General features: G+C 69.9%; 208 protein-coding genes, 6 tRNA genes and 1 riboswitch (1 of these 215 only partly in view). Of the genes, 89 read left to right on the top strand and 125 right to left on the bottom strand.

The features are described from left to right. Complete coding sequence (locus V5F49_RS22320) at positions 1–447, bottom strand: PaaI family thioesterase (RefSeq protein WP_394116587.1); 447 nt, start codon at positions 445–447, stop codon at positions 1–3. A 111-nt stretch (positions 448–558) separates the two neighbouring features. Between V5F49_RS22320 and V5F49_RS22315 the strand changes: the two genes are divergently transcribed. Both V5F49_RS22315 and V5F49_RS22310 read left to right on the top strand, forming a co-directional pair. Then, positions 559–1,377: an enoyl-CoA hydratase gene (locus V5F49_RS22315; protein ID WP_394116588.1), complete on the top strand. Its 819-nt coding sequence runs from the start codon at positions 559–561 to the stop codon at positions 1,375–1,377. Between the two features lie 11 nt (positions 1,378–1,388). Further along, a complete protein-coding gene (locus V5F49_RS22310; protein ID WP_509210723.1) occupies positions 1,389–3,485 on the top strand; it encodes a hypothetical protein in 2,097 nt (698 codons plus the stop codon). Between the two features lie 254 nt (positions 3,486–3,739). Here V5F49_RS22310 and V5F49_RS22305 read toward each other — a convergent pair whose 3' ends face one another. Next, positions 3,740–3,952 (bottom strand): DUF2842 domain-containing protein, encoded by a 213-nt coding sequence (locus tag V5F49_RS22305; RefSeq protein ID WP_394116590.1) that lies wholly within the window; start codon positions 3,950–3,952, stop codon positions 3,740–3,742. Between the two features lie 120 nt (positions 3,953–4,072). On the opposite strand from V5F49_RS22305, the gene V5F49_RS22300 reads away from it, so the two are divergent. Further along, positions 4,073–5,152: a COX15/CtaA family protein gene (locus tag V5F49_RS22300; protein ID WP_394116591.1), complete on the top strand. Its 1,080-nt coding sequence runs from the start codon at positions 4,073–4,075 to the stop codon at positions 5,150–5,152. 42 nt (positions 5,153–5,194) lie between these two features. Here the strand turns inward: V5F49_RS22300 and V5F49_RS22295 are convergent, their stop codons facing one another. From V5F49_RS22295 to V5F49_RS22285, 3 genes are all read right to left on the bottom strand, one after another. Next, positions 5,195–6,496 (bottom strand): O-acetylhomoserine aminocarboxypropyltransferase, encoded by a 1,302-nt coding sequence (locus tag V5F49_RS22295; protein ID WP_394116592.1) that lies wholly within the window; start codon positions 6,494–6,496, stop codon positions 5,195–5,197. Between the two features lie 81 nt (positions 6,497–6,577). After that, positions 6,578–7,117, bottom strand: coding sequence for a CoA-binding protein (locus tag V5F49_RS22290; protein ID WP_394116593.1), 540 nt, complete (start codon positions 7,115–7,117; stop codon positions 6,578–6,580). A gap of 22 nt (positions 7,118–7,139) precedes the next feature. Next, the gene (locus tag V5F49_RS22285) at positions 7,140–7,916 is read right to left on the bottom strand and encodes a TatD family hydrolase (protein ID WP_394116673.1); all 777 of its coding nucleotides are present in this window, start codon (positions 7,914–7,916) and stop codon (positions 7,140–7,142) included. Positions 7,917–8,055: 139 nt separating this feature from the next. Between V5F49_RS22285 and V5F49_RS22280 the strand changes: the two genes are divergently transcribed. Continuing rightward, positions 8,056–8,646 (top strand): biotin transporter BioY, encoded by a 591-nt coding sequence (locus V5F49_RS22280; RefSeq protein ID WP_394116594.1) that lies wholly within the window; start codon positions 8,056–8,058, stop codon positions 8,644–8,646. Here V5F49_RS22280 and V5F49_RS22275 read toward each other — a convergent pair. The 8 genes from V5F49_RS22275 to V5F49_RS22240 all read right to left on the bottom strand — a co-directional run bounded on the left by V5F49_RS22275 (position 8,638) and on the right by V5F49_RS22240 (position 16,672). Further along, the gene (locus V5F49_RS22275) at positions 8,638–9,552 is read right to left on the bottom strand and encodes an alpha/beta fold hydrolase (RefSeq protein WP_394116595.1); all 915 of its coding nucleotides are present in this window, start codon (positions 9,550–9,552) and stop codon (positions 8,638–8,640) included. The two genes, V5F49_RS22280 and V5F49_RS22275, sit on opposite strands and share 9 nt — an antisense overlap. Positions 9,553–9,562: 10 nt before the next feature. After that, the gene (locus V5F49_RS22270) at positions 9,563–10,111 is read right to left on the bottom strand and encodes a DUF2087 domain-containing protein (protein WP_394116596.1); all 549 of its coding nucleotides are present in this window, start codon (positions 10,109–10,111) and stop codon (positions 9,563–9,565) included. 180 nt (positions 10,112–10,291) lie between these two features. Continuing rightward, a complete protein-coding gene (locus V5F49_RS22265) occupies positions 10,292–10,786 on the bottom strand; it encodes a hypothetical protein (protein WP_394116597.1) in 495 nt (164 codons plus the stop codon). Between the two features lie 124 nt (positions 10,787–10,910). Further along, a complete protein-coding gene (metG, locus tag V5F49_RS22260) occupies positions 10,911–12,467 on the bottom strand; it encodes a methionine--tRNA ligase (RefSeq protein WP_394116598.1) in 1,557 nt (518 codons plus the stop codon). Positions 12,468–12,515: 48 nt separating this feature from the next. Further along, entirely contained in the window at positions 12,516–13,547 is a 1,032-nt protein-coding gene (locus V5F49_RS22255; RefSeq protein ID WP_394116599.1) for a DNA polymerase III subunit delta', read from the bottom strand. Positions 13,548–13,803: 256 nt separating this feature from the next. Beyond that, positions 13,804–14,448: a dTMP kinase gene (gene tmk, locus V5F49_RS22250; protein ID WP_394116600.1), complete on the bottom strand. Its 645-nt coding sequence runs from the start codon at positions 14,446–14,448 to the stop codon at positions 13,804–13,806. Continuing rightward, positions 14,445–15,641 carry a D-alanyl-D-alanine carboxypeptidase family protein gene (locus V5F49_RS22245; protein ID WP_394116601.1) on the bottom strand — a complete coding sequence of 399 codons (1,197 nt, stop codon included), beginning with the start codon at positions 15,639–15,641 and terminating at the stop codon, positions 14,445–14,447. Before V5F49_RS22245 ends, tmk begins: the two co-directional genes overlap by 4 nt. Before the next feature lie 152 nt (positions 15,642–15,793). After that, positions 15,794–16,672: a septal ring lytic transglycosylase RlpA family protein gene (locus V5F49_RS22240; protein ID WP_394116602.1), complete on the bottom strand. Its 879-nt coding sequence runs from the start codon at positions 16,670–16,672 to the stop codon at positions 15,794–15,796. Positions 16,673–16,926: 254 nt separating this feature from the next. Between V5F49_RS22240 and V5F49_RS22235 the strand changes: the two genes are divergently transcribed. Next, a tRNA-Ser gene (locus V5F49_RS22235) sits at positions 16,927–17,016 on the top strand. Positions 17,017–17,054: 38 nt separating this feature from the next. Here the strand turns inward: V5F49_RS22235 and V5F49_RS22230 are convergent. Both V5F49_RS22230 and V5F49_RS22225 read right to left on the bottom strand, forming a co-directional pair. Beyond that, positions 17,055–17,636 carry a hypothetical protein gene (locus tag V5F49_RS22230; RefSeq protein WP_394116603.1) on the bottom strand — a complete coding sequence of 194 codons (582 nt, stop codon included), beginning with the start codon at positions 17,634–17,636 and terminating at the stop codon, positions 17,055–17,057. A 52-nt stretch (positions 17,637–17,688) separates the two neighbouring features. Beyond that, a complete protein-coding gene (locus tag V5F49_RS22225; protein ID WP_394116604.1) occupies positions 17,689–18,444 on the bottom strand; it encodes a TrmB family transcriptional regulator in 756 nt (251 codons plus the stop codon). Between the two features lie 209 nt (positions 18,445–18,653). Between V5F49_RS22225 and V5F49_RS22220 the strand changes: the two genes are divergently transcribed. From V5F49_RS22220 to V5F49_RS22195, 6 genes are all read left to right on the top strand, one after another. Further along, positions 18,654–19,565, top strand: coding sequence for an ABC transporter permease (locus tag V5F49_RS22220; protein WP_394116605.1), 912 nt, complete (start codon positions 18,654–18,656; stop codon positions 19,563–19,565). Between the two features lie 12 nt (positions 19,566–19,577). After that, positions 19,578–20,411 carry an ABC transporter ATP-binding protein gene (locus tag V5F49_RS22215; protein WP_394116606.1) on the top strand — a complete coding sequence of 278 codons (834 nt, stop codon included), beginning with the start codon at positions 19,578–19,580 and terminating at the stop codon, positions 20,409–20,411. 3 nt (positions 20,412–20,414) lie between these two features. After that, positions 20,415–21,470 (top strand): ABC transporter substrate-binding protein, encoded by a 1,056-nt coding sequence (locus V5F49_RS22210; RefSeq protein ID WP_394116607.1) that lies wholly within the window; start codon positions 20,415–20,417, stop codon positions 21,468–21,470. 187 nt (positions 21,471–21,657) lie between these two features. Continuing rightward, positions 21,658–22,287 carry a flavin reductase family protein gene (locus V5F49_RS22205; RefSeq protein WP_394116674.1) on the top strand — a complete coding sequence of 210 codons (630 nt, stop codon included), beginning with the start codon at positions 21,658–21,660 and terminating at the stop codon, positions 22,285–22,287. A 5-nt stretch (positions 22,288–22,292) separates the two neighbouring features. Beyond that, positions 22,293–23,225 (top strand): carbon-nitrogen hydrolase family protein, encoded by a 933-nt coding sequence (locus V5F49_RS22200; RefSeq protein ID WP_394116608.1) that lies wholly within the window; start codon positions 22,293–22,295, stop codon positions 23,223–23,225. 194 nt (positions 23,226–23,419) lie between these two features. Next, positions 23,420–23,863 carry an SRPBCC family protein gene (locus V5F49_RS22195; RefSeq protein WP_394116609.1) on the top strand — a complete coding sequence of 148 codons (444 nt, stop codon included), beginning with the start codon at positions 23,420–23,422 and terminating at the stop codon, positions 23,861–23,863. A gap of 24 nt (positions 23,864–23,887) precedes the next feature. Here the strand turns inward: V5F49_RS22195 and greA are convergent, their stop codons facing one another. From greA to V5F49_RS22180, 3 genes are all read right to left on the bottom strand, one after another. Beyond that, entirely contained in the window at positions 23,888–24,364 is a 477-nt protein-coding gene (gene greA / locus V5F49_RS22190; RefSeq protein ID WP_394116610.1) for a transcription elongation factor GreA, read from the bottom strand. 112 nt (positions 24,365–24,476) lie between these two features. Continuing rightward, positions 24,477–25,178 (bottom strand): LrgB family protein, encoded by a 702-nt coding sequence (locus tag V5F49_RS22185; RefSeq protein WP_394116611.1) that lies wholly within the window; start codon positions 25,176–25,178, stop codon positions 24,477–24,479. After that, positions 25,165–25,590: a CidA/LrgA family protein gene (locus V5F49_RS22180; protein WP_394116675.1), complete on the bottom strand. Its 426-nt coding sequence runs from the start codon at positions 25,588–25,590 to the stop codon at positions 25,165–25,167. Before V5F49_RS22180 ends, V5F49_RS22185 begins: the two co-directional genes overlap by 14 nt. Before the next feature lie 142 nt (positions 25,591–25,732). Between V5F49_RS22180 and V5F49_RS22175 the strand changes: the two genes are divergently transcribed. The 4 genes from V5F49_RS22175 (at position 25,733) to V5F49_RS22160 (ending at position 32,400) form a co-directional block, all read left to right on the top strand. Continuing rightward, positions 25,733–26,629 (top strand): LysR family transcriptional regulator, encoded by an 897-nt coding sequence (locus V5F49_RS22175; protein WP_394116612.1) that lies wholly within the window; start codon positions 25,733–25,735, stop codon positions 26,627–26,629. Positions 26,630–26,753: 124 nt separating this feature from the next. Continuing rightward, positions 26,754–29,633 (top strand): HD domain-containing phosphohydrolase, encoded by a 2,880-nt coding sequence (locus V5F49_RS22170; RefSeq protein WP_394116613.1) that lies wholly within the window; start codon positions 26,754–26,756, stop codon positions 29,631–29,633. Between the two features lie 237 nt (positions 29,634–29,870). Next, entirely contained in the window at positions 29,871–31,292 is a 1,422-nt protein-coding gene (locus V5F49_RS22165; protein WP_394116614.1) for an arylsulfatase B, read from the top strand. Positions 31,293–31,368: 76 nt separating this feature from the next. Further along, positions 31,369–32,400, top strand: coding sequence for a helix-turn-helix transcriptional regulator (locus V5F49_RS22160; protein ID WP_394116615.1), 1,032 nt, complete (start codon positions 31,369–31,371; stop codon positions 32,398–32,400). A gap of 135 nt (positions 32,401–32,535) precedes the next feature. On the opposite strand, the gene V5F49_RS22155 is transcribed toward V5F49_RS22160, so the two are convergent. After that, positions 32,536–32,763 (bottom strand): FmdB family zinc ribbon protein, encoded by a 228-nt coding sequence (locus V5F49_RS22155; RefSeq protein ID WP_394116616.1) that lies wholly within the window; start codon positions 32,761–32,763, stop codon positions 32,536–32,538. 334 nt (positions 32,764–33,097) lie between these two features. Here V5F49_RS22155 and V5F49_RS22150 point away from each other — a divergent pair, with 334 nt between their 5' ends. From V5F49_RS22150 to V5F49_RS22140, 3 genes are all read left to right on the top strand, one after another. Next, positions 33,098–33,430, top strand: a complete 333-nt coding sequence (locus V5F49_RS22150) for a monooxygenase system ferredoxin subunit (protein ID WP_394116617.1) — start codon at positions 33,098–33,100, stop codon at positions 33,428–33,430. A 78-nt stretch (positions 33,431–33,508) separates the two neighbouring features. Beyond that, the gene (locus V5F49_RS22145) at positions 33,509–34,246 is read left to right on the top strand and encodes an SDR family NAD(P)-dependent oxidoreductase (RefSeq protein WP_394116618.1); all 738 of its coding nucleotides are present in this window, start codon (positions 33,509–33,511) and stop codon (positions 34,244–34,246) included. An 82-nt stretch (positions 34,247–34,328) separates the two neighbouring features. Then, entirely contained in the window at positions 34,329–34,616 is a 288-nt protein-coding gene (locus V5F49_RS22140) for a helix-turn-helix domain-containing protein (protein ID WP_394116619.1), read from the top strand. 134 nt (positions 34,617–34,750) lie between these two features. On the opposite strand, the gene V5F49_RS22135 is transcribed toward V5F49_RS22140, so the two are convergent. Genes V5F49_RS22135 through V5F49_RS22125 form a run of 3 tightly spaced genes read right to left on the bottom strand, consistent with a single transcriptional unit; the run spans position 34,751 to position 36,929 of the window. After that, positions 34,751–35,416, bottom strand: a complete 666-nt coding sequence (locus V5F49_RS22135) for an O-methyltransferase (RefSeq protein ID WP_394116620.1) — start codon at positions 35,414–35,416, stop codon at positions 34,751–34,753. 14 nt (positions 35,417–35,430) lie between these two features. Continuing rightward, positions 35,431–35,862: a DUF6163 family protein gene (locus tag V5F49_RS22130; RefSeq protein ID WP_394116621.1), complete on the bottom strand. Its 432-nt coding sequence runs from the start codon at positions 35,860–35,862 to the stop codon at positions 35,431–35,433. Then, positions 35,859–36,929 carry an enoyl-CoA hydratase/isomerase family protein gene (locus V5F49_RS22125; protein ID WP_394116622.1) on the bottom strand — a complete coding sequence of 357 codons (1,071 nt, stop codon included), beginning with the start codon at positions 36,927–36,929 and terminating at the stop codon, positions 35,859–35,861. Before V5F49_RS22125 ends, V5F49_RS22130 begins: the two co-directional genes overlap by 4 nt. A 299-nt stretch (positions 36,930–37,228) precedes the next feature. Between V5F49_RS22125 and hemB the strand changes: the two genes are divergently transcribed. The 6 genes from hemB (at position 37,229) to V5F49_RS22095 (ending at position 42,906) form a co-directional block, all read left to right on the top strand. Continuing rightward, positions 37,229–38,275, top strand: coding sequence for a porphobilinogen synthase (gene hemB / locus V5F49_RS22120; protein WP_394116623.1), 1,047 nt, complete (start codon positions 37,229–37,231; stop codon positions 38,273–38,275). Positions 38,276–38,325: 50 nt separating this feature from the next. Beyond that, a complete protein-coding gene (locus tag V5F49_RS22115) occupies positions 38,326–39,594 on the top strand; it encodes a threonine ammonia-lyase (RefSeq protein ID WP_394116624.1) in 1,269 nt (422 codons plus the stop codon). An 89-nt stretch (positions 39,595–39,683) separates the two neighbouring features. Beyond that, entirely contained in the window at positions 39,684–40,226 is a 543-nt protein-coding gene (locus V5F49_RS22110) for an RDD family protein (protein WP_394116625.1), read from the top strand. Positions 40,227–40,306: 80 nt separating this feature from the next. Next, on the top strand, positions 40,307–41,056 hold the full coding sequence (locus V5F49_RS22105; RefSeq protein ID WP_394116626.1) for an arginyltransferase: 750 nt from the start codon (positions 40,307–40,309) through the stop codon (positions 41,054–41,056). A 32-nt stretch (positions 41,057–41,088) separates the two neighbouring features. Beyond that, a complete protein-coding gene (locus V5F49_RS22100; protein ID WP_394116627.1) occupies positions 41,089–41,766 on the top strand; it encodes a MarC family protein in 678 nt (225 codons plus the stop codon). A 102-nt stretch (positions 41,767–41,868) separates the two neighbouring features. Next, positions 41,869–42,906, top strand: a complete 1,038-nt coding sequence (locus tag V5F49_RS22095) for a 3-hydroxyacyl-CoA dehydrogenase NAD-binding domain-containing protein (protein ID WP_394116628.1) — start codon at positions 41,869–41,871, stop codon at positions 42,904–42,906. 299 nt (positions 42,907–43,205) lie between these two features. Here the strand turns inward: V5F49_RS22095 and eno are convergent, their stop codons facing one another. Further along, on the bottom strand, positions 43,206–44,489 hold the full coding sequence (eno, locus tag V5F49_RS22090; RefSeq protein ID WP_394116629.1) for a phosphopyruvate hydratase: 1,284 nt from the start codon (positions 44,487–44,489) through the stop codon (positions 43,206–43,208). Positions 44,490–44,866: 377 nt separating this feature from the next. On the opposite strand from eno, the gene queF reads away from it, so the two are divergent. Both queF and V5F49_RS22080 read left to right on the top strand, forming a co-directional pair. Beyond that, positions 44,867–45,319 (top strand): preQ(1) synthase, encoded by a 453-nt coding sequence (gene queF / locus V5F49_RS22085; protein WP_394116630.1) that lies wholly within the window; start codon positions 44,867–44,869, stop codon positions 45,317–45,319. Between the two features lie 66 nt (positions 45,320–45,385). Continuing rightward, positions 45,386–46,396, top strand: a complete 1,011-nt coding sequence (locus V5F49_RS22080; protein WP_394116631.1) for a hypothetical protein — start codon at positions 45,386–45,388, stop codon at positions 46,394–46,396. A gap of 8 nt (positions 46,397–46,404) precedes the next feature. Here V5F49_RS22080 and V5F49_RS22075 read toward each other — a convergent pair whose 3' ends face one another. The 3 genes from V5F49_RS22075 to dnaE form a co-directional block, all read right to left on the bottom strand. Next, a complete protein-coding gene (locus tag V5F49_RS22075) occupies positions 46,405–47,424 on the bottom strand; it encodes an AI-2E family transporter (protein ID WP_394116632.1) in 1,020 nt (339 codons plus the stop codon). Between the two features lie 79 nt (positions 47,425–47,503). Further along, positions 47,504–48,328: a sulfotransferase family protein gene (locus V5F49_RS22070; protein WP_394116633.1), complete on the bottom strand. Its 825-nt coding sequence runs from the start codon at positions 48,326–48,328 to the stop codon at positions 47,504–47,506. Positions 48,329–48,416: 88 nt separating this feature from the next. Beyond that, complete coding sequence (gene dnaE / locus V5F49_RS22065) at positions 48,417–51,878, bottom strand: DNA polymerase III subunit alpha (protein ID WP_394116634.1); 3,462 nt, start codon at positions 51,876–51,878, stop codon at positions 48,417–48,419. 153 nt (positions 51,879–52,031) lie between these two features. Between dnaE and V5F49_RS22060 the strand changes: the two genes are divergently transcribed. Then, a complete protein-coding gene (locus V5F49_RS22060; RefSeq protein ID WP_394116635.1) occupies positions 52,032–52,958 on the top strand; it encodes a DUF817 domain-containing protein in 927 nt (308 codons plus the stop codon). Then, on the top strand, positions 52,955–53,392 hold the full coding sequence (locus V5F49_RS22055; protein WP_394116636.1) for an EamA family transporter: 438 nt from the start codon (positions 52,955–52,957) through the stop codon (positions 53,390–53,392). The genes V5F49_RS22060 and V5F49_RS22055 overlap by 4 nt, the downstream gene beginning before the upstream one ends. 7 nt (positions 53,393–53,399) lie before the next feature. Here the strand turns inward: V5F49_RS22055 and thiL are convergent, their stop codons facing one another. The 10 genes from thiL to exbB all read right to left on the bottom strand — a co-directional run bounded on the left by thiL (position 53,400) and on the right by exbB (position 61,452). After that, positions 53,400–54,407: a thiamine-phosphate kinase gene (thiL, locus tag V5F49_RS22050; RefSeq protein ID WP_394116637.1), complete on the bottom strand. Its 1,008-nt coding sequence runs from the start codon at positions 54,405–54,407 to the stop codon at positions 53,400–53,402. A gap of 1 nt (position 54,408) precedes the next feature. Then, a complete protein-coding gene (gene nusB / locus V5F49_RS22045) occupies positions 54,409–54,888 on the bottom strand; it encodes a transcription antitermination factor NusB (protein WP_394116638.1) in 480 nt (159 codons plus the stop codon). Positions 54,889–54,898: 10 nt separating this feature from the next. Then, entirely contained in the window at positions 54,899–55,390 is a 492-nt protein-coding gene (ribH, locus tag V5F49_RS22040; RefSeq protein WP_394116639.1) for a 6,7-dimethyl-8-ribityllumazine synthase, read from the bottom strand. 93 nt (positions 55,391–55,483) lie between these two features. After that, complete coding sequence (locus tag V5F49_RS22035) at positions 55,484–56,098, bottom strand: riboflavin synthase (RefSeq protein WP_394116640.1); 615 nt, start codon at positions 56,096–56,098, stop codon at positions 55,484–55,486. Between the two features lies 1 nt (position 56,099). Next, positions 56,100–57,251 carry a bifunctional diaminohydroxyphosphoribosylaminopyrimidine deaminase/5-amino-6-(5-phosphoribosylamino)uracil reductase RibD gene (gene ribD, locus V5F49_RS22030; protein WP_394116641.1) on the bottom strand — a complete coding sequence of 384 codons (1,152 nt, stop codon included), beginning with the start codon at positions 57,249–57,251 and terminating at the stop codon, positions 56,100–56,102. Further along, positions 57,248–57,766: a transcriptional regulator NrdR gene (nrdR, locus tag V5F49_RS22025; protein WP_394116642.1), complete on the bottom strand. Its 519-nt coding sequence runs from the start codon at positions 57,764–57,766 to the stop codon at positions 57,248–57,250. Before nrdR ends, ribD begins: the two co-directional genes overlap by 4 nt. A 24-nt stretch (positions 57,767–57,790) precedes the next feature. Next, on the bottom strand, positions 57,791–59,104 hold the full coding sequence (gene glyA / locus V5F49_RS22020) for a serine hydroxymethyltransferase (RefSeq protein WP_394116643.1): 1,314 nt from the start codon (positions 59,102–59,104) through the stop codon (positions 57,791–57,793). 176 nt (positions 59,105–59,280) lie between these two features. Further along, entirely contained in the window at positions 59,281–60,123 is an 843-nt protein-coding gene (locus V5F49_RS22015; protein ID WP_394116644.1) for an energy transducer TonB family protein, read from the bottom strand. Continuing rightward, a complete protein-coding gene (gene exbD, locus V5F49_RS22010) occupies positions 60,120–60,578 on the bottom strand; it encodes a TonB system transport protein ExbD (RefSeq protein ID WP_394116645.1) in 459 nt (152 codons plus the stop codon). The genes V5F49_RS22015 and exbD overlap by 4 nt, the downstream gene beginning before the upstream one ends. 4 nt (positions 60,579–60,582) lie before the next feature. Next, entirely contained in the window at positions 60,583–61,452 is an 870-nt protein-coding gene (gene exbB, locus V5F49_RS22005; protein ID WP_445329378.1) for a tonB-system energizer ExbB, read from the bottom strand. A gap of 74 nt (positions 61,453–61,526) precedes the next feature. On the opposite strand from exbB, the gene V5F49_RS22000 reads away from it, so the two are divergent. Further along, a complete protein-coding gene (locus tag V5F49_RS22000; RefSeq protein ID WP_394116647.1) occupies positions 61,527–62,171 on the top strand; it encodes a hypothetical protein in 645 nt (214 codons plus the stop codon). 244 nt (positions 62,172–62,415) lie between these two features. Here V5F49_RS22000 and V5F49_RS21995 read toward each other — a convergent pair whose 3' ends face one another. The 5 genes from V5F49_RS21995 to V5F49_RS21975 all read right to left on the bottom strand — a co-directional run bounded on the left by V5F49_RS21995 (position 62,416) and on the right by V5F49_RS21975 (position 67,148). Then, positions 62,416–63,588 carry an isovaleryl-CoA dehydrogenase gene (locus V5F49_RS21995; RefSeq protein WP_394116648.1) on the bottom strand — a complete coding sequence of 391 codons (1,173 nt, stop codon included), beginning with the start codon at positions 63,586–63,588 and terminating at the stop codon, positions 62,416–62,418. A 140-nt stretch (positions 63,589–63,728) separates the two neighbouring features. Then, a complete protein-coding gene (gene tgt, locus V5F49_RS21990; protein ID WP_394116649.1) occupies positions 63,729–64,883 on the bottom strand; it encodes a tRNA guanosine(34) transglycosylase Tgt in 1,155 nt (384 codons plus the stop codon). Then, positions 64,880–65,965, bottom strand: a complete 1,086-nt coding sequence (gene queA / locus V5F49_RS21985; RefSeq protein WP_394116650.1) for a tRNA preQ1(34) S-adenosylmethionine ribosyltransferase-isomerase QueA — start codon at positions 65,963–65,965, stop codon at positions 64,880–64,882. Before queA ends, tgt begins: the two co-directional genes overlap by 4 nt. Before the next feature lie 18 nt (positions 65,966–65,983). Further along, positions 65,984–66,556 carry an exopolysaccharide biosynthesis protein gene (locus tag V5F49_RS21980; protein WP_394116651.1) on the bottom strand — a complete coding sequence of 191 codons (573 nt, stop codon included), beginning with the start codon at positions 66,554–66,556 and terminating at the stop codon, positions 65,984–65,986. Positions 66,557–66,860: 304 nt separating this feature from the next. Then, entirely contained in the window at positions 66,861–67,148 is a 288-nt protein-coding gene (locus V5F49_RS21975; protein WP_394116652.1) for an usg protein, read from the bottom strand. A gap of 388 nt (positions 67,149–67,536) precedes the next feature. Here V5F49_RS21975 and groES point away from each other — a divergent pair, with 388 nt between their 5' ends. The 3 genes from groES (at position 67,537) to V5F49_RS21960 (ending at position 70,318) form a co-directional block, all read left to right on the top strand. Beyond that, positions 67,537–67,851, top strand: a complete 315-nt coding sequence (groES, locus tag V5F49_RS21970) for a co-chaperone GroES (RefSeq protein ID WP_394116653.1) — start codon at positions 67,537–67,539, stop codon at positions 67,849–67,851. An 88-nt stretch (positions 67,852–67,939) separates the two neighbouring features. Beyond that, entirely contained in the window at positions 67,940–69,571 is a 1,632-nt protein-coding gene (gene groL / locus V5F49_RS21965; RefSeq protein WP_394116654.1) for a chaperonin GroEL, read from the top strand. A 408-nt stretch (positions 69,572–69,979) separates the two neighbouring features. Further along, a complete protein-coding gene (locus V5F49_RS21960; protein WP_394116655.1) occupies positions 69,980–70,318 on the top strand; it encodes a hypothetical protein in 339 nt (112 codons plus the stop codon). A 336-nt stretch (positions 70,319–70,654) separates the two neighbouring features. On the opposite strand, the gene mfd is transcribed toward V5F49_RS21960, so the two are convergent. Beyond that, positions 70,655–74,161, bottom strand: coding sequence for a transcription-repair coupling factor (gene mfd, locus V5F49_RS21955; RefSeq protein WP_394116656.1), 3,507 nt, complete (start codon positions 74,159–74,161; stop codon positions 70,655–70,657). Between the two features lie 41 nt (positions 74,162–74,202). Continuing rightward, positions 74,203–74,499, bottom strand: coding sequence for an FAD assembly factor SdhE (locus V5F49_RS21950; protein ID WP_394116657.1), 297 nt, complete (start codon positions 74,497–74,499; stop codon positions 74,203–74,205). Between the two features lie 197 nt (positions 74,500–74,696). Here V5F49_RS21950 and cobS point away from each other — a divergent pair, with 197 nt between their 5' ends. Genes cobS through V5F49_RS21935 form a run of 3 tightly spaced genes read left to right on the top strand, consistent with a single transcriptional unit; the run spans position 74,697 to position 76,504 of the window. After that, positions 74,697–75,488: an adenosylcobinamide-GDP ribazoletransferase gene (cobS, locus tag V5F49_RS21945; RefSeq protein ID WP_394116658.1), complete on the top strand. Its 792-nt coding sequence runs from the start codon at positions 74,697–74,699 to the stop codon at positions 75,486–75,488. 49 nt (positions 75,489–75,537) lie between these two features. Beyond that, positions 75,538–75,777 carry a DUF1289 domain-containing protein gene (locus V5F49_RS21940; RefSeq protein WP_394116659.1) on the top strand — a complete coding sequence of 80 codons (240 nt, stop codon included), beginning with the start codon at positions 75,538–75,540 and terminating at the stop codon, positions 75,775–75,777. A gap of 4 nt (positions 75,778–75,781) precedes the next feature. Continuing rightward, entirely contained in the window at positions 75,782–76,504 is a 723-nt protein-coding gene (locus V5F49_RS21935) for a retropepsin-like aspartic protease family protein (RefSeq protein WP_394116660.1), read from the top strand. An 18-nt stretch (positions 76,505–76,522) separates the two neighbouring features. On the opposite strand, the gene V5F49_RS21930 is transcribed toward V5F49_RS21935, so the two are convergent. Next, positions 76,523–77,359: an aldo/keto reductase gene (locus V5F49_RS21930; protein ID WP_394116661.1), complete on the bottom strand. Its 837-nt coding sequence runs from the start codon at positions 77,357–77,359 to the stop codon at positions 76,523–76,525. Between the two features lie 133 nt (positions 77,360–77,492). On the opposite strand from V5F49_RS21930, the gene V5F49_RS21925 reads away from it, so the two are divergent. After that, on the top strand, positions 77,493–78,671 hold the full coding sequence (locus tag V5F49_RS21925) for an alpha/beta hydrolase (RefSeq protein ID WP_394116662.1): 1,179 nt from the start codon (positions 77,493–77,495) through the stop codon (positions 78,669–78,671). Positions 78,672–78,862: 191 nt separating this feature from the next. Beyond that, complete coding sequence (locus V5F49_RS21920) at positions 78,863–79,816, top strand: LysR family transcriptional regulator (RefSeq protein WP_394116663.1); 954 nt, start codon at positions 78,863–78,865, stop codon at positions 79,814–79,816. Positions 79,817–79,829: 13 nt separating this feature from the next. Here the strand turns inward: V5F49_RS21920 and V5F49_RS21915 are convergent, their stop codons facing one another. The 6 genes from V5F49_RS21915 to V5F49_RS21890 all read right to left on the bottom strand — a co-directional run bounded on the left by V5F49_RS21915 (position 79,830) and on the right by V5F49_RS21890 (position 89,842). Further along, entirely contained in the window at positions 79,830–81,509 is a 1,680-nt protein-coding gene (locus V5F49_RS21915) for a 4Fe-4S dicluster domain-containing protein (protein ID WP_509210722.1), read from the bottom strand. 67 nt (positions 81,510–81,576) lie between these two features. Further along, the gene (locus tag V5F49_RS21910; RefSeq protein ID WP_394115374.1) at positions 81,577–82,797 is read right to left on the bottom strand and encodes an ABC transporter substrate-binding protein; all 1,221 of its coding nucleotides are present in this window, start codon (positions 82,795–82,797) and stop codon (positions 81,577–81,579) included. Positions 82,798–82,889: 92 nt separating this feature from the next. Further along, entirely contained in the window at positions 82,890–84,554 is a 1,665-nt protein-coding gene (locus tag V5F49_RS21905; RefSeq protein WP_394115373.1) for a long-chain-fatty-acid--CoA ligase, read from the bottom strand. A 53-nt stretch (positions 84,555–84,607) separates the two neighbouring features. Then, positions 84,608–86,365 carry an acyl-CoA dehydrogenase C-terminal domain-containing protein gene (locus tag V5F49_RS21900; protein ID WP_394115372.1) on the bottom strand — a complete coding sequence of 586 codons (1,758 nt, stop codon included), beginning with the start codon at positions 86,363–86,365 and terminating at the stop codon, positions 84,608–84,610. Between the two features lie 43 nt (positions 86,366–86,408). Next, on the bottom strand, positions 86,409–88,706 hold the full coding sequence (locus tag V5F49_RS21895; RefSeq protein ID WP_394115371.1) for a 3-hydroxyacyl-CoA dehydrogenase/enoyl-CoA hydratase family protein: 2,298 nt from the start codon (positions 88,704–88,706) through the stop codon (positions 86,409–86,411). Further along, entirely contained in the window at positions 88,706–89,842 is a 1,137-nt protein-coding gene (locus V5F49_RS21890; RefSeq protein WP_394115370.1) for a thiolase family protein, read from the bottom strand. Before V5F49_RS21890 ends, V5F49_RS21895 begins: the two co-directional genes overlap by 1 nt. A gap of 326 nt (positions 89,843–90,168) precedes the next feature. Here V5F49_RS21890 and V5F49_RS21885 point away from each other — a divergent pair, with 326 nt between their 5' ends. Beyond that, positions 90,169–90,825, top strand: coding sequence for a TetR/AcrR family transcriptional regulator (locus V5F49_RS21885; RefSeq protein WP_394115369.1), 657 nt, complete (start codon positions 90,169–90,171; stop codon positions 90,823–90,825). Between the two features lie 55 nt (positions 90,826–90,880). Here the strand turns inward: V5F49_RS21885 and V5F49_RS21880 are convergent, their stop codons facing one another. Together V5F49_RS21880 and V5F49_RS21875 are read right to left on the bottom strand one after the other, a co-directional pair. Beyond that, a complete protein-coding gene (locus tag V5F49_RS21880) occupies positions 90,881–93,058 on the bottom strand; it encodes a malate synthase G (protein WP_394115368.1) in 2,178 nt (725 codons plus the stop codon). A gap of 164 nt (positions 93,059–93,222) precedes the next feature. After that, positions 93,223–94,368: a hypothetical protein gene (locus V5F49_RS21875; RefSeq protein WP_394115367.1), complete on the bottom strand. Its 1,146-nt coding sequence runs from the start codon at positions 94,366–94,368 to the stop codon at positions 93,223–93,225. Between the two features lie 381 nt (positions 94,369–94,749). Next, a riboswitch (cobalamin riboswitch) is annotated at positions 94,750–94,949 on the top strand. Positions 94,950–95,056: 107 nt separating this feature from the next. Here V5F49_RS21875 and V5F49_RS21870 point away from each other — a divergent pair. Genes V5F49_RS21870 through V5F49_RS21855 form a run of 4 tightly spaced genes read left to right on the top strand, consistent with a single transcriptional unit; the run spans position 95,057 to position 99,831 of the window. Beyond that, the gene (locus tag V5F49_RS21870; protein WP_394115366.1) at positions 95,057–97,030 is read left to right on the top strand and encodes a TonB-dependent receptor plug domain-containing protein; all 1,974 of its coding nucleotides are present in this window, start codon (positions 95,057–95,059) and stop codon (positions 97,028–97,030) included. 4 nt (positions 97,031–97,034) lie between these two features. Further along, on the top strand, positions 97,035–98,066 hold the full coding sequence (locus V5F49_RS21865) for an ABC transporter substrate-binding protein (RefSeq protein ID WP_394115365.1): 1,032 nt from the start codon (positions 97,035–97,037) through the stop codon (positions 98,064–98,066). Then, positions 98,066–99,058 carry a FecCD family ABC transporter permease gene (locus tag V5F49_RS21860; protein WP_394115364.1) on the top strand — a complete coding sequence of 331 codons (993 nt, stop codon included), beginning with the start codon at positions 98,066–98,068 and terminating at the stop codon, positions 99,056–99,058. The genes V5F49_RS21865 and V5F49_RS21860 overlap by 1 nt, the downstream gene beginning before the upstream one ends. Next, positions 99,055–99,831 (top strand): ABC transporter ATP-binding protein, encoded by a 777-nt coding sequence (locus tag V5F49_RS21855; RefSeq protein WP_394115363.1) that lies wholly within the window; start codon positions 99,055–99,057, stop codon positions 99,829–99,831. The genes V5F49_RS21860 and V5F49_RS21855 overlap by 4 nt, the downstream gene beginning before the upstream one ends. Positions 99,832–100,267: 436 nt before the next feature. On the opposite strand, the gene V5F49_RS21850 is transcribed toward V5F49_RS21855, so the two are convergent. After that, positions 100,268–101,866 (bottom strand): copper resistance CopC/CopD family protein, encoded by a 1,599-nt coding sequence (locus V5F49_RS21850; protein ID WP_394115362.1) that lies wholly within the window; start codon positions 101,864–101,866, stop codon positions 100,268–100,270. Between the two features lie 869 nt (positions 101,867–102,735). On the opposite strand from V5F49_RS21850, the gene zigA reads away from it, so the two are divergent. The 3 genes from zigA to V5F49_RS21835 all read left to right on the top strand — a co-directional run bounded on the left by zigA (position 102,736) and on the right by V5F49_RS21835 (position 106,214). Next, positions 102,736–103,950 carry a zinc metallochaperone GTPase ZigA gene (gene zigA, locus V5F49_RS21845; protein ID WP_394115361.1) on the top strand — a complete coding sequence of 405 codons (1,215 nt, stop codon included), beginning with the start codon at positions 102,736–102,738 and terminating at the stop codon, positions 103,948–103,950. Positions 103,951–104,115: 165 nt separating this feature from the next. After that, positions 104,116–105,069 (top strand): tRNA dihydrouridine(20/20a) synthase DusA, encoded by a 954-nt coding sequence (dusA, locus tag V5F49_RS21840; protein ID WP_509210721.1) that lies wholly within the window; start codon positions 104,116–104,118, stop codon positions 105,067–105,069. A gap of 308 nt (positions 105,070–105,377) precedes the next feature. Beyond that, positions 105,378–106,214, top strand: coding sequence for a sulfite exporter TauE/SafE family protein (locus V5F49_RS21835; protein ID WP_394115359.1), 837 nt, complete (start codon positions 105,378–105,380; stop codon positions 106,212–106,214). Between the two features lie 25 nt (positions 106,215–106,239). Here the strand turns inward: V5F49_RS21835 and V5F49_RS21830 are convergent, their stop codons facing one another. Further along, complete coding sequence (locus tag V5F49_RS21830; RefSeq protein WP_394115358.1) at positions 106,240–106,890, bottom strand: hypothetical protein; 651 nt, start codon at positions 106,888–106,890, stop codon at positions 106,240–106,242. Positions 106,891–107,096: 206 nt separating this feature from the next. Between V5F49_RS21830 and V5F49_RS21825 the strand changes: the two genes are divergently transcribed. Further along, entirely contained in the window at positions 107,097–107,996 is a 900-nt protein-coding gene (locus tag V5F49_RS21825) for an ATP-binding protein (protein WP_394115357.1), read from the top strand. Positions 107,997–108,083: 87 nt separating this feature from the next. On the opposite strand, the gene V5F49_RS21820 is transcribed toward V5F49_RS21825, so the two are convergent. The 3 genes from V5F49_RS21820 to V5F49_RS21810 form a co-directional block, all read right to left on the bottom strand. Beyond that, positions 108,084–109,763, bottom strand: coding sequence for an SPOR domain-containing protein (locus V5F49_RS21820; protein ID WP_394115356.1), 1,680 nt, complete (start codon positions 109,761–109,763; stop codon positions 108,084–108,086). Between the two features lie 153 nt (positions 109,764–109,916). Beyond that, positions 109,917–111,677 carry an arginine--tRNA ligase gene (argS, locus tag V5F49_RS21815; protein ID WP_394115355.1) on the bottom strand — a complete coding sequence of 587 codons (1,761 nt, stop codon included), beginning with the start codon at positions 111,675–111,677 and terminating at the stop codon, positions 109,917–109,919. A gap of 34 nt (positions 111,678–111,711) precedes the next feature. Beyond that, positions 111,712–112,917, bottom strand: coding sequence for a deoxyguanosinetriphosphate triphosphohydrolase (locus tag V5F49_RS21810; RefSeq protein WP_394115354.1), 1,206 nt, complete (start codon positions 112,915–112,917; stop codon positions 111,712–111,714). A gap of 125 nt (positions 112,918–113,042) precedes the next feature. Between V5F49_RS21810 and V5F49_RS21805 the strand changes: the two genes are divergently transcribed. Beyond that, positions 113,043–113,393: a HesB/IscA family protein gene (locus tag V5F49_RS21805; RefSeq protein WP_394115353.1), complete on the top strand. Its 351-nt coding sequence runs from the start codon at positions 113,043–113,045 to the stop codon at positions 113,391–113,393. A gap of 149 nt (positions 113,394–113,542) precedes the next feature. On the opposite strand, the gene V5F49_RS21800 is transcribed toward V5F49_RS21805, so the two are convergent. Together V5F49_RS21800 and V5F49_RS21795 are read right to left on the bottom strand one after the other, a co-directional pair. Further along, entirely contained in the window at positions 113,543–114,709 is a 1,167-nt protein-coding gene (locus V5F49_RS21800; RefSeq protein ID WP_394115352.1) for an alginate O-acetyltransferase AlgX-related protein, read from the bottom strand. A 14-nt stretch (positions 114,710–114,723) separates the two neighbouring features. Beyond that, on the bottom strand, positions 114,724–116,130 hold the full coding sequence (locus V5F49_RS21795; protein WP_394115351.1) for an MBOAT family O-acyltransferase: 1,407 nt from the start codon (positions 116,128–116,130) through the stop codon (positions 114,724–114,726). Between the two features lie 184 nt (positions 116,131–116,314). Between V5F49_RS21795 and xth the strand changes: the two genes are divergently transcribed. Continuing rightward, complete coding sequence (xth, locus tag V5F49_RS21790) at positions 116,315–117,103, top strand: exodeoxyribonuclease III (RefSeq protein ID WP_394115350.1); 789 nt, start codon at positions 116,315–116,317, stop codon at positions 117,101–117,103. Between the two features lie 4 nt (positions 117,104–117,107). Further along, entirely contained in the window at positions 117,108–117,527 is a 420-nt protein-coding gene (locus V5F49_RS21785; RefSeq protein ID WP_394115349.1) for a GFA family protein, read from the top strand. A gap of 316 nt (positions 117,528–117,843) precedes the next feature. Here the strand turns inward: V5F49_RS21785 and V5F49_RS21780 are convergent, their stop codons facing one another. The 5 genes from V5F49_RS21780 to V5F49_RS21760 form a co-directional block, all read right to left on the bottom strand. Continuing rightward, on the bottom strand, positions 117,844–118,764 hold the full coding sequence (locus V5F49_RS21780) for a tetratricopeptide repeat protein (protein WP_394115348.1): 921 nt from the start codon (positions 118,762–118,764) through the stop codon (positions 117,844–117,846). A gap of 421 nt (positions 118,765–119,185) precedes the next feature. Next, positions 119,186–121,981, bottom strand: coding sequence for a valine--tRNA ligase (locus tag V5F49_RS21775; RefSeq protein ID WP_394115347.1), 2,796 nt, complete (start codon positions 121,979–121,981; stop codon positions 119,186–119,188). A 260-nt stretch (positions 121,982–122,241) separates the two neighbouring features. Further along, positions 122,242–122,751 carry a PopZ family protein gene (locus tag V5F49_RS21770; protein ID WP_394115346.1) on the bottom strand — a complete coding sequence of 170 codons (510 nt, stop codon included), beginning with the start codon at positions 122,749–122,751 and terminating at the stop codon, positions 122,242–122,244. A gap of 435 nt (positions 122,752–123,186) precedes the next feature. Further along, a complete protein-coding gene (locus V5F49_RS21765) occupies positions 123,187–124,575 on the bottom strand; it encodes a TolC family outer membrane protein (protein ID WP_394115345.1) in 1,389 nt (462 codons plus the stop codon). 159 nt (positions 124,576–124,734) lie between these two features. Continuing rightward, positions 124,735–125,397 carry a protein-L-isoaspartate O-methyltransferase family protein gene (locus V5F49_RS21760; protein ID WP_394115344.1) on the bottom strand — a complete coding sequence of 221 codons (663 nt, stop codon included), beginning with the start codon at positions 125,395–125,397 and terminating at the stop codon, positions 124,735–124,737. A gap of 257 nt (positions 125,398–125,654) precedes the next feature. On the opposite strand from V5F49_RS21760, the gene V5F49_RS21755 reads away from it, so the two are divergent. The 5 genes from V5F49_RS21755 to V5F49_RS21735 all read left to right on the top strand — a co-directional run bounded on the left by V5F49_RS21755 (position 125,655) and on the right by V5F49_RS21735 (position 129,936). After that, complete coding sequence (locus V5F49_RS21755; RefSeq protein ID WP_394115343.1) at positions 125,655–126,116, top strand: group III truncated hemoglobin; 462 nt, start codon at positions 125,655–125,657, stop codon at positions 126,114–126,116. 92 nt (positions 126,117–126,208) lie between these two features. Next, positions 126,209–126,282 (top strand) — tRNA-Cys (locus tag V5F49_RS21750). 170 nt (positions 126,283–126,452) lie between these two features. Continuing rightward, positions 126,453–128,348, top strand: coding sequence for an ABC transporter ATP-binding protein (locus V5F49_RS21745; RefSeq protein ID WP_394115342.1), 1,896 nt, complete (start codon positions 126,453–126,455; stop codon positions 128,346–128,348). 127 nt (positions 128,349–128,475) lie between these two features. Next, a tRNA-Asn gene (locus V5F49_RS21740) sits at positions 128,476–128,551 on the top strand. A gap of 158 nt (positions 128,552–128,709) precedes the next feature. Continuing rightward, the gene (locus V5F49_RS21735; RefSeq protein WP_394115341.1) at positions 128,710–129,936 is read left to right on the top strand and encodes a tyrosine-type recombinase/integrase; all 1,227 of its coding nucleotides are present in this window, start codon (positions 128,710–128,712) and stop codon (positions 129,934–129,936) included. 158 nt (positions 129,937–130,094) lie between these two features. On the opposite strand, the gene V5F49_RS21730 is transcribed toward V5F49_RS21735, so the two are convergent. Further along, positions 130,095–130,436 carry a hypothetical protein gene (locus V5F49_RS21730; RefSeq protein ID WP_394115340.1) on the bottom strand — a complete coding sequence of 114 codons (342 nt, stop codon included), beginning with the start codon at positions 130,434–130,436 and terminating at the stop codon, positions 130,095–130,097. A 154-nt stretch (positions 130,437–130,590) separates the two neighbouring features. Here V5F49_RS21730 and V5F49_RS21725 point away from each other — a divergent pair, with 154 nt between their 5' ends. The 3 genes from V5F49_RS21725 to V5F49_RS21715 all read left to right on the top strand — a co-directional run bounded on the left by V5F49_RS21725 (position 130,591) and on the right by V5F49_RS21715 (position 132,377). After that, positions 130,591–131,052: a hypothetical protein gene (locus V5F49_RS21725; protein ID WP_394115339.1), complete on the top strand. Its 462-nt coding sequence runs from the start codon at positions 130,591–130,593 to the stop codon at positions 131,050–131,052. Then, positions 131,045–131,458, top strand: coding sequence for a hypothetical protein (locus V5F49_RS21720; protein WP_394115338.1), 414 nt, complete (start codon positions 131,045–131,047; stop codon positions 131,456–131,458). Before V5F49_RS21725 ends, V5F49_RS21720 begins: the two co-directional genes overlap by 8 nt. A 565-nt stretch (positions 131,459–132,023) precedes the next feature. Then, a complete protein-coding gene (locus V5F49_RS21715) occupies positions 132,024–132,377 on the top strand; it encodes a hypothetical protein (RefSeq protein ID WP_394115337.1) in 354 nt (117 codons plus the stop codon). A gap of 601 nt (positions 132,378–132,978) precedes the next feature. On the opposite strand, the gene V5F49_RS21710 is transcribed toward V5F49_RS21715, so the two are convergent. The 11 genes from V5F49_RS21710 to V5F49_RS21660 all read right to left on the bottom strand — a co-directional run bounded on the left by V5F49_RS21710 (position 132,979) and on the right by V5F49_RS21660 (position 138,236). After that, positions 132,979–133,290 carry a hypothetical protein gene (locus V5F49_RS21710; protein ID WP_394115336.1) on the bottom strand — a complete coding sequence of 104 codons (312 nt, stop codon included), beginning with the start codon at positions 133,288–133,290 and terminating at the stop codon, positions 132,979–132,981. After that, positions 133,277–133,504 (bottom strand): hypothetical protein, encoded by a 228-nt coding sequence (locus V5F49_RS21705; protein ID WP_394115335.1) that lies wholly within the window; start codon positions 133,502–133,504, stop codon positions 133,277–133,279. The genes V5F49_RS21710 and V5F49_RS21705 overlap by 14 nt, the downstream gene beginning before the upstream one ends. A gap of 50 nt (positions 133,505–133,554) precedes the next feature. After that, the gene (locus V5F49_RS21700) at positions 133,555–133,887 is read right to left on the bottom strand and encodes a hypothetical protein (RefSeq protein ID WP_394115334.1); all 333 of its coding nucleotides are present in this window, start codon (positions 133,885–133,887) and stop codon (positions 133,555–133,557) included. 36 nt (positions 133,888–133,923) lie between these two features. Further along, entirely contained in the window at positions 133,924–134,733 is an 810-nt protein-coding gene (locus tag V5F49_RS21695; protein WP_394115333.1) for a hypothetical protein, read from the bottom strand. A gap of 11 nt (positions 134,734–134,744) precedes the next feature. Further along, positions 134,745–134,873 (bottom strand): hypothetical protein, encoded by a 129-nt coding sequence (locus V5F49_RS21690; protein ID WP_394115332.1) that lies wholly within the window; start codon positions 134,871–134,873, stop codon positions 134,745–134,747. Further along, the gene (locus V5F49_RS21685; RefSeq protein ID WP_394115331.1) at positions 134,866–135,363 is read right to left on the bottom strand and encodes a type IV toxin-antitoxin system AbiEi family antitoxin domain-containing protein; all 498 of its coding nucleotides are present in this window, start codon (positions 135,361–135,363) and stop codon (positions 134,866–134,868) included. Before V5F49_RS21685 ends, V5F49_RS21690 begins: the two co-directional genes overlap by 8 nt. 209 nt (positions 135,364–135,572) lie before the next feature. After that, on the bottom strand, positions 135,573–135,890 hold the full coding sequence (locus tag V5F49_RS21680) for a hypothetical protein (protein WP_394115330.1): 318 nt from the start codon (positions 135,888–135,890) through the stop codon (positions 135,573–135,575). A gap of 9 nt (positions 135,891–135,899) precedes the next feature. Continuing rightward, entirely contained in the window at positions 135,900–136,862 is a 963-nt protein-coding gene (locus V5F49_RS21675; RefSeq protein WP_394115329.1) for a hypothetical protein, read from the bottom strand. Further along, positions 136,856–137,008 carry a hypothetical protein gene (locus tag V5F49_RS21670; protein ID WP_394115328.1) on the bottom strand — a complete coding sequence of 51 codons (153 nt, stop codon included), beginning with the start codon at positions 137,006–137,008 and terminating at the stop codon, positions 136,856–136,858. Before V5F49_RS21670 ends, V5F49_RS21675 begins: the two co-directional genes overlap by 7 nt. 212 nt (positions 137,009–137,220) lie before the next feature. Further along, entirely contained in the window at positions 137,221–137,421 is a 201-nt protein-coding gene (locus tag V5F49_RS21665; RefSeq protein WP_394115327.1) for a helix-turn-helix domain-containing protein, read from the bottom strand. An 86-nt stretch (positions 137,422–137,507) separates the two neighbouring features. Continuing rightward, entirely contained in the window at positions 137,508–138,236 is a 729-nt protein-coding gene (locus V5F49_RS21660; protein WP_394115326.1) for a hypothetical protein, read from the bottom strand. A 583-nt stretch (positions 138,237–138,819) separates the two neighbouring features. On the opposite strand from V5F49_RS21660, the gene V5F49_RS21655 reads away from it, so the two are divergent. Both V5F49_RS21655 and V5F49_RS21650 read left to right on the top strand, forming a co-directional pair. Continuing rightward, positions 138,820–140,478, top strand: a complete 1,659-nt coding sequence (locus V5F49_RS21655) for a Na/Pi cotransporter family protein (RefSeq protein WP_394115325.1) — start codon at positions 138,820–138,822, stop codon at positions 140,476–140,478. A gap of 122 nt (positions 140,479–140,600) precedes the next feature. Next, positions 140,601–141,791 carry an NAD(P)/FAD-dependent oxidoreductase gene (locus tag V5F49_RS21650; RefSeq protein ID WP_394115324.1) on the top strand — a complete coding sequence of 397 codons (1,191 nt, stop codon included), beginning with the start codon at positions 140,601–140,603 and terminating at the stop codon, positions 141,789–141,791. A 17-nt stretch (positions 141,792–141,808) separates the two neighbouring features. Here V5F49_RS21650 and pbfA read toward each other — a convergent pair whose 3' ends face one another. The 9 genes from pbfA to V5F49_RS21605 form a co-directional block, all read right to left on the bottom strand. Then, the gene (gene pbfA, locus V5F49_RS21645) at positions 141,809–143,149 is read right to left on the bottom strand and encodes a (R)-1-hydroxy-2-aminoethylphosphonate ammonia-lyase (RefSeq protein WP_394115323.1); all 1,341 of its coding nucleotides are present in this window, start codon (positions 143,147–143,149) and stop codon (positions 141,809–141,811) included. After that, positions 143,146–143,964 carry a phosphonoacetaldehyde hydrolase gene (phnX, locus tag V5F49_RS21640; protein WP_394115322.1) on the bottom strand — a complete coding sequence of 273 codons (819 nt, stop codon included), beginning with the start codon at positions 143,962–143,964 and terminating at the stop codon, positions 143,146–143,148. Before phnX ends, pbfA begins: the two co-directional genes overlap by 4 nt. Beyond that, positions 143,961–145,100, bottom strand: a complete 1,140-nt coding sequence (locus tag V5F49_RS21635) for a TIGR03364 family FAD-dependent oxidoreductase (RefSeq protein WP_394115321.1) — start codon at positions 145,098–145,100, stop codon at positions 143,961–143,963. The genes phnX and V5F49_RS21635 overlap by 4 nt, the downstream gene beginning before the upstream one ends. After that, positions 145,097–147,037 (bottom strand): putative 2-aminoethylphosphonate ABC transporter permease subunit, encoded by a 1,941-nt coding sequence (locus V5F49_RS21630; RefSeq protein ID WP_394115407.1) that lies wholly within the window; start codon positions 147,035–147,037, stop codon positions 145,097–145,099. Before V5F49_RS21630 ends, V5F49_RS21635 begins: the two co-directional genes overlap by 4 nt. Positions 147,038–147,113: 76 nt before the next feature. After that, positions 147,114–148,289, bottom strand: a complete 1,176-nt coding sequence (locus V5F49_RS21625; protein ID WP_394115320.1) for a putative 2-aminoethylphosphonate ABC transporter ATP-binding protein — start codon at positions 148,287–148,289, stop codon at positions 147,114–147,116. 136 nt (positions 148,290–148,425) lie between these two features. Continuing rightward, on the bottom strand, positions 148,426–149,445 hold the full coding sequence (locus tag V5F49_RS21620; protein ID WP_394115406.1) for a putative 2-aminoethylphosphonate ABC transporter substrate-binding protein: 1,020 nt from the start codon (positions 149,443–149,445) through the stop codon (positions 148,426–148,428). Between the two features lie 290 nt (positions 149,446–149,735). Continuing rightward, a complete protein-coding gene (locus V5F49_RS21615; protein WP_394115319.1) occupies positions 149,736–150,218 on the bottom strand; it encodes a GlcG/HbpS family heme-binding protein in 483 nt (160 codons plus the stop codon). A 131-nt stretch (positions 150,219–150,349) separates the two neighbouring features. Further along, positions 150,350–150,949, bottom strand: coding sequence for a response regulator transcription factor (locus tag V5F49_RS21610; protein ID WP_394115318.1), 600 nt, complete (start codon positions 150,947–150,949; stop codon positions 150,350–150,352). Further along, a complete protein-coding gene (locus V5F49_RS21605) occupies positions 150,946–152,526 on the bottom strand; it encodes a sensor histidine kinase (RefSeq protein WP_394115317.1) in 1,581 nt (526 codons plus the stop codon). The genes V5F49_RS21610 and V5F49_RS21605 overlap by 4 nt, the downstream gene beginning before the upstream one ends. 631 nt (positions 152,527–153,157) lie before the next feature. On the opposite strand from V5F49_RS21605, the gene V5F49_RS21600 reads away from it, so the two are divergent. Continuing rightward, positions 153,158–154,285, top strand: coding sequence for a glycosyltransferase family 61 protein (locus tag V5F49_RS21600; protein ID WP_394115316.1), 1,128 nt, complete (start codon positions 153,158–153,160; stop codon positions 154,283–154,285). A gap of 57 nt (positions 154,286–154,342) precedes the next feature. Then, positions 154,343–155,293: an IS481 family transposase gene (locus tag V5F49_RS21595; RefSeq protein ID WP_394115315.1), complete on the top strand. Its 951-nt coding sequence runs from the start codon at positions 154,343–154,345 to the stop codon at positions 155,291–155,293. A 64-nt stretch (positions 155,294–155,357) separates the two neighbouring features. Here the strand turns inward: V5F49_RS21595 and V5F49_RS21590 are convergent, their stop codons facing one another. The 12 genes from V5F49_RS21590 to V5F49_RS21535 all read right to left on the bottom strand — a co-directional run bounded on the left by V5F49_RS21590 (position 155,358) and on the right by V5F49_RS21535 (position 168,040). Continuing rightward, complete coding sequence (locus V5F49_RS21590) at positions 155,358–156,266, bottom strand: LysR substrate-binding domain-containing protein (protein WP_394115314.1); 909 nt, start codon at positions 156,264–156,266, stop codon at positions 155,358–155,360. 82 nt (positions 156,267–156,348) lie between these two features. Further along, positions 156,349–157,926 carry an alkyl hydroperoxide reductase subunit F gene (gene ahpF / locus V5F49_RS21585; RefSeq protein WP_394115313.1) on the bottom strand — a complete coding sequence of 526 codons (1,578 nt, stop codon included), beginning with the start codon at positions 157,924–157,926 and terminating at the stop codon, positions 156,349–156,351. A gap of 154 nt (positions 157,927–158,080) precedes the next feature. Then, positions 158,081–158,644, bottom strand: a complete 564-nt coding sequence (gene ahpC / locus V5F49_RS21580; protein ID WP_394115312.1) for an alkyl hydroperoxide reductase subunit C — start codon at positions 158,642–158,644, stop codon at positions 158,081–158,083. Between the two features lie 349 nt (positions 158,645–158,993). Continuing rightward, a complete protein-coding gene (locus V5F49_RS21575) occupies positions 158,994–159,584 on the bottom strand; it encodes a MarR family winged helix-turn-helix transcriptional regulator (RefSeq protein WP_394115405.1) in 591 nt (196 codons plus the stop codon). 24 nt (positions 159,585–159,608) lie between these two features. Then, on the bottom strand, positions 159,609–160,316 hold the full coding sequence (locus tag V5F49_RS21570) for an ABC transporter ATP-binding protein (protein WP_394115404.1): 708 nt from the start codon (positions 160,314–160,316) through the stop codon (positions 159,609–159,611). Positions 160,317–160,363: 47 nt separating this feature from the next. After that, positions 160,364–161,146 (bottom strand): ABC transporter ATP-binding protein, encoded by a 783-nt coding sequence (locus tag V5F49_RS21565; RefSeq protein WP_394115311.1) that lies wholly within the window; start codon positions 161,144–161,146, stop codon positions 160,364–160,366. Further along, positions 161,146–163,038, bottom strand: coding sequence for an ABC transporter permease (locus tag V5F49_RS21560; RefSeq protein WP_394115310.1), 1,893 nt, complete (start codon positions 163,036–163,038; stop codon positions 161,146–161,148). The genes V5F49_RS21565 and V5F49_RS21560 overlap by 1 nt, the downstream gene beginning before the upstream one ends. A gap of 132 nt (positions 163,039–163,170) precedes the next feature. Then, the gene (locus V5F49_RS21555; protein WP_394115309.1) at positions 163,171–164,385 is read right to left on the bottom strand and encodes an ABC transporter substrate-binding protein; all 1,215 of its coding nucleotides are present in this window, start codon (positions 164,383–164,385) and stop codon (positions 163,171–163,173) included. 57 nt (positions 164,386–164,442) lie between these two features. Next, a complete protein-coding gene (locus V5F49_RS21550; protein WP_394115308.1) occupies positions 164,443–165,027 on the bottom strand; it encodes an amino acid synthesis family protein in 585 nt (194 codons plus the stop codon). Continuing rightward, positions 165,024–165,608 (bottom strand): amino acid synthesis family protein, encoded by a 585-nt coding sequence (locus V5F49_RS21545; RefSeq protein ID WP_394115307.1) that lies wholly within the window; start codon positions 165,606–165,608, stop codon positions 165,024–165,026. The genes V5F49_RS21550 and V5F49_RS21545 overlap by 4 nt, the downstream gene beginning before the upstream one ends. Beyond that, a complete protein-coding gene (locus V5F49_RS21540; RefSeq protein ID WP_394115306.1) occupies positions 165,601–166,557 on the bottom strand; it encodes a UPF0280 family protein in 957 nt (318 codons plus the stop codon). The genes V5F49_RS21545 and V5F49_RS21540 overlap by 8 nt, the downstream gene beginning before the upstream one ends. 10 nt (positions 166,558–166,567) lie before the next feature. Next, on the bottom strand, positions 166,568–168,040 hold the full coding sequence (locus V5F49_RS21535) for a 6-hydroxynicotinate reductase (protein ID WP_394115305.1): 1,473 nt from the start codon (positions 168,038–168,040) through the stop codon (positions 166,568–166,570). Between the two features lie 349 nt (positions 168,041–168,389). On the opposite strand from V5F49_RS21535, the gene V5F49_RS21530 reads away from it, so the two are divergent. From V5F49_RS21530 to V5F49_RS21510, 5 genes are all read left to right on the top strand, one after another. Continuing rightward, positions 168,390–168,869 (top strand): (2Fe-2S)-binding protein, encoded by a 480-nt coding sequence (locus V5F49_RS21530; protein WP_394115304.1) that lies wholly within the window; start codon positions 168,390–168,392, stop codon positions 168,867–168,869. A gap of 80 nt (positions 168,870–168,949) precedes the next feature. Beyond that, complete coding sequence (locus tag V5F49_RS21525; protein ID WP_394115403.1) at positions 168,950–172,456, top strand: molybdopterin cofactor-binding domain-containing protein; 3,507 nt, start codon at positions 168,950–168,952, stop codon at positions 172,454–172,456. A gap of 474 nt (positions 172,457–172,930) precedes the next feature. After that, positions 172,931–173,263, top strand: a complete 333-nt coding sequence (fdxA, locus tag V5F49_RS21520) for a ferredoxin FdxA (protein ID WP_394115402.1) — start codon at positions 172,931–172,933, stop codon at positions 173,261–173,263. Between the two features lie 27 nt (positions 173,264–173,290). After that, complete coding sequence (locus tag V5F49_RS21515; protein ID WP_394115303.1) at positions 173,291–174,064, top strand: ferredoxin--NADP reductase; 774 nt, start codon at positions 173,291–173,293, stop codon at positions 174,062–174,064. Positions 174,065–174,224: 160 nt separating this feature from the next. Continuing rightward, on the top strand, positions 174,225–175,427 hold the full coding sequence (locus V5F49_RS21510; RefSeq protein WP_394115302.1) for an amidohydrolase family protein: 1,203 nt from the start codon (positions 174,225–174,227) through the stop codon (positions 175,425–175,427). Positions 175,428–175,457: 30 nt separating this feature from the next. Here the strand turns inward: V5F49_RS21510 and V5F49_RS21505 are convergent, their stop codons facing one another. The 12 genes from V5F49_RS21505 to V5F49_RS21450 all read right to left on the bottom strand — a co-directional run bounded on the left by V5F49_RS21505 (position 175,458) and on the right by V5F49_RS21450 (position 191,369). Further along, the gene (locus V5F49_RS21505; protein WP_394115301.1) at positions 175,458–176,405 is read right to left on the bottom strand and encodes a DMT family transporter; all 948 of its coding nucleotides are present in this window, start codon (positions 176,403–176,405) and stop codon (positions 175,458–175,460) included. Between the two features lie 499 nt (positions 176,406–176,904). Then, positions 176,905–178,275, bottom strand: a complete 1,371-nt coding sequence (locus tag V5F49_RS21500; RefSeq protein WP_394115300.1) for a glutamate--cysteine ligase — start codon at positions 178,273–178,275, stop codon at positions 176,905–176,907. 114 nt (positions 178,276–178,389) lie between these two features. After that, complete coding sequence (kdsA, locus tag V5F49_RS21495) at positions 178,390–179,256, bottom strand: 3-deoxy-8-phosphooctulonate synthase (protein WP_394115299.1); 867 nt, start codon at positions 179,254–179,256, stop codon at positions 178,390–178,392. Between the two features lie 182 nt (positions 179,257–179,438). After that, positions 179,439–179,756, bottom strand: a complete 318-nt coding sequence (gene sugE, locus V5F49_RS21490) for a quaternary ammonium compound efflux SMR transporter SugE (protein ID WP_394115298.1) — start codon at positions 179,754–179,756, stop codon at positions 179,439–179,441. Between the two features lie 150 nt (positions 179,757–179,906). Beyond that, entirely contained in the window at positions 179,907–180,788 is an 882-nt protein-coding gene (locus V5F49_RS21485; RefSeq protein ID WP_394115297.1) for a VOC family protein, read from the bottom strand. Positions 180,789–180,906: 118 nt separating this feature from the next. After that, the gene (gene pyrG, locus V5F49_RS21480; protein ID WP_394115296.1) at positions 180,907–182,535 is read right to left on the bottom strand and encodes a CTP synthase; all 1,629 of its coding nucleotides are present in this window, start codon (positions 182,533–182,535) and stop codon (positions 180,907–180,909) included. 107 nt (positions 182,536–182,642) lie between these two features. After that, positions 182,643–183,041: a preprotein translocase subunit SecG gene (gene secG / locus V5F49_RS21475; protein ID WP_394115295.1), complete on the bottom strand. Its 399-nt coding sequence runs from the start codon at positions 183,039–183,041 to the stop codon at positions 182,643–182,645. 129 nt (positions 183,042–183,170) lie between these two features. Next, positions 183,171–183,476, bottom strand: coding sequence for a hypothetical protein (locus V5F49_RS21470; RefSeq protein ID WP_394115294.1), 306 nt, complete (start codon positions 183,474–183,476; stop codon positions 183,171–183,173). Next, positions 183,477–183,794, bottom strand: a complete 318-nt coding sequence (locus V5F49_RS21465) for a hypothetical protein (RefSeq protein WP_394115293.1) — start codon at positions 183,792–183,794, stop codon at positions 183,477–183,479. Between the two features lie 218 nt (positions 183,795–184,012). Continuing rightward, positions 184,013–185,302, bottom strand: a complete 1,290-nt coding sequence (locus tag V5F49_RS21460; protein WP_394115401.1) for an NCS2 family permease — start codon at positions 185,300–185,302, stop codon at positions 184,013–184,015. A 179-nt stretch (positions 185,303–185,481) separates the two neighbouring features. Then, positions 185,482–187,623: a sodium-translocating pyrophosphatase gene (locus V5F49_RS21455; RefSeq protein WP_394115292.1), complete on the bottom strand. Its 2,142-nt coding sequence runs from the start codon at positions 187,621–187,623 to the stop codon at positions 185,482–185,484. Between the two features lie 230 nt (positions 187,624–187,853). Continuing rightward, positions 187,854–191,369, bottom strand: coding sequence for a YhdP family protein (locus tag V5F49_RS21450; protein WP_394115291.1), 3,516 nt, complete (start codon positions 191,367–191,369; stop codon positions 187,854–187,856). A 255-nt stretch (positions 191,370–191,624) separates the two neighbouring features. Here V5F49_RS21450 and V5F49_RS21445 point away from each other — a divergent pair, with 255 nt between their 5' ends. Beyond that, positions 191,625–192,098: a peroxiredoxin gene (locus V5F49_RS21445; protein WP_394115290.1), complete on the top strand. Its 474-nt coding sequence runs from the start codon at positions 191,625–191,627 to the stop codon at positions 192,096–192,098. 241 nt (positions 192,099–192,339) lie between these two features. On the opposite strand, the gene V5F49_RS21440 is transcribed toward V5F49_RS21445, so the two are convergent. Genes V5F49_RS21440 through V5F49_RS21430 form a run of 3 tightly spaced genes read right to left on the bottom strand, consistent with a single transcriptional unit; the run spans position 192,340 to position 195,182 of the window. Then, complete coding sequence (locus tag V5F49_RS21440) at positions 192,340–193,116, bottom strand: heme ABC transporter ATP-binding protein (protein ID WP_394115289.1); 777 nt, start codon at positions 193,114–193,116, stop codon at positions 192,340–192,342. Positions 193,117–193,119: 3 nt separating this feature from the next. Beyond that, on the bottom strand, positions 193,120–194,184 hold the full coding sequence (locus V5F49_RS21435) for a FecCD family ABC transporter permease (protein ID WP_394115400.1): 1,065 nt from the start codon (positions 194,182–194,184) through the stop codon (positions 193,120–193,122). Positions 194,185–194,198: 14 nt separating this feature from the next. Beyond that, positions 194,199–195,182, bottom strand: a complete 984-nt coding sequence (locus V5F49_RS21430; protein WP_394115288.1) for a heme/hemin ABC transporter substrate-binding protein — start codon at positions 195,180–195,182, stop codon at positions 194,199–194,201. Positions 195,183–195,481: 299 nt separating this feature from the next. Between V5F49_RS21430 and V5F49_RS21425 the strand changes: the two genes are divergently transcribed. The 6 genes from V5F49_RS21425 (at position 195,482) to V5F49_RS21400 (ending at position 202,041) form a co-directional block, all read left to right on the top strand. After that, entirely contained in the window at positions 195,482–197,680 is a 2,199-nt protein-coding gene (locus V5F49_RS21425) for a TonB-dependent hemoglobin/transferrin/lactoferrin family receptor (RefSeq protein ID WP_394115287.1), read from the top strand. Positions 197,681–197,733: 53 nt separating this feature from the next. Continuing rightward, positions 197,734–198,069, top strand: coding sequence for a heme-degrading protein HmuQ (gene hmuQ / locus V5F49_RS21420; RefSeq protein WP_394115286.1), 336 nt, complete (start codon positions 197,734–197,736; stop codon positions 198,067–198,069). A gap of 138 nt (positions 198,070–198,207) precedes the next feature. Continuing rightward, positions 198,208–199,716: a carboxypeptidase M32 gene (locus V5F49_RS21415; RefSeq protein WP_394115285.1), complete on the top strand. Its 1,509-nt coding sequence runs from the start codon at positions 198,208–198,210 to the stop codon at positions 199,714–199,716. 99 nt (positions 199,717–199,815) lie between these two features. Then, positions 199,816–200,190, top strand: coding sequence for a YciI family protein (locus V5F49_RS21410; RefSeq protein WP_394115284.1), 375 nt, complete (start codon positions 199,816–199,818; stop codon positions 200,188–200,190). Between the two features lie 9 nt (positions 200,191–200,199). Continuing rightward, positions 200,200–201,453: an RNA polymerase sigma factor gene (locus tag V5F49_RS21405; RefSeq protein ID WP_394115283.1), complete on the top strand. Its 1,254-nt coding sequence runs from the start codon at positions 200,200–200,202 to the stop codon at positions 201,451–201,453. 150 nt (positions 201,454–201,603) lie between these two features. After that, the gene (locus V5F49_RS21400) at positions 201,604–202,041 is read left to right on the top strand and encodes a VOC family protein (protein WP_394115282.1); all 438 of its coding nucleotides are present in this window, start codon (positions 201,604–201,606) and stop codon (positions 202,039–202,041) included. A 365-nt stretch (positions 202,042–202,406) separates the two neighbouring features. Here the strand turns inward: V5F49_RS21400 and V5F49_RS21395 are convergent, their stop codons facing one another. After that, positions 202,407–204,359 carry an ABCB family ABC transporter ATP-binding protein/permease gene (locus V5F49_RS21395; protein WP_394115281.1) on the bottom strand — a complete coding sequence of 651 codons (1,953 nt, stop codon included), beginning with the start codon at positions 204,357–204,359 and terminating at the stop codon, positions 202,407–202,409. A 4-nt stretch (positions 204,360–204,363) separates the two neighbouring features. After that, entirely contained in the window at positions 204,364–204,753 is a 390-nt protein-coding gene (locus tag V5F49_RS21390; protein ID WP_394115280.1) for an ArsR/SmtB family transcription factor, read from the bottom strand. A 195-nt stretch (positions 204,754–204,948) separates the two neighbouring features. Between V5F49_RS21390 and V5F49_RS21385 the strand changes: the two genes are divergently transcribed. The 12 genes from V5F49_RS21385 to V5F49_RS21330 all read left to right on the top strand — a co-directional run bounded on the left by V5F49_RS21385 (position 204,949) and on the right by V5F49_RS21330 (position 213,005). Then, positions 204,949–205,557: an LOG family protein gene (locus tag V5F49_RS21385; RefSeq protein WP_394115279.1), complete on the top strand. Its 609-nt coding sequence runs from the start codon at positions 204,949–204,951 to the stop codon at positions 205,555–205,557. 437 nt (positions 205,558–205,994) lie between these two features. Then, positions 205,995–207,002: a GGDEF domain-containing protein gene (locus V5F49_RS21380; protein ID WP_394115278.1), complete on the top strand. Its 1,008-nt coding sequence runs from the start codon at positions 205,995–205,997 to the stop codon at positions 207,000–207,002. 142 nt (positions 207,003–207,144) lie between these two features. Further along, positions 207,145–207,777, top strand: coding sequence for a cytochrome c oxidase assembly factor Coa1 family protein (locus V5F49_RS21375; RefSeq protein ID WP_394115277.1), 633 nt, complete (start codon positions 207,145–207,147; stop codon positions 207,775–207,777). A 224-nt stretch (positions 207,778–208,001) separates the two neighbouring features. Then, positions 208,002–208,078: transfer RNA gene (locus V5F49_RS21370), tRNA-Pro, on the top strand. A 230-nt stretch (positions 208,079–208,308) separates the two neighbouring features. Beyond that, a complete protein-coding gene (locus tag V5F49_RS21365; protein ID WP_394115276.1) occupies positions 208,309–208,596 on the top strand; it encodes a hypothetical protein in 288 nt (95 codons plus the stop codon). 139 nt (positions 208,597–208,735) lie between these two features. Then, positions 208,736–209,041, top strand: a complete 306-nt coding sequence (locus V5F49_RS21360) for an ETC complex I subunit (protein ID WP_394115275.1) — start codon at positions 208,736–208,738, stop codon at positions 209,039–209,041. A 122-nt stretch (positions 209,042–209,163) separates the two neighbouring features. Next, a tRNA-Arg gene (locus V5F49_RS21355) sits at positions 209,164–209,240 on the top strand. A 390-nt stretch (positions 209,241–209,630) separates the two neighbouring features. Further along, positions 209,631–210,176 (top strand): hypothetical protein, encoded by a 546-nt coding sequence (locus V5F49_RS21350; protein WP_394115274.1) that lies wholly within the window; start codon positions 209,631–209,633, stop codon positions 210,174–210,176. Between the two features lie 322 nt (positions 210,177–210,498). Then, positions 210,499–210,783 (top strand): dimerization/docking domain-containing protein, encoded by a 285-nt coding sequence (locus V5F49_RS21345; protein ID WP_394115273.1) that lies wholly within the window; start codon positions 210,499–210,501, stop codon positions 210,781–210,783. A 175-nt stretch (positions 210,784–210,958) separates the two neighbouring features. Beyond that, complete coding sequence (locus tag V5F49_RS21340; RefSeq protein WP_394115272.1) at positions 210,959–211,795, top strand: hypothetical protein; 837 nt, start codon at positions 210,959–210,961, stop codon at positions 211,793–211,795. Between the two features lie 59 nt (positions 211,796–211,854). Then, positions 211,855–212,475 (top strand): chromate transporter, encoded by a 621-nt coding sequence (locus V5F49_RS21335; RefSeq protein WP_394115271.1) that lies wholly within the window; start codon positions 211,855–211,857, stop codon positions 212,473–212,475. Continuing rightward, on the top strand, positions 212,472–213,005 hold the full coding sequence (locus tag V5F49_RS21330; RefSeq protein ID WP_394115270.1) for a chromate transporter: 534 nt from the start codon (positions 212,472–212,474) through the stop codon (positions 213,003–213,005). Before V5F49_RS21335 ends, V5F49_RS21330 begins: the two co-directional genes overlap by 4 nt. A 22-nt stretch (positions 213,006–213,027) precedes the next feature. Here the strand turns inward: V5F49_RS21330 and V5F49_RS21325 are convergent, their stop codons facing one another. The 3 genes from V5F49_RS21325 to V5F49_RS21315 form a co-directional block, all read right to left on the bottom strand. Continuing rightward, complete coding sequence (locus V5F49_RS21325) at positions 213,028–213,519, bottom strand: DUF192 domain-containing protein (protein WP_394115269.1); 492 nt, start codon at positions 213,517–213,519, stop codon at positions 213,028–213,030. Between the two features lies 1 nt (position 213,520). Then, complete coding sequence (locus tag V5F49_RS21320) at positions 213,521–214,099, bottom strand: cold-shock protein (RefSeq protein ID WP_394115268.1); 579 nt, start codon at positions 214,097–214,099, stop codon at positions 213,521–213,523. Between the two features lie 85 nt (positions 214,100–214,184). After that, positions 214,185–214,955 (bottom strand): SIR2 family NAD-dependent protein deacylase, encoded by a 771-nt coding sequence (locus V5F49_RS21315; RefSeq protein ID WP_394115267.1) that lies wholly within the window; start codon positions 214,953–214,955, stop codon positions 214,185–214,187. Positions 214,956–215,074: 119 nt separating this feature from the next. Here V5F49_RS21315 and V5F49_RS21310 point away from each other — a divergent pair, with 119 nt between their 5' ends. After that, complete coding sequence (locus V5F49_RS21310; RefSeq protein ID WP_394115266.1) at positions 215,075–215,497, top strand: VOC family protein; 423 nt, start codon at positions 215,075–215,077, stop codon at positions 215,495–215,497. A gap of 251 nt (positions 215,498–215,748) precedes the next feature. Further along, positions 215,749–215,823, top strand: a tRNA-Glu gene (locus V5F49_RS21305). Positions 215,824–215,892: 69 nt separating this feature from the next. On the opposite strand, the gene V5F49_RS21300 is transcribed toward V5F49_RS21305, so the two are convergent. From V5F49_RS21300 to V5F49_RS21290, 3 genes are all read right to left on the bottom strand, one after another. Next, positions 215,893–216,759, bottom strand: a complete 867-nt coding sequence (locus V5F49_RS21300) for a sulfite exporter TauE/SafE family protein (protein WP_394115399.1) — start codon at positions 216,757–216,759, stop codon at positions 215,893–215,895. Positions 216,760–217,188: 429 nt separating this feature from the next. Next, a complete protein-coding gene (locus tag V5F49_RS21295) occupies positions 217,189–218,394 on the bottom strand; it encodes a class I SAM-dependent RNA methyltransferase (protein ID WP_394115398.1) in 1,206 nt (401 codons plus the stop codon). A 20-nt stretch (positions 218,395–218,414) separates the two neighbouring features. After that, the gene (locus V5F49_RS21290) at positions 218,415–219,212 is read right to left on the bottom strand and encodes a TlyA family RNA methyltransferase (protein WP_394115265.1); all 798 of its coding nucleotides are present in this window, start codon (positions 219,210–219,212) and stop codon (positions 218,415–218,417) included. Between the two features lie 173 nt (positions 219,213–219,385). Here V5F49_RS21290 and V5F49_RS21285 point away from each other — a divergent pair, with 173 nt between their 5' ends. Both V5F49_RS21285 and V5F49_RS21280 read left to right on the top strand, forming a co-directional pair. Beyond that, entirely contained in the window at positions 219,386–219,919 is a 534-nt protein-coding gene (locus V5F49_RS21285; protein WP_394115264.1) for a hypothetical protein, read from the top strand. A gap of 96 nt (positions 219,920–220,015) precedes the next feature. Further along, the gene (locus V5F49_RS21280; RefSeq protein WP_394115263.1) at positions 220,016–220,483 is read left to right on the top strand and encodes a hypothetical protein; all 468 of its coding nucleotides are present in this window, start codon (positions 220,016–220,018) and stop codon (positions 220,481–220,483) included. A gap of 139 nt (positions 220,484–220,622) precedes the next feature. Here the strand turns inward: V5F49_RS21280 and ureG are convergent, their stop codons facing one another. The 5 genes from ureG to ureC form a co-directional block, all read right to left on the bottom strand. Beyond that, a complete protein-coding gene (gene ureG / locus V5F49_RS21275) occupies positions 220,623–221,246 on the bottom strand; it encodes an urease accessory protein UreG (RefSeq protein ID WP_394115262.1) in 624 nt (207 codons plus the stop codon). Continuing rightward, the gene (locus V5F49_RS21270; RefSeq protein WP_394115261.1) at positions 221,243–221,863 is read right to left on the bottom strand and encodes an urease accessory protein UreF; all 621 of its coding nucleotides are present in this window, start codon (positions 221,861–221,863) and stop codon (positions 221,243–221,245) included. The genes ureG and V5F49_RS21270 overlap by 4 nt, the downstream gene beginning before the upstream one ends. Positions 221,864–222,245: 382 nt before the next feature. Beyond that, positions 222,246–223,124 carry an urease accessory protein UreE gene (gene ureE / locus V5F49_RS21265; RefSeq protein ID WP_394115260.1) on the bottom strand — a complete coding sequence of 293 codons (879 nt, stop codon included), beginning with the start codon at positions 223,122–223,124 and terminating at the stop codon, positions 222,246–222,248. Positions 223,125–223,180: 56 nt separating this feature from the next. After that, positions 223,181–223,729, bottom strand: a complete 549-nt coding sequence (locus V5F49_RS21260) for a Dps family protein (RefSeq protein ID WP_394115259.1) — start codon at positions 223,727–223,729, stop codon at positions 223,181–223,183. A 103-nt stretch (positions 223,730–223,832) separates the two neighbouring features. After that, positions 223,833–225,519, bottom strand: partial view of an urease subunit alpha gene (ureC, locus tag V5F49_RS21255; protein WP_394115258.1) — the 3' portion only. It continues 26 nt past the right edge of the window; only the last 1,687 of its 1,713 coding nucleotides appear in the window; the start codon falls outside the window, past its right edge; its stop codon occupies positions 223,833–223,835.

Genomic DNA, 225,519 nt, shown 5'->3' with positions numbered 1-225,519 from the left:
TCAGCCGGCAGGGCGGTCCGGGATCGAATAGGTGGCGACGCAGTGGGCGACGAGCTCATCGTCCCCCGGCCCGCGCAGGCCCACCTCCCCCACCGCCAGCCGCTTGCCCAGCTTGACCAGGCGCGCATCGGCGAACATGGGCCCGGGCGCGGGCTTGCGCAGGAAGTTGATGGAAAGGTTCGTGGTCACCGCCAGCGCGACCGGGCCGATCTGGCCCAGCAACGCCACATACATGGCCACGTCGGCGAGCGTCATCATGGCCGGGCCGGAGACGGTGCCGCCGGGCCGCAGGTGGCTTTCGTCCGTATCGAGCCGGACGGTGGCGGTCTTGCGCCCGACCCGTTCCACATGATGCGGGCGCCCCGGCCCGAACGCCTGCGGAAACTCCTGCGCCAGGAACGCCTCCAACTCCTTCACCGACATCACCGCGTCACGCGCCGCATCCATTCCGCCCGCTCCGTGCATTCCCCTGTCGGTGGGCGCGCCCGCACTCGCGCCGCTTGCCACTTGTGAATAGGATGGCACCTTAAACGTCAAATCCGGAGCGCCAGAACCCCCATGTCGGTCACGCCCGCGCCTGCCCCCTCCGCCCCCGTCCTCACCCAGAGCCGGGAGGCTGGCGTCGCCACCCTGACGCTGGCGCGGCCGGAGCAGCGCAACAGCCTGTCCGAGGCGATGATGGCGGCGCTGACCTCGGCCCTCGCGGACGTGGCGTCAGACCCCGCCGTCCGCGCGGTGGTGCTTGCGGCCGAGGGGCCGGTGTTCTCCGCCGGGCACGACCTGAAGGAGATCCAGTCCCATCGCGGCGACGCCGATCGCGGCCGCGCCTATTTCGAGGACGTGCTGAAGCGCTGCGCCACGCTGATGACCGCCATCGTGCGCCTGCCGCAGCCCGTCATCGCCGCGGTGGAAGGCATGGCCACCGCCGCCGGCTGCCAGCTGGTGGCGAGCTGCGACCTTGCGGTGGCGGGCGAGAAGGCGCGCTTCTGCACCCCGGGCGTCAACATCGGCCTGTTCTGCCACACCCCCATGGTCGCGCTTTCGCGCAACGTGGGGCGCAAGCACGCCATGGAGATGCTGCTGCTCGGTGAATGGGTGGAGGCGGAGGACGCCCTGCGCATGGGACTGGTGAATCGCGTGGTCCCGGCCGGCGCGGCGCTGGCGGGGGCGCAGGCGCTGGCGCGGCGCATCGCCGAGAAGTCGCAGGTGCCGGTGAAGCTCGGCAAGGCCGCCTTCTACGCGCAAATGGAGATGGGCCTCGACGACGCCTATGCCTACGCCTCCCGCGTGATGGCGCAGAACATGCTCGCGCGCGATGCGGACGAAGGCATCGGCGCGGTGCTCGCAAAACGCGTGCCTGTGTGGGAAGATAGGTAAGCACATGCCTCTTGGCGTCGGCCGGCGCCGGCGCGCGGGGCGTCGGCTGGGCCGACCACCTCGGCGGCTTCACGGCGGGGATTGTCACCTGCGCGCTCATCGATCTCGCGGAGCGGGGCAACCGGCGTGTGTTCGCCTGCACGTTTCCGGAAACGTTGAAGCTCAGTTTCCCGATCCTCGCCCTCCTCGCCCCGCTCGCGGCGGTGCCCGCCTTGCCGGCGGCCGTCACCCCGCAGGCGATAGCCGCGGCTGAGGTGCTGGCGCTGGGGCGGGGGCAGAAATCGTCGACCTGCTGCGAGGGCGGCAATGGCCTCGCCTTCGTTGCCGGGTTCCTCGCCCTTCGCAGTGCCCCTGCCGCCCTCGCAAACATGGAACGGCTGAAGGAAGCGTTCTGCATCTCCGCAACCGGAGCACTGCTCCTCGCTGCCGCGCGCGCTCATGCCGGGCTGGTGCCGGTCATCGCCGCGGTGGTCGCGCGCGCTTTCTCGCCCTGTCGGCCCGGAGCATCGGCAAGGGCGTGGCCGATCTCGGCTTCGTCGCCCCTGCCCTGCGTGGCGAGCGGCGGCGGCACGGCGGGCCGTGATCACCGAGGCCGTTTACCAACCATAAACCATACCTGCGGTTACCTCTCTTCAGTCTGGCGCTTCCTGCGCCGGATTCGGAAGGAGGGCGGCATGGCGCACCTCGACGTGTCTGAAGCCGGCACCGCGCGGTGGGCGAAGGCGAGCGCGCGGCGCCCGACCGTCTGGCAGATGGCCGTCGCGCTGCTGGTGGTGGCCACCCTCGCCGCCTTCCTGCCCCTGCGTTTCACTGCGAGCGCCACGCTGGCATTCGATGTGGGCACCCAGCCGCCGGCTGCCGCCGTGCGCGGGGTGGCTCAGCTGCTCGCCTCCCGCGAGCTGGCCTATGAGGCCGCCGCGCGCCTGCCCGCCGCCGATCAGGCGCGGCTGGCCGAACCCGGCCTTGCCGGCAGCCTCGGCATTCTCGGCCGTGCCCGCGCCGACGGGCGCCCCGCTTCCGTCGGGGCCGCGTGGCGGCTGATGGACGGCTTCAGCGTCAGCGCGCTGCAGGGCGGGCGCGTGCTGCATCTATCCGTCGCCGGGCCGACGCCTGCCCTCGCCCTGCGCTCCGCCGAAGCCTATGTGGCCGCCTTCCGCGCCCTCGATGCGCAGGCCCGCGCCGCGGGTGAGGAGACCGGCGCCCTGCCGGCTCTGCGCCAGGACGGCGCCGCGCAGGTCGCCTATGTGCCCGATCCGCCCCGCACGCTGACGCTGGGCCTGCTCGCGGCCGCGGCCGTGGGCCTGCTGCTGGCCCGCCGCCGGTCCGTGGCCCCGCCCGAGGTGTCCGGCCCGGTGGACGGGGCCGAGCTGCCGGTGCAGCTGGAGGGCAGCCACCGCATTCTCTGGCTCGGCGCGCCCGGCGCCGGTCTCGATCCGGCGCAGGCGGTGACCCGGCTGGCCGCCGAGGCAGGCCAGCGCTCCCTTCTGATCGTCACCTCCGATGACATGCCCGAGACCGCCGCGGGGTGCGCTGTGGCGGTCGCCCGCAGCCTCGCGCAGGAAGCGGGCGTCGTGCTGGTGGCGCTGGACGGTGCGTCCCACGTCCTTGGCGGCCTCGTCGCCGACCCGTGGGCGCCGGGCGTCGGGGAGCTTTTGTTCGGCGTCGCCGGGTTCGGCGAGACGATCCATCGCGATGCCGCGTCCCGCGCCCATGTCATCCCGCCCGGCCGGGATGGACGCAGCGGCCCCTCGGTGGTCGGCGCGGAGCGGCTGGCGCTGGTGCTGGAATCGCTCCGGCGCACCTATGACCACGTGGTTGTCGCCGCGCCCAGCCTGTGCGCCGGCCGCAACGGGCAGCGCATCGCCGCCCTCGACCCGGTGGTGGTCTGCCTGGGAGCGGACAGCGCCCCGGCGACGGTCGCGGTGGAAAGCTTCGATGCGCTCGCCGAGCAGCGCTTCGCCCATGTGGTGATGGTGAGCCTCGCCACCGGCGCCGCGCCGGACCGGGAGGAGGCGGACCCCGTGCTGCCACCGAGCCTGGAGGCTGCGTCCAGCTCGCGAATCGTCCGGCCGTCCCGGGCCGAGCTGCCGCTGGCCGGCGCCGCCTGACGGGGCCTGACGGGGCCTGCCTCTGGCCTGACCTAGGGCCAGGCTTCGCCCGGCGGGCTCCACATCGGCAGTTGGCCGCGCATGCCTCATTCCGAATCCGGACCGCAGGCGGACAACTCATGAGCCGGCACATTAATAATATTTGCCGACGAACTAATTCGAGCAAACAGGAGCTCAAGTGGCACTTGAGGATCTGGCTCGTTCTCGTTTAACGCTTTAGATGCCCGCCTCAACAATCAGATATTTCAGCATAATTAGCGCTTCGCATCCGGCCGCTCCATCCAGCGGATGAGGAAGGCGGCGGGCACCACCCACAGCGAGCCGAGCAACACGTAGCAGAGGGTCTGCAGCGCCCAGCCGAGCTCGGTCACCCGGCCCTGTGCCAGCGCCATGGCCGAGAGGGCCCAGAACACCACGAGCAGAAGCATCAGCACGGTGCCGATGAGCTTGCGGATGCGTTGGGGCATGGCGGGCGTCCTTGTCTCGCGGAAGGGGGCGCGGCGAAGCTTGCGTGGCGCGCCGGCCCTCTATAACGGATCGGTCCGGAGGGGCCAGCGCGCATGAACGCGCACGCAGCGAGGAAACGCATGTCGCACGCCGAGGCCGTCACGCTCCCGCCGCAGACCCGTCGCCCGGGGATCGCCGCCGTCCGGCTCTGGCTCTATCTGGTCGCCGCCCTCATCGTCGTCATGGTGGTGGTGGGCGGCGCCACGCGGCTCACCGAATCCGGCCTCTCCATCACCGAATGGAAGCCCGTCACCGGCGCCCTGCCCCCGCTCTCGCAGGCGGACTGGCAGGCCGAGTTCGACCGCTACAAGACCATTCCCCAATACGAGATCCTCAACAAGGGCATGGGGCTGGAGGCGTTCAAGCGCATCTACTGGTGGGAGTGGGGCCACCGCCTGATGGGCCGGCTCATCGGCTTCGCCTTCCTCGTGCCCTTCCTCTGGTTCGCCTGGCGCGGCGTGCTGCGCGGTCGGCTCGCCCTGAAATGCCTGGGCCTGTTCATGCTGGGCGGCCTGCAAGGCGCGGTGGGCTGGTGGATGGTCTATTCAGGCCTGTCGGTGCGCACCTCGGTGAGCCAGTACCGGCTCGCCGTGCACCTGACGCTCGCCTGCATCATTCTGGCGGCCATTGTGGCGGTGGCGCGCTCCTTGTCCTCCGCGCCTGCGCAGCCGGTGGACGGCCGCATTCGGGCCGCCGGCCGGGCGCTGGTGGCGCTGGTGCTGGTGCAGATCTTCGCCGGCGGGCTGGTGGCCGGGCTCGATGCCGGCATGGCCTACAACACCTGGCCCCTGATGGATGGGCGTTTCGTTCCGGAGCTGGCGCGACTGGCCGCGGCCTCGCCGCTGTGGCGCAACCTGTTCGAGAATGCGCTGACGGTGCAGTTCGACCACCGCATGATCGCCTATGCCCTGTGGACGCTGGCGCTGCTCCATGCGCTCGATGCGCGGCGCGCCGGCGGCGCCGTGGCACGGCAGGCGTGGGTGGTGTTCGCGCTGGTGAGCGCGCAGGCCGTGCTCGGCATCCTGACGCTGGTGCATCAGGTGCCCATCGATCTCGCGCTGGCGCACCAGTTCGGCGCAACGCTGGTGCTGATCGCGGCGACGCTGCACCTCGGCGGCATGGCGCGGGCACCCGCCGCTCCCGTTCCCCGCCCGGCCTGAGGCGGGGATGGCCGGCACCCTTTCGGGCGCCGGCCTTGTCCGTCAGATCTGCGCCAGCGCCTGCTCGAGGTCGGCGATGATGTCCGCCACGTCCTCGATGCCGATGGACACGCGCACCACCTCCGGCCCCGCGCCGGCCGCCGTCTTCGCCTCGTCGGCGAGCTGGCGGTGGGTGGTGGAGGCGGGATGGATGATGAGCGAGCGGGTGTCGCCGATGTTGGCGAGGTGGGAGAACAGCTCCACGCCCGAGACCAGCTTGACGCCGGCCTCATAGCCGCCCTTCAGGCCGAAGGTGAAGACCGCGCCCGCGCCCTTGGGCAGATAGCGCTGCGCCAGCGCGTGGTAACGGTCGCTCGCAAGCCCCGGATAGCTCACCCATTCCACCTTGGGGTGGGCGGCGAGGAATTGCGCCACCTTCAGGGCGTTCTCACTATGCCGCTGCATGCGCAGGGCCAGCGTCTCGATGCCGGTGAGGATCATGAAGGCGTTGAACGGCGACAGGGCCGGGCCGAGATCGCGCAGGCCCAGCACCCGGGCGGCGATGGCGAAGGCGAAGTTGCCGAAGGTCTCGTGCAGCACCATGCCGGCATATTCCGGCCGCGCCTTGGAGAGCAGCGGATAGCGATCGGTTGCCGACCAGTCGAAGGTGCCGGCGTCAACGATCACGCCGCCGATGGAATTGCCGTGGCCGCCCAGGAACTTGGTGGCGGAATGCACGACGATGTCGGCGCCGTGCTTGATGGGCTGCCACAGGTAGGGGCTCGCCAGCGTGTTGTCGACGATGAGGGGCACGCCCGCCTTCCTGGCGATGGCGGAGATGGCGGCAACGTCGGTCACCACGCCACCGGGATTGGCGATGGATTCGATGAAGATGGCCTTCGTGCGCGGCGTCAGCGCCCGCTCGAAGCTTTCAACGTCATCGGGATCCGCCCACACCACGTTCCAGCCGAAGCTCTTGAAGGCGTGGGAGAACTGGTTGATGGAGCCGCCGTAGAGCTTGCGCGAGGCGATGAACTCGTCGCCGGGGGTCAGCAGGGTGTGGAACACCAGGTGCTGCGCCGCATGGCCGGAGGCGACGGCGAGCGCGGCGGTGCCGCCCTCCAGCGCCGCGACGCGCTCCTCCAGCACCGCATTGGTGGGGTTGGTGATGCGCGAATAGATGTTGCCGAAGGTCTGCAGGCCGAACAGCGCCGCGGCATGGTCCACATCGTCGAACACGAACGAGGTGGTCTGGTAGATGGGCGTCGCCCGCGCGCCGGTGGTGGGGTCCGGCTGGGCGCCGGCGTGAATGGCGAGGGTGGCGAACCCCGGCTCGCGCTGCGCGGCGCTGGTCTCGTCGGTCATAGGCGCACATCTCCCGTGGATTTTCGCCGGATGATCCTAGCCCGGCGTGGAATTTAATTTAATACACAAAATCTACGAATTTTATGGCTTTCCCGGCCCGCGCGGGGCGATGGACAGGCGCTGCACCCCCTGCCCGAGCCGCACCGGCTTGCGGGAGGAAATGGTGCGGGAGTTGACGCCCGTCCAGCCGATCTCGCCGGAGAGCCGGCCGTACTCGATCTTCGGGCAGCGGTTCATCACCACCTGGAGGCCGGCCGCCTCGGCGCGGGCGGCGGCTTCGTCGTTGCGGACGCCGAGCTGGGTCCACAGCACCTTGGGGAGCGGATTGAGCGCCAGCACCTCGTCCAGCACCGCCGGCACATGCTCGGGGGCGCGGAACACGTCCACCATGTCGATCGGCTCCGGCACGTCCGCGAGGGTGGCGACGAAGGTGAGCCCCGCCACCGTCTTGCCCGCCTGCCCGGGATTGACCGGGAACACGCGATAGCCCCGCTCCGCCAGATACTTCATGACGAAATAGGACGGCCGCGCCGCATTGGCGCTGGCGCCGACGATGGCGATCGTGCGGACCCGCGCGAGGATGTCGCGAATATAGGCGTCGTCGTAGCGGTCGTGGTTCACCTTGACGCTCCTTCCTGCCGGATCAGCGCTGCGCCTTGGAGAAGAGGGTGAAGAAGTTGCGCGTGGTGGCGCCGGCCAGATCCTCGAACGGGATGCCCCGTGCCTGCGCCAGAACCTTCGCCGTCTCGCGCACGAACGAGGGCTCGTTGCGCTTGCCGCGGTTGGGGATGGGGGCGAGGAAGGGCGAGTCGGTCTCCACCAGGATGCGGTCCTCCGGGACCTCGGCGGCGATGGCGCGCAGCTCCTCGCTCTTCTTGAAGGTGATGACGCCGGAGAACGAGATGTAGCCGCCCAGCGCCAGCGCCCGGCGAGCGAGGTCCGGCCCGGCGGTGAAGCAGTGGAGCAGGAACGGGAAGGCGCCGCGGGCCGTCTCCTCCTCCAGGATGCGGGCGACATCCTCGTCCGCCTCGCGGGCGTGGATCACCAGCGGCAGGCCGGTCTCCCGCGCCGCCGCGATATGGGTGCGGAAGCCGTGCTCCTGCGCCGCGCGGGGGCTGGTGTCGTAATGATAGTCCAGCCCCGCCTCGCCGATGGCTACCACCTTGGGATGGGCCGAAAGCGCCACCAGCTCGGCGGTGGTGACGTCCGGCTCCTCGGCCGCCTGGTGCGGATGGGTGCCGACCGAGCAGAGCACCGGGTCGAATCGCTCGGCGATGGCGCGGATCTCGGCGAAGCGCCGCACCCGCGTGGAGATGGTGACCATATGGGAGACGCCCGCCGCCTGGGCGCGGGCCACCACATCGGGCAGCTCGGCGGCGAAGTCGGGAAAATCGAGGTGGCAATGGCTGTCGACGAGCATGGCAAACCTGAGTGAGGTGCGCCTCACATAAGCGCATCCCCCCGCCGCGTCGAGCCGCCCGGGCGCGCGCTCACGCATCCGCGTTGACGGCGGCTCCGCGAATGCGTTTCCTGCGCCGGCTTTGCCACCCGGGGGTTCCATGACGTCCGCCACACTGCCCTCAGGGCCGTTCCGCCCCGCGCTCGCGCGGCTTGCCGATCATTCCAGCCCGTGGGGCATCGCCGCGGTCGTGGTCGGGATCGCGCTTCTGGGATGGAGCGCGCAGCTGTCCATCCCCATCCAGCCGGTGCCCATCACCCTGCAGAGCTATGTGCTCATCACCCTCGCGGCGCTGATGGGCTGGCAGCTCGCCGGCCTCACCGTGGGGCTCTACCTCGTGGCCGGGCTGCTGGGCCTGCCGGTGTTCTCCGGTGGACGCAGCGGCATCGCCATGATCACCGGCACCTCCGGCGGCTTCATCGTCGGCTTTCTCGTCACCGCGCTGCTGGTCGGCTACCTGCAGGAGACCTGGGCGCGGCTGCGTCCGCTGCCCCTGTTCGGCGTGCTGGCGCTCGGCCATCTGGTGCTGATGGTGATGGGGGCCGGCTGGCTCGCCACCAAGCTGGGCCTCCCGGCGGCGGTGGAGAAGGGCTTCCTGCCGTTCGTGCCCGGCGCGGTGGTGAAGACGGTGGCGGCGCTTGCCACCATCATCCTCGTGGAGCGCCTCACCGGAACGCCGCGCTCACGCTGAGGCGGGTTCCTCAAGCGGCAGGCGGGCGAGGAAACCGGCCACCGCCGCGCGCACTGCCGCCATGTGGGTGAACAGGCACACGTGCTCCCCGCCCTCGATGCGCAGGAGCTCCGTGGCCGGCAGCGCCGCCTGGAGCCGCTCGGTATGGTCGAACGGCACCACCCGGTCGCCGGTGCCGTGGATGGCCAGCACCGGCACCGAAACCCGCCACGGCGGCGCCTCCGGCAGGCGGGTCAGCTGGTCCACGTCCACCTGCGTGCCCGGCAGGCGCCGGCCCATGTCGCGCAACACGCTCTCCTGAAGCGCGCGCATCAGCGGCCCGGCCTCTGGATCGGCGAGGGTGCGGGCGCATTCCGCGGCATCGAGGATGGAGGCGCGGGCCGCCCGCATGGGCTGGCGCCGTGTCATCCATTCCATGAAGGCCGGCAGGCCGGGGACGCGCGCGACGACACGCATCACCGGCAGCCGCGCGCGCACCCGCTCCGGCACATGGAGGCGGCGGGTGCAGGCGGAGACCAGCACCACCCCCGCGCAGCGCTCGGGATGACGTGCGGCGAAGGCGAGCGCGCCCGGTCCGCCGGCCGAGACCGCGGCCACCAGCGTCCGGGCGAGGCCGAGCTCATCCAGCAGCGCGGCGTAGAGATCCGCCTGGGCCTCCGGACTTTCCCGCCCGGCGAGGGGCGTGCCCAGATAGCCGGGCCGCGACGGGGCGATCACGTCGAATCCTTCCGGACCGGCACAGGCCGCACGGGCGAGCAGCAGGCCCTGGTCGAACCCGCCCATGCCGCCGTGCAGGGCGAGCAGCGCAGGGCCGGAGCCCGTGCGCGCCACCTCTACCGGGCCGCGGGCTGTCTCCATGAGGCGCGGCACGCCCCGGCGGGCGGCAGGTGTGTGGTGCGTCACCATTGGCGCCTCCTCAGGCCGCCGCCGCGCGGCCGAGATGGCGGATGAGCGCCAGTGCCTCGGCGGGCGGACGCTGTTCCACGCGGCCATAGGCGCGCCCATCCCGCGTGCGCCAGACGAGACCGAGATCCACCATGCCCCGCCGCAGCAGGGCTGGATCGTCGAACAGGTGCAGCGCGCGCAGGCGCTCGTTCATCTGCGCCTCGCTGAAGGTCTCGCCCGCCGGCAGGCGCGACCACAGCACCCACAAGGCAAGCAGCCGGCGGCTCTCCTTGGCCGGCCAGCGGGTGAGCGTTCCCGCGGCGTCGTAATGGCGGGCGGCGTCGGCCACCAGCCGAAGGTCCACCGGTGCGGCAGGCTCGGGCGGCGGGGCGTCGAGGCGCGCCTGCGCCGACTGCTGGGCGCGAAAATGCTGGAAGTTCCGGAAGCCGACGGCGCGCGCCAGCATGTTCAGGAGCTGGACGTGGCCGGGCTTGCCCTCGGTGGAGGACAATTCGCGGCCGAGCGCACGGGCCAGCGCGGAAACGTCCTGCGCGGCGAAAGGCATGGGGGTTCTGGACATGACTTATCCCTCATGTGCCGGAAGGATCAGTCGTGGTCGCTGGCTTACGACGCGGCACGGGACAAGTGTCTGCCGGAAGAAGATGGCAGGTTTAGCTTCCCTCTCGGGACAGCGACGCCTCGGTGAACTGCCGACCGGCGCCGCTTCTACCGCCTCCGCCGCCGGTCCGGCAAGGGGGGATCAGCCGGAAGCGGAAATCTCTTCCTTGAGCGCGTCCGCGTCGCCGGCCGGCATGGTGATGGGCTGCACCCGCTCGCCCGGCCGCCCCGGATTGGTGACGATGGAGGCTTCGAGCGACACCGTCACCCCGCCGCCGGACGAGTTGAAGATGTAGTCAAGGCGGAAGGCGGCATCCTGGCTCTGGCCATTGGTGCGCTTCATGGCCTCCTCGGGGGAGAGGCGCTTTTCGGCCACCAGCTGGGCCGGCTGATCGACCGTAATATTGTACTGGCGGGCCCGGCGCGAGGTGGCGATGCGCGCGCGCACCAGCGTCGCGTCGGCATTGGCGAGACGCACCTCGATGCGCGGCACGGCCGGGCCTTCCGGCACCACCGGCGGCTCCACCGGCATGGCCGGCGGCACCGGATCGATCGCCGCCGACTGCGGCCGGTCGTACCGTTCGGCGGAACACCCCGAAAGCACCAGCGCCACGGCCACCGCCGCGATCCGCCTCACGCCCGTCATCCCCACGGCTTTGCTTCCTCCACCAACGCGCGTGGCGCGCGCAACGCATTTCCAATGCCCGCTCAGGCTTATGGCACCATATTGCCCGCCTGCCCACCTGTCGCGGATTTTCCGCTCAGGCGGCGGGCTCCGGCTCCACGTAGCGCGGGAAAACGCCTTGCGGGGCAGGCAGGGTCCGCCCGGCGGGCAGGCGCAGCGCATCGCCCAGGCGGTCGAAGCCGCGCTCCTCAGGCGGCACCGCCACGAGGTCGAGCAGCTTCGCCGCGCTTTCCGGCATCACCGGCTGCACCAGGATCGCCACCTGCCGGATCACCTCGGCGGTGACCCACAGCACGGTCGCCATGCGGGCGGGATCGGTCTTGCGTAGCGCCCAGGGGGCCTGCGCGGCGAAATAGCGGTTGGCCTCGGCCACCACGTTCCACACCGCGGCAAGGTATTGGTGGATCGCCTGCGTCTCCATGGCCTCGCGGCTCCTGGCCAGCATCCCGTCCGCGAGCGCCAGCATGGCCGCGTCCTCGGCCGAGAGCGGGCCGGGCTCCGGCACCACGCCGTCCAGATTCTTGGAAATCATGGAGAGCGAGCGCTGGGCGAGGTTGCCGAGATCGTTGGCGAGATCCGCATTCATGCGGTTCACGATCGCCTCGTGGCTGTAGGAGCCGTCCTGCCCGAACGACACCTCGCGCAGGAAGAAATAGCGGATCGCGTCCACGCCATAGGTGGCGGCGAGATCGAACGGGTCGATCACGTTACCCACCGACTTGGACATCTTCTCCCCGCGGTTGAACAGGAAGCCGTGGCCGAACACCCGCTTGGGCGCCTCGAGCCCGGCCGACCACAGGAAGGCCGGCCAGTAGACGGCGTGGAAGCGGATGATGTCCTTGCCGATCACGTGCACGTCCGCCGGCCAGTAGCGGCGGAACAGGTCGGCGTCCGTGTCCGGATAGCCGAGCGCGGTGATGTAGTTGGTCAGAGCGTCCACCCACACATACATGATGTGCTTGTCGTCGCCGGGCACCGGGATGCCCCAGTCGAAGGTGGTGCGGGAGATGGAGAGGTCCTGCAGCCCGCCGGAGACGAAGCTGACCACCTCGTTGCGGCGCGCCTCCGGCATGATGAAGCCGGGGTTTTCCGCGTAATAGGCGAGCAGGCGATCCTGATAGGCCGAGAGGCGGAAGAAATAGCTCTCCTCCTCCACCCATTCCACCGGCGTGCCCTGGGGGCCGAGGCGGACACTGGCGTCGTTCAGGCTGGTCTCCTCCTCGGCGTAATAGGCCTCGTCGCGCACCGAATACCAGCCGGCATAGGTGGATTTGTAGATGTCGCCGTTGGCGGCCATCTTCTCCCAGATCGCCTGGCTGGAGGCGTGGTGGCGCTCCTGCGTGGTGCGGATGAAATCGTCGTTGGAGAGGTTGAACGTCTCCACCATGGCCTCGAACCGCGGCACGTTGCGCGCCAGAAGCTCGCGCGGCGTCAGGCCGGCCTTCTGGGCGGTCTGGAGCATCTTGATGCCGTGCTCGTCGGTGCCGGTGAGGAAGCGCACGTCATAACCGTCGAGCCGCTTGAACCGCGCGATGCAGTCGGTCGCGATCGCCTCGTAGGCATGGCCCATGTGGGGCACGCCGTTGGGGTAGGCGATGGCGGTGGTGATGTAGAACGACGGCTTGGCGGACATGGAGCGTCTCGGGAGATTGGCTCTCGCCGGCAGCCGGAGCGGCGCTCGTCAGCGCACGGCCTCGGCCAGGTCGGCAAAGATGCGGAACACCAGCGCCTTGCGGTCGAGATTGAAGACATCGGCCTCGACCGCGCTGCGCCGGACCTTCTCCCATACCTCGCCGAGGCGGACAAGGCGATGCGGCGCCTCCCCGCCGGAGGTGGCCCGCTCGGCCACATAGTCGCTCACGGTCTCGATGAAGAGGTCGAGGCCGTCGGCCCGGTCGCCCTGCAGGCGCGCGCCGAGGGCGTGCAGATCCTCCGGGCGCGGGCGGGGCAGCTGCTCCAGCGCGCGCAGGGTGGCGGAGCGCACCTCCATCCCCTCCCCCCGCGCCAGCACCAGCGCCCGGCGGACACTGCCGCCGCTCGCTTCCGCCGCGGCGGGCAGCGTGGCGGGAGCGAGGTCCGGCACCTCCTCCTTCAGGTGGTCGAGGGCGGCCAGCACGTCCGGCGCCGCGAGCGGGCGCAGGCGCAGCAGGCGGCTGCGGGAGCGGATGGTGGGCAGCACCCGCCCGGGCGCGTGCGTGACGAGCAGGAACAGCGCGCGCGGCGGCGGCTCCTCCAGCGTCTTCAGCAGCGCGTTGGCGCCGAACGCGTTGAGCTCGTCCACCGCATCGACGATGCACACCCGCCAGCCCCCGGCCGCCGCCGTGGCGCCGAAGAAGGCGCGCACCCGGCGCACCATCTCGGCGGGGATGACGGTGGGGATCTTGTCCTCGCCCGCCTCCGGGGCGCGGCGCAGCACCAGCAGGTCGGGATGGCTGAGGGATGCCACCTGCCGGAACACCGGATGGGTCGGCGGCAGGCTGAGATCATGGGCGCCCGGCGAGGGTCCCCCGGCCAGCACCACCCGCGCCAGCCGGTAGGCCAGCGTCGCCTTGCCGATGCCTTCCGGCCCACCCAGCAGCAGAGCATGGGGCAGCCGGCCGGCGCGCCAGTCGCCGAGCAGATCGGCCTCGGTCTCGGCGTGGCCGAACAGGCGGTCCTGATGGCGCGGGTGGGGCGAGCCCGGTAGGACATCGCCGGAAACCATCTCGCTCATGGCGTGTGGCCGGGTTTGCGGGAGACGGGCGCCGCGCCATGCCGTGTGGTGCGCGCCGGTGCGGGGCCGACCGTGGGCGCGGGAGCCGGGCGCTGCGTCAGGATGGGGAGCGACATGGCGCGCTTCGTCATGGGTGCCACGGTGCGGATCCTCACGCCGGGCGGGCGGGGATGGATGCCCGGGCGGGCGGGGCGCGGCGCGTTCCGGCGCCAGCCGCGAGGGCGCGAACGGCAGCGGGGCGCATCGTCATCGCCCCTCACGCCGCCGCCGGCAGGCCGAGGCGGTCGGCGACGATGCGCGTCACGGCGTCCGCCACCGCATCGGCATCGGCGGTGGCGTCCACCACGACGCAGCGCTCGGGCGCGGCCGCGGCACGGGCAAGGAAGGCCTCGCGCACGGCAGCATGATAATCCGCCCCCTCCTTCTCGAACCGGTCGGCGACCGCGCCCTTGCCGCGCGCGGCTGCGCGGGCGAGGCCGATGTCGGGCGGCACGTCGAGGATGAGGGTGAGGTTCGGGCGCGTGGCGCCGGCCGCCATGTGCTCCAGCGCGTCGAGCAGGTCGGGCGCCACCGCGCCGACCGCGCCTTGATAGACGCGGGTGGAATCGATGAAGCGGTCGCAGATCACATCGCTGCCAGCCTCCAGCGCGGGGCGGATCAGCCGGTCCACGTGATCCGCCCGCGCGGCCGCGAACAGCAGCGCCTCCGCGGCCGGCCCCAGCGGCTGGGCGGCGCCGGAGAGCAGCACATGGCGCACCGCCTCCGCGCCGGGGGAGCCGCCGGGCTCGCGCGTCTCCACCACCTCGCGGCCGAGCTCGCGCAGCCATTGGGCGAGCCGGCGCGCCTGGGTGGACTTGCCGGTGCCCTCCCCGCCCTCCAGCGTGATGAAAAGTCCGGTCATTTCTGCAGCTTCGCCATGGCCCGGCGGGCGAGATCGCGCACGGAATCGCCCATCAGCGTCAGCCCGCCGTCGAGCGCGCGCTCCACCAGCGAGCCGGCGGGCACGTCATCCTTGGTGTAGAGCGGCACTTCCAGCACCTTCACCTGCCCGCGCGAGACTTCCATGCGCCCCACTTCCGCGCCCTTGGCCACAGGGGCGCGCAGCGGGCCCTGATAGACCACGCGGGCGGAGATGCGGTCATTGCCCGAGCGCGGGGTGAGCACCGCCACCGGACGCCCGGCCACCAGCCCCACGGTGCCGGACGCGCCGCCGAACACCTGCGCCCGGCCCACCTCGCCGTCGGCGGCGAAGATCACGCGCTGGCGGAACGACTGGAAGCCCCATTCGAGCAGCCGCCGCGTTTCGTCCAGCCGCTCCTTCTCGCTCTTGGCGCCGAGCACCACGACAATCAGCCGCTGGCCGTTCTGCACCGCCGAGCCGAGGGCGTGATAGCCCACGTCCTTCAGCCAGCCCACCTGCAGACCGTCCGCGCCGACCCCGGCATCCAGCAGCACATTGCGGTTGCGCTGGCGGATGCGGTTCCACTCGATGTTGGGCTTGGCGAAGATGGGATAATAATCCGGATAGGTGCGGATCACGTGCGCCGCCAGCAGCGACAGGTCGCGGGCGCTGGAATACTGGCCGGCGTCGGCGAAGCCCGTGGCGTTGCGGAACTCGGAATTCGTCATGCCGATGGATTTCGCCGCCGCGTTCATCTGCTGGGCGAACTCGCTCTCGGTGCCGGCGACGCCCTCGGCCAGCGTGATGGCGGCGTCGTTGCCGGAAACCACCAGCGCGCCGGCGAGCAGCTCACCCACCGGGGCAGGCTTGTTCACCTCCGCGAACATGGCCGCGCCGCCGGAGGGGCCGCCGCCCCGCTTCCAGGCATTCACGCTGACGACGAAAGGCGTGTCGAGGGCGATCTTGCCGGCCTTCAGCTGGGAGAAGACCACGTCGGCGGTCATCACCTTGGTCAGCGTGCCGGGGGCGATGCGGCGGTCGGCGTCCTTGTCGAACAGGACGGTGCCGGTCTCGTAGTCCACCAAAGCGGCGGAGGGGACCGAGGTCTGGAAGCCATCGGCGGCGCGCGCCGGCGCCGTGGCGATCATGGCCAGAGCGCCGGTCAGGAGGGCGAGGCAGGCCTTCGGCAACATGGCGATCCACCTGAAAGCGTGAATGTCCGGACGCCGCCGGCGAGGCGTGCCCGGCACAGGACTCGGCACCGCAGGCGCGGCTCGGGCGGATCATCAACCAGGGGATGGCGGCCGGTAAAGCCCTCCGGCGGCCTGCGCGCAGATTTCGGCGATCAGCGGCTGCCGTCGCCGGGAACGCCGGCAAAGCCGAGGCCGCTGACCGGCGCGGCGCCGGTGGACCATCCGCCGCCGGCGCTGGCCACGGCCACCGGGCTGCCGTGCGAGACGCCGAGATCGAACGGACGCGACGGCGGGACGGGCGCTTCCTCGCTCGGCGGCGTGGAAGCCGCCACCGCGCGGGAGGGCGGCACGTTCGGCACGAACGGCTTAGCCGAGGCCATCATGACCGGCGAGCCTTCCTTGAGGTCGGCCGGCCTGCCGTCGGTGCGCAGGGTGGAAGCGAGCTTGATGTCGTCGTCGTCATCCAGCGGCGCGCGGCCGAGATACTCCACCCGCACCTTGGCCACGCCGAACTTGGCGAAGCCGAGAAGGTCGGCGGTCTTGTAGGAGACGTCGATCAGGCGGTCGCCCACGTAGGGGCCGCGATTGTTCACGCGGACCACGATGGAGCGGGAATTGGCGAGGTTGGTCACGCGCACATAGCTGGGCATGGGCAGCGTCTTGTGCGCGGCGGAGACCGACGCCATGTCGAAGACTTCGCCATTCGCCGTGCGGCGACCGTGGAAATCCTTGCCGTACCAGGAGGCCGTGCCCTCGGCCACGTAGTTCGGATTTTCGGCCGGCACGTAGGTGCGGCCGGCCACGGTATAGGGCTTGCCGACCTTGTAGGAGCCGCCGCCGCGCGGCACCGGCTCGCCTTCCGCAACCACGCGCGGGCTGGCGGAGACGCCGTAGACCGGATCGATCTTGCTGCCGAGGGATTCCACGGAGCTGCACCCCGCGACCGCGAGGCAGCCGACGAGCAGGAGACCCGCTCCCGCGCCGCGCCCGATTGCCGGGAGATGGAAGTGCGCCGCCGATCCCCTCATCATCCGTATCGCGTCTCCGATCGAGGCCCGCCTCCGCATGTGCGGCAGGGCGATGCGCTGAACGACTGCGCCGCGATCGGGCAGGACCCCGGCAGTCTGTGTCAACAGGGAGGGCAATGACGGCGAAAATGGGGCGGGGGTGCGGCCATGGTTAACAGGACGATGACGCGCGAGCCCCCACCCACTGCCTCTCGACGCCTTCCGGCGGCTGGGCTAGATGGATCGGGTGGTCGCGCAAAACGCGAATCCGCCGCACCGGAGAGATGGCCGAGCGGTTTAAGGCAGCGGTCTTGAAAACCGCCGTGGGTGCAAGCCCACCGTGGGTTCGAATCCCACTCTCTCCGCCATTTTGCGCCCCTCCGTGCTCCGGTGATGCCGGCCGTCCTCACGCGGGCACGGCGGAGAACTGTGGCAGTGCGCTGGCAGGCAGGCGACGGGCGAGGTGTTGGACAATCGACCGGCCCTCCGCCTCGCTCAGGCCTGCCGCGACATAGATGGTGCGGGCGCCATAATCGAACTGCACCGCGCCGCCCTGGGTGGCCTGGCTACCCGACCATCCGAAGGATCCGCGCGCGGATGCCGGCGCGGCGGACGCCATGAGGTTGCGAATATCCATCCCCCGGTACAGCTTTCGCCGCGAGAACGGGCCGATGTGAGTGCCGATCTCCAGATCCCGGCCGACGATAGCCAACGTTTGCGAGCCGAACAGCATCGCCGCCAGCGTTCTTGCGGCGAATATCCACCCGGCGGCCCAGCCGCACAGCCAGAACAGCAGGAATGGCTCGAATTTCTGCAGCAAGAGGGCCTTGATGGCGAAGCCGCCGCCCGCGGTCCACCCGGCGAGCCACAAGGCGAGAATCAGCATGGCGCCGATGGGGCGCGGTGCCCTGACGCGGATCACGTCTCCCTGGCGCGTCCTTTCGATCAGATACCGCGGCTTCCCCAGGTCCTCATACGCGCCAGCCATCTCCGCATCCCCCGGTTGCGCGAGGGGGTCATAGCATGACTTTCCGACCTGCCTATCTCCGCACCGGCGCGGGGGTGCTCAGGCTCCACATGGCGTCGAACATGGACGCCTGGAAGGCGGCGAACTCGGCGCTGTCGATGATCATGCCGTAGCTTTCGCGGGCGGATGAGATCAGCGCGACCTTGTTGCCGTAGATGAAGCAGGTCATGGCCAGCGTGTAGGACGGCGGCGCGTAGCGCAGCTCGCGCCGATGCTCCTGGCTGGAGGGCCAGATGGGGGCGATGTCGCGCTCCTCCGAGCGGATGACGTGCAGCCAGATGCCGCGACGCGCGCGCTCGGTCAGGTAGCGCTCCATCTCCTCGAGGCCGGGCTCGGCGGTCAGCTCCTTCATGGAGAGGGTGGCGCGCAGCACCGTGTCGCCGCCCGTCAGCGTGTCCCACAAGGTGGTGCGGATGCCGTCCGGCCCCGGGTGGAAGCGCACGTTCGGCTTGCCGGTCTCGTGGTGATACATGGACCGCAGGACGGGCATCACGTCCTCGATCATCTGCCGGCGCGCCTCGATGCGCTCCATGAGCACGCCCGGGTCCTGCGCCACCACGAAGCGGCGCTTGCCGTTGTCTACGAACCGGACGAGCCCCTCCTCCTCCAGCTTGGCGAGCGCGTCGTGCGCGGTGGTGCGCGCCAGCCCCGCCCGCGCGGCCACTTCCGTGATGGAAGCCCCGCCGAGGCCGACGGCCGTCAGATAGAGCTTGTAGAGCGTCCCGGTGATGCCGATCCGGGCCAGCTTCTCTTCGATGTCGTTCGTCACACGTCGTCCCCCGATACCCGAAGCATGGCCGATCCGACGCATGACGTCCAATGTCGGTTTGCACCGACACAAAATTGTGTGCGCCGCACAATATGTGAGCGCGCTGCACCCAAATGAACCAGTGATATCGGCGGATATGCCCGATTATTCCGCAGAAATGCACGCATCTGAAATTGACGGAAATCGCCGACAAATTTACGCTTTGTGACATGACGAATTGCTTCAGCGATCCACCGGCTGGCAACGTGAAGGAGACACTCGCCATGGAAGCCAAGGCCGATGCGGGCGCCCTCCTGGCCGCGCCTGCCCTGCCCAGCTCTCCCTCCCCCGCCGTCCGGCGTACCGCGCCGCTGCAGCGGCTGCTGGCCAACCGCTCGGTGCGCGCCGGGCTCGGGCTCGCCGCCTTCTTCGGCTTCTGGCAGGCGGTAAGCAGCCTCGGCATCGTCGACGACTTCCTGTTGCCCTCCCCGTTCGCCGTGGCGAAGGCGCTGTGGGAGCTGGCTGTCGACGGCTCCCTCTGGATCCATCTGGGCGCGAGCCTGCAGCGGGTGGCGGTGGGCTTCCTGCTGGCGTGCATCGCCGGCCTGGCGCTCGGCCTCGTGTGCGGCTGGTGGCGGACGGTGTCGGACTTCGTCCGGCCGGTGGTGGAGGCGCTGCGGCCGATCCCGCCGCTGGCGTGGATCCCCATCACCATCCTCTGGTTCGGGCTGGGGGATGCGGCGTCCTACTTCCTGGTGTTCCTCGGCGCGTTCTTCCCGGCCTTCGTCGCCACCTACACGGCGGTGCGCAGCCTTGACCGCAACCAGATGAATGCCGCCCTGTGCCTCGGCGCCCGGCCCTGGCAGCTGTTCTGGGACGTGCTGATCCCCGCCTCCCTGCCCATCATCCTGCCCGGCCTGCGCATCGCGCTGGGGGTCGGCTGGATGTGCGTGGTGACGGCCGAGCTGATCGCCGCCCAGACGGGGCTCGGCTACCTGATCCAGCAGTCCCGCATGCTGTTCCAGATCAACAACGTGGTGGCGGGCATGGTCACCATCGGCCTCGTGGGCTTCGGCATGTCGGCGATCCTGGAGCGGATCGAGCGGCGCGTGAATGCCTGGGCCCCCTCCGAGCGCAACTGAGGAGACGATCCCATGGCCGCATCCGCCGCACGCCTCTCCCCGGCCGCCGCGCCCGCCGCCGCCCCGGAGGACATCCAGATCGACATCCGCAACGTGGGCAAGGTCTACGGCTCCAAGGGGCTGGATACGCCGGTGGTCGCGCTCGATGGCGTGAACCTGCGCATCCGCCGCGGCGAGTTCATCTCCCTGCTCGGCCCCTCGGGCTGCGGAAAATCCACCCTGCTCAGCATCGTCGCCGGCTTCCAGGCGGCCTCGAGCGGGCAGATCCTGCAGGACGGCCGGCCCATCTCCCGGCCCGATCCCTCCCGCACGGTGGTGTTCCAGGACTACGCCCTGTTCGGCTGGATGACGGTGCAGCAGAACGTGGAATTCGGCCTCAAAGCCAAGGGCATGCCCAAGGCCCAGCGGGCCGAGGTCGCCCGTTCGCTGATTGCCACGGTCCACCTGAGCGGGTTCGAGGACAAGTTCCCCCATCAGATGTCCGGCGGCATGAAGCAGCGCGCCGCCATCGCCCGGGCGCTGGCGCCCGACCCCGACATCCTGCTGATGGACGAGCCGTTCGGCGCGCTCGACGCGCAGACCCGCGTGCTGCTGCAGGAAGAGATCGCCCGCATTTCCTCCGAGGCCGGCAAGACGGTGATCTTCGTCACCCACGGCATCGACGAGGCGGTGTTCCTGGCCGACCGCGTGGTGGTGATGAGCCCCCGCCCCGGCCGGGTGCGCGAGGAGGTCCTGGTGCCGCTTCCCCGGCCGCGCACGGCCGAGATGCGCTCCGATCCATGGTTCGTCTCCACGGTCAACGACCTGTGGGAGACGCTCAAGCCGGAATGGCAGAAAGGGGAATAACCCGTGACCTCAGGAATTTCGCGCCGCCGCTTCGGCCAGCTCGCAGCTGGCCTCGCCGCCTCCCTCCCGCTCGCCGCACCCTCCATCGTGCGGGCGCAGGAAGGCGACGTGGTCCGCATGTGCTGGTTCAACACGACCACCGTGTCGGCCCAGATCGCCCATGTCCTGATGCGCACGGACATCGCAGCCCGCAACGGCCTGAAGATGGAGATGATCCAGCTCGCCGCCTCCCCGGCCATCACCGAGGCGCTGGTCTCCGGCGCCGGCGACGTGGGCACGCTCTCGGACTTCGCCGCCGTCACCACCATGGCAATCGGCGCGCCGGTGACCACCGTTTCCTCGCAGGCCCGCTTCCGCTCGGCGGTGCTGGCGACCAAGAAGTCCGGCATCACCAAGATGGCGGATCTCAAGGGCAAGCAGGTGTACGGCACCTTCGGCATCACCGCGTTCCAGAATGCGCAGGATGCGGTGCTCAAGGCCGGTCTCGTGCCCGGCAAGGACATGACCTTCGTCAATGTCGGCCCGGCGGAGCTAGCCGACGCCGTGGGCTCCCAGCGCATCGACGCGTTCTTCACCTATGACCCGTTCGTCAGCTATTTCGAGAGCTCGGGCCATGCGGTGGTGGTGTCGGAGAACCTGAGCCCGGTCATCGTGCTGACCGCCAACAACCGCTTCCTGCAGCAGAAGCCGGACGTGCTGCGCCGCCTGCTTTTGGCCAATGCCCAGGCCCTGTTCTTCGCGGCCCAGAACAATGATCTGGCCAACAGCTGGTTCCGCTCGCTGGAGCCGGCCAAGAACATCCCGGAGCCGGTGCTGCAGAAGGCGTCCGGCTACGACCCGGCCTGGAGCGCGAAGACCTTCACCGACATCAAGGTGGCGCTCTCCCCCGCGCAGATCGCGCAGATGGAGACGCTGGCGAAATGGGGCGTGGATGCCAAGCTCCTGCCGCGCCTGCCGGACGTGCCCAAGTTCATCAACACGGCCATCGCCGGCGAGGTGGACAAGGAGATCGCCACCGGCAGCTTCGACGTGAAGAGCGTGAAGATCCTGCGCGCCTGATCCTCAGCAGACCCCGCCGATGGCGCGCCGGCGCGCCCGCCATCGGCCCTCGCCGCTCCCGCCGCTGCGGGATGCCCGTGGCAGGACCATCATGACCCATCCATCCCTGAAGGCGCGTCCCGTGCGGGAGGCGCCGCCGCCGGCGCGCGGCCCAGACACGCCCTTCCGGCACTTCGACCTCGGCGCCATGACCGGCGAGGAGCGCTACCGGCTGCTGGCCTCCACCATCCTGCCGCGGCCCATCGCCTGGGTGGTCACCTGCGATCCGGACGGGGTGGTGAACGCCGCGCCCTATTCCTTCTTCAACATGTTCGGCGCCGACCGCCCCGTGGTGGCGCTCGGCATCCTCGCCCGGCCGGGCCGGCCGAAGGACACCGCGGCCAACATCCGCGCCACCGGCGAGTTCGTGGTCAACCTCGTGCCGTTCGCCCTCGCTGACGCCATGAACGCCACCTGCGTCGAGGCCCCGCCGGAGGTGGACGAGACCGCCCTCGCGGGCCTTGAGACCGTGCCCAGCGTCGGCGTGCGGCCGCCGCGCATCGCCGCCTCCCCTGTCGGCCTCGAATGCCGCTCCATGCATCTTCTCGACACCGGCCCGGGCCAGCTCCTGGTGGTGGGCGAGGTGCTGCACGCCCATTACGCCGCCGACATCCTCACCGGCGACCCCGCCCGCCCGCGCATCGACGGCCGCGCCCTCGACCTGGTGGGCCGGATGCACGGGCCCACCGCCTACACCCGCACCCGCGATCTCTTCGACCTCGAACGCCCGCTCTGGACCGGTGGACCCGCCGGCGGCGCGGCGCCCAGCAAGGAATGACCCGAATGTCCACGATCAAGGTGGCCGCCATCCAGGCCGCGACCATTCCCTTCGACGGCCCGGCCGCGACCGCCCGCGTCGTCTCGCTCCTGGCCGAGGCGGCCGCGGCGGGGGCGAAGCTCGCCGTTTTCCCGGAGGCCTTCATCGGCGGCTATCCCAAGGGGCTGGATTTCGGCTGCGCGATCGGCCGGCGCACCGCCGAGGGCCGCGCCGATTTCGCCCGCTACGTGCGCGGCGCCATCACCGTCCCCGGTCCGGAGGTGGACGAGCTGTCCGCCGCCTGCGCGACGCACGACATGCATGCGGTGGTGGGCGTCATCGAGCGCGAGGGCGGCACGCTCTACTGCACCTCGCTGTACGTCGGCCCCTCCGGCCTCATGGGCAAGCATCGCAAGGTGATGCCCACGGGCTCGGAACGCCTTGTGTGGGGCTTCGGCGACGGCTCCACGCTCACGGTGGTGGACACCCCGTTCGGCAAGCTCGGCGGCGCCATCTGCTGGGAGCACTACATGCCGCTGATGCGCGCCGCCTATTACGCCAAGGGCGTGCAGATCTGGGCCGCGCCCACCGCCGATGACCGCGAGACGTGGATCTCCACCATGCGGCATGTGGCCATGGAGGGCCGCTGCTTCGTGGTCAGCGCCTGCCAGGTGATGCGCCGCTGCGACTTTCCCGAGGACTACGCCAGCCGCATCGACGCCGCGCCGGACGAGTGGATGATGCACGGCCGCTCGGTCATCGTCGGCCCGCTGGGCGAAATCCTCGCCGGTCCGCTGCTGGACGCGGAGGGCATCCTCACCGCCGACATCGACCTCGACGACATTCTCGGCGCACGGCTCGATTTCGATCCGGTGGGCCATTACGCCCGCCCCGACCTGTTCAGCCTGCGGGTGGATGAAACCCCGAAGCTGCCGGTGGTGGCGCTGACCGAGGGCTGAGGAACCGTGCGGGGGCCGGTGGGGCCGCCGGTGGGGCCGGCATCGCCGCCCCGCCGGCCGCCGCCGCCTGTCCCGCGCGCCCTGTCCGGCGGCACGGTCTCGCGCGCATCTTGCCGGCGTGCGCCGCCCATGTCGGAATGGGTCGGTCTCGGTCGTCCTCGGGACATGATGCCCCACGACACGAGGTGATCAACATGCCCGGCACCGTCCGCCTGCACCGCGTCCTGGCCACCAGCCCGGACAAGATCTACCGCGCCTTCATCGAAGCCGACGCGCTCACCAAGTGGTTGCCGCCGAACGGCTTCACCTGCACCGTGCATCATCTGGAGCCGGCGGTGGGCGGAACGTTCCGCATGTCGTTCCGCAACTTCACCACCGGCGGCAGCCACACGTTCGGGGGCGAGTTCCTGGAGCTCGTGCCCGGCGAGCGCGTGCGCTACACGGACCGCTTCGAGGACCCGAACCTCGTCGGCGAGATCACCGTGACGGTTGTGCTGAAAGCTGTCTCCGTCGGCACCCAGGTGGACATCGAGCAGGCCGGCATTCCCGATCTCATCCCCACCGAGGCCTGCTATCTCGGCTGGCAGGAATCCCTGCGCAACCTCGCGCGGCTGGTGGAGCCGCACATTCCGGACTGAGCGCACGGCACCGGCGTCGCCGCCTCACGCGATGGCGACGATCTCCACCGCCCGGCCCGCCACCGTCGCCTCATCGCCCACGGCCTTGCCCATGAGGGCGGCGGCCAGCGGCGAGACGTAGGAGACGGTACCCTGCGCCGGGTCCGCCTCGTCCTCGCCGACGATGCGGAAGACCTGGCGGCGGCCGTCATCCCGGTCGAGGGTCACGGTGGTGCCGAACTGCACGGTTTCGGGGTGGGGCGGGGTCTCGATCAGCTGGGCGCTGCCACGGCGGGCGCTGTAGTAGCGCAGGTCCCGCGTCGCCCGAGCCATGGCCATGCGATCCGCCTGCACGTCGCCGGTCTGCGCCAGCGCATAGGCCGCGCGTGCCTCCGCCAGCGCCGCATCCAGCGCCGCCAGCCCGCTCGCCGTCACCAGGTTGGGATGGGGCGAGATGGGCCGGTCGGGCAGGTCGGCGGCGGTGGCCTCGAGATCGTTCTCGCGCGTGAAGGCAACGGACATGCTGGACGGGTTCCGCGTGACGGGCGTGTCATCCCGGCACGGGCGTGCGCCGGGAAGCGCCTCACCTAGGCATCCCAGCGCCCGGTTTCAACAGCCCTGCGGAGGCCGCGCGTCAGCGCAGCAGGTGAACCAGCAGCGGCGCCGCCAGCACGTTGAACAGGCCGGCGAGCACCATCACCAGCCCGGCGATGGAGCCTTCCTCCCCGCCGATCTGATGCGCGCGGGCGACGCCGGCGCCATGCGCGCCCATGCCGAACAGGGCGCCCCGCGCCAGCGAGGAGCGCAGCGGCACCAGCTTCATCACCAGCTCGCCCAGCGCCGCGCCGGTGATGCCGGTGAGGATGACGAACACCGCCGTGAGGTCCGGCGCGCCTCCGATGTCGCCCGAGACCGCCATGGCGAAGGGCGTGGAGGTGGAGCGCGGCATCAGGCTGCGCTGCAGGGTCTGCGACAGGCCCATGAGGTCGGCGAGCAGGAAGGCCGTCACCATGGCGAGGGTGGAGCCGACCATCACGCCCACCAGCAGCACCGGCCAGTGCCTGCGGATCAGCGCGCGCTGCTCGTAGATGGGGATGGCGAAGGCCACCGTGGCCGGCCCCATCATCAGCGCCAGCCAGTGGGTGCCGCGGATGTATTCGCCATAGCCGGTGTGCAGGCTGAGCGCGACGGCGCCCACCGCCAGCGGCGTCAGCAGCAGCGGCGAGGTCCACCAGAAGCGCCAGCGCAGCGCGAGGAGGCGGGCGCCGGCATAGCAGCCGATGGTGACAGCCGACCAGAACAGCGCGAGCAGCAGGGGGTGATCATGCGTCAGCATGGCCGGCCCCTTCCCCCGCGAGGCGCAGGCGCCAGCGGTAGCACAGGTCCACCGCCAGCGCGGTGCCGCCCATCACCATCACGGTCCCGGCCACGATCACCGCCGCGATCTTGAGGCCCAGCAGGCCCATGAACTCGCCGTGGTCGAGGATCGCCATCACCGCCGGCACGAAGAACAGCAGCATTTCCGCCAGCAGCCAGCCGGCGCCGCGCCGCACCGCTGCAGGGCGGATGTGCCCGGAGGCGAGCAGCGCCAGAACCACGGCCATGCCCACGATGCCGCCGGGCAGCGGCAGGCCGGTCACCCGCACGGCCGCTTCCCCCAGCGCCCAGAAGGCGGCGAGAACGGCGATCTGAAGCACGCTGCTGCGGTGCACAATGGACTGCATTGTGCGCAGCATTGTGCGCAGCATGGACGGGCGGAAGCGGGCGGGGGCAGAACGGGTCGCGGACATGGTGTGGCACCTCCAGTGCCGATGTCCGGAAGATAATGCCGGCGATGCCATTACCAAAATGAATTGACTGAATTGAAACTATTCCATATCGGAATTCGATATGGAATTGCGCACGCTCCGGGCCTTCGTGGAAGTGGTGCGGCAGGGCGGTTTCTCCGCCGCCGCCAAGGTGCTGTTCGCCACTCAGCCCACCGTTTCCAAGGCGGTGAAGCAGCTGGAGGACGAGCTGGGCGTGCCCCTGCTCGACCGCATCGGCCATCGCAGCCAGCTCACGGCAGCCGGAGAGATCGTCTACCGGCGCGCCCTCACCCTGCTCGCGGAACGCGACGGGCTGGTCGCGGAACTGGACGACCTGCGGGGCCTCAGGCGCGGCAGCCTCCGGCTGGGCCTGCCGCCGCTCGGCGCGAGCACGCTGTTCGCGCCGCTGTTCGCGGTGTTCCGCGCGCGCTATCCGGGCATCGAGATCCGCCTGACGGAGCAAGGCTCCAAGCGCCTGGAAGAGATGCTGATGGAAGGCGAGCTGGAGCTCGCCGGCTCGCTGCTGCCGGTCAAGACCGGGTTCGACGGACAGCCGGTGCGGCTGGAGCCGCTGCTGGCGGTGCTGCCGCGCCTGCATCCGCTGGCGGGACGGGAGCGCATCGGCATCGGCGCGCTCCAGGGCTCGCCCTTCATCCTGTTCGAGGGCGGATTTGCGCTCAACCAGGTGCTGGAGGACGCCTGCGGGCGCAACGGCTTCGCCCCGCAGGTGGCCGCCCGCAGCGGGCAGATCGACTTCATCGTGGAGCTGGTGGGCGCGGGCATGGGCGTCGCCTTCCTGCCGGAGACCATCGCCCGCCAGCGCGCGACCCCCTCGGTGGCGCTGACGCTGCTCGACGAGCCCGGGACGCAGTGGCACATGGCCATCGTCTGGCGCCAGGGCAGCTATCTGTCCCACGCCGCCCGCGCCTGGCTCGAGCTGACGCGCGAGACCTACGGCGACGCCGGCTCGCTCGCCTGAAACGCCGCGCGCGGACCGGCCGATATGGGAATTTCCCGACTCGGCCGCCCCGACTACACATGGACGGGCGGGTGCAGCAGGGGCGCGGCGGGCGACCCTCGCCGGCACCTCGGGGGAGGAGCAAATGCCGTCTTCGACTGCCGCGGGAAGAGCGGGTCGCAGGGCTGGCGTCGCGGTTCCGCTGCAGCTGGTGCTGGCGCTGTGCGTGGTTTCGGCGATGGTGGTGCTGGGCACGGCGCTCATCTGGCAAGGCTGGCGCGCCGGCCGCGACGCCCTCCTGACCGCGACCCGCGAGCGGGCGCAGAACCTCGGCATCATCCTGGCCGAACAGGCGGAGCGCCGGGTGGCGCCGGCCTCGCTGGCGCTGAGCTACCTGGCATCCGGCCCGATGGCGGACATGTCGGGCGCGCTCGATCTTGAGGATCATCCCGCCGCGCTGCAGTCGGTGTTCGCCAGCGTTCCCTTCCTGTCGGCAGTGGCCATCGGCGACAACAACGGCAATTTCGTCATGCTCCAGCGGATCAAGCCGGAGCTGGCCGCGCAGCTGCACACGCCAGCGGAGACCGCATATGTCCTCGGCAGCACCGATGCCCGGACGCCGCCCGGCGCCTGGCGCTTCCGCTGCTACGACGCCGCCTTCAACCTGATCGAGACGCGCGACCTCATCGACAAGCTGGACTATGACCCGCGCCAGCGCGGCTGGTTCAGCACGGCGGTGCACCGGCAGGGACAGTTCCTCTCAAGCCCCTACCGGTTCGCGCTCACCGGAGAGGTGGGCGTGACCCTCAGCGAGAAGATGGCCCGCTCGGACGGCGTGATCGGCCTCGACGTGGCCCTCTCCGACCTCGACAGCGAGCTGGCCCCGCTCAAGCCGACGCCCCATGCGGAGATCGTGGTTGTCACCGCGACCGGAGCGGTGCTCGCCTATGCCGGCAGCATTCCGGCACAGGAAGCGGCGCTTCAGCCGCTCCGGGCCATCCGTTCGCCGGTGCTCGATGCCCTGGAGCAGCACAAGGACGGCGCCTTCTCCAACATCCTGGAAGTCGACGGCGAGACCTGGTTCGGCTCGCGCCGCGCCCTCGTGTCCAAGCTCGAGAAGCCCAACGAGCTCCTGATCGCGATCCCCGAGCGCGACATCCTCGGCGCGCTGCGGTCGAGCCTGATTTCCCAGCTCTGGGCCGCGGTCGGCATCACGCTTCTGCTGGTGGTGGCAGGCTGGTTCGTCGGGCGGAAGCTCGGGCGCGGCCTCGGGGTGCTGGCGCAGCGGGCCCAGAACATCACGCGGTTCGATTTCAGCCGCCATCCCCCGCTCGCCTCATCGATCCGCGAGATCGCGGCGCTCGACGACGTGCTGGACCGGGTCTGCGAGACCGTGCGGGACTTCCTGACCACCAGCGAGACCATCGCCACCGAGCCCCGGCTCGACCGGATGCTGCAGGACGTGCTCGCCCGGACGGTGCGGGGCACCTCCTGCACCCGCGGCGCGGTCTACCTGCTGGACGACCCGCGCACCGGCCTGAGCCTCGCGGCGGAAGCCCCCGAGCTGGAACGGGCAGGCGCCGCCTTCGCGCCCGCATTGCCGCTCGGGGCGCTCGAGGCCGGCCCCGCCCCGACGGAGGAGGCGGAGACGCGCTTCTCCCTCCCCCTGCGCGACCGGGAAGGACGGCCGCTGGGCCTGCTGGTCCTCGCCCACGAGAATGATGCCTCGCATCGGGGGGAGGAGTTCGAGGCCTTCGCCCGCAAGCTCTCCGGCGCGCTGGCGGTCTCCATCGAGGCACGGCAGCTGATCGAGAACCAGCGCCACCTGCTGGACGGGTTCATCCGCCTGATCGCCGACGCCATCGACGCCAAGAGCCCCTATACCGGCGCCCATTGCCGGCGCGTGCCGGAGCTTGCGGCCATGATCGTCGAGCGCATGGCCACCGAGCAGGACGGCCCCTATCGCACCTTCAGCTTCGGCGAGGAGGAGCGCCGCGCGTTCCACCTCGGTGCCTGGCTGCATGATTGCGGCAAGGTGACGAGCCCCGAGCACGTCATCGACAAGGCCACCAAACTCGAGGCGGTGCACAACCGCGTCCACGAGGTGCGCACGCGCTTCGAGGTGCTGCGGCGCGATGCCGTCATCGCCCATCTGGAGCGGCTGCGGACCGGTGCCGACCCCGAGGTATCGGCTGCGGCGCTCGCGGCCGATGTGGCGCGGCTGGAGGATGATTTCGCCTTCGTCGCGCGCTCGAACGTGGGCGGGGAGTTCATGTCCGACGAGGCGCTGGCGCGGTTGCGGGACATCGCCGGGCGCACCTTCCTGCGCCATTTCGACGATCGGCTCGGCCTGTCGCGGGAGGAGGAGGCACGGTGCGCCGGTGTTCCGTCCGCGCCCCTGCCCGCGTCCGAGCCGCTGCTGGCCGACCGGCCCGAGCATGTCACCCCGTGGGACGGCCACCGTCCGCCGGTGGAGAAGGGCGATCCCGCCAACCGCTACGGCTTCGACATGCGCCTGCCGGCGCACCGGCAGAATCTCGGCGAGCTGCACAACCTGTCCGTCCGCCGCGGCACCCTGAACGACGAGGAGCGCTTCATGGTCAACGACCATGTGGTGCAGACCTACATCATGCTGCGCAGCCTGCCGTGGCCGCCCGGGCTGGAGCGGGTGCCGGAGATCGCCGCCACCCATCACGAGCGCATGGACGGCAACGGCTATCCCCGCCGCATCGGCGCCGACCGGCTGACCGTGCCGGAGCGGGTGATGGCGGTGGCGGACGTGTTCGAGGCGCTCACCGCCGCCGACCGGCCCTACAAGCCGGCGAAGACCCTCTCGGAGGCGCTGCGTATCATGGTGTCCATGGGGCGGGAGGGACATCTGGACCCGCAGGTGCTGATGTATTTCCTGCGCTCCGGCCTGTGGCAGGAGTATGCCTGCCGCTTCCTGAAGCCGGAGCAGCGGGACGAGATGATGGCCGAGGCGGAGGCGCTGGCCGACAGCCTGGCACCGGCCGCGGCGGCATGAGGCGGCTTTCCGGGCCGGCACTGGCGTGAAATGGCAAGCGGCGCCGCGGCGGAGGCGCTAGGGTCGCGCCGCGGTTGTCTGGCCGTCGGCGCGGGTCATCCGGTCGCGCGCACGTCCCATGCGCCCGGACAGTGCGCAGCGGGGGACGGAAGGTCCGCGCCGCCTCTTCCGGCCAACGGCAGCCGGGGCCTCGGGGGCGGGCTCGTCCGATCGATCAACCTTATGGATCTCTCGATCATGCAGAAGTGTCTTCGCGCCCTGGCGCTCATCGCGGCGGCGGTGCTGCCCTCGCTGGCGGCGGCCGCGCCCGAGCCGGCACGGCCGAACATCGTCTATATCGTCGCCGACGACCTCGGATGGGCGGACGTGGGCTTCCACGGGTCCGACATCCGCACCCCCAGCATCGACGAGTTGGCCAACCAGGGCGCGCGGCTGGAGCAGTTCTACGTGCAGCCCATGTGCACGCCCACCCGCGCCGCGCTGATGACCGGGCGCTATCCCCTGCGCTACGGCCTGCAGAGCTTCGTCATCCTGCCCGACCAGACCTATGGCATCCCGCTCGACGAGAAGCTGCTGCCGCAGGTGCTGAAGGAGGCTGGCTATGACACGGCGATCATCGGCAAGTGGCACCTCGGCCATGCCGACCGCGCCCTCTGGCCGCGCCAGCGCGGGTTCGACTACCAGTACGGCCCGCTGATCGGCGAGATCGACTATTACGACCACAAGGTCCACGGCACCGTCGATTGGTACCGCAACGACAAGCCGCTGGACGAGCCCGGCTATGTCACCACCCTGCTCGGCCAGGACGCGGTGCGCTACATCGACCAGCGGGACGCCAGCCGTCCGTTCTTCCTCTATCTCGCCTTCACCGCCCCGCACACGCCGCTGCAGGCGCCGAAGGAGGATCTGGAGCGCTATTCCGGCATCAGCGATCCCAACCGGCGCGCCTATGCGGCCATGGTCACCGCCATGGACACGCAGATCGGCGACGTGCTTGCAGCACTCAAGCGCAAGGGCCTGCGCGACAACACCATTGTCGTGTTCCACAGCGACAACGGCGGCGTGCGCAACGCCACCTTCGCCGGACAGATCGAGACCAAGGGCGACCTGCCTGCCCGCAACACCCCGTTCCGCGATGGCAAGGGCTCGCTCTACGAGGGCGGCACGCGGGCGGTGGCGCTCGCCAACTGGCCGGGCCACATCAAGCCGGGCGAGGTGGATGGGCCGCTGCATGTGGTGGACATGCTGCCCACCCTCGCCGGCCGGGCCGGCGCGGCGCTGGCGGGCACCCAGCCGCTCGACGGACGTGACGCCTGGGCCACCATCGCCGCCAACGCCCCCTCCCCCCGCGACGAGGTGGTCTACAACGTGGAGATGTTCCGCGGCGGGGTGCGCAAGGGCGACTGGAAGCTGGTGTGGCGCGCGCCCCTGCCGGCGAAGGTGGAGCTGTTCAACCTCGCCAGCGATCCCTCCGAGAGCCGCGACCTTGCGGCGGACAACCCGGAAAAGGTGGCGGAGCTGCAGCGGCGCATCCAGGAGCTGGCGGGGCAGATGAAGCCGTCGCTGTTCTTCCAGTCGACGTTCCAGCAGTACATGGGCCGCGATGCGGGCGGCCCGGTGTTTCCCAACACCGAGGCGTTCTTCGAGCAGGGCGACTGAGGCGCACCAATCCCGCCTTGCCCTCTGGCGCGGTCGGGATAGGCTCTCCCCGCATTGAAAGGTCCGGGGAGAGTCCATGGCGGTTCCGGCGGCGCGCGCCTCGATCCTGCATATGCTGCCGGCGCATCTTGAGGCGGCCGGGGTCGGGGCGGACCGGGTGCTCCGGGCCGCGGCCCTGACGCGCGAGGACGTGGCCGGCTCCACCGTGGTGGCCCGGGCGCAGGTCTGCGCCGCGCTCGATGCCGCGGCGCGGGCCCTCGATGCGCCGGCGCTCGGCCTTGCCCTGGGCGCTGCCGCCGAGCCGGAACGCCTTGGCCCGTCAGGCATCGCCCTGCACTCGGGGCCGACCGTGGCCCATGCCATCGCGGCTCACGCTGCCCGCCTGCCCGCGCTCCAGACCCACGCCGGCATCACCCTCAGCGTCGAGCAGGGGCGCGCAGTGTGGCGCCATCACCTGGGAAGGGGCAGTGGCGAGGACCCGCGGGTGCTTTATGAGGGGGCCTCGGCCTTCATCTTCGCCATGCTGCGGCGGCTGATCGGGCGGTCATGGGCGCCGGACGAGATCGTCTTCCCCCACCCGTGCCGCGGCGACCGGGGCACCTATTCCAGCTATTTCGACGCGCCGGTCCGGTTCGCCGGCGGCGAGGCGGCGATGATCGTGTTCGACGCCGCCCTCCTCTCCCTGCCGGTGCCGGTGCGTCCGGTGCCGCCCGCCGGGCCGCACGGACAGGCCGTGGCAGCGCCGGACATCCCGCCGCGCGAGGGGGCAGCCCTGCGCGACGCGCTCGCGGACATGATCGAGGCCGCCCTGCCGGATGCCGTGCCGGGCGGGCGCGTCTGCCTGCCGTGGGCGGCGCGCACCCTGGGGCTCGCGCCCCGCACATTGCAACGCCGGCTCGACGCCTGCGGCGTCAGCTTCGGGGATATCCTGGCGGACGTGCGCCGGTCGGTCGCCCGCGAGCGGCTGCTGGAGGGCGGGACCGCCGTGACGGAGCTCGCCATGGCGCTCGGCTATTCGGACGCCGCCCACTTCATCCGCGCCTTCCGCCGCTGGGAAGGGCTGACACCCACCCAGTGGCGTGCGGCCGCCGGCATGGACGGCCGGTGAGCTCCGCTCTCGCGAGGGCGCGTGCCCCCGCGAAAGAGCATGCCGCCCATCCCGGCTGACGCCGATCGCTCCCGGTGTTCTCGGCGCTTTCCGCGCTTTCCGCGCGCAAGCCGGCAGCCCGCGCGCGGAAATACCCTAGCGCTTGCGTTCGGCAGCGCTGAAGTTGCTCAGGTGCCCCTCCCGCCCGGCCTGGGCGCGGGCGGCCTTGAGGAAGGATTTCATCTTCTGGTCGGGGGCGATGCGCGACATCAGCTGATCGAGCTTGTCGCTGCCGCAGGCCGGGCAGACGGGGGTTTCCGACGAACCCACCAGGATCTCGAACGCATTGTCGCAATCGGAACAATGATAGCTGTAGAGCGGCACCGCCGAGCCTCCGTCCTGCCGTGACCAAGTTCGGGTGGATGCGCGCAAATCATTGAGAACGCGCGCGTCTTCCCCGGTCGTCTGGGTTGCGCGTCCACCGTCGTCGCCCGGCGGCACGCGCTTGCACGACGGTCCAAGCAGGAACCGGGCCAAGACAGGGCATGCCGGGGCAGCCGGCAGCGAGCGCCGCGGACCTCGCGCGGTTTTTGCTTGCGGGCCGGGGAGGAGGGGCGATCATGACACCATTCGTGCGCTGCTTGCCGTGCGCCTCGGCGTTGTTCGTTCCCTGCCCCGCTTCCTTGCCCCGCTTCCTTGCCCCGAAAGATTTTTCGCCATGTTCACCCGCGTCTGCAAAACCGAGACCCTGGCCGAGGGCGGAATGCGCCTCGTCATCGCCGACAGTCATCTCATCGTGCTCGCCTGGCCCGACAATGGAGAGATCGTGGCGTTCCAGGGGGTCTGCCCCCATTCCGGCATGCCGCTGAACGAGGCCGAGTTCGACGGCACCGTGCTCACCTGCCCCAGCCATTTCTGGACCTGGGATCTCAGCTCCGGCGCGCCGCTGGAGCCGCAGGAGAGCGCCCTCGCCGCCTATCCGGTGAAGGTGGAGGACGGCGTGGTCTACATCGACACCGAGGGAGTCGCGCCGCTGTTCGCCGCGCCCTGACCGCCACTGCCGTTCCTGCTGCCGTTCCCGAACCGTGATCACGAGCGGGTCGCCTGCGCGCCCTGACGGAGCTTTGCCATGACCGAACCGACGGACACCCCCCATCCGGCCGCCCGCGCGGACGCGCCCCGCAGCGCCGTCATCATCGGTGCCGGCAACGGGCTTGGCGCAGCCCTGGCGCGGCGGCTGGCGCGCGAGGGCTTCCAGGTGGCGCTGGTGGCGCGTGATGTGGACAAGCTCGCCGGCGTGGTCGCCGAGACCGGCGCCCGCGCCATCGCCGCCGACGCGCAGGTGCCGCAATCGGTGGAGGCGGTGTTCGCCGAGGTGGACCGCACCCTCGGCACGCCGGAGCTGGTCGTGTTCAACGCCGCCATGCGCTACCGCGGACCGATCGAGGTGCTCGACCCCACCGACGTGATGGATGCGTACGCCATCGGCGCGTTCGGCGGCTTCCTCGCCGCCCAGGCCGCCGCCCGCAGGATGCTGCCGCGCGGGTCCGGCTCCATCTTCTTCACCGGCGCGACCGCCAGCGTGAAGTCCATGCCCCATTCGGTGCCGTTCGCCATGGCCAAGTTCGCCCTGCGCGCGCTGGCGCAGGGGCTGGCGCGGGAGCTGGGGCCGCGCGGCATCCATGTGGCGCACTTCATCCTCGACGGCGGCCTGTCCTCCTCGTGGGCCACGGCGGGCGAGAGCGGCCCGGCCGACAAGTGGCTCAATCCCGACGCAGTGGCCGAGAGCTACCTGTCCGTCCATCGCCAGCACCGCTCGGCCTGGACCGCCGAGCTGGAGCTGCGCCCGTGGGTGGAGAAGTTCTGATCGGCGCGCGCACCGGCTGCGGCGGCGTTGTGGTGCAGCGCCGGCCGTGCCATGTTCCGGCTCAAGATCAGGGAGGAAACCCTTGCCGCATTCGATGGTGACGGGACGTCAGATCAAGGCCGGGCGGGCGCTGCTCGGCTGGTCCCGCGCGGAACTGGCCGACCGCACGGGCGTCAGCAGCGCGACCGTGAAGGTGGTGGAGAAGGATTCGGGCGTGCTGGAAGCCCTCGCGTCCACCCGCGCCCGCCTGTGCCGCGTGCTGGAGGCGGAGGGCGTGAGCTTCCTCAACGCCGGCTCCGTCGGCGTCCAGATCGTCCCGAGGGACGAGGGCCTGCGCACCGAAGACCTCAACGCCTCCAACGACGACTGACCTGCCTCATGATCCTGCACAATCTTGCCGCGCGCCACTGGATCGTGGTCGCCCTCATCATCATCGTGGCGATCCTCGCCTATCTGGGTAGCTGGTCCTGAGCTGACCCGGCGCCGCGTCCGCCACGGGCGCGGCTAGTCGACCCGCAGCAGCGCGAAGCCGTCGTAGCCCTTGGCGCCCACCGTCTGGACGGCGGTGGCGGTGAGGCGCGGGTTCGCGCCCACGAGGTCGAAGAAGCGGCGCACGCCCAGCACCGCCAGGTCGGCGCTCGTGCCGTCCAGCACCTTGCCGTCGCGCACCACGTTGTCGCAGACGATGACGGTGCCCGGCCGCGCCAGCCGCAGCGACCAGGCGAGATAATCCGGATTGCTGGGCTTGTCGGCGTCGATGAAGATGAAGTCGAACGGCCCCGCCCCTTCCGCCTCCAGCAGCGGCAGCGTCTCCACCGCGCGCCCCACCCTCAGGTCCACGCGGTCGGAGATGCCGGCGCGGGCGAAATTGGCGCGGGCGACCGCGGCGTGGTGCGGGTCGAACTCCAGCGTCACGATACGCCCGTCGGCCGGCAGCGCGCGGGCGAGGAAGATGGTGCTGTAGCCGCCGAGGGTGCCGATCTCCAGGATGCGGCGGGCGCCAGTCATCCGCGCGAACAGGTTCAGCATCTGCCCCTGCGCGGCGGAGACGCTGATGGCCGGAAGCCCGGCCTCGGCCGACGCCTCCAGCACCTGCGCCAGCACCGGATCGTCGGGCAGCAGGCGCTCGACGATGTAGTCGTCCATGCGGGTCCAGAGGTCGGCGCTCATATGGCGAGGCTCCGTCAGTCCTGATCGCTCTCCCGCGCCGCGCGGATGGACAGCACCGCATAGGCCACGACCAGGGCGAGTTCCACGAGGGTGAACAGCAGCAGCCGCGTCATGCCCGCCGGCGCCCAGGCGCCCAGCACCACCTGCATGAGCGTGGCGATCAGCCAGAGCACCACCGCCCAGCCGGCCCGCAGCCACAGGCCGACGCCGGCGATGGGATCGACGATGGCGACCCATATGATGGCCGCCTGCGCCGCCGTCGGCAGCGCCTCGAACCGGCTGTCCGGCCCGTCGCCAATGCCCATGATGACGGCCCAGTGGATCACGCCTTCCAGCAGCAGGAAGGCGGCGACCCCGCGCAGGAACAGGAACAGCCGGCGCCGCCAGGGCGTCAGGCTTTCCCATTGCGCGCGGGCGCTGGCGTCGATCGGGTCGTAATGGCTCATGCGCCGGGGGCCAACAGTTCCAGTTCTTCGGGGATGGGGTCGAAATGCGCCGAGATCACGGCCGGGTCGATGTCCTCCAGCCGCGCGGGCTGCCACTTGGGAGCGTTGTCGCGGTCCACCAGCACCGCGCGCACGCCCTCGTAGAAATCATGGCCCGCCGCGACGCGCGTGACCACCCGCATTTCGAGCTTCAGGCATTCGCCGAGGTCGAGCGCGCCGCCGCGGCGCATCTGCTCCATGGTGATGGCAAGGCTGGTGGGAGACTTGGTGCGGATGTCGCGGGCGGTCGCGGCGGCGAACTCCGCATGGGGGCCGGTGCCGGCGCCGGCCGAATCCAGCGCGGCGAGGATGGCGGCAAGGTCGGGCCGGCCGAAGGTGTCGGCGATGAAATCGGCGCGATCGGTGAAGGCGCTCGGTGCCGGCGGCGCGCGATGGGCGGCAATGGTGGCATCCACGTCGCCGCCGGCGCACAGGGCGGCTTCCAGATCGGCGAAGGCGGCGGAGGGCACCCTGTCGGTCGCGAGCCCGCAGGCCAGCGCCTCGGGCGCGCGGATGCGGCTGCCGGTGAGCGCCAGGAACACGCCGAACGCGCCGGGCAGGCGCGGCAGCACATGGGTGCCGCCCACGTCCGGGAACAGGCCGATGTTCACCTCCGGCATGGCGAACAGGTAGCGCTCGCCCGCCACCCGGTGCGCGCCATGGGCCGAGAGGCCGAACCCGCCGCCCATGCAGATGCCGTCGATGAGCGCCACGTAGGGCTTGGGGAAGGAGCCGATATAGTCGTTGAGGACGTATTCCTCGCGCCAGAAGGCAAGCGATTCCGCCGTGCGCCCCTCGCGCCCGAGGTCGTAGAGGGTGCGCACGTCGCCGCCGGCGCAGAACGCCTTCTCGCCGGTCGCCTTGATGATGACGCGGGTGACGGCCGGGTCCTTCGCCCACTGGCGCAGGCGGGGCAGGATCTCGCGGACCATGGGCAGGTTCAGCGCGTTGAGCGCCTTCGGCCGGTTCAGGGTGATGACGCCGGCTTCGCCCTTCACGTCGAGCAGAACCTCAGGTTCCGTGGTCACTGCGCCTCTCCCTTCCTGCCTTCGCCGCTGAGCGGTCTGAGGCGGCAGGGTTAGACGCGCCCCCCGGCACCGTCAACGCGGCCATGCGCACACGCAGGGTGCGCGAACGCACAGCCGGCGGCAATGAGCGGCCATCGGAGCATCGCTCGCGGCCTGCGTGCGGGAAGGGTCGGCGCGCGCCCGGACGGGAATGAGGTGTCCCGCGCTTTTCCCGCCTCCCCTCGCGGGCCGGGCGCGGCGGGTCTATAAGGGCGGAATGGCGCCCCTGCTGGCGCAGCCAAGGACGAACGAGTCGCCACATGCCCCTCTCCAAGCCCCGCCTCCACACCGTTCCCGAAGCCGGCGCGTCCATCCCCGGCCTCGACCTCGTGCAGCGGCCCCGCCGCAACCGGAAGACGGACTGGGCGCGGCGGCTGGTGCGCGAGGCGACGCTGACGGCCGACGACCTGATCTGGCCGATCTTCGTCATGAACGGCACGGCGAACCGGCAGGCCATCCCCTCCATGCCCGGCGTGGAGCGGCTGACGGTGGACGAGGCGGTGCGCGCGGCCGAGATGGCGGCCAAGCTGAAGATCCCGGCCATCGCCATCTTCCCCTATGTGGACCCGACCCTGCGCGACCCCACCGGCAGCGAGGCGTTGAACGCGGAGAATCTGGTCTGCCGCACCCTGCGTGCCATCAAGGCCGCGGTGCCGGAGATCGGCCTCATCACCGACGTCGCCCTCGATCCCTTCACCAGCCACGGCCACGACGGCCTGCTGGAGGACGGGCGCATCCTCAACGACGAGACCGTGGACATCCTGGTGCGTCAGGCGCTGGTGCAGGCGGAGGCCGGGGCCGACGTGATCGCTCCCTCCGACATGATGGACGGCCGCGTCGGCGCCATCCGCGCCGGGCTCGACGCCGCCGGCTTCACCGACGTGCAGATCATGTCCTATGCCGCGAAGTACGCCTCGGCCTTCTATGGCCCGTTCCGCGACGCCATCGGCACCGCCAAGACCCTCTCCGGCGACAAGCGCACCTATCAGATGGACCCCGGCAACGGGCTGGAGGCCCTGCGCGAGGCCGCCCTCGACATCGAGGAAGGAGCGGACATGCTGATGGTCAAGCCCGGCCTGCCCTATCTCGACATCGTGTGGCGGCTGAAGGAGGCGTTCGGCGTGCCGACCTTCGCCTATCAGGTGTCCGGCGAGTACGCGATGATCGAGGGCGCGATCCGCAACGGCTGGGTGGACGGCGACCGCATCGTCGCCGAGAGCCTGCTCGCCTTCAAGCGCGCCGGCGCGGACGGCATCCTCACCTATTTCGCGCCGCGCATCGCCGAGCGTCTGGCCGCGCAGGCCTGAACACAGAGGCCTGAACGCTCAGGCCGCAACACGCCTCGGGGAGGACCCGCATGACCAGCCCCGCCCTCGCGGATGCCTCTCCTTCGGGGGCGCCCCTGCCGGTGACGCTCGCCGATGTGGAGGCGGCGCGCCCGCTCGTCTCCACCGCGGTGCTGCGCACGCCCACCCTGCGGGCGCCGCGCCTGTCCGCGCTCACCGGCGCGGATGTCTATGTGAAGTACGAGAACCTCCAGACCACCGCCTCCTTCAAGGAGCGCGGGGCGCTGGTGAAGCTCTCCCGCCTGACGCCGGAGGAAGCCCGGCGCGGCGTCGTCGCCATGTCCGCCGGCAACCATGCCCAGGCGGTGGCGCACCACGGCACGCGGCTCGGCATCTCCACCGTCATCGTCATGCCGGAGACCACGCCGCAGGTGAAGGTGGCCGCCACCGAGGCCTTCGGCGCCGAGGTGGTGCTGTTCGGCGACACGGTGGCCGACGCGTTCGAGGAGGCGCAGCGCATCGCCCACGATCAGGGGCGAATCTTCGTCCATCCCTATGACGACCCGGACGTGATCGCCGGGCAGGGCTCGGTGGCGCTGGAGATGATCGAGGACGGCCCGGCGTTCGACGCGGTGGTGGTGCCCGTCGGCGGCGGCGGGCTCATCGCCGGCATGGCGGTCGCCTTCGCCGGCCGCTCGCCGGCGACGCAGGTGGTGGGGGTGGAGACCCAGCTCTATCCCGCCATGTGGTCGGCCATGACCGGCACTGTTCGGCCCTGCGGCGGGCCGACGCTGGCGGAAGGCATCGCCGTGCGCGACGTGGGCGCGCTGACGGCCCGCATCGTCCGCGCGCTGGTGCCCAACATGGTGCTGGTGGACGAGACCGCGCTGGAGCGGGCGGTCAACGCCTACCTGATGCACCAGAAGACGCTGGCGGAAGGCGCCGGCGCCGCCGGCCTCGCCGCTTTGCTCGCCGAGCCGGAGCGCTTCCGCGGGCAGACGGTGGGCCTCGTGGTCTCGGGCGGCAACATCGACCCGCGCATGATCGCCGGCATCCTGCTGCGCGAGCTGGAGCGGGAGGAGCGCATCGTCTCGTTCCGCCTCACCATCCTCGACCGGCCGGGCATGCTCGGGCGCATCTCCACGCTGCTCGGCAAGCTCGGCGCCAACATCCTGGAGGTGCACCACCGCCGCACCTTCCTCGATGTGCCGGCCAAGGGCACCCGGCTCGATCTGACGGTGGAAACGCGCGACCATGCCCACGCCGAGCTGATCCAGAAGGCGCTGGAGGGCGAAGGCCTGCCGGTGCAGCGCCTTGGCGCCGGAGGCGCGGACTGGTAGCGCTCGCCGGAGGCGCGGACTGGCAGCCGAGGCGGACCTTGCGTCCGCCCATCCGCCGCACCACGTGAATGGCGAAGGAGCGATTGACCATGAGCTACACTGGCGACACGTCCCGCGACCCCCGCCTGGGTCTGGACGACGGGCCGCGCCCGCATGCCTATGATCCCGTGACGCAGCCGGAGTATTTCGAGGGCGTGCTGACACGGCGCATGCTGGCCTTCCTCGTGGACGCCATCATGATCGTCGGCGCGGTGGTCCTGTTCTATCTGTGCGTGCTGGTGATGGGGGTGGTGACGTTCGGCCTGAGCTGGATCGCCTTCTTCTTCATCTGGCCGACCTTCGTCATCGTGGCGCTGGCCTACAACGCCCTCACCCTCGGCTCCCCGGCCTCGGCGACGCTGGGCATGCGACTCATGGAGCTGGAGATGCGCACCTGGTACGGCGCGCCGGCCTATTCGCTGCTCGGCGCGGTGCATGCCGTGTGCTTCTGGGTGTCCGTCTCCGTGTTCACGCCGTTCGTGCTGCTGGTGGCCCTGTTCAACGACAGGCGCCGGCTGCTGCACGATTTTCTCGTCGGCACGGTGGTGGTGAACAACGAGGTGCGGGCCGGCGCGCTCAGGCGCCCACGCTGAATGTCGCCGTCCTGGTCCGCTTCCCCTTTGACGACGCCGGCCTCAGCGGCGATGCTGGTAGCCCCTGAGGCCAGAGCGCCGTGAGCGAGCACCCGCGCGACACACCGCAATTCTACCTGACGGCCCCCTCCCCCTGCCCCTATCTGCCGGGGCGCGAGGAGCGGAAGGTGTTCACCCACCTTGTGGGAGACCGGGCCGCCGCGCTCAACGACGTGCTGACCCAGGGCGGTTTCCGGCGCAGCCAGTCCATCGCCTACCGCCCGGCCTGCGAAGGCTGCAAGGCGTGCGTGTCGGTGCGCATCTGCGTGGACGACTTCATCGAGAGCCGCAGCTTCCGCCGGGTGCGGGCGGAGAATGCCGACCTGATCGGCCAGATCAAGGCGGCGACCCCCACCTCCGAGCAGTACGCGCTGTTCCGCAGCTATGTCACCGCCCGCCACGGCACCGGCGGCATGGCGGACATGAGCGTGCTCGACTACGCCATGATGGTCGAGGACACACATGTCCACACCCGCCTCGTTGAATACCGCAAGCAGGGGCCGGACAGCCGCATCCTCGCCCGCGGCACCGGCGACATCATGGCGGTGGCGCTCACCGACATCCTCTCGGACGGGCTGTCGATGGTCTATTCCTTCTACAATCCGCAGGTGGAGCACCGCTCGCTCGGCACCTTCCTCATCCTCGACCACGTGAGCCGGGCCAAGCAGATGGGCCTGCCCTACGTCTATCTCGGCTACTGGGTGCAGGGCTCCCGCAAGATGGACTATAAGCGCCGCTATCTGCCACAGGAGCGGCTGACGCCGCACGGGTGGGAGCGGGTGGAGCCTTAAGGTCCGCCCGCGGCGCGCACCGGGGGAGCCGCGTGGGGTACCTGAGCAATTCCATCAACACCTTCATCGCGGTGTTCGCCGCGCTGTTTCCCATCGTCAACCCGCTGGGCGGCGCGCCCATCTTCCTGAACTACGTGCGCGGCTGTTCGCCCGCCGTGCGCCGTCAACTGGCGGGAAGCGTGGCGATGTACGGCTTCCTGCTGCTGCTCGGCTCGCTCGTGGTGGGGGCGCAGGTGCTGCTGTTCTTCGGCATCAGCCTGCCGGTGCTGCGGGTGGCGGGCGGCGCGGTGGTGACCTCGGTAGGCTGGCAGCTGCTGCATCAGGGCGACGAGCCGGGCGAGCGCGCCGGCGCCAGCCCGCTGGAGGAGAGCCGCGTCCGCGACCAGGCCTTCTATCCCCTCACCCTGCCGCTGACCGTCGGCCCCGGCTCCATCGCCACGGCCATCGCGCTGGCGGCGAGCCACAAGCCCACCTGGCAGACCGACGTCGCCTTCTCCCTGTCCACCGTCGCCGGCGCCATCGCCGGGCTGGTGGCGGTAGCGCTCACCATCTATTTCGCCTTCCGCGAGGCGGCGACCATCGAGCGCGTTTTGGGCAAGAACGGCACCAACGTGCTGGTGCGCCTGTTCGCCTTCATCCTGTTCGCCATCGGCGTGCAGATCGTCTGGCTGGGGCTGCACGACCTGCTCGCCGAGCTGCCCGCGCGCTGAGGCCAACCCCCGGGGCATCCCTGACATTCCCGCGCGCCCATGCCTTCCGGGCGCGCGGCCTGCTAGAACACGGCCATCCTCACTGCCCCCCAGGAGCGCGCCATGTCCCACCTCTCTCCGCCCATCCGCCGTGTCGCCGTGATCGGCGCCGGGACCATCGGGGCCAGCTGGGCCGCCCTGTTCCTGTCCCGCGGGCTCGAGGTGGTGGTGAGCGATCCCGCCCCCGGCGCCCGCGCGGCGACGCAGGCGCTCATCTCCGCCGCCTGGCCGGTGCTGACCCAGCTCGGCGGCGAGGACTGGATCGACCCCACCTCCTGGCGCTTCGAGCCCGATCCGGTGGCGGCGGTGGCCGGCGCCGACTTCGTGCAGGAGAACGCGCCCGAGCGATACGAGGTGAAGCAGAAGCTGTTCCCCGCGCTCGATGCCGTGCTGCCGCCCGAGGTGGTGATCGCCTCTTCCTCCTCCGGCCTGCTGGCGAGCCGCATCTCGGAGGGCTGCCGCCATCGCGAGCGCTGCATCATCGGCCACCCGTTCAACCCGCCCCACCTCATCCCGCTGGTGGAGGTGGTGGGCGGCGCCCATGGCAGCCGCGCCGCCATCGAGCGGGCCATGGCCTTCTATCGCTGGCTCGGCAAGCATCCCATCGAGATCCGCAAGGAAGTGCCCGGCCATGTGGCGAACCGCCTGCAGGCGGCCCTGTGGCGGGAGGCGATCCATCTGGTGGCCGAGGGCGTCGCCTCGGTGGAGGACATCGACGCCGCGGTCTCCGAGGGGCCGGGCCTGCGCTGGGCGCTGATGGGCCAGCACATGACCTTCCACCTCGGTGGCGGCGCCGGCGGCCTGGGCCACTTCATGCACCACCTGCTGCCGGCGGTGGAGACCTGGTGGGACGACCTCGGCGCCCCCGCCATGACGCCGGAGCTTCAGGCGGCGCTGGTCGAGGGCGTCGAGGCCGAGGCGGCCGGCCGCTCCATGGCCGATCTGGCGCAGCGCCGCGATGCGCTCCTCACCCAGATCGTCGCCCTCAAGCGTGCCGCCGATGAAGAGGTGGAGAAGGCCGCGATCAGCGCGCGGCTGGACGAGGCGCTGGAGGAGACCTTCCCGGACAGCGACCCCATCGCGGTCAGCCGCGAGGACTGAGAGGGCGGCACCGCACGGGACGGCAGCGCACGGGGCATGTCACCCGGCCGCTCCACGGGACCCGTTCACGCCGAGCGGCGGATCGTGCGACCAAAGGCGGTGGCCAGGCGCGCCCGGACGACAGTGTGGGCCGCCTTGGCGGCTCTCGTCTTGGGCCGGTAGCGCCGGGGCTGTGGTGCCGGGGCTGTATCGCCCAGCCCAAACGGAAACGGCCGCCGCGAGCCTGAGCCCGCGGCGGCCGTTTCTCATTCAGCCATGGCCCGCCGCCTTGCCCGCGAGGGCGCGGCGGCGGCGCCCGATCAGGCCAGCGCCTTCAGCGCGGCCTTGCCGGCGTAACGGGCGCTGCCGCCCAGCTCCTGCTCGATGCGCAGCAGCTGGTTGTACTTGGCGGTGCGGTCCGAGCGGGCGAGCGAGCCGGTCTTGATCTGACCGCAGTTGGTGGCCACCGCGAGGTCGGCGATGGTGGCGTCCTCGGTCTCGCCGGAGCGGTGGGACATGACGGCGCGATAACCGGCCTTGTGGGCCATCTCCACGGCGTCCAGCGTCTCGGTGAGGGAGCCGATCTGGTTCACCTTCACGAGGATGGCGTTGCCGGTGGCTTCCTTGATGCCGCGCGACAGGCGCTCCACGTTGGTGACGAACAGGTCGTCGCCCACCAGCTGGCACTTGGAGCCGATGGTGTCGGTGAGCAGCTTCCAGCCGGCCCAGTCGTCCTCGGCCATGCCGTCCTCGATGGTGACAATGGGATAGCGGGCGACGAGCTCGGCGAGGTACTTCACCTGCGCCTCGATGTCGCGCACCTTGCCCTCGCCCTCATAGTGGTAGGCGCCGTCCTTGAAGAACTCGGTGGAGGCGCAGTCGAGGCCGATATAGACGTCGTCGCCCGGCTTGAAGCCGGCCTTCTCGATGGCGCCCATGACGAAGTCCAGCGCCGCCTCGGCCGAGGCGAGGTTGGGGGCGAAGCCGCCCTCGTCGCCCACGTTGGTGTTGTGGCCGGCGCTCTTCAGGCCGCTCTTCAGGGTGTGGAAGATCTCCGCGCCCCAGCGCAGGCCCTCGGCGAAGGAGGGGGCGCCGGCGGGCAGGATCATGAATTCCTGGAAGTCGATGGGGTTGTCCGCGTGGGCGCCGCCATTGACGATGTTCATCATGGGCACCGGCAGCACGCGGGCGTTGACGCCGCCCACGTAGCGGTAGAGCGGCAGCTCCTTGGAGGCGGCGGCCGCCTTGGCCACGGCGAGCGACACGCCGAGGATGGCGTTGGCGCCGATGCGGGCCTTGTTGGGGGTGCCGTCGAGGTCGAGCAGGGTGGCGTCGATGTGCGCCTGGTCCTCGGCATCATAGCCGCCGATGGCGTCGAAGATCTCGCCGTTGACCGCCTCGACCGCCTTGCTCACGCCCTTGCCGAGATAGCGGCCCTTGTCGCCGTCCCGGAGCTCCACCGCCTCGTGCGCGCCGGTGGAGGCGCCCGAGGGAACCGCCGCGCGGCCGAGCGAGCCGTCTTCCAGCACCACGTCGACCTCGACGGTGGGGTTGCCGCGGCTGTCCAGAATTTCGCGTCCGATGATGTCGACGATCGCGGTCATGAGACTCCCTTCCCTGCGTCGTCCCGTGCGGCGCAGCGAATGGGAAGGACACATCTCGCCCCTGCCCCGGCCGCCCCCGGGAAACCCGAAGGCCCCAGCCTTTCAGGCGTCGTGCTTCTAGCGCGATCCTTCGCGCCTGCGAAGGGGGCGCGCGCGGGTTCGCCGCAAATCGGCCCGAGGAACGTTGAACATTGCCTCCGACGCCGCTAGAGCCTGAGGCGACCATGGTGACACCACCGGCCGGATCCGCCCCGCTCCGGGCCTCGGGTGCCCGCGGTGCCTGCCGCAGAGCGGCGCGAGCCGTCGGGCCCATGCGCGCGGCTCCGTGCGCCCGGCCCCATGCGCCGGGGCGGCACCCGGCCCTTAGGAAGAAGATGATGACCGATCGCCCCCTCCAGCTCGGCGCACAGTCCGCCTTGCCCGCTTCTCCCGAGGAGGCGGTGCTCGACCGGGTGCCGAACCCGCACCCCGATACCGATTACGTGGCCCGCTTCACCTGCCCGGAGTTCACATCCCTGTGCCCGGTCACCGGCCAGCCGGACTTCGCCCATCTCGTGATCGACTATGTGCCGGACCAGTTCCTGGTGGAGTCGAAGTCGCTCAAGCTGTTCCTGGCGAGCTTCCGCAACCATGGCGCATTCCATGAGGACTGCACCGTGGCGGTGGGCAAGCGCCTCGTGGCGCTTCTGTCGCCACGCTTCCTGCGGATCGCGGGCTACTGGTATCCGCGCGGGGGCATCCCCATCGACGTGTTCTGGCAGACCGGCAAGCTGCCCGAGGGAACCTGGCTGCCCGACACGGGGGTTGCGCCCTATCGCGGTCGCGGGTGATTCTGGACCCGATGGAGCCGGCGGCAAAAGCCGGCCCGCGGGAGAGTAGACGCGAGGGCACAGGCCATGCCGAAGCTCATTGTCACCAACGGAGACGCCGCCGCCGAACGCCTGCGCGCGGCCGGGATCAAGGGTCATATCCTCGCCTGGCAGGACATGCTCCACGACGGGCCGGTGCCGTCCGGCCCGGTGCTGGACGTGGTGTCCGACGTGCGTGCCGACTTCCTTTCCGACGCGCTGGGCCTGCCGTTCGACGAGGTGCGGGCGGATTTCGCCCATCGCGACGCGCAGGTGGAGGTCCATTGCGCCTATCGCGAGGTGGAGCTGTGGTTCGAGCATGACCTCTATGACCAGCTCCAGCTGATCCAGCTGCTCGACTATTTCGCCCGCGAGCCGGAGCGGATGGGCCTGAGCCTGGTGCAGGCCTCGCACTACCTCGGACTCATGGAGCCGGACGCCGTGCGCGCGCTCGAGGAGCAGCGCGCCCCCGTCACCCACCTGCAGCTGGAGACCGCGCGGCAGGCATGGGACGTATTCACCGCGCCGACGCCGCGCCCCCTGACGCAGTTCGTGGGACGCGATCACGACGCCCTGCCCCATCTCGTTCCGGCGCTGCGGCGGCTGATCGCCGAGCTGCCGGCGCCGCGCACCGGGCTGTCGCTGACCGAGGAGCGCATCCTCGCCCAGCTCGCCGACGGGCCGCGCAAGGTAGCGCACGTCTATGCCGCCGTGCATTCCATGGACGAGGCGCAGTTCCTCGCCGACCTGCCGTTCTTCCTGCGGCTGGATGGCCTCGCCTTCACCCATGAGCCGCTCATCCGCGGCCTGCCGTTCCGCTCCAGCGAGGCAGCCGGCATGCGCTTCGCGCCCGGCGATGGCAGCGCTGCGGAACGTTCCTACCGTGCCTATGCCTCGGCCGAGATCGCCCTCACGCCGGCCGGCGCCAAGGCTCTCGGCGGCGGGCTCGACCATGCGTGCGTGAACGGCATCGACCGATCGATCGGCGGAACGCACCTGCACCCCGGCGCCATGTGGCGCTATGACCGGGCGGCCGGCACGCTGATGCTGCCGAACTAGGCGCGGGCTCAGGTCGCCGGAGGGCAGGCGGAACCCGTATCGGCGGCGCGTGCCTTGAACGCGGCGAAGGCGAGGACGGTGAGCGGGGTCGCCAGCACCACGCCCATGATGCCGAACAGGTTGCCGAACGCCACCACGGCGAACAGCGTCACCGCCGGCGGCAGCGACACCATGCGCTGCTGCAGCAGGGGGGTGATGATGTTGCTCTCCGACTGCTGGACGATCACGAACACCACCAGCGTCCACAGGCCGGTATCCATGCCGAGGGTGAGGGCGATCAGCACCGCCGGGGCGGCGGCGAGCACCGGGCCGACCATGGGCACGAATTCCGCCAGCCCTGCGAACAGCGCCAGCGCCAGCGCCGAGGGCACGCCGACGATGGTCAGACCCACGAAGGTCAGAAGCCCCACCACCACCATGGCGATCAGCTGCGCCTTCAGGAAGTGCCTCAGGTCCTCGGAGATGGCGAGCAGCCGGCGCTCCGCCGCCGGGCGGTCGGCCTCGCTCCACAGCGAGAGGAACATGTGGCGGTAGAGATCCGGCGAGACGGCGAAATAGATGCCGCCCACCACCACCAGGAACACCGCCAGCACGGTCTGGAACAGGTTGGAGGTGACCCCCTGCACCGCCGAGAGCAGCGTGGCGCTGGAGGGCGCTGCCGCCGCCTCAGCCCGTTGCAGCAGATCGCTGCCCAGCCCCTCCAGGTGGAACCGGTTCTCGAAGGCGGTCCAGGCGGCCGGCAGCTCGTTCAGCAGCTCGGACACCTGGTTCTGGATGGTCGAGCCGAACAGGTAGAGCACCAGCCCCAGCCCGCCGAACACCAGCACCGCCACCGGCAGCACGGCATAGCGCTCGGGAAATCGCGTCAGGCGGGCGAACGGCTCGGCCATGGCATGGAGCGCCAGCGCCAGCAGGATGGCGGCGAACACCTGCAGGATCACGTCGATGATCTGGTAGGCGAAATAGGCCAGCGCCAGAATCACGCAGGCGATCAGGACCCGTCGCGCCACCATCCAGTCGGAAGTCATGGGCCCCACCCGCGCCGGTCCAACGTCAGCGGCCTGTATAGACCGAAAGGCAGCACCGGAATACGGGTCGCCGAGCCGATCAGAACGGCCGGAAGACCGCGGACACCAGATCGAGCGTCCGACAGGCGGCGCGATCGTGCGGATCGGCCATCAGCCGGCGCATGGCGTCATAGGTGCGCCCGGCGAGGAGGCCGCGCCAGCTGCTGGCGCTGGGCGGCGGCAGGGCGTGGTGCTTCAGGTTCGGCTTCAGCGCGCCGTCGATCTCGGCCACCGCCTCGGGCGACAGGCTCGGCCACGGCTCGCCCAGCTGCTGCGCCGCGCGGGTCATGGTGCCGCGCCAGTCGGCCATCAGGTCGTCGAACCCCACCACGCTGCGCGGCTGGCCGCGGGTGGCGCGCTCGCAGTCCAGCGTGTAGCGCAGCCAGATGCCGAGGCCCTTGCCCATGGTGAAGCCATCGCGCTTGGCCACGGAGGCCGCCACTTCCTGCGGGTTGCGCAGGGCGAGCAGCGGCGCGACGCGATAGCCCGCCTCCGCCAGCACCGGGCCGTAGATGGCCATGAGGCGGGAGATGCGCGGATCCTTGATGACGATGGCGGGGGCGTCGCCATATTCGTCCTTCAGCGCGCGCCGCACCGCGTCGATGAGGCCGGCCCGGCGGGCGGCGTCCACCACGTCGCCGGCGAGGCGCTTGCGCGAGGACCACTTGTGCCCGCAGGTCTTCAGGATGCGCTCGTCGATGTCGGCGAACACCTCGCTTTCCCAGAAGCCGGCCTCGTTGGCGTCGGTGGCGGCCATGAGGGTGCGCGGAGCGGCGAAGCCCATCAGGTTGATGATGCGGGTCAGGGCCGATGTGCCGCTGCGATGCATGCCGAGCACCAGGACGGCGCGCTTTTCCAGTGTCACTCGCGTTCTTCCTCAGCCGGGCGTCCGGGCGCGGCGGCCGGTGTTCGACGGCGCACGCTCGATTTCGGCAATGTCCATAAACTCAGTGCTAGGCCGCTTCAACCGCCACCACGCCGGGGATGGCCTTGATGGCGCCGGCGATCTGCGGCGAGACGGGGTATTTTCCCGGCAGGCTTACCTCCACCTCGGCCTTGGCGTCGTCCATGAGCAGGATCAGGCTCACCTCACCCGCCCCGGCGTCCGCGGCCTTGGTATCGGCGAGCCGGCGGGCGATGCCCTCGATGGGCTCAGGCGAGCGCAGGAAGATGCGCAGGCCCTTCTGGTGTCGGGCGGTGGCGGGGTCGAGCTTCTCGCAGGAATTGATGCGCACCCGCACATCCTCGCCGTTGAGCTCGGCGCCCACCATCATGAGCAGCGGCGTGCCGGGCTCCAGCAGGTCGCGGAAGTGGGCGAGGCCCTCGGAGAAGATCACCGCCTCGTAATGCCCGGACGGGTCGGAGAGGCCGACGATGCCCATGCGCGTGCCGGACTTGGTGCGCCGCTCCTGCTTCGAGACCACCGTCGCCGCCAGCCGCCCCGCCGCCGCGCCGGAACGCACCGCCCGCGAGAAGTCCGTAAAGGACTGCACCCGCATCTTCTTCAGCGCGTCGGCGTAATCGTCCAGCGGATGGCCGGTGAGGAAGAAGCCGATGGCGTCATACTCCCGCTGCAACCGTTCGGAGGGCAGCCAGGGCGCCGCCTCGGGGATGGGAAGCGCGGCGGCCACCGGGCCGGAGCCGAACATGTCGTTCTGTCCGGACTGCGCGTTGGCCTCCACCCGCTGCGCCTCGGCCACGACCGGCTCGATGGCGGCGAACGCGCGGGCGCGGTTCTTCTCCAGCACGTCGAAGCAGCCGGCGGCCACCAGGCTTTCCAGCGTGCGCTTGTTGACGAGCTTCACCGGCAGGCGGGTGGCGAAATCCGCGAGGCTCTTGAACGGCCTGTCGCCGCGCGCCTTTTCCAGCGCCTCCACCGCCGCCTCGCCCACGCCCTTGATGGCCGCCATGGCGTAGATGATCTTGCCGTCCCTCACCCCGAACTCGCGGGCGGACAGGTTGATGTTGGGCGGCACCACCTCGATGCCGAGCCGCTGCGCCTCCTGGCGGAATTCGGCCAGCTTATCGGTGTTGCCCTTGTCGAGCGTCATGGAGGCGGCGAGGAACTCGGTCGGGTAGTTCGCCTTCAGCCACGCCGTCTGGTAGGCGACGAGGGCGTAGGCGGCCGCGTGGGACTTGTTGAAGCCGTAGTCCGCGAACTTGGCGAGCAGGTCGAAGATGGTATCCGCCTGCGCCTTCTCGATGCCGCGCTCGGCGGAGCCCGAAACGAAGCGCTCGCGCTGCTTCTCCATCTCGGCGCGGATCTTCTTGCCCATGGCGCGGCGCAAAAGGTCGGCCTCACCCAGCGAGTAGCCGGCCATGGCCTGGGCGATCTGCATCACCTGTTCCTGATAGATGATGACGCCGAACGTCTCCTTCAGGTACGGCTCCAGCATGGGGTGGAGATAGTCCGGCGTCGCGCGGCCGTGCTTGCAGTCGCAATAGACCGGGATGTTGGCCATGGGGCCGGGCCGGTAGAGCGCCACGAGGGCGATCAGGTCCTCGATGCGGTCGGCCTTCATGTCCACCAGCGCGCGCCGCATGCCCGCGCTTTCCACCTGGAACACGCCCACCGTCTCGCCCTTGCCGAGCATGGCGTAGGTCTTCGGGTCGTCCAGCGGGATCTTGGAGATGTCGAGCTCGATGCCCCGCTGGTGGATCAGCTTCACCGCCTTGTCGATGGTGGTGAGCGTCTTGAGGCCGAGGAAGTCGAACTTGACGAGGCCAGCCTGCTCCACCCATTTCATGTTGTACTGGGTGACCGGCATATCCGATTTGGGATCGCGATAGAGCGGCACCAGCTCGTGCAGCTTCCTGTCGCCGATCACGATGCCCGCCGCGTGGGTGGAGGCGTGGCGGTTGAGCCCCTCCAGCTTCACGGCGATGTCGAAGGCGCGCTTGACCACCTCTTCCTGGTCGCGCGCGGCCTGCAGGCGCGGCTCGTCCTCGATGGCCTGCTTGAGCGTGACCGGATTGGCCGGGTTCTGGGGGACGAGCTTGCACAGCTTGTCCACCTGCCCGTAGGGCATCTCCAGCACGCGGCCCACGTCGCGCAGCACCCCGCGCGCCTGCAGGGTGCCGAAGGTGATGATCTGCGCCACCTGCGCGCGGCCGTAGCGCTCCTGCACGTAGTGGATCACCTCGTCGCGGCGCTCCTGGCAGAAGTCCACGTCGAAGTCAGGCATGGACACGCGGTCCGGGTTCAGGAAGCGCTCGAACAGCAGCTGGAACCTGAGCGGGTCGAGGTCTGTGATCTGCAGCGAGTAGGCCACCAGCGAGCCGGCGCCTGAGCCACGGCCCGGCCCCACCGGGATGCCGTGCGCCTTGGCCCACTTGATGAAGTCCGACACGATCAGGAAGTAGCCGGGGAACTTCATGCGCGTGATGATGGACAGCTCGTAGGCGAGCCGGTCCTCATAGGCCTTCTCGTCCAGCCCCGGCGCCGGGCCGTGCTTGGCGAGGCGCATGGCGAGGCCTTCCTCCGCCTGCCGCTTCAGCTCGGCGGCCTCGGCCTCGATTGGGTCGCGGCCCGCCTCGCTCTCGTCGGCGGTGGTGAAGCGCGGCAGGATCGGCTTCACCGTGCGCACGCGATAGGCGCAGCGGCGGGCGATCTCCACCGTGTTGGCCGTCGCCTCCGGAAGGTCGGCGAACAGCTCCAGCATCTCGGCGCGGGTCTTGAAGCGGTGCTGCGGGGTCAGGCGCCGCCGGTCGCCCTCGGACAGCAGCCGCCCCTCCGCGATGGCGAGCAGGCCGTCGTGGGCGTCATAGTCCGAGGTCGCGCCGAAGAACGGCTCGTTGGCCGCCACCAGCGGGATGCCGCGGGCGTAGGCGAGATCGATCAGCCCCGGCTCGGCGAGGCGCTCGGCGTCCGTGTCGTGGCGCTGCAGCTCGATGTAGAGCCGGTCGCCGAAGATGGCGGTGAGCAGGTCCAGCCGGTCCGCCGCCAGCTCGGGATGGCCGCCGGCGAACGCCCGGTCGAGCGGCCCGGCCGGACCGCCGGAGAGGGCGATGAGGCCCTCGTGCGCCTCGCGCAGCCAGTCGGGCAGGATGCGCGGCTCGTCCTCGCTCGCGGTCTCCAGATAGGAGCGGGAGACGAGGCGCATCAAGTTGCGCCAGCCCGCCTCGGCCTGGGCGAGCAGCACGATGCGCGGCTTCCTCGGCCGCAGGCCGCCGCGCGGGCCGGCCGGCTCGGGCAGGTCGATGGCGAGCGAGACGCCGGCGATGGGCTGGATGCCCGCGCCCGCCATCTTCTCGGAAAACTCCAGCGCGCCGAACAGGTTGCCCGTATCGGTCAGCGCGATGGCCGGCTGCGCGTCCCCCTTCACGAGATCCGCCAGCTTGCCGATGGAGAGCGCCCCCTCCAGCAGCGAATAGGAGGAATGGACGTGCAGGTGGATGAAGCCGGGTGAGGACATGGCGGGAGGCTAGCGGGAGTCGAGGACAGGAGGAAGAAGGCATCGTGACGGGGGATGACCTCGTGCCTTGACTCCTCGTACTCGGACGGCTTGCAATTGCCGCATTGGATGTCCCAAGTGCCCGGACAACCGGGCATTGTGAGCACGAGGCCGATGGAAGAGCCTGCCGAGTTGGCGGAGACGAACGAGCGCGCGGGATGGCCGCTCCTTGCTGCTTTCGCTGCGCGGGAAGAACGGCTGAGCGCTGCCTTCTGTCGCCGCGGCCCGCTCGCGGCCGGGATCTACGAATTTGTGCGATTCGGCCTGAAGCAGGCTTGGGCCTGTCTTTTCGGTGGAATTCTCCTCGGTCTGATCATCGTGACGCGCCTCTGGTATCCCCAACACGCCGCTCTGCCGCGCTACGATGCGCTGGTTCTTGCCTGCATTCTGGTCCAGGCGGGGTTATTGTGGTTCGGCCTCGAAACCTTGGAGGAGGCCAAGGTGATCTTGGCGTTCCATCTCGTTGGAACGGTGATGGAATTGTTCAAGACATCCGTCGGCTCCTGGCACTATCCCGAGGCGAGTTTTCTCCGGCTAGCCGGTGTGCCCCTGTTTTCCGGCTTCATGTATGCGGCGGTCGGCAGCTATATCGCCCGCGTATGGCGCCTGTTCGACTTCCGCTTCACGCAGCACCCGCCATTATGGGCGCTGGGCCTGCTCTCAGCGGCCATCTATCTCAATTTCTTCACCAATCACTGGGGATATGACTTTCGGTGGCTGCTGGTCGCGGCTGCAGTGGCCCTGTTCGGTCGAACGACCGTCTTCTTCAGGGTCTGGACGGTTCATCGCCGCATGCCCTTGCTGCTCGGCTTCGTGCTGGTCTCGCTCTTCATTTGGTTCGGCGAGAATATCGCCACCGGCGCCGGCGCTTGGCTCTATCCCAACCAGACCGGCGGCTGGGCGATGGTGCCCCCAAGCAAGCTGACCTCCTGGTTTCTGCTGATGCTGATTTCCTACACCCTGGTGGCGGTCGCCATGTCCCGATCTGTGCGCGCGATTGGCACGTGGTCCACGCCAAGCACCGAGGCCGGCCGGGCATGACGCGATCGCTTTTCGCCAACTGGGCCGTCTGGGCCGTCCTCTCGGCCGCCTTCGCCGCGCTCACCGCCATTTTCGCCAAGGTGGGCGTCGCCGGCGTGGATTCGGACTTCGCCACCCTGATCCGGACCGTGGTGATCCTGGCGCTGGTCGCCGCCATCGCCTTCGCGGGCGGGGCGGTCCAGCCGCTTTCGTCCATCGCGACCCGCACCTGGGTGTTTCTGGTGCTGTCGGGGCTCGCCACCGGCGCCTCGTGGCTGTGCTACTTCCGGGCGCTGAAGATGGGCGACGCGGCGCGGGTGGCGCCGGTGGACAAGCTGAGCGTGGTGCTGGTGGCGGTGTTCGGCGTCATCTTCCTGGGGGAGCGGCTCTCCGCCATGGCCGCGCTCGGCGTCGGGCTCATTGCGGCCGGTGCGGCGCTGGTGGCGCTGGGCTGAGCCGCGCTCAGAAGTGGCTGAAGCTCCCCGCGCCGAGATCGAGCGCATGGCCGCCGGCGTCGGTCACCGTCAGCCCCTCCCCCGCCCGCGTCTCGCCGATGAGGGCCACCGGCACGCCGGCCTCCGCCGCCTCGGCGGTGAAGGCAGGGATGGCGGCGTGGGGGACGCAGGCGACCACCTCGTAATCGTCGCCGCCGGTGAGCGCGGTGCGCAGCAGGGCCGGTTCGGCCGCGATGGCCGCCTGCGCGGCGCCGGAGAGCGGCACCCGCCGCGCCTCCAGATGACCGCCGCAGCCTGAGGCGGCCAGCATCTTCGCCACGTCGCCGGCGAGCCCGTCCGAGACATCCATGGCGGCAGCCGCATGGCGGCGCAGCACCTCGGCGAGGGCGAGCCGGGGCTGGGGATGGAGATAGCGGTCGAGCAGGTGGGCGCGCCGCTCCTCCGACAGGCCGGCAAATCCCGCCCGCGCCCCGTCGAGCCGTAGCGCGAGGCCCAGCGCCGCATCGCCGATGGTGCCGGTGACGAGGATGGCCTGTCCAGGCCGCGCGCCGGTGCGGGGCACGAACGCCCCCTTCGGCACCGCGCCGAGCGCGGTGATGGTGATGGTCACGGGGCCGGGCGTGGAGACGGTGTCGCCGCCGAGGATGGGGCAGCCATAAAGCTCCGCGTCGGCGCCGAGGCCGGCGGCGAACGCCTCCATCCAGGCGTCCGGCGTGCCCTTCGGCAAGGCGAGCGCGAGCAGCGCGCCGAGCGGGGCTGCGCCCTTGGCGGCGAGATCGGACAGGTTCACCCGCATGGCCTTGCGGGCGATGGCGGTGGGCGGATCATCGGGAAAGAAATGCACCCCCGCGACCACCGCGTCCTTGGTCAGCACCAGGTCGCAGCCTTCGGGCGGGGTGAGCAGGGCCGCGTCGTCGCGCAGGCCGAGGGCGGCGGGCGAGCCGGCGATGGGACGCAGGAAACGCGCGATGAAGCGATCCTCGCCCGAAACCGGTGTCCCGTCGCCGTCCGCCATCTCAGCCTCCGGAGAACTCGTCCGGCCGCAGCTCCCGGGCGAGGGTGTCGAGCACGGCATTCACCATGCCGGTCTCGTCGCGATCGAGGAAGGCGCCGGCAACGTTCACATATTCGGCGATCACCACGCGGGCCGGAACGTCGGGCTTCGAGGCCAGCTCGAACGCGCCGGCGCGCAGCACGGCGCGCAGCACCGCTTCCACCCGCTTCAACGGCCAGCCCTTGGAGAGGGCGCCATCCACCAGCGGGTCGATGCGCCGCTGCTCGGTGATGACACCCTCCACCACGGCGCGGAACAGCCGCACGTCGGCCTCGGGCAGCTCGATGCCCTCCACCTCCTGGCCGAGCCAGTGGCTCTCGAACTCGGCGAAGATGTCGTTCACCGGGGTCTGGGCGAGGTCCATCTGGTAGAGCGCCTGCACCGCGCCGAGGCGGGCCGCGCTCTTCTTCATGGGTTTGGCCGGAGCGGCAGCGTCCTTCATGGCCGGGCCCTCACGCTTCCAGCCGGCGCCGCAGGCGCAGCAGCGAAAGGACGGCCTCGGCCGCGCCGCCGCCCTTGTTGCCCTCGGTCACGCGGGCGCGCTCCCAGGCCTGCGCCTCGGTGTCCACGGTGAGGATGCCGTTGCCCACCGGCAGGGCGTGGGCCATGCCGATGTCCATGAGCCCGCGCGCGGATTCACCCGCCACGATCTCGAAATGATAGGTCTCGCCGCGGATGACCACGCCGAGCCCCACCACCCCGTCCACCGGGCTGTCGTTCAGCTCGGCGGCGTCGAGGGCGATCTCGGCGGCGACGGGGATCTCCAGCGCGCCGGGCACGGTGATGACCTCCACCTCCACGCCGGCGGCCTCCAGCACGGCGCGGGCGCCGGCCAGCAGCTCGTCGGCCAGCGCCTCGTAATAGCGGCCCTCGATGATGAGGACCCGCGCTCCCTTGAGCGAGGCGTCGCTCGCTGCGGCGCTCTCGCGGCGCGTGGTGACCATGGAACCTCTCCAGAATGTTCAGGCCGCCGGCCTAGCGCACGCGCCAGCCGGCTTGCAATGCACGCGGGTCGGCGTGCTCGATTGGATCGCGCTCTATCCGGCCCGCGGAAACTCCGCAAGCCGCGCGGCGTAGCGGGCCATCAGGTCCGCCTCGAAATTGACCGTGTCGCCCGCCTTCACGCCGCCCCAGGTGGTGACCGCCAGGGTGTGGGGGATGAGCAGGCAGGAAAAGGTGTTTCCGTCCACAGTGTTGACCGTGAGCGAGGTACCGTCGAGCGCGACCGAGCCCTTGGCCGCCACGAACCGCGCCAAAGCCTCGGGCACCTCGAACACGAAGCGCGTGGTGCTGCCCAGATCCTCGCGCGAGACCACCTTGGCCGTGCAGTCCACGTGGCCGGAGACCATGTGGCCGCCCAGCTCATCGCCCATCTTCAGCGAGCGCTCCAGGTTGATCTTCCGCCCCGGCGTCCAGCTGCCGACGGTGGTGATGGCCAGCGTCTCGGGCGCGGCGTCCACGGTGAAGAGGGTGCCGCGCGGGCCGCCGGGCGCGACCGAGGTCACGGTGAGGCACACGCCGGCATGGGCGATGGAGGCGCCGATGTCGATGCCGGCGGCGTCGAACTCGGTGGCGAGGGTGAGGGTCTTCACCTCGCCCTTCTCCTCCACCGCGACGAGGTCGCCCATGTCGGTGACGATGCCGGTGAACATCTCAGCGTCTCCACAAGCGCACGAGGCGATCGGCGCCCAGCTCGGCGCGCTCCACCTCGGCGAAGCCAACGGGGGCGAACAGGCGGCCGACGGGCCGGCCGGCCAGCGCGTCATAAGCGTCCGGGCCCAGCACCAGCGGGCTCTGGAACACGGCCACCTCGTCCACCAGCCCGTGGTCGAGGAAGGCGGCGGCAACCGTGGGCCCGCCTTCCACCATCAGCCGGGTGATGCCGAGCAGACCGAGCAGCTTCAGCACCGCCGGCAGATGGACGCGGCCATCGGGCCCGCCACGCGGCGCGCGCAGCACCTCCACGCCCCGCTCCATGAGGGCGGCGGCGCGATCGGCGGGCACGTCATCAGCGGCAATCACCCACACCGGCACGTCGCAGGCGGTCCGCACCAGAGCGCTGTCGAGCGCGATATCGAGCCCGGAATCGAGCACGAGGCGCACCGGGGAACGGTTCTCGTAACCGTCGAGCCGGCAGGTGAGCATGGGGTCGTCGGCCACCACCGTGCCGAGGCCGACGAGGATCGCATCCGTATGGGCCCGCATCAGATGGGCGCGGGCGCGCGCCTCCGCGCCGGTGATGGCGGCGGGACGGGGGCCGGCCAGCGCCGCCTTGCCGTCGGCGGACACCGCCATCTTGAGCAGCACGTGGGGCCGGCCCTCGGTGACGCGGCGGATGTGGCCGGCATGATCGTGCAGTGCCTGCTCGGCGCCCACCCCGACCGTGACCCAGATGCCGCGCGCGCGCAGGCGGGCGACGCCCCTGCCCTTCACGCGGTGGTCGGGGTCCTCGATGGCGGCGACCACGCGGCTGATACCGGCGGCGATCACCGCATCGGCGCAGGGCGGCGTGCGGCCATGATGCGAGCAGGGCTCGAGCGTGACGTAGAGCGTCGCCCCGCGCGCCGCCTCCCCCGCCTGGGCGAGGGCCAGCGGCTCGGCATGGGGGCGGCCGGTGGCGGCGGTGGCGGCGGCGCCCACCACGCGGGCGCGCCCGTCCACATGCTGCACCACCACGGCGCCGACGGCGGGGTTGGGCCAGGTGCGCCCGAGCCCGGTCTGGCCGACCTTCAGGGCGTCGGCCATGAAGAACTCGTCCTCCTCCGGCGAGGTCACCGGCTGGACGGACAGAGGGGACGGGGTCATTCGGGGCTCCGCGCGGCCGGCTTCGGCTTGTCGCGGGCCGGCTCGGCTTCCGGCCGGGACTCGCCCTCGTGGGACAATTCGGCGAGGGCGTTCTCGAAGTCCTTGGCCTCGCGGAAATTGCGGTAGACCGAGGCGAAGCGCACATAGGCCACGTCGTCGATCTGCTTCAGCCCCTCCATCACCATCTCGCCGATGGTCTCGGAGGTGATGTCGCCCTCACCCATGCTTTCCAGCTGGCGCACGATGCCGGACAGCATCCGCTCCACCCGCTCGCCGTCCGCGGGGCGCTTGCGCAGCGCCACGTCCACCGAGCGGGCCAGCTTGTCGCGATCGAACGGCACGCGCCGGCCGGAGCGCTTCAGCACCATCAGCTCGCGCAGCTGCACGCGCTCGAAGGTGGTGAAGCGGCCGCCGCAATCGGGACAGATGCGGCGGCGGCGAATGGCGGTGTTGTCCTCCGTCGGCCGGGAATCACGGACCTGCGTGTCGAGGCCGTTGCAGTACGGACACCGCATCTGTCACGCCTTCCGGCAACGCCCTCAGGGATAGATGGGGAAGCGGGCGAGCAGGGTGGAGACCTTCTCGCGCACCGCGGCTTCCACCAGCGAATCCTCGTCCGCGCCCTTCTGGGAGAGGACGCCCAGCACCTCGGCGATCATGTCGCCCACCTGCTGGAATTCGGCCACGCCGAAGCCGCGGGTGGTGCAGGCCGGCGTGCCGAGGCGGATGCCGGAGGTGACGAACGGCTTCTCGGGATCGAACGGGATGCCGTTCTTGTTGGTGGTGATGTGGGCGCGGCCGAGCGCGCCTTCCGAGGTCTTGCCCGTGAGGCGCTTGGGCCGCAGGTCCACCAGCATCAGATGGGTGTCGGTGCCGCCGGAGACGATGTCGAAGCCATGGCCCTTCAGGGTCTCGGCCAGCGCCTTGGCGTTCTCCACCACGTTCTTCGCATAGAGCTTGAACTCGGGGCGCAGCGCCTCGCCGAACGCCACCGCCTTGGCGGCGATGACATGCATCAGCGGCCCGCCCTGGATGCCGGGGAAGATGGCCGAGTTGATCTTCTTGGCGAGACCCTCGTCATTGGTGAGGATCATGCCGCCGCGCGGGCCGCGCAGGGTCTTGTGGGTGGTGGTGGTCACCACATGGGCGTGGGGGAAGGGGCTGGGATGGGCGCCGCCGGCGACCAATCCTGCAAAGTGCGCCATGTCCACCATCAGCAGCGCGCCGACCGAATCGGCGATGGCGCGCATCTTCGGGAAGTCGATGACGCGCGGATAGGCCGAGCCGCCGGCCACGATCAGCTTCGGCTTGTGCTGGTCCGCGAGCTTCGCCACCTCGTCATAGTCGATGCGCTGGTCGTCCTCGCGCACCGTGTAGGGCACGGGGTTGAACCACTTGCCGGACATGTTGACCGGCGAGCCGTGGGTCAGGTGCCCGCCCGCCGCGAGGTTGAGCCCGAGATAGGTGTCGCCCGGCTGGAGCACGGCGAAGAACACGCCCTGGTTGGCCTGGCTGCCGGAGTTCGGCTGCACGTTGGCGAAGCCGCAATTGAACAGCTTCTTGGCGCGCTCGATGGCGAGGTTCTCGGCCACGTCCACGAAATGGCAGCCGCCATAGTAGCGCTTGCCCGGATAGCCCTCGGCATACTTGTTGGTGAGCACGGAGCCCTGCGCCTCGAGCACCGCGCGCGAGACGATGTTCTCGGATGCGATCAGCTCGATCTCGTCGCGCTGGCGACCCAGCTCCGCTTCCACCGCGCCGGCGATCTCGGGATCGGTCTCGGCGAGAGAGGCGGTGAAGAAGCGGTTCATTTCCTCCGTGACGGAGGCGCGGTTCGCGTCCTGCGAGGCCATGGCAGGTCTCCGGTGATGTCGGGGCACTCCGGCCGGACCACGGTCCACTTGCCGGAGCGGACTGTGCGCTTATCACAGGGCGCAGGTGAAGTCCAAAGGCCCCCCATGCACAGGCGAGAGCCTAGCCCTGCGTCGCTCACATGCGCCGGCCCGCGGGCCGGCGCTCCGGCCTCGCCTCAGCGGGTGAAGTCCACCGCCACGCTGAATGTGTAGGCCCCGCTCGGATGGGGCGGGAAAGGCGAGGCGCGGCGGGCCATGGCGACCGCCTCCTGGTCGAGCACCGGATCGCCCGAGGACCGGGCCAGCCCGGCCGAGGTGACCGCGCCGGCCGCGCTGATGGAGATGGACACTCCCGGCTTGCCCACGTGCCCCCCCTGCGGCCGCTTGTAGCGGCTGAGATGGGCGAAGGCCCGCGACCGCCAGTCGGCGATGGCGGCGGAGCGGACCGCGGAGCTGCCCTGCGAGGGCGCCGCCGTGGTCTCGGCGGTGGCGGCTTCCGAACGGGGCGCGGCTGCGGTCACCGGCGCCTCCCGCTTGCGGGTGGGCTTGGCCTCCGCCTTGGGGCGCTCCACGCGCTTGGGCGGCGGCGGCTCCTTCACCGCCTCCTTCTTGGGCTCCACCTTGGGCAGCACCACCTCGGCCGGGGTGGGCGCGGCCTGCACCTCCGGAAGCTTCTCGAGGGTCTGCTCCACCACCGGATCGGGCGGCGGCGCGGCTTCCTGCGGGGTATCCGGCGCGTCCGGAGTGGCCTCCGGCGACTTTTCCGACGGCGGCGCGGGCACCGCATCGGCCTGCGAGGCGACGCTCACCGCGATGGGGGCAAGCTCGATCATCATCGCCGCGGCCGGCTCGGCCGTCGAGGCCTGGGGCCGCGGCCAGCTCAGGACCACGAACGCCCCCGCCGCGGCGGTCACGGTCATGAGAACCGCGCCCGCGCCCAGCCGCAGCACCGAGTCCCGCAGGTGCCGGCGATCGAGGTCGAGCCAGTGCGGGTGGGAGTGAGGGTGGACGAGGCTCACTGCGCCGGCCCCGGCGCGCTGCCGGACGGCGCCAGCGCCGCCTCCCCTTCCAGCCCGACCAGCGCCACCTTCAGGTAGCCGGCGGCGCGCAGGAGGTTCATCAGCTCCATGACGTCGCCGTAGGGAACGGCCTTGTCCGCCCGCACGAACACGCGCTGCTGCCGGTCGCCGCCGGTGGCGTCGTCGAGGATGGCCCCGAGACCGGGGCGCGACACCGTGTCGTCGCCCAGGGCAAGCGTCAGGTCCTGCTTCAGGGTCAGGAACAGGGGCTTGTCCGGGCGCGTCTGCGGCTGGGCATTGGAGCTCGGCAGGTCCACCTTCACGTCGACCGTGGCGAGCGGGGCCGCCACCATGAAGATGATGAGCAGCACCAGGATCACGTCGATGAACGGCGTGACGTTGATCTCGTGATTCTCGACGAGGTCGTCCCCGCCGTGGTCGAGCCGGGCGGCCATGGCCTTACTCCGCCGCGGCGCGCAGCCGGCGCGGCTCGATGCCCGCCGCCTCGCGGTCGAGGTCGCGCGAGAGGTGGCGCATCACCTCGGCCGAGGTGTCGGCAAGGCGGGCCTTGTAGGCGGAGATGGCGCGGGCGAACACGTTGTAGATGACCACCGCCGGGATGGCGGCCACAAGGCCGATGGCGGTGGCGAGCAGCGCCTCGGCGATGCCGGGGGCCACCACTGCGAGGTTGGTGGTGTGGGCCTTCGAGATGCCGATGAAGGAATTCATGATGCCCCACACCGTGCCGAACAGGCCGACGAAGGGGGCGGTGGCGCCGATGGTCGCGAGCACGCCGGTGCCGCCCGACATGCGCCGTCCGGCCCGCGCCTCGATCCGGTTGAGGGCGACGGCGACGCGCTCCTTGATGCCTTCGGCGGGCAGGCTCTCGGAGGCGCGCCACTCGGCCAGCGCCACCTGCACGATGGCGGCCGAGGGGTCCGGATGGCCGGAGGGCAGCTCGTTCGCGGCGGCGGAAAGCGTCGGGGCGTGGCGCAGCGCAGCGAGCGTGCGCGACACCTTCCGCCGCGCGAACAGCAGCTCGATGGACTTGGCGAACCAGACGGTCCAGGTGACCACGGAAGCAAAGGCGAGGCCCAGCATCACCGCCTTCACCACCACATCCGCCGCGAGGAACATGCCCCAGGGCGACAGATCGTGCGGCAGCTGGGCGGGCGCGGACGGCGCCGGCGCGACGGGCGGCGCCGAGAGCTCGGGGGCCGATGGGACGGCAGGTGCCGCAGCGTCCGCAACGGCCGGCGCGGGTGCCGGCGCCACGGGCGCCGCGACCGGGGCGTGATCATGGGCCTGCGCGAAGGCGGCGAGCGGCATCACGACGGGGGCCAGCGAGAGAAGAGCGGCCAGGGCGACACCGGACAGGGCGCGAAAAGCGGGGCGCCGCTGCGGTGCGCGCGAAGAAATGCAAGAAGGCATCTCGCGTCACCAATCAAATTGTTCTGGAATCGCGGGCGATCCCGCTGTTCGGGATTGGCTGGCTGACGTCTTATAGCCGCATTTCGCGTCCGCGAAAACCCCTGCGGGCATTGCGGGACCGGGTTGGCGCGGACGCGTGGGGCGTGCGATCCTTCAAGAAGCGCGCGGCATCCTCTCTGAGACGGCCGCCGCAGCGTGGGGATGGCGGCTTGATGCGCGCGGTGACGGGCGGAACGGGACGGCTGGCGCGGGCTCCTGCGGCCCGGCCCAAGTTCGGTGCGCGCCGGCGCCTGCTGACATGGGCGCTGTGCTATCTCGCTCTTCTGCAAGCCTTTTCCGGATCCGTGGCGAGCGCTTCCATGGCGGCGCGACTGGCGCTCGACGGGGCGCACTGCCTCGGTCGCCTCCACGATGACGGCCAGCCAGCACGCGATGTGGCGGCGCCCTGCTACGATGCCTGCGCCATCGGCGGCACGCCCGTTCTTCCGGCTCCGGCCGAACCTCCCCGTTCCATTTTCCGCAGCGCAGGCGTCGCCTGCCCGGTCCCGGCTGGCCTCCTCCCGGGCGCGATCCCTGTCTGCGAGAACGCACGCCCGCGCGCGCCGCCGCCAGCCTGACATCCCTCCCCCAAGCGCACCACCTTGCTCCTGACCGGCGATCACCGCCGGGACAGTCGATCGGCTGCGCCAGCCCGATGGCGGCACGCGGCTGGAGCGCCGCGTGCCGGCATGCCCGCCCAAACATGACCGGCCAAGGTCGCAGCTTCCGGTCACGGACCACCGTCCCCGGAGAGCCACTCCCAAGAACGGCCGGGGCGGGGCGAGCCGCAGCCCACCCCGCCCCAGCCGGCGACGATGCGCCTCAGGCGGTCTTGTCGAACAGCTGGCGGCCGATGAGCATGCGACGGATCTCGCTGGTGCCGGCGCCGATCTCGTAGAGCTTGGCGTCGCGCAGCAGGCGGCCGGTGGGGTAGTCGTTGATGTAGCCGTTGCCGCCCAGGGTCTGGATCGCCTCCAGCGCCATCCAGGTGGCCTTCTCCGCCGAATAGAGAATGGCCCCGGCGGCGTCCTCGCGGGTGGTGGCGCCGCGGTCGCAGGCCTTGGCCACGGCGTAGACGTAGGCCTTGGTGGCGTTCATGGTCACGTACATGTCGGCGATCTTGCCCTGCATCAGCTGGAAGGTGCCGATGGGCTGGCCGAACTGCTTGCGCTCGTGGACATAGGGCAGGACGATGTCCATGCAGGCCTGCATGATGCCCGTGGGGCCGCCGGAGAGCACCGCGCGCTCATAGTCGAGCCCGCTCATGAGCACGTTGACGCCCTTGCCCACGGCGCCGAGCACGTTCTCCTCCGGCACCTCGCAATCCTCGAACACCAGCTCGCCGGTGTCGGAGCCGCGCATGCCCAGCTTGTCCAGCTTCTGGGCGGTGGAGAAGCCCTTGAAGCCCTTCTCCACCAGGAAGGCGGTCATGCCGCGCGGGCCGGCGGCCGGGTCGGTCTTGGCGTAGACCACCAGCGTCTCGGCGATGGGGCCGTTGGTGATCCACATCTTCGAGCCGTTGAGGACGTAGCGGTCTCCCTTCTTCTCGGCGCGGGTGCGCATGGAGACGACATCGGAGCCGGCACCCGGCTCGGACATGGCGAGCGCGCCCACATGCTCGCCCGAGATGAGCTTGGGCAGGTACTTCGCCTTCTGCTCGGCGTTGCCGTTGCGGCTGATCTGGTTGACGCAGAGGTTCGAGTGCGCGCCGTAGGACAGGCCCACCGACGCGGAGGCGCGGGAGATCTCCTCCATGGCGATCACGTGCTCGAGGTAGCCGAGGCCGGAGCCGCCGTATTCCTCTTCCGCCGTGATGCCGAGCAGGCCGAGCGCGCCGAGCCTGGGCCACAGGTCGCGCGGGAAGGTGTTGGTCTTGTCGATCTCGTCGGCGCGGGGCGCGATCTCGGCCTGCGAGAAATCGCGCACCGTGTCGCGCAGCATGTCGGCGGTCTCGCCGAGGTCGAAATCGAATCCCGCGGAGCTGTTCGGCAGCATCTGTCCTTCCCTCCCTCGCCTCCCCCTGTTGTCGGATGCGCGCCTTGGGCGGCGCGGGGAAGCGGCGCTAGAATAAAACGGTTGTCCGTTTATTCAATGGGGGAGTTGCAGGAACCTGCGCGATGCGCGCCGCGGACCCATCAGCCTTGCCAGAGCGGGATATCGCCGCGCGCCCAGCCGGCCTTGGTTTCCGCCACATAATCCGCGTAGCGGCCGGCGGCGATGGCGGCGCGGGCGCCGGCCATGAGCTGTTGGTAATAATGGATGTTGGCCCAGGAGATGAGCATGGAGCCCAGCATCTCCTGGCAGCGCACCAGATGATGCAGGTAGGCGCGGGAATAGTCGCGCAGGGCCGGGCAGTCGCTCTCCTCGTCCAGCGGGCGGGGATCGTCGGCGTGGCGGGCGTTCTTCAGATTGATGCGGCCGAACCGCGTGAAGGCCAGCGCGTGGCGGCCGGAACGGGTGGGCATCACGCAATCGAACATGTCGATGCCGCGGGCGACGCTCTGCAACAGGTCGTCCGGCGTGCCGACGCCCATCAGGTAGCGCGGCTTGTGGGTGGGCAGGTGCGGTTCCACCGTCTCGATCATGGCGAGCATGACCTCCTGCGGCTCGCCCACCGCAAGGCCGCCGATGGAATAGCCGGGGAAATCCATGGCGGAGAGCTCGCGCGCCGATTCCACCCGCAGCGCCGGCACCGCCCCGCCCTGCACGATGCCGAACAGCGCCCGGCCCTTGGGCTGCGTCTCGAACGCGCGCTTGGAGCGCTCCGCCCAGCGCAGGGAAAGGCGCATGGCGCGCGCCGCCTCCTCCTCGGTGCAGGGCAGGCGCACGCATTCGTCCAGCTGCATCTGGATGTCGGCGCCCAGCAGGCCCTGGATCTCCACCGAGCGCTCGGGGCTCATCTCGTGGATGGCGCCGTCCACGTGGGAGCGGAAGGTGACACCCTGCTCGCTCATCTTGCGCAGGTCGGACAGGCTCATGACCTGGAAACCGCCGGAATCGGTAAGGATCGGCCCGTCCCAGCGCATGAACTTGTGCAGGCCGCCGAGCTTCGCCACCCGCTCGGCGCCGGGGCGCAGCATGAGGTGGTAGGTATTGCCGAGCACGATGTCGGCGCCCGCCGCCTTCACCTGGTCGAAATAGAGCCCCTTCACCGTGGCGACCGTGCCCACCGGCATGAAGGCGGGCGTGCGGATGGCCCCGCGCGGCGTCGAGACGAAGCCGGTGCGGGCGGCGCCGTCGGTCGCGGACAGGGTGAAGGAGAAGGTGTCGGCAGGCGTGTGCAGCGTCATGTCCCGCCTTCTGGCAGAAGCAGGCAGGCATCGCCATAGGAATAGAAGCGGTAGCCCTGCGCGATGGCGTGGGCGTAGGCGCGCTTCTGCACCTCATGCCCCACGAGGGCCGCCACCAGCATCACCAGCGTCGAGCGCGGCAGGTGGAAGTTCGTGACCATGCCGTCCGCTGCCCGGAACCGGTATCCGGGGGTGATGAAGATGTCGGTCTCGCCCACGAACGGGCGGATGGTGCCGTCCTCCCCGGCCGCGCTCTCGATGAGGCGGGTGGAGGTGGAGCCCACGGTGATGATGCGCCCGCCGTTCGCCTTCACGGCGTTGAGGGCGGCGGCGGTGTCGTCGCTCACCTCGCCCCATTCGGCGTGCATCCTGTGGGCGGCGGTGTCGTCGGCCTTCACCGGCAGGAACGTGCCGGGGCCCACATGCAGCGTGACAGTGTGGACGCTGACGCCCCGCGCGCTGATCTCGCTCATCAATGCGGGGGTGAAATGCAGGCTGGCGGTGGGGGCGGCGACCGAGCCGTCCACCCGCGCGAACACGGTCTGGTAGTCGGTGCGGTCGCGCTCGTCCTCGGCCCGGCGGGCGGCGATGTAGGGCGGGATCGGCATGTGCCCCACCTGCGCCAGCGCCTCGTCCAGCACCGCGCCGGAGAGGTCGAACGCGAGGTCCACCTCGCCCTCGCGCCGCGCTTCCACCCGCGCGTCGAGGGTGCCGAGCAGGCACACCCTGCCCTGCCCGCCGAAGCGCACCACGTCACCTTCGCGCAGTCGCTTGGCCGGCTTGGCGAAGGCGGTCCAGCGATGGCCATCGAGCCGCTTCACCAACGTCGCCTCGATCCGCACCGTCGAGCCGTCCGCGCGGGCGCGCGTGCCCTCCAGCGCGGCGGGGATGACGCGGGTGTCGTTCACCACGAGCGCATCGCCGGGCCGGAGCAGGGACGGCAGGTCGCCGACACGGGCGTCGGTCAGCTCCGGCATGCGGCCGGGGGTGATGACGAGCAGCCGCGCGGCCTCCCGCGGCTCGGCGGGGCGCAGGGCGATATGCTCCTCGGGGAGCTCGAAATCGAAGGCGTCGACACGCATGGGGCGGGGGCGGACAGCTCAGAAGATGGCGATGGCGCCCTGGTAGATGGCCCAACTCATCAGCGCTGTCACCAGCAGGCCGAGGACGGTGGCGCCGAAGCCGGCGAGAATCACCAGCCCGTCCCGCTCCACGAGGCCGAGGCCGAAGATGCAGACGGCGAAGCCGGGCGGCAGGTTGCCGAGGAAGGGAATCGGCAGGATCAGGATGAAGCCGAGCACCACCACGGTGGCACCCACCACGCGCCGCGCCGTCGGCCCGGCGAACTGCTCGTAACGCGGCCGCGAGATCTTCTCGAACCGCTCGATCCAGGGGCGCGAGCGGGTGACGATGCTCTCCAGCATGGCGCGCGAGAAGGTACGCCGGGCGATGCGCTCCGGCAGCCACAGCTCCTGGCGGCCCAGCATCATCTGCAGGCCGATGAGGCCGAGGATGATGCCGCAGACGACCGGGATTCCCGGCGGCATGGGAATGCAGTTCGGGATGCCGAAGATGAGGAAGAGGATGCCGAACGCGCGGTTCCGCAGGGCGTTCACAAGATCGCCGATGGCCACCTGCTCCCCTTCCTGGGAGGCGAGGACGGCGGCGAGCAACTCGGACGTTCGGGGTGTTCTGTGATCCAAGGCGACCTGTTCTCCATGGGTCACCTTCACTCTTAGCACCGGGAAAGCGGCGGTGTCAGGGCAGGTGCGCGGGACCATGCCGCCGGGGCACGCCTGCGCGCGAAGCCGGTGGATGGGGGTGGGCGGCGCGCGCCAGATTCCCGGCCCCCGCGCCGGATGCCTGCCATCGGCCGCCCGCGCAGGTCATAGCCCGGCGGGCGGCGCAATGCGAGATAGAAATTCCCCATACGGCAACCAACAGCGCAATTAGGTACCCTAATGCGCCCGCGACCGCTCAGTTCAGCAGGAACATCCCGTCGACGGATCGCAGCTCCGCCGGGCGGATGAGGCCGGTATGGGCCACCCGCACCGAATGCAGCCGCCCCTCCAGCTCGCGCTGCCAGAACTCCAGAAACTTGTTGAGCTCGGGAAAACGCGGGCAGAGGTCGTATTCCTGCCAGAGATAGGTTTGAAGAAGGGCCGGATGGTCGGGCATCCGGTAGAGGATCTCGGCCGTGGCGAGGCCGTAGCCCTCCAGCTGGAGAACGAAGTCACGCGATACCTTGGACGAGTGGGACACCATCGGTCGCACCTCCATAACCCCGTGCCCGGCATCTCGCGGCCATCCGACGAGCCATGCCGGAACCAGACAATCCATTGTCGGCTCGCCAGTTTCCCAACGCCAAGGCTAAAGATTGGTTTCCTTCTGCAAAAACAACACGCTAGCAGCTGACTACGGAGACTGCTGACAGCGACCGCCGCGCGCCCCGCACACCACCGGGCGATGGTTCCGGTGAACAGCGTGCGTTGAATTTTCTCGGCTTTCCGGCGGGTTGGCACTCCCCCTCCCTGAGTGCCAAAAAATTTCACCGGCCCCCTTGCGGTGGCAAAACGGCGCCCTTAGATCGCGTCGAGCCGGGTACCGGATGGCCCGGCGCCCTGAAAAGAAGCAACGAACCGGAGGTTTCCCGATGGGTTTCCGTCCCCTGCACGACCGCGTGGTCGTCAAGCGCATCGAGGCCGAGCAGAAGTCGGCCGGCGGCATCATCATTCCCGACACCGCCAAGGAGAAGCCGCAGCAGGGCGAAGTCGTCTCTGTGGGCCCGGGCGCCCGCAACGAGAAGGGCGAGCTCGTCGCCCTCGACGTGAAGGCCGGTGACATCGTGCTGTTCGGCAAGTGGTCGGGCACCGAGGTCAAGATCGACGGCCAGGACCTGCTCATCATGAAGGAAAGCGACATCCTCGGCGTGATCGAGGGTGCGGCGGGCGCCAAGAAGGCGGCCTGAGCCCAAGGCGGCCTGAAGACAGGCGGCCTGAGCCCCCTTTCCTCTCCACTCCACAATCCACCGTTCCCTTTCCGAAGGAGCACGCCCCATGGCTGCCAAGGAAGTAAAATTCTCCGTCGACGCGCGCGACAAGGTTCTGCGCGGCGTGGACATCCTCGCCAACGCGGTGAAGGTCACCCTCGGCCCCAAGGGCCGCAACGTGGTGATCGAGAAGTCGTTCGGCGCTCCCCGCATCACCAAGGACGGCGTCTCCGTCGCCAAGGAGATCGAGCTCGAGGACAAGTTCGAGAACCTCGGCGCCCAGCTCGTGCGTGAGGTCGCCTCCAAGACCAACGACCTCGCCGGCGACGGCACCACCACCGCCACCGTGCTCGCCCAGGCCATCGTCCGCGAGGGCGCCAAGGCCGTGGCCGCCGGCATGAACCCGATGGACCTGAAGCGCGGCATCGACCTCGCCGTGGACGCCATCGTCAAGGATCTCGCCGCCAACTCGCGCAAGGTGACCTCCAACGAGGAGATCGCCCAGGTCGGCACCATTTCCGCCAACGGCGACGCCGAGGTGGGCAAGTTCCTCGCCGAGGCCATGAAGAAGGTCGGCAACGAGGGCGTCATCACCGTCGAGGAAGCCAAGACCGCCGAGACCGAGCTCGACGTGGTCGAGGGCATGCAGTTCGACCGCGGCTACCTCTCGCCCTACTTCATCACCAATGCCGAGAAGATGCGCGTTGAGTTCGAGGAGCCCTACATCCTCATCAACGAGAAGAAGCTGACCGGCCTGCAGGAGCTGCTGCCCGTGCTCGAGGCGGTGGTGCAGTCGGCCCGTCCGCTGCTCATCATCGCCGAGGACGTGGAAGGCGAGGCGCTCGCCACCCTCGTGGTGAACAAGCTGCGCGGCGGCCTCAAGGTCGCGGCCGTGAAGGCCCCCGGCTTCGGCGATCGCCGCAAGGCCATGCTGCAGGACATCGCGATCCTGACCGGCGGCACCGTGATCTCCGAGGAAGTCGGCATCAAGCTCGACAGCGTGAACCTCTCCATGCTCGGCCGCGCCAAGAAGGTGGTGATCGAGAAGGAGAACACCACGATCGTCGACGGCGCCGGCGAGAAGGCCGACATCGAGGCCCGCATCGCCCAGATCCGCGCCCAGATCGAGGCCACCACTTCCGACTACGACCGTGAGAAGGCGCAGGAGCGCCTCGCCAAGCTCGCCGGCGGCGTCGCCGTGGTGCGCGTCGGCGGCTCGACCGAGGTCGAGGTGAAGGAGAAGAAGGATCGCGTGGACGACGCCCTGCACGCCACCCGCGCCGCGGTGGAAGAAGGCATCGTTCCCGGCGGCGGCGTGGCCCTGCTGCGCTCCATCAAGGTGCTGGAAGGCCTGAAGGTCGAGAACGCCGACCAGAAGACCGGCATCGAGATCGTGCGCCGCGCCATCCAGGCTCCGGCCCGCCAGATCGTGCAGAACGCCGGCGACGACGGTTCCGTCGTGGTGGGCAAGATCCTCGAGTCCTCCGACTACGCCTTCGGCTACAACGCCCAGACCGGCGAGTATGTGGACATGGTGAAGTCCGGCATCATCGACCCCACCAAGGTCGTGCGTACCGCCCTGCAGGACGCGGCCTCCGTGTCCGGCCTGCTGATCACCACCGAGGCGCTCATCGCCGAGCTGCCGAAGAAGAACGCCCCCGCGGCCCCGGCCATGCCGGGCGGCGGCATGGACTTCTGAGGTAGGGCAGACGTCTGACGCCGCCCGGCGAAACTTCGCGAAACGCAAACCGGCAACAGCCGGTTTGCTCGGGCGGCGGCATGGACTTCTGAGGTAGAACAGACGCCTGACGCCGCCCGGCGAAACTTCGCGAAACGCAAACCGGCATGCCGGTTTGCTCGGGCGGCCAAGGGACTGAAGATGCGAAGCGGCCGGGCCTCTGCCCGGCCGCTTTTCATTTGTGCGCGAGCTTGCGCCCGCAAGGGTCCAACCTGACCTGCGCATTGACCCAACCCGTGGCGGGACACCTTTCGACAAGCTATGGTTGAGGCGGGCAAAATCCTCCGGATGCCCAGGGAGATCGCGTGCCCGGACGGGAGCAGGTCCCGTCCCGCAGGCGCGGATCCATAAGGAATGAAAGGATCGGCCATGAAGAAGACCATTGTGGCGGCTGCTCTGGTGCTGGCGCTCACGCCGGCTGCCGGTTTCGCTCAGGGCGTGGTCAAGGGCGCCGAGCAGGGCGCAAACACCGGTGCAGCGGTCGGTGACAAGGCGGCCGGGCCCGTCGGCACCGCCGTGGGCGGCACGGTCGGCGGCGTCACGGGCGGCGTGGCCGGCGGTGTCGCGGGCGGCGTGAAGGGCACCGGCACCGGCGCGGCCCAGGGCGCGAAGGAAGGCGAGAAGGCCGCCGGCCCGGTGGGCGCGGTGGTTGGCGGCGCCGTGGGCGCGGTCGGCGGCGCCGTGGGCGGCGTGCTCGGCGTGAAGTGAACTTTGGCCCGGCTCTGGATGGCCGGGCGCTGCCCCGTTCCGCACGGCCATCTGTCCGTGCGGTCGGACACGGCCCGGCAGATCGTCGGGCCGTTGCCGTTTCTGGCTGCGGACACGCTGGCGGGAAACCGCCGCCACCCAGGGAAGAACCCGGCAGCTCGCGGATCTGCGGTCACCGGGCGCCTCGCCTGAACACCGCGCCCACCGGAAGGCGATGGCGCCGGCGCTCCATCGTTGGAGCCCGCAACCCGCCCTGCCCGCTCTTCCGAATGCGCCATCCGGCGCAGGGATCGCCGAGCCTCATCAGGGCGCAGCGACGGCCTGTGTCCGCTTGCTCTAGTGCCCCTTCTTCTCCGCCAGCGCGGCCAGCTTCTTCAGGATGGTCAGCGTCCCCTTGAGACGGTCCTCGGCGGAGGGCCAGTCGCGCAGGAACACCACCTTGAAGTCCGGCCGCACCTTGGCCTGCGGCCCCTCCTGCCCGATGAACTTCACGAGGCCGGAGGGATCCGCGAACTCGTTGCCGCGGAAGCCCAGCACCACGCCCTTGGGGCCGGCGTCCACCTTCTCCACATTCGCCTTGCGGGCGAGCGCCTTGATCTGGGTGAGCTTGAGCAGCTGGCCCACCTCCTCCGGCGCAGGGCCGAAGCGATCCACCAGCTCGGCGCCGAAGGAATCGATCTCGGCGTCCTCCTTGATGTCGGCGAGGCGGCGGTAGAGGGCGAGGCGCACGTGCAGGTCGCCCACATAGTCCTCGGGGATCAGCACCGGCATGCCGATGGTGATGTTGGGCGACCACTTGTCGTCCACATAGTCCGTGATGCCGGCCTTGATGTGGGCGATCGCCTCCTGGAGCATCTCCTGGTACAGCTCGTAGCCCACTTCCTTGATGTGGCCCGACTGCTCGTCGCCCAGGAGGTTGCCGGCGCCGCGGATGTCGAGGTCGTGGCTCGCCAGCTGGAAGCCGGCGCCCAGCGTCTCCAGCGACTGCAGCACCTTGAGCCGGCGTTCCGCCTGCACCGTCACGGGCTTGGTCGCCGGCACGGTGAAGATCGCATAGGCCCGCGCCTTGGCCCGGCCGACGCGCCCGCGCAGCTGGTAGAGCTGGGCGAGGCCGAACATGTCCGCCCGATGCACGATCAGCGTGTTGGCGTTGGGCACGTCGAGGCCCGATTCCACGATGGTGGTGGAGAGCAGCACGTCGTACTGGCCGTCGTAGAAGGCGGTCATGATGTCTTCGAGCGCGCCGGCGGCGAGCTGGCCGTGGGCCACCGCCACCTTCACCTCGGGCACGGAAGCCGCGAGGAACTCGCGCACCTCGGCGAGATCCTCGATGCGCGGCACCACATAGAAGCTCTGGCCGCCGCGATAGCGCTCGCGCAGCAGCGCCTCGCGCACCACCAGCGGATCGAACGGCGTGATGAAGGTACGCACCGCGAGGCGGTCCACCGGCGGCGTGGCGATGATGGAGAGCTCGCGCACCCCGGTCATGGCCAGCTGGAGCGTGCGGGGGATGGGGGTCGCGGTAAGGGTGAGGACATGCACCTCGGCCCGCAGCTGCTTCAGCCGCTCCTTGTGGGCGACGCCGAAATGCTGCTCCTCGTCGACGATGACGAGGCCGAGATCCTTGAAATTGATGCCCTTGCCGAGCAGCGCGTGGGTGCCGACCACGATGTCCAGCGTGCCGTCGGAAATGCCCTTCTTGACGGCGGTCAGGTCCTTGCCCGTCACCATGCGCGAGGCCTGGGCGATGTTCACCGGCAGCCCGTGGAAGCGCTCGCGGAAGGTCTTGTGGTGCTGGCGTGCGAGCAGCGTCGTCGGCACCACCACCGCCACCTGCTTGCCGGAAAGCGCCACCGCGAACGCCGCGCGCAGGGCCACCTCGGTCTTGCCGAAGCCCACGTCGCCGCACACGAGGCGGTCCATGGGATGGCCGGAGGCGAGGTCGTCCAGCACCGCGTCGATGGCGGCTTCCTGGTCGTCCGTCTCCTCATAGGGGAAGCGGGCGCGGAACTCGTCATAGAGGCCGGCCGCCGGCACCAGTTTGGGCGCCTCGCCGAGCTGGCGCTGGGCCGCGATCTTGATGAGCTGGGAGGCCATCTCGCGGATGCGCTTCTTCATCCGCGCCTTGCGGGCCTGCCAGGCGCCGCCGCCCAGCTTGTCCAGCTGGGCTTCCGTCTCCTCCGAGCCGTAGCGGCTCAGAAGCTCGAGATTTTCCACCGGCAGGAACAGCTTGTCCCCGCCCGCATAGTGCAGCTCCAGGCAATCATGGGGAGCGCCGGCGGCCTCCACGGTCTTCAGGCCCACGAAGCGGCCGATGCCGTGGTCCACGTGCACCACGAGGTCGCCGGCGGTGAGCGCTGTCAGCTCGGTGAGCACGTCCTGCGGACGACGCGCCTTGCGCTTGGGGCGCACGAGGCGGTCGCCGAGGATGTCCTGCTCGCCGATGACCGCGAAATCCGGCGTCTCGAACCCGGCCTCCAGCCCGAACACGGCGAGCGCCGCCTGCGTCTTCGGCAGCGCGGAGAGGCGATCGAAGCGGGAGATGGCGGCGGCGCCGGTCAGCCCATGGTCGGCCAGCACCGTGCCGAGCCGCTCGCGCGAGCCCTCCGACCAGCCGGCGAGGATGACTTTCTTCACCTTCTGCAGCTCGCGCACATGGGCGACGGCGGCGTCGAAGACGTTGGCCTCCGGGTCGGCGCGCTCGGCGGCGAAGGAGCGGCCCTGCGCGCCGCCAAGGTCGATCACCTGCCCGGCCCCGCCCTGCGGCTGCGTGAACGGCGAGATGCGGGCGAGCGGCATGCCGGCGATGCGCTTCGTCCATTCCGGGCCGGTGAGATAGAGCCGGTCCGGCGGCAGGGGATTGTAGACGGGCCCGCCGCCCTGCTCCTGCGCATGGCGGCGGGCGTCGTAATAATCCGCCACCTGGGCGATGCGCTCGCCCGCCGCTTCCTCGGCAAGCGGGTCGAGCAGCAGCGTGCCGCCTTCCAGATAGTCGAACAGCGTGTCCATGCGCTCGTGGAACAGGGGCAGCCAGTGCTCCATGCCGGCGTGGCGGCGCCCCTCGCTCACCGCCTCGTACAGCGTGTCGCCCTTCTGGGCGGCGCCGAACTGGGCTACGTAGGCCATGCGGAAGCGCCGCATGGTGTCGGTGGTCAGCTGGAATTCGGCCATGGGCACCAGCTCCAGCGACCGCAGCTGGCCGGTAGTGCGCTGGGTCTCGGGATCGAAGGCGCGGATGCTCTCCAGCGTGTCGCCGAAGAAGTCGAGCCGGATCGGCGCGTCGAGGCCAGGCGGGAACAGGTCGATGAGGCCGCCGCGCACGGCATATTCGCCGGTGTCGCGCACGGTGGGGGTGCGCAGGAAGCCGTTCTGCTCGGCCCACTGGGTCACGCCGTCGAGGGCGATGGCGTGACCCGGCACCGCCACCAGCGACTGCGCCTCCACCAGCCCCCTGGCCGGAACGCGCTGCACGGTGGCGTTGACGGTGGTGAGCAGCACGCTCGCCGCCCCGCCCTTCACCCGCGCCAGCCGCGCCAGCGCCGCCATGCGCCGCGCCACGATGGCGGCGTTGGGCGAGGCGCGGTCATAGGGCAGGCAGTCCCACGAGGGGAAGGAGATCACCTCCAGCTCGGGCGCGAAGAAGGCGAGCCCGCGCTCGATGGCCGCCATCCTCTGCCCGTCCCGGCACACCACGGTCAGGCTCGGCCAGGGCGGGTTCTTGCGGGCCGCGATGGAGCGGGCGAGGTCCGCCACCACCATGCCCTCCATGCCGTCCGCGACGCGGGAGAGGATGAGCGGCCGGCCTTCGGCCAGCGCGTCGGCGAGCGGCAGGGGACGCTTCACGGGGGCACTCCGGGAAAAGGACGTGGGGACGGCGACCGGCGTCAGTCCGGCAGGCCGCGGCCCGAAAGGTGGAAGGCGCAGATCTTCGCGAACAGCGGGGTGTCGAACTCGGGCGGGATCGGCTCGGTGCCGCTGACCCAGGAAAAGACCTTCTGGTCCTCGGGCTCCAGCAGCTCCTCGAACGCCACGAGCTCCGCATCGGAGAGGTTCTCGATCTCGGCGGTGGCGAAATTGCCGAGGATCAGGTCCATCTCGCGCATGCCGCGATGCCAGGCGCGGAACAGGATGCGGCGACGGCGATCGTCCAGCCCGTCGCTGGACCTGGTGATGCCCGACATGATGGCCTCCAAAGCACGACGCCGGCCGGGCCGAAAAGCCCGTCCGTGGGGCGCATATAGGGGCAGGCGTGCGGATTTGGCCAGAGGCACGGACGGCCGCAGCGCCGCAGGCAGCTCTTGACCGCGGCCGCGAGACAGGCTCCCAAGGAGGCGCGCGCCCCGCTCCCGGTGCCCCGCAACTCCAGCCCGGACGCCTGATGCCGACCCTCGCGAAGGACCTTCTTGCCGCCCTGCGCTTCTATTCGCGCCTGCCCCTGCCCGCCGGGCCGGACGCGGCGGCGGATCATGCCCCGCCCCAGCTCGACAGGATTGCCTATGCCATTCCCCTGGCCGGCGCGGTCATCGGTGCGCTGGGTGGCGTGGTGCTGGTGGGGGCGCTGGCGCTGAAGCTGCCGCCCTTCCTCGCAGCCGCGCTGGCGGTGACGGTGCTGGTGCTCGCCACCGGCGCGTTCCACGAGGACGGCCTTGCCGACACGGCCGACGGCCTCGGCGGCGGCTGGACCCGCGAGCGGCGGCTGGAGATCATGCGCGACAGCCGCATCGGCAGCTATGGCGCATCCGCGCTGGTGCTGGCCCTGCTGCTGCGCATCGGGGCTCTCGAGGCGCTGGCGCTCAGGGCCGGGCCGCTGCGCGCCGCCCTCGTGCTGGTCGCCGCCGAGGCCGCATCCCGCGCGGCGGGCATCCTGCTGCTGCGCGCCCTGCCCCCGGCCCGCTCCGACGGCAGCGCTGCCGCCGTGGGGCAGCCCTCGGAAGCGGCGACCCTCGCCTGCGCCCTGATGGCGGCGCTGCTGGTGGTGGTCATTCTCGTGCCGGCCTTCGGGATTGGAACCGCCTTCGCCGGCCTCGCCGCGCCGCTGATCGCGCTGGCGGCGCTGGCGTGGCTCTCCGGCCGTCTCATCGGCGGGCAAACCGGCGATGTGGCCGGGGCGACCCAGCAGGTGGCCGTCATTGTGTTCCTCCTCGGCGTGCTTATCTTCCCCGGTAAGTGAGCCGGCGGTTCGATTCGCGCCGCCGCCCCGACGCCATCCAGGAATGCACGTGCCGTTGACGCCCGATGCCTCAGACACCGCGCCCGCGGCCGACGCCATCGCGACGCCGTGCATCAAGGTGTGCGCCATCGAGCCCCTGAGCGGCCTGTGCATGGGCTGCGGCCGTACCCTGCGGGAAATCGGCGGCTGGGCGTCCTATTCGCCGCGTGCCCGCGCGGAAGTGATGGCGCTGCTGCCGGCGCGGCTTGCCCGCCTGAAGGCGCAGCAGTCCGACGACGTTCCGGAATAGCGCCATGCGCAGCGACAAGCTCCTGTGGATCCTGCTTCTCGGCCTGTTCGGCGGCGTGGTGGTGCTGGCGGTGCACCATGAGAAGGGCCAGGTGGCCGGCATCGAGCTCGACCAGTTCGGCGCGCTGGTGGGGCAGCTCTCCATCGCCATCTTCATCGGCGCGGCGCTGTGGGCGACCCTGCGCGGCCGGATCGCGGAATCGCTGATGGCCGCGGGCTTCTGGCTGGTGCTCGCGGCGCTGCTGGCGCTCGGCTACACCTATCGCGAGCCGCTGACGCAGGTGGGCCGGCGCGTGCTGGCGGAGGTGGCGCCGGGCTATGCGGTCAACATGGCCCAGTCCGGCCCCGCCACGGTGGAGGTGACCCGCGCCTCCGGCCGCGACTTCGCGGTGCGCGCCGCCATCAACGGCACCTCGGTCAACATGCTGGTGGATACCGGAGCCACCTCGGTGGTGCTGACCCATGAGGCGGCGCAGTCGGCCGGCCTGCCGGTGGATTTCCTGAAGTACGACGTGCCGGTGGACACGGCGGGCGGGCGCACGCGGGCGGCTGCCGTCGTGCTGGACAACGTGATCATCGGCGGCATCGTCGAGCGGCACGTGCCCGCGCTCGTTTCCCCGCCCGGGATGCTGCGCCAGAGCCTGCTGGGCATGACCTTCCTGTCGCGGCTCGACGGCTTCGAGTTCCGCGGCGACCGGCTGGTGATGCGCGGCGCGGCCGCGCCCTGAAGCCCGGCGCGCGGCGCCTCACAGCATCTCCAGCGACACCTTGCGGCGCGGCGGCGGGAAATCCCGGTCGATGGCGGCGAGGTCCTCGGCATCGAGCGCGAGGTCGCGGGCGGCGGCATTCATCTCCACATGGGCAATGCGACCGGCCTTGGGGATGGCGATGACGTCGCCGCGCCGCATCACCCACGCCAGCGCCACCTGATACGGATCGACCCCGTGCTTGCGCGCCACCGCCCCCAGCGCGCCGCCGCGCGGCAGCCGCGCCTGCTCGATGGGGCTGTAGGCCATCACCGGGATGCCTTCCGCCGCGAGCAGCGGGAACAGGTCGAACTCCGGCCCCCGGCGGCTCGGATTGTAGAGCACCTGATTGACGGCGCAGGCATTGCCGCCGGGCGCCTCCAGCAGCTCCTCCATGTCGTCGGCGTCGAGATTGCTCACGCCCCACAGGCGGATCTTGCCCGCCGCCTGCAGCGCCTCGAATCCGGCGATGGTCTCGGCGAGCGGATGGCTGCCGCGCCAGTGCAGCAGGTAGAGGTCGATGCGGTCGGTCTTCAGCCGCTTCAGGCTGCGCTCGCAAGCCGCCTGCACCCCGGCCCGGCTGGCATTGTGGGGATAGACCTTGCTGACGAGAAACACCTCGTCCCGCCGTCCGGCCATGGCCTCGCCCACCACCTCCTCGGCGCCGCCCTCGGCGTACATCTCGGCGGTGTCGATGAGGGAGACGCCGAGGTCGAGGCCGGCCCGCAGCGCCGCCACCTCCCCTGCCCGCGCGCCGGCGCTCTCGCCCATGTACCACGTGCCCTGCCCGAGGGCGGAAACCTGTTCGCCGTTCGGGAGCCTCACCGTCCGCGCCATGTCAGCACCCGTCCTGATACCTGCCTTGATCGTGGCGGAGACCATAAACCACTGGTCGACGATATCCAGAAGCTGCCGTTCCCCGGCGTTCCCTTCCGGCCATGCTTCCACTAGAACCATCAGGCCGGGGGGCATGCGCGAGGTTGTGCGGGTGAATGCGGTGACGGTGCGACTTCTGCGGACCCATGCGCGGCGGCTGCTGGCCCCGATGCTCCTGCTGGCGCTTGCGGCCTGCGCGCGGCCGGAAGGCGTGCTCGTGCCGGTGGAGGTGGGCGATGCCTCCGCCGCCGGCGCCGGCAAGGTGGACATGCTGGTGGCCACCACCCGTGCCCCCAGCGAGACCGAGGGCGTCGTCTTCACCGGCGAGCGCGGCGGTGGCCTTGCCCTCACCAACATCGTCGTCTCCATCCCGCCCGGGCGGCCGGTGGGCTCGATCCAGTGGCCGAGCCGCATTCCCGCCGACCCCGCGCGCGAGTTCGCGGTGACGCGGGTGGACCCGGTCGGGCGTCCCGAAGCTAGGGCCTGGTTCCAGCGCCAGCCGCGCGACAAGCGCCGGGTGCTGGTGTTCGTCCACGGCTTCAACACCCGCTTCGATGCCTCGGTGTTCCGCTTCGCCCAGTTCGTGCACGACACCGGCACCAATTACGTGCCGGTGCTGTTCACCTGGCCCTCGCGCGGGCGGGTGACCGACTACATCTACGATCGCGAGAGCGCGAACTTTTCGAGGTCCGACCTCGCCTATGTGCTGGAGGCCGCCGCGAAAAGCCCGCACGTGGACGAAGTCGTGGTGCTCGCCCATTCCATGGGGGCGTGGCTCGCCATGGAGTCCCTGCGCCAGCTCGCGCTGTCCGATGGCCGCGTGCCGGCCAAGATCACCAACGTGGTGCTGGCTTCGCCCGACCTCGACATCGACGTCTTCGAACGGCAGATGCAGGAGCTGGGACCCAAGCGGCCGCAGGTCACCATCTTCGTCTCGCGCAACGATTCCGCCCTCGGCCTCTCGCGACTGCTGGCGGGACAGGTGCAGCGCGTCGGCGCGGTGGACCTGAGCGATCCCGCCTACAGCGCCCGGCTGGAGCAGGCGACCGGCATCGTCGTGCTCGACCTGACGGCGCTGCAGGGCGGCGATGCGCTCAACCACTCCAAGTTCGCCACCCAGCCGGACATGGTGCGCCTCCTGGGCGACAGCCTCGCCTCCGGCCAGTCCATCTCGGATGATCCCGGCCCCGCCACCAGCGCCGTGCAGACCATCGGCGGGGCGGTGGGCACGGTGGTGACGGCGCCGATCCAGGTGTTCACCGCCGGCCGGTGAGCGCGGCGATCCCGTCGTGCCTCCGGCGCGACCGGGTTGTGGAAACATCGACGGCATGCGGTTTTTTCCTGCCCCCTGTTCTGCGGGGAATTTGTATTCATCGGTCGTCGTGTTCAAATCCAAAGGTTTGAACTGGATGAATGCTTTTCAGCATAAAGATGAATATGGCTCACAAGAAGCGGAGGTCCAGGGTGCATCGGATCGACCTCAATCTGTTCCGGGTGTTCGATGCCATCCTGCATCATCGCAGCGTCAGCGCCGCCAGCAAGGAACTGGGGGTGACGCCCTCCGCCGTCAGCCACGCGCTCGGGCGGCTGCGGCAGTCGCTGGACGATGAGCTGTTCATCTATGGCGAGGACGGCATGGCCCCCACGCCGCGCGCCATCGAGCTCGCGCCCGCGATCCGCGACGGGCTGGAGCGGATCGATGCGGCGCTGCGGACGAAACCGTTCGTGCCGGCCGATTCCACCCGCGTCTTCCGCGTGTCCGCCACCGACTACAGCACGGTGGTGCTGCTGGCGCCGCTCATCGCCCATCTGGCCAAGGTGGCGCCGCAGCTGGAGCTGCGCATCTTCCCCTACAACCGCCTCGACGTGGTGCGGCACCTCGACGAGGGGCGGCTCGATCTCGTCATCGGCTGGTTCGGCGAGGTGCCCGAGCGCATGCGCCGCGCCGAGCTGCTGCGCGAGAACGAGGCGCTGGCGGTGCGCCCCGGCCATCCGCTCCTCGCCGTGCCGCCCACCAAGCAGGACCTGTTCGCCTATCCGTTCGTGGTGGTGGAGCTGACCGGCTCCGAGGAGCAGGGCGACGACGGCTTCATGGACGATCGCGGCGTGTGGCGGCGGGTGTGGATCGACCGGCTGATGATCGAGACCAGCGGCGACGACGACGCGGTGGGGCACGTGGCGGTCTCCCTGCCCCATTTCGCCGCCGTGCCGGAGATCCTCGCCTCCACCGACATGGTGGCGACCCTCCCCGAGCGCCTCGCCCGCCGGGGCGCGGAGCGGGGCCTGCTGGAGCTGCTGAAGGTGCCCTACGAGCCGCTCACCGTCCCCCTCGACGTGCTCTGGCATCACCGGGGCGATGCCGACGGCGGGCTGAAATGGCTCATCGGCGAGATGATCGCCATCGCCCGCAGCTGCTGACGCCGCCCGGTCCTCACATATTTGGATAGTTCGGCCCGCCGCCGCCTTCGGGGGCGGTCCAGGTGATGTTCTGGTTGGGGTCCTTGATGTCGCACGTCTTGCAGTGCACGCAGTTCTGCGCGTTGATCTGGAAGCGCGGCGCGTCCGCCCCCTCCTCGATCCACTCATAGACGCCCGCCGGGCAGTAGCGGTTGGACGGGCCGGCATAGATGTCGTGCTCCGACGCCTTCTGCAGGGCCATGTCCTTCACCACCAGATGCACCTGCTGGTTCTCCTCGTGGTTGGTGCTCGACAGGAACACCGAGGAGAGCTTGTCGAAGGTCAGCACCCCGTCCGGCCGCGGATAGGCGATCTTCTTGCACTCCTTGGCCGGCTTCAGCGAGGCGGCGTCGGTCTTGCCGTGCTTCAGCGTGCCGAACAGCGAGAAGCCGAACGTGTTGGTCCACATGTCCAGCGCCCCCAGCGGGATGCCGAGGAAGGTGCCGAACCGCGACCACAGCGGCTTCATGTTGCGGACCTTCCTCAGGTCCGCGCCGATGGCCGAGGCCCGCCACGCCGCCTCATAGCTGGAAAGCTCGTCGTGGCTGCGCTCCGCCGCCAGCGCGTCGAGCAGGTGGTCGGCGGCCAGGATGCCGGAGAGCACCGCGTTGTGGCTGCCCTTGATGCGCGGCACGTTCACGAAGCCGGCCGCGCAGCCCACCAGCACGCCGCCGGGGAACGACAGCTTCGGCACGCTCTGGTAGCCGCCCTCGGTGATGGCGCGCGCCCCATAGGCGATGCGCTTGCCGCCCTCGAAGGTGTCGCGGAAGATCGGGTGGGTCTTGAACCGCTGGAATTCGTCGAACGGCGAGAGCCAGGGGTTCTGGTAGTTGAGGTGGACCACGAAGCCCACCACCACCTGCTCGTCGTCGATATGGTAGAGGAAGGCGCCGCCGCCGGTCTTGGAATCCAGCGGCCAGCCGAAGGCGTGCTGCACCAGGCCGGGCTTGTGCTTCTCCGGCTTCACCTTCCACAATTCCTTGAGCCCGATGCCGAACTTCGGCACGTCGCGGCCCTCGCCCAGTCCGTACTTGGCGATGATCTGCTTGGTCAGGTGCCCGCGCGCGCCCTCGGCGAACACGGTGTAGCGGCCGCGCAGCTCCATGCCGCGGGTGAACTCGGCCTTCATCTCGCCTTGCCTGTCGACGCCCATGTCGCCGGTGGCGATGCCGGTCACCGCGCCCTTGTCGTCATACAGGATCTCGTCGGCGGCGAAGCCGGGATAGATCTCGACGCCGAGCGCCTCGGCCTTCTGCGCCAGGAAGCGGCAGACGTTGCCCAGCGAGCCGACATAATTGCCGTGGTTGTTCATCAGCGGCGGCATGGCGAAGTTGGGCAGCTTCACCCCGCCGGCCGGGCCGAGCAGCCAGAAGTGGTCGTCCGTGACCTCGACCGAGAGCGGCGCATCCGCCTCCTCGCGCCAGCCGGGGACGAGGGCATCGAGCCCCACCGGGTCGATCACCGCGCCGGAGAGGATGTGGGCGCCCACCTCGGAGCCCTTCTCCACCACCACCACGGAGACCTCGGCCCCCCGCTCGGCCGCCTGCTGCTTCAGACGGATGGCGGTCGCAAGCCCCGCAGGACCCGCCCCAACCACCACCACGTCGTAATCCATGCCCTCGCGTTCAGGCAGATCCATCGACATCGTGCTCATCCCTGCATCCGGGCGCGCCGAAAAAAGGATAGGCGCGAGGGGGCCCTGACCCCCTCGCGCCCCGTGGTCACTTCACCAGCGGGCAGTTGCCGTCCGCCAGCGGGCGGAAAGCCTCGTCGGCGGGAATGGTCGCCACCAGCCGGTAGATGTCCCACGGACCCTTGGAATCCGCCGGCTTCTTTACCTCGAACAGATACATGGGGTGGGTCGCGCGGCCGTCGATGCGGATCTCGCCCTTGCCGAACAGCGGATCATCGACGGGGGTGGAGCGCATCTGCGCCATCACCTTGGACGCGTCCTTGGTCTTGGCGTCCTTGATGGCGTTCAGATAATGCAGCGCGCTGGAATAGACGCCGGCCTGCGTGCTGGTGGGCATCCTGCCGCCGAACTTCTCGGCGAACCGCTTGGAGAAGGCGCGCGTGTCGTCGTTCAGGTCCCAGTAGAAGGCCTCCGTCAGCAGCAGGCCCTGCGCGGCCGGCAGGCCCAGCGCCTTCACGTCGGAGGAGAAGATCAGCAGGCCGGTGAGCGACTGCCCGCCCTGCCCGAGGCCGAACTCCGCCGCCTGCTTGATGGCGTTGATGGTGTCACCGCCGGCGTTGGCGAGGCCGACCACCTTGGCGCCGGAGGCCTGCGCCTGCAGGAGGAAGGAGGAGAAGTCGGTGGCGCTCAGGGGATGCTTCACCCCGCCGACCACCTTGCCGCCGGCCTTCTTCACCGCCGCCGCGGCATCCCGCTCCAGCGCCGCGCCGAAGGCATAGTCGGCGGTCAGGAAGAACCAGCTCGTCCCGCCCCGCTTCGTGGCGGCGGTGCCGGTGCCGTTGGCCAGCGCCCAGGTGTCGTAGGTCCACTGCACCGTGTTGGGCGAGCAGCGCGCGCCGGTGAGGTCGGACGAGCCGCCGCCGGAGACGAGGAACACCTTGTTCTTCTCGCGGGTGATGTCGCTCACCACCAGCGCGACCGACGAGGTGGGCACGTCGAGGATGGCGTCGACGCCTTCCTGGTCGTACCACTTGCGGGCGACGGACGAGCCCACGTCCGGCTTGTTCTGGTGGTCGGCGCCGACCACCTCCACCTTGAAGCCCTTGTTGCGGGCCATGAAGTCGTCGGCCGCCATCTGCGCCGCCACGACCGAGCCGGGGCCGGAGATGTCGGCATAGACGCCGGACATGTCGTTGAGCACGCCGAGCTTGACGGTGGTGTCGTCGGCCCGGCCGGGGGCGGAGGCGAGCACGCCAAGAACGCTGGCGAGCGTGAAGGCGCAGGCGCGCCGCAGGATACGCGAAGTCATCAGGTGTCCTCCCTCAGGGACGAGTGCAACAGAGCGGGTGGCGTGGGTCGCCACCTCGTTTGGTGTTGGGCGGCGGAACCGAGGTGCGGGCCTCAGGAACCGATGCCAGGGTTGGCAAGGTGGCCGCCGATCTCCTTCAGGATGATCTCGCGGATCGCCTTCTTGGAGAGCTTGCCGGTGGCGGTGTGGGGCAGCTCCGGAACGATGATGACGTCATCGGGGACGCACCATTTGGAGGTCTTGCCGTCGTAGTGGGCGCGCATGTCGGCGCGGGAGAAGGTGGCGCCGGGCTTCAGCACCACCACCAGCACCGGGCGCTCGCCCCAGCGCTGGTCCGGCCGGGCGACGATGGCCGCCTCCTTGATGGCCGGGTGGGCCTGGGCGATGTTCTCCAGCTCGATGGAGGAGATCCACTCGCCGCCGGACTTCACCACGTCCTTGGTGCGGTCGACGATCTGGATGAAGCCCTCGGCGTCCATGGTCACCACGTCGCCGGTGTCGAACCAGCCGGGAGTGTCGGCATGGGCGGGGCCGGTGGGGGTGTTGAAATAGCCGTTCGCCACCCACGGGCCGCGCACCAGCATGGAGCCGAAGCTCTTGCCGTCGTGCGCCATCTCGCGGCCCTCGGCGCCGGCGATACGGAACTCCATGCCGAACAGGGGACGGCCCTGCTTGCATTCCAGGGCCAGACGGGCCTCCGGCTCAAGCGCGCGGTGCTTGGGCTTGAGCGCGGCGGACAGGCCAACCGGGCTGGTCTCCGTCATCCCCCACGCCTGGCGCACCTCCACCCCCTTGTGGTGGAAGCGGCTGACCATGATGGGCGGCACGGCCGAGCCGCCGATGACGACCCGCTTCAGGCTGCTGAACTCGCGGGCGTGGCCGTCCATCCAGTCGAGCAGGCCCAGCCACACGGTGGGCACGCCGGCGGTGAAGGAGACGCCCTCGCCCTCGAACAGGGCATGCAGGCTCGCGCCGTCGAGGTTGGCGCCGGGCAGCACCAGCTTCGCGCCCACCATCGGCGCCGCGAACGGCAGGCCCCAGGCGTTCACATGGAACATGGGCACGATGGGGCAGACCACGTCGTTGGCGGAGAGGCCCAGCGCGTCCGGGATGGCGATGGCCAGCGCGTGGAGCACGCAGGAGCGGTGCGAATAGAGCACGCCCTTGGGGTCGCCCGTGGTGCCGGAGGTGTAGCACAGGCCCGAGGCGGTGTTCTCCTCGAAGGTCGGCCAGTCGAAGCTGTCGGCCTCGTCGGCGATCAGCGTCTCGTAGCACAGCAGGCCGGGCAGCTTCTCGGCGAGGATGTCGGACTTGGGCATGTGCGCCGCGTCCGTCATGGCCACCACCGCCTTCAGGCCCTTCAGCTGGTCGGCCAGCTCCTCAATGATGGGCAGGAAGGTGATGTCGAAGAATAGCGCGCTGTCGCCGGCATGCTCGATGATGTAGGCGATCTGCTCGCGGAACAGGCGCGGGTTGATGGTGTGGCACACGAAGCCCGAGCCGGAGACCCCGTAATAGAGCTCCAGATGCCGGTAGCCGTTCCAGGCGAGCGTGCCCACCCGGTCGCCGCGCGCGATGCCGAGGCGGGCGAGCGCGTTGGCGAGCTTCGCGCTGCGCTTCGCGAGGTCGCCGTAGGTGTAGCGGTGGAGCCCGCCCTCCACGGCGGCCGAGACCACCTCCCCGTCGGAGTGGTAGGCCGCGGCATGCCTCAGGATCGAGGACAGGAGCAGCGGCACGTCCATCATGGTTCCGAGCATCGTTTTCCTCCGTCTTGCTTATGGTTGGGCTGAGGGGTGTTCGGGCAGACCGGTCAGAAGGCGTCGGCGGACAGGGCCATGAGGGTCGGCGCGCCGTGGGCGAGCGCCGCTTCCAGACCCAGCGTCTGCGGCAGCAGGCGCTGGACGTAGAACCGCGCGAGGGCGGCCTTGCGCGCCTCGGTCGGCGTGGCGCCGGAGGCCGGGACGGCCGCCGCCATGCGCGCCCACATCCAGCCGAAGGCGACCAGCGCGAACAGGCGCAGATAGTCGGTCGCGGCGGCGCCGGCCTCGATGGCGCCGCCATCGGCGGCGAGGCGCTGGGTCGCCCGCTCCAGACGCGCGAGCGCCTCGGCGACCGGGCCGACGATGTCCGCGCCCGCGGCCGGAAGGGCGACGTCGAGATCCGCCTTCACCAGCGCGAAGAAGCGCTGCGGCAGGGCGCCGCCGTCGAGGCCGAGCTTGCGGCCCACGAGGTCCATGGCCTGCACGCCGTTGGTGCCCTCGTAGATCTGGGCGATGCGCGCGTCGCGCACATACTGCTCCATGCCCCACTCGCGGATATAGCCATGCCCGCCCAGCACCTGCTGGGAGGTGACCGCCGTCTCGAAGCCGAAGTCGGTGAAGGCGGCCTTCACCACCGGGGTCAGCAGCGCCACGAGGAGATCCGCCTCCTTGCGCGCGGCGGCGTCGGGGTGGCGGTCGGCGATGTCCATCTGGAGCGCGGTCCACACCGCCAGCGCCCGCGCCGCCTCGGCGAAGGCGCGGCCGGACAGCAGCATCTTGCGCACGTCGGGATGGTTGATGATGGCCACCGGGCCGGGCGCGCCGTCGGCGCCATGGCCCTGCAGCCGCTCCCTGGCGTATGCGACCGCCTTCTGGTTGGCGGCTTCCGCGATGCCTAGGCCCTGGATGCCCACGAACAGTCGCTCCGCGTTCATCATGGTGAACATGGCGTTGAGGCCGCGTCCCGGCTCGCCCACCAGCCAGCCGGTCGCGCCATCATAGTTCATCACGCAGGTGGGCTGGGCGTGAATGCCCATCTTGTGCTCCAGCGCGCCGACGCTCATGCCGTTGCGGGCGCCGAGGCTGCCGTCGCCGTGCACGAGGAACTTGGGCGCGAGGAACAGGCTGATGCCCTTCACCCCCTTCGGGGCGTCGGGGAGGCGCGCCAGCACCAGGTGGATGACGTTGCCGCCGAAATCCTGATCGCCGGAGGAGATGAAGATCTTGGTGCCGGTGATGGCGAAGCTGCCATCGCCGTTCGGCACCGCGCGGGTGGAGAGCAGGCCGAGGTCGGTGCCGGCGGAGGATTCGGTGAGCGCCATGGCGCCGGTCCACTCGCCGGAGATCATCTTCGGCAGGTAGGTGGCCTTCAGCTCGGCCGAGGCATGGTGGCCGATGGCTTCCACCGCGCCACGCGTGAGGCCGGGGAACAGGCCGAACGAGAGGTTGGCCGAGGAGAGCATCTCGTCGAGCAGGATCTGCAGCACCCGCGGCAGGCCCTGCCCGCCGTACTCCGGATCACCCGACAGCGAGCACCAGCCGGCATCGGCGAAGGCGCGGTAGGCCTCGGCGACGCCCTTCGGCGTGGTGACGAGACCGTTCTCGAGGGTGCAGCCCTCCTCGTCGCCGGGGCGGTTGAGGGGCTCCAGCACGCCGGCCGCGAACTTGCCGGCCTCCTCCAGCACGCTCACCGCGAGCTCGGCGTTCACCTCCTCGAACCCGGGCAGGCCGGCCACGGTGGTGTCGAAATCGAACACCCGGTTCAGCAGGAAGGCGATGTCTTCGACGGGGGCGGCGTAGGTGGCCATGGCGTTCCTCGGGGGTTGGTTGTTGCGGCTCGGGTGTTCGGGGTCAGTTGCGCAGGGGCTTGCCGGTGGCGAGCATGTGGCGGACGCGGTCCAGCGTCGCCGGCTCGCCCAGCAGGGCGATGAAGGCGGCACGCTCCAGAGCGGTCACCGCATCCTCCCCCGCCGGACGGGCGGGATCGGCGTCGGGACCGCCGGTGAGGACAGTGACGAGCGCCTCCCCCACCACCCGGTCATGGGCGGTGAGGCGGCCGGCCGTCGCCTCCGTATCGAGCACGTTGCGCAGCGCCGACGCGCCGGACGGGCCGGACAGGGTGAGCACCGGCGCGGCGGGCGGGGTGTAGCCTTCCGCCAGCGCGAGCGCCTTCGCCTTGGCATCGGCGAGCAGGCGGTCGCGGTTCATGGTGATGCCGTCGGTGGGGCGCAGGTAGCCGATGCGGCGCGCGTCGAACGCGCTGGCGGAGACCTTGGCCGGCGCGATGACGCCGAACGCCGCGAGCGCGGGCGCCACCGGGCCTTTCGGACCGTCGTGGCCCTCGGCGAAGCGCACCAGCATCTCCTTGCAGCCGCCCCATCCGGGCACGACGCCGATGCGCGTCTCCACGAGGCCCATGGACAGTTCGGCATGGGCCTGGATCGTGGCGCAGTGCAGCAGCAGCTCGCAGCCGCCGCCGAACGCGAGGCCCGCCGCCGCGCCCACCACCGGGAACGGCGCGTATTTCACCGCCTTGAACAGGCGATGGCCGCGATCGATGCTGGCGCCGAAACCGGCGGGGCCGAGGCTCTCGACGGTCTCGAGGAACACCCGGATATCCGCGCCGGCGCTGAACAGGGCTGCGTCCGAGCCGATGACGAGGCCGCGGAAATCCTTGCCCACCCGCTCCAGCGCCGCTTCCAGCGCATCCAGCACCGGGGCGCCGAGGGTGTTCATCTTGCTGCGGATCTCGAGGCAGGCGATGCCGTCGCCCAGATCCCAGAGCGTGGCCGCGTCCCACTGCGCCACCGGCGGGGTGGCAAGGCGGGTCGCGGCGAGGGTGATGACACCCTCCGGCTGCGCCACCTTGCGGCGCGTGCCGTCCGGCAGCAGGCACATGCGCGCGCCATCGGCGACGCTGTAGAACCCGCCGGCCGCCGCCGCCTTGGCCAGATAGTCCGGCACGGTCAGCCCGCGCTGCTCCAGCCGCGCGGCGAGCCATTCGGCGCCGAGCGCGTCGATGAGCTCGAACGGTCCCCTCGCCCAGCCGTATCCGCCGCGCAGGGCCGCATCCACCGCGTCCGGCCCGTCGGCGATCTCCGGCCCGACCGCGGCGGCGTAGGCGAGCGTCTTCTCCATCACCGCCGCCGCATAGCGGCCGGCGGCGCCCGCGTGCTCCATCAGGGCGCGAGCGTTGCCCTTGGCGGCTTCGAGGCTGTCGCTCACCGCCGCGCGCTGGGGCCGGTACTCGCCGGTGGCGAGGTCGATCACCTCGCGGGTCTTGCGATCGGCCGAGACGCGCACGAAGCCGGCGCCGCTTTTGCGGCCCAGCCGCTTCTGCGCGACCATGCCGGTCAGCAGCGGCGGCTCCACCGGATAGCGGCGCAGGGCGTCGGCCTGCGGCAGCGCGCCGTGCATGGAGCGCAGCACCATGGCCATCAGGTCGATGCCCACGAGGTCCATCAGCCCGAAGATGCCGGTTTTCGGAATGCCGAAGGGCTTGGAGATGGCCGCGTCCGCCACCTCCACGTCGAGGCCGAGGGCGATGGCCTCGTTCACCGCCGCCGCCATCCAGTAATTGCCGATGCGGTTGGCGATGAAGCCGGGCGTATCGCGGCACACCACCACGCTCTTGCCGAGCGCCCGGTCGCCGAAATCGCGGATCGCCGCCAGCGCCTCGGGGCGCGTCGCCGGGCCGGCCACCAGCTCGAGCAGGGGCATGGTGCGGGGCGGATTGAAGAAATGGGTGACGAGGAAATCCGCCGCCAGCGTCGGCGGCAGGCCCGCCACGAGCGCGGCCAGCGGGATGGTGGAGGTGTTGGAGCTGACGATGGAGCCGGGCTTGCGGATGGATTCGATCCGCGCGTAGAGGCCCTGCTTGATGTCGAGCCGTTCCGCGACCGCCTCGATGATCCAGTCGGCGTCGGTCAGGAGCGTCATGTCGTCCGCCACCGAGCCGGTGGCGACGCGCGCGGCGAAGGCGGGGTCCATGAAGCCGCCGGCCTTCAGCTGCCGCCCCACGGCCGCTGTGGCGGTGGCGGCCTCCACGTCGAGCAGCACCACGTCCAGCCCGGCATTGGCGAGATGGGCGGCGATGCCGGAGCCCATCACCCCGGCGCCGATGACGCCGGCCTTGCGGAACCGGGCCATCACGCGGCCTCCAGCACGAGGGCGATGCCCTGCCCGCCGCCGATGCACTGGGTGGCGAGCGCATACCTGCCGCCGTCCCGCTTCAGCAGCTGAGCCGCCTTGCCGACGAGGCGCGCGCCGGTGGCCCCCAGCGGATGGCCGAGCGCGATGGCGCCGCCGTCGCGGTTGAGCCGGGCGGGGTCGATCTCGAGGTCGGCGCAGCAGGCCAGCACCTGCACCGCGAACGCCTCGTTCATCTCGATCACGTCGAGGTCGGCAGCGGTGATGCCGGCGCGCGCCAACGCCTTGCGGGTCGCCTCCACCGGGCCGATGCCCATGATCTCCGGCGCGCAGCCGGAGACCGCGTAGCCGGCCACCCGGGCCAGCGGCTTCAGGTCGTTGCGGCGGGCGAAGTCCTCGGACACCACCAGCGTCGCCGACGCGCCGTCGGTCAGGGGCGAGGAATTGCCGGCGGTCACGGAGCCGCCGGCCTTGAACACGGCCTTCAGGGTGCCGAGCTTCTCGACGCTGGTGCCGCCGCGCACGCAGCCATCGGCCGTCACGTCGCCATCCGGCGTCACCACAGGGGCGATCTCGGCGGCGAGCCGGCCGTCGGCCTGGGCGGCCGCGGCCTTGTCCTGGCTGGCGGCGGCATAGGCGTCCTGCGCCTCGCGGCTGATGCCGTAGCGGGCGACCAGGTTCTCGGCGGTCAGGCCCATGTTGAGGAATGAGGCGCGCAGGGCATCGTCCCAGCGCGGGTTCGGCATGGGGTTGAAGCCCATCATGGGCACCCGCGTCATGCACTCGACGCCGCCGGCCACGAACGCCTCGCCCGCGCCCATGGCGATGGCGCCGGCCGCCATCTGCACCGCCTGCATGGAGGAACCGCACCAGCGGTTCACCGTGGAGCCGCCGACCGCGAGCGGCAGGCCGGCGATGACGCTGACGCAGCGGGCGATGTTCAGCCCCTGCTCGCCCTCGGCGAAGGCGCAGCCGAGAATCACGTCCTCCAGCGCAGCGGGATCGATGCCGGAGCGGCCAATGAGCGTGGCGATCACCCCGGCGGCGAGATCGTCCGGCCGGGTGCCGGCAAGGGCGCCCCGCGTGGCCGGCGTGAAGGGGCTGCGCGCGTAATCGACGATGAAAGCGTGGGCCATGCTCGTTCCTTCGCCGGGTGGCTCCGGCACGGGTTCCAAGGAAGCAATGCAGAACAAGGGGCGACGGCTCCGGAGACGGACCCGCGCTGACCCGGACAGAGGCCGCGTCGCGCCAGCTTCATCCCCGCAGATCCATCTGTGCGGGCGCTATGTATCAAACGATCGATACAGTCCGCAACCCGCAACGGATACCACCTGGAACCGGAGGCTGCTTTCCTCGCGGCGATGCGCGCTCTAGAAGGAACAAACCAAAGCGATTTATGGGCGCGGCCGGACGTTCTCCGGCAAAGACCGGGCGCCGGGGATCAGGCCGCAGGACGACGTGGATGCCGCGCAAGACCAAGAAAGTGCCACCTGCTGCCGGCCGCACCGTCGCGCCCCCTGCCCCGACCGGGCCGGACACCTTCACCAGCCAGATTTTCGTCGGGGAATTGAGCCCGCGCCACCGCGAGGTGCTTGAGGCGGCGGCGACCCTGTTCGCCGAGCGCGGCTATGCCGCCACCTCGGTGCGCGACATCGGCGAGCGGGTGGGCCTGCTCGGCGGCTCGCTCTACCACTACATCAAGTCGAAGGACGCGCTGTTCATCCGCATCCACGACACCGCGCTGGAAGTGGCGGGCGACCGCATCCGCGCCGCCGTGGACGCGCTGGACGATCCGTGGGACCGGCTCGAGGTGGCGTGCGTGACCATGCTGGAGATCCAGCTCGATCCCGCTTCCATCACCATGCCGCTGATGAACGACCTGCACGTGGTGCCGGCCGAGGTGCGGGCGCAGCTGATCGCGCGCCGTGACAGCTTCGAGCAGATCTTCGCGGATCTGGTCGCCGCGCTGCCGCTCGATCCGAAGGTGGATCGCGGCATCTACAGGCTGTTTCTGCTGACGCTGCTGAACAATGTCAGCGTGTGGTACCGCCCGGACCGTCTCACCCCGCGCGAGATCGCCCAGCAGATGGTGCTGATCTTCCGCCAGCAGGCGGCGTGAGGCGGAAGACCGGGCGGAGCGCGGCGCTGCCGCCGCGCTCCGGTCGTTCAGGTCGTCAGTGGGCGGCGGCCTGCGCCGCCTTCAGCTCCAGCCGGCGCTTGTGCAGCAGCGGCTCGGTATAGCCGCTCGGCTGCTCGCGCCCCTTGAACACGAGATCACACGCGGCCTGGAACGCGATGGAGCCGTCGAAGTCCGGCGCCATGGGGCGGTAGAGCGGGTCGCCGGCGTTCTGCCGGTCCACCACCACGGCCATGCGCTTCAGCGTCTCCATCACCTGCGCCTCGGTGCACACGCCGTGGCGCAGCCAGTTGGCCATGTGCTGGGCGGAGATGCGCAGCGTCGCGCGGTCCTCCATCAGGCCGACATCGTGGATGTCCGGCACCTTGGAGCAGCCAACCCCCTGGTCCACCCAGCGCACCACATAGCCGAGGATGCCCTGGGCGTTGTTGTCCAGCTCCTGCTGGATGTCCTGCGCCGTCCAGTTGGGCCGCACCGCCACCGGGATGGTGAGCAGGTCGTCCAGCTTCGCCTTGGGACGGCTGCGCAGGGCGGCCTGCACGGCGTGCACGTCGATCTTGTGGTAGTGGGTGGCATGCAGGGTCGCGGCCGTGGGCGACGGCACCCAGGCGGTGTTGGCGCCGGCCTTGGGGTGGACGATCTTCTGCTCCAGCATGGCGGCCATCAGGTCCGGCATGGCCCACATGCCCTTGCCGATCTGGGCATGGCCGGCGAGCCCGCATTCAAGGCCCGTGTCCACGTTCCAGTTCTCGTAGGCGCCGATCCAGGCGGCCTGCTTCATGTCGCCCTTGCGGACCATGGGGCCGGCTTCCATGGAGGTGTGGATCTCGTCGCCGGTGCGGTCGAGGAAGCCGGTGTTGATGAAGGCGACGCGGCTGGAAGCGGCGCGGATGCACTCCTTGAGGTTCACCGTAGTGCGGCGCTCCTCGTCCATGATGCCGACCTTGATGGTGTCGCGCGGCAGGCCGAGCAGGTCTTCCACGCGGTCGAAGATCTCCACCGCGAAGCCCACTTCCTCCGGCCCGTGCATCTTGGGCTTCACCACATACATGGAGCCGGCGCGGCTGTTGGCGCGGCGGCCGCCCGGGCCGATGTCGCGCAGGGCGATGAGCGCGGTGATGCCCGCATCCATGATGCCCTCGGGGATCTCCGAGCCGTCGCTCAGCAGGATGGCCGGATTGGTCATGAGGTGGCCGACGTTGCGCACCAGCATCAGCGAGCGGCCGGGCAGCACCAGCTTGCCGCCGTCGGGGGCGGTGTATTCGCGGTCCGGGTTGAGGGCGCGGGTGAAGGTGCGGCCGCCCTTGGCGATCTCCTCCTTCAGGTCGCCCGTCATCAGGCCGAGCCAGTTGCGGTAGACTACCACCTTGTCCTCGGCATCCACGGCTGCGACGGAATCCTCGCAGTCCTGGATGGTGGTCAGCGCGGCTTCCAGCACGATGTCGGCGATGCCGGCCGGATCGTCCTTGCCGATGACGCTGGCGCGGTCGACGACGATCTCGATGTGCAGGCCGTTCTTCTTCAGCAGCACGGCAGAAGGGGCGGCAGCCTCGCCGCGATAGCCGGCGAACTGGGCGGGGTCCTTCAGGCCCGTCGCGCCGACGACGAGGGCGCCATCCTGCACCGACAGCGGGCCGGCATCGGCCCAGGAGCCGGTCGCCAGCGGCGCGCTGTCGTCGAGGAAGGCACGGCCCCAGGCGATGACCTTGGCGCCGCGCACGGGATTGTAGCCCTTGCCCTTCTCGGCGCCGTCGGCCTCGGGGATGGCATCGGTGCCGTAAAGGGCATCATAGAGCGAGCCCCAGCGCGCGTTGGCGGCGTTCAGGGCGTAGCGGGCGTTCATCACCGGCACCACCAGCTGCGGGCCGGCGACCTCGGCGATCTCGGGGTCCACATTGGCAGTGGTGACGGCGAAGGCGGGGCCTTCCGGCACCAGGTAGCCGATCTCGGCGAGGAAGGCCTTGTAGCCGTCGAGGTCGATGGGCGCGCCGTTCGCGCGGTACCATGCATCGAGCTTGTGCTGGAGCTCCTCGCGCCGCTCCAGCAGCGCGCGGTTGCAGGGGGCGAGGTCATGGGCGATGGCGGACAGGCCGGCCCAGAACGCCTCCGCCTCGATGCCGCTGCCCGGCAGAACCTCGGTCTCGATGAAATCGTGCAGCGCACGCGCGATCTTGAGCCCGGCGCGTTCCACCCGGGCCTCGGTCCCATTTGCCATGTTCACCGTATGTCACCCTTTTCCCAAGGCGGAACCGCATCCTGAGGAGATGCCGGCCGTGAGTGCGGCCCGGCGGTTCCGCCTGCACCAAATCGTTTTTATTGGCTCTTTCCGCGTCTGTCCTCCCGGCACAGCCCGAAGGGTCGCGCCGGGAGGGGTTTTCCTTACTCGTATAGATAACCGACGGGGCTTCCCGCCAGCCGGTCGTCGCGCAGCGTCGACCGGGTGATGATCTGGCCCGCCAGACCGTCGATCTCGTCGCGCTGGGTGGGGGTCCACATCTTCAGGTCCTCGATCCCCTTCAGCAGGCCGAGCCGCAGGATCTGCGTGTCCTCGCCGACTTCCGTCAGGGTCAGGGCATCCTTGCCGGCGGTCACGGTATCGCCGCAGCCGAGCTCGAGGAGCTTGCCCGCGCCGTCCGTGAAGCCGGCGGTGCCACGGATGATGCGATAGACCACCACTTCTCCCTTGGCGAGGCCCTCGGCGTCGGCGGCTGCCGTCGATTTCGGCAAAAGAGCTTTGCCGCGAGGATCGGTAGCGATGATGTGCCCGGTCACGAGGTTGCCGCTGGGCGCCTCGATGCCGAGGTCGCGCACATGGACCGGCAGGGGGGACGTCACCGGGCCGAGCGCGTCCGCCGGATAGGCGCGGAACAGGGCTTCGAGCTCCAGCGGGTCCTGGAACCAGAAGCCGGCGCCGGTGGGACGGTTGTGCAGCGGGTGCTTCCAGGCGGTGCGGGGCGTCTCGTCCTCGCGGATGCTGTCCGGCCCCACCACCGTCGGGTTCGGGAAGGTGGAGGGGTCGGTGATGAACGCCTCCAGGAACTTGCCCGAATAGCCCATGCAGAACGGGTCCGGCACCACCGTCTGCGGGGTCTTCAGGTTGTCTTCCGTGGAAAGGCCGGACCAGGTGTAGAACAGCTGGCGATGAACGATGGCGCTCTGCAGCATCACCGCGCCGGGGCCGACGTAATGCAGCTTGCCGTCATAGTCGAAGGTGAACATGCCGGAGGTGACGAGCACCAGCTGGAAGCCACCCGGCGGAAGATGCAGGTGGAAATCCGTGGGGCCGGTGTCCTCCCGGTAGATCGGCAGGTTGGTGGCGACCTCCTGCAGCAGGAAGGCGTCATTGTTGGCGTGCAGACCCTCCAGCGCGCGGTGATAGAGCGCCTGCGGCCGGTAGATGGGATCGTAGGTGATGTCCTTGTAGCGATCCACGGCGACGAAGCCGCCGCGGTTGAGGGTGAGGCGATCGCCGTCCGGTCGCGTGAGGCCAGGCCACCTGAAGTCGGCCATAGACTGGATTCCCATAGCAATATCCCGGGTAAGAAGCTGGCGTGACGCCATACGGTGCAGTAGACATATTCGGATCACTTGTAGCGACGTCAATCAAATAACGTCTCCGCACGCCGAAGAGTGTTCTTCTGGCAACGAGCCGCGATTTGAGCCGATGATCACTTGGCGACTATTTGTTCTGATGCCACATATTTTGGCGAGCCGGTGCTGAAGATGAAGGCATGTGGGCCCGCCCGTGCCTGCGAACACCGCACCCCGACGGCCGGCCCTGCGATGGCGTTGCAGCATGGCGCGGCATGGCGCGACGCAACTCGCGATCGTTCCCCTCGGGCCGCGCGGCGCACGCGAATGGCGAGGCGGGCGCGCGTTTCGCCATTGACGCAGCGCACAATATGTCCATATCGTGTCGCCGACGGTTCCCGAAAGGGATCAAAAGGGAACGCGGTGATCCGGTGCGTCCGGAAATGCCGTGGCTGCCCCCGCAACTGTAAGCGGCGAGTCCTTCGTCACATGCCACTGGGCTGCGAGGCCTGGGAAGGCGACGAGGAAGACGGCGACCCGCGAGCCAGGAGACCTGCCGTCAGCCGTGGTCACGCGCGAGCACGTCGGGCGGGGTTCTCCTGATGGTGGTTTGTCTCCGGGCCCGAGCGGCCGGGAGACGCCTCGTTCGCGGTGACGGACCACCCGTGCCGTCGAGACTTGAATGCCTTCCGTGTTTCTTTCCCTCCACCGCCGGGCCGCGCCGGCCGCGACCCTGCTCGCCCTTGCCTGCGCCTCCCCTGCCCTCGCCCAGACCGCCGATGACCAGGATGCCGGCGACCTGCCCACCGTCGTGGTCAGCGCCACCGGCATCGCCACGCCCGAGACCGAGGTGGCGAGCTCCGTCAGCATCGTCACCGCCGACGACATCGCCCGCAGCCAGCAGCGCACCCTGCCCGACGTGCTGCAGTCCCTCCCCGGCCTCAACGTGGTGCAGTCCGGGGGGCCTGGCGGCACCACCTCCGTGTTCATCCGCGGCACCAATTCCAACCATGTGAAGGTGCTGATCGACGGCATCGATGCCGGCAATCCCTCCTCGGCCAGCGGCGCGTTCGATTTCGGCCAGCTCATGGCCTCGGATCTGGAGCGGGTGGAGGTGCTGCGCGGGCCGCAGTCGGGCCTGTACGGCTCGGATGCCATCGGCGGCGTCATCGCCATCACCACCCGCAAGGGCGAGGGGCCGCCGAAGGTCACGGCCTATGTGGAGGGCGGCGCGCTCGGCACCTTCAACCAGTATGCGAGCCTGTCCGGCTCCAACGAGAAGGTGTCCTATTCCTTCAACGTCACCCACTTCTCGTCGAGCGAGGTGCCGGTGACGCCGCAGAACATCGCCCCGCCCGGCTGGCCGCTCAATCCGAACGCATACGACAACTGGACCTATTCGACCCGCCTCGACTGGCAGGCAACGGACAGCTTCGCCGTCAACTTCGTCGCCCGCTACATCGACAGCAGCTTCGCCTTCACGCCGGATCTCTATCCGCCCCCCACCTATGAGGGCGTCCCGGCGCCGGCGCGCTCCACCTCCTATTCCAGCATGTTCTTCACCCGGGGAGAGGGCGTGTGGAAGGCGTTCGACGACCGGCTCGTCACCACCTTCGGGGTGAGCGACCTGTCCACCTCCAACCCCACGACCGGGCCGAATGCGGACGTGAACGGCACCTATGAGGGCGACCGGCAGATCTATTACCTGCGCTCCAACTATGCCTTCCTGCCCGGCCAGAACCTCCTGGTGGGCGCGGAGCGGCGCAACGAGAGCATGACCTCCTCCACCGCCTATACCCAGCTCGACGCCTCCACCGGCGATACCGGCGTCTATGCGGAGTATCAGGGCAATCTCTGGAACCGGCTCTTCTTCGCCGCCAACGCGCGCTACGACAGCGATGACAGCTTCGGCGACCACACCACCTTCCGCCTCGCCCCGGCGCTGCTGTTCGACGAGACGGGCACCAAGCTGAAGGCGAGCTACGGCACCGGCTTCAAGGCGCCCACGCTCTACCAGCTCTATGCGCCCTACTACGGCAACCCCGGCCTCCTGCCGGAGGAAAGCACCGGCTGGGATGCAGGGTTCGAGCAGAAGGCGTTCGGCGACAAAGTGCTGTTCGGCGCCACCTACTTCCACAACAACATCACCAACCTCATCAGCTACGATCCGGTGACGTACCAGAACGTCAACATCTCCAGCGCGGTGACGCAGGGCGTGGAGACGTTCGTGGCGATGAAGATCACGGACCGGATCGACGCGCGGGTGGACTACACCTACACCGACGTGGTCGGCTACGTGCCGCCGGGCCAGCCGTTCGGCGCCGCCTGCGCGCCCATCGACGCCACCTCGTGCTATCCGTTGCGGCGGCCCAACAACAAGGTGAGCCTGACGCTCGGCTGGCGGCCGACCGACGAGCTCGACCTCACCGCCAGCCTCGTCTATGCCTCGTCGTGGTGGGATATCGTGCGCCTGACCCCGAACTACATCGACCAGCCGGGCTACACGGTGGTGAACGTTGCGGCCAACTACCGGATGAACGCCAGCACCACGCTGTTCGGGCGCATCGACAACCTGTTCAACGAGACGTACGAGAACCCCAACGGCTTCCTCGCACCGGGCTTCGGCGCCTATGGCGGCGTGAAGCTCACATGGTGAGGCGATGCTGAGGCGGATCGCGGCGGGGCTGGTGCTGCTGGCGCTTCAGGTGCCAGCGGCGGCGCGGGCGCAGCAGCCGGCGCCCCCCGAGAAGACTGCGCCCGCCGCGAGCCTGCCTGCCTCTGCGCTGCCCTCCCCTGCCCCACGCCGCGTCGCCTCGCTCAACCTGTGCGCCGACGAGCTGCTGCTGCGCCTCGCCGGGCCGGAGCGCGTGGTCTCGGTCACCTTCCTCGCACAGGATTCCCGTGCCTCCAACGTGGCGGATCTCGCCCGCGGTGTTCCGGTCAACCGGGGCCTCGCCGAGGAGATCGTGCCGCTGGCGCCCGACCTCGTGGTGGTCGGCGCCTTCACCACCCGCGCCACCACCGCCATGCTGCACCGCCTCGGCTTCGAGGTGATGGAGCTCGCCGCCCCCGGCACCCTCGCGGAAGCCTATGCGCAGATCCGCACGGTCGCCGCGCGCCTCGGCGTGCCGGAGCGGGGCGAGGCCATGGTGCGGCAGATGGAGACGGCATTCGCACGGCTGCCGCCGGCAGACACGGCGCGGCCGACCGCGGTGGTGTTGCGGCCCAACGGCTTCACCACGGCCGGAGGCTCGCTCGCCGACGACCTGATGGAGAAGGCGGGCCTGATCAACCTCGCCGCCTCCCTCTCCACCGACAAGATGGGCCAGCTCGCGCTGGAGGAGATCGTGCGGGCGCAGCCGGACTTTCTGGTGGTGAATGCCGAGGACGACGCCCCGCCCTCCCTCGCCGAGGCGCTGCTGCGTCATCCGGCGCTGGCGCCGTTCGCGGCTGGGGGGCGGACCATCTCCCTGCCCCTGCGGCTATGGACCTGCGCCGGCCCCGAGCTCGCCGAGGCGGCAGCGCGCCTTGCCGCTGCCCGCGCCCGCCTGCCCGGCGTTCCGGCAGCGGCCCGGCCGCCGCTGGTCCACGCCGCGGCGGAGCCCGGCGACGGTGTGGCTCGATCCAGCGTGACCGGCAACGCCCTGCCGCACGCGGGCCCCCCTGCCCGTGCGGCGGAGCGCGTGCGCTGATGGGCGCGCGGATGCTGGTTCCGGGCGGCCTCGGCCTGCTGGTGGTGGTGCTGTTCTGCGCCTCCATCGCGGTGGGCTATGCGCCGCTCGATCTGCGCGCCGCCTTCGGTGACCTTGTGGCTGGCCGGCCGAGCCTGTCGGCGCTGGTGCTGGCGGAGCTGCGCCTGCCGCGCGCCATCCTCGGCGCGGCGGTGGGATTCAGCCTCGGCATCACGGGCGCGGCGCTGCAGGGGCTGATGCGCAATCCGCTGGCGGATCCCGGCGTGGTGGGTGTCTCCGGCGCCGCGGCGCTGGGGGCGGTGCTGACGTTCTATTTCGGGGTATCAGCCACCTTCGCCTTGGCCCTGCCTCTGGGCGGGCTCGCTGGCGCGGCGGCGGCGACGGCGGTGCTGCTGGCGCTGGCGGCGCGCGGCGCTGGCACGGTGGTGCTGATCCTCGCCGGCGTCGCCCTGTCGAGCCTTGCCGGCGCGCTCACGGCGCTGGCGCTCAATCTTGCGCCCAGCCCCTATGCGGCGCTGGAGCTGGTGTTCTGGCTCATGGGCTCGCTCTCCGACCGCAGCCTCGACCATGTGGCGCTGGCGCTGCCCTTCATGGCGGCGGGCTGGCTGCTGGTGCTGCGCACCGGTCCCGCGCTCGACGCGCTGACTTTGGGCGAGGAGGCCGCCACCAGCCTCGGCTTCCCGCTGCGCCGGGTGCGCCTGCTGGTCATCGGCGGCACGGCGGCGGCGGTGGGCGCGAGCGTGGCCGTGGCGGGCGCCATCGGCTTCGTGGGCCTCGTGGTGCCGCATCTGGTGCGGCCGCTGGTGGGCCACCGCCCGGGCCGCCTGCTGCTGGCCTCGGGCCTTGCCGGCGCGGCGCTCACGCTCGGCGCGGACATCGTGGTGCGCCTCATCCCGACCCGGCCGGAGCTGAAGCTCGGCGTGGTGACGGCGCTCATCGGCGCGCCCTTCTTCCTCTTCCTCCTCGCCCGGCTGAAGGGGACGGAGGCATGATGCTCGCCGCCCGCTCCATCACGGTCACCCGCGGCGCGGCGCAGCTCGTGCGCGATCTCCATTTGGCGGTCCCCGCCGGAACTTTCCTCGGCCTGCTGGGGCCCAACGGCGCCGGCAAGACCAGCCTGCTGCGGGTGCTGGCAGGCCTCGAGACGCCGGCGTCGGGAAGTGTCACCTACGGCGGGCGCACCGTGGCGGAGATCGGCCGTCGCGCCTTGGGGCGCACGGTCGCCTACCTGCCGCAGGACGGGCGCATCCACTGGCCGCTGCCGGTGGCGGAGGTGGTGGCGCTCGGCCGCCTGCCCCACGGCGCCGCGACGGTGGACGATGCCGTCCGCCGCGCCATGGCCGCCGCCGAGGTGAGCCATCTCGCCCAGCGCCCCGCGGGAACCCTCTCGGGCGGCGAGCGGGCGCGGGTGCTGCTGGCGCGGGCGCTGGCGGTTGAGGCGCCGATCCTGCTCGCCGACGAGCCATCGGCGGCCCTCGATCCGCTGCACCAGCTGGAGGTGATGACCCTGCTGCGCGAGACCGCCCGGCGCGGCGCGGTGGTGGTGGCGGTGCTGCATGACCTGACGCTCGCCGCCCGCTTCTGCGATCGCCTGGCGCTGATGAAGGATGGTCGCCTCCTGGCCGAGGGCGCCCCCGCCGAGGTCTTGACGCCCGCGCGGGTCGCCGCGGCCTTCGGGGTGGATGCGGTGCAGCTTGAGCATGCGGGCGAGACGGTGGTTCTCCCCTGGGCCCGTCGCGTCGGGGATGCCGGCGCGGGCGCGTAGCCCGGGACGCTCGCTCGCGCGCGGCGTCATCAGGGAGCGGCGCAGCCGGACGCTGTCGGGGAGAAACGGCCCGCGCGCTCCTGCTGGCCCCTGGACCGCTGGACGGTGGCCGCCATTCCACGGCGTGCGCCGGCATCGCCGACAGGACAGCCGCGTGCCCCGCCGCGTCGCTTGGCCTTCACGTTGCCCATCGGCATGTTTCCGAAGCTGTGGCACCCACGGGAACCGGCTTGCTCCATCGCCGCCTGACCCCTCGCCATGCGCGGATCCTCGCCGTCGCGGCCGGACTGGCCGGTCCCGACGACCACAGGCTCGGCGCGCCCTCCGATCGGAGCGTCACCAGCATCCGCCGCCAGCCAGCCACCTGGTCCTCCTCGCGCCGGTGGCGGTGCTGCCGTGAGCGAGGGGGCGCCCGGGCGTCCGCGCCGGCAGTCCCTCAGGGGCGGATCTCGACCACCCCTTCAAGTGTCCGGGGCTGCGCCTCCGGCTCGAGAATGTCGATGCGGACCACCCATCGGCCGGCGCGTGGAAGGCGCAGCCCCTCGACGCGCCAGGTGCCATCGCCGGGCTTCGACGCGGAGTAGCTCTGCGGCCCGACCCCCGCCACGGGATTGGACAGGACGAGCGTGACGGCGCGCGCGTCCAGCGGCTCGAAATTGCCGGTCAGGATGCCCATCAAGGCGCTGGAGACCCCGACCCGGCCGGGGACAATCGACAGGTCCACCATCGCGGCCTGCGTGTGCATGTGCACCGTCGCGGGCTCGGCTGCCGCTTCCGCCAACGCGCGCGGCGGCGGCGTGAAGCGCCAGAGGGCCGCCACGGCGAAGATCGCGAGGATGAGCCCGAGCTCGGCGGCGATGGAGCGGCGCAGGCGCGCGACGGCCACCGGCTCGAGACGCTCCGCCGGCGCCGTCAGCCACCAGCGGTTGGCCAGCGCCAGCGCGAGCAAGGCGAACAGCAGGGCCAGCTTGACGATGAGCACCGCGCCATAGGCGGTGTCCCGGAGGGCGTCCAGGCGGCCCAGCTGGATCGCGGCCAGCACGAGGCCGGCGGCCAGCAGCGGCAGCACCGCGAAGGGGGCGGCGTGCGAGAACCTGCGCAGGCACACCGCCGCTTCGGGCGTTCGTGCGCGCAGGGCGAGGGAGAGCGGGACGAGCGCACCGGACCAGAAGGCGATGCCGATGGCGTGCGCGAACACGGCGGGCCGCGTCAGCCAGCGCGGCTCGGCGGTGCTGGCATGGCCGCTGGCGGTGAGGGCGTATCCGGCAGCGACCAGCGCCGCCAGCGAGAGCACCCGCCGGGCAGCCCCGCGCAGCATCAGCGAGGCAAGCCCCAAAGCCAGCGCCCCGGCCGCGACGAGAACGGTGGTGCCGTAGCTGGTGTCGAAGCCGGTGCGCCACACCAGCGGCACGTTCAGGCTGCCGAGGCCGGCGCCCAGCGCATCCAGCCCCTGGAAGCCGACGGAAGGCGCCAAGGCCGCGAGCGCGAGCATCATGAGCCCGGCGCTGATCCCGTCCGCGCGCCGCGACCCGCCGCCGATCCAGCCGGCGAACACTGCCCCGCCCACGCCCATGAACAGGCCGGCATAGAGGAGGAGGCGGGCACTCCAGATGGCGCCCCGCACGGGCCAGTCGATCAGGTCCACGGCGGCCGGCGTCACCCCCGGTGTCGGCTCTCCGATGGAGAACAGGACGCTGCCGGCGACGGGATGGCCGTCCTGCGAGATCACGCGCCATGTCAGCACATGGGAGCCCGTCCCCAGGCCCGCCGGGACCGGCACCCGCAGGATCGCCGCTTCACCTGCGGCGGGCGCGAGGGTGACGAACGAGCCGTCCGGCGCGACGAGGCGCAGCACCAAAGGCGAGACCGGCTCGCTGAAGGTGAGCACGAGCGCTTCCGGTGCGCGGGCCAGCATGGCGCCATCGGCCGGCTCAGCCCGCAGGAGCGAGGCATGGGCGAACGCGCTGCCGGCGGCCAATGCAAGGCCGGCCGAGACCAGCGCCGCCAGCAAGATCGACCTGATCCATCTGTCCACGATCTGAAACCCTGACAATTCGATGCCCATCGCCGGCGTAACGCCTTTCCGGCGGCGGCCGGAGGTCGGAAACGGGCGGCGCTGTACGTAATGAGATCCCGGTCGCCGTCAGCCGTGAACGAGGGGCCCCCCGCCCACTCCTGCAGTCCGGGGATGCTGCCATCGTGCATATCGCGGCCCATTCCCCCGGCGTTGCCCCGCGCGCCCACGACGGGGCGACACGCGGCGGACATGCGGGATGATCCCTCGCACACCGGCCTCCCGTTGGGCACGCGCGCGGCGAGGAAAGGTCAGGCGAGGACGGGTGGCGCCCGGGCGAGGCCCGGAGAGCGTCCGTGTGCCATGGCGGGCAAGGCGAACGCTGCGCGGCCCACTGGCCCTCCCGGCGCAACCCGGAAGGGAACAGCGTTCCACTCCGCGGGCGGCGGGATGAATGCCGGCGCGAACATGGCACATCCAGGCAGGCAGCACGTCGAAGAGGCCTCGTGCCCGGCGCCGTCGCCGACCGGCGCGGGCGTGCCCGCCCCGGACAGGCAGATGCCCGCCTCAAGGCCCGCCTGCCCCGAGGGCGCCGCATGCGCACCGAGCGCCAGGCCCGCCAGCAGCAGCTGCACGACCATCACATAGGACAGGCCCCCGGCGATCCATGTTGTCCAAGAGCGGCGCGGGGCTGCCACGATGATGGTTCCTCAAGCCTCGATCTATCGCCAGCATGCCACGGCCGGGACAGCGCCGTAAGGGCGCGGCCGCGCTCAATCCTGTCCATCGGAGGCCGGGAAAGGGGTTGGCAAGACGGCGTCAGCGGGATAGTGATATATTATATCATTTATTGTTCCGGGCCCGCCGCCCTCATCTCCGGGAGGTCATCCATGCGCGAGGGCAGGCTGCCCGTCACCGTCCTGTCGGGCTTCCTCGGCTCGGGCAAGACCACGCTGCTCAACCACATCCTCTCCAACCGCGAGGGGTTGAAGGTGGCGGTCATCGTCAACGACATGAGCGAGGTGAACATCGACGCCGAGCTGGTGCGGGCCGGGGATGCCAACCTCTCCCACACCCGGGAAAAGCTGGTGGAGATGACCAACGGCTGCATCTGCTGCACCCTGCGCGACGACCTGCTCACCGAGGTGCGGCGCCTCGCCGCCGACGGGCGGTTCGATTACCTGCTGATCGAATCCACCGGCATCGCCGAGCCGCTGCCGGTCGCCGCCACCTTCGACTTCCGCGACGAGGCGGGGCAATCCCTTTCCGACGTCGCGCGGCTCGACACCATGGTGACCGTGGTGGACGCCGCCAACCTCATGACGGATTTCGGCTCCCGCGATTTCCTGCGTGACCGTGGCGAGACCGCCGGGGAGGAAGACAACCGCACCCTGGTGGACCTCCTCACCGACCAGATCGAGTTCGCCGACGTGGTGGTGCTCAACAAGATCTCTGCCGTCGACGCTGAACGGCGCGCCATGGTCCGCGGAGTGATCAAGGCGCTCAATCCCGATGCCCGCCTCATCGAGACGGACCGTTCCCGCGTGGCGCTCGCCGACGTGCTTGGCACCGGCCGGTTCGATTTCGAGAAGGCCAGCAGCCACCCGCTCTGGTTCAAGGAGCTGAACGGCTTCAGGGACCATGTGCCGGAGACCGAGGAATATGGCGTGGCGAGCTTCGTCTATCGTGCCCGCCGGCCGTTCCACCCCGAGCGGTTCAACGCTTTCCTGACGCGGACATGGCCCGGGCTGGTGCGCGCCAAGGGCCTGTTCTGGCTGGCGACACGGCCGGGCCGCGTGGGCGAGATGAGCCTTGCCGGCGCCATCTGCCAGACCGGCGCCATCGGCCGCTGGTGGGCCAGCGTGCCGAAACAGCACTGGCCCACCGCGCCGGACTGGCGCTCCTGGCTGCGCTCCCACTGGGTGCCGGGCTATGGGGACCGTCGGCAGGAGCTGGTGTTCATCGGCATCGGCATGGATGAGGCCGCCATGCGCGCGGAGCTCGATGCGTGCCTCGTCGGCCTCGCAGATCCCGGACGCTTCGACCCCGTGAAGCTGAAGGACCTGCCCGATCCATTTCCGATCTGGGAGGCCGCGCCAGCCTGAGGGCGCGCACCGCGCCGGGAACGCGGCACGTTGGATGACGGCGCACCAGGGGCATGAAGAATGCGGCGGGTCGTGGCATAAGGGAGCGAGCACACCCGGCGGGGCGAAGGTCTGAAGTTACGGAAAATGGTGGATTCTCAAGCATTTACATTCTCCATCGCGCCCATGATGGATTGGACCGACCGCCATTGCCGCGCCTTTCACCGCACGCTGACGCGCCGGGCGCTACTCTACACCGAGATGGTGACGGCGCCGGCCATCCTGCATGGAGACCGGGAGCGGCTGCTGGGCTTCGGCGCCCAGGAGCACCCCGTGGCGGTGCAGCTGGGCGGCAGCGACCCGGCCCAGCTGGCGCAGGCGGCGCGCATCTGCGCGGACTATGGCTATGACGAGATCAACCTGAACGTCGGCTGCCCCTCGGACCGGGTGCAGGGCGGAAATTTCGGCGCCTGCCTGATGCGCGAGCCGGAGCTGGTTGCCGACTGCGTGGCGGCCATGAAGGCGGTGGTCTCCGTTCCGGTCACCGTCAAGTGCCGCATCGGGGTGGACGAGCAGGACCCCGTGGTCGCGCTCGATGCGCTGGCCGATGCCGTGGTGGCAGCAGGGGTGGACGGGCTCATCGTCCACGCCCGCAAGGCCTGGCTGAAGGGCCTGTCGCCACGGGAGAACCGCGACATCCCTCCGCTCGACTATGACCGTGTCCGGCGGCTGAAGGCGCGCCTGCCCGCCGTGCCGGTGGCGCTGAACGGCGGCATCACGTCACTGGCGCAGGGCATCGCGGAAACGCCGGGGCTCGACGGCCTGATGCTCGGCCGCGCCGCGTATCAGGACCCCGGCCTCCTGCTGGACGTGGACCCGGTGATCTACGGAACGCCAGCGCCACATGCCGATGCCTTCGCGGCGGTGGAGGCGTTCGAGCCCTATATCGCCCGGCATCTGGAAGGCGGTGGCCGGCTCTCCGACATCACCCGCCACATGCTGGGGCTGTTTCCCGGCATGAAGGGCGCGCGGGTGTTCCGCCGCCGCCTGTCCACGGAAGCCATCGTGCCCGGCGCGGGGCTGGAGGTGCTGCGCGGGGCAGTGGACGAAGTGCGCCGCCGCCAGCCCCTCGCCGCCTGATCCGGCGCACCGGCAGGCCGGACCACCCGGCACAGGCAGGCTACCCCTGACGGCCGCCCGGATCGTCCCGCCGGGGTCGGCGGCGCGAGACGCTCGACGCGTGGTCGGTGCGGCGCTCGCGGGCGAATCATGCCCCGTGTCCGGGGCCGGAACGAGCGCCCCTTCCAGCGCCAAAGCTGGCTCCGATCGCCGGCCACGCCACAGCCTGCACGGCGCACAAAGCGCGATCGGGCCGCATGGGACGGTTCGGCTGGACAGGCCGGCGCTTCCGCTGCAATCGTCGCCTCCCCTCCGTCAGGATCTTCCCCATGCTCGGCTCCATCCCTGCCTCCGAGATCGCGCTGCTGGTCGTCGCCATGCTTGCGGGAGGCGTGCTGACGGGCCTGCTCGCCGGCCTGTTCGGCGTCGGTGGCGGCGGGGTCATCGTGCCGGTGCTCTACGAGGTGTTCGGCGCCCTCGGGGTGGAGGACACCCTGCGCATGAAGCTGTGCGTCGGCACCTCGCTCGCCATCATCATTCCCACCGCCCTCGCCTCCCACCGGGCGCATGCGGCCAAGGGCGCGGTGCTGCCGGGCGTGGTGAAGACGTGGCGGATACCGGCGGTGGCAGGCATCATCACCGGCAGCGCCATCGCCGCGTTCGCCGCGGGCTGGGTGCTGCAGGCGGTGTTCGTCACCATCATCTCGCTGCTGGGCATCAAGAGCCTGATCGGCCGCAACGACATCCGCCTCGCCGATCACCTGCCGGGAGCGGCGGCGATGCGCGGCTACGGCTTCTTCATCGGCCTCGCCTCGTCGCTGGTGGGCATCTCGGGCGGTGGCATCGCCACCAACATCCTGCTGCTGTACGGCGTGCCGATCCATGCGGCTGTCGCCACCTCGGCCGGCATCGGCGTGGTGATCCCCATTCCCGGCGTCATCGGCTACGCCATCGCCGGCTGGCCGCACCTGCCAGACCTGCCGCCGCTCTCGGTGGGCTACGTCTCGCTCATCGGCATCGCCTGCATCGCGCCAGTGGCGGCGCTGGTGGCGCCGGTCGGCGCGCGGCTCGCGCACCGGCTCAGCCGGCGCAAGCTGGAGATCGCGTTCGGGGTGTTCCTGCTGCTGGTGGCGTCCCGCTTCGTGGTCGCCATCGTCCACGGCTAGCGCGCTTCGCGGCGGCGCGGGCGGCTCACCAGCGCTGGCTGAAGCCGGCCGTGATGCTGCGGGTGAGCGAGGAGCCGCTCTCCGCCACGGAGGTGGTGACGTTGATGTTGCCCAGCACCTTCTGCTGCGCGCTCAGGGTCGGCGCGAGGGTGGGCGCATCAGCGGTGGCGCGCGCGCCGAGGGAGAAGGTGGTCCCCGTCTCCGCCAGCTTCAGGCTGAGCGACTTGTCGGTCTCCCACGCCTGCGTTGTCGCATTGACCTTGTAGGTGTCGGCCAGCGTCGCATCGAGCCCCTCGCCGAGCGAGACGGTTCGCGAGAAGGTGGTGCCGACCTTGCTGTGGGCGTCGGTGGGGTCGATGGTGAGGTTCAGCGTGCTCTTCTGCCAGAGCATCCACGCCGGCAGCTCGGGCAGCGCGAACTTGGCGTAAGCCGTGCCGCCGAGATCGCTGGCGCCGGCGGCGACGGTGGGCACCGCGCTCGAGGCCGCGCGGGAGAGATCCATGCCGAACACGGCGCCAAGATCGTCGAGCGCGCTCGAATAGTTGTAGCTTGTGGTCCCGTCGGCGTTCAGCGTGCGCTTCGCCTCGACCTTGCCATCGGCAAGGGCGGGGCCGGCCGCGAGCGCGACGGTCAAGGGGGCGAGCAGGGCCGCAAGGCGGCGGGGCATGGCGGGCATGGGCTTCCGGGGCAGATGAAAGGGGCCGCGCTGACGCGACGGTTTCCATCCACCATCGGTGCGGTGAAGTTAAGGCAGCCCTCCCTCGTCCCCCGCTGACGCGCTGCCAACCATGCGCCCGCTGCATGGCTCACCCCCGCTGCGGGCGCGCCGATGCCTTGCCGCAGGCGGGCCGGCGTCCTAATCCCGGCGCCGGGAGGATGACAATGACAGAACAGCCGGATCCCGCTCTCGCCGCCGCCGCGACGCTCGACGTGCTCGCGCGCATCGCCGATGCGCTGGAGCGCCTCGCCCCGCGCTCGGTGCCGAAGCCCGATTTCGACGCCGCCGACGCCTTCGTCTGGCACACCGACCCGCCCCGCTTCGAGCCGGTGCCGCGCGTCAACCGGGTGGAGATGGACCTGTTGCAGGGCATCGACCGGGTGCGCGACCAGCTCACCGAGAATACCGCCCGCTTCGCCCGCGGCCTGCCGGCCAACAACGCCCTGCTGTGGGGCGCGCGCGGCATGGGCAAGAGCTCGCTGGTGAAGGCGGCCCACGCCAGCATCAACCGCGCGCTCCCCGCCGATGCGCCCGGGCGCCTCAAGCTGGTGGAGATCCACCGCGAGGACATCGAGACCCTGCCGGCGCTGATGGGGCTGGTGCGCGGCTCGGCCCACCGCTTCATCGTCTTCTGCGACGACCTCTCCTTCGATTCCGACGACACCTCCTACAAGTCGCTGAAGGCGGTGCTGGAAGGCGGGATCGAGGGACGGCCGGACAACGTGATCTTCTACGCCACCTCCAACCGCCGCCACCTGCTGCCGCGCGACATGATGGACAACGAGCGCTCCACCGCCATCAACCCCGGCGAGGCGGTTGAGGAGAAGGTGTCGCTTTCGGACCGGTTCGGCCTGTGGCTCGGCTTCCACAAGTGCAGCCAGGACGAATACCTCGCCATGGTCGCCGCCTATGTGGCCCATCACGGCCTGCCCGTGACCGAGGAAGAATGGCGGCCACAGGCGCTGGAATGGGCGACCACGCGCGGCTCGCGCTCCGGCCGCACGGCTTTCCAGTTCGTGCAGGATCTCGCCGGCCGGCTCGGGGTCGCCCTCACCGGCGCCTGACGCGTGGGGCGGTATCCGCCCGTCCAACGAAAAAGGCCGCCCCAGGGGCGGCCTTTTGCATGATGGCCCCGCCTCGGCGGGGACCGATCAGTTCTTGTTCACCACGCAGTCGCCGCCCTGGGCGCGGAGCGACTGGCACAGCTCGTTGGCCTGCTCGCGGGTGGCGAAGGGGCCCACCTGGGCGCGGTAGTAGATGCCCTTGTCGCCCAGATCCGCCTTCTTCACCGTCGCGCGGTAGTTGCCGAGCAGGTTGGGATACTTGGTCTGCAGCGCGCGCCAGGAGCCCATGGCATCGGCCTCCGAGCGCTGGGAGGCGACCTGGACCACATAGGCGCCGGCCGCCGTCGGCGCCGGGTTGGTGGAGGCGGTCTGGCCCGGGGCGGTGGCGGGGACGGTGGTCACCGGGTTCGGCTCGGGCAGGCCCGCCGGGAGCGGGTTCTGGTTCACGGCATAGGCCGACACGGCCGAGGTGGGAATGCCCTGAGCGACGCTGCCATCGGCGCGCACGGTCAGGGTCCGCACCTTCTTCGGCTCGGTGAGGTTCTGGGCCTGCGGCGCGGTCGGGTCGATGCCCGGCGGCGGGGCTGCGGGGCGGGCGGCGGAGGTCACGTCCACCGGCTGCTCCTCGCGCGTGACCATGCGCTCGCCGCCGGCGTTGGCGCCGACGCGGTCGTAGATCATCTTCTGCGAGCCCTCCGGCGCGGCCGGGGTGGGCGAGGTGGTCTTGGCCGGAGAGGAATCGGCCTTGATCACCGGCGGCGTGCCGGCGGCGGTAATGCCGCCCTTGCCCACCGCCATGTTGTAGGCGAACACGCCGGCGACGCCCGCCACCACCAGTCCGACGGCCGAGGCACCAAGCAGCAGCGCCAGCCGGCCCTTCCGGCGGCGCGGCTCCGCCTCGTACATCTCGTCGCCGTGGGGCGGCATGTAGCCGTCGTCGGCATATTCGGGATCGTAGGTGTCGTCGTAATCGTCGTAGTCGTCGTCCCGCCGCTCGGCCGAATAGGCGTATGCCGCCTCGTCCTCGTCGGACCGCCGGCCGGCGGTGCCGGCGCGCGGCTGGGCATAGCCGTGCTGGCCCTGCTGCGCGGCGTAGGGATCGGCCCGGCGCGGCGCGGGGGCGTCGTCGTAATAATCGTCCTCGTCGTCCTGTGCCGGAGGTGCAGGCGGCGGGGCCGGCCGTTCGCGGGCAAGCGAGCCGTAGCCCTGCCGCACCGCCGGCTGCACCGGAGCTGCGGCAACCTGCGGCTGGGGCGCGCGGGCGGCTGCCGGCACCGGAGCATAGGAAGCCGGCGCGCGCTGCGGGGCGTAAGGCGCGGGCGCGTCGTAATCCTCGTCGTCGTCCTCGTCCACGTAGCGGCTGGCGGGTGCGGGCGCCTGGGGCGCCGGCGCATAGCGCGGCGGCTCGACGCGGCGCGGCGCTTCCGCCCGGACGGGGGCGGGAGCCGGAGCGGCGACGCGCTGGGGCGCGGCGGCCCACTCGCCGGCGTCGTCCTCCTCCTCGTCGTCGTCGTAATAACCGGACGGCTGCGCCTGATAGGACGGCGCCTGCGGCTGCGGCGCGCGCAGCGGCTCGCTGCGTTCGGCGCGCGCGGGCGGCGCATAGCGCTGGGCGGTGGCCGAGCGGCGCGGATCGGCCGCCTGGGGGGCCTGGTTGCGGTCCAGGCCGGAGAAGTCGTCGAACGGGTCGTCCTGGCCGATCAGCCGGGCGAGCTCGGCGAGAGGGTCGCCATCGGAGGCGGCCGTCGAGGCGGAACGTCCGCGCATGGCGCCCTCCGCGGCACCTTCGTCACGCCGGTAGCGGAACCTGCTGTCGTCGACCATAACGCCTCGATGTGTTGTCGTCGGTCCCGTGGACCTGAAGCCTGCGGTGCCGGCCGGGAGGCCCGACCGCCGTCTCCGCGACCACGGGACAAGCGATCATTGCATCTCGTCTACGGCCTCCACCCCCAGCACCCTGAGACCTGAGGCGAGCACCGTGGCCACGCCATGGACCAGAGCCAAGCGAGCCGAGGTCAACTCTCGATCATTCTCGATAATGAAGCGTAAATGTGGCAGGTCCTTCCCCCGGTTCCACTGACCATGGAACTCGCTGGCAAGTTCATGCAGGAAGAAGGCGACGCGGTGCGGCTCACGCGCGCTCGCCGCCTGCTCCACCAGCCGCGGCCAGCCCGCGAGGCGGCGCAGCAGAACGGTTTCCCCCTCGTCGTCCAGCCGGGCCAGTGGCGCATCCGCGAAGGCGGCCGGGGCCTCCGGAAGGTCGGGGAACTGCTCGGCCGCGTTGCGCAGGATCGACTTGGCCCGGGCGTGCGCATACTGGACGTAATAGACCGGATTGTCCCGCGACTGGTCGATCACCTTGGCGAGGTCGAAGTCGAGCGGTGCGTCGTTCTTGCGGAACAGCATCATGAACCGCACCGAATCGCGGCCCACCTCGTCCACCACGTCCCGGAGGGTCACGAACGAGCCCGCGCGCTTGGACATGCGCACGGGCTCGCCGTTGCGGAACAGGCGCACCAGCTGGATCAGCTCCACATCAAGGCTTGCACGACCGCCGGATACCGCCTTCACCGCCGCCTGCATGCGCTTGACGTAGCCGCCGTGGTCGGCGCCCCACACGTCGATCATCTTGAGGAAGCCGCGGTCCACCTTGTCCTTGTGGTAGGCGATATCGCCGGCAAAGTAGGTGTAGCTGCCGTCCGACTTCTTCAGCGGCCGGTCCACGTCGTCGCCGAAGTCGGTGGAGCGGAACAGGGTCTGCTCCCGGTCCTCCCAATCCTCGATGGGCGCGCCCTTGGGCGGCGGCAGCCGGCCCTCATAGACCTCGCCGGACGCGCGCAGCGCCTCGATGGTCGCGCCCACCTGGTCCACCGGCCCGGCGGAGAGGGAGCGCTCGGAGAAGAACACGTCGAACTCGATGCCAAGGGCGGTGAGGTCGTCGCGGATCATCACCATCATGGCGCCGATGGCGAAGGACCGGAAAATCGGCAGCCACTCGCTTTCGGCGGCGTCCATGTACTCGCCGCCGTGCATCTCGGCGAGCTCGCGGCCCACCGGGACGAGGTAGTCGCCGGGATAGAGGCCGTCCGGGATCTCGGCAGGCACGCCCGTCACCGCCTCGCGGTAGCGCAGGTAGGCCGAGCGGCCGAGCACGTCCACCTGGGCGCCGGCGTCGTTGATGTAATATTCCTTGGTCACCGCGAAGCCGGCGAAATCAAGCAGGCGCGCCATGGCGTCGCCGAACACAGCGCCGCGGCAGTGGCCCACGTGCATCGGCCCGGTGGGGTTCGCCGAGACGTATTCCACGTTCACCTTCTCGCCCGCCCCGAGGGTGGAGCGGCCGAACTCCAGCCCTGCCCGCAGCACCGACGCGAGGACCGCGGGCCAGAAGGCGCGATCAAGCCCGATGTTGATGAAGCCGGGCCCGGCCACGTCCACCTTCGCCACGCCCTCGACCGCCTTGAGCCGGCCGGCGATGCGCTCGGCGAGGTCGCGCGGCTTCATGCCGGCGTCCTTGGCCAGCACCATGGCGGCGTTGGTGGCGAGATCGCCGTGGCTGGCGTCGCGCGGCGGCTCCACGACGACGCGGGACAGGTCGAGGCCGGAGGCGACGAGCCCCTCGGCGGCGAGGGCGGCGACAGCTTCGCGCACGTGATCGGCGAAGATCGCGTAGACGTTCATGATGGGGTCCGATCGGGTTTGACTTGCCGGGCGCCTAACGCAAGTCCGGCGTCGAGTCAAAGAAGCGGGCGTGCTGGTCGAGCGCGTAGCGGTCGGTCATTCCCGCGATGTAGTCGGTGACGCGCCGGGCCAGGCGCTCGGCGTCGAGGGTATCCAGATCCTCGTGCCAGGAGGGTGGCATGTCCTTCGGGTGGGCGATGAAATGGCCGAACAGGTCGCGCAGCACCTGCTGCGCGTCGGCCATCACCCGGTTCACCCGCTCGTGCCGGTACATGCGGGGGAAGAGGAAGCCCTTCACCGCCTTCTCCTTGTCGCGCATCTGCGGGGAGAAGGCGACAATGGGATGGTCCAGCGCCCGCACCTCCTGCGCCGAGCCGACGCCCGCCGCCTGCGCCCTGCGACCGGTCTCCTCCACCACGTCCTCGATGAGACGGGTGATGACCCGCCGGAACACCTCGTTCACCGTGCGCCCGGTGCCGAGGCCGGGATAGAGCGCGCGCACCTCGCCGATGGCCTCGCCCACCAGCGGGATGCCGGCGAGGTCGTCCAGCGTGAACATGCCGGCGCGCAGGCCGTCGTCGAAATCGTGCACGTCATAGGCGATGTCGTCGGAGATGGCGGCCACCTGCGCCTCGGCCGAGGCGTGGCTCCACAATTCCAGATCCTGCTGCTCGGTATGCACCTTGATGGCGTGGGGCAGGCCGCCGGCATAGCGGCCGATGCCGCGCCCCTCCCGGTCGGTGAGCGGGCCGTTGTGCTTGGCGATGCCCTCCAGCGTCTCCCACGTCAGGTTCAGCCCGTCGAACAGCGCGTAGCGGCGCTCGATGCGGGTGACGACCCGCAGCGACTGGGCATTGTGGTCGAACCCGCCCTGCCCCGCCATGCAGGCATCGAGCGCCCGCTCGCCCGCGTGGGCGAAGGGGGGATGGCCGAGATCGTGCGCCAGCGCCAGCGCCTCGGCCAGATCCTCGTCGAGACCCAGCGCGCGGGCGATGGAGCGGGCTACCTGCACCACCTCCAGCGTATGGGTGAGGCGGGTGCGGTAATGGTCGCCCTCGTTGAAGACGAACACCTGCGTCTTGTGCTTCAGCCGGCGGAAGGCGGTGGAATGGATGATGCGGTCGCAATCGCGGCGGAACGGGCTGCGCGGCGGCATCTCGGTTTCGGGCACCAGGCGGCCGCGCACGTGCTGCCCGTCACTCGCCCAGGCCACGCGGGCGCACGCTCCGCTCACCGCCATCTGCGTCCCCCTCCCCCGGCCCGCCCGGCGTGGGGCGGGCGATTTTGCTGCACCGCCCTTTAACTCGGGAGCGGATGCTCTTACCTTAAGGGCCATTGCCAGCTTCAATTCGTAAAGTCGATACCATGGACACCAGCATCACCCCGGCCGAGGCCGACTTCAGCGTCACCGACGCCGCTGCGCGTCGCATCGGGCAGATCCTCTCCGCCGAGCCCGCGGGCTCGTTCCTGCGCCTGAGCGTGGAAGGCGGCGGCTGCTCCGGCTTCTCCTACAAGTATGACGTGACGCAGGAGCAGGGCGACGACGATCTCGTGATCGAGAAGGAAGGCGCCAAGATCGTCGTGGACCGCATCTCCATCGACTACATCAAGGGCTCCCAGCTCGACTACAAGGCCGACCTGATGGGCTCCGCCTTCAAGATCACCAACCCGCTCGCTACGGCGAAGTGCGGCTGCGGATCCAGCTTCGCCGTCTGAGCCGGCCCTCGGGCGCAGCCGCGCGCGACTTGACCAGAACTCGCGGCTGCGGATCCAGCTTCGCCGTCTGAGCCGGGCTCACGGCGCAGCCGTTCGCGACTTGACCAGAACTCGCGGCTGCGGATCCAGCTTCGCCGTCTGAGCCGGGCTCACGGCGCAACGTTCAGCGGGACCGCCCGCGGCCACGGCCGCGGCAGTCCCGCCGGCCAGTCCGTGCCGTAGCACGGGAAGAAGCGCTCCGCCCGGGCGATGATCAGCAGGTCGGGCGCGAACGCCTTCACGTCGTTGAAATTGAAGTCGCACGAGCCGGTCAGGCGGGCGGAGACGTGCATCCAGCCCACCACGCTCACGTCGGCATTGAAGAACAGCCGCGGCCAGACCACGGCCGTGAACGAATCCCCCATGATCAGCACGCGCGCGCCGGTGGGCCGGAACTCCCGCGCCACCGAGCGGAACGCCACCGCCTCGTTGTGATGCACCAGAGCGGGGTCGGCCCTGAAGCGCGCGCCGTCATCGGGCAGGTTCAGGCGGAAGTTCTCCTCCTTCACCTCCGGCGGCACGCGCATGTTGCGCAATAGATCGCCGCGCGGCGCCGGCATGGCCGGTCCCACCACCTGCGCGGGGTCCACCTGCCAGGAGGGATGCCCCGCCGCCGTCATCACCGCGTTGAAGGCGAGAACACTGGTGCGGGTATTCCAGTGGGTATCAGTGAGCATGTAGCGCGGCCGCGGCGCGCCGCGCAGAAGCGTGCGCAGGTCCACCGCGGTCACCCCCTCGGCGCGCAGGCCCTCCAGCATCAGCTGGTATTCGGTGACGGGATAGTTCAGCGCATCCGACCAGCCGGGCAGCGCTTCCAGCTCCACCGACTGGGCATTGGGCGGCAGAGCGACGACGATGCGCGTGCCCTTCGGCGCCAGCACCCGCTGCATCTCCCCCACCATCGTCACGAAGCGCGCCACATTGGCCCGCCGCACCAGCGCACCAGCGGATTGCTGCGGCGTCTGCTCGCGACCCCAGAACAGGTGTCCGTCGCGCCCGGCATAGAATGGCCGGCTGTCCGGCGAGGCCAGCGCCTCGCGCAGCTGGCGCCGCAGGGTCGGCAGGGTGGCGCGGAAGCCGAAATTGTCCTGCATGTAGGTGCCGGCATTGCGGAACCACAGCTCCGCCCGCCGGCTCAGGCTGGCATCGGCGGGGATGTCGGAGCGCCATCCGCCCCGGCCCAGCGGGTCGGGGATGATGTTGGACACGAGCAGGAAGCCGAACAGGCCGGCGACCAGAAGGCCGAGATAGCGCCGGTGGCGGGAGAGCATGGGCATGGCGTCGCTCCCCCTCAGAACCGGTAATAGAGGAAGGGGGTGGCCGTGGTGCCGCCCACCCAGGCGACGCTCGCCAGCATGAGGGCAGCGATCAGCGCGAAATCCCCCGCCGCCGCCAGCCGCCCCTGCCCCGCCAGCAGCTTCCAGCGCGGCCAGCGCACGAAGCCGATGAGCGCGCCGGCCACCAGCGCGGCGATGGCCAGCGGCGTCAGGCCGAAGCCCAGCGCCATGGAGGCGCGGCTGATCCCATGCACGCCGGCGAGCCCCGCAAACATGTCCAGCGCCCCGGCGAAGCTGTCGGCCCGGAACCACACCCAGCCGAGCATCACCACCAGCACAGTATAGAGCTGCGCCACCACCCCCGGCAGGCGCCGCAGCCAGCGGCCGAGGAAGGCCCGCTCGATAATCAGGAAGGCGCCGTGGTGCGCGCCCCAGATGACGAAGTTCCAGCTGGCGCCATGCCACAGGCCGCACAGCAGGAACACGACCGAGAGGTTCACATAGGTGCGCATCTCGCCCCGCCGGTTGCCGCCGAGGGGGATGTAGAGATAGTCGCGCAGGAAGGCGGACAGGCTCATGTGCCAGCGCCGCCAGAAGTCGGTGATGGAGCGCGCCGTGTAGGGCACACGGAAGTTACGCGGCAGCACGAAGCCGACCATCACGCCCAGCCCCACCGCCATGGTGGAATAGCCGGCGAAGTCGAAATAGATCTGCACGGTATAGGCGTAGAGGCCGAGCCAGGCCTCGACGAGGGTGGGGTTGGTGGTGGTGTCGAACACCCCGTCCACCAGCCGCGCCACCTCGTCGGCGATCAGCACCTTCCAGGCGAGGCCGATGACGAACAGCCGCGCCCCGGCCGAGAACCGCCCCAGCGTGACCCGCCGCTGCGACAGCTGCCGCGCCACCGTCGCGTAACGCACGATGGGCCCGGCCACCAGCTGCGGGAACATGCACATGTAGAGCGCGAACTGCGCCGGATCGCGATTGGCGTGGACCTTCCGCTTGTAGATGTCGGCGAGATACGAGATCGCGTGGAAGGAATAGAAGGAGATGCCGAGCGGCAGCGAGATGCGCGGCTCCGGCAGGGCAACCCCCAAAGGCTCCACGAGCGCGTTCAGGTTCTCGATCAGGAAGCCGGTGTACTTGAAGACGCCCAGCAGCAGCAGGTTGAAGGTGACGCCCACCACCAGCAGCCGCTGGCGCCCTGCCCCCTCGCGGGCATCGATGGCGCGGGCGATGAGGAAATTCACCGCAACCGAGACCAGCAGGATGGCGATGTGCGGCGTGTAGCCCGCAGCGTAGAAGACCAGCGAGAAGGCAAGAAAGATGTAGTTCCGCGTCGTGATCGTCTTCGCGGAGAAATAGGAAACCAGGAACAGGGGAAAGAAGTAGAACAGAAACTCGATGGACGCGAACGTCATACCACTCTGCCGCCGCTGAGGGACAAGGGTCGTTCCTGCCATTCTTTTCCGTGGGCCGCAAGTTTGGCCCGCCGCGGCAACCACCCTGGCGCTGCGGCACGCCATTGCCTCCCGCGCCGCGCGGGCTATCCTTCGCCCCGCCGGGCGCCTCCCGCCCGTCCCGCCGCCGCCCCGGAAGGATCCCATGCGCATCGCCACCTGGAACGTCAATTCCATCCGCCAGCGGCTGGACCATGCGGTGCGCTGGCTGGGCGAGACGCGGCCGGACGTGGTCTGCCTGCAGGAGATCAAGTGCCAGACGGAGGCCTTCCCGAAGGAGCCGTTCGAGGCGCTGGGCTATAACGTCACCGTCCATGGGCAGAAGACGTTCAACGGCGTTGCCGTGCTGTCCCGCCTGCCGCTGGAGGACGTGACCCACGGCCTCGCCGGCGATGACGGCGACGTGCAGGCGCGCTTCATCGAGGCGGTGGTGTCGGTGAAGGGCGGCGTGGTGCGCGTCGCCTGCATCTACCTGCCCAACGGCAATCCGCCCGACACCGAGAAATACCCCTACAAGCTCGGCTTCATGGACCGCCTCGCCACATTCGCCGCCGATCGGCTGGCGCTGGAGGAGCCGCTGGTGCTGGCCGGCGACTTCAATGTGATTCCCGAGCCGCGCGATGCTTCCGACCCCGCCGCCTGGACCGGCGATGCCCTGTTCCTGCCGCGCACCCGCGCCGCATTCCGGACGCTGACCAACCTCGGCCTGACCGACGCCATCCGCGCCACCAGCGACGCCGAGCGGCTTTACACCTTCTGGGATTATCAGGCGGGCGCCTGGCAGCGGGACTTCGGCATCCGCATCGATCACCTGCTGCTGTCGCCGCAGGCCTCGGACCGGCTGATCGCCACCGGCATCGACAAGCATGTGCGCGCCTGGGAGAAGCCCTCGGACCATGTGCCGGTCTGGGCCGACTTCTCCATCGCCACCTGACCCGATGGACGAGGCCTCCCCCTCCCCCGCCCTCACGGGCGGCTGCCTGTGCGGGCAGCTGCGCTACCGCATCCGCAACGTGCGCTCGGCCTATTGGTGCCATTGCGGCATGTGCCGGCGCATCTCCGGTTCCGGCGCGCTGCCGTGGGCGAGCGTGGCGCGGGGCGATTTCGAGGTCACGGCAGGCACGCCCTCGGCCTATGGCTCCTCGCCGGGCGTCACGCGGCTGTTCTGCGGGCGGTGCGGCAGCCCGATCCTGTTCGACATGGCGCGGGAGGACGCGGTGGACGTGACCATCGGCACGCTGGACGATCCCGACCGCCTCGTCCCCACCCACCACATCTGGACGCAGAGCGCTCTCGCCATGACGCGGGGCCTCGGCGCGGACCTGCCGCGCCATGCGGCGGAGGTGGAAGAGAGCTGAGCAGAACGCCGGAGGCTGAGGGCGGATGCCGGGAAGTCGCCGCCCCGCTCGCGCGCGGGCGCAGCATCGGAAGGCCGGCCGGAGCGCCAAGGCAGAGGCGGCCGGACCGGAACGGCAGATGGGAGACGCTTGGACACCGGGTGCGGCACGAGCGTGTGCCGGGCGCCGGAGTCGGGGGCTGGAACAACGGCGCCGGTTGGTATGACGGCCGGATCGCGCGCGCCTTGCGCGCCCCCTTTGCGAATCCGGTCGTGGAGAGGCCGGGGCACGGAGCCGAAACGCACCGACCGCATAGCCGGCGCGCGGGCGAAAAATCTCAGCGCTTGGCGGTCTTCAGCCAGACTTCGAGATAGGCCAGCGCCTTCTCGCGCTCATCCGGGGTGGCATCGGCGAAGGCGGCCTCGTGCAGCGCCACCACCCACCGGTCCTCGGGCCGGGTGGCGGCATCGCGCGCCAGCGTCAGCCACATGAGGCCGCGCGCGCCCTGCCGCGGCACACCGTCGTCACCGCGGAACAGCATCTGGCCCAGCACCGCCTGCGCCTCGAACTGCCCCTTCTGGGCCGAGAGGGTAAGCCAGCGCCCGGCGTTGCGCGCATCGCGCGGGCCGCCGACGCCTTCCAGATAGAGCTTGCCCAGCTGGTATTGCGCATCCGCGTCGCCGAAATAGGAGGCGGCGTAGGAATACATGTCCCGCGCGCGGGAGGGGTCGCGTTTCACCCCGGCCGAGGGGATGCCCACCAGATAGTAGGAACCCAGCGCCACGAAGGCATTGGCCACGAAGCGGGACTGCGCCGTGCCGGGGTAGTCCTCGGCGTGGGTGTTGGCGATCTTGGAGAAATATTCGAACGCCTTGGCGTCGTCGCGCTTCACGCCGTCGCCGTCGGCATAGATGCGGCCCAGCTTCCACTGCGCCATGGCGTGGCCCTGCGCCGCTGCATAGCCGAGGGCGTCGATGCCCTTGGCGGTCTGGCCGGCGCGGAGCGCCTGCGCCCCGGTGCGGAAGGCCTCGTCCACCGGCCGCACCGCGGGGGCGAGCGGCACGTTGGCGGGCGGGGTCAGGGGCTGGGTCTCGTAGGGCTGGAGGGTCTGCGCCGTGCCGTCGAACGCATGGGCGAGCGGCGCGGCCACGGAGGCGCCGAGCAGGGCGGCGAACAGCGCCGCCGCACCGGGAAGGATGCGGGCGCGGGGAGCCGTTCTGCGGGCCCGGTCATATGTCCTGAAAGCGCCTGGGATCATGATGGAAGGAAGATGCCGGGAGGCGGCGGCAATATCGGGGCAGTGGAAAGGCCGAGCCGCGGCACCTCCGGGGCATTTCACCCGGCCGCGGCCTGCAGCGCCCCGAGGCGCCGCCCCTTCGATCATGCAACGTCCGTCCATGAGGACCCACCTCAAGCGCGGCGTTCGGAAACACTTTCCGAGCTACGCTCACCGTCGCGCGTTGCCTGCCGTTTCAAAGGGGTTTTGTGGCGGCTTCGCGGCGTGGAGGGGTGGCGCCGGGCCTTGAGGGTCAAAGCCCCGGGAGTGTGTCTTCCCTGTCACATTTTCGGGGGCCGATTCCTGCCCCGCGACCCGTCCGGCACTCGACCGGAGGCGCTGGCCGGGGCGCGGCGTGGCATTGTTGCCACAGGCGCGCCCCGCACCGTATCGCAGGAACCGGTCAGGCCGCCGCGCCGCCGGAAAGCTGGGCGATGGCGGCGCGCACCTTCTCCTTGCGGTTCAGATACTCCTCGCGCTTCTCGCGCTCGGCCTCCACCACCTCTTCCGGGGCGCGGGCGACGAAGCTCTCGTTGCCGAGCTTGGCGTCGATGCGCGCCACCTCCTGGTCGAGCTTGGCCGCCTCCTTGCTGAGGCGGGCCAGCTCGGCGGCGAGGTCCACCACGCCGGCGAGCGGCAGGGCCGCCACCTCGCCGCGCACCACCATCTGCACGGACTCGCCGGGCACCGTGTCCTGAACCGTCACGGCCGAGAGGCGGGCGAGGCGGCGCAGGGCGTCGTCCCAGGCGGCGGCGCGGGCGCGGGTCTCGGCCGAGGGCTCCACCAGCACGAGCGGCACCTGCGCGCCGGCCGGCACGTTCATCTCCGCCCGCACCGAGCGGATGTCGGTGACGAGATCCACCACCCAGCCCACCTCGGCCTCGGCGTCCGGAGCCTCAAGGCCGGCGAGGTCCGGCCAGGGGGCGAGCGCCAGCAGGCTGGTGCGGGCCGGACCGTCCTTGCCGGTCTCGGCCCACAGCTCCTCGGTGAGGAAGGGCATGAAGGGGTGCAGCAGCGCCATGGCCACGTCCAGCACATAGGCGGTGGCGGCGCGGGTCTCGTCCTTGGCGGCGCCGTCCGGGCCGGAGAGCACCGGCTTGGCCAGCTCGAGGTGCCAGTCGCACACCACGTTCCAGAGGAAGCGATAGATGGCGCCGGCCGCCTCGTTGAAGCGATAGGCGAGGATGGCCTCGGAAACCTCGGCGGTGGCGCGGGCGGCCTCGCCGATGATCCAGCGGTTGAGCGTGCCTTCCACCTTGGCGGGGTCGAAGCCCTCCACCCGCACGCAGCCGTTCATCTGGGCGAAGCGCACCGCGTTCCAGAGCTTGGTCGCGAAGTTGCGGTAGCCCTCCACGCGCGAGGTGGCGAGCTTGATGTCCCGCCCCTGCGCCGCCATGGCGGCCAGCGTGAAGCGCAGCGCATCGGCGCCATACTTCTCCACGAGGTCGAGCGGGTCGATGACGTTGCCCTTGGACTTCGACATCTTGGCGCCCTTCTCGTCACGGACGAGGGCGTGGATGTAGACGTCCTTGAACGGCACTTCGCCGTCCATGAAATGCAGGCCCATCATCATCATCCGGGCGACCCAGAAGAAGATGATGTCGAAGCCGGTCACCAGCACGCTGGTGGGATAGAACTTCTTCAGCTCCCCGGTCTCGTCCGGCCAGCCCATGGTCGAGAACGGCCACAGGGCGGAGGAGAACCAGGTGTCCAGCACGTCCTCGTCGCGGGTGAGGAAGCCGGCGCGCTTGTCGGCGTCCTGGATGAGCGCCTCGGCGTCTTCCGGGGAGAGCGTCTCGTTGCCGACGTTGTGGGCGATGGCCTGCTCGAAGGCGCCGTCCTCGTCCTCGGCCACGAACACGTTGCCGAAGGGGTCGTACCAGGCGGGGATCTGGTGGCCCCACCACAGCTGGCGCGAGATGCACCAGGGCTGGATGTTCTCCAGCCACTCGAAATAGGTCTTCTCCCAGTTCTTGGGCACGAAGGTGGTGCGCCCCTCGCGCACGGCGGCCAGCGCCGGCTGGGCGAGGGTCTTGGCGTCCACATACCACTGGTCGGTCAGCCAGGGCTCGATGACCACGTTGGAGCGGTCGCCATGCGGCACCATGTGCGGGTGCGGCTCGATCTTCTCCAGAAGCTCCAGGCCGGTGAGCAGCTCGACGATGTGCTTGCGGGCGGCGAAGCGGTCCATGCCCTTGAGATGCGAGACCACGCCGGCGGCGTCGGGCGCGTCCACATAGGCCTCGGGGCGCTCGGCGTAGTCGTCGAGGATGCCCTGGGCGTCGATGCGCGCCTCGGCGTCGAGCACGTTGATCATGGGCAGGGCATGCCGCCGGCCCACCTCGAAGTCGTTGAAATCGTGCGCCGGGGTGATCTTCACCGCGCCCGAGCCCTTCTCCGGGTCGGAATAGTCATCCGCCACGATCGGAATGCGCCGGCCCACCAGCGGCAGCACCACATGCTTGCCGATGAGGTCGCGATAGCGCTCGTCCTCCGGGTGCACGGCCACGGCGGTGTCGCCCAGCATGGTCTCGGGGCGGGTGGTGGCGACGACGATGAAGCGGTCCTTCTCGCCCTCGATGGGGTAGCGCAGGTGCCAGAGGTTGCCCTTCACCTCCACCTGCATCACCTCGAGGTCCGAGATGGCGGACTGGAACTTGGGGTCCCAGTTCACGAGGCGCTTGTCCTTGTAGATCAGCCCCTCGCGATAGAGCTGCACGAACACCTTCAGGACCGCGCGCGACAGCCCCTCGTCCATGGTGAAGCGCTCGCGCGACCAGTCGCAGGACGCGCCGAGCTTCTTCAGCTGGTTGACGATGGTGCCGCCCGACTCGGCCTTCCACGCCCACACCTTCTCCACGAAGGCCACGCGGCCCATGTCGCGGCGGCCGGGCAGCTGTTGCGCGGCGAGCTGGCGCTCCACCACCATCTGCGTGGCGATGCCCGCATGGTCGGTGCCCGGCTGCCACAGCACGTCCTTGCCGCGCATGCGCTCGAAGCGGGCGAGCACATCCTGCAGCGTGTTGTTCAGCGCGTGCCCCATGTGGAGCGAGCCGGTGACGTTGGGCGGCGGGATGACGATGGAGAAGCCTTCCGCGTCCTTGCGCTCGGGACGGCCGCAGCGGAACGCGCCGGCATCCTCCCACTGGGCGGCGATGCGCTCTTCCACGGCGGCGGGATCGAAGACTTTTTCCAGCATGGGACTGAGACTCCGCGGACGGGCAGGCCTGAGGCGGCGCCACGCGCCGGCCGGGCCCGCGTCCGCAACGGACGGGACGTGTCTGCGGGGGTTTAAGCCGCGCGGCGGGGGCGGCGTCAATATGCGGCCGGCGGTGACGACGCGCGGGACGGGCCAGCCGGCGTTCCGCAGCGGCGGACAGCCGTGCCGAGAATCAAAAAGGCGGCCGACATGGGACGGCCGCCCTTTCCACGCGCGCGGCGCTGCGAGCGCCCGGGCGATCAGCGCGGCCGGCGGGCCACGCGCTCGATCTCGGCCCGGACCAGCTTCTCGACGATGGTCGCGAGATTGTGGTCCAGCCAGTCCTTGAGCATGGGCCGCAGGATCTCCTTCACGAGATCCTCCACCGTGCGCTCCTTCTGGGGCAGCACCAGATCGCCGAGCGACTGGAAGGCCGCCGCCACCACAGCGTCCACGTTGGGCGAAAGCAGGTCGCGCCGGGCGGCGCCATTGGCGCGGAACAGAGCCTCCACGGCTTCCGCGTCCGCCTCGGCCTGCTCCTCCACCTCGGGCGGCAGGGGGCGGCGGCGCGGGGCGGGCGCCTCCATGCGGGGCTGCGGCGCGCGGGGGTCCGCGGCACGCGGCTCGGGGCCACGGGCCGCAGGGGCGCGCTCGGCCGGGTCGAAATCGACGCCGGGCTCGGTGGCCCCGGGGGCGGGACGCAGGGCACGCGGCGCCGGCTGCGGCGCAGAGGCGAAGGATTCGCGGCGGGGCTGGAGACGCTCGTTCATGTCATCATGCTCCCGGTCGTCGTGATCGGACCCGGCCGGGACAGGACGGGGGCGTGCGCCCTCCGGCGCAGGACGGGCGGGACGGGGCGCCGCAGCGCGGGGCGCGCCATCAGGCCGGCCGGCCGGCTCGGCCGCCTCGAAAGCGGGAGGCGCCGGCTCGGCCGGGCGCCGTGGCGCGGGGGCGCGCTGCGGCGGTTCGGCGGGACGCTGCGGGGCGGGCTGATCGTCATCAGCCATGATGCGGCGGATGGACGCCAGGATCTCTTCCATTGACGGCTCTTGCACCTTGGGGATCGCTGCCATGTCCGACCTCGGCCGAAGACTACGCCGTGGCCGGTCCGGAGCGGAGCGCCAGGGTGAGAATCGCCAATCGCGGATTGAAGTATGACACTCGTAAAACCGGCCGCAAAAGGGGCTCGCAAGCCCCTTCCCGGTTTATTTTCCGTCCGGAGTCCGCACGCCGGCCCAGCTGTCGCGGACCTGATTGTAGTGGACCTGCGGATTGTAGACGTTGACCTTCAGCCCGAGGGAGATGGCGTCCAGCTTGCCGATGATGGAGATCAGCGAGTAGGCCGCGACCACACGGTCGCGCTGGGCCACCACGAGGGCGGACTGGGAGTTGGTCAGGTCGCGCTGGGCGTTCAGGACGTCCGTGGTGGTGCGCTGGCCGACGCGCCATTCCTCGCGCACGCCTTCAAGCGCCAGCGTGTTGGCCGCCACCGAGGCCTGCGCCGCCTGGATCTGCGCCTTGGACGCCTCGAGCGCGCCCCAGAACTGCACGGCCTGCGCGCGGATGGTGTCGCGGTTCACGTCCACCTCGATGCGGGCCTGCGTCAGCAGTTCCTTGGCCTGGCGGATGTTCGCGTACTCCACGCCGCCCTGGTAGATCGGAACGGTGAGGTTCAGCGTCACCGCGGCGCCGCCCTGCGAGTCGACCGAGAAGTTCTGGTCGTAGGACTGCGACAGCTGCCCCTGCACGGACAGGTTCGGCATCAGCGCGCCTTCGGCCACCTTGACCTGGAACACGGCGGCGTCGACCGCGAACTCGGACGCCTTCACCGCCGGATGCTGGTTGAGGCCGCTCGACACCACGCGGTCGACCGAGCCGGGAAGCATGCCCTCGATGGAGCGCGGGGTGGCGAGCTTGCCCGGCTCGACGCCGATCACCTGCCGGTAGACAGCACGGGCCGAGGAGAGGTTCGCCACCGCCTGGCTGACCTGATACTGCGCATCCGCCACGCGCGCCTCGGCCTGGGCCACGTCGGTGCGGGTCACCTCGCCGACGTTGAAGCGGTCGCGGGTGGCGCGCAGCTCCTGCTCGAACGCGGCGAGGCTCTGGCGCTGCAGGTCGAGCAGCGCGATGGCCTGGATGACGTTCATGTAGGCGGTGACGCCGTTCAGCAGCACCGACTGCTCGGTGTTGCGCAGCGTCTCGCGCGATCCGCGCACCTGCGATTCGGCATTGCGTGTCTGGTTGGCGGTGATGAAGCCGTTGAACAGGGTCTGCGCCGCCGTGAGGGCGAAGGCGCGGGGCCACAGCCAGCCGTTGGTGGTGGTGCCAGAGGCCTTCTGCCGGGCGTACTCGGGACCGGCCTGGACGTTGGCGTTCAGCGTCGGACGATAGCCCGACAGGGCCTGGGGCACGGTCTCGTCCACCGCGCGGGTTCCGGCACGCTGGGCGTTCAGCGTCGGATTGTTCGTATAAGCCATGGCGAGCGCTGCATCGAGGGACTGGGCTGCGGCGCCCCCGATCCCAAACGCAGCGATGCCGGCTCCCGCCAAAATTGCAAAACCGTTTCGGCGAAAGCGCTTCGCAACCGACATCCCAATCTCCCGATCCGACACGGCCAAGCAGACTCGCCGCACCGACTCTGCCGCGCGGTAACTTTTGGGAAAGATATCTGCGCCGGTGAAGATCGGGAACCGACCGGCTGGTTGTGCCGGTCGTTTTCGCGCTACCGCGGCAAACGCGCCACAGGTTGGTCAGAAAACAAAGCGCGGAGCGGCCTTGAAGCCGGGAAGCGGAGGTACCGCGGCATTGAATGCGACCCGCTCGCTTACCTGGCCGGCCACTTTGGAGAAGACGGTGGCCCGCCCGGCGCCGCCGTGACCCACCACGGCGATGAGTCGGCCGCCTTCCTTGACCTGCGCCAGAAGGCCGGCCGGCACCTCGTCCACCGAGCCGTTGAGGAGAATCAGGTCGTAGGGGGCTTCCTTCGCCCAGCCGGCGTTCAGCGGCCCCTGCATCACCGCCACGTTGGCGACGCCGAGCTCGGCCAGGGTCGCGGTGGCGGAGGCGGCGAGGCCGGCGTCCTCCTCCACGGCCACCACCTGCTGCGCGAGGCGCGACAGCACCGCGGCGGAATAGCCGGTGCCGGTGCCGATATCGAGCACGTGCTCGTGCTCCTGCACGTCGGCGAGCTGGATCAGGCGGGCGAGGATCATGGGCTCGACCAGGTAGCGCGGCGCGCCGCCGGTGGTCAGAGCGAGGTCGTCATCGATGTAGGCCAGCGACTTCAGCTGCGCGGGCACGAAATACTCGCGCGGAATCTCGAGCATGGCCGAGACGATGCGGGGATCGGTGACGTTGTTGGTGCGGACCTGCCCGTCCACCATGCCCCGGCGCAGCTCGGCGAAATCGATCATCTTGTGTCTCCGGCCATCCCCTGGAGCGGCCGGCGCACCGAGAGGCTTCGGGCAGGCCATGACCGCCCGGTCCAAGAGCCATATCGCCGCCCCTTTTGCAAGGCGCTGAAGGGCGAACGCGCCGGCGGGCGCCGACATCGCGGTGCCTGCGCGCGGCGGATGTGGCCGCAAGTCGCATGGCTTGCGCCCCCGCGCGGGTGGAGGGTGCCGCCCTGCCCCGTCACCCCGCCGCCCGCGCTGCAGCCGGAGACGACACGATGAGTTCTGCCCCGCACCCGGCCGCCGTGCCGGTCGGCCCGTCGGTTTCGGCGGCGGACATGGAGGGCCTCGACGAGGAGGCGGTGCGCCGGCTGGTCCACCGCTTCTACGAGCGCGTCCAGAAGGATGCCCTCCTCGGCCCCATATTCACCGCCCACATCGCGCCGGACGACTGGCCGGTGCATCTGGCCAAGATGTGCGATTTCTGGTCGTCGGTGCTGATGAAGACCGGGCGCTATTCGGGCCGCCCCCTGCCGCCGCACCTCGCGCTCGGGGCCGAGGCCGGGGAAGCGCAGTTCGCCCGCTGGCTGGCGCTGTTCCGCCCCACGGCGCTGGAGGTGCTGCCCCCCGCCGCCGCGCAGGTGGCCATCGCCCAGGCCGAGCGGATGGCCTACAGCTTCCGCCTTGCCATCGGCTTCCACAACGGCGAGGACACCACCCGCATCTCCCCGTTCGCCTGAGCCGGTCGCCGGGTCGCCGGCGCACCATGGGGACAATGCGCAGGCGCCGCTTGCACCGCACCAGCGAACACCGTAAGAACGCGCCTCTGTGAGGCCACGTGGCGGAGTGGTTACGCAGCGGACTGCAAATCCGTGCACCCCGGTTCGATTCCGGGCGTGGCCTCCAGCTTTCCCCATGAGCGGCTTCATGCCCGAGGTGCCTCCGGCGCCGGGGATGCCCCTTCGTCACAGCGACGCATCCATTACCTTGGTACCGCAAGACGTTGACTTGCGCGTCCGCTGGCAGTTGATGGCAGCCGAAGCGGCCGCGATCTCAACCGGCCGCCGGAGACAGGCATGAGCTCTAAAGCCAACGCGCGCGCCGCGCAGGCCCCCCACGCCGCGGGCCAGCATGCGCCGCATCCCACCGCGGACGAGACCAAGGCGGTGCTGCGGCGCCTGCTGCTGTCCGACGGGCGCAAGCACTGGAAAGGCTACGCCCTCGCCTTCGCCTTCATGGGCCTGATGGGCGCCTCCACGGCCGGCCTCGCCTACCTCATGAACGACGCGGTGAACGCCATCTTCGTGCATCCCACGCCGGCCGCGGTGTGGGCAGTGTCGGGCATCGTGATGGCGCTGTCGCTCATCAAGGGCGGCTCGGCCTATGGCCAGTCCATCACCATGGCGCGCATCGGCAACCGCATCGTCGCCGACAACCAGAAGCGCGCGTTCGACCAGTTGCTGATGCAGGACGCCGCCTATTTCTCCGGGCGCCACACCGCCGAGATTTCCAGCCGCTTCAACGCCGGCGCCAACGGCGCGCGCGGGGCGCTGGACCTTGTGGTCACCTCCATCGGCCGCGACCTGCTCTCGCTGCTCATGCTCGCCTCCGTCGCCATCGTGCAGGACCCGTTCCTGGCGGTGATCGCGCTGGTGGTGATGCCCGCCGCCGTGATCGGCACGCGCAAGCTGATCAAGCGGGCGAAGAACCTGTTCACCACCGGCTTCAAGTCGGGCGTGCGGCTCTCCTCCATCGCGCTGGAGGTGTTCCAGGGCATCCGCACGGTGAAGGCCTACACGCTCGAGCCGGAGATGCAGGCCCGCGCCCACAAGTTCATCGACGACGTGGAAGCCAACGCCAACCGCCTCACGCGCACGCAGGCCAAGTCCAGCCCGCTCATGGAGACGCTGGGCGGCCTCGCCATCGGCGGCGTGATTCTCTACGCCGGCTACAACGTGATCGAGCTCGGCCGCTCGCCCGGCCAGTTCTTCTCCGTGCTCACCGCGCTGCTGCTCGCCTACGAGCCGGCCAAGCGCCTCGCCCGCCTGCATGTGGAACTGGTGAACCATGTGATGGGCGCGCGCATGCTGTTCGAGCTGCTGGACGCCCCGGCCCCTGAGCGCGACTCCGCCGGCACTCCCGCCCTGCCCCGCCCGCGCGGGCGGGTGGAATTCCGCGAGGTGGTGTTCGGCTATCGGCCCGGCGAGCATGTGCTGAAGGGCCTCGACCTCGTGGCCGAGCCGGGCACCACCACCGCGCTGGTGGGCCAGTCCGGTGGCGGCAAGACCACCGTGATCAACCTGATCGAGCGCTTCTACGAGCCGCAGGGCGGCGCCATCCTCATCGACGGCATCGACACGCGCACCGTCACGCGCTCCTCGGTCCGCGCCAGCGTCGCGCTGGTGAGCCAGGACGTGTACCTGTTCTCCGGCTCCATCCGCGAGAACATCGGCTTCGGCCGGCCCGGCGCCTCGGAGGAGGAGATCGTCGCCGCCGCCCGCGCCGCCCACGCCCACGACTTCATCACGGGCTTCGAGGCCGGCTACGACACCCATGTGGGCGAGCACGGCACCCAGCTGTCCGGCGGCCAGCGCCAGCGCATCGCCATCGCCCGGGCCTTCCTGAAGAACGCCCCCATCCTGCTGCTGGACGAGGCCACCGCCGCGCTCGATTCCGAATCGGAGGCGGAGGTGCAGAAGGCGCTGAACGAGCTGGCGCACCAGCGCACCACCATCGTCATCGCCCACCGCCTGCAGACCGTGGTGCGGGCCGACCGCATCTGCGTGGTGGAGCACGGGCGGGTGGTGGAAAGCGGCACCCACGACGAGCTGATTGCCCGCCGTGGCCGCTATTTCGGCTTCTACTACGCCCAGTTCGCCCACGAGCCGGGGGTTGCGACGGCGGCCGGCGCGGCTGCGGACGGGGCTGTGGATAGCGCTCCGGCAGCCGGCGAAAACCTGCTGCGCGCCTGATTTTGCAAAGGGTTGCGGCCGGCACATCGGGCCGGCCGCACGCTCCGGAGGAGAGAAACTCCATCTGGAGACTTCACAAGCCGGCGCGTCGTTGCTATATGGCGCGCCTCGGTCGCGAGACCCACGGTCCCTGATAGCTCAGTTGGTAGAGCGTTCGACTGTTAATCGAATGGTCGCAGGTTCGAGTCCTGCTCAGGGAGCCATTTTCCTGTTTCCAGCGGTCTGCCGCTGCCTCAGAATCCTTATAAATCCTCGACTTTAGCGCCAGCGGCGTCCGTCGCAGTTCGCCCCTGTACGCTTGCAGCTCGCAAATCTGTTGGCATTCTGTTGGCATTTCCGGATGCCAACACGGGCCGCCTCCATGCTGACCGACACCGCCATCAAAGCCGCAAAGCCAAAGGAAAAGCCCTACAAGCTGTCGGACGCTGAAGGGCTACACCTCCTTGTGACGCCTCAAGGCGGCAAACTCTGGCGGCTCGCCTACCGTTTCGGCGGTAAGCAGAAACAGCTTACGTTCGGGTCCTACAAATACGTGAGCCTCGCGGAAGCGCGAGAGCGCAGGACAGATGCCAAGAGGATGTTGGCATCTGGAGTTGATCCCGGTGCCATCATGAAGGCCCTGAAGGCGGAACAGAGTGCCGCCGATGAGGCGGCCCACAACACCTTCGGCGTGGTCGCGGGCGAGTTCATCGAAAAGATTCGCAAGGAGGGTAGAGCGCAGGCCACCATGGACAAGGCTGAGTGGCTCTTGCGCACAATTGCCGCCCCCTTGGCCACGCGCCCCATCTCGGAGATTACCGCTCGGGAAGTTCTCGACATTTTGCGGCCCGTCGAGGCCAAGGGAAACCACGAGGCGGCCCGTAGGGCGCGAAGCACCATCGGCAGAGTGTTCCGGTATGCCATCGCGACGGATCGGGCTGAGCGGGACGTTACAGCCGATCTAAAGGGCGCGCTGATCGCGCCCCCTGTTCAGCACCGCGCCGCGATCACGGAGGAAAAGGCACTCGGCAAGCTCATGGCTGCTATTCACGAGTGGAAGCGGGGCCAACCGACAACCGTCGCAGCGCTGAAGCTACTGGCCATGCTCGCGCTGAGGCCGGGGGAAGTCCGGGCGGCCCGATGGGGGGAAATCGATCTAGAGAAGGGCGTCTGGACCATACCGGCCGGCCGGACCAAGATGCGGCGCCAGCACCGCACCCCCCTGCCCCGTCAGGCCATCGCGATCCTGAAGGAACTTCGTCCATTCACAGATCGGGGGCCGGACAGTCTCGTATTCCACGCCACTACATCGGTTTTGAAGCCGATCAGCGAGAACACGCTGAACGTCGCGATCCGCAGGCTGGGGTTCACCGCGGAGGAAATGACCTCTCACGGCTTCCGGGCCGCCTTCGCGACCCTCGCGAACGAAAGCCGGATGTGGCATCCCGATGCCATAGAGCGGCAGCTTGCCCACGTGGAAGGGAACAACGTGCGCCGCGCCTACACGCGCGGCGAGCATTGGGAAGAGCGCATCACCATGATGCAGTGGTGGGCCGATGATCTTGACCACCTGCGCGCGAAGGCCGCGGCGCAGTTGGCGAAGGGCTGACTCGCCTTAATAGTGTAGCTTTACCCCAGTCATCCCCTGGGTTGGGGAGGGGGTAATGTGGCGGGTCGGAAGCATCGCGACGATGGGGCAGCCTTGCACCTCTATGGGGAGGGCTGCCCCTTACAGCGCACGAGGGGGCGCCAACGCCCCCCACCCCTTTAGCCTCGCGGTGCCTTCTTGCTCTCACGCTTGCGCTTTTTCGGGCTTGAATCGTCCGGAGCCGGCGGCATATCCAGACTCCCTAACATGGCCTCGATCTCTGCCGGCGAAAAGTCCAACTCCGGCGACTTCAATTCATCGGCCGACCACGCGGCTAACTCCGCGTCCGTGATGACCAGCCGGTTCAGCCCATTATCCGGCTCCAGCTCGCCGCTTTCCCGACGTACAAGCCAACTGCGTAGCGCTTCGCTGGCCATCCTTTGCCACGAGCACCTTTGACGCTTGAGGCCTCTTGCCACATCCGGATCAAGCTGGAGGATGTTCCGGCGGGGCTTCTTCATGGCCCTGATGCCTGCCTTTTGGTCCATCAGCGTCCCTCAATGGCGCCAGTCCACCGGGCGAATCTCTCGGCAGGGTTGATCCTGCTGCCGACGTCAACTTATTGCCGCGTTGCGGTCTCCCGCATACCCTCCAATCGTGTTTGGGGAGGACGACATGGGGGGAGAACCAGCGCAACTTCCCTTTCTGGGGGTTGCCCTGACCGCAGGGATATCGGCGCTCGCGGCTTTAGCCGCCGTGTTCATCACCGCGGCGCTGGCGCGCCGCAGGGAGCATGAGGCCGATTGGCGCAAGCTGAAGCTGGCGCAATATCAGGAATACGTGCTCGCTCTATCTGGCGTGGTGCAGGGGCGCGCCACGCCAGAAGCCCAGCGGCGCTATGCCGATGCGGTCAATGCCCTTGCGCTGGTGGCCTCTGTGCCTGTGCTGGAGGCCCACCGTGCCTTCCAGGCCGAAATCACCTACATGAACGCCGGCCGGAGCGAGACCGAGCACGACAAGCTGCTGGACGCGATGTTCCGAGCGATGCGGAAGGACGTCCAGCCGCGCTCTGGCCAAGATAATCCCACCTTTGCACTCGGGCTGTTGGGCATCCCTCCGGAGGCGCGGCATGAGTAGCGCCAGCATGGCGGAACGGTCGGCGTTGGTGACGGCCGTTCTCGACTTAGAGGAGCGCGGGGGAGCGGAGCCACTGCATTTCGCCTCTCCGGCCGATCTCAACGGCCTTGTCCCTATCGCGGCCCATTGCCACGACAATGCCCGGCGCTTCTGCGAGGCTAATCCCGGATACACGGCGGTGGGTGGCTGGATCGTGCTCAGCCGAGACGCAAGTGGCAGCTATTACTTGGTACGCCATTCGGTCGTGTGCGACCCGGCGGGCAAACTAATCTGCGTCACTCTTGCAGCGTCCGATCAACATACGTTGGCGGGTCCCTTTGTGCGCCATGATCCGCAGTGGGGAGATTTCGATAGTTTCGGCTCCCATATTATCTTTGCTGCGGGAATTGGGGTGCTGGCGTCCTGAAAGTGGGCGGACTGACTATTGCCAGCTCGTAGCCTTGTAAGCTGCGGCGTTGGCTCGGAGGCATCGCGGATGTCAGGTGGCGCGCCGCTGCGGCGGGTCTTGAGCGCCCCGAATGGCCGCCAACGGCTGTTCTGAGTCCACCAGCGCCTTCAGGATGCTGGTGCGGAACATTGAGGGAGCATACGCGGTCACGCCGCCTGCCGCCGGTCGAGCGCGTGGGTCGGCGAGCCGCAGGCCTCGATCAGAATGGCGCGCGTCGATCAGCCTTGCGGATCGACTCCACATCAACTCTGACGCGGCTGGTCCGCGAGGAATGGCCGATCCGCTCCGGCTCTTAGAGACCTTTAGCGGCCCGGACGCCGCCGATGACGGGAAGGCCGAGCACTCAAGGTGCCGGCTATCGACATTCCCTGACGCAGGGGCCAAAAGGGCACGATCATCTGCCAAGCTTGATTTGCTAATGCCCAACTCCCGCATTCCCCACCCCGTGACAGGCTTGAATTCTTTCGGAAGGGTGCCGGACACCAAGTGTCGCAAAGACATAATTCCGGGGGGAGACATCTATTTGCTGAGGGGAAAGCATACCGGCCCGAATAAAGGGTTCGGCGTCTGCCATATCTGGGCTGAACATCGGCGAGAAATGGAGCATTTTGACTTAGTTGAAGAGGCGCACGTTCCGATCTATGTCGCAAAGATTGTTTGCGCAGGGACGCCGCTACATTTCGAAGGGTCGGACATCAAGGCGACAAAGCTTATTGCCGTCCGCAGCTCGATCGGCCTAGCGATTCTTCAACTAAGACCAACACGGGAAGAAACCTACTGGTCGATCGTTACCGCCTACGCATCAAGCAAAAAGCACGGCGTCCGGGTCGGAGCCGTGCTTGATGTTTTTGTGCCCGCAGTAGCAGCGTCACCTTAGCCCAAGGGGTCGGTGACCACCCGAAGTGTCCTGCGAATAAGCCTCCTGTTAGGCTTACCATCCACATGAGCGGGCCTATAAACAGGTGACGCCGGCTCAAAATGCTCTTTATGGCACGGCCCCGACTATAAGAGCGCCCACGGCAGTGTCAACCGTCAGCGGTTTTCGGTGCAGCGTCAGCCGTCAAGGGTGCATGTGCAGCTTCTACCGTCAGGATGTTTCCAGTGGGCGTCAAGAGCCGGTTAGCGGCTTCCATGCGCGCCCGGCCGACCTTTCTAAGCTCCGGTGTGGATAGGGCAAGGTCCAATGGCGAAAACACGACGTCCTTGGACTCGAACCGCCGGATCATCTCCTCACGGGTTTCGCCGCGCTGGAACGCCCCCATGGACCGGGAAGGGGAACGTCTTGGTCCGCGCTTCTTCTTTGAGGCGGGAGGAGCCTCGGCGGCTTCGAGGACGGGCTCTGCCGCACAACGGAAGGCATTCCATCGGGCAGGCGGCATGTTGCTTCCAGAAACAAAAAAACCCTCGCGGATTGCACCGCGAGGGAGTTTCACTGAGGAACCAACGCCAATCGGTTCATCTCTAATATAGTCGCGACATCAATGCCGCGCAATGCTTGCGAGCCGCTCCAGAATGACTTTTCTGAGTTCAGCCATCGGGGCGGATTGCTCTTCACTCGTGAGGCGAACACCTCGGAATTGTGCGTAGTCGATAAGATCGGCGCGGGAGAGGTTGGCGTCGCGGGAGCGGTGGTATGAGTCCTCCAGCCCCGCGAGGTCGGCGGCCTCCTCCGCTTCCTCGTCCACCTCGCCGGGATCGACGGGCACCGGGGCGTCCTCTTCGTCGTCCTGCTGCGCATGGCGGGCGCGGACGGCCGCCAGCGCGTCCGCGAGACGGTCAATGCTTCCCATTGTGGAACTCCGCAATGTACTGGCGCAGGCCGGGAATTCCATCGGGGCCATTCACAACGGACGCGCCCTTGCGGGGCGGGCGCTTGGCAGGCTGGGCGGCTCGGGCGGCTTCGATGGCCGCCAGCATGGTGGCGGGCCGGGGCTTCTCGGCGGCGGGCTTGCCGCGCACCTGCCGCAGGGCGGCGGCGATGGTTTCGGGGGGGCGGGTCGTCATCGTCTAATCTCCTAGGGTGGGGAGCCGGCGCCAAGCGCGCCGGCTGGTGGTCACACAGTCGACCACGCGACGCGCTGGCCATTCGGGAGCACCATTCGATGCGACTGGCCGCCCCTCAGCCAGCGCCGAGCCGCCGGATTGGTGGCATCGGGATTCGTGCCAATCGAAATGTAGATGTCCGACTGGAGAAAGACGTGGACCACGACGTGCGGGCGCGCGCCGGGAACGCCGTCATCATTCGGCGCCGCGTTCGTGGTCATGCCGGAAGTGACGCCGGGCGGCGGGTTGATAACTTCACTCCAATACAGAGTTTCCGGCACCAACCCGGCAGACAGCGGCAAAGCGCGATCAACCGGCATTTCACATTCAATGATTGCGATCATGTTGTGTCCTTTCTATTGCGTGGGTTTGTTGGACAACTACTCGGCGGCCTCGGAGAGGGGCACCAACTCCGAGACCGGCGAGGGCGCGGGGATCGGCTCGGCGTGGAGGTCCGGCAACTGCATGTCGGCGATCCGGCTTGCGTAGCTCGGCGGGCACCACGGCTGTCGCGTCACGCGGCGCATCTTCACGAGCTGGCAGGCCACCGGTCGCGGTCCGAACGAGCTTTCCGCATACATGAAGCCCTTACGCCCTTCGCGGCGCGTGACGCGGGCAGCGTCCACCGGCGCGCCGCCTTCGGTAGTGACCCACACGTCAGTCGTTTCCTCGCCGAGAACGCTTTCGGGCTGGGCCGGCACGTCGCGCACGCTCTCGGTTTCGAGGAGCCGCGTGGCACCCGCCGGAAGATCGCCGTTCGCAATCGCGGCGAGGCGGTCGGCCTCCCCCACCAGCTCCCGGAGGCGGATCAGTTCCGCCACAGCGATAGGGTACTTGGCGAGCAGGTCGGACCGAGCGGCATTTTGAGCGGCCACAGCTTTGGCGTATGCCTCACGGCGGGCAGCCTCGGCTTCTTCGGCTTCTGCCGCCGTGAGCTTGTCGGCGAGGACCGTGTGGGCCTGCCGCGCGTAGGCCAGCCGCTCCGCCGCCGCGCGCGTGGCCTCACGGTGCGCGGCCACGGCAGCCTCGCCACCAATGACGGCCTCGGCCATCCGGGCCTCCACGGCCTTCACCTCGGCCTCCACGGCCTCCACCTCGGCGCCCGCCTTCGCGATGAGCGTCCTGATCTGCGAGGCCGTGGGCGCCTTGGTTCCCCGGAAAGTCTTCGCGATAGAATCGAAAATGTTCATCTGCGGTGCCCTCAGTTCTCTGTTTCGTCGTCGGTGGTTTCGTCGGCGTCAAACACGATAGGTTTGCGGCTCAGATCGGCGGCGCGCTCGAAGAGCGCCGCCAAGGATTCGGTGTTATTCAGCTGCTCATCTTCACTCATCGTTACCGTCCTCCTTCATGTTCGAGTTGGTGGTTGGCGGGTGCTGGGCGAGCTGTTCGAATTTTCGGCTGGCGGCCACGAGCATGGCCTCGCACTCGGTCCTGATCGCCTTGCGCAAGGTAAGATCACGAGTAATTCGCGGCGCGAGACCATCGAGACCGACTCTGAAAACGCCGATGATTTCGTCGAGCACGCCGGTTGCTTCGGTCAACTCGATCAATTCACCTGCCGCCTGGGCATTCCGCAGTTCCGCCGCTTTGCGCTTTTCCCGAACGAGGGCGAGCTGTTCGCGGTCCAATTCGTTGTTTCGGCTCGCCTTTCGGGCGTCGGCGATCAGGTTGCGGATGCTCTCGGGGACCAAGTATTTCCCGCGACCGGAGCGGACCACAACGCCGCGATCGGCGTGATTTCGGACAGTCTTGGGAGTGACGCCGAGGAGGTCGGCAAGCTCTTCAGCGGACACCTCCTCGGGAAAACCGGTTTTCGTCATGTATTTCACCTAGTGGAAATGGAAATGTGGATTTCAACGGACCTGATACGCTGAAAAACCGCGCTGCCCCGCCAGCGCGGTGGAATAGGTGTAGGAAGGACCCGGTACCCCGGTGGGGGGTGGTCGCCCCTCGCGTGGCCGGGCGCCCTCGGGCGCGCCCGGCGCCAGTGCTGCCGCACCGATCGAATAGGAGCCCCCTCACGCAGCCTTCACCCGTGACCGCTGCACAGATCCAGCTCGGCGGCCTCGGGCGCCCGGTGAGGGGCGCGGGTGTCGCTGCGATCCCGTGCGAGGGACGGGAGGCTGGCGAGGAACGTGATGGCCTCGGGCACCACATCGCTGAGTTGCGACAACAAGGCGGCACGAGTCGCGAAGAAGCGGCGCGCGCGCCACGCGGCGCCCTCGCGGGTTTGCAGAATAAACTGGAGACCATCGCGGCAAATCACGACGCGAGCGCGGGGGCCGACCTGCGCGACGACGCCGGAATACTCATCGTCGCCTTCGCGGTTGTTCTTCGAGTTGGGCATTTTTGGCCTCTATGCGTTGGAAATTGCGGCCTCGCTTCGCAGCGAGGCGATGGAAGCCGAAACCGCAACGTGCTCGCGGCCGATCCGGTCCACGAGGCCGCAGGCGGCGAGGTCTCCAACCACGAGCCGGCAGGCCTCCCGGCGGATGTCGGCGGCGGGGGCGAGGTCGGCGATCTGCATCGGCCCGGCGGCGGCCTTTAGGGCCGCCATGACGCGAGGGTGCGGCAGGATGGCGGATCGCATCGCCCTATCTCGGATACTGCCAGGAAGAACAGGCGGCCCCGGCGGGGCGGGTTCGAAGGCGCGGGAAGGGTGGGCCATGGCCAACGCGACAAGCGCCGGAGCCCCATCGCTCGCCTTAGCCTGCGAGACAATTTCGTCCGCGCGCTGATATTTAATAGAAGGAGACGCGGACGAAATTGTCTCATCCATCTTCTTCTGCCTCCTGAAGTATGTCGCACGGGAGACGCCAGCGGCCTCCCATGGTTTGGTCGAACTGAGGGCTGCATGGCGGGGCGTCGCTCCGGCCTCCGCCCTCGTCCGAGCCTTCCGGACTCGGTCGGCAGCGCGACGGCGGTCAGCGGCGGTCACGTCGCGCGAACCGATGAGCCGGAGGTCGAGCCGGGCTCGCTCCGCCTCGTCCACCCCAAGCAGGAGGCCGAGGGCATCGGCACTTGGAAGCCGCCACTCCTGCCCCAGTTTGCCTTCGGCTGCTGCCCGACGAATCTCTGGCAGGGCCATTTCCGCCGGCAGATCGCCCGCGCCGAGCGCGCGGGCGGCCCGCCGCACGCCCGGCAGCGTGGGGCCGTCGCGGTCCAAAACAACAGCGAGGCGGGGGATCACGTGCGCGAGGCCGGCGGCGGGAGGGGGCTCCTTCCCTGCCTCGATCCGGGAGCGGATCAGCGCCGCCAGCTCCTTCCTTAGCCGGAGGGCGTTGAGCACGTGCGGAGGCGGTCGCTTCTCGTTCACCACCGCTTGACCTCGGCGAGTGCGGCGGCGCGGCTGGGGAAGCGGCGACCGTCATGCAGCAACTTGCCGGAGGAGTCCCGGAAAATCATCCATTTGGCGCCATGCCCCATGATGACACCGGTTGCATTTCCATGTTCGAAATAGTACATTTCTCCATCCTGTCGGTTTATGTTCTCGGAACGGGCGCTGTCTGGCGCCAGTTTTCATTTTCTGTTCTGCCTAAGACTGCATCGTGCGTCTTCCTTCCAATGTTTGAGCCTGCCGACGCGAACAGCCGCGGCGGCATTTGGTGTTCCTGACTTGTCAAAGAGCGCGCCTCGCCTCCCGTAGGAGACGTGACTTCTTGGTCTTCAGATTTTGACTAGGCGGCCCGCGGACTGGGCAAGATCTCAGTGGGCAGAGAGGCCACATACGCGCGGATGTCCTCCGCGCTCACCACGGTCTTCACCCCAATCTTGCGCAGACGGATCTTCCCGGCCTTCGCTTCAGCGTAGAACTTGGCGCGGCTGATCGACAGCGCGGACAGCGCATCGTTCACGGAGTAGAGGATTTTTTCGGCCATTTCGTGCTCGCACATTGGTGTGTATGTGCGAATACTGCCGCAGATGCCCACCTGCGGGATATTTCAACAAACCGGTGTTTTTGAAATTAGGCGGTCCGCGTGGGGAAAGCAGCGGCCACGAGCCGAGTCAGGGTGGCAGCGCTACCCAAATTAAGCGCCGATCGCGCAGGCGAGGGCTTCGCCATTCCGGCCGCCTTCAGGCCCCGCCGCTCTTCGGCAGGCAGGCGGGCGGGGTCTTCCTCCGGTGGGATGCCTGCGTAGGCGTGTTCGATCCTAGCGAGGAGCGACCGGAATTCGGATTTGGGGTTTGACCACCCGGTCGGCGGCTCGTCAGGGTTCCCGAGCACGGCCGCGGCGGCATGCAACACCGCGATGGCCGCCATGTCCCGCAGCGCTTCCGGAGGACGCCCCTTCGCCGAGGCCCGCGCGATCGCTTGCGGAAGCAACGGAGCAATGCCTTCCGGGCCGGGAAGCCCGAATGGGCGCGCAGCGATAAGCCAGGGCGCAAGAGCGAAGGCCGCGTACCCTCCGGCTTCAGCTACGACAAGTTCGACCGCGCGCGGTGGCAATTCCATCCAAGTCTTGAGCCAACGATTTGGATCGCCAGCCTTTCCGGCCGCCTGGAGGCGGCGCAGGCCTTCCACTGCCGCCCGCTCGTCCGGCGTCCACTCCATCGTTTGTTCCGGATGGCTGGCGCGAACCTTGATCGTACCGGGCCGGCGGGCGGAAACCAAAGCCGCCATGGCGGCGTGGACCCTGCCAGCGGCAAAGGCCACCGCCCCCTTGTCGATATTCCCACCTGCGAAATCGGCCAAAAGCTGCTGCGTGGCACAGAACCGAGGATCGGCGCACGGTTCCGCCTCAGCGAGGGTCGCCGTGGCCTCGCTCGTAGTCAGCAAAGTTCCGCCATCCACGATCTCTCGCGCTGTGCGGAATGCTGCTAAGACGTGGGCAGATTCGCTTCTTTTGCGGTCCATGGCGGCGTCGGCGTGCGGCATAATTGCACGGTCGAATATAGGGACTGACGCGCGCGAACAACAGCAGCCAAGCTCCAAATTGTTGGCGTATGCGTTGGTACCGACTCAACGTACGTTACATTTATTCACGGTTAATCAATTAGTTAGTTGATATTTATGACGCCTGCTCAGGGAGCCATCCTTCTCTTTCCCCGCACATGACTGGTTCGCCAACGCACGCCGCGATCGCGCGCGTGGACGGATCCCGACGCCATCCCCCGGCGTTGATGGCCGCGTGAACGCCGTCCGGCCGGAAATTCCGCTCCCGGACCGCATTCCCATGCGGAAATGCGACCAGATCATGAGCCGGCAATTGACATTGCGGCACCGCAGCAATTCAAAATAGGGACAAGCCGTCCGCCCGCGCCCCAGGGAGGGAATCATGAGCTTCTCCGTCACGCTGCTCGACCTCGCCGGATTCGCGGCCCTGCTGCTCTGGGGCATCCATATGGTGCAGACCGGCGTGTTGCGGGCTCTGGGCCCGCGGCTCAAGCAGGTGCTGCGGCGGGCGCTGCGCAATCCGCTGCAGGGGTTCGCCACCGGCGCGCTGGTGACGACGCTGCTGCAAAGCAGCACCGCTACTGCGCTCATGGTGTCCGGCTTTGCCGCCGCCGGCCTGGTGGGGCTGGTGCCGGCGCTGGCGGTGATGCTCGGCGCCAACATCGGCACCACTCTGATCGTGCAGGTGCTGTCCTTCGACGTGATGGCGCTCGCGCCAGCCGCGATCCTCGCCGGGCTGGTGATGTTCCGCCGTGGTGCCGGCTCCGCCATGCGCGACCTCGGCCGGGTGCTGATCGGCCTCGGCCTGATCGTGCTGGCGCTGCATCATCTGGTGGACCTGCTCCGCCCGCTGGAGGACGCGCCCAGCATCCGCATGCTCATGGGCGCCATCGCCACCGTGCCGCTGCTCGACGTGATGCTGGCGGCGGTGCTCACCTGGGCGGTGCATTCCTCAGTGGCGGTGGTGCTCATCACCGCCTCCCTCGCCGCGCAGGGCGTGGTGCCGCCCAATGCCGCCATCGCGCTGGTGCTGGGCGCCAACCTCGGCAGCGCCATCGCGCCGGTGCTGGAGGCACTGGGGCGGGACGATCCCACCGCGTTGCGGCTGCCCGTCGGCAACCTTCTGAACCGTCTGGCCGGCGTGGCGCTGGGCCTTGCGCTGCTGGAGCCCATCGGCCGCCTCATGGTCGTCTGGCAGCCGGACCCCGCGCGGGTGGCTGTGGACTTCCACACCCTCTTCAATGTGGTGACGGCGCTCCTGTTCCTGCCCCTGCTCGGCCCGTTCGCGCGGCTGCTGGAGCGGCTCTACCCCGAGCGGGAGGACCCGGCCGACCCCTCGCGCCCGCGCTATCTCGCCATGGAGGCGCAGGAGATGCCCGTGGTGGCGCTGGGCGCCGCCGCGCGCGAGGCGCTGCGCCTCGCCGACGCGCTGGAGGAGATGCTGGAGAAGGCCGAGCGCGCCCTCATCGCCGGTGACCGGCGGCGCATCGCCGAGACCCGCGAGGGCGACGACGTGCTCGACCGCCTCAACCGCGAGATCCGCTCCTATCTCGCCACCCTCGACCCGGACGAGCTCTCCCCCGCCGACCGGCGCCGGGTGGAGGAGATCCTCGCCTTCGCCGCCAACATGGAGCAGGCGGCGGATGTGGTCTGCGGCCGGCTCATGAGCGATGCCGGCAAGCGGCTGAAGCGCGGCATCGCCTTCTCCGGCGAGGAGGAGACCGAGCTGCGCGGGCTGATCGAGCGGCTCCGGGCCAACATCCGCCTCGCCTCCTCCCTGTTCATGACCGCCGATCCGCGCGCCGCGCGCCTGCTGGCGCTGGAAAAGACCGCCTTCCGCGACAGCGAGACCGTCGCCGCGCGCACCCATTTCGACCGGCTCCGCCAGGGCCTCGCCCCCATCGCCGACGGCAGCGGGCTGCAGATCGACGTGGTGCGGGCGCTGAAGCTGGTGAACTCCCACGTGGTTGCGGCTGCGGCCTATCCCGTCCTCGCGCGGACCGGCGAGCTGCGCGAGACCCGGCTGGCCGACACGCCCTGATGCTCGGATGCGAGGCCGTGCCCCGCTGACCATGCCCCGCTGACCATCTCTCGCTGGCCATGTTCCGCCTGCGCCGGAGGCTGTAGCCTGTCCATGACCGGGGAGCCCGCACGGGGGATGGCATGGCGCAGAAGCTGGTGATCGTCGGCGGCGGCTTCGCCGGCCTGTGGGGCGCGGCGAGCGCCGCCCGCGCGCGGGCGTTGTTCGCGCTGCCGGATGAGGCCATCGACATCACCCTCGTGGCGCCGGATGCGTTCCACACCGTCCGGGTGCGCTGCTACGAGGCGGACCTGCCAGCCATCCGCGTGCCGCTGGACGAGGTGCTCGCCCCCATCGGGGTCGCCCGCATCGAGGACCGGGTGACCGGCATCGACCCTTGCGCCCGCACCCTCTCGCGCGCCGGCGGACCCGCCCTGCCCTACGACCGGCTCCTGCTGGCGGCCGGCAGCGCGCTCGCTGTGCCGGACATTCCGTGCGCCGAGCCGACGTTCGACGTGGATACCTATGACGGCGCCCGCCGCCTCGCCGCGCACCTCGGCGGCCTTGCCGGGCAGGCGACGCCGGCGGCGTGCACGGCGGTGGTGATCGGCGGCGGTCTGGTGGGCATCGAGATCGCCTGCGAGCTGCCCGCGCGGCTGCCGGCCCCGGCGCGCGTGGTGCTGGTGGACCATGGGGAGATCGGCGCCGCCATGGGGGCCGGCCGCCCCGCTGTGGTGGCGGCCCTCGCCGCGCTGGGCGTGGAGACGCGGCCGAACGCGCAGGTCGAGGCGGTGGATGCAACCGGCGTGCGCCTGCGCGGCGGCGAGCACATTCCGGCGACGACCGTGGTGTTCGCCACCGGCATGAAGGCGAGCCCGCTGACCGCAGGCCTCGGCGGCGCGCGCGACCGGTTCGGCCGGGTGATGGTGGATGCGTACCTGGCCGTGGAGGATGTCCCCGGCGTCTATGCCGCCGGCGATTGCGCCAGCGTTGCTGCGGACGGCGCCGGGCACCGGTCGGTCATGTCGTGCCAGCACGGCCGGCCCATGGGACGGCTCGCCGGGCACAATGCCCTGTGCGACCTCGCAGGCCGCCCGCAGGACAGGGTGGCGTTCGATGCGCCGGACTATGTGACGGTGACCGATCTCGGCCCCGAGGGCGCCGTCTACACCTCTGGCTGGGACCGCGCGACGCTGGTGGCCACCGGCGCCGAGGCGAAGACGGTGAAGGAGACCATCAACCGCGCACGCATCTACCCGCCGCGCCCCGCGACGCGGGAGGCCATCTTCGCCGCCGCCGCGCCGGTCATCCAGGCACGGCCGGCGGCGGACTGAAAGCAACCGCCCGGCTCCTACCCCTCCGCGTCCGCGAACGCGGCTTCCAAAAGATCGAGCGCAGCCGCGAAATCCGCATCCGAGATGGTCAGCGGCGGGCACAGGGTGAGCACCCGGCCGCCGCCCACCTTGAAGCTCAGCCCACGATCGAGCGCCGCATAAAGGATGCGGTCGGCGCGGACGGCGGCGGCAATGCCCCCATGGTCCCGCAGCTCCACGCCGAACATGGCCCCGATGTGCCGCACGGCGGCGATCTCCGGGCGCCGCGCGGCCAGCGCCGCGAGCCGCGCCTGCCCGGCGTCGCCGAGCGCAAGCGCCCGCGCGCACAGGTCCTCGCGGGCGATCACGTCCAGCACCGCGAGGCCGGCGGCGCTGCCCAGCGGGCTCTTCTCGTGCGTGTAGTGGCCCAGAGCCACGTCGCCGGCGATGTCGAGGTCGCGCCGCACCACCAGCGCCGCCTGCGGCACGATCCCGCCGCCGAGGCCCTTGCCGAGGGCCACCATGTCCGGCACGCAGGCCATCTGCTCGAACACATAGACGCTGCCGCAGCGGGCCAGCGCGGAGGGGATCTCGTCGAACACCAGCAGCGTGCCGTGGCGGGCGCAGCTGTCCTTCACCCGCGCCCAGAAGCCGGGGGGCGGCGGCTCCACCGTGGTCCAGCGCACCGGCTCGGCAATGAGGGCGGCGACATCGCCCTGCACCTCCAGCACATAGTCGATGTAGTCGGCGAGGCGCTCCGGCGCCTTGTCGTCGTCGCCGAAGAAGCGGCGGGCAAGGCCCGGCGGCGGCACGTGCTCGGCACCGGGCAGGAGCGGGCCGGCGTCACGCCGGAACAGGGCCTCGCCGCCCACCGAGATGGCGTCGAGATTGGCGCCGTGGAAGGCGTCCCACATGGAGAGCGTCTTGTGGCGCCCGGTGGCATAGCGGGCGAGCTTCAGCGCCATGCCGATGGCGGCGGAGCCGGAGGGCGCGAGCAGCACCTTGCCCAGCGGCTCGGGGGCGAGGTCGGCGAGGCGGGTGGCGAAGGTCACCGCCTCCTCGCAGGTGAAGCGGCGCGGGCAGAACGGCAGACGGTCCAACTGCGCCTTGATGGCGGTGACCACTGCGGGATGGCCGTGGCCCAGCTGGTGCACGCTATTGCCATGGAAATCAAAGATCCGCCGGCCGTCGCGGGTGATCAGGAACGGCCCCTCGGCGCCGGTGATGGCGTCGAGGCAGGGGGTGGACAGGGACTGGTGCAGGAACACGTCGGCGTCGGCGTCCAGCAGGGCGCGGGTGTCCGCGTCCCGGCCGGCGAGCCAGCGGGCGCGCAGGGGCGAGGTGTTGACGTCGCCTTCGCTGGCGCCGCCCTCGCTCACGGGCGCTCGCCGCGGGCTAGCGCGCCCTCGATCTCGTCGAGCACCGCGGGCAGCTCGTCCACGCTGTCGATGACGAAATGGGCTCCGGCGCGGGCAAGCTTGCCATAGGCCGCGGCGCGCATCTCCTCGAACGCCTCGTTGGACAGGGCGTCAGTCTCCTCGGCGTCGAGGCCGAACACATTGCCGGTGAGGGCGACGCCCACCGTCCAGCAGCCGGCGTTCAGCCCCTCCTCGACGCCCACCTCGGTGTCGTCGACCTTCACCGCGGTCCAGGCCGGCCACACGTTCAGATCGAGGAAGGTGCGATACATCATCAGCGGCGTCGGCCGGCCCGCGGGCAGGTCGCCGGCGCAGACGAGATTGTCCGGCGCGTAGCCCTGGGCGGCGGCGAGCGGCAGCAGCGGGGCCATGATCTCGCGGGTGTATCCGGTGGTGGAACCGATCTTCAGCCCGCCCGCGCGCAGGCGCGCGGCGGTCTCGGCCGCGCCGGGAATGAGGTCGGCGTAATCGGTCACCACCTCGATGTTGAGGGGCACGAACACCTCGTACACGCGGTCGATGTCCGCCTCGCCCGGCGCGTGGCCGTGCACCGCCTCCCACGCCGCGGCGATGCGCGGCAAGCGGATGACGGCGGCGATATGGTCGCGCTTGGCCATGCCCATGGGGCCGCGCGCCTCGTCGATGGTGATCTCCACGCCGAAGGTGGCGAAAGCGCGCTGGAACACGCCCATGGGCGCCTTCGAGCCGTGGTCCACCATGGTGCCGGCCCAGTCGAACACGACGGCCTTGAGGTGGGTGAAGCGCGGCGCGGTCATGCGGCGTCTCCGAACAGTTCGGTGAGGGTTTCCTCGGCGATGGCGAAGGCGGTGGAGGCCCCCGTGCCGCTGGTGACGATGACGAGGCGGATCTCCGGCGCGGGCGCATCGCGCACCATCAGCCGGTCCGGCAGGGAGGCGTAGGTGCCGATCCACCGTTCGGTCACGCGGGCGCCGGCAAGGCGCAGCACGGCATGGAGCTCATCCAGCATCAGCGCGTCCACCCGCTCGGAGGCGAAGGGTGAGGGGCTGAAGCCATAATGATGGCTGTCGCCGACGATCAGCCCGCCGTCGGCCCCCTGCACGGCGATGAGATGGATGCCATTGGCGAGCGCCTCGGGCTGCTCCTCCTCAAGCCGCGCGCGCAAGGCGGCGGCCTCGGGCAGCTCGGAATAGCCGAGGTAGCGCACCAGCGAGAGGTCGGACATCACGGCGGCCGGCAGGCGGAAGTCCGCCTCGGCCGGCATCACCTTCAGCATCTGCAGCCAGCAGCGCTCGATGCCGAGGGCGGCGATGCGCTCCGGGAACAGGCCGAGCAGGTCGTCGCCCGGGCACACCACGATACGCTCGGCGAAAATCTCACCCTGGGTGGTCGAGACGCGGCCCGGCTCGACGGCGGTGACGAGGCAGCGGCGGCGGAAGGTGACGCCCCTGGCCTCCTCCAGCCAGCGCGCCAGCTTCGGCACGGCGAAGCGGCTTTCCACCCGCCGCTCGTGCGGGCTCACCAGCGATCCTTCCAGCAGCGTGCCGTTGAGCACGGCGCCGAAGCGCCGACGGGTCTCCTCGGCGGTGAGCAGCTCGCACTCCTCGCCCATGGGGGTGCTGCGGAAGGCCTCCAGCACGCCCATGGCCTCGGGCCGCTGGGCCACCACCACCAGCCCCTCATGCTCCACGGCGATGCCGGCCTGCGGCGCCACCTCCAGCCACACCTCCTGCGAGCGGCGGGCGCGGCGCCAGCAGTCGCCGGCCTGCTGGCCGGTGACGGTGACGAAGCCGAAATTGCGCACCGAGGCGCCGACTGCCTCGCTCTCCCGGTCCACCACCGCGACGGACAGGCCGCGCCGCACGGCGGCCAGCGCATGGGCGAGGCCGACGATGCCGGCCCCCACCACCACAAGATCGAAACGGGAGGTCATCGGGTGCGCCATTCCTGGGTGCGGGCGAGCCCGCGGGAGAGCACGGCATGGACGCCGCGCGCGACGAGGTTGGTGTAGAAGATCAGCATGCACATGGCCGCCGCCGCCTGGATCTGGCCGGCATCGTCCATGTTCAGGGAGGCCACCGCGGCAAGCGTGGTGGAGGGCGAATAGAGGAACACCACCGCCGAGACGGTGGTCATGGCGTTGACGAAGTAATAGGCGGCGATGTCGAGCCCGGTGGGCAGGCACACCGGAAGGGTGACGCGGGTGAACATGCGCGTCACCGGCTGCTTCAGCGAGGCCGCCACCGCCTCGAACTCCCGGTCCATGGCCTTCAGCGCCGTCAGCGCCGTCAGGTGGGAGACGGTGTAGAAGTGCGTGACCGTGGAGATGACGAGGATCGCCATGCTGCCGTAGATCACGTTGAGCGGGTTCGCCTTGTCGTTGAAGAAGAAGATGTAGTCGAGGCCCAGCACCAGGCCGGGGATGGCCATGGGCAGCATGGCGAGGAAGTGCAGCCCCGAGCGGGCGGCGAGGAAGCCGCGTCCCTTCTCCACGATATAGGCGCCCACGAACACCACGGCGGTGCCGATGACGGCGGTGTAGAAGGCGAGCCGCAGGGAATTGAAGTAGGAGCCCCAGCCGCCGCCATCCACGCCCTCGAACGCGAAGTGGGTGAAGCTCAGCGACAGATCATAGGGCCAGAAGCGCACCAGCGCGGCATATTGCGACACGCCGAGCACCAGCAGCAGCAGGCCCGCGACCACACAGCAGAAGGCGAAGGCGGCCATGTCGAGGCGCCGGTCGGGCTTGGGCGCATAAGGCACTGCCCGCGCCGTGAGCTGCGCCACCTGCCGGGCGGTCACCATGCGATCGACGAAGAAGGCGACCACCGCCGGCACCAGCAGGATCACCGACACCACCGCGCCCATGGCGAAATTCTGCTGGCCCACCACCTGCTTGTAGATGTCCACGGCGAGCACGTTGAAGTCGCCGCCCACCACCTTCGGCACGCCGAACTCGGTGATGGTGAGGGTGAACACCACGAACGCCGCCGAGATGAGGCCGTAGCGGGCCCCCGGCAGGGTGACGGTCAAGAAGGTGCGGCGCGGCGGGGTGCGCAGCACGCGCGCGGCCTCGTAGAGCCGGGCGTCGGACACCGCGAGCGCGGTGGCGATGATGAGGAAGGCGTGGGGGAAGGTGAAGAACACGCAGCCCGCCACGATGCCCGGCGCGCCATAGATCCGCCCGCCCATCAGCAGGTCCTTCAGCAGGCCTTGGTTGCCGAACAGATAGACCAGCGACAGGCCGGCGAGCAGCGAGGGCACCAGGATCGGCACCATGGCGATGGTGCGGAACAGGCCCTTCAGCGGCATGCAGGTGCGGTTGAGCGCATAGGCGAAGCCGAACGCCAGCAGCACCGTGATGGCGGTGGTGATGAGCGACACCATCAGGCTGTTGGCGATGGACTGGGTGAGCGCCGGATTGCGGAAATAGGCGATGTAATTGTCCAGCGAGCGCTCGGTGCCGGCGCGCACGACCAGCCGCCGCAGGTCCTGCGGGGCGACATCCACCCACTGGCCGGGCGCGACCGCGGCACCCGCATAGTCGAGCGATCCCGCCCCTGCCCCGCCGGCGAAGCGGAAGCGCACGGATTTCAGCGGCGCGCCATCGAAGGTGCGCTTGGGAAACAGCTGGGCGGCGGTGAGGGAATTCGAGCGCCGCGCCTGGTCCACGCCGGATTGCAGCCCGAACCGCTCGGCCACGTCGGCGAGGGTGCCGACCGCGACCGGACCGGCGCCGGTGTCCACCTGCATCTCGATGGCGCCATAGGAGAAGGCGCGCACCTCGGTGGACTTCCACAGCATGAACAGGATGGGCAGCGCGAGGCTGACCACCAGATAGAGGCCGATCACCAGCGTGAACACCAGCATCAGCCGGTCGTCGCGCCCGGATTTGGGACGGATGGCGGGGGCGGCGGGCAGCGCCGCGCCGGGGGAAAGGGCCGCGTCAGACATGGGTGCCCCCAGTGCTACGGCCGCTGCCGGCGGACGGGTGAGGACCGTCTGTGTAGATGCGCAGGCGCTCCACCGGCAGGCTCACCTCGATGCGCTTGCCGGGCACGATCTGCAGCGCCCGCACCAGCTCCTGAGAGGCCTGCGCCACCAGCGGCGCGGCAAAGCCCTCGTGCCGGAGCGCGAGGCGCACGCTGGAGCCGAGGAACTCCACATGCTCCACCTCCACCGACACGCGGTTGGACTGGTGCCAGTCCGACTGCGGATCGGTGCCGGCGATGCGCACATCCTCCGGCCGGATGGCAACGGTGACGCGGGTGCCGTTGGGCGGCGTCACATGGCCGAGCACGAGGCGGACGCCGGCCACATGCACCTCGCCGCCATTGGTGACGGTGCCGTCCAGGAAGTTCATGGCGCCGATGAAGTCCGCCACGAAGCGGGTGGCCGGGGCGTTGTAGATTTCCAGCGGCGTGCCCACCTGCTCCACCACGCCCATGTTCATGACGACGATGCGATCAGCCATGGAGAGCGCCTCGTCCTGGTCGTGCGTGACCATGACGGTGGTGACGCCGAGCCGCGCCTGCAGCTGCTTGAGCTCGTTGCGCAGGTGGATGCGGACCTTGGCGTCGAGCGCGCTCAGGGGCTCGTCCAGCAGGATCAGGCCGGGATTGGGCGCCAGCGCGCGGGCCAGCGCCACGCGCTGCTGCTGGCCGCCGGAGATCTGCGCCGGGAACTTGTGGCCGTGGTCCTTCAGGCCCACGAGGCTGAGCAGCTCCTCCACCCGCGCCTTCACCTGCTCGCGGCCGAGGCCGCGGTTCTCCAGCCCGAAGGCGATGTTCTGGCGCAGGGTGAGGTTGGGGAACAGGGCGTAGGACTGGAACACGATGCCGAAGTCGCGCTCCTCGGGCGGCAAGGCGGAGATGTCGCGCCCGGCCTGGAGGATGGTGCCGGAGGACTGGATGTCGAGCCCGGCGATGGCCCGCAGCAGGGTGGTCTTGCCGCAGCCGGACGGGCCGAGGAAGCACACGAACTCCCCTTCCCGCACCTCCAGAGACACCCCCTTGAGGGCGATGAAATCGTTGAACCGCTTGGTGACGTTGGTCACCACCAAATAAGGCGCGCGCGGCGCTGCGGCCGGCGCGAGGGTGAGGTCTGCGGCGTGCTCGGTCATGGCTGGGGTCCCCCGTCCTCGCAACCCGCGCCGCCCCGGCCGGGGCGGCGGTCCGTCCGCGGGGCACCGGACCCGATCGCGGGGCCCGGCGCAGGCGCGCAGGGTCGAGCCGGCGCGGGGCCGGCCTCCCGTGGGCTCAGTTCTTGGCTTCGGACTTGGAGCCGAACCGGCGCTGCCACTCCTCGAGGATGGCGGCGCGGTGCGCGGCGGCCCACTCGAAGTCGTTCTTGATGAGCCTGGCCTTGATGTCCGCCGGCACGTTCTTGATCGGCTCTTCCAGCGCGGCGTTGCCGAGGATGGCGTAGTTCTTGGCGTAGATCTTCATAGCCTCGTCGGAGACCGCCCAGTCGAGCAGCTTCCGCGCGTCCGCCTCGTTGGGCGTGCCCTTGATGATGGCGGAGGCCTCCACGTCCCAGCCCACGCCCTCGGTCGGCACCACGGCAACCACCGGCGCGCCCTGGTTGATGACGCGGGCGGCGCGGAACTCGAACGAGATGCCGATGGGATACTCACCCGAGGCCGCCAGCGTGCAGGGCTTGGAGCCGGAGTGGGTGTAGGTGGCGATGTTCTGGTGCAGGGCGTCCATGTAGGCCCAGCCCTTCTGGTCGCCCCACATCTGCAGCCAGCTGGAGACGTCGAGGAAGCCGGTGCCCGAGGAGGCCGGGTTCGGCATCACGATCAGGCCCTTGTACTCGGGCTTGGCAAGATCGGCCCAGGTGGCCGGGATCGGCAGGTCGCGCTTCTTCAGCTCCACCGTGTTCACGCAGAGCGCGGCGGCCCAGGCATTGGTGCCGACCCAGCTGGGCGGCGTGTCCTTCGAGAGGAAGCGCGCATCGATCTTCTCGAGGCCCTTGGGCGCGTAATGCTCCAGCATGCCCTCGGCATCCAGCAGCTGGAGCGAGGTGGCGGCCGTGCCGAGCACCGCGTCCGCCTGCGGATTGTCCTTCTCGGCAAGCAGCTTGGCGGTGATGATGCCGGTGGAATCGCGGACCCAGCGGATGTTCACGCCGGGGAACTTCTCCTCGAAGCTCTTCTTGTAGACCGGCAGCAGATCCGCCTCGAGCGCGGTATAGACGGTCAGGTCACCCGCCAGCGCCGGCGCCGCCATGAGCGACAAGGCCATGGCGGCGAGAGTGGTCACGCGCTTCATTCTCAGCCCCCCGAAAGATCCGGTCGGCGCGGCTCCGCAGAGGGCGGAAACCGCGCGTCCGGCTTCGTTCAAGCCGAGTTCCGCGACGGTCGTGTGACTGGAAGCGCGGCCGGCGGGCGCCGGTCTGGCGGTTGTGGCGCTTGCGGACAATCGCCATGCCGTATGCGTTCAGGTGCTCACGCGAGCGAAACAGCCGTGCGCCAAGGGGCAATGGCCCTGCCGGACGCGGCCCTGCTGCACCCCGCCGCCACCCGGGCAAAGCTGTGGACGGGCGGAGCCGCGCCCCGCCCGGCACGTCACTTCAGCTGCGATTCCACCTTGGCGAGCGCGGCATTGGCGCAGGCCTCGTCCAGATGCGGGCCGGGCGCGCCGCCGACGCCGACCGCGCCGATCACCTCGTTGCCCACCTTCACCGGAACGCCGCCGCCGAGCACGAGGAAGCCGTCGATGGCGACCAGCTGGGCCGCGGCCGGATTCTTCTGCACGTTCTCGGCGATCACCGCCGTGGGCGTGCGGGTGGAGGCGGAGGTGTAGGCCTTGCGCCGGGCGGCGTCGGTCGTGTGGACGCCGGCATTGTCGGCGCGCGCCAGCGCCCGCAGCACGCCGGCCCGGTCCACCACCGCGGCGGTCACGTTGTAGCCCTGGGCCGAGCAGGCCGCGACCGTCTCGCGGACGATGTCGAGCGCCAGCGTCAGCGGCATGTTCCGCTCCTGCAGCGTCTGGGCGGAGGCGCTGCCGGCCATGAGGACGGCGGCGGCGGCGAGGAGGAGGCGTTGCATCGTCTGCCCTTTTCTCTTGAGGGCCGGGGCGGCCCGGCGGCGCATCGGCCGTGGGGCAGGACTACGACGGTGCGGGATGCGCCTCCATCCGCTGGCCTCCCTGCAGGCGTAGGTAGGATTACCGAGAGCCGCTACCGCACCTGCGGGGAAAGCAGCGAGAGGCGCACCAGATCGGCCACCGAGCTGGTGCCCAGCTTCTCGGCGATATGCGCGCGATGGGCATCGATGGTGCGGGGCGAGACCGCCAGCGCATCGGCGATCTCGCGGCTGGCGAAGCCGCGGCAGACCAGTTCCAACACCTCGCGCTCACGCCCGGTGAGGGTAGCGAGCAGCGCTGCCGCTTCCTCCTTCTCCATGAGCGCGTCGAGGATGCGCCCGGCCTCGCCGAGGGCGTCCAGCAGCACCTGCTCGTCCACCGGCTTGGAGAGGAAATCCACCACCCCCGCCTTGAAGGCGCGGCGGCAGGCGTTCACGTCCCCATGGCCGGTGATCATGATGGTAGGCCAGGAGATGCCGCGCGCTTCCAGCTTCTCCTTCAGCTGGATGCCGCTGACGAGGGGCATCCGGAGGTCCACCAGCAGGCATCCGGGCCGGGCTGGGTCGAGATGGGCGAGGAAGGTCTGCGGGTCCGCGAACGCCTCCACCGTCATGCCGTAGGTGGACAGCAGCAGCGACAGCGCCTGTCGCACGGCGGCATCGTCGTCCACCAGATAGACCCGCCTCGCCCTCACTGCGCCGCCTCGCGCAGGATGGCCCGGGCCGGCAGGGTGATGACGAAGGAGGCGCCCTCCCCCGGCACGCTCTCGGCCTCGATGGTGCCGCCCACCCGTTCCACCAGCGTGGCGCAGAGCGAGAGGCCGAGGCCCATGCCATCCTGCTTGGTGGTGAAGAACGGCTCGAACAGGCGCGGCAACACCGCCTCGGGAATGCCGTCGCCGGTGTCGCTGACACGGATCACCACCTGCTCGCCGGCATCCAGCGTGCGGATGGTGATGCGCCGGTCGGCGCTGCCGCTGGCATCGATGCTGTCGGCGGCGTTGCGGATGAGGTTGTGCAGCACCTGCTCCAGCTCGACCGTATCGAGCTCCGCCTGCGGCAGCGGATGCTCCAGGTCGAGGTGCAGCTCGATGCCCCGCCGGGCAAGATCGGCGCGGGCGAGCGCGGCAGCGTCGGTCACCACGCCGTTGGGCTCCACCGCCCCGCGGCGCACCGCGCGGTTGCTGATGTATTCGCGCATGCGCCGCAGGATGTCGCCGGCGCGCCGGGCCTCGCGCACGTTCGCGTCCAGAGCCTCCTCCAGCCGTCCCCCGTCGGTGCCGGAATGGTGCAGGCGCAGCGCCGCCTGGCTCTGGCTCAGCAGCGCCGTGAGCGGCTGGGTGAGCTCGTGGGCGATGCCGGAGGCCAGCTCGCCCAGCGAATTCACCCGCGCGGCATGGGCAAGGCGCGTCTCGCGCTCCAGCAGCCGGCTGCGCTCCTCCGCCCGCCGCGCCGCCTCCTGCGACTGGCGCGCCGCGCGGCGCTGGATCTGCACGTAGCGCAGCGCCAGCAGGGCGGCGAGGGTGATGGCGGCAAAGCCGGCCACCGGCAGGGCCGGCGCCACATCGGCAACGGCGAGACGCCGGTTGAGCAACAGCCGCAGCGGCTGGGTCTGGCTGTCGGCCGGCCGGGAAAACGCCAGCGCGGCGACGACCGGGTCCGCCGGCACGGGGGCGAGGTGCCGCTCGATCAGCGGCCGGCCGTCGAGCGCCAGCCGGATGACGGCTCCGGGCGGAAGGTCCGCCGCCTCCACCAATTGGGCGGGGTCGATCTCCAGGATGATGGCGAGCGGCCGGGCGCCGCCCACCCTCTTGCCGAGGAAATAGCGCCCGGGCATATCCTCAATCGCCAGCGCCCGCGCCTCTCCGAGCCGCTGGGTGAAGATGAGCGGCGCAAATCCCGGCGCCTCGGCCGGCGCGCTGTCGGGCGCGGCCATGCGGGTCTGGACCGTGCCGTCCGGGGCCAGCTCCACCACCCGGATCGACTGGATGCGTGGATAGAACTTGAGGATGGCGAGCGCCACCTGCCGGGCTGATTCCACCGGCGGCGGGTCGGCGGCCTGGATCAGCGCGGCAAGGCTCGTCAGGTGCGCGTCGTGCTGGGCCACCCGCTGCGACACGAGCCGGTGCAGCGCCGTGCCGCGCGCGTCGAGCTCGCTGGCCGCGCGCTCCTGCGCATTGCGGACCGTGAGAGCGACGAAGCCGGCGACCAGCGCCAGCCACACGCTCAAAAGCGCTGCGACGGACCGGAACGAAAAGGCGCGCCGGTTCACCACTGTCCTCCCGCCGGACGGGGTCGGCTGTTCGCCGGCCTTTTTACCTTGCCGGAAACTGCTACCGCCTTTTTAGCCGTTGCAGAACCGGGATTAGTGGATCAGACGGGGAAACCGATGAAAAGGTCAAGACCGTCATGAATTGCTATGACCAGAAGGGGCGAATAATCAAAATTTTCGCAATTTGCGAGACCGAGTGTATGCTTAATATTGACTTGTCCGCAAACCCCGTCAAAGAAGCTCTGCGACGCCGATGGCGTCTAGGAAGACGGACATATTAACCATGGCGGCAAAGCCGCACTCGGTGCGCCTCGCTGCACAGGGACCCGCACCAGAGGTGCGCAGGTATTTGGAGGCTCTGCTGGATGCGACACATTCTCGTTTGGAGCACCATAGAACACGGGCGCCCCGGTGATTTTCGCGCGCATTTACGCAACTGCATCGATGTGCCGTTGGTGTTTGAGACATGCCCTTGACCCTTCTTTTCACTCCGATCACCGTCTTCATAATAACGTGAAGCAGTTAAAGCGAAATATCACACCAATACACCGTCCATAAACTGCGTGAACGACCGACCGCGCATCAAACCAGCCCAACTTCTATTATCGAATACGAGAAAGATGAACTTGCAATGTTCACACTTGCAAACCGATCGACATTCGACTCGATAAGTATCGATGACTTATTAAATGTCGATCTAAATAGAGACGGCCACATCGAATTTACCCCATCAACCAGTGAAATGGTACGGCCAGATCCAGTTTATTTCCATGTTTCACCAAATGTCCAAGAACAAGTAAAAGAAAGAAACATTCGTCTAACGGACAACGCGTGCACAACTCGCATTGCCGCAAGCTATGCACTGAGCTTGCGAAACGCAATCGTGTTACCTAATTCCTTCATCGCGATATCTGCTGACAATAGAATAGTTTCCGATAGCTTTCGCGCCTTTGGCGCACTTGAGCGCGCCGGATTTGCGGATCTCGGTGGCGGTATTTTCAAAAGGGAGATCAACGAACTCAACGTTATAGATCATCCTGCGATCCTCGTGGGCATCCAGACAAACAACAATTTTTTCCATTGGTTGATGGAGGCCATGCCAAGAATTTCATTACTCGAAAAGGCCAGAATGCGGCTGGATAACTATCTCCTGATATTGCCACCCCTACGGCCATGGATGCGTGATATATTCAATTTTATTACAAAAAATAAATATAATTCAATAACAATTGGCGATACAGCGTGTCGATTTAGGCAACTTATCGTCCCTGCGCGAGGTTTATTTAACATAAATACGTTTACACATCATGCGATCGACTTAATTAGATCGATTCCGCATGCCAACTCCACAAAAATGCGTCGAATTTATATTTCTAGAGAACGCTCCTCATCGCGCAGGATCACCAATGAGGCAGAAATCGCCAATATTCTGGCATTAAACGGATTTGAACCCGTCTTTCCTGAGCAAATGTCCTTCGAAGAACAAATATCGATGTTTTCCAGTGCAAGTCATGTTGCCGGCGCTTTGGGCGCCGGCCTAACAAATATAGCGTTTACCGGCTCGGGCTCAACGCTGATCGAGTTTGCGCCTGAAGGCCGAACCGGAGATGCAACGTTGTTTGCCAATATGTGCCATGTGCTTGACAGGAAATATGCCTGTCTCGTTGGGGAGTTCTCGGGCGGATTTGATCGTCCGTTCGATCGTCGAGATTTTCACGTTGATCCCGAACGGCTACGCCTTTTGCTCGATGCCACCTAGCTGTTTAGTCCCACAGTGTGATGGCGTAGGCTTATCGCCATCTGAAAGGGACGCGCTATGGGGCAGGTTCTTCACGGGAGCGCCAAGACCACGCACGCCGTGCGAGCAGAGCTACAGCGATCGCAAGCTCCGACCGCGGAACTCGCGCGGCGCTACGGGATCAACGAGAAAACCGTGAGGAAGTGGCGTTCCCGCTCGACGGTCGCGGATGAGCGGATGGGGCCCAAGGAGCGGCGAGGCTCCGTCCTGTCTGCCGTCGAAGAGGCTGCGATCGTTGCGCTCCGGGTTCAGGCCCGTCTGCCGCTGGATGATGTCTTCCTCGCCCTGAAGGACGTCATCCCGCATCTGACGCGCTCCTCGCTACATCGCTGCCTCCAGCGCAACGGCATCTCACGCCTGCCGAAGGCGGATCGCGAAAAGCCAAAGCGGTTCAAGGCCTATGAGATCGGCTGCTTCCATATCGACATCGCCGAGCTGCATTACGGGGGTGGAAAGGCTTACCTCTTCGTGGCGGTGGATCGGACCTCGAAGCTCGTCTTCGCCAGGATTTACCGCAAAGCGACGAAACTGGTGGCCGCAGGCTTCCTCAAGGCCTTGATCGGCGCCGTTCCGTATCGGATCCATACGGTGCTCACCGACAATGGCGTGCAGTTCATCCAGCACGACAGGAAGGCAGTGGACGGCTTTGTCAGCCATGTCTTCGGCAGGGTCTGCGCTGAGCGTGCCATCGAGCATCGCCTAACCAAACCCTATCATCCATGGGCCAATGGCCAAGCCGAACGCATGGTGCGCACCATCAAGGAGACCCCTGTCCGCTCCTTCCACGATGCTTCCTTGATCGATCTCAGGCGCCATGTCCGCGACTGGCTGCTGGCCTCCAACTACGCCAAGCAACTCAAGGCATTGCGATTCCAAACACCCTTCGAAGCCATCCGGCAGATCGCCACGCAAAAGCCCGAACTCTTCGTTCGCCAACCAAGCCATGACATGATGGGACTGAACAGCTAGGCGGGGGCCCATGAGACCGGTCTCATACCCTTACGACCCATAGCTAGAAGCGAGTCTCGGCGACCTAAGCGGCATCAGCCAGCAGGCCGGCCGGAAGGCGGCGGCACACGTCGGCCACCTCGGTCAGCAGGCGCCCCATGGCCGAGGTCTTGCGCCAGAGCATGGCGATCTGCCGGCTCGGCTGCGGCGTGCTGAACTCCAGCAGGTGGATGTTGTCCGGCGTCGCGGCGGGCCGGCGGGTGGCCAGCATGGGCAGCAGCGTCATGCCGACGCCGGCGGCCACCATCTGGCGCAGGGTTTCGAGGCTGGTGGCGCGGAACTCGGCCTTCTCCCGCGCGCCGGAGCGCTGGCACACCTCCAGCGCCTGGTCGCGCAGGCAGTGGCCGTCCTCCAGCAGCATCAGATTGTAGCGGGACAGTTCCGCCAGCGAGAGCCGGTCTCGCGCGGCCAATGCATGGCTTCCGGGGACCGCGAGGAGGAAGGGCTCCTCGAACAGGAACTCGCAGTGCAGGTGCTGGTCGTGCACCGGCAGCGCCAGGAGCGCCGCATCCAGCGTGCCGTGGGCGAGGCGGGAGAGCAGCGCCGCGCTCTTCTCCTCGACCAGCAGCAGCTCGAGGGCGGGAAAGCGCTGGCGGAGCAGCGGCACCACATGGGGCAGCAGATACGGCCCGAGGGTGGGGAACACGCCGAGCTTGAGCGCCCCGCCCTCGGCCGAGCGGCTGCGGCGGGCGCCCTCCTTCATCTGGTCCACTTCATTGAGGATGCGGCGCGCCCGCTCCACCGCCTCGCGGCCGGCAGGGGTCAGCATCACCTTGCGCGGCGCACGCTCCACCAGCGCCACGCCCAGCTCCTCCTCCAGCTTGCGGATCTGGGTGGAGAGGGTGGGCTGGCTGACGAGGCACGCCTCCGCCGCCCGCCGGAAGTTCCGGTAGTCGGCGAGGGCGACCAGATATTGCAGCTCGCGCAGCGTCATCGGCGGGACCTGATCAGGCCGGGCCCGATCGCGGCGCGCCCCGGAAACCCGGCCGGGCGGAGGCGCCCGGCGGCCGGCACGCTCATGCCGCCTGCGCCGATTCTCCCGGCGCCGGGGTGCGGATGAGATAGTCGAACGCCGCCAGCGAGGCCTTGGCGCCCTCGCCCAGGGCGATCACGATCTGCTTGTACGGCACGGTGGTGCAGTCGCCGGCGCCGAACACGCCGGGCAGCGAGGTCTGGCCGTGGGCGTCCACCACGATCTCGCCGCGCGGCGACAGATCGAGCGTGCCCTTGAGCCATTCCGTGTTCGGCAGCAGGCCGATCTGCACAAAGATGCCCTCCAGCTCCACCTCGCGGATGCGACCGGTGCCGCGCTCCTCATAGGCGAGGCCGGTGACCTTCTGGCCGTCGCCCTTCACCTCGGTGGTGCGGGCGGAGGTGTGGATGGTGACGTTGGGCAGGCTCTTCAGCTTGCGCTGCAGCACCTCGTCCGCCCGCAGCTGGGCGTCGAACTCGAACAGCGTGACGTGCGAGACGATGCCCGCGAGGTCGATGGCCGCTTCCACGCCGGAATTGCCGCCGCCGATCACCGCCACGCGCTTGCCCTTGAACAGCGGGCCGTCGCAGTGGGGGCAATAGGCCACGCCCTTGTTGCGATAGGCGTCCTCACCGGGAACATTCATCTGCCGCCAGCGGGCGCCGGTGGCCAGAATCACCGTGCGGGAGGTGAGGGTCGCGCCGTTGGCGAACTCCACCGCCACGGTATCGCCGGCGGGGATGAGCTTCACCGCGCGCTGGAGGTTCATCACCTCCACCTCATGGGCGCGCACGTGCTGCTCCAGCGCGGCGGCGAGCTTGGGGCCTTCGGTGTGGGGCACGGAGATGAAATTCTCGATGGCCATGGTGTCCAGCACCTGGCCGCCGAAGCGCTCGGCGGCGACGCCGGTGCGGATGCCCTTGCGGGCGGCATAGATGGCCGCGGTGGCGCCGGCCGGGCCGCCGCCCACCACCAGCACGTCGAACATGGCCATCTTGTCCATGCGCGCGGCCTCGCGCGCGCCGGCGTTGGTGTCGAGCTTGGCGAGGATCTCCTCGGCGCTCATGCGGCCCTGGCCGAACACCTCGCCGTTCAGATAGACGGTCGGCACCGACATCACCTGCCGCGCCTCGACTTCCTTCTGGAACAGGGCGCCGTCGATGGCCACGTGGCGGATGTTGGGGTTCAGCACCGCCATGAGGTTCAGCGCCTGCACCACGTCCGGGCAGTTCTGGCAGGACTGGGAGAAATAGGTCTCGAACACGAAGCTGCCGTCGAGCGCCTTGATCTGGTCGATCACCGCCTGCTCCACCTTGGGCGGGTAGCCGCCGGTCTGCAGCAGCGCCAGCACCAGCGAGGTGAATTCGTGGCCCATGGGCAGGCCGGCGAACACGAGGCCGATGTCGTGTCCCGGGCTGGCGAGGGCGAAGGACGGCACGCGCTCGCCGCCGTCGCGCACCTCGGTCACGGTGATCTTGTCGGAAACCTCACGAATGTCGGCGAGCAGCTCAAGCATCTCCCTGGAGCGGGCGCCGTCGTCCACATAGGCGGTGATGGCGACGGGACGGACGAGGCGCTCCAGATAAGCCTTCAGCTGGGTCTTCAGGGCCGCGTCGAGCATGGCAAGTCTCCGACAAATTCAGAAGGTCAAAGCAATAAATGTACCAGCGCCGGCCGCAGTAAGCCGTCGCCCGCCGGACCCTGAGGGCCGTGGCGTCGTTGAGTGGCGTTAGGGAGCAGATCCGGGCCCCCGTGCGGAGGCCCGGAGCGCCGGATCAGATCTTGCCGACGAGGTCGAGCGAGGGGGCCAGCGTCTTCTCGCCTTCCTGCCACTTGGCGGGGCACACCTCGCCAGGATGGGAAGCGACGTACTGGGCCGCCTTGACCTTGCGCAAAAGGTCGGCGGCGTCGCGGCCGATGCCCTCGGCGGTGACTTCCACGGCCTGGATGATGCCGTTCGGGTCCACCACGAAGGTGCCGCGGTCAGCCAGGCCCTGGCCCGGACGCATCACCTCGAAATTGGTGGTGATGGCGCCGTTCGGGTCGCCGATCATGGTGTACTTCACCTTGCCGATGGTCTCGGAGCTGTCGTGCCAGGCCTTGTGGGTGAAGTGCGTGTCGGTGGACACGGAGTAGATCTCCACGCCCAGCTTCTGGAATTCGCCATAGTGGTCGGCGAGATCACCGAGCTCGGTCGGGCAGACGAAGGTGAAGTCGGCGGGATAGAAGAAGAAAATGGCCCACTTGCCGGCAAGATCGGCGTCCGACACCTCGATGAACTTGCCTTCCTTGAAAGCGGCGGCCTTGAAAGGCTTGATCTTCGTATTCACGAGAGACATGGCAATTCCCGAAAGTTTGTGTGCGATGCGAGGGCTGAAGCCATCGCGGTGCAACATAAGGCCGGACGACACATTTAGGAAATAGATAAATTCGTCAGTTTCGATAGGCTACATCTATCACAAATGGCTGATGACGGCTTAAGCCACGCCACCGCCGTGCAATTCCCGGCCGCGCGGCGGCGATGCCCCGGCCGCCCCCGCCGATGCGACAGAATCGCGCGCCGGCAAGGCCGCGCGACATGCTCCCCGCCCCGAAGCCCAGGCAAGGCCGCCGGGCGCGGGCGAACCGCGCGCGACTCAGCGAAGACCCGGCCCGGATGGCCGGATCAGCAATCCCCGTGATGATGCGCTAGCGAAGGCGGGCCAGCAGCGCCAGCAGCGTCGCGCGCTCGGCCGCATCCAGCGGCGCCAGCGTCTCCTCGGTGATGGCGAAGGCGTTCGGCGTCGCCCGGGCGATCACCGCCTGCCCCGCCTCGGTGGGCACCACCACCACCAGCCGCCCGTCCTCCGGATCGGGCCGCGTCTCCACCAGACCGCGGCGGACCAGCCGGTCCACCACGCCCTTGATGGTGGCTGCATCCATTGCGGTGAGCCGGCCGAGCAGGTTCTGGGAGCAGGGGCCGGTCTCCGCCAGCTTCGACAGGGCCGCCCACTGGGTCATGGTCAATTCGTCGCCGATGCGCGCGGCGAAGATGGCGGCGTGGCGCTGGGCCACCTGCCGCAGCATGAAGCCCGCCTGCGTGTCGAGCACGTAGGGCTGGGCCCTGGCGCGACGCGGGGCGCGACGCGCCGGCGGCGTTTCGGCCGCCGAAGAAGGCGAGGGCACGGGCGCGTCGGGAGCGGACGGCGCCGCCCCCCTGCCCTTTCCGCCGGCCTCCCGCCGCGCCGGGCGGGTGGGCGCGTCGGGTGCGGAAGCGAGCGCTTCAGCCGTGTCGGCCATGACGGGCCTGCGGGGGGCCATGGCTCACACCGCCAGATAGGCGTCGCGGATCTCGGGATTCGCCTCGAGGTCCGCCATGGTGCCGGAGAAGCGGATGCGCCCCTTCTCGATGATGTAGGCCCGGTCCGAGATCAGCTTGGCGAAATGCAGGTTCTGCTCGGAGATGACGATGGAGAGGCCCTGCCGCTTCATGGCGAGGATGGCGTCCGCCATCTGCTCCACGATCTTGGGCGCGAGGCCCTCGGAGGGCTCGTCCAGCAGCACGAGGGAGGGGTTGCCCATGAGCGTGCGGCCGATGGTGAGCATCTGCTGCTCGCCGCCGCTCATCTGCCCGCCGGGACGCTTGCGCATCTCGCCGAGGTTGGGGAACAGCTCGTAGAGCATCTCCGGCGTCCAGGTGGCGACGCCCGGCCGGGGCTTCTGCCGGCCGACGGCGAAATTCTCCTCCACCGTCAGCTGGTTGAACACCCGCCGGTCCTCCGGCACATAGCCGAGGCCGCGGCGGACGATCTCGTAGGTGGGGAGCGCGGAGACGTCCTCCCCGTCGAACATCACCTGCCCGGAGCGCTGCGACACGAGGCCGACGATGGAGCGGAAGGTCGTGCTCTTGCCGGCGCCGTTGCGGCCGAGCAGCGCCACCACTTCGCCCACGCCCACCTCCAGCGCCACGTCGAACAGGATGTGGGCGGGGCCGTACTGGCTGTTGAGGCCGGAAACCTGAAGCTTGGTCATGGACGTCTGCCCGGAGGTCTGGGTCTGGCTTTGCTGGAGGACGGGCATCATGCGGCAGTCCCCTCGCGGTGGCGGGCGTCGTAGAGCAGGCCCTCGCCCAGATAGATGGCGCGCACCTGCGGGTCGCGGCGCACCTCGGCCGGGGTGCCGCGGGCGATCAGCTGGCCACGGTTCAGCACCATCACGGCGTCGGCGTGCTCGAACACCACATCCATGTCGTGCTCGGTGAACAGGACGCCGATGCCCTTCTCCCGCGCGATCTCGGCGGTGAGGCGCATCAGCTCCACGCGTTCCTTCGGCGCCATGCCGGCGGTGGGCTCGTCCATCAGCAGCAGGCGCGGCTGGTTGGCGAGAGCCACCGCCAGCTCCAGGCGCTTGAGGTCGCCATAGGCGAGCTCGCCGCACGGCCGCCCCGCCTGGGGCTTCAGGCCCACGAGGTCGAGCAGGCCGTCCGCCTCGGCGGTGGAGGCGGCGCCGGCATAGCCGAACATGCGGGCGATCCGGCCGTGATAGGAGAGCAGCGCCACCTGCACGTTCTCGCGCACCGTCATGGAGGCGAAGGTGGCGGTGATCTGGAACGTGCGCCCGACCCCGAGCCGCCAGACTGCGCGCGGCGGCAGGCCCCGGATGTCCCGCCCGCCGATGCGGATGGTGCCGGCGTCGGGCCGGATCTGCCCGTTCAGCATGTTGAAGCAGGTGCTCTTGCCGGCGCCGTTGGGGCCGATGAGGGCGAGCAGGCAGCCGGCATCCAGGGTGAAGGAGACGCCGCGCACCGCGTGGACGCCGCCGTAGGACTTGTCGAGGTTCTCGACTTCAAGCAGCGCGCTCATCAGGCCGCCTCCGCCTTGCCGAGCGCGGAGGCCGCCTCGGATCCGTTCGGTCCCGGACCGCGCCGGCGATGGCGCAGGTCCTCGATGAAGCCCACCACTCCCTTGGGGAAGGCGAGCACGATGACGACGATGACCGCGCCCAGCACCAGCTTGGAGAGGTCGGTCTGGCTCATGAGCCAGATGGCGAGCGCCTTGTAGAGCACCGCGCCGACGACCGCGCCGGACACCGTCTCGATGCCGCCGAGCAGCACCATCACGAGACCGTCCACCGAGGTGGGGATGCCCATGAAGTCGGGGAAGACCGAGCCCTTCAGGAAGGCGAACAGCGCGCCGGCAAACCCGGCGAAGGTGCCCGCCACCACGAAGGCGGCCCATTGCAGGCGCGAGCGGTCGAGGCCGATCGCCTCCGAGCGCAGGGAACTGTCGCGCACCGCCCTCAGCCCGAAGCCGAAGGGCGAGAACACCAGCATCCGCAGCACGCCGACGCCCACCACCGCGACGCCCAGCGCCAGCCAGTAGAAGCCCTGCGGCCGCGATGCCCAGCTGGCGGGCCAGATGCCGAGCAGGCCGTTGTCGCCGCCGGTCACGTCCACCCACTGGAACGCCACCGACCAGGCGATCTGCGCGAACGCCAGCGTCAGCATGGCGAAGTAGACGCCCGAGAGCCGCACGCAGAACCAGCCGAACACCAGCGCCCCGGCAAGCCCCAGCAGCGGGCCGACGAGAAGCGCGGCCTCCATGGGCGCGCCGAGGAACTTCACCAGGAACGCCGCGCCATAGGCGCCGAGGCCGAAATAGGCGGCGTGTCCGAACGAGGCGAGGCCGCCCACCGTCATGATGAAGTGCAGCGAGGCGGCGAACAGGACGAAGATCAGGATCTCCGCGCCCACGGTCAGGGCATAGTTGCCGAGGAAGACCGGCAGCAGCGCCGCCACCACCACGGCGACCGCCACGCCGGCGCGCTCCAGGCTGGTGAAGGGCCGCCAGGGCCGGATGGTGAGGCCGACCGGGGCGCGCGGCGCGCTCTCCGGCTTGCCGAACAGGCCCCAGGGCCGCACCACCAGCACCACCGCCATTACCAGGAACACCATGATGAGCGAGATCTGCGGCAGGATGAGAATGCCGAAGGCGTTCAGCTCGGCGACGATGATGGCGGCGACGAACGCGCCCAGCACCGAGCCCAGCCCGCCGATGACCACCACCACGAACACCTCCACGATGATGGACAGGTCCATGGCGTGGGTGACGGTGGTGCGCGGGATCTGCAGCGCCCCGCCCAGCGCGGCGAGGAAGACGCCAAGCGCGAACACGCCGGTGAACAGCCACTTCTGGTTCACGCCGAGCGCGGCGACCATCTCGCGGTCCTGGGTGGCGGCGCGCACCAGCACGCCCCAGCGGGTGCGGTGGAACAGCAGCCACAGGGTGCCCAGCACCACCGGGCCCAGCACCATCAGGAACAGGTCGTAGGACGGCACCATGCGGCCGAACAGGCTCACCGCGCCGGCAAGTCCGGGAGCGCGCGGGCCGAGCAGGTCCTCGGGGCCCCAGATGACCACGACGAGATCCTGCACCATCAGCGTCACGCCGAAGGTGGCGAGCAGTTGGAACAGTTCCGGCGCCTGATAGATGCGCCGCAGCAGCACCATCTCCATCAGCGCCCCGAGGGCGGCGACGATGAGCGAGGCGACGAGGATGCCGCCCCAGAAGCCGAGCGGCCCGGCAAAGCGCGTCGTCAGCACGTAGGCGACATAGGCGCCGAGCATGTAGAACGCGCCGTGGGCGAAGTTCACGATGCGCGTGACGCCGAAGATGATCGACAGTCCCGACGCCACCAGGAACAGCGACGCGGCGCTGGCGAGCCCGCTCAGGGCCTGGACCAGAAGGAATTCCACAGCACTAGCCTCTCGTTCACCGGTCTGGAGGGTGTTGGTCTTGTTGGGCTGCCCGCCGTCGAGGGTAGGTCGCCTGAAGTCGGTCCGTCAGGGGAAGGAAGGGACGGGCGCGCGGCCCGCCCCTTGCCGTCATCAGTTGGCGGGACGCAGCTTGGCGGCCTCGGCCTCGGGCGGCAGGTAGTCCGCGCCGGGCTTGAAGGTGAAGGTGGTCATCACGCCCTTGCCGTCCTTCACGCCGGTGGTGCCGATGTAGGCGCCGAGCGTGGACTGGTGGTCGGCCGCCCGGTAGACGATGTCGCCGAACGGGGTGGAGACCTTCAGGTTCGCCATCGCCTTCAGCAGGCCGGCGGTGGAGTGGTCGTCGGTGGACTTCAGCACCGCGGCGATGGACTTCACCGTGGAGTAGCCCACGATCGAGCCGAGGCGCGGATAGTCCTTGTTCAGCTGCTGGTAGGCGTCAAGGAACGCCTGGTGCTCGGCGGTCTTGATGCCGTACCAGGGATAGCCGGTGACGATCCAGCCCTCGGGGGTCTCGTCCTTCAGCGGGTCGAGATACTCGGGCTCGCCGGTCAGGTAGCTGACCACGGCGCGGTTCTTGAAGATGCCGCGGGTGTTGCCCTCCCGCACCAGCTTCACGAGGTCGCCGGCGAAGGTGGCGTTGAGGATGGCGTCGGGCTGGGCGGCGTCGATGGCCTGCAGCACCGGGCCGGCGTCGATCTTGCCCAGCGGCGGCCACTGCTCGGCCACGAACTCCACGTCCGGGCGCTTCTTCTTCAAAAGTTCCTTGAACACGGCCACGAACGACTGGCCGAACTCGTAGTTGGGGGCGATGGTGGCCCACTTCTTGGCCGGCAGCTTGGCGGCCTCTTCCGCCAGCATGGCGGCCTGCATGTAGTTCGAGGTGCGCAGGCGGAAGGTGTAGTCGTTGCCCTTCGACCAGACGATGGCGTCGGTCAGCGGCTCGGCCGCCAGGTACATCACCTGCTTCTGCTTGGCGAAGTCGGCGAGCGCGAGGCCCACGTTGGAGAGGAAGCCGCCGGCGATCAGCACCACCCCGTCGCGCGAGACCAGCTCGTTGGCGGCGGTGAGGGCGTCGGCCGGCTTTCCGCCGTCGTCCTTGGAGATGATGACGAGCTTCTTGCCCTTGATGCCGCCGGCGTCGTTGATCTCCTTCAGCGCCAGCTCCATGCCCTTGCGATAGGGCTCGGTGAAGGCGGGGAGCGAGGAGTAGGAATTGATCTCGCCCACCTTGATCTCGCCCTTGAGCTCGGCCTGGGCCCGGGCCGGGCCCGCCAGAGCGAGGGCGGCGAAGGCTGCCGCCAGGGTTGCACCTGCAATCGTCTTCATGTGCCAGTTCCCCTTCTGTGTTGTCTGGTCAGGTTCCGCACGGGGCGCGGACGGTGCTCAGCGCAGGCCGTCCTCGCCCTTGATCTCGTCCTTCTTCAGCCCGCCGACGCGCGGCAGCGGCCGGCCGGAATCGGTGACCGCCACGGCCACGACGATCTCGTCGGCGCGCGGGGCGTCGGAGACGCTCACGAGCATGCCGTCGAAATGGCTGCGCACGAAGGCGGCGTCCTTGTGCCCGAGCGGGATGTCCAGCTCCGCCCCGAGCGTGCCCCGCCGCTTGGACGAGGGAATGAGCGCCGCGCCGGTGCCGAGCACCTTGCGCACCGGCGCGCCCATCTTGGGATGCAGCAGGGCGGCGGCGTGCTCCAGCTCGCCGTTCTCGCCCACCAGGGCCGCCTTGCCGTAGCTCTCGGCCGCCGCGCCCTCGATGCCGAGGGCCGCGACCGCGCGCGCCGCGAGCAGGCCGCCGAGCTCCTCGCCGATGGCGATCAGCTCGGAGAGGTCCTCCACGTAGCGGCCAGCGAACGGGTTGGCGATGACGGCGATGGCCGCCGCCTTGCGGGTGGGCGGGGAGACGGGCCGGCCCATCTCGGAGCGGGTCTCCTCGACCACCGTCACGATCTTGCGGATGTGCGCGCTCATCGCAGGCCATCCTCGCCCTTGATGTCGGCCGCGGCGAGGCCGCCGACGCGGGCATGGATGCGCGGCCCGCAGGTCATCACCAGAACCAGCGCGATCTCGTCGGCCTTGGGCGCGTCGGACACGCCGACCTCCATGGAGTCGAAGTGGCTGCGCACATAGGAAGCATTGACGTGTGTCACCGGCACGTCGAGCCGGGTGCCGGGGCCACCCACCTTCTTGGTGGAGGGCACGATGGCCCGGGCATCGCCCAGCGCCTCGCGCATGGCGTAGCCACCGGGCACGTGCCACAGGGCGCCGTGCTCCAGCTCGCCGGCGGCGCCGACGATGGCGCCCTTGCCGTAGCCGTCCACCGCGGCCGGATCGCCGCCGAGGATCGCCACCAGCTCCTTCGCCATGGCGACGCCGAGCGGCTTCAGGTCCTCCATGAAGGGCGCGATGTCCTCCACGTAGCGGCCGGCGAAGGGGTTCTCGATCACCGTCACGATGGCCGCGCGGCGGCGCGGGCTGGAGGCCGAGGGGCCGCCCTCGTGGAAGATCTCCTCCACGATGCGCACCTGCTTGCGGATCTTCACCTCAGGCATGGACCACGTCACCTTCTTTTGCGATGGCGAGAGAGACCGTCCGGCCGTCCGCGAGCAGCGCGGAGGGATCGGCGGTGGAAACGGTGCGGCCCTGCAGGTGCAGCGCCGCCGCGCAGATCAGCCCGCGCGCCACCAGGGCGACGGCGCAGGAGAGCCCCTCCTCGAGCGCCGCGTCGCGCTCCAAGGGGGAAAGATCGGGCACCGCCCGCGTCACGCAGAGGGCGCCGAGGTCGCTGTCCGGCTGCACCTCGCGGGCCGGAACGCGCAGGATGCCGGGATGGCCGGGCAGGTTCACGGCGTTGGCGATCACGGTTGCCGCCGCATCCGCCGCCGCCGCAGTCGGGGCGAGCACGGTCACCGCATCGGCGATGCCGAGCGAGAAGCTGCGCCCCCGCCAGCCGGAGGTGGCGATGCCGCGCACCGGCCCCTCCGCCGTCACGCGCGCGGTGCCGACCATGCGCGGCTGGTCCGGCCGATCGACGATGCCGGCCACATAATCGGTGCCTGGCGCGAGGAAGAGGGCGATGTCGCCGCCGTTGTTCACATAGGCGCGGGTGATGCCGGGACGTACCAGCGCCTCAAGCACCTCTTCCGCCACCGCGCCTGCCACCGCCGCCATGGGGGTGATGAAGCCGGCGCGCGCGTGCGGCTCCACCGCCGCCCACATGCGCCGCGCGACGCGATCGCCGAGCGGGCTCGGGCCGGGATAGGCCGGGCGGCGCAGCAGCGGCAGCTCGGCGCACAGGGCATCCAGCAGGCCGGCGAGGCGGCGGGTGGCGGCGGCATAGGCTTCCGCCACCGCCGCCGGATCGCCGCTCGCCTCGATCACGAGGTCGATGGGGCCGTCGTTGAGGTGCAGCCTGCGCCCGTCCTGGAGCAGCGCCGCTTGCGGCGCGCGGGCCGGGGGCGAGATGCGGGTGAAGGCGGGGAGCGCAGGAGGGGGCAGCATCCTGGGCGCCTCAGCTTCGGGCCGCGAGCGGCCAGGGATTGTCGCCGATCGGCGCCACCTCGCGCACGCTGTCGCGGCCAAGGATGGAGCCGACCGGGCGCACATGGTCCATGTGCCCGCCCAGCGCCTCGTAATCGGCCAGCGGCAGGGTGAACTCGATGGGCGCGACCAGCGCCGGGGTCGGCACGTAGCCGAACGCGTTCTCCGGCACGCGGGTCACATCCACCATGAAGGTGATGCCGCCGCCGGGCCAGACATAGACCGGCGCGCCGCCGCAGGTGACGCGGGTGATGGCATCCTTCACCGAGCGGGTGAGGCGCACGGGGTTCTCGGTGACGCCCGCGCGCAGCGATCCGCCCGCCCCCGCCATGAACAGCACGGAGGACAGCGCCGGCTCGCAATTCTCGCGGATGCGCCCGACCGAGGGGGCAAGGTCCGCCGGCAGCTCCGCCTCGCGCGGCACCAGCGCCTCGTCGAGGACGTAATAGCCGTGGTGCTCGCCGGTGGTGGAGACGAACAGCAGCCGCAGGCCCGGCCACGCCACCTTCGGATCGAAGGCGCCGAGGATGGAGAGGGGATCGGAAATATTGGTGCCGCCCCAGCCCAGACCGGGCTCGGCGACCTGGAAGTAGCGGCCGGGAGTGGAGCGGCGGCCCTTCATGCGGATGCCGGTGTCACGCACGCCGAGCAGCTTGCCGGCCTGGTGCTCGGAGAGGACGCCGGTGATGTGGTCGTCCACCACCACCACCTCGTCGGCATGGCCGAACCACTGCTTGGCGAACATGCCGATGGTGGCGGAGCCGCAGCCCACCCGCATGCGCTCTTCCTGCGCGCCATTCACCACCGGCGCCTTGCCGGCCTGCACGACGAGCGTCGCGCCGCCGTCGATGGCGAGCTCCACGGCCTTGCCGTTGCACAGCTCGAGCAGGGCCTCGCAGGTGACGCGGCCTTCCTTCTTGGAGCCGCCGGTGAGGTGATGCACGCCGCCCAGCGACAGCATCTGCGAGCCGTACTCGCTGGTGGTCACATGGCCCACCGCCTCGCCGCCCGCGCGCACCACCGCCTGCTCGGGGCCGATGAAGCGGTCCGTGTCGATCTTCACCTTCGCGCCGGCATAGGAGAAGATGCCCTCGGTGACGACCGTCACCATGTCCACGCCGTCCACCTCGGCGGAGACGATGAAGGGAGCGGGCTTGTAGTCGGGATAGGTGGTGCCGGAGCCGACCGCGGTCACGAACGCCTCGCCGCCGGAGACGAGACGCCCGTCCCAGTCGCCGCCGCGATCGAACGGGACGACGCGGCCGCCCTGCTCCAGCGTGCGGTCGAGGATGACGTGGGGATCGACCCGCACCAGCTCGCCGGCGTGGTTGGCGTAGCGGTCACAGGCGCCGGTCAGGCCGGGCTTGATGTAGCACATGACCGGGCACGCATCGCAGCGGATCTTGTCGTCGGCAACGCGGCGGGCGGGGTTCTGATCGACCATCTCGTCCCAGCTCCGGCCTCCGCGGCGCAGCGCCGGGGGCCATCACGAGTTCATATGTACACTAATGAAAATCCGGCTGCCCCCGGTGTCAAGCACAACGATGAGGCACGCCGCCCTAATGGGCAGCAATGTTGTCCTATCCGCTTGCGGGGTCGGGATTCCCCTCCCGGAAACAGCATGTTGCGGGCGGTTCGCGGCGCTGCCTTTTTGTGCGCCGGCGCGCTTGACGATAGATCGTTCGTGTAGAAACAATCTCTGCCAAAGGCGCCGCTTTCCCTGCATGCACGAGGGCGGCGCTGGCGCGGCCGTCCGCCTTCCGGCGGCCCAGAGGCAGCAAGATCCGGACACCATGGCCGAGCCGGTGAGACTTCAGGTGAACGGCGTGGCGCATGCGTTCGCGCTGCCCCGCGCGACGCCGCTCATCTACGTGCTGCGCAACGATCTCGCGCTCAACGGCCCCAAGTTCGGCTGCGGGCTGGGAGAATGCGGCGCCTGCACCGTGCTGGTGGACGGAGTTGCCGCCCGCTCGTGCGTGCTCACCCTCGGCACGGTCGAGGGGCGCGCCATCACCACCCTCGAGGGCCTCGGCACGCCGGAGGCGCCGCATCCGGTGCAGGCCGCCTTCATCGCCGAGCAGGCTGCCCAGTGCGGCTACTGCCTGAATGGCATGATCATGACCACCGTCGCCCTTCTCGCCCGCAACCCTGCCCCCACCGAGGCCGAGGCCCGCGAGGCGCTGCGCTACAACCTGTGCCGGTGCGGGACCCATGTGGAGATTCTGAGGGCGGTGCTGCGCGCCGCCCACGGACCGGCGGAGACGACCCCGTGAGCCCGCGCACCACCCATCCCGCGGCCGGCGAGCCGCGCCCCGACCGGGACCAGCTTCTGGCCGCCACCGGCAATCTCGCGGTGCTGCGGCCGGCGCAGGCGGTTCATGGCCTTCAGGGCAGCGCTCCGCCGAAGGACGGCGCGCTCGACCTGTTCCTGCTGGTGGACGACACCGGCGCGGTCATGGCCTTCAACGGCCATGTGGACCTCGGCACCGGCATCCGCACCGCGCTGGCGCAGATCGTGGCCGAGGAGCTGGACGTGGCGCTCGCGCGCGTCACCATGGTGCTCGGCCACACCGGCACCACGCCCAACCAGGGCGCGACCATCGCCTCCGATTCGATCCAGGTCTCCGCCCAGCCGCTGCGCCGCGCCGCGGCCCAGGCGCGGCACCGTCTCGTCGCGCTGGCGGCCGAGGCGCTGGGCGTGCCCGCCGAAGCGCTGGAGGTGGAGGACGGCATCGTCCGCCCGCGCGACGGCAGCAATGCCGGCCGCTCCTATGGCGAGCTGCTCGCCGGCCGGGCCGAGCGCCTGATGCTGGCCGACGACGTGCCCGTGAAGCCGGCGAGCGCGCATCGCGTGGTCGGCCGGCGGGTGCCGCGCGTGGACATTCCCGCCAAGGCGACCGCGACCTTCACCTATGTCCACGACGTGCGCGTGCCCGGCATGCTGCATGGCCGCGTGGTGCGCCCGCCCTATGCCGGGCTCGATGCCGGCCCGTTCGTGGGCACCAGCCTGATCGGCGTGGACGAGGCCTCCGTCGCCCATGTTCCCGGCGTGGTGGCGGTGGTCACCATGGGCGATTTCATCGGCATCGTGGCCGAGCGCGAGGAGCAGGCCGCCGCCGCCGCCCGCGCGCTGAAGGTGGAGTGGAAGGACACCCCCACCACGCTCGATCTCGCCCATGTGGAAAACGCCCTGCGCGCGCTTCCGCCCAAGGCCACCCGCACCCTGCTGGAGCGCGGCGACCCCGATGCCGGCCACGCCGGCGCGCGGGAGGTGCTGGACCGCACCTATGTGTGGCCCTACCAGATGCACGCCGCCATCGGCCCGTCCTGCGCGGTGGCGGACGTGCGCGACGATGGCGCCATCATCTGGGCCGGCACGCAGAACCCCTATCCCCTGCGCATGGACATCGCCCTGCTGCTGGGCCTGCCCGAGGACGCCATCGAGATCGTCCGCTTCGAGGCCGCCGGCTGCTACGGCCGCAACTGCGCCGACGACGTGGCCGCCGACGCCGCCCTGCTCTCGCGCGCCGTGGGCCGGCCGGTGCGGGTGCAGCTGACGCGCGAGCAGGAGCATGCGTGGGAGCCCAAGGGCGCCGCCCAGCTCATGGAGGTGAAGGGCGGCATCCGCGACGACGGCACCCCCGCCGCCTACGACTTCACCACCCGCTATCCCTCCAACGCCGCGGTGACGCTGGCGCTGCTGCTGACGGGGCGGGTGCCGGCGGACAATCCCGTGTTCGAGATGGGCGACCGCACCGCCATCCCACCCTATGCCTATGACGACATCCGCGTGCGGGTGGACGATGTCGCGCCCATCGTGCGCGCGGCGTGGCTGCGCGGGGTGTCGGCCCTGCCCAACAGCTTCGCCCACGAGAGCTATATCGACGAGCTGGCCGCCGCCGCCGGGGTCGATCCGGTGGACTACCGCCTGCGCCACCTGCCCGATCCGCGCGCCGCCGAGCTGGTGCGCGCCACCGCCGAGCGGGCGGGCTGGGAGCCGCGCACCGCCCCGCGCATGGAGGTGGTGGAGGGCGACGTGGTGCGCGGGCAGGGCTTCGCCTATGCCCTTTATGTCCACTCCAAGTTCCCCGGCTACGGCGCCGCCTGGTCGGCCTGGGTGGCGGATGTGGAGGTGAACCGGGCCACCGGCGACGTGGCGGTGAAGCGCGTCACCGTGGGCCAGGATTCCGGGCTGATGATCAACCCGGCGGGCATCGAGCACCAGATCCACGGCAACGTCATCCAGTCCACCTCCCGCGCGCTGAAGGAGCAGGTGACGTTCGACGAGCGGGCCGTCACCAGCCGCGAGTGGGGCGCCTATCCCATCCTCACCTTTCCCGAGGTGCCGGTCATCAACGTGGTGCTGATGCCGCGCCCGGACGATCCGCCGCTGGGATCGGGCGAATCGGCCTCGGTGCCGAGCGCGGCGGCCATCGCCAACGCCATCTTCGACGCCACCGGCGTGCGCCTGCGCGAGCCGCCGTTCACGCCCGACCGGGTGCGCGCGGCGCTGGCCGGAGAGGCCCCGCCCCGTCCGCAGCGGGCCGAGCCACCCCGCCGCGGCCGCCTTGCCCGCTGGAGCGCGCTGGCGGGGGCGGCGCTCGCCGGGGCGCTGGGCATGGCGACGCTGGCCATGCCGATCCGCGGCGCCATCGCCCCCATCGCGCCGCCCGACCCGGCCTCCTTCTCCGCCGAGCTGATCGAGCGCGGGCGCATCCTCGCGGCGCTGGGCGACTGCGCGGTGTGCCATACGGCGGAGGGCGGCATCGCCAACGCCGGCGGACGGGCCATGGAGACGCCGTTCGGCACCGTCCATTCCACCAACCTCACGCCGGACGTGGAAACCGGCATCGGCGGCTGGTCCTATGCCGCGTTCGAGCGGGCCATGCGCGAGGGCATCTCCCGCGACGGACGCCACCTCTATCCGGCCTTCCCCTACACGGCGTTCACGCGCATCAGCGATCCCGACATGCAGGCGCTCTACGCCTTCCTCATGTCGCAGGCGCCGGTGCAGGCGCAGACGCCCGACGCCCGCATGACCTTCCCGTTCAATATCCGCCCGCTGATGGCCGGCTGGAACGCCCTGTTCCTGCGGCCGGGCCAGCTTCAGGCGGATGCGGCGCGCCCGCCCCAGTGGAACCGCGGGCGCTATCTGGTGGAGGGGCTGGGCCATTGCGGCGCCTGCCACACGCCGCGCAACCTGTTGGGCGCGGAGAAGGGCGGCGCCGCCTATCTCGCCGGCGGCATGGTGGACGGGTGGGAGGCCCCCGCCCTCACCGCCCTCTCGCGCGCGCCCGTTCCGTGGACCGAGGACGAGCTGTTCACCTATCTGCGCACCGGCTTCTCGCGCTTCCACGGCACCGCCGCCGGCCCCATGGCGCCGGTGGTGCAGGAGCTGGCGCACCTGCCGGACGCGGACATCCGCGCCATGGCGACGTATCTCGCCTCCTTCGCCGGCCCCGCCACTGCCGATGCCGCCGTCACCGCCGCCACGCTGGAGGCGAAGGCGCAGGCTTCGCTGCGGCCCATGGACAGCATCGGCGGCCGCCTGTTTGAGGGCGCCTGCTCCGCCTGCCACAGCCCGGAGGGGCCGACCCTGTTCGGCGCGCGCCCCTCGCTGGCGCTGAACACCAATGTCCACGCCGCGCGGCCCGACAACCTGATCCGCGTCATCCTGGAAGGCATCCCCTCTCCCGCCGCGCCGGCGCTGGGCGACATGCCGGCATTCGGCAACAGCCTCGACGATGGGCAGGTGGCGGAGCTGGTGCGCTACATGCGCGCCAAGTTCGCGCCGGACGCCCCCGCGTGGGAGGGACTGGAGGCCACCGTGTCGCGGCTGAGGGCGGCGCCGGGGCATTAGGCCGCTCTCGCGACGGAGATGGCGGCTCACCGAAGGCAAATGCGCAGGACCGGCGATCCGGCCGGTCGGATGCGGCGACTGGATCGGCCGGCGGCACTCCCGCCGGCGACGCTATCGGACGGCGAAACCGTCCGCTTCAGCCCGTGGCCGGCGTGGTGGCGGCGGCAGAGGCGCGCCGCGCCCGTGTCCGCCAGACGTGTCCTGCCCGCGCCCCGCAGCGCTCCCGGTGGGCCGGCGCCCATTCCGCCATCTGCATCCGCCGAACGACACGCGCTTTCGGCCCCTGAACGGCCGCAGCGGGCGCGGCGGCCGATGCCGCGCGCGGGAGCGAACGGCCCGGCCCCGCGCCCGTGCCCAAAATATCCCTCCCCGTTGCCCAAAAGTGGCGCACCCACGCCGCCCCAAGCCGTTGACACATCACGGGAGGCACTTCTAGATTGTTTGTACACAAATGAGATGGACGAGGGTCTGGCCATGGCCTACGTGGTGACCGAGGGCTGCATCCGCTGCACCTACATGGATTGCGTGTCGGTGTGCCCCGTGGACTGCTTCTATGCCGGCGAGAACATGCTGGTGATCCACCCGGACGAGTGCATCGACTGCGGCGTGTGCGAGCCGGAATGCCCGGCCGAGGCCATCTTCCCGGACACCGATCCGCGCGCGGCGGACTGGGCGGCGCTGAACGCCGAATATGCCGCCGCCTGGCCCAACATCACCGAGAAGGGCGCCCCGCCCGCCGATGCCGACGCCTGGAAGGAGCGGGCCGACAAGCGCGCCCTGCTCTCCCCCGCCCCGGCCGAGCTCTGATTTCCCGCACGACCCCACGGACCCGCCATGAGCAACTTCTTCGAGGAGCAGGTGCTGAGCGTCCACCACTGGACCGACCGCCTGTTCAGCTTCACCACCACCCGCGACCCCGGCTTCCGCTTCCGCACCGGGGAATTCACCATGATCGGCCTGAAGGTGGACGGCCGGCCGCTGCTGCGCGCCTATTCCGTCGTCAGCCCGGCCTGGGCCGAGACGCTGGAGTTCTTCTCCATCAAGGTGCCGGACGGCCCTCTGACCTCGCGCCTCCAGCACATCCAGGTGGGGGACCCCATCACCGTGGGGCGCAAGGCCACCGGCACGCTGGTGCTGGACAATCTCCTGCCCGGCCGCACTCTCTATCTGCTCGGCACCGGCACCGGGCTCGCGCCCTTCCTCTCCACGGTGCGCGATCCGGAGACCTACGAGCGCTACGAGAAGGTGGTGCTGGTGCACGGCTGCCGCCACGTGGCGGACCTCGCCTATGAGGACCTCATCACCCGCGAGCTGCCGGAGCACGAGTTCCTCGGCGAGGAGATCCGCGAGAAGCTGATCTACTACCCGACCGTCACGCGCGAGGCGTTCCGCAACACCGGCCGCATCACCGACCTGCTCGCCAGCGGCAAGCTGAATGCCGACGTGGGCCTGCCGCCGCTCGATCCCGCCCACGACCGGGTGATGATCTGCGGCTCGCCGGCCATGATGGTGGAGCTGAAAGCCCTGCTGGAGGGCCGCGGCTTCGCCGAGGGCTCCAACAGCGCGCCCGGCCACTTCGTCATCGAGAAGGCCTTCGCCGGGCGGTAAGCCCGGCGTGCGGCGGGCCGGGCTCCCCCTTCGCCCGGTCCGTCGCGAAATTTTCCCCGCCCCCCGGTTTTCGCTGCCGGGGCCGGGGCGTACACTTCATATGTCTACAAATGAATGACCGGGGAGCGCCCGTGCATCTCCGGCCCTCCGGAGATCCACCATGGCCCATGACGCACCCGCTGCCCCGAGCGGCCCCACCAAGCTCGTCATCCGCAACATCGGACTGATCCTGAGTGGGGACCTTGCGCGGCCCATCCTCGACGCGGACACGGTGGTCGCCATCGACGGGCGCATCGCCGCCATCGGCCGCGAGAAGGACGTGGACACCGAGCACGCCACCACGCTGGTGGATGCCAACGGCTGCACCCTCACCCCCGGCCTCATCGACAGCCATGTCCACCCGGTCGCCGGCGACTGGACCCCGCGGCAGAGCCAGATCAACTGGATCGATTCCTCCCTGCACGGCGGCGTCACCACCATGATCTCCGCCGGCGAGGTGCATTACCCCGGCCGGGCGAAGGACGTGGTGGGCGTGAAGGCGCTGGCCATCACCGCCCAGCGCGCCTTTTCCGCCTTCCGCCCGTCCGGCGTGAAGGTGCATGCCGGCGCGCCCGTCATCGAGAACGAGATGACGGAAGAGGACTTCAAGGAGCTCGCCGCCGCCGGCGTGAAGCTGCTCGGCGAGGTTGGCCTCGGCGGCGTGAAGGACGGCCCCACCGCCCGCAAGATGGTGGGATGGGCGCGCAAGTACGGCATCCAGTCCACCATCCACACCGGCGGGCCTTCCATCCCCGGCTCCGGCCTCATCGACAAGGACGTGGTGCTGGAGGCCGACACCGACGTGGTGGGCCACATCAACGGCGGCCACACCGCGCTGCCCGACAACCAGATCCGCTGCATCTGCGAGGGCTGCAAGCGCGGCCTCGAGATCGTGCACAACGGCAACGAGCGCTCGGCGCTCTACACCCTGCGGGTGGCGCGCGAGCTGGGCGAGCTCCACCGCGTCATCCTCGGCACCGACGGGCCGGCCGGCTCGGGCGTGCAGCCCTTGGGCATCCTGCGCATGGTGTCCATGCTCTCCTCCCTCGGCGAGCTGCCGGCCGAGGAGGCGTTCTGCCTCGCCACCGGCAACACCGCCCGCATGCGCGCGCTGGACTGCGGCCTGATCGAGGTGGGGCGCGCCGCCGACTTCGTGCTGATGGACAAGGCCCAGCACTCGCCGGGCAACACCATCCTCGACAGCGTGCGCCTCGGCGACCTGCCGGGCGTGTGCATGACGGTGATCGACGGCGTGGTCCGCACCCAGCGCTCGCGCAACACCCCTCCGGCGGCCCGCATGCCGGTGATCGTCACCGGCGGCTGAAGCCGCGCCGGCTGAGGGGGCGCCGCCTCCTCAGCTGCCCACCGGCGGCGGCGCTGCAGGCGGCGTCGCCGCGGGCTGGCGCAGCACCATGAGATTGCCCGCCAGCACCAGCGCGATGCCGCAGGCGGCCGCCAGCGTCCAGTGATAGCCCTCGAACACGGTCGACAGGGCCAGCGCCACCAGCGGATAGATCACGGTCCCATAGCCCGCGCGGCTCGCGCCGATGCGCCGGACCAGCTGCATGAACACCGCAAATCCCAGCAGCGTCTGCACGACCACCAGCACCGCCAGCGAGCCGAGGTAGCGCGGAGTCCATTCCAGCGCGAACGTCTGTCCGCGCGCCAGGCTGACCGCGAGCAGGATGAGGAAGCCGTAGAAGAAGCCCCAGAAGGTCATGGACGAGACCGGATAGCCGCGCCGCCCGGCGACGCCGGACAGAAGGGTTCCGAGCGCGAAGCAGATGGTGCCGGAGAACGCCAGCCCCAGCCCTTCCCACACCCCGTGGATGCCCTGACCGTCGGCGATGCTGGGCCCGAACACCAGCCCCAGCCCCGCCACGCCCACCGCCGCGCCGATGAGGACGCGCCGGCGCAGCGGCACGCCGAGCAGCACGGCCGAGAACAGCGGGATGAGCACCGCCGACAACGAGAACATCACCGAGATGAGGCCGGACGGCAGGTGGTAGCCGGCATAGTAGAACGACAGGAAGTTCAGCGAGAACAGGGTGGCCCCCAGCCCCGCGAACAGGAGATGGTCGCGGGCGTGGAACAGCAGCCGCCCGCCGGTGGCGAGCACCACCGCCAGCATCACCAGCAGCCCCGCCAGGAAGCGCCAGGTGGCCGACACCTCGGGCGCGACCGCGCCCAGCTGCAGCTTCATCGGCAGCCAGCCGGAGCCGAAGATCAGGATGGTGATGATGTAAAGAACAAGGTCGCGGGGGCCGAATGGCCGATCCGCAGGGCTGCTGGCAGGGGGCATGCAAGCGTTCCGGAGGGAAAACCGACCCTAGAGCACGCACCCGCGCCACGCCAATGCCGTGCAGCCCCCGCCCGTCGCGACCGCGCCTGCCCGGCCCGCCGGAAACGGCGGCAAGCCCTGACGGATGAACGATCCGGCCGCGCCGGGATGGGGACGTCATGGCACGCACGCATGGCTAACATGCGTTAGGCTCATGGCGCAGAGGTACGGCGGGCCCCGCGCGGCGACCGCTGACGGTCCAGGTGCGCGGCGAGACGGCGGAGTTGCTCGCACCAAGGCGACTCACGGCCGAAACAGCCTGAGGCCGTGCCCTCCCCGGTCGGCGCGAAAACCCGGGCGGCGCCAAGACCCGGGCGGCGCCCCGGCGCTCAACGTGCGGCGGAACCCGACGGGCACGAGCACAGGACAGGTGGCTCGCGCACAGCCCTGCCGGCACCATTCACCCGTGGCGCGTCCCGGCGCCGCGCCAGCCGCCGGGCCCGATCCGACCGCGGCTCCCTCAGTAGGCGAGCGCCTGGAACACCGGCTCGATGGAGCCGTCCCACTCGCCGCGGTAGCGTTCCAGCAGGCGCTCGGCCGGCGGCTCGCCGGACAGGACGATCCGCTCCAGCGGCTCGAGGAAGCGCGTCTCGTCGCGGCCCTGCCGGTCCAGCTGGTTGCGACGCTGGAGCCCGGCCTGCGACAAGGCGAGCACGGTGCGCGCCACCTCGCGCAGGGGCCGGCCGCGAATTTCCGCCTTGAGGGCGAGGCGGGGCACGTCGTCGCGCAACTGCTGGCGCTCCTCGGCGGTCCAGTCCTTCACCACCTCCCACGCGGCGTCGAGGCTCTGCGCGTCATAGAGCAGGCCCACCCAGAAGGCGGGCAGCGCGCACAGCTTGGCCCAGGGGCCGGCATCGGCGCCGCGCATCTCCAGGAAGCGCTTCAGCCGCACCTCGGGGAAGATGGTGGAGAGGTGGTTCACCCAGTCGGAGAGGGTCGCCGTCTCGCCCGGCAGCAGGGGATGGCGGCCGGCGAGGAGGTCGCGGAAGGAGGTGCCGGCCACGTCGATGTAGCGGTCGCCGCGCTTCACGAAATACATGGGCACGTCGAGCGCATAATCGGCATAGCGCTCGAAGCCGAAGCCCTCCTCGAAGGCGAACGGCAGCATGCCGGAGCGGTTGTTGTCGGTGTCGCGCCAGATCTCGGAGCGGAACGAGAGGAAGCCGTTGGGCTTGCCCTCGGTGAACGGGGAGTTGGCGAACAGCGCGGTGGCCAGCGGCTGGAGCGCGAGGCCGACGCGCATCTTCTTCACCATGTCCGCCTCGGAGGAGAAATCGAGGTTCACCTGCACGGTGCAGGTGCGGAACATCATGTCGAGGCCGAGCGCGCCCACCTTGGGCATGTAGTTGGCCATGATCCTGTAGCGGCCCTTGGGCATCACCGGCGTCTCGGAGCGCGACCACTTGGGGCTCATGCCGATGCCGAGGAAGCCGATGCCCAGCGGCTCCGCCACCTCGCGCACCTGGGCGAGGTGGGCGTTCAGCTCCGAGCAGGTCTCGTGGATGGTGGAGACCGGCGCGCCGGACAGCTCGAACTGCCCGCCCGGCTCCAGCGAGATGGCGCCCCCGCCGGTGACATCGGCGAGGCCGATGATGGTGGTGCCCTCCATGATGGGCTCCCAGCCGAGCAGCGAGCGCATCCCCTCCAGCAGCTTGCGGATGCCCTTCTCGCCCTCGTAGGGCACCGGCTCGTGCCGGCCGAGGGTGAAGGGGATCTTCTCGTGCTCGGTGCCGATCCGGAAGGCCCGCTCCGGTTTGCACCCTTCCTCCATCCAGGCGACCAGTTCGTCGCGGTTGGAAATCGGGGTCGCGTCGAGGGTGTCGCGGGCCATTCCAGGTCTCTTCAGATGTCGGGGCGCGAGACCATACACGGGGGTCCGGCCGTGGCAAACACAGGGCGCCCGGAACACCGGCGCGAGCCGCCGGCCGTAACGCTCAAGCTGCTTTCAGATGGTGACGGGATGCGCTTTGGCAACCGCATCGAACGCCTGGAGCATGGCGATCAGCCCCTCCAGTTGCGTCAGGGGCACCATGTTCGGCCCGTCGGAGGGCGCCTTGTCCGGATCGGGATGGGTCTCGATGAACACGCCGGCCACCCCTACCGCCACGGCGGCACGGGCCAGCACCGGCACGAACTCGCGCTGCCCGCCGGAGGAGGCGCCCTGCCCGCCCGGCTGCTGCACCGAGTGGGTAGCATCGAAGATCACCGGGGCGCCGGTGGTCTTGGCCATGATGGGCAGCGCCCGCATGTCCGACACCAATGTGTTGTAGCCGAAGGAGGCGCCGCGCTCGGTCACCATCACCCGCCCGTTGCCGGCGCCGGTGATCTTGTTGACCACGTTGGTCATGTCCCAGGGGGCGAGGAACTGGCCCTTCTTCACGTTCACCACCCGCCCGGTGCGGGCGGCGGCGACCAGAAGGTCGGTCTGGCGGCACAGGAAGGCGGGGATCTGCAGCACGTCCACCACCTCGGCGGCGCGGGCGCACTGGTCGATCTCGTGGATGTCGGTGAGCACCGGCAGGCCCAGCTTTTCCTTGATCTCGGCGAACACCGGCAGCGCCGCGTCCAGCCCCATGCCGCGGCGGGCCGAGAGCGAGGTGCGGTTGGCCTTGTCGAACGAGGTCTTGAAGATAAGGCCGATGCCGCGCCGCTGCGCGATCTCCTTCAGCGCGGTCGCCACCTCCAGCGCGTGCTCGCGGCTCTCCATTTGGCAGGGGCCGGCGATCAGCGCGAGGGGCAGGTCGTTGCCGAAGCGCACGGGGCCGGCCTCGACGATGGCGAGGGGCGTGGCGGGGGGCGGAGCGGCATTCATCGGTCGTGTCCCTGTCAGGCGCCGCAGGCGGCCGGCCGACGCAGGCAGCGGTTTTGCAAACCGGTGATGCGGGGAATCCGGCCGCGCGGGCGGGCCGCCTTCTGCGGCGGCGCCGCCTCAATAGAGCATTTTGCCCGTTTCGCTAAATCGCGAATGCGCGAAATGCCCCCGCGCCTTCCGGCTCAGGGCGTGACCAGCTTGAGCCCGACAATGCCCGCCGCGATCAGGCCGATGGAGGCGAGGCGCAGCAGATCCGTCGATTCGGAGAAGAACAGGATGCCCGCGAGCGCCGTGCCCACCGTGCCGATGCCCGCCCACACCGCATAGGCGGTGCCGATGGGAATGCCCCGCAGCGCCAGCGAGAGCAGGAACAGGCTGACCGCGATGGCCGCGAGAGTGAAGGCGCTGGGCCACAGGCGGGTGAAGCCTTCGGAATATTTCATGCCCAGCGCCCATGCGATTTCCATGAGGCCGGCAACCAGCAGATAGATCCATGCCATGAGAGAAGACCACGGGTGGCGGGGTCGTCCCCGCCGCTCGGAGGATCAGGCGCGCGGCCGTCCGCGCGCCGGCGGGGGAAACGGCCCCCGTTCCATCTAGCCCGGTTTCGGGACGATGCGAAAGTTTTCTCTTCAGGAAATATCCGGACTTCAGCCCTCGGCGCCCTCGGCCAGCTCGAACACCAGCGTCGCGCCCAGCGCCGCGCGGGGTGGCACCACGATGATGCCCTCGATCGCCTCCTCCACCATGCGGCGGGCGGCCAGCGAGCGGCGCAGCTGGGGCGCGCCCGGGGTGGTGAAGCGCACCGCCGCCAGCCGCAGCCCCTCGGCGCCGGGGGCCGGCACGCCATAGCGGTCGGTGAACAGGGCGCGGGTCATCACGTCCACATTGCCGCGGGGCGTCTCGCCCACGTACCAGTCATCCACCGCGCGCCGGACCCGGCCGCCGGTCAGCGCCTCCAGCACCGCCTGGTGGGCGGCCGGCACGTCCGCCACCAGCACCACGCCGGCGACGCCCGTCACCTGGTTGGAATGGCGCTGGAGATCGGCCGACCAGAAGTTCTCCGGGTTCGTCTGGGTGCAGGTGAACAGACCGACGTCGGGCCCGGCGGGGTCCCGGGCGAAGGCCAGGGTGAAGCCCACGTCCACCTCCTGGCCATCCGGCCGGCGCGCCTTGCGGGCGAACGGGAACAGATCGAACCCGCCGAAGCCGGCCACATCGATGGCGGCCTTCTCCGCGACCGGATCGGAGCCTTCCACCACCAGCATGGAGAGGCCCTCGCCGTTGGCGGCGAGGAAATCGCGGTTGAAGCCGCCGAACGAGAACTGGCCCTCCTCCGGCACCGGAATCAGCGCCGGGTCCGCCACCTGCAGCAGCTCGATGAAGAAGCCGGGGGTCTGGACGATGCGGTTCTCCGTGCCCCAGGGGTGGCGGTTGCGCGCGCCCACGGTGAAGCCAAGCAGGTCATAGACCTCGCCGGCCGCATCGAGATCGCGGACGAGGTGCACCACATGGTCGAGGCCGCGTCGCATGGTTTCTCCTCCGGTCCGCGCGGGATTCGGCGCGCAGGGGGAGTGGACCGGGACACGACGCGAAGCGCAAGGGCCGACGGTGGGATTCGGCTACCTGCCATCCCGCCCCTGCCCTGCGTCACACCAGCCGGCTCTGCTCCATGGCCGCGCCGACGAAGGCCGCGAACAGCGGGTGGGGATCGAACGGACGCGACTTCAGCTCCGGATGGAACTGCACGCCGACGAACCACGGATGGTCCGGATATTCGACGATTTCCGGCAACAGCCCGTCCGGCGACATGCCGGAGAACTTCAGCCCGTGCTGCTCCAGCCGGTCGCGATAGGCGGTGTTCACCTCATAGCGATGGCGGTGGCGCTCGGAGATGTCGCCGGTGCCGTAGATGGTCTCGGCGCGGCTGCCGGGGGCGAGGCGGGCCTGATAGGCGCCGAGCCGCATGGTGCCGCCGAGGTCGCCGGCGGAGTTGCGCTTCTCCAGCTCGTTGCCGCGCAGCCATTCGGTGAGCAGGCCCACCACCGGCTCGGAGGTGGGGCCGAACTCGGTGGAATTGGCCTCGGTGATGCCGGCGAGGTTCCGCGCCGCCTCGATCACCGCCATCTGCATGCCGAAGCAGATGCCGAGATAGGGCACCTGCCGCTCGCGGGCGAAGCGCGCCGCGCGGATCTTGCCCTCGGCGCCGCGCTGGCCGAAGCCGCCGGGCACGAGAATGCCATGGACGTGCTCCAGGAAGGGCGCAGGATCCTCGCGCTCGAAGGTCTCGCTCTCGATCCAGTCGAGCTTCACGCGGGTCTTGTGGGCGATGCCGCCGTGGGCGAGCGCCTCGATCAGCGACTTGTAGGCGTCCTTCAGGCCCGTGTACTTGCCGACGATGGCGATGGTGACCTCGCCCTCGGGGTTGCGCACGCGGCTCTCGATGTCGGTCCAGCGCTTGAGGTTGGGCGCGGGGGCCGGCTCGATGTTGAAGGCGGCCAGCACCTCCTTGTCGAGCCCCTCGGCGTGGTAGGCGGAGGGCACGGCGTAGATGTTGTCCACGTCCCGCGCCTCGATCACCGCCGTCTCGCGCACGTTGCAGAACAGCGACAGCTTGCGCCGCTCCTCGCGCGGGATCTCCCGGTCGGTGCGGCACAGCAGGATGTCGGGCTGGATGCCGATGGAGCGCAGCTCCTTCACCGAATGCTGCGTCGGCTTGGTCTTCAGCTCGCCGGCCGAGGGGATGTACGGCATCAGCGTGAGGTGGATGAAGATGGCGTGGCCGCGCGGCAGCTCGTTCTTCAGCTGGCGGGTGGCCTCGAAGAAGGGCAGGCCCTCGATGTCGCCCACCGTGCCGCCCACCTCGATCAGCACGAAATCGAAGCCCTCGTTGCCTTCCAGCACGAAGTCCTTGATCGCGTTGGTGACGTGGGGAATCACCTGGATGGTGGCACCCAGATAGTCGCCACGGCGCTCCTTGGTCAGGATGTCCTGATAGATGCGGCCGGTGGTGATGTTGTCCTGCTTCGTGGCCGGGGTGCCGGTGAAGCGCTCGTAGTGGCCGAGGTCGAGATCGGTCTCGGCGCCGTCGTCGGTGACGAACACCTCGCCGTGCTGATACGGGCTCATGGTGCCCGGATCGACGTTCAGATAGGGGTCGAGCTTGCGGAGCCGGACAGTGTAGCCGCGCGCCTGGAGGAGCGCGCCCAGAGCCGCCGAGGCGAGGCCCTTGCCGAGCGAAGACACGACGCCGCCGGTGATGAAGATATAGCGCGCCATGGGCCTCGACCTTACCTCGTGCAAACGCGATTCGGCGAGGGCGAAGCCGGTGCCGGCCTCGCCTCGCCTGTGGAGAAGGGATGTCGCCGCCGCTGGCGGCGACGCGCTCACTGGGACTGCGGAACCTGGGGACCCGAGGGAGCGGCGGGCGCCGCCGGCGTGGCCGGGGTCCCCTGCGGGCGAATCTGGTCAAGGATGGAGCCGCCGCTCTGCGGAACGGCCGGGCCGCCATTCTGGCCCTGGGTCGCCGGCGGCAGGATCGAGCGCGGGGCGCGGCCCCAGCCGGCCACGATGGTCAGCGCCAGCGAGGTGATGAAGAACAGCACGGCCAGGATGGCGGTGGCGCGGGTGAGCACGTTCGCCGTGCCGCGCGCGGTGAAGAAGCCGCCGGAGCCGCCGCCCCCGCCGCCGATGCCGAGCCCGCCGCCCTCGGAGCGCTGGATCAGCACCACGCCGATGAGCGCGAGCACCACCATGAGGTGAATAACGATCAGAACCGTCTGCATGGAATCCATCATGTTCGCGCCACGGCGATGAAAGCCCGGCGCGCAGGTCGCGGGTGATCTACACGATCAGGCGCCGGGAGGGAAGGGCGTGACGTGCCCCCACCCCCGCAGCGGGCGCAGGGGTGCCCCTCACTGCATGTGCTCGACGCCGGGCATGGGCCGCGTCTGCAGGCGGGGCGCGAGGTTGGGCGTGTTCGCCTTGGCCCAGCGGGCGGCGGCGGCGCTCTCGTCGCGGACCTTCATCTGCTCCACGTTGGCCGCGGCATTGCGGCTGAGGAACACCATGGTGCCGACATACAGCACATCCCCGGCATGGACCTGCACGGCCCGCTCGATGGGAATGTTGGCGTGGCCGCGCGGCGTCGCCATCTGCTGCAGCGCCGTACCGTCCGGCCGGATCACGGTGCGATAGAGGACGGGGCCGCCGTTCGGCACCTACTTGCCCGGCGGCAGCGTGGCGACGCCCAACGCCACCTCGGCCTCCGTGCCCTGCGGCGCGAGCAGCGCCATCGTGCCCGTGCTGGATGTCGCATCCCGGAGCGCGACGGCCTTCAGGGGGCCGAGGCGGTCGCCCCCGGTGGTCTCGCGGATGCCGGGCACGATCACCACCGCTGCGCCTTCAGCCTTCAGGCGCTCGGGATCGATGGCGGCCAGCTGCTCGGGGGTGACGTCCACCCATACCGGGAGCGGGGTCTGGTCCCGCGTCTTCTCCCGCGCCGCATCGAGCCGCTCCTGCACGCTCGGGCGCGGCACGCTCGGGCTCGCGCACCCCGCCGGCCACAGCGCGCACACCATTGCGGCGGCGCGCGGTCACCCGATCTTGCGAAGGAACATGCCCCGACCCCTTCCTGTCGCGGGCGCGCTACAGCAACGCCTGGCGCGCTGAACGCCAGCGCCGCGGGGGCACTCATGCGAATTGCGGCTGGTATGCCGCCCCGGACACAACCGCCATCGGGGTCGACCGCCCTCCCCTACTCCACCGCCAGCAGCACCGCCGAGGCGGCGGCGATGAGCCAGACCGCGCCGCGGATCTCGCGCACCCGGCCGGCGATGGTCTTCACCACCACATAGGTGATGAAGCCCAGCCCGATGCCGGTGGCGATCGAGAAGGTGAAGACGATGCCGAGCGTGGTGGCGGCGGCCGGCAGGGCCTCGGCCATGTCGTCCCACGGCAGGTCGCGCAGCGCCGCCATCATGGCCAGCGAAACGAACAGCAGCGCCGGGGCGGTGGCATAGGCCGGCACCGCCAGCGCCAGCGGCGCCAGCACCAGGCAGGCGAGGAACAGCCCCGCCACCGTCACCGCGGTGAGCCCGGTGCGTCCGCCAGCCTGGATGCCGGAGGCGCTCTCGATGTACGAGGTGGTGGTGGAGGTGCCGAGCATCGAGCCGACGATGGCGCCGCACGAATCGGCCAGCAGCACCCGTTCCAGCCGCGGCACCGAGCCGTCCGGCCGCATCAGGCGGGCGCGGTAGAGGGTGGCGATCAGCGTGCCCATGTTGTCGAGCACGTCCACCAGGAAGAAGGTCGCCACCACGCCGAGGATGCCGATGCGCAGCGCGCCGGCGATGTCGAGGGCGAGGAAGGTGGGCGCCAGCGAGGGCGGCGCAGAGACCACGCCGGTGAAGCTCACGAGCCCGAACGGCACCCCCGCCACGGTGGCCGCCGCGATGGCGATGATGATCGCCCCCGGCACCCGCCGCGCCGCGAGCCCCGCCATCAGCAGGAAGCCGGCGCAGGCCAGCAGGGTGGAGGGCTGGTCGAGATGGCCGAGGCCGACGAGGGTCGCGGCATTGCCGGTCACCAGCCCCATGCCCTTCAGGCCGAGCAGGCCGAGGAACAGGCCGATGCCGGCGCCGATGCCGAGCTTGAGCGGCATGGGGATGGAATTCACCAGCCACTCGCGCACCCGCAGCACGCTGATGGCGAGGAACATGCAGCCGGAGACGAACACCGCCCCCAGCGCCACCTGCCACGGCACGCCCATGCCGTTGACCACGGTGAAGGTGAAATAGGCGTTCAGCCCCATGCCGGGCGCGAGCGCGATGGGATAATTGGCCGCCAGCCCCATGGCCAGGGAGCCGAAGGCGGCGGCAAGGCAGGTGGCGGTGAAGGCGGCGCCGTGATCGATGCCCGCCTGCGAGAGGATCTGCGGGTTGACGATGACGATGTAGGCCATGGTCAGGAAGGTGGTGAAGCCGGCCACCACCTCGGTCGGCACGTCCGTGCCGTGCGCCTTCAGCTTGAAGATGCGATCCACCACTGCCCGCATGCCCCCTCCCCCGACTCGCACCACGTCCCGGCCGCGGAGCGGCGGGCGCGTGCAATTAAGGCCGGTTTGGGCCCAAAGGGCCATGGGACATGTGGCGCCCCCGCCGGGTGGAGATGGCGAGAGCAGGGCGAGGGCGGAGCGGACGGCGCACCGCCCGCCCCGCCTGTTCCTCAGTGCCCCAGCACCGCCAGCAGCAGCAGGGCGACGATGTTGGTGATCTTGATCATGGGGTTCACGGCCGGGCCCGCCGTGTCCTTGTAGGGGTCGCCGACCGTGTCGCCGGTCACCGAGGCCTTGTGGGCCTCCGAGCCCTTGTAGTGGCGCACCCCGTCCTTATCCACGAAGCCGTCCTCGAACGACTTCTTGGCATTGTCCCAGGCGCCGCCGCCCGAGGTCATGGAGATGGCCACGAACAGGCCGGTGACGATGACGCCGAGCAGCATCGCCCCCACCGCCGAGAAGGCCGCCGACTTGCCGGCCGCCCCGCCCCCCGCCACGAAATAGATGACGAAGTAGCAGACGATGGGCGACAGCACCGGCAGCAGGGAGGGGATGATCATCTCCTTGATGGCGGCTTTCGTCAGCATGTCCACGGCGCGGGAATAGTCCGGCTTCTCGGTGCCGGCCATGATGCCGGGCTTCTCGCGGAACTGGCGGCGCACCTCCTCCACGATGGCGCCGGCGGCGCGGCCCACGGCGGTCATGCCCATGGCGCCGAAGAGATACGGAAGCAGGCCGCCGAACAGCAGGCCAACCACGACGTACGGATTCTCCAGCGAGAAGTTCGGCGCCACGCCGGCGAAGTAGGAGCCGGGCGCCGCCTGGGCCACGAAATACTTCAGGTCCTGGCTGTAGGCGGCGAACAGCACCAGCGCGCCGAGGCCGGCCGAGCCGATGGCATAGCCCTTGGTGACCGCCTTGGTGGTGTTGCCCACCGCGTCGAGCGCATCGGTGGACTGGCGCACCTCCTTCGGCAGGCCGGCCATCTCGGCGATGCCACCGGCATTGTCGGTGACCGGGCCGAAGGCATCGAGCGCCACGATCATGCCGGCGACGCCGAGCATGGTGGTGGCGGCGATGGCGATGCCGAACAGGCCGGCAAGACCGTAGGCGCACAGGATGCCGGCGACGATGACCAGCGTCGGCAGCGCGGTGGATTCCAGCGACACCGCGAGGCCCTGGATGATGTTGGTGCCGTGCCCCGTCACCGACGCCTGGGCAATCGACACCACCGGGCGATAGCCGGTGCCGGTGTAATATTCGGTGATGACGACGATGGCGCCCGTCACCGCAAGGCCGACGAGGCCGCACAAGAGCAGGCTGGTGCCGGTATAGCCCACCCCGGCGATCGGCCCGAAGCCGGGCAGGAGCCAGGTCACCGCGGCCAGCGCGATGATGGAGAAGCCGGCGGTGGCCATCAGGCCCTTGTAGAGCGCCCCCATGATGGAGGAGTTCGGCCCCAGCCGCACGAAGAAGGTGCCGGCGATGGAGGTGAGGATGCACGCGCCGCCGATGGCGAGCGGGTAGATCATCATGGTGGAGAGGGCCGCCGGGGTGGCGGCGAAGAAGATGGCGGCCAGCACCATGGTGGCGACCACCGTCACCGCATAGGTCTCGAACAGGTCGGCGGCCATGCCCGCGCAGTCGCCGACGTTGTCGCCCACGTTGTCGGCGATGGTGGCGGGGTTGCGCGGGTCATCCTCGGGGATGCCGGCCTCCACCTTGCCCACGAGGTCGCCGCCCACGTCCGCGCCCTTGGTGAAGATGCCGCCGCCGAGACGGGCGAAGATGGAGATGAGCGAGGCGCCGAAGCCCAGCGCCACCAGCGCATCCACCACCGTGCGGCTGTTGGGCGCGAAGCCGAGCGCCGCGGTGAGCACCAGGAAGTAGACGCTGACCCCGAGCAGAGCGAGGCCGGCCACCAGCAGGCCGGTCACCGCGCCCGCCTTGAAGGCGATGTCGAGGCCGCCGGCCAGCGACAGGGTGGCCGCCTGGGCGGTGCGCACATTGGCGCGGACCGACACGTTCATGCCGATGAAGCCGGCGAGGCCGGACAGGATGGCGCCGAGCGCGAAGCCGATGGCCACGAACCAGCCGAGGAACGCGCCCACGAGGATGAAGATGACGACGCCCACCAGACCGATGGTGGTGTACTGCCGCTTGAGGTACGCCTGCGCGCCCTCGGCGATGGCGGATGCGATCTCCTGCATCCGCGCGGTTCCCGGGTCCGCCGCCATCAGGGATTTGATGGCCCATACGCCATAAGCCACGGCCAGAAGGCCGCAGGCGATGATCAACACCAGAGCCAGCATTCTAACCCACCCTTTTTCGTTTCCAGCCTGTATTCTTTTATGGGGTGAGTGTGAGGGGTGCCGTGACCCACGGCAAGGGGCGTTCGGACAGGATGTCGCAGCAAAGCCCGAGCTCGCGCCGGTGACCGCGCGGCGCGATGCGGGCGCGGCGGGTCATCCCCCGGCCCGCGCGGGCGCGGTGCCGGGCTGCCGCCAGCCGCCGCCCTGTCAGGCGCGGCCGGCCGGAACCGTCAGCGGGTCGGGGGCGCGCTGCTCGAATCGCGGAATTCGAAGATCTTGCGCAGGAAGCCCGGCGCCACCGCCGAGATGGGATTGATGCGCAGGGTGGGCCCGGTGCCGAGCGGGCCGACGATCTCGAACGTCACGCCCAGGAGGCCCTCGTTCGGCCCGCCGCCGAGGAACAGGCCGATCACCGGCAGCTTCGAGAAGATGTTGTTGAGCGCGTAGGCCGGCACGAAGGTGCCGCGCACCGAGATGCGGTCGGCGGCGAAATCCAGCGTCCCGTCGAAGGTGGCGCCGAAGGACGGACCCCAGATGGCGCCTTCCTTGAACACGATCTTGCCGGTGGTGCGGGCGAACTGGCCCTGAGCCTTGTCGAAATAGGCGGTGCCGCCCTCCGAGCGACCGGAGGAATCGCGCGCGGCGCTGGCGAGGCGGTCCAGCCCCGGCTCGCCCCTGATGGAAAAGTCGCGCACGTGCAGCACGCCTTCCTGCGGCGTCGAATCGCTGCGCGGCGGGTCGACGATGAGCCAGGCCTCGCCGCCCTGCACCTTGGCGTAGATGTCGAGGAAGCGCAGCAGCGCGCCGGCGTCCGAGGTGGTGACCTGCAGGGCGCGCTCGCGGCCCTGCCAGTTGCGCATCTCGCCGGCCACGGAGCCGTCGCGCCCGGCCTTGGCGGTGAGCGTGAAGTCGCGCGTCTCCACCCCGCGGCGGGTCACGAACAGGTCGAACTGGCGCAGCACCTCGCCATTGTTGCCGGTGAGGGCGCCGATCTTGGCTTCCACGTCCACGTCCGGCGTCTTCTGGCTGCGCTGGCCGGTGGGGGCGGCGACGAGGCTCTTCATGATGCCGCGCGCGTCCATCACGTCGCCGGTGATGCGGATCTTCAGCACCGCGCCGGCCTTCTCGGCCTTCAGCGAGGCCTTGTCGCCGTCCGAGAGCTGGAAGGTGGGGAAGGTGGCGCCGATGAGGTCGCCGCTGTCGGAGAGCTCCAGCGAGCCCTTGAGCAGGGTGCCGGAGCCGTCCATCACCAGGTCGTCGAGGCGGACGGAATTGCCCTTGTCGTTCAGCACGAACCGCGCCTTCAGCGGCTTGCCGGCCGGCTTGCTGAGGCCGGGGATGAGGTCGGCGATGCGCGCGGCGGTCAGATCCGCCTCGATGGTGGCGCGGGTGTCCTTGTTGTTGGTGGTGCCGACGAGGCGGACGCCCACGTTGCCGGAGATGCCGGGAATGTCGAGGCCGAGGCGGCCGCGCGCGGCGTCGTCCAGCGTGGCGGAGATGCGGATGTCGGAATCCGCCACGTCCTTGCGCTTCTCGTACTCGAACGCCACCGGCGCCCCGGCGAGCTTGCCGTCGCCGCGCAGCACCACGCCGGCGGGCGAGGCGAAGGCCTTCACGCTGGCGCCTTCCAGCCGCTGGCCACGGAACACCTTGTCCACGCCGAAGTCGGTGAGGGTGGCCTCCAGCGAATAATCGAAATCCTCCGGCAGCGGCACCTTGCGGAAGGTGATGTTCACCTGCAGCAGCGCCGAGAAGCGCCCGCGCGTGGTGGAGGGGTCGAAGGCGGTGCCGGTGGGGCCCTTCAGCGGTTCCATGCCCAGCACCTCGACGGCGCCGTCGGCCGGCCCGTCGAACTTCACCTTGATCTGCGCGGAGGGCTCGCGCGGGAAATAGTCCGGCATCAGCATGGCGCCGTCGCTCACCGCGATCTTGCGGTTCTGCGGCGTCACCACCGTGCCGTCGGGCATGGTGATGCGCACCGAGCGGCCGGTGACGAGGATGGAGAGGCTGGCGTTGGTGATGGGCGGCAGCCCCTTCACCGGGCGCAGCGTCACGCCCTTGCCGTTGATGGTGAAGCGCACGCCGTCGTCCGGCAGCGGCACCTGCTTCTGGCCGATGAGGTCGAGCGGCAGGCGCACGGCGATGGTGATGCCGTCGGCGGTGCCGCCGGAAACATTGTCGATGGCGAACTGCCGCGCCGGCGGGGCGATGTTCACCGGCCAGAACCGCTTCACGGTGGCCACCGGCATGGGCGAGGCCACGCCGTCGAACTTCACGTAGGGCACGTCCACGCCGAAATCGAACAGCGCGGTGAAGGTGAAGCTGCCGGCGGGGGAGGACAGGAAGCCGGTGTCGGCGATCAGCCGGCGGGTCGGCGGATCGAACCGGCCGGCCACCTCCACCTTGTCGATGGCGAGGTTCGGCTCCGGCATCTCCTTGCCGGCGAGAACCACCTGCTTGGGGCCGATCTGGAACGGCCAGGGCTCGGCCATGGTGGCGGGCACCCGCACCTCGCCGAGCAGGGAGATGACGTTCTCGCCCTTCACCGCCTCGACGGGGGCGAGCGCGATGACGCGGCGCGTCACGTCCAGCGTGGCGCCGAGCCGGGCGCGGTCGATGACGAAGCGCTCTTCCGGGTCCTCGCCGCTGCCCATGGCGCCGGCGCCGAGATCGAGCCGCGCGGTCAGGGCCTTCAGGTCGCCCTCCAGCGAGAGGGTGGCGTTCAGCGAGGCATCGAGCGGGGTGTCGATGTAGAAGCGCCGCTGGTCCTGCGCGAATGCCTGCAGCAGGTCGCGGGTGGAGAGGTTGCGGATGGAGACGTCCATGGCCCGCACGCCGTCGCGCGCGGCGCCGATGCGGGCGACGGCGGTGGCCACCCCCTGCGGCGACTGGCTGGTGAAGGTCAGCTCCGCCCCGCCCCCCTGCGGCCGCGCAAGCCGCACGCTGATGTGCTGGAACACGATGCGCCGGCCGGCGCTCTCGTTCTCGACGATGACGGTGCCGTCCTTCAGGCCCACGTCGGCAAGCGCGCCGCCGTCGAAGCCGGCGGTCTCCAGCTCGTTCATCCAGCGGGCGATGAAGACCGGCTTCAGCGGGTCGAAATCCATCGCCGGCGCCGCCGCCTGCTGCGCCGGGGCGGCGGCGGACGGCGGGGCGGAAGCATCGGGCTGGGACGGGGCCGCGGGCGCACCGGGGGCCGGCGTCGCGGGGGTCCCCTTCGCGGCGGTGGGCGAGATCGCCTTCGCGCCCTTGCCGGTGGCCACGGCCACATGGCCCGAGGCGGCGATGCGCACCGTCATCTCGGCGCCCACGAGGTCGATGCGCCGCGCCTTGGGCATGAGCGAGAGCAGCGAGCCCTCCAGCTCCACCTCGGCGCTGGGCGCGCTCGCCACCAGCTGCCCGTCGGGCGCGGTGACGCGGATGTCGTGCACCACCACCGTGGTGGCGCCGCTGCTGCTCCGCTCCATGGAGGTGGAGCCTATGGCCACGTGGTGGCCGCCGCCGATGCGCTCTTCCAGCGCCCGTTCGATGTAGGGGGTGGCGATGTTGGCGGTGACGATGCCGGTGGCGATCAGCGCATAGAGCGTCACCGCCGCAACGCCGCCCAGCGCGATCAGGATGAGGCACGTGCCCACGATAATGCGCGTCGCCCGGTTGCGGGGGACCAGCGCACCCATGATGCCGTGGAACCGGAAGCGTCGCGGCTGGCGCCGCGCCTGCTCCGGGTTGCGCACCCTCTCCTCCATCCCGTTCCTTCCGCCTTCCAGCGCCGGCCCCTGCCGGGCCGGCTCCCCCCGTCGCGCCCCCTCGATCGGACGCCGCGGCCGCGCGGCGATTCGTCCGCGCCGGCGCGATTGACCCTAACCTGCGTGTCCCTCGTAAAGATGAGGTGGATCAACTCCCGCGCAGGTTACCATGTGCGCCCGGAAGTCGGCGATCTTGTGGGTCCTCCCAAGGCCGCCCCGCCCCGTATGGCGCCGAACACGTCGAAAGGAAGGCGGATGGCGAGTTTTCCTGCCACCGGCGCCAAGGCGCCCGCGTTCAAGCTGGCCCGTGATGGCGGCGGAACGGTATCCCTTGCCGATTTCAAGGGCCGCAAGCTGGTGCTCTATTTCTATCCCAAGGCCAACACCACGGGCTGCACCAAGGAGGCCATCGCCTTCAACGGCCTGAAGGCCGACTTTGCCGCAGCCGACACCGACATCCTCGGCGTCTCCGCGGACGCGGTGAGCGCGCAGGACAAGTTCCGCGACAAGTACGACCTCTCCTTCCCCCTCGGCTCGGACCCGGACAAGGCCATGCTGGAGGCCTATGGCGTGTGGGTGGAGAAGAGCATGTACGGCCGCAAGTACATGGGCATCGAGCGGGCGACCCTGCTCATCGGCCGCGACGGCAAGGTGGCGCAGGCCTGGCCCAAGGTGAAGGTGGCCGGCCACGCCGAGGAGGTGCTGAAGGCGGCGCAGGCGCTGGCCTGAGCGGACGGCCGGCGGGGGCGGCATCGCCCTCGCCTCCTCCGGCAGGGCGGTGCTGCCCGTGCTGTTCCCTTCCCGGAGCAGCGGACATTGCCGCGCCCGCTGCGGAATCGCGATGCGGGTCCCGCGACGCTGCGGTGCCTTCCCCCTCGAACGTGCCCCGATGCCGGGGCGCGATAGCGATGCCACGGCCCGGCTGCCCTGCCCGCGCCCGGCTGCACGCCCCCTGCCCGCGCCCCTGCCCTCACGGCGCCGGTCGCACGTTCTGCGGCAGCACGAACGGGCCCGGCGGCGCCACGCCGAGGCGCACGCGGATGCCGAAGGCGTCGTCCAGCACCTCTTCCGTCAGCACCGACTCCACCGGCCCGGCGGCGCGGATGCGTCCGCCCGCCAGCACCACCAGCTCGTCGGCGACCATGGCCGCCAGATTCAGGTCGTGCAGCACCGCCAGCACGCCGCCGCCGGCATCCGCGTGGGCGCGGGCGAGGCGCAGCACGGTGAGCTGGTGGGCGAGGTCGAGGCTCGCGGTGGGCTCGTCGAGGAAGAGGTAGGCTGGCGCATCGCCCCGCGCGAGCTCCAGCTGGGCGAGGATGCGGGCCAGCTGCACCCGCTGGCGCTCACCGCCGGAGAGGCTGTCGTAGCGGCGGTTGGCGAAGCCCGGCAGGTCCACCAGCGCCAGCAGGCGGTGGATGCGCGCGCCGTCGCGGGCGTCGGCCGCCATCAGCCCGGCGGCGATCACCTCGCCGGCGGTGAAGGGGAAGGCCACCTCCACCGATTGCGGCAGCACCGCCCGCCGCTGCGCCAGCGCCAGGGGCGCCATGTCGCGGATCGGCACGCCATCCAGCAGCACGCGGCCGGCAGCGGGTCGCAGCTCGCCCGAGAGCGCCTTGAGCAGGGTGGACTTGCCGGCCCCGTTCGGCCCCACCAGCACGCTCACCGCGCCGGGGCGCAGCGCCAGCGTGGCGCCATCGAGCAGGACGCGGCCGGCGGCGGTCACGCGCAGGTTCTCAGCGACATACATGGCTCACCCCACGAAGGCCCGGCGGCGCAGCAGCAGCCAGAGGAAGAACGGCGCCCCCACCAGCGCGGTGACCACGCCCAGCGGCAGCTCGGCCGGGGCGGCGATCATGCGCGCGAGGATGTCGGCGCCCAGCAGCACCGCCACCCCGAGCAGCGCCGAGGCGGGCAGCAGCACCCGGTGGGACGGGCCGATGACGAGCCGCGCGAGGTGCGGCACCACCAGCCCGATGAAGCCCACCACCCCCGCCGCCGCCACCGAGGCGCCCACCCCGGCCGCCACCGCGACGATGGCGAGCTTCTTCAGCCGCTCCACCGCGACACCGGCGTGGAACGCCTCCGCCTCTCCCAAAGCCAGCGCGTCGAGCCCGCGGGCGAGGAAAGGCGCCGCCGCCAGAAGGCCGAGCACGAAGGGAGCCACCAGCGCCGCCTTGATCCAGGTGGCGCCGCCGAGGCTGCCGAGGGTCCAGAACAGGAATTCCCGCGTCTGCTGCTCGGAGGCGAGGAAGACGAGGACGCCGGTGCCTGCGCTCGCCAGCGCCCCGAGCGCAAGGCCCGCGAACAGCAGCGTCGCCACCGAGGTCCGCCCCTCCCGCGCGGCGAGGCGGGCGATGAGGAGGGTGGTGGCGAGCCCGCCGGCGAAGGCCGCCAGCGGCAGGCCGAGCGGCTGCAGCGGGCCGGGCAGCAGCGCCGCCAGCGGCGCGCCGAACACCACGAACGCCACCGCCGCCAGCGCCGCCCCGGGCGCGACGCCGACAAGGCCGGGATCGGCCAAAGGATTGCGGAACACCCCCTGCATCACCGCCCCGGCCACCGCCGTGCCCGCGCCGGTGAGCGCGCCCACCACGGCGCGCGGCAGGCGCACATCCAGCACCACGATGCGCTCGCGCAGGCTTGCCGTGGGCGCGGCGCCGGTCAGCGCCTCCCACAGGATCGCCAGCACCCGCCCCGGGGCGATGGTGAACGGGCCGATGGCGAGCGCCCCCAGCACCGCGAGCACGGCGAGGCCCGCGAACACGGCAAGCCCCGTCGCGACCGGACGCAGGGCGCGCGGTTCCGCCTTGGCGGCCATGGCGGCCTGCGCGCTCACTGGTCCGCCTCCGTGGCCCAGGTGCGCGGCGGGAGCGGCGGCAGGCTCGCGGAGGGGTGGAGCGCGGCGGCGAGATCGCGGGCGGCGCGGGGCGCGCGCGGGCCGAAGCCCAGCAGGTAGGAGCCCGGCAGCACCACGAACCGCCGGTCGCGGGCGGCCGGGGTTCCGGCGAAGGCCGGAAGCGCCAGCACGGTATCGGCGTCGAGCGCCTGCCCGCCGCCCTTCATCACCACCACCGCCTCCGGCTCGGCGGTCATGGCGGCCTCGTCGAGCGCCGGCTTGAAGCCCTCCAGCGCGGCCATGGCATTGGCGGCGCCGGCGAGGCGCAGGATGGCGTCGGCCGAGGTGCCGGCCCCGCCCACCACCGCCGCCCCGCCGGCGGCCGAGAGCACGAACACCGCGCGGGGGCGATCCGGCAGGCGGGCGACCATGGCGTCGAGGGCGGCGAAATCCGCCGCCACCTCGGCGGCGAGCGCCCTGCCCCGCTCGTCCTCGCCCACCGCGCGCGCCACCGCCGCGATCTTGCGCAGGACGCCGTCGCGATCTTGCGCCTCCGGCACCAGCACCACCGGCACCGAGGCGTGCCGCAGCACGTCGAGGGTGGAGCGCGGGCCGGCGCCCTCGGCGGCGATGATCAGGCTCGGCCCCACCGAGAGCACGCCTTCGGGCGACAGGGCGCGGGAATAGCCCACGTCCGGGCGGGCGCGGACGGCGGCGGGGTAGCGGCTGGTCTGGTCCACCGCCACGACGCGGTCGCCGAGGCCGAGGGCGAACAGGATCTCCGTCACCGCGCCGCCGATGGAGACGATGCGGGACGTGTCGGGCCGCGCGGTGGACGCGGGCACGGAGGAAGCGGGGGCGGCCGAAGCGGGGGCGGCCGTGGCGCCCGCATCGGCGGCACGCGCCACGGACATCAGAAGCAGCGGCGCGACCGCGAGGACGGCACAGGCCGCCGCCCGGTGCGGTGCAGCACGCATCATGAATTTAGACAATTTCCATTCCATCTATTCGAATCACCTCACCACATCGACTCGACAGTTTTGAATTCATCAAAATCAAAACCCGCATGCCGTATGTGCTCTAATTGCAAACATCTGTGCCGATATTTGCGATCATTGGCAACAGGGGGAGCGTTGTTCTTGACCGGAATGCGGCAACGCTCTACCCAGCAGTCAGCGGGCACGTCGTGCCCGCAGCGCGCCACGTCCCCGGGCGGTGTCCCCCCCCCCGGGCTGACGGTAGCCAGCCCGATTCATCTGCCGGTTTCGGAGAGGCGATCATGGCGCTCGGCCCGCAGCGCGCGGCTGCATTTCATCGCAAGAGACACATCCTGGCCTGCGGCGTCGCCGCATCGGCGCTGCTGCTGGGAGCTGCCGCGGCGCGCGCCCAGTCGGCGCCCGCCGAGCCGGCCGAGGCCGGCGCGAGCGACGCCACGCTCGACACCATCACGGTGGCCGCCTCCCTCACGCAGGAGCGGGCCATCGATGCGCTCGCCGCCATCAGCGTGGTGCGGCAGGACGACCTGGAACAGCTGATGCCCTCGCGCACGCAGGACGTGTTCTTCGGCATGCCGGGCACCAGCGTGATCCAGAACGGCAATTCCACGCAGGCTTCCATCAACATCCGCGGCCTGCAGGACTTCGGCCGTGTCGCGGTGTTCGTGGACGGGGCGCGGCAGAACTTCACCCAGCTCGGCCACGGCACCGGCGCCGGCTCGTTCTTCCTGGAGCCGGGGCTGCTGGCGGACGTGGACGTGGTGCGCGGGCCGGTGTCCAACGTCTACGGCTCGGGCGCCATCGGCGGCGTGGTCACCTTCCGCACCAAGGATGCCGACGACATCATCAAGCGCGGCCAGACCTGGGGCGTGGAGGCGCTGGGCGAGTTCGGCTCCAACGGGCCGATGGGCTTCGGCGCGCTGTTCGCGGCGGCGCGGGTGGGCCAGAACATCGACCTGTTCCTCGGCGGCACCTATCGCGGCCAGGGCGACTACAAGGATGGCAACGGCGACGTGGTGCCCGGCACCGGCTACGACACCTGGACCGGCACCGCCAAGGCCACCTTCCGCCCGGCCGACTTCCACGAGGTGAAGCTCACCGCGCTCAATTATTCGGCCGACTACACCACCTACAACGCCGCGCTGGTGAACGGCGACATCCCCGCCACCGCCACCCAGTACGGCACCACCGTGCTGAACCAGACGGCGACCGCCAGCTACAACTACTCGAACCCCGACGACATGTGGTTCGACTGGCGCAGCACCCTCTACTGGAATCGCGTCAAGCAGAGCCAGCTGAAGGTGGCCGGCACGTCCAGCTCCATCACCGGCGCCATCGGCGACCCGCGCTATTTCACCATCGACACGGTGGGCTTCGACGCCAACAACACCTCGCGCTTCGCCTGGAACGGCATCCGCAATGCCATCACCGTGGGCGGCGACTACTTCCACGACAACGTGGACAACGTGGACGACTACGGCTTCGGCGACGGCTACAACCCCTCCGGCGAGCGCGGGGTGGGCGGCGCCTTCGTGCAGTGGAAGGCGAACTATTCCACCTGGTTCGAATCCATCGCCGCGCTGCGCTACGACACCTACACCCTCTCCGGCGACGGGGTTTCCACCGACGGCAACCACCTCTCGCCCAAGCTCACCATCGGCCTCACCCCGCTCACCGGCTTCACCTTCTACGGCACCTACGCGGAGGGCTACCGCGCCCCGGCCGTGACCGAGACGCTGGTGAACGGCGCGCACCCGCCCAACATCCCGCTCGTGTTCTGCCCGGATGGCAGCTACGGCGTGTTCTGCTTCGTGCCCAATCCCAACCTGCGGCCCGAGATCGGCAAGAACAAGGAAATCGGCGTCAACCTGAAGTATGATGACGTATTCACCAAGGGCGACAAGTTCCGCGCCAAGGCCAACATCTACCGCAACGACGTGGACGACTACATCGAGCTGGTCGGCTACAACATGACCATGTTCGGCACCTACGCCGACTACCAGTACCAGAACATCGCCCGCGCGCGCATCCAGGGCTTCGAGCTGGAGAGCACCTACGATACCGGGCCGTGGTTCGCCGGCTTCAATGTCACGCTCAACGAGGGCGAGGACCTGGTGGACAACCAGCCGCTCGCCAACATCATGCCCAGCAACGTGGCGGGAACGCTGGGCGCGCGCTTCCTCGACAACCGGCTGACGGTCTCGGTGCGCTGGCAGTGGGTGGCGGCCAAGACGCTGGCCGACCTGCCCACCGACACGCCCTACGAGCCCACGCCATCGTTCAATCTCGTGAATGTCTACCTGGGCTACCAGCCGAGCGAGAACGTGCTGGCCTCCCTCTCCGTTGAGAACCTGCTCAACGAGCAGTACACTCAATACCAGCAGTTCCTGCCCAGCGCCGGCCTCACCGTGAAGGGCGGCCTGCGCATCCGGTTCGGGGCGGAGGAGATCGCCGCGGCATCGCCTTCCCCCGCCGTTCGATAGCCACGCCGCGCCGGCGCAGCCAATTCACCCCATCGATTGCACGGAGTGACAAAATGTTCATTGCCACCAACAGGTTCAAGGTGAAGCACGGTTCGGAGACCGAGTTCGAGCGCGTGTGGCGCGAGCGCGACAGCTACATCGCCGCCGTGCCCGGCTTCGTCGCCTTCGACCTGTGCCGCGGGCCGGAAAAGGAGGAGTACACCCTTTACATCTCCCACACCGTGTGGGCGACCCGCGCCGATTTCGAGGCCTGGACCAAGTCGGACGCCTTCCGCCTCGCCCACCGCGATGCCGGCGCCTCCTCCAACCGGGTCAACTATATCGGCGGGCCGGAGTTCGAGGGCTTCGAATCGGTCCTCTCGCTGGCGCCGGCCGACAAGGCCGCCTGAGCCCCTTCGGGTCCCCCGCCCCGGCAGAGCCCGGCCCGGCCCCAGCGCCGGCGCCGGGCTTTTGCGTTTTCGCGCCCTTTCCTCCGGCCGCGCGCTTCACTACCGTCTGCGGCCGGGCCGAGGAGACCTCACAGGCACATGACCGCATATTCGCAGCTTTCAGCCCATTTCGACCGCGCCGCCGCCCTCGCCAACGGCATCGGCATCCTGCAGTGGGACAGCGACACCATGATGCCCAAGGGCGCCGCCGCCACCCGGGCGGAGACGCTGGCGCTGCTGCGCGTGCTCCATCACGGCATGGTGACCGACCCGCGCATCGGCGAATGGCTGGAGCGCGCCGACGACGGCGAGCTCGGCCCGTGGGAGCGCGCCAACCTGCGCGAGATCACCCGCCTCTACACCATCCAGACCGCCTTGCCCGCCGACCTCGTGGAAGCGGCGAGCCGCGCCGCCTCCAGGTGCGAGATGGCGTGGCGGCAGGCGCGGGCGGATTCCGATTTTCCCGCCCTGCTGCCGCATCTGGAAGAGGTGCTGAAGCTGCAGCGGGAGATGGGGCGCGCCAAGGGCAAGAAGCTCGGCCTTTCGCCCTATGACGCGCTGCTGAACGACTACGAGCCGGGCGGCCGCTCCGCCCGCATCGACGCGCTGTTCGACGACCTCGCCGCCTTCCTGCCCGGCTTCACGCAGGAGGTGCTGGCGGTGCAGGCACGCCGTCCCGCCACCCCGCCGCTGGACGGGCCGTTCGCGGTGGAGGCCCAGCGCGCGCTGGGCGTGGAGATGATGAAGGTGGTCGGCTTCGACTTCGAGCGCGGCCGGCTCGATGTCTCCACCCATCCCTTCTGCGGCGGCGCCGACAACGACGTGCGCATCACCACCCGCTACGACGAGGCGGATTTCTCGAAAGCCCTCATGGGCGTGCTGCACGAGACCGGCCACGCGCTCTACGAGCAGGGCCGCCCGCAGGCCTTCATCCACCAGCCGGTGGGTCAGGCGCGCTCCATGAGCGTGCACGAGAGCCAGTCCCTGCTGATGGAGATGCAGGCCTGCCGCAGCCGCGAGTTCCTCACCTTCGCCGCCCCGCGCATGCGCGCCGCCTTCGGTGGCAGCGGCCCGGCGTGGGAGGCGGACGCCCTGTGGCGGCTCTATACCCGCGTCGAGCGCGGCTTCATCCGCGTGGATGCGGACGAGGTGACCTATCCCGCCCATGTCATCCTGCGCTTTCGCATCGAGAAGGCGCTGATCGCCGACGAGATGCGCCTTGCCGACCTGCCGGGCGCGTGGGCCGAGGGGATGCAGCAGCTGCTTGGCGTCACGCCCCCCGACGACCGGCACGGCTGCCTGCAGGACATCCACTGGCCGAGCGGCGGCTGGGGCTATTTCCCCACCTACACCCTCGGCGCCATGACGGCGGCCCAGCTGTTCGACGCCGCCTGCCGCGCGGATGGCGACGTGCTGCCCGGCATCGCCCGCGGCGATTTCGCCCCGCTGCTGGCGTGGCTGCGCGCCAACGTCCACAGCCAGGGCTCGCTGCTGGAGACCGATGCGCTCCTGACCCGCGCCACCGGCCGTGCTCTGGATGCCGGCGTGTTCAAGGCCCATCTGGTGCGGCGCTACGGCGGCGCCATGGAGCAGGATCAGGCGGCCTGAGGGGCGCGCCTTGCGCCCCGCCACGCGCGATTTTCCCGGCCGGGCTGTCGGTTCCGGCCGGGCACTCGCGTCCTTGCCCTGACGAGAGGGAGAACCGCCATGATGTACGCCATCCTCTGCTACCACGAGGAAGACGTGGTCTGCGCCTGGAGCCAGGAGGAGGACCAAGCCGTCATGGCGAAGCTCGCCGTGGTGCAGGAGCGGCTGACGAAAGCCGGCAAGATGGGCGCCTCCCTGCGCCTCCTCCCCACCACCGCCGCCACCACCCTGCGCAAGACCGAGGACCCGCCCCTCGTGCTCGACGGCCCGTTCGCCGAGACCAAGGAGCAGTTGCTCGGCTTCTATCTGGTGGACGCCGACGACCTCGAGGACGTGCTGTCCATCGCCCGCGATCTGGCCGCCGCCAATCCCGGCGGGGCCTATGAGATCCGCCCCGTGGGCGCCTTCTTCCCCGATCGCCGCGCCGCGCCCTGAGCGGCCGCCATGTCCGCCGCCGATCCGGCCTGGATCAATGCCGCCCTCACCGCCGCCCGGCCGCAGGCGGTGGCGGCGCTCCTGCGCTATTTCCGCGATCTCGACACCGCCGAGGAGGCCTATCAGGAAGCCTGCCTCCGGGCCCTGCGCACCTGGCCGCAGAACGGGCCGCCGCGCGATCCGGCGGCGTGGCTGATCCTGGTGGGCCGCAATGCCGGCCTCGACGGCACCCGCCGCGCCGCCCGCCTCGCGCCCCTGCCGCCGGACGAGCACCTCTCCGACCTCGACGACGCCGAGGCGCCGCTGGCCGAGCGGCTGGACAATTCCCACTACCGCGACGACGTGCTGCGCCTGCTGTTCATCTGCTGCCATCCGGACCTGCCGGCCACCCAGCAGATCCCGCTGGCGCTGCGCATCGTCTCCGGGCTGAGCGTGCGCCAGATCGCCCGCGCCTTCCTGGTGAGCGAGGCGGCGATGGAGCAGCGCATCACCCGCGCCAAGGCGCGCATCGCGCGGGCGGACGTGCCGTTCGAGGCGCCGGGCGCGGTGGAGCGGGCGGAGCGGCTCGGCGCGGTGGCGGCCATGATCTATCTGGTGTTCAACGAGGGCTATTCCGCCGGCCCCGACCCCGACCGCGCCGGCCTCGCCGAGGATGCCATCCGCCTTGCCCGCCTGCTGCTGCGCCTGTTCCCGGCCGAGCCGGAGATCATGGGGCTCACCGCGCTGATGCTGCTGCAGCACGCCCGCGCCGCCGCGCGCTTCGATGCGGAGGGCCGGGTGGTCCTGCTGGACGACCAGGACCGCGCCCTGTGGGATGCCCCGCGCATCGCCGAGGGGCTGGCGCTGATCGACAAGGCGATCCGCCATCGCCGGCCCGGCGCCTATCAAGTGCAGGCGGCCATCGCCGCGCTGCATGCCCGCGCAAGGCGCCCGCAGGATACGGACTGGGCGCAGATCGACGCGCTCTATGCGACGCTGGAGCTGATGCAGCCCTCGCCCGTGGTCACGCTCAACCGGGCGGTGGCGCTCAGCAAGGCCAGTGGGCCGGAAGCCGCGCTGGCGCTGGTGGAGCCACTCGCGGCGAACCTTTCCGGCTATTTCCATTTCCATGGCACGCGCGGTGCGCTGCTGCTCCAGCTCGGCCGCAAGACGGAGGCGCGCGAGGCCTTCACCCGCGCCATCGCCCTCGCCAACACGCCGGCGGAGGCAGATCATATCCGTACCCACCTCGACCGCCTCGCGGCGGGGGCGGAGATGCCGTAAGGCCGAGCCTTGCGGAAAGCGCGCGAAAAAATCCGCGACCCGTGTCGGCACGCCGTCACGTCCCGCGTTCTTGATGCGAGGGGCGTCCTGCACGCCGCCCCCGCCCCCATTCAGGCCCGCCCGCACCGGGCCTGCCGCCAGGAGGAAAAGATGGCTGAAGCTGCCGAGACCATGCCGACGATCGACGCGTCCGCCATGCCGCCGGTGAAGGGGCCGCTGACGCCCTATCTCACCCTCAAGGGTGCCATGAAGGCCGCCGAATTCTACGCCGCCGCGCTGGGCGCCGAGATCGCCTTCGCCATGCCGCCGGACGAGAGCGGGCGCACCATGCACATCCATCTGTATGTGCACGGCGCCTCGCTGATGCTCGCGGACCACTATCCCGAATACTGTGCCGGCGGCGATTTCGAGACCCCGGCCGGCTTCAACCTGACCCTGCACGTGGCCGACACCGACGCCGCCTTCGCCCGCGCGGTGGAGGCTGGCGCCACCGCCATGATGGCGCCGGAAAACACCTTCTGGGGCGCGCGCTATGCGCAGGTAAAGGACCCGTTCGGCGTGGTCTGGGCCTTCAACCAGCCGCTGTGAGGGGTCGGCGGGCCGGAGGCGAAACCCAAGCCTGCGGCTCGCGAGGGATCCTCGGCCCGGGCCGAACGGCAATGGCGGCATGGGCCCGGCGCCGCGCGGGGCCGACGGTCCGGGCGGGGGAAACCGCTTCCCGGCCGCCGGCGACCCGGGGGAGGCATCGGGCCCATACGGCTGCCCGCGACACGGAAGGCCGTCGTGCCAGCCGGCTATCCGCGAAAGGGAAGGCTGTCGCGCCAACCGGCGACCCGCGACCGAGCGTTGGGGCATCGCCCCATCCGGGGCCCTGCCCCAACGCTCAGCGCGTGATGCCTGATGGCGTGGTGGCGCAGGGCGGTCGCCCTGTCCCGATGCGGCGCGGGCAGGCCTCAGCCGAGCGCCGCGGCCTGCTCCTCCTCGATCACGTCGGCCTCGGACTTCACCGGCCGCCCCTCCGCGCCGGACGCCTCGCCGGCGGCACGGGCCAGCGCCTCGGCGGCATCGTCCGCCTCGCGCTGGCGGTTCCACAGGGCCGCATAAAGGCCGCCGCGGGCCAGCAGCTCGGCGTGGCAGCCGCGCTCCGCCACCCGCCCCTCGGCGAGCACGAGGATCTCGTCGGCCGTCACCACGGTGGAGAGCCGGTGGGCGATGACCAGCGTGGTCCGCCCCTCGGACACCCGGTCGAGCGCGTCCTGGATGTCCTTCTCCGTATGGCTGTCGAGGGCCGAGGTGGCCTCGTCCAGCACCAGGATGGGCGGCGCCTTCAGGATGGTGCGGGCGATGGCCACCCGCTGCTTCTCGCCGCCGGAGAGCTTCAGCCCCCGCTCGCCCACCTCGGTGCGGTAGCCCTTGGGGGTGGCACGGATGAAGCCGTCGATCTGGGCGAGGCGCGCCGCCTCCTCCACGTCAGCGTCGGTGGCATCGGGCCGGCCGTAGCGGATGTTGTAGGCGATGGTGTCGTTGAACAGCACCGTGTCCTGCGGCACCATGCCGATGGCCGCGCGCAGGCTTTCCTGCCGCACCTCGCGGATGTCCTGCCCGTCGATGGTGATGCGGCCCGACTGGATGTCGTAGAAGCGGAACAGCAGCCGCGAGAGGGTGGACTTGCCCGCGCCGGAGGGGCCGACGATGGCGACCGTGCGCCCGGCCGGCACCTCGAACGAGATGCCCTTGAGGATCTCGCGGCCGGGATCATAGGCAAAGCGCACGTTCTCGAACCGAACCGTGCCGCCACTGACGACGAGTTCGGGAGCGCCGGGGGCGTCCATGACCTCGGGAGCCTTTGCCAGCACTTGAAACATGGCCTCGATATCCACCACCGCCTGCTTGATCTCGCGATAGATGAACCCCAGGAAGTTCAGCGGGATATAGAACTGCACCATCATGGCATTGACCATGACGAACGAGCCCACCGTCTGCCGTCCAGCGCGGATATCGAGCACGCACATCACCATCACGGCCGCAAGACCGATGGAGAAGATGAACGCCTGCCCGGCATTCAGCCAGGAAAGGGAGGTATAGGTATTGACGGTGGCGGATTCATACCGCGCCATGGAGCGGTCGTAACGCGCTGCCTCGCGACGCTCGGCGCCAAAATACTTGACGGTTTCATAGTTCAGCAGGCTGTCGACGGCCTTGGTATTGGCGTCCGTGTCGCTCTCGTTCATCTCCTTGCGGATGTTCAGCCGCCACTCGCTGGCCCGATAGGTGAACACGCCATAGGCAAGAACAGTGACCGCCACAACCAGAGCATAGCGCCAGTCAAACGCGAAGAACAGCACCACCATGACCATGACCAGCTCGACAATCGTCGGTGCCAGCTGAAGAACCAGCATGCGGACAATGGTTTCGATGCCGGAGCGGGCACGTTCCAGCACGCGCGTCAGCCCGCCGGTCTTGCGTTCCAGGTGGAAACGCAGGGAGAGGGCGTGCATATGCTCGAACGTCTCCAGCGCCAGCTTGCGCACGGCGTTCAGCGCCACCTTGGCGAAGATGCCGTCCCGCAGCTGCGTCACCCCGGCCATGACGATGCGCCCGAGCCCGTAAGCCAGCGTCAGCGCAACCGGCGCGCCGACGACAAGTGCCCAGAATCCAACGCCTTGCGGAGCCCCATCGCCCCGCGCCACCTCGTCGGTGAGGGCATCGGTGGCCCATTTGAACAGGAACGGCACCGCCATGGTCGCGCCCTTGGACGCGAACAGGAGCGCGAAAGTAACGACCACCCGCGCCCGCAGATCCGCCCGCTCGGCCGGCCAGAGGTAGGGCCACAGGCCGCGCAGGGTGTCGAGCAACGCATCGGCGGAGACGGGGCGCCGCCCCGATCCGGAAGAGGATGTGGACATGTTTCTAGCTTTCCTCGCCGGGACGCACGGGCGCGCAACGGCGCGCATCCGGCCCCAGCAGCGCTGCAAACAGCGCGTCGAAATCGGCCTGCAGGGCCATCAGGGCGGCGCGATCCAGGCAGTAGGCCGAACGCTGGCCTTCCGGGCGGGAGCGGATGAGCCCCGCCTCCTGCAGCACCTTGAGATGTTGCGACACCGTGGACTGGGCCAGGGGCAGCGCCCGCACCAGCTCGCCGCAGACGCAGCGGTCCGCGGTGCCGAGCGTTTCCAGCATGGTCAGTCGGACGGGATGCGACAGGGCGCGCAGCCGCTCGGCCAGCGCGAGGCGGCGCGCGTCGGTGGGATCGGCGAGGGCGGTCGCGCCAGCCGGATCGGGATGGTGAGGGTCGTTCATCGGTCATCGGCGATAGCCGATCAGACGTTCCGACGCAATCGGCCGGTCATGCGCGGCGCACACGCCTGCCCCGCGCCGAACATGCCGGCGGGCCTGTCACCGGGCCGTCGCAGCCGGCCGGTAGAGCGGCGCGACCCATGCCGCAACGCAACATGACGGGGCGCGGGGCGGCTCCGGATTTGCTAGAGTGCCCTCATGGCTAGAATCGAAAGTGTCTGCGTCTATTGCGGCTCGGCCTCGGGGGCCGACCCGCTGTTCGCCGAGGAAGCGCGCCGCTTCGGGCGCATTCTCGCGGCCGAGGGCGTCCGCCTCATCTACGGCGGCGGCGGCATCGGCCTGATGGGCGAGGTGGCGAGCGCGGTGGCGCTGGCGGGCGGGGCCGTGACCGGCATCATCCCGCGCTTCCTCATGAGCCGCGAGCGGGCCTTCGGCCACGAGGCCGAGATGATCGTGGTGGAGGACATGCACGCTCGCAAGAAACTGATGTTCGAGCGGGCGGATGCCTTCGTGGCCCTGCCCGGCGGCATCGGAACGCTGGAGGAGCTGGTGGAGCAGCTGACCTGGGCGCAGCTCGGGCAGCACCGCAAGCCGATCCTGATCGCCAACATCGCCGGCTTCTGGGACCCGCTCGTGAGCCTTGTCGAGCATATGCGCCGCGCTGCCTTCATCCGCGCGGAGACGCCGGTGGACGTGCTCACCGCGACGACGGCGGAGGAGATCCTTCCGCGCCTGCGCGAGGCCGCCGCCGAGGTGCCCGAGCGGGTGCTGCACGCGGCCGACGGCACCCTGGCCGACCGCATGTGACGGCTGGACGGCCGTTCAGCTGCCCGGCTGGTCCAGCGCGGCGATGGCCACCATCACCACGGATCCAAGCAGCATGATCGTGACCACGGTCTGCATCTGCCTCGTCTCCTGCTGCAATGCAACATGGAGCGATTAGAACAAACGCGGGCGAATTGTGCAATGCACCATTGCGCGTGTACGGCGCATCTCGGGGCCGTTCGAGATAGAAGGCGTGCCTGAGGAGGCCGGCGGTACCGGGTCCGGGCGCGGCACCGCAACAGGTCAGGTCGACAACCTGCACGGCAGCACGCAGGCCGCATCGCCCCTTCGACCCCTTGCGCCGCGGCGAGCCTGCGTGTCGCCGCGCGGTCTATCTCCCTGCCAAACGACTTGCTGCGATGCAAGAGTTGGAGTTTGATTGGCTTCGCACGTCAGCAGATCTTCCCCGCGGCTCCCCCATGTGGACATTGCCCAGTGCCCCGGCGAATGAAATCGACCGGTTGCGCGTTCTTGAAGCCTGCGGCGTCATGTACGAGGCGCCGGACCCCCGCTTCGAGCGGCTGACCCGCCTCGCAACGCGGGTCTATGGCGCCGATGTCGCATTCATCGGGCTGGTGGACGACCAGTGCCAGTGGCTTATTTCGGTCAGCTCGGACGCGCTGTCCCGCCGGGTTTCCCGCCAGGAAAGCGTGTGCAACCTGATCGTCGAGAGCGGGCGCCCGATGGTCGTCGGCAACCTGAAGACCGACCCCCGGCTGGCCGGCCACCCGCTTGTCCCGCACCTTGCTCTCAGCTTCTACGCGGGCGCCCCGATCCTGATGGATGGCACGCTGGTGGCGGGAACGCTGTGCGTCATGCGGCGGGACCCCGCGCCGGAGGAGCGGTTCGAGCTCTGGCCGCTGACCGATCTCGCCGCCGTCGCCGCGAGCGAGCTCCAGCACATGAAGCTCAACCGTGAGCTCAGGCAACGCTCCGAGACGGACGCCCTGACGGGCCTGCCCAACCGCCGGGCGTACGACGATGCCCTCGCCCGGGCGCTGAACCGGGCGCAGCATACGGGCGCCCCGGTCTCCCTGCTTCTGGTCGATCTGGACCGATTCAAGCAGATCAACGACATCGACGGGCACCTGCGCGGCGACGAGGTGCTGAAGCAGATCGCGGGCCTGCTTCCGACCGTCCTGCGTCGGCCGCGGGACAGCGTCGCGCGGATCGGCGGCGAGGAGTTCGCCATCGTCCTTCCCGACACCGAAGCGCCGGGCGCCACTGCCGTCGCCGAGCAGGTTCTCACGGCGATCCGCACGACGATGATCAGCCATCCGGCCGGGGGAAATGTGACCGCCAGCATCGGCGGCGCGACCACCAGGGGCGGCGCGTGCAACGCAATGTCGCTGTTCGACGAGGCGGATGCCGCGCTTTACGCCGCCAAGCGGGACGGGCGGAACACCTATCGCAACGCTGCCGCATGATCCGGCCGCTGTCCCCGCCCGCTCGCCAGCCTTGTATCCGGACTGGAAGCGTGTCGCGCCTCTGCGAGGAGCGGAAAGCGGCACAACCACCGCTTGCCTACCGACGCGCAGCACGCAATCATGAAGCGTGGGGGAGCGATTCATGACCAATGAACGGTTGAACGATCCGGCGGAGATCCCGCCGGAGCTCGATCGCTGGAACTGGGGTGCGTTTTTCCTCAACTGGATCTGGGGTGTCGGCAATTCGACCTGGATCGCGCTGCTCGCGCTCCTTCCTGTCGTCAACATCTTCATGATGATCGTGCTCGGCCTGCGTGGCAGCCGATGGGCGTGGCGCAAGCGCGCCTGGCGCAGCGTCGACCATTTCCGTCGCAGCCAGCGGGCCTGGGCCATCGCCGGGCTGGCGGTTTGGGTGGTCTCGATCGGCGGCATCGGCGCGATGGTCGTCGGGCTGCCGCGCATGCTCAAGAGCGCCGGCGCATACGAACTGACCATGGATGTCGTGCGGTCGGATCAGCAGGTCGTCGCGGCGCTTGGTCCGGACATCCACGATCGCTTCTGGGTTTTCGGGCAGGTCAGCGTCAACGACAATGGCACCGGCTTCGCGAACTACACCATCCCGATCTATGGCGAGAGGGGATCGGCCAACGTGATCTCCGAGGCGGTCCGCGAAGGCAACCGCTGGAAGATCCGGCAGCTGATCGTCAATGTCGAAGGCCGGCAAAAGGCCATCGTGATCATCCGCCAGGGCCGACCGGCCGGCGTCGACGCCTGAGAGAGGCACCCGCCGGGTACGCCATGGGCGCCGCCTCCCGCGGGATCCAGCCGCCACGTCAAAGATCTAGGTGAGTCGGGCGCCCCTCCCGTTTTCTACGGGCCTTGCTTCCGATTCCGCCTCCCGGAAGCGCAGCTCGACCGCGTTGCATTTCCTTCTGCGTGCGCGATGCCCTTGCGCTGCCCTCCCCGAAAATGTAGCAATGGCGCCGTTCTGGGGAATGTCGGAGCATAGCGCAGCCTGGTAGCGCATCTGCTTTGGGAGCAGAGGGTCGCAGGTTCAAATCCTGCTGCTCCGACCACTTCATCACCCCCCGGCCGCCCCGAATGTCGCTTGGCCAGCCCGTCCGCAGGGCACTTGCGGCGCTGCGTGGCGGAAGGTGTCGCCCCATCGCCACAGGCCCCGCGCCCGCCCGTGGGCCGCGCCATCCACCCCTCGGGGGACACGCGATGCTGCCGCTTGCATTTGCACGCCATCTGCGGCTCAAAGCAGAGGCCCGGAACGAGCCGGGTGCGGACGAGAGGTGTCGGGATGCTGTCGGTGAAGGCGTTTGGCGCGGTGGTGGGCGGCGTTGTTCTGGGCGGTATCCTCGCGACTCCGGTCCTGGCGGACAAGGCCTCGGCGGACCGCTGCGCGGCGAAGCTCGATGCCGAGGCGCGCGCCATCTATACCGCGAGCGCGCCCCTGCTGGTGCAGGGCGCCGATGGCCGCGCGATCGTGACCGACCAGACCCGCAAGCTGGTGCTGGCAGGCAAGGTGAACCACCTCAACGCTGCCGAATCGGCCCAGGCCGCCGCCGGCTGCCTCATCATGCGCTGAGCCGCGCGCCGGCCTGCGGCACCGCATGGGCGCTGAGACGCCGCCGCTTGCGGTTGTCAGGCCGGCAGGGCTTATCTATAGACGGAGCAAGGGCGCGCGCGAAGGGCGCGCGGCCGCTCGGATGACGGGTTTCAGCATCATGGTCGCACGCATCTTCAAGCCGTCGCGCAACGCCATGCAGTCGGGCGTCGCCAAGACCCGGTTCTGGGTGCTGGAGTATGAGCCCGAGCACGCCCGCATGGTGGAGCCGCTGATGGGCTACACTTCTTCCGCCGACATGCGCAGCCAGATCCGCCTGCGCTTCGAGAGCAAGGAAGAGGCGGTGGCCTACGCGCAGAAGCACGGCATCCCGTTCCAGGTGTTCGAGCCGCATGAGGCGTCGCGCCGCCGCATCGCCTATTCGGACAATTTCGCTTTCAGCCGCCTCGGCCAGTGGACCCACTGACGACCGCTGCCCGCCGGACACCACGCCGGGGCGCAGGCTGACATGTCCGACACCGGATTGGTGCCGCTCCGCAGGCCCTGGCCCGTGGCGCCGGCCGTGAAATGCTCTAAAAGGCCAACGCGGGCCCCGTAGCTCAGCTGGATAGAGCAAGTGCCTTCTAAGCACTAGGTCGCAGGTTCGAGCCCTGCCGGGGTCGCCACGCCTTCACGGTCGCAAGCCGTCCACGCGCCCGTTCGCGGCGGGCTGTAATTGCGGATGTGGCGCCGCGCGGCGGCAGCCGGCGCCGTGCCTCTCCTCTTCGTTCAGCGCCTGCTCCCTGCCGGAAATCGTCTTGCCCCGAGCATGGCGCCCGTTGACCAGGCTCTCCTGCCCCGCCGGGTGGCGGCACGGACCGCCTCCGCCGTTCCCTTGCCCGTGCCCGACCGTCTCCGCGCCCGCATCTGCGTGGCGCCGACCGTGACAGGCGCGCGCTGAACCGGCCGCCGCATGCGACCAATGGGCGGGCCCGGGCCGCCGCGCGCCGGCACAATTATGCTAAGGCTCTGCCGCGCGCGGGACGGCGCGCGACAGCCATATGAGTGACCCGACCATGACCAGCCATTCCCCGCGGGGTGACGAAGGCGAGGCCGCAGCCAAGACGCTCAAGGACCGCGCGATCGAGGAAGTGCGCAGCTTCCTCATCCTGTTTGTCTACCTGTGGGTGTTTTTCGGCCTGTTCGTGCTGAACCAGGCAGTGATCGAGCGCGAGCATGGCGGCACGGTCGTCATCCAGGGCTTCGCGCTTCTGAACGCGCTGGTGCTCGCCAAGGTGATGCTGGTGATCGAGAAGCTGGAGCTGGCGCGCTGGGTGCGGGGACTGCCGGGCGCCGTCGTCATCCTCTACGAGGCGGTGATCTGCACCTTCTTCTTCCTGGCCTTCCACTTCATCGAGCGCGCGGTGGTGGACATGCTGAAGGGCCATGCCTCGGCCACCGAGCCGGGGCTTGGCGGCGGCGGCGTTCTCGGCATCGTCATCATCGCCATCATCCTGTTCGTGTCGATGCTGCCCTTCTTCGCCTTCAAGAACGTGGCGCGGGCGATCGGGAGCGACCGCATGTGGCAGATCCTGTTCCAGCGGCCGGGCGCGCCGCGCTGAGACGATCGCGCCTTCGCCAGCCAGACCGTCGCGGAGGACGTCGTGCAGGCCGGGGGCGTCCTCGACTCAGCAATCGCGAGGCCGCTGCAGCTCGTCCTTCAGGGCGCTGTAGCGGGCCGGGGGCGATGTGCGCGCAACCCCTGGAAGGCGGGTTCTCTCCACCGGCCGAAGGTTGCCGCACAGGTCCCACGACGAGACCGCCGCCGTCCCCGGCCCGCTCCCGTCCAATGCAAGCAACGGCTTGATTTCCGGCCCCGTCGCGCGGACAACGGATCCATTGCCGCCCCGCGTTCATTGATCCCTTCCTGCCGGAGTTTGCCCGATGGCGTCCGACGCCGAACTCGCCGAATGGCTCGGCTCCATGCTCAAGGCCGTCGCCACCACCCAGGCCCACACCATGGTGCAGCATTACATCCTGCGCGATCTGGTGATCCAGCTTGCGGGGCGGCAGGAGCGGCCGGATGCTTTCATCTCCTCCATGTTCGAGCGCGTCAGCCGGCTGGTGGACCAGTGCGACCTGGCCGGCAAGCCGGATATCGAGGCCGAGATGCGCTGGTATGCGGAACAATTCTTCACCGGTGCCGGCAAGGCGCTGGATCAGGCGTGAGCGGGCGCGCCGGCGGCCCGTCCGCCTGACGCTGCGACAGGCGCCAACCGCCTGTTTCGGAAGCAATTCCAGTGGACATCGCGCAGCGGCGGCAACACCTTGTGTCACGCGCGGCCGCGCACGATTCCCGCGCGCGGACCCACGCTCTCGCCACGGAACCATGCGGGCCGCAGCCATGCCGGACATTCATTACCGTGAATACAAGATCCTCCTTCGGCCCGAGCAGTTCTACTCGCCGAAGCGTTTCGAGGACTATTGGAACGAGGTGAAGGCGGTCGCGAAGAAGCACGGGGTCGGGGTCGAGACCAACGAAAACGGCTTCAAGCGCATGGTGCGCGAGGTGCTGTTCTACGACACGCCCGAGTTCGAGCTCTATCGCAACTCCTTCATCCTGCGCCGCCGCACCTTCTACGATGACGGCTGGCCGCGTGCCGAGCACGAGCTGGCGCTGAAGTTCCGCAGCCCGGACCGCGAGCGCGCCACCGCCATGGACATGCTGCCCCGCATCGTCGGCACGGTGGAGATGAAGTTCAAGGAAGAGATCCTGCCGCTGAAGGACAAGGTCGGCGGGCTGCGCTACCTCTATTCCAACAATTGCATCATCGCGACGCCGGGCGTGGTGCTGAACCAGGGTGTTCGCGACATCACCACCGTGTTCCCCGCCCTCTCCTGCGTGGACACGGACGGCGACACGCGGGTCGACCTCGTGAACAACATGGCGGTGGAGGAGATCCAGGTGGACCCCGGCCACTTCGACTTCGGCCACGGCTACCTGGCCAAGGCCACCATCGCCATCTGGCGCAACCGCGCGTCCGAGCAGTCGCTGGTGGGCGAATTCGCGTTCCAGGCGAAGTTCCAGCACTACGACGACATCAACAAGAAGGCCCGCGCGCTGTCCGAGGACTTCTTCCGCGACGTGCAGATGCTGGCGCCCGAATGGGTGCAGCTCGGCACCACCAAGACCGCCATGGTCTATGGCATCGGCGCCAAGCAGGTCGCGCACAGCGAATGATCCCATCCGGCGGGCGCCCCGCTGCCGGGGCGCTGCCGGTCTCACGCGCCGGAGCCCCCATGAGCGCCATCGAGACCCCCTCCCCCGCTCCGCCGGCCTCCGGCGCGACGCGGGTCCCCATCTGGGAAATCTTCGTCACCTTCCTCGTCATCGGCGCCACCAGCTTCGGCGGCGGCGTCGTGGCTTATCTGCGCAACGCGCTCGTGCTCACGAAGGGCTGGCTCGACGACGAGCAGTTCCTCGTCGCCCTCGAGATTTCGCAGGCGCTGCCGGGCCTGAACGCCACCAACATGAGCGTCATCGTCGGCGACCGGCTGCGCGGCCCCGTGGGCGCCATCGCCGGCTTCCTCGGCATGACGCTGCCAGGCGGCCTGCTGGTGTTCGCGCTGGGCGTCTTCTACGCCTCCAACCACGGCAATCCGGCCATGCACGCGGTGCTGGCCGGCATCGGCGCGGCGGCGGTGGGGCTGCTGACGGCGGTGACACTCCAGATCGGCCACAAGCAGCTGGAGCATGTCACCGAGATCGCCCTGGTGGTGCTCACCGTGGTGCTGGTGAGCTTCCTGCACGTGTCGCTGGTGCTCGTGCTCATCACCGTGCTGCCGCTGGCGCTGTTCATCTACCGGCCGCGGCACGGCATCGACCCCGACGCGGGAGACGAGGCGGGAGACGAGGCATGAACAACAGCAGCACCGATCTCAGCCTCCTCGGCGTCTTCTCGCTCCTGTCCATCCTGGCCATCGGCGGCGGCACCGCCGTGCTGCCGGAGATGAAGGAGCTGACCATCAGCGCCCACCACTGGCTCACCGAAAGCCAGTTCCGCGACATCTACAGCCTCGGGCAGGTGGCGCCGGGGCCCAACATGCTGATGGTGATCGTCATCGGCTATCACGTGGCCGGCACGCCGGGCGCGCTCATCGCCTTCACCGGCTTCTTCCTGCCTGCCTCCACCCTGGCGCTGGGCTGCTCGCGCCTGTGGAACCACTTCGACGGCTCGCCCTGGCGGCTCGCGCTGCAGAACGCGCTGGCCCCCATCGTGGTGGGGCTGATGGCGGCAGGCACCATCGCGGTGGCGCGAACGGCGATCACCGGCACGGAGACGACGCTGATCGCCATCGCCGTGTTCGGGCTCGTCTATTTCGGGCCGAAGATCAATCCGGCGCTGATCATCCTCGCCGGCGGCGCGGTGGGCTACCTGACGCTGAGCTGACGGCCGTCCACCGGAAGCCGTTCTAGCGGGTGGAGAACAGGGAATGCGCCACCCGGTCGCCCGGCTTGATGCCGAGCTTGCGCGCCTGCCCGCCGGCGATCTCCAGCACCGCCCGCACCGGCTCGCCGGAGGAGATGGTCTCGGTGGAGAGCGGGGTGGTCATGGCGGCGATGCGGGCGATGCTGCCGTCGGCGCGGATGAACAGCATGTCGAGCGGGATGTAGGTGTTCTTCATCCACATGTAGACCGGCTGGTCCACCTTGAAGTCGAACAGCATGCCGGCCCGCTCGCCCAGCGATTTGCGGTACATGAGGCCGGTGGTGCGCTGCTCGTCGGTGCGCGCGACTTCCACCTCGAAGGTCACGACACCGGTGGAGCTGGTGATCTCCAGCGCCTCGAGTTCGGCTGCCGCCGCGACCGCGAACGGCCCGGGCGCGATGCCGGCCGGGGCCGCGACAGCCAGAATCAGCCCGAGGGCGGCGGCGCGCGCGCCCGTCATCATGTGCGAAAGCATGTCAGTTGTTCCCGCTGGGGCCGCCGTCTGCCTTGACCTCGGCGGCCATCAATCCCTTGTCGCCGTCGCCATAGCGCACCAGAACGGTCTGGCCGGGCCTCAGCTCGGTGAGGCCGTGGCGACGCAGGGTCTCCATGTGGACGAAGATGTCCGGCGTGCCGTCGCCCTGGGTCAGGAAGCCGAATCCACGCAGCCGGTTGAACCATTTCACCGTGGCGCGCTCGAATCCGCTCTTCGGCTCCACCACCGTGCGGGTGCGCGGTGGCTGGGGCGCGGCGTGGATCGCCGTGGACAGGTCGAGCGAGAGCACCCGGAACGCCTGGCGTCCCTTGGCGCGCTGCACCGCCTCGCACACCACGCGCGCGCCTTCCATGGCGGTCTGGAAACCGTCCCGGCGCAGGCAGGTGACATGCACGAGGACGTCCGGCCCGCCGTCGTCGGGGACGATGAATCCATAGCCCTTGGAGGCGTCGAACCATTTGATGGAGCCGGTGACCTCGACGAGCCCGGCGGGCTCCTCGGTTGCGTCGTCCGGAGAGCCGGCGGCGCCCGGCCCCAGCCCCAGTGCGTCAGACCCCATGACCACCCCGACCTTACGTGCGGCCGCGCACTCGTTACCGTGCTCACCGCAGGATAGCAATTCGCTACCTGTTCGCCCACCCTCTTCACGCATCCGCGGCGAACGGGCCCAGAAGGTCGCCGATCTCGCTGCGCGCCACCAGCTGCGCCATGTCGTCGAAGTCGGTGGGCTCGCGGTTGAGGATGGCGAGATGGGCGCCGCGCTGGCGCGCCTTCAGGGGGAAGCCGGCGGCCGGGTAGACCACCAGCGACGAGCCGATGACGATGAACAGATCGGCCTTGCGCGTCAGTTCCTCGGCCCGCGCCATCTCCCGCTCGGGCATGGCCTGCCCGAACGAGATGGTGGCCGCCTTCACCGGCCCGCCGCAATCCAGGCAGTCCGGCGCGACCCCGCCCGCCCCCTCGAAGCGCTCCTTCACCCAGGAGAGCTCATAGCGCTCGCCGCATTCGACGCACGTGGCGTAGGTGCCGTTGCCGTGCAGCTCCACCAGCGCCTCGTCCGGCACGCCGGAGGCCTGATGCAGGCCGTCGATGTTCTGGGTGATGATGCCGCCGATCCGCCCCTCGCGCAGCAGCCGGGCGAGCGCGCGATGCCCGCGGCCCGGCTGCGCGGCGGAGAAGGCGCCCTCCATGGCGAACTTGCGCCGCCACGCCTCGTTCCGCGCCGCCTTGTGCGAGAGGAACACGTCGAACGGGATGGGCTTGTTCTGGGTCCACAGGCCGCCGGGGGAGCGGAAATCGGGAATGCCGCATTCTGTGGAGATGCCGGCCCCGGTGAAGGCCACCGCGAACGACGCGGCATCCAGCATCTCCTTCAGGCGCGCCTGCGCCCCCTTGAGATCGGTGTCGAAGATCATACGTCTCCTGCGCCGGCCCGGCCGGCACCCTCCACTTGCCCCTCGGCGGGATGCGCCGGGCGCAGGGAACCCTATCGGGATCCGCCGCGCCGCGCTCCCTCATCCGGACGAGATCGCCAATGCGCTTTCTGCACACCATGGTCCGCGTGACCGACATCGACCAGTCGCTGGACTTCTACTGCAACAAGCTGGGGCTGAAGGAGGTGCGGCGCAAGGAGGTGCCCCAGGGGCGCTACACGCTGGTGTTCCTCGCCGCCCCCGGGCAGGAGGACGTGGCCGAGGTGGAGCTGACCTACAACTGGGACCCCGAGCCCTATGGCGAGGGCCGCAACTTCGGCCATCTCGCGTTCGAGGTCGAGGACATCTACGCCACCTGCGAGCGCCTGCTGGCCTCCGGCATCACCATCAACCGCCCGCCGCGCGACGGCTACATGGCGTTCGTACGCTCGCCGGACAACGTTTCCGTTGAGCTGCTGCAGAAGGGCGGCCCCAAGGCCCCGGCCGAGCCGTGGGCCTCCATGCCCAACACCGGCAAGTGGTGATCCGGTCGCGGTGACCGATGGGGCATCGCGGTGCCCCGGCATCCGTTTCAGGATCGCCGGGGCTCTACCCCGTTGGGGTATCGGCGGGCTGAAGGTGCCCGCCGGGGGGAGCAGCACCCACTCCCGCGGAACGCGGCCCCGCAGCCGGCTTTGGAACCGGCTTTGGAAAACGCCTTCGCGCCCTTGCGGCCCCGCGATGCTCCCCCTATAACGGCGCCCACTCCGGTGCGCCAACGCCCCGGAGCGACCGCGCGCCCTTCGTCTATCGGTTAGGACGCCACCCTTTCACGGTGGAGAGAGGGGTTCGACTCCCCTAGGGCGCGCCATCGCACCAGCCTCCGACATTCCGTCAAACCGCATCGGCTGCGGCGCGGATGCGTCGGAGCAGACACGCCTCATGCGTGCCGCCAGACCTTCACGGATGAAATCAGCAGGATGATCGCCAGCACCGGCAGGAGGTAGGCGTTTGGCACGAGGCCAAGCAGCCGACCGCCAATGAAGGCCCCGACCACCGAGCCGGCGGCCATGTACGCGACGAAGGACGTGTTGCGTTTCAGAACGTCGAAGGTCGCATCCTGGCTGTAGCGGGCGAAGCCGACCAGCATCGTCGGCAGGCTGATGGCGAGCGAGAGGCTTCCCGCAAGCTTGATGTCCGTCCCGAACAGCAGGATCAGCGTCGGGATCAGAAGCTCCCCGCCGGCGACTCCGAGGAGCGAGGCGACGATCCCGATCAAGAAGCCGGCTGCCACGCCGGCCATGACCAGAGACCACCCGGACACTGGCGCCGCCGCCGGGGCCGTGACGTCGTGGCCGAACAGCAGCATGAGCGCGATGGCCACCAGCAGCCCGGCGATCAGCCTGTAGAACGTTTCCGACTTCAGGCGTGTCGCCCAGCTGGCGCCGACCCATGCCCCGAGCAGGCTGCCCGCGAGCAGGTTGAGGATGACCGGCCAGTGGGAGGCAATCTCGGCCGGCGAGATCGTGTCCATGCGAAACGGCAGCGCCACCGAAACCACCACGAGGCTCATGGCCTTGTTGAGGATCACCGCCTCCAGCGGGCCGAACCTGAACGTGCCGATCAGCAGCGGGAGGCGGAATTCCGCTCCGCCGAGCCCGATCAGTCCCCCCAGCATTCCGATGCCGGCGCCCCCACCGAAGGCGCCGATCCGGTTTCCGTCCACGGCACGCTCCTGAACATTACAAAACAACTGCCGGGCGATCGGCCCTAGAATAACAGCAATGCTCCACAACTGGCCTGCCATCTCGGCAATCGCATGGTGGCAGTCGCGAAAATGCGGCCTGTGCTGGCCCGGAACCGAACTCCCTCTGCCGGGCGCCGGCGCCAGGAAGCGGCTGCCGACGAGCGGCTGCCGACGACAGGCTGATGATCCCAACCACGCCGCGCGGCCTGCGCCCGCCTGGAGCGTGCGGCCGGGGCGCGCGTGGTGCGGCAAGGCCGAGGGCGCCAGATAGAGGGCTTGGCCCGGCTGAATCACCGGATGACCGCGTGGAGGGGCGGATTACCTAACGGCACCCGCCGGGGGTCTGGCAGGCCCCTCGGGCCGGGGGCACAGGCGGGCGTTACGGAGCGCGTTCGGCGCGAGCCTTGGTCCCCCCTGCTTGGCAGGCGACCAGAAGGCGCCGTGCGTTCGCTTGCGCGGTCCGGCGCCGCATTGCGGGAGCCACCCGCCTCATCCACCCCGCACGAACGTCGCCACCAGCTCCACATGGGGCGAGTAGCGGAACTGGTCCACCGGCTGCACCGGGCCGAGGCTGTAGCCCCCGGCGGCGAGGATGCGGGCGTCACGGGCGAAGGTGGTGGGGTTGCAGGAGACATAGACGAGCCGCGCCAGCTTCGACTGGGCGATCTCGCGGGCCTGCGCCTCGGCGCCCTGGCGCGGCGGGTCCATCACCACGGCGTCGAAGGCGGCGAGCTCGGCGGCCATGAGCGGACGGCGGAACAGGTCGCGGGCTTCGCCTTCGACCCCCTTCAGGCCGGAGGTGTTGCGCGCGGCCTTCAGCAGAGCGTTGAGGGCGCCGGCGTGGCTCTCGGCCGCGAGCACGCGGGCGCGCTCGGCAAGGCGCAGGGCGAAGGTGCCGGCGCCGGCGAACAGGTCCGCCACCCGGCGCGCGCCTGCGAGCCCGGCGGCGACGGCTTCCGCCAGCACGTGCTCGCCCTCGACGGTGGCCTGCAGGAAGGCGGCGGGCGGAAGCTCCACCCGCGCCCGTCCCATGGTCAGCACCGGCGGCTCGCGCTGAAGCACCAGCTCGCCGTGGCGGGTCAGCCGCGCCAGGGAAAACTCCCCGGCAAGGGCCGCCACCTCCGCCAGCAGCGCCGGCGGCAGCGGGCCGGAGCCGCGCACATCCATGTCGAGGCCGGTGTCGGTGGCGACGATCTGCAGGTCGAGCGGCTTGTTCCGAGGGGCGAGCGCTGCGGCCACCGCCCGCGCCGCCGGCAGGGCGCGGTCGAGGGCCGGGGACAGCACCGGGCAGCCCTCCAGAGCCACCATGGCGTGGGAGCGCCGCTCGGCGAAGCCCACCACAGTGCGGGCGCCATATTGGCGGGCGTGGAAAATGACGCGCCTGCGGCCCGCACCGTGAGCATCGATGACCGGCAGCACCTCGGCCGCGATCCCTTCGCGCGCCAGCGCCTCGGCCACCAGCGCGCGCTTCCAGGCGAGGTAGGGGGCGCTCTGCCAGTGCTGCAGCAGGCAGCCGCCGCAGCGGCCGAAATGGGGACAGGAGGGCGTCGTCCGCTCCGGGCTCGGCGTCAGCACCTCCGCGACCGCGATGCGGTCCTTCTCGACGGTGCCGCTGATCTCTTCGCCGGGAAGCGTATAGGGAGCGAACAGGGCGCCGTCGGGGCCCGACACGAGCCCGTCGCCCTGGGCACCCATGCGCTCGACACGAAACACGCTCACGACCGGATCGCCCCCACCAGAAACTCCCGATTGCCGTCGCCCCCCTCGATGGGCGAGGGCACGCGCCCCAGCACGCGCCAGCCGAGGGCGGAAAGCTCGCCTTCGACGCGGACGCAGACCGCCTCGTGGATGGCGGCATCGCGCACCACGCCCTTGCGCACGGCGGCGCGACCGGCCTCGAACTGGGGCTTCACCAGCGCCACCAGCCGCGCGCCGGGCCCGGCGAAGGCCAGCGCCGCCGGAAGCACCAGCGCAAGGGAAATGAAGCTCACGTCCACCACAATCAGGTCCACCGGCTCCGGCAGCGCGTCGGACGGCAGGGCGCGGATGTCCGTGCCTTCCATCAGCACCACCTCCGGCCGCGCGGCGAGACGGGGGTGGAACTGGTCGCGCCCCACGTCCACCGCATGGACCCGCCGCGCGCCCCGGCGCAGCAGCACCTCGGTGAAACCGCCGGTGGAGGCGCCCACATCCAGCGCCACGAGGCCGGCGGGATCGATCCCGAAGGCGGCGAGGCCCGCCTCCAGCTTGAGCGCGCCACGGGACACGAAGTCGTGAACGTCGCGGGCCTCGATGCGCGCGCCGGCCTCGACCTCGGCCGAGGGCTTGAGAACCGTCACCCCGTCCACCTGCACCAGCCCGGCCGCCAGCGCCGCCTGGGCGCGGGCGCGGCTCTCGAACAGGCCGCGCTCCACCAGCAGGCGATCGATGCGCAGGCGCCCGGCGCCGGGAGCGGCGCCTGTCTCGGGCCCCGCGGAGGCGGTGGGGCATGATTGCGGGGAGGACTTCAACATTTTTGCCGCCGGGCGTCCTGCCCGAGGTCGCGGGCCGTCGAGGGCCGTGATATGCGATGGTCGCGGGGGAAGCAAACACCAGCCTTTAGCGGAGCGGCGCCCGCCGGCGGCCAAGGGCCCTCGGCGCGCGCGAAGCCTCCGCCCGGCCCTGACGGGACAGGAACGGTCGATCCATGAGCGTATGGCGTGGTTCTGTGCTGGCGATGGCGGGAGCGCTGGCCCTGCTGGCGGCGACGCCGGCCCTTGCGGCTCCCAAGTCCAAGCCCGCGGCGCGATCGGATGCGAAGGCCGAGGCGAAGGACCCGCGCGTGTGGGTGCTCGCCCGGGCCGACGACACCCTCGTGCTGCGCTACGGCTCGCCGCGCGTCGCAGACCCGGCGTTCGCCGTCGCCTGCCAGCCGGCGGCCCAGCTGATCCAGTTCATGGCCGAGGTCTCGGCCGCCAAGGTGAAGGCGGGCGACGGGGTCGCGCTCTCCCTCGGCGTCGGCAAGCGGCGGCTGGAGCTGGCCGCCTCCGCCTTCCGCGCCGCCACCGACGGGCGGGTGGTGGTGGAGGCCGCGGTGAGCCTCGACACCCGTCCCATCGACCTTCTGGGCGAAGGCGAAACCCTGGTGGTGCGTGTGCCCGGCGCCAGCGAAAGCTATCCGTTGGCGGGCGCCAAGGCCAAGCTGGCGGACTTCCGCAAGGCCTGCCTCGCGCGGCGCTGACGGGGCCGGCCCTGCCCCGCGTGGGGCGTGTTCCGGCGCCATCTTCCCCTTTGCCGCGCAGCCAGTATGATCCGCGCCGCAACGAGGACCCCTGTCATGCTTCGTCCCGCCCTCGCTCTCGTATCCCTTCTCGCCCTCGCGCTGCCGGCGGCGGCGCAGCAGAAGATGACCTGGCACCTGCAGGAATCCGACGACAGCGCCGCGCTCGTCTTCGGCGTGCCGGAAACCGACGACGTGGCCATCTTCTTCCTGTGCAAGCCCGGCACCCCGGGCCTGACGGTGCAATCCATGATCGGCTCCAAGGGGCTCGAGAAGGATGCCAACACCACGCTGGTCCTGACCGCCGGCAGCGTGAAGAAGAGCCTTTCCGGCAAGGCTATCGCCAATGAGGAGAGCGGCGCCGTGGACGTGGAGGCCGCCGGCCAGATGGCCGACCTGAAGGCTTTCGCCAAGGCCAGCGGCAACCTCACCATCGAGGTGAAGGGCGCCAAGCGGGCGATCGCGCTGTCCGGCATCGCCGCGCAGATCACCAAGTTCGAGGCCGCCTGCAAGCCCAAGAGCTGAGCGTCGAGCCCAGGCGCTGAGCGCCCAGCGGCCCGGGGCCGGGAAATGTCCGGCCCGCGGCACAGCGGCCCGATCGGCCGGCGCATGGCGGCGCCGGCCTCGGTGCGTCAGGCAGCGTTTGGGTCAGAAGGCGGGTGCCTCAGGCAGCGGCGGTGAGCCCGCCGGCCTGTTCGATGAAGCGGGCCACCACGTCCACCCCCACCCCGCTGCGGATGGAGGAGAAGACATAGGGCCGCCCCGCGCGCATCCGGATGGTATCCTGTTCCATGATCCCGAGATCGGCTCCCACCATGGGGGCGAGGTCGGTCTTGTTCACCACCAGCAGGTCCGAGCGGGTGATGCCGGGCCCGCCCTTGCGCGGGATCTTCTCCCCGCCGGCCACGTCGATCACATAGATGGTGATGTCCGCCAGCTCCGGCGAGAAGGTGGCGGCAAGGTTGTCGCCGCCCGATTCGATCAGCACCAGGTCGAGGTCGGGAAAGCGGGCCTGCATGTCCGCCACGGCCCTCAGGTTGATGGAGGCATCCTCGCGGATCGCCGTGTGCGGGCAGCCGCCCGTCTCCACGCCGAGGATGCGCTCGGCCGGCAGCGCGCCCGCCACCGTCAGCAGGCGCGCGTCTTCCTTGGTGTAGATGTCGTTGGTGATGGCGCAGATGTCGTAACGCGCGCGGAACGTCTTGCAGAGCGCCTCCATCAGCGCCGTCTTGCCCGAGCCGACCGGACCGCCGACACCGACGCGAAGGGGGGATTTACCGGAACTCATGAGCGGAACAGCCTCGTGTACTGGGTTTCGTGTCGGAAGCTGCCGAGATCGGCGCGGAACGTGGCACTGCCGATATCATCCAGCGTGAGCATGGCGGCCTCCGCCGCGAGGGCGCGGAGCGCGGGCGCAAGCCCCGCCACGACCCGCGTGCCGGCGGTCTGGCCGATGGGCGCGAGGCGGATGGCTGCGGAGACGAGGTTCTGCGCGGTGGCGAGCAGGAAGGCCTCCAGCGTCGCCGGAAGCGCCATGCCGTGCGCACCCGCCGCAAGGCCGACCGCCACCGGATAGGCCACCTCCCCGCCGAGCGCCGCCGCGGCCGCCTCCAGCCCCGGCGCGGGCCAGGCGGCACGCACGGCATCAAGGAAGGAGCGGCCCTGCTGGCAGGTCTCCAGCCGCAGCTCGGCGGACGGCGCGAGCGCCACGGCGAGGTCGTTCACCTCGGCAAGGCGCGCGCCATCGCCGGACGCCCGCCAGGCGTGGGCCAGCAGGATGGCGTCCGAACGGCCGAAGCCGAGGACGAGGAGATCGGACAGGAAGGCGGCAAGGCCGCTCTCGTCGGCGATGTCGCCCGCTTCCACCGCCCATTCCAGCGTGTGGGAATAGGCATAAGCCCCCACCGGAAACGCCGGCGAGAGCCATGCGAACAGCGGCAGCAGCCCGAGGGAAGCGGAAGGGGTGGCCGCCTGTGCCGAACCGGAATGGACCGCAAGAGGTCCTGCCGCGCCTGCGCCTGGATCTGTCGGCTGGCAGGCGGCCGATGAGACGCCGCCAGCGCCCGGATCTGTCAGCTGGCTCACGACCGGTGAGGCGGTGCGATCCCGGACCGTGGCCCCGGATGCGGCGACAGGCCCGCCGCCCCCCTGCCCCGACGCCGCAAAGCCGGCGGGGGTGGCGGTATCGGCCGGCGCTTCGTCGGGGGATGTCCGCACCGGCGCGGCGCACCCGGAGCGAGGCGTCACCGCCTCCTCCGGCTTGCCACTCACCGGCAGCGTCGACGCCTTACCCATGCTTGTGGCCGTGGCCGCAGCCGGGGCCATGGACGTGTGCCGGCTCGTGGTCATTCGCGTGGCTGCGATGGCCGTGGTCGTGGCCCGGGTGGTCGTGACCGCCATGGGCAGGTTGCGCAGGAGCGCCATGGGCTGGGTGCGCGTGCCCGTGAGCCTGCCCGCCGTGCTCGTGCGCACCATGTTCGTGCGCACCATGTTCGTGCGCGCCGTGATCGTGTGCGCCGTGATCGTGGCCGCAGCCACAGGCCTCGCCATGGGCGTGGTGGTCATGGGTATGGTCGTGATGGTCGTGCCCGTGATGCTCATGCCCATCGCGCTCATGACCATGGTGCTCATGACCATGGTGCGCGTGCGCATGCCCGTGGTCGTGATGGGCATGATCGTGAGGGGCGTCACCGTGATGCTCGTGCCCATGGCCGTGACCGCCATGGGCCTCGGCGGCCTCATAGGCGCCCTTCTCGGGCCGGAACGGGCGCGTCACCTTCGCCACGGCGGCGCCGAGGCCGCGCACCATCTCCGTGAGCACATGGTCGTCCACGAAATAGATGGCGGTCTCGGTCACCTCGGCCGGCACGTGCCGGTTGCCCAGGTGCCATGCGACCTTCATGAGCCGCAGGGGATTGGCGGTGGTCACCTCCACCAGTTCCTCCGGCGCCGCCTTGATGCGGACCAGCCGGCCATCCTCCAGCTTCACCGCGTCGCCGTCATCCAGCACCGCAGCCTTGTCGAGATCGAGCAGGAAGGCGGTGCCGCCGTCCGCCGTCATGGCGATGCGGCGGCGATGGCGGGCGTGGTGATCGAGGGTGATTTCGTCGGCCACCTTCTCCGCGCGGACGGCGGGACGGCGGACGACGGCGGTGGCGCGGATCATTCCTTCACTCCGAAACCGCCCCCGAACGCCGCCCGGCCTCGCGCGGCCGCGTGCGATCAGGTGGCGCTGTCCTGCCGATTCTGGTTGGTCTCGAACAGGAACCACAGGCGCTTCTCGGCCTCGTCCACATATTCTTCCAGCAGGCTGGCGGTGGCAATGTCCTCCGCCGCGTCCGCTGCCGCGTGCGCGGCGCGCATGGAGCCGATGGCCGCCTTGTTGTCGGCGATCAGCGCCTCGAACATGGCCTGCGGCGCAAGGAAGCCCTCCTCGCTCTCCTTCAGGGCGGTGAGGGTGAGGATCTCGGCATAGGAATGCACCGTCTGCCGGCCCAGCTTGCGCACCCGCTCGGCGAGCGGATCGATGGTGGCCTCGATGGCGGCGGCCTGCTCGTCCAAGAGCAGGTGATAGTCGCGGAAGTGCTTGCCGCTGATATGCCAGTGGAAATTCTTGGTCTTCAGGTACAGCACGAAAGTATCGGCCAGAACCCGATTCACCGCCTCGGCCACCTTGTCGACCTTGCCGGGATCGAGATCGGTCGGGGTGGCGAGGGCCTTCGGGGCGGCAGACTTGGCGGGCTTCTTCGACAATGCACGAACAACAGCCATGGCTGAACTCCTCAATGGAACCAATCGGACGAAGCCTTAAATCGGCGGTCCCGGCAAAGGTTCCATCGTGGGGCGCGGAAGTTTTCGGCAGGGCCGCAGCGCCTCAGAACAGGAAATAGCGCTGCGCCATGGGCAGCACCTCCGCCGGCTCGCACACCAGCAACTCGCCATCGGCGCGCACGTCGTAGGTCTCCGGGTCCACCTCGATGTGAGGGGTGGCGTCGTTGTTGATCATGCTCTTCTTGGAGATGCCGCCGCGCGTGTTCTCCACCGCCACCAGCTGCTTGTGCACGCCGAGGCGCTGGGCGAGACCGTCCTCCAGCGCCGCCTTCGACACGAAGGTGAGCGAGGTGTGCGTGCGCGCCCGGCCATAGGCGCCGAACATGGGCCGATAGTGCACCGGCTGGGGCGTGGGGATGGAGGCGTTGGGATCGCCCATCTGCGCCATGGCGATGGCGCCGCCCTTCAGCACCAGGTCCGGCTTCACGCCGAAGAAGGCCGGCGTCCACAGCACGAGATCGGCGAGCTTGCCCGTCTCCACCGAGCCGATGTGGCGGGACATGCCATGGGCGATGGCGGGGTTGATGGTGTATTTCGCGATGTAGCGGCGGGCACGGATGTTGTCGGCGTCCCCCTCCCCCGCCAGCCTGCCGCGCTGGCGCTTCATCTTGTCCGCGGTCTGCCAGGTGCGGATGATCACCTCGCCCACCCGGCCCATCGCCTGCGAATCCGAGCTCATCATGGAGAGCGCGCCGATGTCGTGGAGGATGTCCTCCGCGGCGATGGTCTCTTTGCGGATGCGGCTCTCGGCGAAGGCGAGGTCCTCGGCGATCTCGGGGTCGAGGTGGTGGCACACCATCAGCATGTCCAGATGCTCGTCGATGGTGTTGCGGGTATAGGGCCGGGTCGGGTTGGTGGAGGACGGCAGCACGTTCGGCAGGCCCGCCACCTTGATGATGTCCGGCGCATGGCCGCCGCCCGCACCTTCCGTGTGGAAGGCGTGGATTGTGCGGCCCTTGAAGGCGGCGATGGTGTCCTCGACGAAGCCGCTCTCGTTGAGCGTGTCGGTGTGGATCATCACCTGCACGTCGAGGGCGTCGGCCACCGAGAGACAGCAGTCGATGGCCGCGGGCGTCGTGCCCCAGTCCTCGTGGAGCTTGAGGGCGCAGGCGCCCGCCAGCACCATTTCCTCCAGCGCGCCGGGCAGCGAGGCGTTGCCCTTGCCGGCGAAGGCGAGATTCATCGGGAAGGCGTCCGCCGCCTCGATCATGCGCGCGATGTGCCACGGGCCGGGCGTGCAGGTGGTGGCGAAGGTGCCGGTGGCCGGCCCGGTGCCGCCGCCGAGCATGGTGGTGACGCCCGAGGCGAGCGCCTCCTCGATCTGCTGCGGGCAGATGAAATGGATGTGGCTGTCGAACCCGCCGGCGGTGAGGATCTTGCCCTCCCCGGCAATGATCTCCGTGCCCGGGCCGATGATGATGTCCACCCCGTCCTGCACGTCCGGGTTGCCGGCCTTGCCGATCTTCGCGATGCGCCCGCCCTTCAGGCCCACGTCCGCCTTCACCACCCCCCAGTGGTCGAGAATGACGGCGTTGGTGATGACCGTATCCATGGCGCCGTCGGCATTGGTCACCTGCGACTGGCCCATGCCGTCGCGGATCACCTTGCCGCCGCCGAACTTCACTTCCTCGCCGTGGCGGGTGAAATCCTTCTCGATCTCGATGAACAGCGAGGTGTCCGCAAGCCGCACCCGGTCGCCGGTGGTGGGGCCGAACATGTGGGCGTAGGCG

Source organism: Xanthobacter lutulentifluminis (assembly GCF_043194675.2).
In the GTDB taxonomy this organism is placed as follows: Bacteria; Pseudomonadota; Alphaproteobacteria; order Rhizobiales; family Xanthobacteraceae; genus Xanthobacter.
This window is presented reverse-complemented; position numbering and strand designations above follow the sequence as displayed.

Coding starts and splice junctions, on each gene's coding strand:
- V5F49_RS21415 (WP_394115285.1), top strand. CDS start 198,208: ATGACCGCATATTCGCAGCTTTCAGCCCATTTCGACCGCGCCGCCGCC.
- V5F49_RS22195 (WP_394116609.1), top strand. CDS start 23,420: ATGCCCGGCACCGTCCGCCTGCACCGCGTCCTGGCCACCAGCCCGGAC.
- tgt (WP_394116649.1), bottom strand. CDS start 64,883: ATGACGCTGCACACGCCTGCCGACACCTTCTCCTTCACCCTGTCCGCG.
- V5F49_RS22160 (WP_394116615.1), top strand. CDS start 31,369: ATGGCGGTTCCGGCGGCGCGCGCCTCGATCCTGCATATGCTGCCGGCG.
- metG (WP_394116598.1), bottom strand. CDS start 12,467: ATGTCCGCCAAGCCGTCGTTCTACATCACCACCGCCATCGCCTACCCC.
- hmuQ (WP_394115286.1), top strand. CDS start 197,734: ATGTTCATTGCCACCAACAGGTTCAAGGTGAAGCACGGTTCGGAGACC.
- V5F49_RS22245 (WP_394116601.1), bottom strand. CDS start 15,641: ATGTTGCCGAAGGCCTGCCTCGCCCTCCTGACCGGCGCTCTGGCCATG.
- V5F49_RS21855 (WP_394115363.1), top strand. CDS start 99,055: ATGATGCTCGCCGCCCGCTCCATCACGGTCACCCGCGGCGCGGCGCAG.
- queA (WP_394116650.1), bottom strand. CDS start 65,965: ATGCGTGTCGACGCCTTCGATTTCGAGCTCCCCGAGGAGCATATCGCC.
- ahpC (WP_394115312.1), bottom strand. CDS start 158,644: ATGTCTCTCGTGAATACGAAGATCAAGCCTTTCAAGGCCGCCGCTTTC.
- ribD (WP_394116641.1), bottom strand. CDS start 57,251: ATGACCCCGTCCCCTCTGTCCGTCCAGCCGGTGACCTCGCCGGAGGAG.
- V5F49_RS21755 (WP_394115343.1), top strand. CDS start 125,655: ATGAGTTCTGCCCCGCACCCGGCCGCCGTGCCGGTCGGCCCGTCGGTT.
- V5F49_RS21975 (WP_394116652.1), bottom strand. CDS start 67,148: ATGGTGTCCCACTCGTCCAAGGTATCGCGTGACTTCGTTCTCCAGCTG.
- V5F49_RS22280 (WP_394116594.1), top strand. CDS start 8,056: ATGACGTCCGCCACACTGCCCTCAGGGCCGTTCCGCCCCGCGCTCGCG.
- V5F49_RS21720 (WP_394115338.1), top strand. CDS start 131,045: ATGAGTAGCGCCAGCATGGCGGAACGGTCGGCGTTGGTGACGGCCGTT.
- V5F49_RS22315 (WP_394116588.1), top strand. CDS start 559: ATGTCGGTCACGCCCGCGCCTGCCCCCTCCGCCCCCGTCCTCACCCAG.
- phnX (WP_394115322.1), bottom strand. CDS start 143,964: ATGACCGCGCCGCGCTTCACCCACCTCAAGGCCGTCGTGTTCGACTGG.
- V5F49_RS21360 (WP_394115275.1), top strand. CDS start 208,736: ATGGTCGCACGCATCTTCAAGCCGTCGCGCAACGCCATGCAGTCGGGC.
- V5F49_RS21335 (WP_394115271.1), top strand. CDS start 211,855: ATGAGCGCCATCGAGACCCCCTCCCCCGCTCCGCCGGCCTCCGGCGCG.
- V5F49_RS21405 (WP_394115283.1), top strand. CDS start 200,200: ATGTCCGCCGCCGATCCGGCCTGGATCAATGCCGCCCTCACCGCCGCC.
- ureE (WP_394115260.1), bottom strand. CDS start 223,124: ATGATCCGCGCCACCGCCGTCGTCCGCCGTCCCGCCGTCCGCGCGGAG.
- V5F49_RS21785 (WP_394115349.1), top strand. CDS start 117,108: ATGGACGAGGCCTCCCCCTCCCCCGCCCTCACGGGCGGCTGCCTGTGC.
- V5F49_RS21795 (WP_394115351.1), bottom strand. CDS start 116,130: ATGACGTTCGCGTCCATCGAGTTTCTGTTCTACTTCTTTCCCCTGTTC.
- V5F49_RS21665 (WP_394115327.1), bottom strand. CDS start 137,421: ATGGCCGAAAAAATCCTCTACTCCGTGAACGATGCGCTGTCCGCGCTG.
- V5F49_RS21285 (WP_394115264.1), top strand. CDS start 219,386: ATGAGCGTATGGCGTGGTTCTGTGCTGGCGATGGCGGGAGCGCTGGCC.
- V5F49_RS21910 (WP_394115374.1), bottom strand. CDS start 82,797: ATGACTTCGCGTATCCTGCGGCGCGCCTGCGCCTTCACGCTCGCCAGC.
- V5F49_RS21500 (WP_394115300.1), bottom strand. CDS start 178,275: ATGGCCCGCGACACCCTCGACGCGACCCCGATTTCCAACCGCGACGAA.
- V5F49_RS21655 (WP_394115325.1), top strand. CDS start 138,820: ATGAGCTTCTCCGTCACGCTGCTCGACCTCGCCGGATTCGCGGCCCTG.
- V5F49_RS22175 (WP_394116612.1), top strand. CDS start 25,733: ATGGAATTGCGCACGCTCCGGGCCTTCGTGGAAGTGGTGCGGCAGGGC.
- V5F49_RS21530 (WP_394115304.1), top strand. CDS start 168,390: ATGGCCGAGCCGGTGAGACTTCAGGTGAACGGCGTGGCGCATGCGTTC.
- V5F49_RS21505 (WP_394115301.1), bottom strand. CDS start 176,405: ATGCCCCCTGCCAGCAGCCCTGCGGATCGGCCATTCGGCCCCCGCGAC.
- thiL (WP_394116637.1), bottom strand. CDS start 54,407: ATGGCGGACGGCGACGGGACACCGGTTTCGGGCGAGGATCGCTTCATC.
- pyrG (WP_394115296.1), bottom strand. CDS start 182,535: ATGGCGCGCTATATCTTCATCACCGGCGGCGTCGTGTCTTCGCTCGGC.
- V5F49_RS22275 (WP_394116595.1), bottom strand. CDS start 9,552: ATGGTGACGCACCACACACCTGCCGCCCGCCGGGGCGTGCCGCGCCTC.
- V5F49_RS21440 (WP_394115289.1), bottom strand. CDS start 193,116: ATGTATGTCGCTGAGAACCTGCGCGTGACCGCCGCCGGCCGCGTCCTG.
- V5F49_RS21625 (WP_394115320.1), bottom strand. CDS start 148,289: ATGACCGAGCACGCCGCAGACCTCACCCTCGCGCCGGCCGCAGCGCCG.
- V5F49_RS22150 (WP_394116617.1), top strand. CDS start 33,098: ATGTTCACCCGCGTCTGCAAAACCGAGACCCTGGCCGAGGGCGGAATG.
- V5F49_RS22095 (WP_394116628.1), top strand. CDS start 41,869: ATGTCCCACCTCTCTCCGCCCATCCGCCGTGTCGCCGTGATCGGCGCC.
- V5F49_RS21830 (WP_394115358.1), bottom strand. CDS start 106,890: ATGCCCGCCATGCCCCGCCGCCTTGCGGCCCTGCTCGCCCCCTTGACC.
- V5F49_RS22180 (WP_394116675.1), bottom strand. CDS start 25,590: ATGCTGCGCACAATGCTGCGCACAATGCAGTCCATTGTGCACCGCAGC.
- V5F49_RS21705 (WP_394115335.1), bottom strand. CDS start 133,504: ATGACGACCCGCCCCCCCGAAACCATCGCCGCCGCCCTGCGGCAGGTG.
- V5F49_RS22320 (WP_394116587.1), bottom strand. CDS start 447: ATGGATGCGGCGCGTGACGCGGTGATGTCGGTGAAGGAGTTGGAGGCG.
- V5F49_RS21535 (WP_394115305.1), bottom strand. CDS start 168,040: ATGGTCGATCAGAACCCCGCCCGCCGCGTTGCCGACGACAAGATCCGC.
- V5F49_RS21820 (WP_394115356.1), bottom strand. CDS start 109,763: ATGCGCGGACGTTCCGCCTCGACGGCCGCCTCCGATGGCGACCCTCTC.
- V5F49_RS21290 (WP_394115265.1), bottom strand. CDS start 219,212: ATGTTGAAGTCCTCCCCGCAATCATGCCCCACCGCCTCCGCGGGGCCC.
- V5F49_RS21695 (WP_394115333.1), bottom strand. CDS start 134,733: ATGAACATTTTCGATTCTATCGCGAAGACTTTCCGGGGAACCAAGGCG.
- groES (WP_394116653.1), top strand. CDS start 67,537: ATGGGTTTCCGTCCCCTGCACGACCGCGTGGTCGTCAAGCGCATCGAG.
- V5F49_RS21565 (WP_394115311.1), bottom strand. CDS start 161,146: ATGAGCGCGCTGCTTGAAGTCGAGAACCTCGACAAGTCCTACGGCGGC.
- V5F49_RS22115 (WP_394116624.1), top strand. CDS start 38,326: ATGACCAGCCCCGCCCTCGCGGATGCCTCTCCTTCGGGGGCGCCCCTG.
- argS (WP_394115355.1), bottom strand. CDS start 111,677: ATGAACGTCTACGCGATCTTCGCCGATCACGTGCGCGAAGCTGTCGCC.
- V5F49_RS21775 (WP_394115347.1), bottom strand. CDS start 121,981: ATGCTGGAAAAAGTCTTCGATCCCGCCGCCGTGGAAGAGCGCATCGCC.
- V5F49_RS21805 (WP_394115353.1), top strand. CDS start 113,043: ATGGACACCAGCATCACCCCGGCCGAGGCCGACTTCAGCGTCACCGAC.
- V5F49_RS21825 (WP_394115357.1), top strand. CDS start 107,097: ATGACAGAACAGCCGGATCCCGCTCTCGCCGCCGCCGCGACGCTCGAC.
- tmk (WP_394116600.1), bottom strand. CDS start 14,448: ATGACCGGACTTTTCATCACGCTGGAGGGCGGGGAGGGCACCGGCAAG.
- V5F49_RS22240 (WP_394116602.1), bottom strand. CDS start 16,672: ATGATGAGGGGATCGGCGGCGCACTTCCATCTCCCGGCAATCGGGCGC.
- V5F49_RS22035 (WP_394116640.1), bottom strand. CDS start 56,098: ATGTTCACCGGCATCGTCACCGACATGGGCGACCTCGTCGCGGTGGAG.
- V5F49_RS21685 (WP_394115331.1), bottom strand. CDS start 135,363: ATGACGAAAACCGGTTTTCCCGAGGAGGTGTCCGCTGAAGAGCTTGCC.
- zigA (WP_394115361.1), top strand. CDS start 102,736: ATGCGCGAGGGCAGGCTGCCCGTCACCGTCCTGTCGGGCTTCCTCGGC.
- V5F49_RS21295 (WP_394115398.1), bottom strand. CDS start 218,394: ATGGGTGCCCAGGGCGACGGGCTCGTGTCGGGCCCCGACGGCGCCCTG.
- V5F49_RS21725 (WP_394115339.1), top strand. CDS start 130,591: ATGGGGGGAGAACCAGCGCAACTTCCCTTTCTGGGGGTTGCCCTGACC.
- V5F49_RS21325 (WP_394115269.1), bottom strand. CDS start 213,519: ATGCTTTCGCACATGATGACGGGCGCGCGCGCCGCCGCCCTCGGGCTG.
- V5F49_RS21875 (WP_394115367.1), bottom strand. CDS start 94,368: ATGGGAATCCAGTCTATGGCCGACTTCAGGTGGCCTGGCCTCACGCGA.
- V5F49_RS22060 (WP_394116635.1), top strand. CDS start 52,032: ATGGAAGAGCCTGCCGAGTTGGCGGAGACGAACGAGCGCGCGGGATGG.
- V5F49_RS21340 (WP_394115272.1), top strand. CDS start 210,959: ATGCCGGACATTCATTACCGTGAATACAAGATCCTCCTTCGGCCCGAG.
- V5F49_RS21615 (WP_394115319.1), bottom strand. CDS start 150,218: ATGCAACGCCTCCTCCTCGCCGCCGCCGCCGTCCTCATGGCCGGCAGC.
- V5F49_RS21395 (WP_394115281.1), bottom strand. CDS start 204,359: ATGTCCACATCCTCTTCCGGATCGGGGCGGCGCCCCGTCTCCGCCGAT.
- V5F49_RS21385 (WP_394115279.1), top strand. CDS start 204,949: ATGGCTAGAATCGAAAGTGTCTGCGTCTATTGCGGCTCGGCCTCGGGG.
- V5F49_RS21890 (WP_394115370.1), bottom strand. CDS start 89,842: ATGGCCCACGCTTTCATCGTCGATTACGCGCGCAGCCCCTTCACGCCG.
- V5F49_RS21380 (WP_394115278.1), top strand. CDS start 205,995: ATGTGGACATTGCCCAGTGCCCCGGCGAATGAAATCGACCGGTTGCGC.
- V5F49_RS21330 (WP_394115270.1), top strand. CDS start 212,472: ATGAACAACAGCAGCACCGATCTCAGCCTCCTCGGCGTCTTCTCGCTC.
- V5F49_RS21745 (WP_394115342.1), top strand. CDS start 126,453: ATGAGCTCTAAAGCCAACGCGCGCGCCGCGCAGGCCCCCCACGCCGCG.
- V5F49_RS21780 (WP_394115348.1), bottom strand. CDS start 118,764: ATGATCCCAGGCGCTTTCAGGACATATGACCGGGCCCGCAGAACGGCT.
- dnaE (WP_394116634.1), bottom strand. CDS start 51,878: ATGTCCTCACCCGGCTTCATCCACCTGCACGTCCATTCCTCCTATTCG.
- V5F49_RS21810 (WP_394115354.1), bottom strand. CDS start 112,917: ATGGCGGTGAGCGGAGCGTGCGCCCGCGTGGCCTGGGCGAGTGACGGG.
- V5F49_RS21515 (WP_394115303.1), top strand. CDS start 173,291: ATGAGCAACTTCTTCGAGGAGCAGGTGCTGAGCGTCCACCACTGGACC.
- V5F49_RS21300 (WP_394115399.1), bottom strand. CDS start 216,759: ATGGCAGGCCAGTTGTGGAGCATTGCTGTTATTCTAGGGCCGATCGCC.
- V5F49_RS21430 (WP_394115288.1), bottom strand. CDS start 195,182: ATGATGCGTGCTGCACCGCACCGGGCGGCGGCCTGTGCCGTCCTCGCG.
- V5F49_RS21590 (WP_394115314.1), bottom strand. CDS start 156,266: ATGACGCTGCGCGAGCTGCAATATCTGGTCGCCCTCGCCGACTACCGG.
- V5F49_RS21575 (WP_394115405.1), bottom strand. CDS start 159,584: ATGGCCGACACGGCTGAAGCGCTCGCTTCCGCACCCGACGCGCCCACC.
- V5F49_RS21880 (WP_394115368.1), bottom strand. CDS start 93,058: ATGGCAAATGGGACCGAGGCCCGGGTGGAACGCGCCGGGCTCAAGATC.
- nusB (WP_394116638.1), bottom strand. CDS start 54,888: ATGAAGGACGCTGCCGCTCCGGCCAAACCCATGAAGAAGAGCGCGGCC.
- V5F49_RS21650 (WP_394115324.1), top strand. CDS start 140,601: ATGGCGCAGAAGCTGGTGATCGTCGGCGGCGGCTTCGCCGGCCTGTGG.
- V5F49_RS21630 (WP_394115407.1), bottom strand. CDS start 147,037: ATGCTGGTGTTCACGCTGGTGATCGGCCTCTATCTGGTGGTCAGCCTC.
- exbB (WP_445329378.1), bottom strand. CDS start 61,452: ATGCCGCTCGCCGCCTTCGCGCAGGCCCATGATCACGCCCCGGTCGCG.
- V5F49_RS21960 (WP_394116655.1), top strand. CDS start 69,980: ATGAAGAAGACCATTGTGGCGGCTGCTCTGGTGCTGGCGCTCACGCCG.
- V5F49_RS22170 (WP_394116613.1), top strand. CDS start 26,754: ATGCCGTCTTCGACTGCCGCGGGAAGAGCGGGTCGCAGGGCTGGCGTC.
- V5F49_RS22110 (WP_394116625.1), top strand. CDS start 39,684: ATGAGCTACACTGGCGACACGTCCCGCGACCCCCGCCTGGGTCTGGAC.
- V5F49_RS22300 (WP_394116591.1), top strand. CDS start 4,073: ATGTCGCACGCCGAGGCCGTCACGCTCCCGCCGCAGACCCGTCGCCCG.
- V5F49_RS21455 (WP_394115292.1), bottom strand. CDS start 187,623: ATGCTGGCTCTGGTGTTGATCATCGCCTGCGGCCTTCTGGCCGTGGCT.
- nrdR (WP_394116642.1), bottom strand. CDS start 57,766: ATGCGGTGTCCGTACTGCAACGGCCTCGACACGCAGGTCCGTGATTCC.
- V5F49_RS21670 (WP_394115328.1), bottom strand. CDS start 137,008: ATGTACTATTTCGAACATGGAAATGCAACCGGTGTCATCATGGGGCAT.
- greA (WP_394116610.1), bottom strand. CDS start 24,364: ATGTCCGTTGCCTTCACGCGCGAGAACGATCTCGAGGCCACCGCCGCC.
- ahpF (WP_394115313.1), bottom strand. CDS start 157,926: ATGCTCGACGCGGCCCTGAAGACCCAGCTGAAGGCTTATCTGGAGCGC.
- V5F49_RS21485 (WP_394115297.1), bottom strand. CDS start 180,788: ATGCGACGCGGCCTCGACCATGTGGTGCACCTCGTCCGCGATCTCGAT.
- V5F49_RS21310 (WP_394115266.1), top strand. CDS start 215,075: ATGCGCTTTCTGCACACCATGGTCCGCGTGACCGACATCGACCAGTCG.
- xth (WP_394115350.1), top strand. CDS start 116,315: ATGCGCATCGCCACCTGGAACGTCAATTCCATCCGCCAGCGGCTGGAC.
- V5F49_RS21770 (WP_394115346.1), bottom strand. CDS start 122,751: ATGAACGAGCGTCTCCAGCCCCGCCGCGAATCCTTCGCCTCTGCGCCG.
- V5F49_RS21950 (WP_394116657.1), bottom strand. CDS start 74,499: ATGTCGGGCATCACCAGGTCCAGCGACGGGCTGGACGATCGCCGTCGC.
- cobS (WP_394116658.1), top strand. CDS start 74,697: ATGCCGACCCTCGCGAAGGACCTTCTTGCCGCCCTGCGCTTCTATTCG.
- V5F49_RS22130 (WP_394116621.1), bottom strand. CDS start 35,862: ATGAGCCATTACGACCCGATCGACGCCAGCGCCCGCGCGCAATGGGAA.
- V5F49_RS22200 (WP_394116608.1), top strand. CDS start 22,293: ATGTCCACGATCAAGGTGGCCGCCATCCAGGCCGCGACCATTCCCTTC.
- V5F49_RS21320 (WP_394115268.1), bottom strand. CDS start 214,099: ATGGGGTCTGACGCACTGGGGCTGGGGCCGGGCGCCGCCGGCTCTCCG.
- V5F49_RS21915 (WP_509210722.1), bottom strand. CDS start 81,509: ATGAGCACGATGTCGATGGATCTGCCTGAACGCGAGGGCATGGATTAC.
- V5F49_RS22230 (WP_394116603.1), bottom strand. CDS start 17,636: ATGGCTGGCGCGTATGAGGACCTGGGGAAGCCGCGGTATCTGATCGAA.
- V5F49_RS21375 (WP_394115277.1), top strand. CDS start 207,145: ATGACCAATGAACGGTTGAACGATCCGGCGGAGATCCCGCCGGAGCTC.
- V5F49_RS21735 (WP_394115341.1), top strand. CDS start 128,710: ATGCTGACCGACACCGCCATCAAAGCCGCAAAGCCAAAGGAAAAGCCC.
- V5F49_RS21410 (WP_394115284.1), top strand. CDS start 199,816: ATGATGTACGCCATCCTCTGCTACCACGAGGAAGACGTGGTCTGCGCC.
- V5F49_RS21900 (WP_394115372.1), bottom strand. CDS start 86,365: ATGGCCACCTACGCCGCCCCCGTCGAAGACATCGCCTTCCTGCTGAAC.
- V5F49_RS21350 (WP_394115274.1), top strand. CDS start 209,631: ATGACCAGCCATTCCCCGCGGGGTGACGAAGGCGAGGCCGCAGCCAAG.
- V5F49_RS21865 (WP_394115365.1), top strand. CDS start 97,035: ATGCTGAGGCGGATCGCGGCGGGGCTGGTGCTGCTGGCGCTTCAGGTG.
- V5F49_RS22215 (WP_394116606.1), top strand. CDS start 19,578: ATGGCCGCATCCGCCGCACGCCTCTCCCCGGCCGCCGCGCCCGCCGCC.
- V5F49_RS21540 (WP_394115306.1), bottom strand. CDS start 166,557: ATGCTGCCCCCTCCTGCGCTCCCCGCCTTCACCCGCATCTCGCCCCCG.
- V5F49_RS21700 (WP_394115334.1), bottom strand. CDS start 133,887: ATGATCGCAATCATTGAATGTGAAATGCCGGTTGATCGCGCTTTGCCG.
- secG (WP_394115295.1), bottom strand. CDS start 183,041: ATGCAGACGGTTCTGATCGTTATTCACCTCATGGTGGTGCTCGCGCTC.
- V5F49_RS21315 (WP_394115267.1), bottom strand. CDS start 214,955: ATGATCTTCGACACCGATCTCAAGGGGGCGCAGGCGCGCCTGAAGGAG.
- ureG (WP_394115262.1), bottom strand. CDS start 221,246: ATGAGTTCCGGTAAATCCCCCCTTCGCGTCGGTGTCGGCGGTCCGGTC.
- V5F49_RS22165 (WP_394116614.1), top strand. CDS start 29,871: ATGCAGAAGTGTCTTCGCGCCCTGGCGCTCATCGCGGCGGCGGTGCTG.
- V5F49_RS21400 (WP_394115282.1), top strand. CDS start 201,604: ATGGCTGAAGCTGCCGAGACCATGCCGACGATCGACGCGTCCGCCATG.
- V5F49_RS22135 (WP_394116620.1), bottom strand. CDS start 35,416: ATGAGCGCCGACCTCTGGACCCGCATGGACGACTACATCGTCGAGCGC.
- V5F49_RS21925 (WP_394116662.1), top strand. CDS start 77,493: ATGCGCGAGGTTGTGCGGGTGAATGCGGTGACGGTGCGACTTCTGCGG.
- V5F49_RS21835 (WP_394115359.1), top strand. CDS start 105,378: ATGCTCGGCTCCATCCCTGCCTCCGAGATCGCGCTGCTGGTCGTCGCC.
- V5F49_RS22185 (WP_394116611.1), bottom strand. CDS start 25,178: ATGCTGACGCATGATCACCCCCTGCTGCTCGCGCTGTTCTGGTCGGCT.
- ribH (WP_394116639.1), bottom strand. CDS start 55,390: ATGGTCACCACGCGCCGCGAGAGCGCCGCAGCGAGCGACGCCTCGCTC.
- V5F49_RS22205 (WP_394116674.1), top strand. CDS start 21,658: ATGACCGGCGAGGAGCGCTACCGGCTGCTGGCCTCCACCATCCTGCCG.
- groL (WP_394116654.1), top strand. CDS start 67,940: ATGGCTGCCAAGGAAGTAAAATTCTCCGTCGACGCGCGCGACAAGGTT.
- V5F49_RS22255 (WP_394116599.1), bottom strand. CDS start 13,547: ATGAGCGAGATGGTTTCCGGCGATGTCCTACCGGGCTCGCCCCACCCG.
- V5F49_RS21730 (WP_394115340.1), bottom strand. CDS start 130,436: ATGAAGAAGCCCCGCCGGAACATCCTCCAGCTTGATCCGGATGTGGCA.
- exbD (WP_394116645.1), bottom strand. CDS start 60,578: ATGGCCGCCCGGCTCGACCACGGCGGGGACGACCTCGTCGAGAATCAC.
- V5F49_RS21595 (WP_394115315.1), top strand. CDS start 154,343: ATGGGGCAGGTTCTTCACGGGAGCGCCAAGACCACGCACGCCGTGCGA.
- V5F49_RS21280 (WP_394115263.1), top strand. CDS start 220,016: ATGCTTCGTCCCGCCCTCGCTCTCGTATCCCTTCTCGCCCTCGCGCTG.
- kdsA (WP_394115299.1), bottom strand. CDS start 179,256: ATGAATGCCGCTCCGCCCCCCGCCACGCCCCTCGCCATCGTCGAGGCC.
- eno (WP_394116629.1), bottom strand. CDS start 44,489: ATGACCGCGATCGTCGACATCATCGGACGCGAAATTCTGGACAGCCGC.
- V5F49_RS22145 (WP_394116618.1), top strand. CDS start 33,509: ATGACCGAACCGACGGACACCCCCCATCCGGCCGCCCGCGCGGACGCG.
- V5F49_RS21445 (WP_394115290.1), top strand. CDS start 191,625: ATGGCGAGTTTTCCTGCCACCGGCGCCAAGGCGCCCGCGTTCAAGCTG.
- V5F49_RS22270 (WP_394116596.1), bottom strand. CDS start 10,111: ATGTCCAGAACCCCCATGCCTTTCGCCGCGCAGGACGTTTCCGCGCTG.
- V5F49_RS21555 (WP_394115309.1), bottom strand. CDS start 164,385: ATGAAGACGATTGCAGGTGCAACCCTGGCGGCAGCCTTCGCCGCCCTC.
- queF (WP_394116630.1), top strand. CDS start 44,867: ATGACCGATCGCCCCCTCCAGCTCGGCGCACAGTCCGCCTTGCCCGCT.
- V5F49_RS22305 (WP_394116590.1), bottom strand. CDS start 3,952: ATGCCCCAACGCATCCGCAAGCTCATCGGCACCGTGCTGATGCTTCTG.
- V5F49_RS21680 (WP_394115330.1), bottom strand. CDS start 135,890: ATGCCCAACTCGAAGAACAACCGCGAAGGCGACGATGAGTATTCCGGC.
- dusA (WP_509210721.1), top strand. CDS start 104,116: ATGATGGATTGGACCGACCGCCATTGCCGCGCCTTTCACCGCACGCTG.
- V5F49_RS21425 (WP_394115287.1), top strand. CDS start 195,482: ATGGCGCTCGGCCCGCAGCGCGCGGCTGCATTTCATCGCAAGAGACAC.
- V5F49_RS21765 (WP_394115345.1), bottom strand. CDS start 124,575: ATGTCGGTTGCGAAGCGCTTTCGCCGAAACGGTTTTGCAATTTTGGCG.
- V5F49_RS21800 (WP_394115352.1), bottom strand. CDS start 114,709: ATGCCCATGCTCTCCCGCCACCGGCGCTATCTCGGCCTTCTGGTCGCC.
- V5F49_RS21905 (WP_394115373.1), bottom strand. CDS start 84,554: ATGCTCGGAACCATGATGGACGTGCCGCTGCTCCTGTCCTCGATCCTG.
- V5F49_RS21545 (WP_394115307.1), bottom strand. CDS start 165,608: ATGCCTGAGGTGAAGATCCGCAAGCAGGTGCGCATCGTGGAGGAGATC.
- V5F49_RS21450 (WP_394115291.1), bottom strand. CDS start 191,369: ATGGAGGAGAGGGTGCGCAACCCGGAGCAGGCGCGGCGCCAGCCGCGA.
- glyA (WP_394116643.1), bottom strand. CDS start 59,104: ATGGCCTCGCAGGACGCGAACCGCGCCTCCGTCACGGAGGAAATGAAC.
- V5F49_RS21435 (WP_394115400.1), bottom strand. CDS start 194,184: ATGGCCGCCAAGGCGGAACCGCGCGCCCTGCGTCCGGTCGCGACGGGG.
- hemB (WP_394116623.1), top strand. CDS start 37,229: ATGCCCCTCTCCAAGCCCCGCCTCCACACCGTTCCCGAAGCCGGCGCG.
- V5F49_RS21930 (WP_394116661.1), bottom strand. CDS start 77,359: ATGGCGCGGACGGTGAGGCTCCCGAACGGCGAACAGGTTTCCGCCCTC.
- V5F49_RS21345 (WP_394115273.1), top strand. CDS start 210,499: ATGGCGTCCGACGCCGAACTCGCCGAATGGCTCGGCTCCATGCTCAAG.
- V5F49_RS22285 (WP_394116673.1), bottom strand. CDS start 7,916: ATGCTCGTCGACAGCCATTGCCACCTCGATTTTCCCGACTTCGCCGCC.
- V5F49_RS22220 (WP_394116605.1), top strand. CDS start 18,654: ATGACGAATTGCTTCAGCGATCCACCGGCTGGCAACGTGAAGGAGACA.
- V5F49_RS21895 (WP_394115371.1), bottom strand. CDS start 88,706: ATGGCCCGGTTCCGCAAGGCCGGCGTCATCGGCGCCGGGGTGATGGGC.
- V5F49_RS21690 (WP_394115332.1), bottom strand. CDS start 134,873: ATGAGTGAAGATGAGCAGCTGAATAACACCGAATCCTTGGCGGCGCTC.
- sugE (WP_394115298.1), bottom strand. CDS start 179,756: ATGGCATGGATCTATCTGCTGGTTGCCGGCCTCATGGAAATCGCATGG.
- V5F49_RS22055 (WP_394116636.1), top strand. CDS start 52,955: ATGACGCGATCGCTTTTCGCCAACTGGGCCGTCTGGGCCGTCCTCTCG.
- V5F49_RS21390 (WP_394115280.1), bottom strand. CDS start 204,753: ATGAACGACCCTCACCATCCCGATCCGGCTGGCGCGACCGCCCTCGCC.
- V5F49_RS22075 (WP_394116632.1), bottom strand. CDS start 47,424: ATGACTTCCGACTGGATGGTGGCGCGACGGGTCCTGATCGCCTGCGTG.
- V5F49_RS21635 (WP_394115321.1), bottom strand. CDS start 145,100: ATGACCTCCCGTTTCGATCTTGTGGTGGTGGGGGCCGGCATCGTCGGC.
- V5F49_RS21870 (WP_394115366.1), top strand. CDS start 95,057: ATGCCTTCCGTGTTTCTTTCCCTCCACCGCCGGGCCGCGCCGGCCGCG.
- V5F49_RS21710 (WP_394115336.1), bottom strand. CDS start 133,290: ATGGGAAGCATTGACCGTCTCGCGGACGCGCTGGCGGCCGTCCGCGCC.
- V5F49_RS21260 (WP_394115259.1), bottom strand. CDS start 223,729: ATGGCTGTTGTTCGTGCATTGTCGAAGAAGCCCGCCAAGTCTGCCGCC.
- V5F49_RS21570 (WP_394115404.1), bottom strand. CDS start 160,316: ATGACCAAGCTTCAGGTTTCCGGCCTCAACAGCCAGTACGGCCCCGCC.
- V5F49_RS21885 (WP_394115369.1), top strand. CDS start 90,169: ATGCCGCGCAAGACCAAGAAAGTGCCACCTGCTGCCGGCCGCACCGTC.
- V5F49_RS21760 (WP_394115344.1), bottom strand. CDS start 125,397: ATGATCGATTTCGCCGAGCTGCGCCGGGGCATGGTGGACGGGCAGGTC.
- V5F49_RS21550 (WP_394115308.1), bottom strand. CDS start 165,027: ATGAGCGCGCACATCCGCAAGATCGTGACGGTGGTCGAGGAGACCCGC.
- V5F49_RS22295 (WP_394116592.1), bottom strand. CDS start 6,496: ATGACCGACGAGACCAGCGCCGCGCAGCGCGAGCCGGGGTTCGCCACC.
- V5F49_RS21600 (WP_394115316.1), top strand. CDS start 153,158: ATGTTCACACTTGCAAACCGATCGACATTCGACTCGATAAGTATCGAT.
- V5F49_RS22080 (WP_394116631.1), top strand. CDS start 45,386: ATGCCGAAGCTCATTGTCACCAACGGAGACGCCGCCGCCGAACGCCTG.
- V5F49_RS21510 (WP_394115302.1), top strand. CDS start 174,225: ATGGCCCATGACGCACCCGCTGCCCCGAGCGGCCCCACCAAGCTCGTC.
- V5F49_RS21995 (WP_394116648.1), bottom strand. CDS start 63,588: ATGCTGCCGAACAGCTCCGCGGGATTCGATTTCGACCTCGGCGAGACC.
- V5F49_RS21860 (WP_394115364.1), top strand. CDS start 98,066: ATGGGCGCGCGGATGCTGGTTCCGGGCGGCCTCGGCCTGCTGGTGGTG.
- V5F49_RS21935 (WP_394116660.1), top strand. CDS start 75,782: ATGCGCAGCGACAAGCTCCTGTGGATCCTGCTTCTCGGCCTGTTCGGC.
- V5F49_RS21365 (WP_394115276.1), top strand. CDS start 208,309: ATGCTGTCGGTGAAGGCGTTTGGCGCGGTGGTGGGCGGCGTTGTTCTG.
- fdxA (WP_394115402.1), top strand. CDS start 172,931: ATGGCCTACGTGGTGACCGAGGGCTGCATCCGCTGCACCTACATGGAT.